Annotated in this window: 213 protein-coding genes, 15 tRNA genes, 3 rRNA genes and 3 pseudogenes (1 of these 234 cut by a window edge); 98 read left to right on the forward strand and 136 right to left on the reverse strand. The window is 42.3% G+C overall.

Annotated features, from left to right (window positions below; translation table 11 throughout):
- Window positions 1-34 precede the first annotated feature (34 nt).
- From M3I01_RS09275 to rrf (M3I01_RS09285), 3 genes are all read left to right on the forward strand, one after another.
- Window positions 35-2,931, forward strand: a 23S ribosomal RNA gene (locus tag M3I01_RS09275).
- Between the two features lie 217 nt (window positions 2,932-3,148).
- A 5S ribosomal RNA gene (rrf, locus tag M3I01_RS09280) occupies window positions 3,149-3,263 on the forward strand.
- 85 nt (window positions 3,264-3,348) lie between these two features.
- Window positions 3,349-3,463: ribosomal RNA gene (gene rrf, locus M3I01_RS09285) — 5S ribosomal RNA — on the forward strand.
- A gap of 106 nt (window positions 3,464-3,569) precedes the next feature.
- Here the strand turns inward: rrf (M3I01_RS09285) and M3I01_RS09290 are convergent.
- Window positions 3,570-3,799 (reverse strand): annotated as a pseudogene (locus tag M3I01_RS09290) (IS3 family transposase); the annotation flags it as partial.
- Window positions 3,800-4,196: 397 nt separating this feature from the next.
- Between M3I01_RS09290 and M3I01_RS09295 the strand changes: the two are divergent.
- From M3I01_RS09295 to M3I01_RS09330, 8 genes are all read left to right on the forward strand, one after another.
- Entirely contained in the window at window positions 4,197-7,229 is a 3,033-nt protein-coding gene (locus tag M3I01_RS09295; protein ID WP_255895548.1) for an aminotransferase class III-fold pyridoxal phosphate-dependent enzyme, read from the forward strand.
- Between the two features lie 766 nt (window positions 7,230-7,995).
- Complete coding sequence (ehuB, locus tag M3I01_RS09300; RefSeq protein WP_255895553.1) at window positions 7,996-8,844, forward strand: ectoine/hydroxyectoine ABC transporter substrate-binding protein EhuB; 849 nt, start codon at window positions 7,996-7,998, stop codon at window positions 8,842-8,844.
- An 18-nt stretch (window positions 8,845-8,862) separates the two neighbouring features.
- Window positions 8,863-9,525 carry an ectoine/hydroxyectoine ABC transporter permease subunit EhuC gene (gene ehuC / locus M3I01_RS09305; RefSeq protein ID WP_255895555.1) on the forward strand — a complete coding sequence of 221 codons (663 nt, stop codon included), beginning with the start codon at window positions 8,863-8,865 and terminating at the stop codon, window positions 9,523-9,525.
- On the forward strand, window positions 9,522-10,199 hold the full coding sequence (ehuD, locus tag M3I01_RS09310) for an ectoine/hydroxyectoine ABC transporter permease subunit EhuD (protein ID WP_255895556.1): 678 nt from the start codon (window positions 9,522-9,524) through the stop codon (window positions 10,197-10,199). The genes ehuC and ehuD overlap by 4 nt, the downstream gene beginning before the upstream one ends.
- On the forward strand, window positions 10,196-10,969 hold the full coding sequence (gene ehuA, locus M3I01_RS09315; protein WP_112138481.1) for an ectoine/hydroxyectoine ABC transporter ATP-binding protein EhuA: 774 nt from the start codon (window positions 10,196-10,198) through the stop codon (window positions 10,967-10,969). Before ehuD ends, ehuA begins: the two co-directional genes overlap by 4 nt.
- Before the next feature lie 135 nt (window positions 10,970-11,104).
- Window positions 11,105-11,818, forward strand: coding sequence for a ZIP family metal transporter (locus M3I01_RS09320; protein WP_255895557.1), 714 nt, complete (start codon window positions 11,105-11,107; stop codon window positions 11,816-11,818).
- Between the two features lie 111 nt (window positions 11,819-11,929).
- The gene (locus M3I01_RS09325; RefSeq protein WP_317133921.1) at window positions 11,930-13,075 is read left to right on the forward strand and encodes a benzoate/H(+) symporter BenE family transporter; all 1,146 of its coding nucleotides are present in this window, start codon (window positions 11,930-11,932) and stop codon (window positions 13,073-13,075) included.
- Between the two features lie 12 nt (window positions 13,076-13,087).
- A complete protein-coding gene (locus M3I01_RS09330) occupies window positions 13,088-13,714 on the forward strand; it encodes a GntR family transcriptional regulator (RefSeq protein WP_255895559.1) in 627 nt (208 codons plus the stop codon).
- Here M3I01_RS09330 and M3I01_RS09335 read toward each other — a convergent pair.
- From M3I01_RS09335 to nadC, 12 genes are all read right to left on the reverse strand, one after another.
- Complete coding sequence (locus tag M3I01_RS09335; protein ID WP_255895560.1) at window positions 13,708-14,397, reverse strand: sensor histidine kinase; 690 nt, start codon at window positions 14,395-14,397, stop codon at window positions 13,708-13,710. The two genes, M3I01_RS09330 and M3I01_RS09335, sit on opposite strands and share 7 nt — an antisense overlap.
- A gap of 2 nt (window positions 14,398-14,399) precedes the next feature.
- Complete coding sequence (locus tag M3I01_RS09340; RefSeq protein WP_255895562.1) at window positions 14,400-15,611, reverse strand: tetratricopeptide repeat-containing response regulator; 1,212 nt, start codon at window positions 15,609-15,611, stop codon at window positions 14,400-14,402.
- Between the two features lie 26 nt (window positions 15,612-15,637).
- The gene (gene yacG, locus M3I01_RS09345; RefSeq protein WP_275565044.1) at window positions 15,638-15,862 is read right to left on the reverse strand and encodes a DNA gyrase inhibitor YacG; all 225 of its coding nucleotides are present in this window, start codon (window positions 15,860-15,862) and stop codon (window positions 15,638-15,640) included.
- Window positions 15,856-16,467 carry a dephospho-CoA kinase gene (coaE, locus tag M3I01_RS09350; RefSeq protein WP_255895565.1) on the reverse strand — a complete coding sequence of 204 codons (612 nt, stop codon included), beginning with the start codon at window positions 16,465-16,467 and terminating at the stop codon, window positions 15,856-15,858. The genes yacG and coaE overlap by 7 nt, the downstream gene beginning before the upstream one ends.
- Before the next feature lie 3 nt (window positions 16,468-16,470).
- Window positions 16,471-17,256, reverse strand: a complete 786-nt coding sequence (locus M3I01_RS09355) for a prepilin peptidase (protein ID WP_275565045.1) — start codon at window positions 17,254-17,256, stop codon at window positions 16,471-16,473.
- Window positions 17,257-18,321 (reverse strand): type II secretion system F family protein, encoded by a 1,065-nt coding sequence (locus M3I01_RS09360; RefSeq protein WP_255895567.1) that lies wholly within the window; start codon window positions 18,319-18,321, stop codon window positions 17,257-17,259. It abuts the gene before it with no gap.
- Window positions 18,308-19,258, reverse strand: a complete 951-nt coding sequence (locus tag M3I01_RS09365; RefSeq protein ID WP_255895568.1) for a GspE/PulE family protein — start codon at window positions 19,256-19,258, stop codon at window positions 18,308-18,310. Before M3I01_RS09365 ends, M3I01_RS09360 begins: the two co-directional genes overlap by 14 nt.
- A complete protein-coding gene (locus M3I01_RS09370) occupies window positions 19,255-19,707 on the reverse strand; it encodes a pilin (protein WP_255895569.1) in 453 nt (150 codons plus the stop codon). The genes M3I01_RS09365 and M3I01_RS09370 overlap by 4 nt, the downstream gene beginning before the upstream one ends.
- Before the next feature lie 75 nt (window positions 19,708-19,782).
- Window positions 19,783-20,157, reverse strand: a complete 375-nt coding sequence (locus M3I01_RS09375) for a hypothetical protein (protein WP_255895572.1) — start codon at window positions 20,155-20,157, stop codon at window positions 19,783-19,785.
- Window positions 20,158-20,257: 100 nt separating this feature from the next.
- Window positions 20,258-22,357 (reverse strand): phosphate acetyltransferase, encoded by a 2,100-nt coding sequence (gene pta, locus M3I01_RS09380; RefSeq protein ID WP_255895574.1) that lies wholly within the window; start codon window positions 22,355-22,357, stop codon window positions 20,258-20,260.
- Window positions 22,358-22,402: 45 nt separating this feature from the next.
- Complete coding sequence (locus M3I01_RS09385; RefSeq protein WP_275565046.1) at window positions 22,403-23,593, reverse strand: acetate/propionate family kinase; 1,191 nt, start codon at window positions 23,591-23,593, stop codon at window positions 22,403-22,405.
- A gap of 3 nt (window positions 23,594-23,596) precedes the next feature.
- On the reverse strand, window positions 23,597-24,445 hold the full coding sequence (gene nadC, locus M3I01_RS09390) for a carboxylating nicotinate-nucleotide diphosphorylase (RefSeq protein WP_255895578.1): 849 nt from the start codon (window positions 24,443-24,445) through the stop codon (window positions 23,597-23,599).
- Window positions 24,446-25,348: 903 nt separating this feature from the next.
- Between nadC and aceE the strand changes: the two genes are divergently transcribed.
- Together aceE and aceF are read left to right on the forward strand one after the other, a co-directional pair.
- On the forward strand, window positions 25,349-28,015 hold the full coding sequence (gene aceE, locus M3I01_RS09395) for a pyruvate dehydrogenase (acetyl-transferring), homodimeric type (RefSeq protein WP_255895580.1): 2,667 nt from the start codon (window positions 25,349-25,351) through the stop codon (window positions 28,013-28,015).
- A gap of 90 nt (window positions 28,016-28,105) precedes the next feature.
- Complete coding sequence (gene aceF, locus M3I01_RS09400; RefSeq protein WP_255895581.1) at window positions 28,106-30,028, forward strand: dihydrolipoyllysine-residue acetyltransferase; 1,923 nt, start codon at window positions 28,106-28,108, stop codon at window positions 30,026-30,028.
- 90 nt (window positions 30,029-30,118) lie between these two features.
- On the opposite strand, the gene M3I01_RS09405 is transcribed toward aceF, so the two are convergent.
- A complete protein-coding gene (locus M3I01_RS09405; protein ID WP_255895583.1) occupies window positions 30,119-31,765 on the reverse strand; it encodes a SulP family inorganic anion transporter in 1,647 nt (548 codons plus the stop codon).
- 120 nt (window positions 31,766-31,885) lie between these two features.
- Window positions 31,886-35,068, reverse strand: a complete 3,183-nt coding sequence (rne, locus tag M3I01_RS09410) for a ribonuclease E (protein ID WP_255895584.1) — start codon at window positions 35,066-35,068, stop codon at window positions 31,886-31,888.
- Window positions 35,069-35,540: 472 nt separating this feature from the next.
- On the opposite strand from rne, the gene rluC reads away from it, so the two are divergent.
- The 3 genes from rluC to M3I01_RS09425 all read left to right on the forward strand — a co-directional run bounded on the left by rluC (window position 35,541) and on the right by M3I01_RS09425 (window position 38,231).
- On the forward strand, window positions 35,541-36,512 hold the full coding sequence (rluC, locus tag M3I01_RS09415; protein ID WP_255895585.1) for a 23S rRNA pseudouridine(955/2504/2580) synthase RluC: 972 nt from the start codon (window positions 35,541-35,543) through the stop codon (window positions 36,510-36,512).
- A gap of 472 nt (window positions 36,513-36,984) precedes the next feature.
- A complete protein-coding gene (locus tag M3I01_RS09420) occupies window positions 36,985-37,449 on the forward strand; it encodes a hypothetical protein (RefSeq protein ID WP_255895587.1) in 465 nt (154 codons plus the stop codon).
- A gap of 29 nt (window positions 37,450-37,478) precedes the next feature.
- The gene (locus M3I01_RS09425) at window positions 37,479-38,231 is read left to right on the forward strand and encodes a CLCA_X family protein (RefSeq protein ID WP_255895588.1); all 753 of its coding nucleotides are present in this window, start codon (window positions 37,479-37,481) and stop codon (window positions 38,229-38,231) included.
- 81 nt (window positions 38,232-38,312) lie between these two features.
- Here the strand turns inward: M3I01_RS09425 and gcvP are convergent, their stop codons facing one another.
- The 3 genes from gcvP to glyA all read right to left on the reverse strand — a co-directional run bounded on the left by gcvP (window position 38,313) and on the right by glyA (window position 42,971).
- Entirely contained in the window at window positions 38,313-41,177 is a 2,865-nt protein-coding gene (gene gcvP / locus M3I01_RS09430; protein WP_255895589.1) for an aminomethyl-transferring glycine dehydrogenase, read from the reverse strand.
- A 75-nt stretch (window positions 41,178-41,252) separates the two neighbouring features.
- Complete coding sequence (gene gcvH / locus M3I01_RS09435; protein ID WP_255895591.1) at window positions 41,253-41,636, reverse strand: glycine cleavage system protein GcvH; 384 nt, start codon at window positions 41,634-41,636, stop codon at window positions 41,253-41,255.
- A 57-nt stretch (window positions 41,637-41,693) separates the two neighbouring features.
- Entirely contained in the window at window positions 41,694-42,971 is a 1,278-nt protein-coding gene (gene glyA, locus M3I01_RS09440; protein ID WP_255895592.1) for a serine hydroxymethyltransferase, read from the reverse strand.
- A 369-nt stretch (window positions 42,972-43,340) separates the two neighbouring features.
- On the opposite strand from glyA, the gene gcvT reads away from it, so the two are divergent.
- From gcvT to M3I01_RS09460, 4 genes are all read left to right on the forward strand, one after another.
- A complete protein-coding gene (gcvT, locus tag M3I01_RS09445; protein WP_275565047.1) occupies window positions 43,341-44,441 on the forward strand; it encodes a glycine cleavage system aminomethyltransferase GcvT in 1,101 nt (366 codons plus the stop codon).
- A 132-nt stretch (window positions 44,442-44,573) separates the two neighbouring features.
- Entirely contained in the window at window positions 44,574-45,113 is a 540-nt protein-coding gene (locus tag M3I01_RS09450; protein ID WP_255895593.1) for an elongation factor P hydroxylase, read from the forward strand.
- Window positions 45,094-46,236 carry a 4-phosphoerythronate dehydrogenase gene (locus tag M3I01_RS09455; protein WP_255895594.1) on the forward strand — a complete coding sequence of 381 codons (1,143 nt, stop codon included), beginning with the start codon at window positions 45,094-45,096 and terminating at the stop codon, window positions 46,234-46,236. Before M3I01_RS09450 ends, M3I01_RS09455 begins: the two co-directional genes overlap by 20 nt.
- A gap of 16 nt (window positions 46,237-46,252) precedes the next feature.
- Complete coding sequence (locus M3I01_RS09460; RefSeq protein ID WP_255895595.1) at window positions 46,253-46,975, forward strand: flagellar brake protein; 723 nt, start codon at window positions 46,253-46,255, stop codon at window positions 46,973-46,975.
- 97 nt (window positions 46,976-47,072) lie between these two features.
- Here the strand turns inward: M3I01_RS09460 and M3I01_RS09465 are convergent, their stop codons facing one another.
- Both M3I01_RS09465 and M3I01_RS09470 read right to left on the reverse strand, forming a co-directional pair.
- Window positions 47,073-48,473: an NAD(P)(+) transhydrogenase (Re/Si-specific) subunit beta gene (locus tag M3I01_RS09465; protein WP_255895597.1), complete on the reverse strand. Its 1,401-nt coding sequence runs from the start codon at window positions 48,471-48,473 to the stop codon at window positions 47,073-47,075.
- A 10-nt stretch (window positions 48,474-48,483) separates the two neighbouring features.
- On the reverse strand, window positions 48,484-50,052 hold the full coding sequence (locus M3I01_RS09470; RefSeq protein ID WP_275565048.1) for a Re/Si-specific NAD(P)(+) transhydrogenase subunit alpha: 1,569 nt from the start codon (window positions 50,050-50,052) through the stop codon (window positions 48,484-48,486).
- Between the two features lie 531 nt (window positions 50,053-50,583).
- Between M3I01_RS09470 and M3I01_RS09475 the strand changes: the two genes are divergently transcribed.
- From M3I01_RS09475 to M3I01_RS09490, 4 genes are all read left to right on the forward strand, one after another.
- On the forward strand, window positions 50,584-51,081 hold the full coding sequence (locus M3I01_RS09475; RefSeq protein ID WP_255895598.1) for a formate dehydrogenase subunit gamma: 498 nt from the start codon (window positions 50,584-50,586) through the stop codon (window positions 51,079-51,081).
- Complete coding sequence (locus M3I01_RS09480) at window positions 51,081-52,655, forward strand: formate dehydrogenase beta subunit (protein WP_255895599.1); 1,575 nt, start codon at window positions 51,081-51,083, stop codon at window positions 52,653-52,655. Before M3I01_RS09475 ends, M3I01_RS09480 begins: the two co-directional genes overlap by 1 nt.
- 2 nt (window positions 52,656-52,657) lie before the next feature.
- A complete protein-coding gene (fdhF, locus tag M3I01_RS09485) occupies window positions 52,658-55,528 on the forward strand; it encodes a formate dehydrogenase subunit alpha (protein ID WP_275565049.1) in 2,871 nt (956 codons plus the stop codon).
- 114 nt (window positions 55,529-55,642) lie between these two features.
- Window positions 55,643-55,873 carry a formate dehydrogenase subunit delta gene (locus M3I01_RS09490; RefSeq protein ID WP_255895600.1) on the forward strand — a complete coding sequence of 77 codons (231 nt, stop codon included), beginning with the start codon at window positions 55,643-55,645 and terminating at the stop codon, window positions 55,871-55,873.
- 84 nt (window positions 55,874-55,957) lie between these two features.
- On the opposite strand, the gene htpX is transcribed toward M3I01_RS09490, so the two are convergent.
- The 3 genes from htpX to M3I01_RS09505 form a co-directional block, all read right to left on the reverse strand.
- Complete coding sequence (gene htpX, locus M3I01_RS09495) at window positions 55,958-56,836, reverse strand: protease HtpX (RefSeq protein ID WP_275565050.1); 879 nt, start codon at window positions 56,834-56,836, stop codon at window positions 55,958-55,960.
- A gap of 66 nt (window positions 56,837-56,902) precedes the next feature.
- Window positions 56,903-58,120 (reverse strand): pyridoxal phosphate-dependent aminotransferase, encoded by a 1,218-nt coding sequence (locus M3I01_RS09500; RefSeq protein WP_275565051.1) that lies wholly within the window; start codon window positions 58,118-58,120, stop codon window positions 56,903-56,905.
- A 220-nt stretch (window positions 58,121-58,340) separates the two neighbouring features.
- Window positions 58,341-58,910, reverse strand: a complete 570-nt coding sequence (locus tag M3I01_RS09505) for a YajG family lipoprotein (RefSeq protein WP_255895608.1) — start codon at window positions 58,908-58,910, stop codon at window positions 58,341-58,343.
- 130 nt (window positions 58,911-59,040) lie between these two features.
- On the opposite strand from M3I01_RS09505, the gene M3I01_RS09510 reads away from it, so the two are divergent.
- The 28 genes from M3I01_RS09510 to M3I01_RS09645 all read left to right on the forward strand — a co-directional run bounded on the left by M3I01_RS09510 (window position 59,041) and on the right by M3I01_RS09645 (window position 80,357).
- Window positions 59,041-59,116: transfer RNA gene (locus M3I01_RS09510), tRNA-Glu, on the forward strand.
- A gap of 75 nt (window positions 59,117-59,191) precedes the next feature.
- Window positions 59,192-59,266, forward strand: a tRNA-Gly gene (locus M3I01_RS09515).
- Between the two features lie 59 nt (window positions 59,267-59,325).
- Window positions 59,326-59,401: transfer RNA gene (locus tag M3I01_RS09520), tRNA-Glu, on the forward strand.
- A 69-nt stretch (window positions 59,402-59,470) separates the two neighbouring features.
- Window positions 59,471-59,545, forward strand: a tRNA-Gly gene (locus tag M3I01_RS09525).
- A gap of 59 nt (window positions 59,546-59,604) precedes the next feature.
- A tRNA-Glu gene (locus M3I01_RS09530) sits at window positions 59,605-59,680 on the forward strand.
- 69 nt (window positions 59,681-59,749) lie between these two features.
- Window positions 59,750-59,824 (forward strand) — tRNA-Gly (locus M3I01_RS09535).
- Window positions 59,825-59,883: 59 nt separating this feature from the next.
- Window positions 59,884-59,959 (forward strand) — tRNA-Glu (locus tag M3I01_RS09540).
- A gap of 69 nt (window positions 59,960-60,028) precedes the next feature.
- Window positions 60,029-60,103 (forward strand) — tRNA-Gly (locus M3I01_RS09545).
- Window positions 60,104-60,162: 59 nt separating this feature from the next.
- Window positions 60,163-60,238, forward strand: a tRNA-Glu gene (locus tag M3I01_RS09550).
- Window positions 60,239-60,307: 69 nt separating this feature from the next.
- Window positions 60,308-60,382 (forward strand) — tRNA-Gly (locus tag M3I01_RS09555).
- A gap of 59 nt (window positions 60,383-60,441) precedes the next feature.
- Window positions 60,442-60,517 (forward strand) — tRNA-Glu (locus tag M3I01_RS09560).
- 50 nt (window positions 60,518-60,567) lie between these two features.
- Window positions 60,568-60,643 (forward strand) — tRNA-Glu (locus M3I01_RS09565).
- A 47-nt stretch (window positions 60,644-60,690) separates the two neighbouring features.
- Complete coding sequence (pabC, locus tag M3I01_RS09570) at window positions 60,691-61,503, forward strand: aminodeoxychorismate lyase (RefSeq protein ID WP_255895609.1); 813 nt, start codon at window positions 60,691-60,693, stop codon at window positions 61,501-61,503.
- A gap of 8 nt (window positions 61,504-61,511) precedes the next feature.
- Window positions 61,512-62,543, forward strand: a complete 1,032-nt coding sequence (mltG, locus tag M3I01_RS09575; protein WP_255895610.1) for an endolytic transglycosylase MltG — start codon at window positions 61,512-61,514, stop codon at window positions 62,541-62,543.
- Window positions 62,544-62,555: 12 nt separating this feature from the next.
- Window positions 62,556-63,194: a dTMP kinase gene (gene tmk / locus M3I01_RS09580; protein ID WP_255895611.1), complete on the forward strand. Its 639-nt coding sequence runs from the start codon at window positions 62,556-62,558 to the stop codon at window positions 63,192-63,194.
- A complete protein-coding gene (holB, locus tag M3I01_RS09585; protein ID WP_255895612.1) occupies window positions 63,195-64,133 on the forward strand; it encodes a DNA polymerase III subunit delta' in 939 nt (312 codons plus the stop codon).
- A 7-nt stretch (window positions 64,134-64,140) separates the two neighbouring features.
- Window positions 64,141-64,950 (forward strand): TatD family hydrolase, encoded by an 810-nt coding sequence (locus tag M3I01_RS09590; RefSeq protein ID WP_255895613.1) that lies wholly within the window; start codon window positions 64,141-64,143, stop codon window positions 64,948-64,950.
- A gap of 213 nt (window positions 64,951-65,163) precedes the next feature.
- The gene (locus M3I01_RS09595; RefSeq protein WP_255895614.1) at window positions 65,164-67,620 is read left to right on the forward strand and encodes a Lon protease family protein; all 2,457 of its coding nucleotides are present in this window, start codon (window positions 65,164-65,166) and stop codon (window positions 67,618-67,620) included.
- Window positions 67,621-68,155: 535 nt separating this feature from the next.
- Window positions 68,156-68,587 (forward strand): cytochrome b562, encoded by a 432-nt coding sequence (locus M3I01_RS09600; protein ID WP_255895615.1) that lies wholly within the window; start codon window positions 68,156-68,158, stop codon window positions 68,585-68,587.
- Between the two features lie 61 nt (window positions 68,588-68,648).
- Entirely contained in the window at window positions 68,649-69,008 is a 360-nt protein-coding gene (locus M3I01_RS09605) for a hypothetical protein (RefSeq protein WP_255895616.1), read from the forward strand.
- Between the two features lie 109 nt (window positions 69,009-69,117).
- Window positions 69,118-70,185 carry an AraC family transcriptional regulator gene (locus tag M3I01_RS09610; RefSeq protein ID WP_255896129.1) on the forward strand — a complete coding sequence of 356 codons (1,068 nt, stop codon included), beginning with the start codon at window positions 69,118-69,120 and terminating at the stop codon, window positions 70,183-70,185.
- 140 nt (window positions 70,186-70,325) lie between these two features.
- Entirely contained in the window at window positions 70,326-72,098 is a 1,773-nt protein-coding gene (locus M3I01_RS09615; protein WP_275565052.1) for an acyl-CoA dehydrogenase, read from the forward strand.
- A gap of 54 nt (window positions 72,099-72,152) precedes the next feature.
- On the forward strand, window positions 72,153-73,802 hold the full coding sequence (locus tag M3I01_RS09620; protein WP_255895619.1) for an electron transfer flavoprotein-ubiquinone oxidoreductase: 1,650 nt from the start codon (window positions 72,153-72,155) through the stop codon (window positions 73,800-73,802).
- A gap of 118 nt (window positions 73,803-73,920) precedes the next feature.
- Window positions 73,921-74,370: a YaiI/YqxD family protein gene (locus M3I01_RS09625; RefSeq protein WP_255895620.1), complete on the forward strand. Its 450-nt coding sequence runs from the start codon at window positions 73,921-73,923 to the stop codon at window positions 74,368-74,370.
- Window positions 74,371-74,449: 79 nt separating this feature from the next.
- Complete coding sequence (locus M3I01_RS09630; protein WP_255895621.1) at window positions 74,450-75,739, forward strand: NAD(P)/FAD-dependent oxidoreductase; 1,290 nt, start codon at window positions 74,450-74,452, stop codon at window positions 75,737-75,739.
- A 145-nt stretch (window positions 75,740-75,884) separates the two neighbouring features.
- A complete protein-coding gene (locus M3I01_RS09635) occupies window positions 75,885-76,295 on the forward strand; it encodes a MerR family transcriptional regulator (RefSeq protein ID WP_255896131.1) in 411 nt (136 codons plus the stop codon).
- A gap of 32 nt (window positions 76,296-76,327) precedes the next feature.
- Window positions 76,328-78,925, forward strand: a complete 2,598-nt coding sequence (locus M3I01_RS09640; protein WP_255895622.1) for a heavy metal translocating P-type ATPase — start codon at window positions 76,328-76,330, stop codon at window positions 78,923-78,925.
- Between the two features lie 259 nt (window positions 78,926-79,184).
- Window positions 79,185-80,357, forward strand: coding sequence for an MFS transporter (locus M3I01_RS09645; protein ID WP_255895624.1), 1,173 nt, complete (start codon window positions 79,185-79,187; stop codon window positions 80,355-80,357).
- A gap of 191 nt (window positions 80,358-80,548) precedes the next feature.
- Here M3I01_RS09645 and M3I01_RS09650 read toward each other — a convergent pair whose 3' ends face one another.
- A complete protein-coding gene (locus M3I01_RS09650) occupies window positions 80,549-81,454 on the reverse strand; it encodes a LysR family transcriptional regulator (RefSeq protein ID WP_255895626.1) in 906 nt (301 codons plus the stop codon).
- Between the two features lie 126 nt (window positions 81,455-81,580).
- Between M3I01_RS09650 and M3I01_RS09655 the strand changes: the two genes are divergently transcribed.
- Together M3I01_RS09655 and M3I01_RS09660 are read left to right on the forward strand one after the other, a co-directional pair.
- On the forward strand, window positions 81,581-82,285 hold the full coding sequence (locus M3I01_RS09655; RefSeq protein WP_275565053.1) for a pirin family protein: 705 nt from the start codon (window positions 81,581-81,583) through the stop codon (window positions 82,283-82,285).
- Window positions 82,286-82,326: 41 nt separating this feature from the next.
- Window positions 82,327-82,560 carry a hypothetical protein gene (locus tag M3I01_RS09660; RefSeq protein WP_255895635.1) on the forward strand — a complete coding sequence of 78 codons (234 nt, stop codon included), beginning with the start codon at window positions 82,327-82,329 and terminating at the stop codon, window positions 82,558-82,560.
- A gap of 544 nt (window positions 82,561-83,104) precedes the next feature.
- Here M3I01_RS09660 and yjjG read toward each other — a convergent pair.
- The 7 genes from yjjG to M3I01_RS09695 form a co-directional block, all read right to left on the reverse strand.
- Entirely contained in the window at window positions 83,105-83,785 is a 681-nt protein-coding gene (gene yjjG / locus M3I01_RS09665) for a pyrimidine 5'-nucleotidase (RefSeq protein ID WP_255895637.1), read from the reverse strand.
- A gap of 24 nt (window positions 83,786-83,809) precedes the next feature.
- Window positions 83,810-84,391 carry an inosine/xanthosine triphosphatase gene (gene yjjX / locus M3I01_RS09670; protein ID WP_255895639.1) on the reverse strand — a complete coding sequence of 194 codons (582 nt, stop codon included), beginning with the start codon at window positions 84,389-84,391 and terminating at the stop codon, window positions 83,810-83,812.
- A gap of 88 nt (window positions 84,392-84,479) precedes the next feature.
- Window positions 84,480-85,577 carry a chorismate synthase gene (gene aroC / locus M3I01_RS09675; protein ID WP_275565054.1) on the reverse strand — a complete coding sequence of 366 codons (1,098 nt, stop codon included), beginning with the start codon at window positions 85,575-85,577 and terminating at the stop codon, window positions 84,480-84,482.
- 3 nt (window positions 85,578-85,580) lie between these two features.
- Entirely contained in the window at window positions 85,581-86,495 is a 915-nt protein-coding gene (gene prmB / locus M3I01_RS09680; protein ID WP_255895640.1) for a 50S ribosomal protein L3 N(5)-glutamine methyltransferase, read from the reverse strand.
- A gap of 53 nt (window positions 86,496-86,548) precedes the next feature.
- Window positions 86,549-87,313: a hypothetical protein gene (locus M3I01_RS09685; protein ID WP_255895641.1), complete on the reverse strand. Its 765-nt coding sequence runs from the start codon at window positions 87,311-87,313 to the stop codon at window positions 86,549-86,551.
- A gap of 190 nt (window positions 87,314-87,503) precedes the next feature.
- Window positions 87,504-88,523 carry a signal peptide peptidase SppA gene (sppA, locus tag M3I01_RS09690; protein WP_255895643.1) on the reverse strand — a complete coding sequence of 340 codons (1,020 nt, stop codon included), beginning with the start codon at window positions 88,521-88,523 and terminating at the stop codon, window positions 87,504-87,506.
- Window positions 88,524-88,526: 3 nt separating this feature from the next.
- The gene (locus M3I01_RS09695) at window positions 88,527-89,171 is read right to left on the reverse strand and encodes an HAD-IIIA family hydrolase (RefSeq protein WP_255895644.1); all 645 of its coding nucleotides are present in this window, start codon (window positions 89,169-89,171) and stop codon (window positions 88,527-88,529) included.
- 67 nt (window positions 89,172-89,238) lie between these two features.
- On the opposite strand from M3I01_RS09695, the gene M3I01_RS09700 reads away from it, so the two are divergent.
- Entirely contained in the window at window positions 89,239-89,661 is a 423-nt protein-coding gene (locus M3I01_RS09700) for a MaoC family dehydratase (protein ID WP_255895645.1), read from the forward strand.
- A gap of 83 nt (window positions 89,662-89,744) precedes the next feature.
- Here the strand turns inward: M3I01_RS09700 and adhP are convergent, their stop codons facing one another.
- Window positions 89,745-90,755 (reverse strand): alcohol dehydrogenase AdhP, encoded by a 1,011-nt coding sequence (gene adhP / locus M3I01_RS09705; protein ID WP_255895646.1) that lies wholly within the window; start codon window positions 90,753-90,755, stop codon window positions 89,745-89,747.
- 219 nt (window positions 90,756-90,974) lie between these two features.
- Here adhP and M3I01_RS09710 point away from each other — a divergent pair, with 219 nt between their 5' ends.
- Together M3I01_RS09710 and M3I01_RS09715 are read left to right on the forward strand one after the other, a co-directional pair.
- Window positions 90,975-91,283, forward strand: a complete 309-nt coding sequence (locus M3I01_RS09710; protein ID WP_255895647.1) for a hypothetical protein — start codon at window positions 90,975-90,977, stop codon at window positions 91,281-91,283.
- Window positions 91,284-91,325: 42 nt separating this feature from the next.
- Entirely contained in the window at window positions 91,326-91,919 is a 594-nt protein-coding gene (locus M3I01_RS09715) for a CBS domain-containing protein (RefSeq protein WP_255895648.1), read from the forward strand.
- A 68-nt stretch (window positions 91,920-91,987) separates the two neighbouring features.
- Here the strand turns inward: M3I01_RS09715 and tusA are convergent, their stop codons facing one another.
- Both tusA and M3I01_RS09725 read right to left on the reverse strand, forming a co-directional pair.
- Window positions 91,988-92,221 carry a sulfurtransferase TusA gene (tusA, locus tag M3I01_RS09720; RefSeq protein WP_255895649.1) on the reverse strand — a complete coding sequence of 78 codons (234 nt, stop codon included), beginning with the start codon at window positions 92,219-92,221 and terminating at the stop codon, window positions 91,988-91,990.
- Between the two features lie 68 nt (window positions 92,222-92,289).
- Complete coding sequence (locus M3I01_RS09725; RefSeq protein WP_255895650.1) at window positions 92,290-92,874, reverse strand: alpha/beta family hydrolase; 585 nt, start codon at window positions 92,872-92,874, stop codon at window positions 92,290-92,292.
- A gap of 183 nt (window positions 92,875-93,057) precedes the next feature.
- Between M3I01_RS09725 and hemN the strand changes: the two genes are divergently transcribed.
- The 4 genes and pseudogenes from hemN to M3I01_RS09745 all read left to right on the forward strand — a co-directional run bounded on the left by hemN (window position 93,058) and on the right by M3I01_RS09745 (window position 96,824).
- Window positions 93,058-94,428 carry an oxygen-independent coproporphyrinogen III oxidase gene (gene hemN / locus M3I01_RS09730; RefSeq protein WP_255895651.1) on the forward strand — a complete coding sequence of 457 codons (1,371 nt, stop codon included), beginning with the start codon at window positions 93,058-93,060 and terminating at the stop codon, window positions 94,426-94,428.
- A gap of 23 nt (window positions 94,429-94,451) precedes the next feature.
- Window positions 94,452-95,213, forward strand: coding sequence for a fumarate/nitrate reduction transcriptional regulator Fnr (fnr, locus tag M3I01_RS09735; RefSeq protein WP_255895652.1), 762 nt, complete (start codon window positions 94,452-94,454; stop codon window positions 95,211-95,213).
- Between the two features lie 25 nt (window positions 95,214-95,238).
- Window positions 95,239-95,781, forward strand: coding sequence for an adenine phosphoribosyltransferase (locus tag M3I01_RS09740; protein ID WP_112138610.1), 543 nt, complete (start codon window positions 95,239-95,241; stop codon window positions 95,779-95,781).
- 126 nt (window positions 95,782-95,907) lie between these two features.
- Window positions 95,908-96,824, forward strand: a pseudogene (locus M3I01_RS09745) (transposase domain-containing protein).
- 101 nt (window positions 96,825-96,925) lie between these two features.
- On the opposite strand, the gene M3I01_RS09750 reads toward M3I01_RS09745, so the two are convergent.
- From M3I01_RS09750 to M3I01_RS09765, 4 genes are all read right to left on the reverse strand, one after another.
- Entirely contained in the window at window positions 96,926-97,495 is a 570-nt protein-coding gene (locus M3I01_RS09750) for a YfaZ family outer membrane protein (protein ID WP_255895653.1), read from the reverse strand.
- 10 nt (window positions 97,496-97,505) lie between these two features.
- The gene (gene ttcA / locus M3I01_RS09755) at window positions 97,506-98,345 is read right to left on the reverse strand and encodes a tRNA 2-thiocytidine(32) synthetase TtcA (RefSeq protein WP_255895654.1); all 840 of its coding nucleotides are present in this window, start codon (window positions 98,343-98,345) and stop codon (window positions 97,506-97,508) included.
- Between the two features lie 119 nt (window positions 98,346-98,464).
- Window positions 98,465-98,983, reverse strand: a complete 519-nt coding sequence (locus M3I01_RS09760; RefSeq protein ID WP_255895655.1) for a SprT family zinc-dependent metalloprotease — start codon at window positions 98,981-98,983, stop codon at window positions 98,465-98,467.
- A complete protein-coding gene (locus M3I01_RS09765) occupies window positions 98,974-100,740 on the reverse strand; it encodes a RecQ family ATP-dependent DNA helicase (RefSeq protein WP_255895656.1) in 1,767 nt (588 codons plus the stop codon). The genes M3I01_RS09760 and M3I01_RS09765 overlap by 10 nt, the downstream gene beginning before the upstream one ends.
- 96 nt (window positions 100,741-100,836) lie before the next feature.
- On the opposite strand from M3I01_RS09765, the gene M3I01_RS09770 reads away from it, so the two are divergent.
- Window positions 100,837-101,481 carry a UPF0149 family protein gene (locus M3I01_RS09770; RefSeq protein ID WP_255895657.1) on the forward strand — a complete coding sequence of 215 codons (645 nt, stop codon included), beginning with the start codon at window positions 100,837-100,839 and terminating at the stop codon, window positions 101,479-101,481.
- Between the two features lie 22 nt (window positions 101,482-101,503).
- Here the strand turns inward: M3I01_RS09770 and M3I01_RS09775 are convergent, their stop codons facing one another.
- From M3I01_RS09775 to M3I01_RS09805, 7 genes are read right to left on the reverse strand one after another with little or no spacing between them, the layout of a single operon-like run.
- Window positions 101,504-102,658, reverse strand: a complete 1,155-nt coding sequence (locus tag M3I01_RS09775; protein WP_275565055.1) for a fused response regulator/phosphatase — start codon at window positions 102,656-102,658, stop codon at window positions 101,504-101,506.
- Between the two features lie 10 nt (window positions 102,659-102,668).
- A complete protein-coding gene (locus tag M3I01_RS09780) occupies window positions 102,669-102,971 on the reverse strand; it encodes an STAS domain-containing protein (RefSeq protein WP_255895659.1) in 303 nt (100 codons plus the stop codon).
- 27 nt (window positions 102,972-102,998) lie between these two features.
- Window positions 102,999-103,304: a BolA family protein gene (locus M3I01_RS09785; protein ID WP_255895660.1), complete on the reverse strand. Its 306-nt coding sequence runs from the start codon at window positions 103,302-103,304 to the stop codon at window positions 102,999-103,001.
- Window positions 103,305-103,314: 10 nt separating this feature from the next.
- On the reverse strand, window positions 103,315-106,731 hold the full coding sequence (locus tag M3I01_RS09790; protein ID WP_255895662.1) for an SbcC/MukB-like Walker B domain-containing protein: 3,417 nt from the start codon (window positions 106,729-106,731) through the stop codon (window positions 103,315-103,317).
- Window positions 106,732-106,740: 9 nt separating this feature from the next.
- Window positions 106,741-107,388 (reverse strand): DUF4194 domain-containing protein, encoded by a 648-nt coding sequence (locus tag M3I01_RS09795; protein ID WP_255895663.1) that lies wholly within the window; start codon window positions 107,386-107,388, stop codon window positions 106,741-106,743.
- Window positions 107,388-108,779, reverse strand: a complete 1,392-nt coding sequence (locus M3I01_RS09800) for a Wadjet anti-phage system protein JetA family protein (RefSeq protein ID WP_255895664.1) — start codon at window positions 108,777-108,779, stop codon at window positions 107,388-107,390. Before M3I01_RS09800 ends, M3I01_RS09795 begins: the two co-directional genes overlap by 1 nt.
- A 39-nt stretch (window positions 108,780-108,818) precedes the next feature.
- Complete coding sequence (locus tag M3I01_RS09805) at window positions 108,819-109,226, reverse strand: sirohydrochlorin chelatase (RefSeq protein ID WP_255895665.1); 408 nt, start codon at window positions 109,224-109,226, stop codon at window positions 108,819-108,821.
- Window positions 109,227-109,393: 167 nt separating this feature from the next.
- On the opposite strand from M3I01_RS09805, the gene M3I01_RS09810 reads away from it, so the two are divergent.
- Window positions 109,394-110,272: a TIGR01777 family oxidoreductase gene (locus M3I01_RS09810; protein ID WP_255895666.1), complete on the forward strand. Its 879-nt coding sequence runs from the start codon at window positions 109,394-109,396 to the stop codon at window positions 110,270-110,272.
- 11 nt (window positions 110,273-110,283) lie between these two features.
- Here M3I01_RS09810 and M3I01_RS09815 read toward each other — a convergent pair whose 3' ends face one another.
- The 6 genes from M3I01_RS09815 to M3I01_RS09840 form a co-directional block, all read right to left on the reverse strand.
- Window positions 110,284-110,790, reverse strand: coding sequence for a DNA topoisomerase family protein (locus tag M3I01_RS09815; protein ID WP_275565056.1), 507 nt, complete (start codon window positions 110,788-110,790; stop codon window positions 110,284-110,286).
- 5 nt (window positions 110,791-110,795) lie between these two features.
- A complete protein-coding gene (locus M3I01_RS09820; RefSeq protein WP_255895669.1) occupies window positions 110,796-111,167 on the reverse strand; it encodes a hypothetical protein in 372 nt (123 codons plus the stop codon).
- Window positions 111,164-111,901, reverse strand: a complete 738-nt coding sequence (locus tag M3I01_RS09825; protein WP_255895670.1) for an HAD family hydrolase — start codon at window positions 111,899-111,901, stop codon at window positions 111,164-111,166. Before M3I01_RS09825 ends, M3I01_RS09820 begins: the two co-directional genes overlap by 4 nt.
- A gap of 1 nt (window position 111,902) precedes the next feature.
- The gene (gene hemH / locus M3I01_RS09830) at window positions 111,903-112,895 is read right to left on the reverse strand and encodes a ferrochelatase (RefSeq protein WP_255895671.1); all 993 of its coding nucleotides are present in this window, start codon (window positions 112,893-112,895) and stop codon (window positions 111,903-111,905) included.
- Window positions 112,896-113,071: 176 nt separating this feature from the next.
- The gene (locus M3I01_RS09835) at window positions 113,072-113,872 is read right to left on the reverse strand and encodes a sulfite exporter TauE/SafE family protein (RefSeq protein WP_255895673.1); all 801 of its coding nucleotides are present in this window, start codon (window positions 113,870-113,872) and stop codon (window positions 113,072-113,074) included.
- Between the two features lie 94 nt (window positions 113,873-113,966).
- Window positions 113,967-114,902 carry a chemotaxis protein CheV gene (locus M3I01_RS09840; protein ID WP_255895674.1) on the reverse strand — a complete coding sequence of 312 codons (936 nt, stop codon included), beginning with the start codon at window positions 114,900-114,902 and terminating at the stop codon, window positions 113,967-113,969.
- A 113-nt stretch (window positions 114,903-115,015) separates the two neighbouring features.
- Between M3I01_RS09840 and M3I01_RS09845 the strand changes: the two genes are divergently transcribed.
- Window positions 115,016-116,200, forward strand: coding sequence for an EAL and HDOD domain-containing protein (locus tag M3I01_RS09845; protein WP_255895675.1), 1,185 nt, complete (start codon window positions 115,016-115,018; stop codon window positions 116,198-116,200).
- Complete coding sequence (locus M3I01_RS09850; RefSeq protein WP_255895676.1) at window positions 116,197-116,973, forward strand: TatD family hydrolase; 777 nt, start codon at window positions 116,197-116,199, stop codon at window positions 116,971-116,973. The genes M3I01_RS09845 and M3I01_RS09850 overlap by 4 nt, the downstream gene beginning before the upstream one ends.
- Window positions 116,974-116,983: 10 nt before the next feature.
- Here the strand turns inward: M3I01_RS09850 and M3I01_RS09855 are convergent, their stop codons facing one another.
- From M3I01_RS09855 to M3I01_RS09865, 3 genes are read right to left on the reverse strand one after another with little or no spacing between them, the layout of a single operon-like run.
- Window positions 116,984-119,326 (reverse strand): DNA polymerase II, encoded by a 2,343-nt coding sequence (locus tag M3I01_RS09855; RefSeq protein WP_255895678.1) that lies wholly within the window; start codon window positions 119,324-119,326, stop codon window positions 116,984-116,986.
- A gap of 27 nt (window positions 119,327-119,353) precedes the next feature.
- Window positions 119,354-121,813 (reverse strand): ABC transporter permease, encoded by a 2,460-nt coding sequence (locus tag M3I01_RS09860; protein ID WP_255895679.1) that lies wholly within the window; start codon window positions 121,811-121,813, stop codon window positions 119,354-119,356.
- Complete coding sequence (locus M3I01_RS09865; protein ID WP_255895681.1) at window positions 121,810-122,493, reverse strand: ABC transporter ATP-binding protein; 684 nt, start codon at window positions 122,491-122,493, stop codon at window positions 121,810-121,812. Before M3I01_RS09865 ends, M3I01_RS09860 begins: the two co-directional genes overlap by 4 nt.
- Before the next feature lie 26 nt (window positions 122,494-122,519).
- On the opposite strand from M3I01_RS09865, the gene M3I01_RS09870 reads away from it, so the two are divergent.
- Genes M3I01_RS09870 through M3I01_RS09880 form a run of 3 tightly spaced genes read left to right on the forward strand, consistent with a single transcriptional unit; the run spans window position 122,520 to window position 124,829 of the window.
- Complete coding sequence (locus M3I01_RS09870) at window positions 122,520-123,149, forward strand: arylesterase (RefSeq protein ID WP_255895682.1); 630 nt, start codon at window positions 122,520-122,522, stop codon at window positions 123,147-123,149.
- A gap of 19 nt (window positions 123,150-123,168) precedes the next feature.
- Window positions 123,169-124,107 (forward strand): D-2-hydroxyacid dehydrogenase, encoded by a 939-nt coding sequence (locus M3I01_RS09875; RefSeq protein ID WP_255895683.1) that lies wholly within the window; start codon window positions 123,169-123,171, stop codon window positions 124,105-124,107.
- On the forward strand, window positions 124,104-124,829 hold the full coding sequence (locus tag M3I01_RS09880; protein WP_255895684.1) for a pseudouridine synthase: 726 nt from the start codon (window positions 124,104-124,106) through the stop codon (window positions 124,827-124,829). The genes M3I01_RS09875 and M3I01_RS09880 overlap by 4 nt, the downstream gene beginning before the upstream one ends.
- Window positions 124,830-124,833: 4 nt before the next feature.
- Here M3I01_RS09880 and M3I01_RS09885 read toward each other — a convergent pair whose 3' ends face one another.
- Entirely contained in the window at window positions 124,834-125,340 is a 507-nt protein-coding gene (locus M3I01_RS09885) for a GNAT family N-acetyltransferase (RefSeq protein WP_255895686.1), read from the reverse strand.
- A 147-nt stretch (window positions 125,341-125,487) separates the two neighbouring features.
- Between M3I01_RS09885 and yciH the strand changes: the two genes are divergently transcribed.
- The 3 genes from yciH to M3I01_RS09900 all read left to right on the forward strand — a co-directional run bounded on the left by yciH (window position 125,488) and on the right by M3I01_RS09900 (window position 127,463).
- On the forward strand, window positions 125,488-125,832 hold the full coding sequence (gene yciH / locus M3I01_RS09890; protein WP_176335391.1) for a stress response translation initiation inhibitor YciH: 345 nt from the start codon (window positions 125,488-125,490) through the stop codon (window positions 125,830-125,832).
- Window positions 125,833-126,010: 178 nt separating this feature from the next.
- Window positions 126,011-127,021: a GGDEF domain-containing protein gene (locus tag M3I01_RS09895; RefSeq protein ID WP_255895688.1), complete on the forward strand. Its 1,011-nt coding sequence runs from the start codon at window positions 126,011-126,013 to the stop codon at window positions 127,019-127,021.
- Between the two features lie 25 nt (window positions 127,022-127,046).
- Window positions 127,047-127,463 (forward strand): acyl-CoA thioesterase, encoded by a 417-nt coding sequence (locus M3I01_RS09900; RefSeq protein ID WP_255895689.1) that lies wholly within the window; start codon window positions 127,047-127,049, stop codon window positions 127,461-127,463.
- A 189-nt stretch (window positions 127,464-127,652) separates the two neighbouring features.
- Here M3I01_RS09900 and M3I01_RS09905 read toward each other — a convergent pair whose 3' ends face one another.
- The 4 genes from M3I01_RS09905 to M3I01_RS09920 all read right to left on the reverse strand — a co-directional run bounded on the left by M3I01_RS09905 (window position 127,653) and on the right by M3I01_RS09920 (window position 130,600).
- Window positions 127,653-128,588 carry a sterol desaturase family protein gene (locus M3I01_RS09905; RefSeq protein ID WP_255895691.1) on the reverse strand — a complete coding sequence of 312 codons (936 nt, stop codon included), beginning with the start codon at window positions 128,586-128,588 and terminating at the stop codon, window positions 127,653-127,655.
- A gap of 72 nt (window positions 128,589-128,660) precedes the next feature.
- Window positions 128,661-129,686: a DUF2804 domain-containing protein gene (locus tag M3I01_RS09910; protein WP_255895692.1), complete on the reverse strand. Its 1,026-nt coding sequence runs from the start codon at window positions 129,684-129,686 to the stop codon at window positions 128,661-128,663.
- Window positions 129,687-130,169: 483 nt separating this feature from the next.
- A tRNA-Ser gene (locus tag M3I01_RS09915) sits at window positions 130,170-130,257 on the reverse strand.
- 88 nt (window positions 130,258-130,345) lie between these two features.
- Entirely contained in the window at window positions 130,346-130,600 is a 255-nt protein-coding gene (locus M3I01_RS09920; RefSeq protein WP_255895693.1) for a nitroreductase family protein, read from the reverse strand.
- Between the two features lie 89 nt (window positions 130,601-130,689).
- On the opposite strand from M3I01_RS09920, the gene M3I01_RS09925 reads away from it, so the two are divergent.
- Window positions 130,690-132,207 carry a coiled-coil domain-containing protein gene (locus M3I01_RS09925; RefSeq protein ID WP_255895694.1) on the forward strand — a complete coding sequence of 506 codons (1,518 nt, stop codon included), beginning with the start codon at window positions 130,690-130,692 and terminating at the stop codon, window positions 132,205-132,207.
- Window positions 132,208-132,225: 18 nt separating this feature from the next.
- Here the strand turns inward: M3I01_RS09925 and nadA are convergent, their stop codons facing one another.
- The 14 genes from nadA to M3I01_RS09995 all read right to left on the reverse strand — a co-directional run bounded on the left by nadA (window position 132,226) and on the right by M3I01_RS09995 (window position 143,087).
- Complete coding sequence (gene nadA, locus M3I01_RS09930) at window positions 132,226-133,275, reverse strand: quinolinate synthase NadA (RefSeq protein WP_255895695.1); 1,050 nt, start codon at window positions 133,273-133,275, stop codon at window positions 132,226-132,228.
- Window positions 133,276-133,317: 42 nt separating this feature from the next.
- Window positions 133,318-133,393, reverse strand: a tRNA-Lys gene (locus M3I01_RS09935).
- A 27-nt stretch (window positions 133,394-133,420) separates the two neighbouring features.
- A tRNA-Lys gene (locus M3I01_RS09940) sits at window positions 133,421-133,496 on the reverse strand.
- 41 nt (window positions 133,497-133,537) lie between these two features.
- On the reverse strand, window positions 133,538-134,299 hold the full coding sequence (gene ybgF, locus M3I01_RS09945) for a tol-pal system protein YbgF (RefSeq protein ID WP_255895696.1): 762 nt from the start codon (window positions 134,297-134,299) through the stop codon (window positions 133,538-133,540).
- A 14-nt stretch (window positions 134,300-134,313) separates the two neighbouring features.
- Window positions 134,314-134,883 carry a peptidoglycan-associated lipoprotein Pal gene (gene pal, locus M3I01_RS09950; protein ID WP_176335386.1) on the reverse strand — a complete coding sequence of 190 codons (570 nt, stop codon included), beginning with the start codon at window positions 134,881-134,883 and terminating at the stop codon, window positions 134,314-134,316.
- 19 nt (window positions 134,884-134,902) lie between these two features.
- Complete coding sequence (gene tolB / locus M3I01_RS09955; RefSeq protein ID WP_255895698.1) at window positions 134,903-136,201, reverse strand: Tol-Pal system beta propeller repeat protein TolB; 1,299 nt, start codon at window positions 136,199-136,201, stop codon at window positions 134,903-134,905.
- On the reverse strand, window positions 136,201-137,061 hold the full coding sequence (locus M3I01_RS09960) for a TonB family protein (protein ID WP_255895700.1): 861 nt from the start codon (window positions 137,059-137,061) through the stop codon (window positions 136,201-136,203). Before M3I01_RS09960 ends, tolB begins: the two co-directional genes overlap by 1 nt.
- Before the next feature lie 80 nt (window positions 137,062-137,141).
- Complete coding sequence (tolR, locus tag M3I01_RS09965) at window positions 137,142-137,570, reverse strand: protein TolR (RefSeq protein WP_255895701.1); 429 nt, start codon at window positions 137,568-137,570, stop codon at window positions 137,142-137,144.
- Window positions 137,570-138,250, reverse strand: coding sequence for a protein TolQ (tolQ, locus tag M3I01_RS09970; protein ID WP_112138697.1), 681 nt, complete (start codon window positions 138,248-138,250; stop codon window positions 137,570-137,572). Before tolQ ends, tolR begins: the two co-directional genes overlap by 1 nt.
- Window positions 138,251-138,259: 9 nt before the next feature.
- Window positions 138,260-139,273: a Holliday junction branch migration DNA helicase RuvB gene (gene ruvB, locus M3I01_RS09975; RefSeq protein ID WP_275565057.1), complete on the reverse strand. Its 1,014-nt coding sequence runs from the start codon at window positions 139,271-139,273 to the stop codon at window positions 138,260-138,262.
- Between the two features lie 3 nt (window positions 139,274-139,276).
- A complete protein-coding gene (gene ruvA / locus M3I01_RS09980; protein ID WP_255895703.1) occupies window positions 139,277-139,879 on the reverse strand; it encodes a Holliday junction branch migration protein RuvA in 603 nt (200 codons plus the stop codon).
- Window positions 139,876-140,433, reverse strand: a complete 558-nt coding sequence (ruvC, locus tag M3I01_RS09985) for a crossover junction endodeoxyribonuclease RuvC (RefSeq protein WP_255895705.1) — start codon at window positions 140,431-140,433, stop codon at window positions 139,876-139,878. Before ruvC ends, ruvA begins: the two co-directional genes overlap by 4 nt.
- A gap of 160 nt (window positions 140,434-140,593) precedes the next feature.
- Window positions 140,594-142,366: an aspartate--tRNA ligase gene (aspS, locus tag M3I01_RS09990; protein ID WP_275565058.1), complete on the reverse strand. Its 1,773-nt coding sequence runs from the start codon at window positions 142,364-142,366 to the stop codon at window positions 140,594-140,596.
- A gap of 193 nt (window positions 142,367-142,559) precedes the next feature.
- Window positions 142,560-143,087: a transcription elongation factor GreAB gene (locus M3I01_RS09995; RefSeq protein ID WP_255895707.1), complete on the reverse strand. Its 528-nt coding sequence runs from the start codon at window positions 143,085-143,087 to the stop codon at window positions 142,560-142,562.
- Between the two features lie 140 nt (window positions 143,088-143,227).
- Here M3I01_RS09995 and M3I01_RS10000 point away from each other — a divergent pair, with 140 nt between their 5' ends.
- Entirely contained in the window at window positions 143,228-143,650 is a 423-nt protein-coding gene (locus M3I01_RS10000) for a MarR family winged helix-turn-helix transcriptional regulator (protein ID WP_255895708.1), read from the forward strand.
- A gap of 28 nt (window positions 143,651-143,678) precedes the next feature.
- Complete coding sequence (locus tag M3I01_RS10005; protein WP_255895710.1) at window positions 143,679-144,413, forward strand: siderophore-interacting protein; 735 nt, start codon at window positions 143,679-143,681, stop codon at window positions 144,411-144,413.
- Between the two features lie 81 nt (window positions 144,414-144,494).
- On the opposite strand, the gene cysN is transcribed toward M3I01_RS10005, so the two are convergent.
- The 3 genes from cysN to M3I01_RS10020 form a co-directional block, all read right to left on the reverse strand.
- On the reverse strand, window positions 144,495-146,108 hold the full coding sequence (gene cysN, locus M3I01_RS10010; RefSeq protein WP_255895711.1) for a sulfate adenylyltransferase subunit CysN: 1,614 nt from the start codon (window positions 146,106-146,108) through the stop codon (window positions 144,495-144,497).
- 14 nt (window positions 146,109-146,122) lie between these two features.
- Window positions 146,123-147,028 (reverse strand): sulfate adenylyltransferase subunit CysD, encoded by a 906-nt coding sequence (gene cysD, locus M3I01_RS10015; RefSeq protein WP_255895713.1) that lies wholly within the window; start codon window positions 147,026-147,028, stop codon window positions 146,123-146,125.
- 218 nt (window positions 147,029-147,246) lie between these two features.
- Complete coding sequence (locus M3I01_RS10020) at window positions 147,247-148,167, reverse strand: hypothetical protein (protein ID WP_255895714.1); 921 nt, start codon at window positions 148,165-148,167, stop codon at window positions 147,247-147,249.
- Window positions 148,168-148,324: 157 nt separating this feature from the next.
- On the opposite strand from M3I01_RS10020, the gene M3I01_RS10025 reads away from it, so the two are divergent.
- Window positions 148,325-148,909, forward strand: coding sequence for a superoxide dismutase (locus M3I01_RS10025; RefSeq protein ID WP_255895716.1), 585 nt, complete (start codon window positions 148,325-148,327; stop codon window positions 148,907-148,909).
- Window positions 148,910-149,002: 93 nt separating this feature from the next.
- On the opposite strand, the gene M3I01_RS10030 is transcribed toward M3I01_RS10025, so the two are convergent.
- A complete protein-coding gene (locus M3I01_RS10030) occupies window positions 149,003-149,446 on the reverse strand; it encodes a tellurite resistance TerB family protein (protein ID WP_255895718.1) in 444 nt (147 codons plus the stop codon).
- Window positions 149,431-149,910, reverse strand: coding sequence for a DUF6942 family protein (locus M3I01_RS10035; protein WP_275565059.1), 480 nt, complete (start codon window positions 149,908-149,910; stop codon window positions 149,431-149,433). The genes M3I01_RS10030 and M3I01_RS10035 overlap by 16 nt, the downstream gene beginning before the upstream one ends.
- Window positions 149,911-150,138: 228 nt before the next feature.
- Here M3I01_RS10035 and M3I01_RS10040 point away from each other — a divergent pair, with 228 nt between their 5' ends.
- The 4 genes from M3I01_RS10040 (at window position 150,139) to M3I01_RS10055 (ending at window position 153,358) form a co-directional block, all read left to right on the forward strand.
- Window positions 150,139-150,537 (forward strand): YeeE/YedE family protein, encoded by a 399-nt coding sequence (locus M3I01_RS10040; protein ID WP_255895721.1) that lies wholly within the window; start codon window positions 150,139-150,141, stop codon window positions 150,535-150,537.
- A 10-nt stretch (window positions 150,538-150,547) separates the two neighbouring features.
- Window positions 150,548-150,967 carry a DUF6691 family protein gene (locus M3I01_RS10045; RefSeq protein ID WP_255895722.1) on the forward strand — a complete coding sequence of 140 codons (420 nt, stop codon included), beginning with the start codon at window positions 150,548-150,550 and terminating at the stop codon, window positions 150,965-150,967.
- A gap of 263 nt (window positions 150,968-151,230) precedes the next feature.
- Complete coding sequence (locus M3I01_RS10050; RefSeq protein WP_275565060.1) at window positions 151,231-152,397, forward strand: type III PLP-dependent enzyme; 1,167 nt, start codon at window positions 151,231-151,233, stop codon at window positions 152,395-152,397.
- A 118-nt stretch (window positions 152,398-152,515) separates the two neighbouring features.
- The gene (locus M3I01_RS10055; RefSeq protein WP_255895725.1) at window positions 152,516-153,358 is read left to right on the forward strand and encodes an MOSC domain-containing protein; all 843 of its coding nucleotides are present in this window, start codon (window positions 152,516-152,518) and stop codon (window positions 153,356-153,358) included.
- Between the two features lie 72 nt (window positions 153,359-153,430).
- Here M3I01_RS10055 and M3I01_RS10060 read toward each other — a convergent pair whose 3' ends face one another.
- On the reverse strand, window positions 153,431-155,017 hold the full coding sequence (locus M3I01_RS10060) for an ABC-F family ATPase (RefSeq protein ID WP_275565061.1): 1,587 nt from the start codon (window positions 155,015-155,017) through the stop codon (window positions 153,431-153,433).
- Window positions 155,018-155,322: 305 nt separating this feature from the next.
- Here M3I01_RS10060 and M3I01_RS10065 point away from each other — a divergent pair, with 305 nt between their 5' ends.
- Window positions 155,323-155,817: a cyclic nucleotide-binding domain-containing protein gene (locus tag M3I01_RS10065; protein ID WP_255895726.1), complete on the forward strand. Its 495-nt coding sequence runs from the start codon at window positions 155,323-155,325 to the stop codon at window positions 155,815-155,817.
- Between the two features lie 54 nt (window positions 155,818-155,871).
- On the opposite strand, the pseudogene M3I01_RS10070 reads toward M3I01_RS10065, so the two are convergent.
- The 10 genes and pseudogenes from M3I01_RS10070 to M3I01_RS10115 all read right to left on the reverse strand — a co-directional run bounded on the left by M3I01_RS10070 (window position 155,872) and on the right by M3I01_RS10115 (window position 169,342).
- Window positions 155,872-156,229 (reverse strand): annotated as a pseudogene (locus tag M3I01_RS10070) (RidA family protein).
- A gap of 91 nt (window positions 156,230-156,320) precedes the next feature.
- Window positions 156,321-156,929 carry a cob(I)yrinic acid a,c-diamide adenosyltransferase gene (gene cobO, locus M3I01_RS10075; protein ID WP_255895727.1) on the reverse strand — a complete coding sequence of 203 codons (609 nt, stop codon included), beginning with the start codon at window positions 156,927-156,929 and terminating at the stop codon, window positions 156,321-156,323.
- Window positions 156,930-157,015: 86 nt separating this feature from the next.
- Complete coding sequence (gene metH, locus M3I01_RS10080; RefSeq protein WP_255895728.1) at window positions 157,016-160,750, reverse strand: methionine synthase; 3,735 nt, start codon at window positions 160,748-160,750, stop codon at window positions 157,016-157,018.
- 164 nt (window positions 160,751-160,914) lie between these two features.
- The gene (locus tag M3I01_RS10085) at window positions 160,915-162,480 is read right to left on the reverse strand and encodes a coiled-coil domain-containing protein (RefSeq protein ID WP_255895729.1); all 1,566 of its coding nucleotides are present in this window, start codon (window positions 162,478-162,480) and stop codon (window positions 160,915-160,917) included.
- 177 nt (window positions 162,481-162,657) lie between these two features.
- The gene (gene pepN, locus M3I01_RS10090) at window positions 162,658-165,291 is read right to left on the reverse strand and encodes an aminopeptidase N (protein ID WP_275565062.1); all 2,634 of its coding nucleotides are present in this window, start codon (window positions 165,289-165,291) and stop codon (window positions 162,658-162,660) included.
- 10 nt (window positions 165,292-165,301) lie between these two features.
- Window positions 165,302-166,126: a DUF2797 domain-containing protein gene (locus M3I01_RS10095; protein ID WP_255895731.1), complete on the reverse strand. Its 825-nt coding sequence runs from the start codon at window positions 166,124-166,126 to the stop codon at window positions 165,302-165,304.
- The gene (locus M3I01_RS10100) at window positions 166,126-166,407 is read right to left on the reverse strand and encodes a YeaC family protein (protein WP_255895732.1); all 282 of its coding nucleotides are present in this window, start codon (window positions 166,405-166,407) and stop codon (window positions 166,126-166,128) included. Before M3I01_RS10100 ends, M3I01_RS10095 begins: the two co-directional genes overlap by 1 nt.
- Before the next feature lie 37 nt (window positions 166,408-166,444).
- Entirely contained in the window at window positions 166,445-167,314 is an 870-nt protein-coding gene (locus tag M3I01_RS10105; RefSeq protein WP_255895737.1) for a rhomboid family intramembrane serine protease, read from the reverse strand.
- Window positions 167,315-167,372: 58 nt separating this feature from the next.
- Entirely contained in the window at window positions 167,373-168,254 is an 882-nt protein-coding gene (locus tag M3I01_RS10110; protein ID WP_112138753.1) for an NAD(+) kinase, read from the reverse strand.
- 134 nt (window positions 168,255-168,388) lie between these two features.
- Window positions 168,389-169,342: a 1-aminocyclopropane-1-carboxylate deaminase/D-cysteine desulfhydrase gene (locus tag M3I01_RS10115; RefSeq protein WP_255895738.1), complete on the reverse strand. Its 954-nt coding sequence runs from the start codon at window positions 169,340-169,342 to the stop codon at window positions 168,389-168,391.
- Window positions 169,343-169,560: 218 nt separating this feature from the next.
- Between M3I01_RS10115 and ydiJ the strand changes: the two genes are divergently transcribed.
- Both ydiJ and M3I01_RS10125 read left to right on the forward strand, forming a co-directional pair.
- Window positions 169,561-172,635 carry a D-2-hydroxyglutarate dehydrogenase YdiJ gene (ydiJ, locus tag M3I01_RS10120; RefSeq protein ID WP_255895740.1) on the forward strand — a complete coding sequence of 1,025 codons (3,075 nt, stop codon included), beginning with the start codon at window positions 169,561-169,563 and terminating at the stop codon, window positions 172,633-172,635.
- Between the two features lie 72 nt (window positions 172,636-172,707).
- Window positions 172,708-173,448 (forward strand): spermidine synthase, encoded by a 741-nt coding sequence (locus M3I01_RS10125; RefSeq protein ID WP_255895742.1) that lies wholly within the window; start codon window positions 172,708-172,710, stop codon window positions 173,446-173,448.
- Between the two features lie 84 nt (window positions 173,449-173,532).
- Here M3I01_RS10125 and pgm read toward each other — a convergent pair whose 3' ends face one another.
- Window positions 173,533-175,176, reverse strand: a complete 1,644-nt coding sequence (gene pgm / locus M3I01_RS10130; protein WP_255895744.1) for a phosphoglucomutase (alpha-D-glucose-1,6-bisphosphate-dependent) — start codon at window positions 175,174-175,176, stop codon at window positions 173,533-173,535.
- Window positions 175,177-175,268: 92 nt separating this feature from the next.
- Complete coding sequence (locus tag M3I01_RS10135) at window positions 175,269-176,393, reverse strand: beta-ketoacyl-ACP synthase III (protein ID WP_255895745.1); 1,125 nt, start codon at window positions 176,391-176,393, stop codon at window positions 175,269-175,271.
- 260 nt (window positions 176,394-176,653) lie between these two features.
- Between M3I01_RS10135 and M3I01_RS10140 the strand changes: the two genes are divergently transcribed.
- Window positions 176,654-177,799, forward strand: coding sequence for a patatin-like phospholipase family protein (locus M3I01_RS10140; RefSeq protein ID WP_255895747.1), 1,146 nt, complete (start codon window positions 176,654-176,656; stop codon window positions 177,797-177,799).
- Here the strand turns inward: M3I01_RS10140 and murI are convergent.
- From murI to M3I01_RS10180, 8 genes are all read right to left on the reverse strand, one after another.
- Window positions 177,796-178,605, reverse strand: coding sequence for a glutamate racemase (gene murI / locus M3I01_RS10145; RefSeq protein ID WP_255895748.1), 810 nt, complete (start codon window positions 178,603-178,605; stop codon window positions 177,796-177,798). The genes M3I01_RS10140 and murI overlap by 4 nt on opposite strands.
- Entirely contained in the window at window positions 178,602-179,696 is a 1,095-nt protein-coding gene (gene murB, locus M3I01_RS10150) for a UDP-N-acetylmuramate dehydrogenase (RefSeq protein ID WP_255895753.1), read from the reverse strand. The genes murI and murB overlap by 4 nt, the downstream gene beginning before the upstream one ends.
- A gap of 89 nt (window positions 179,697-179,785) precedes the next feature.
- Complete coding sequence (locus tag M3I01_RS10155; RefSeq protein ID WP_255895754.1) at window positions 179,786-180,181, reverse strand: low molecular weight protein-tyrosine-phosphatase; 396 nt, start codon at window positions 180,179-180,181, stop codon at window positions 179,786-179,788.
- Window positions 180,178-180,375 (reverse strand): Trm112 family protein, encoded by a 198-nt coding sequence (locus M3I01_RS10160; RefSeq protein ID WP_255895756.1) that lies wholly within the window; start codon window positions 180,373-180,375, stop codon window positions 180,178-180,180. Before M3I01_RS10160 ends, M3I01_RS10155 begins: the two co-directional genes overlap by 4 nt.
- Window positions 180,368-181,405: a tetraacyldisaccharide 4'-kinase gene (gene lpxK / locus M3I01_RS10165; protein ID WP_255895757.1), complete on the reverse strand. Its 1,038-nt coding sequence runs from the start codon at window positions 181,403-181,405 to the stop codon at window positions 180,368-180,370. Before lpxK ends, M3I01_RS10160 begins: the two co-directional genes overlap by 8 nt.
- A complete protein-coding gene (locus tag M3I01_RS10170; protein WP_255895758.1) occupies window positions 181,402-181,824 on the reverse strand; it encodes an ExbD/TolR family protein in 423 nt (140 codons plus the stop codon). Before M3I01_RS10170 ends, lpxK begins: the two co-directional genes overlap by 4 nt.
- Complete coding sequence (locus tag M3I01_RS10175; protein ID WP_255895759.1) at window positions 181,821-182,447, reverse strand: MotA/TolQ/ExbB proton channel family protein; 627 nt, start codon at window positions 182,445-182,447, stop codon at window positions 181,821-181,823. Before M3I01_RS10175 ends, M3I01_RS10170 begins: the two co-directional genes overlap by 4 nt.
- Before the next feature lie 13 nt (window positions 182,448-182,460).
- A complete protein-coding gene (locus M3I01_RS10180) occupies window positions 182,461-184,395 on the reverse strand; it encodes a ComEC/Rec2 family competence protein (RefSeq protein WP_255895760.1) in 1,935 nt (644 codons plus the stop codon).
- 44 nt (window positions 184,396-184,439) lie between these two features.
- On the opposite strand from M3I01_RS10180, the gene M3I01_RS10185 reads away from it, so the two are divergent.
- Window positions 184,440-184,964, forward strand: a complete 525-nt coding sequence (locus tag M3I01_RS10185; RefSeq protein WP_255895762.1) for a DUF2062 domain-containing protein — start codon at window positions 184,440-184,442, stop codon at window positions 184,962-184,964.
- A gap of 63 nt (window positions 184,965-185,027) precedes the next feature.
- On the opposite strand, the gene M3I01_RS10190 is transcribed toward M3I01_RS10185, so the two are convergent.
- From M3I01_RS10190 to dapA, 5 genes are all read right to left on the reverse strand, one after another.
- Window positions 185,028-185,723: an ABC transporter ATP-binding protein gene (locus M3I01_RS10190; RefSeq protein ID WP_255895769.1), complete on the reverse strand. Its 696-nt coding sequence runs from the start codon at window positions 185,721-185,723 to the stop codon at window positions 185,028-185,030.
- Window positions 185,716-186,960 (reverse strand): lipoprotein-releasing ABC transporter permease subunit, encoded by a 1,245-nt coding sequence (locus tag M3I01_RS10195; RefSeq protein WP_255895771.1) that lies wholly within the window; start codon window positions 186,958-186,960, stop codon window positions 185,716-185,718. The genes M3I01_RS10190 and M3I01_RS10195 overlap by 8 nt, the downstream gene beginning before the upstream one ends.
- Before the next feature lie 81 nt (window positions 186,961-187,041).
- Complete coding sequence (gene purC, locus M3I01_RS10200) at window positions 187,042-187,758, reverse strand: phosphoribosylaminoimidazolesuccinocarboxamide synthase (protein ID WP_255895772.1); 717 nt, start codon at window positions 187,756-187,758, stop codon at window positions 187,042-187,044.
- 41 nt (window positions 187,759-187,799) lie between these two features.
- On the reverse strand, window positions 187,800-188,873 hold the full coding sequence (locus M3I01_RS10205) for a hypothetical protein (protein ID WP_255895774.1): 1,074 nt from the start codon (window positions 188,871-188,873) through the stop codon (window positions 187,800-187,802).
- Entirely contained in the window at window positions 188,870-189,751 is an 882-nt protein-coding gene (dapA, locus tag M3I01_RS10210; protein WP_255895775.1) for a 4-hydroxy-tetrahydrodipicolinate synthase, read from the reverse strand. The genes M3I01_RS10205 and dapA overlap by 4 nt, the downstream gene beginning before the upstream one ends.
- 209 nt (window positions 189,752-189,960) lie before the next feature.
- Here dapA and bcp point away from each other — a divergent pair, with 209 nt between their 5' ends.
- Entirely contained in the window at window positions 189,961-190,410 is a 450-nt protein-coding gene (gene bcp, locus M3I01_RS10215; protein WP_112138794.1) for a thioredoxin-dependent thiol peroxidase, read from the forward strand.
- Window positions 190,411-190,462: 52 nt separating this feature from the next.
- Here bcp and M3I01_RS10220 read toward each other — a convergent pair whose 3' ends face one another.
- Complete coding sequence (locus M3I01_RS10220) at window positions 190,463-191,443, reverse strand: aldo/keto reductase (protein ID WP_255895776.1); 981 nt, start codon at window positions 191,441-191,443, stop codon at window positions 190,463-190,465.
- A 106-nt stretch (window positions 191,444-191,549) separates the two neighbouring features.
- Here M3I01_RS10220 and M3I01_RS10225 point away from each other — a divergent pair, with 106 nt between their 5' ends.
- Both M3I01_RS10225 and M3I01_RS10230 read left to right on the forward strand, forming a co-directional pair.
- A complete protein-coding gene (locus M3I01_RS10225) occupies window positions 191,550-192,446 on the forward strand; it encodes a LysR family transcriptional regulator (protein WP_255895777.1) in 897 nt (298 codons plus the stop codon).
- Between the two features lie 35 nt (window positions 192,447-192,481).
- Window positions 192,482-193,366 carry an AEC family transporter gene (locus M3I01_RS10230; protein ID WP_255895778.1) on the forward strand — a complete coding sequence of 295 codons (885 nt, stop codon included), beginning with the start codon at window positions 192,482-192,484 and terminating at the stop codon, window positions 193,364-193,366.
- A 1-nt stretch (window position 193,367) separates the two neighbouring features.
- Here M3I01_RS10230 and M3I01_RS10235 read toward each other — a convergent pair whose 3' ends face one another.
- A complete protein-coding gene (locus M3I01_RS10235; protein WP_255895779.1) occupies window positions 193,368-194,264 on the reverse strand; it encodes a choline sulfate utilization transcriptional regulator in 897 nt (298 codons plus the stop codon).
- A 130-nt stretch (window positions 194,265-194,394) separates the two neighbouring features.
- On the opposite strand from M3I01_RS10235, the gene betC reads away from it, so the two are divergent.
- The gene (gene betC, locus M3I01_RS10240) at window positions 194,395-195,918 is read left to right on the forward strand and encodes a choline-sulfatase (protein ID WP_255895780.1); all 1,524 of its coding nucleotides are present in this window, start codon (window positions 194,395-194,397) and stop codon (window positions 195,916-195,918) included.
- 40 nt (window positions 195,919-195,958) lie between these two features.
- The gene (gene choX / locus M3I01_RS10245; protein ID WP_255895781.1) at window positions 195,959-196,903 is read left to right on the forward strand and encodes a choline ABC transporter substrate-binding protein; all 945 of its coding nucleotides are present in this window, start codon (window positions 195,959-195,961) and stop codon (window positions 196,901-196,903) included.
- A gap of 77 nt (window positions 196,904-196,980) precedes the next feature.
- Here the strand turns inward: choX and queF are convergent, their stop codons facing one another.
- From queF to M3I01_RS10260, 3 genes are read right to left on the reverse strand one after another with little or no spacing between them, the layout of a single operon-like run.
- Complete coding sequence (gene queF / locus M3I01_RS10250; protein WP_255895782.1) at window positions 196,981-197,796, reverse strand: NADPH-dependent 7-cyano-7-deazaguanine reductase QueF; 816 nt, start codon at window positions 197,794-197,796, stop codon at window positions 196,981-196,983.
- A gap of 12 nt (window positions 197,797-197,808) precedes the next feature.
- Window positions 197,809-198,582 (reverse strand): ABC transporter permease, encoded by a 774-nt coding sequence (locus tag M3I01_RS10255; protein ID WP_255895783.1) that lies wholly within the window; start codon window positions 198,580-198,582, stop codon window positions 197,809-197,811.
- Window positions 198,583-198,586: 4 nt separating this feature from the next.
- Window positions 198,587-199,501 (reverse strand): ABC transporter ATP-binding protein, encoded by a 915-nt coding sequence (locus M3I01_RS10260; RefSeq protein WP_255895784.1) that lies wholly within the window; start codon window positions 199,499-199,501, stop codon window positions 198,587-198,589.
- 61 nt (window positions 199,502-199,562) lie between these two features.
- On the opposite strand from M3I01_RS10260, the gene M3I01_RS10265 reads away from it, so the two are divergent.
- Window positions 199,563-199,970 (forward strand): PA2817 family protein, encoded by a 408-nt coding sequence (locus tag M3I01_RS10265; protein WP_255895785.1) that lies wholly within the window; start codon window positions 199,563-199,565, stop codon window positions 199,968-199,970.
- A gap of 41 nt (window positions 199,971-200,011) precedes the next feature.
- Here M3I01_RS10265 and fabF read toward each other — a convergent pair whose 3' ends face one another.
- The 7 genes from fabF to M3I01_RS10300 form a co-directional block, all read right to left on the reverse strand.
- Entirely contained in the window at window positions 200,012-201,253 is a 1,242-nt protein-coding gene (gene fabF / locus M3I01_RS10270; protein WP_255895786.1) for a beta-ketoacyl-ACP synthase II, read from the reverse strand.
- 106 nt (window positions 201,254-201,359) lie between these two features.
- Window positions 201,360-201,593 carry an acyl carrier protein gene (gene acpP / locus M3I01_RS10275; RefSeq protein ID WP_112138817.1) on the reverse strand — a complete coding sequence of 78 codons (234 nt, stop codon included), beginning with the start codon at window positions 201,591-201,593 and terminating at the stop codon, window positions 201,360-201,362.
- A gap of 133 nt (window positions 201,594-201,726) precedes the next feature.
- Window positions 201,727-202,461 carry a 3-oxoacyl-ACP reductase FabG gene (fabG, locus tag M3I01_RS10280; RefSeq protein ID WP_255895787.1) on the reverse strand — a complete coding sequence of 245 codons (735 nt, stop codon included), beginning with the start codon at window positions 202,459-202,461 and terminating at the stop codon, window positions 201,727-201,729.
- Between the two features lie 40 nt (window positions 202,462-202,501).
- Window positions 202,502-203,425 carry an ACP S-malonyltransferase gene (gene fabD / locus M3I01_RS10285; RefSeq protein ID WP_255895788.1) on the reverse strand — a complete coding sequence of 308 codons (924 nt, stop codon included), beginning with the start codon at window positions 203,423-203,425 and terminating at the stop codon, window positions 202,502-202,504.
- A gap of 12 nt (window positions 203,426-203,437) precedes the next feature.
- The gene (locus M3I01_RS10290) at window positions 203,438-204,382 is read right to left on the reverse strand and encodes a fatty acid synthesis protein (RefSeq protein WP_255895789.1); all 945 of its coding nucleotides are present in this window, start codon (window positions 204,380-204,382) and stop codon (window positions 203,438-203,440) included.
- Between the two features lie 11 nt (window positions 204,383-204,393).
- The gene (rpmF, locus tag M3I01_RS10295; RefSeq protein WP_024025546.1) at window positions 204,394-204,573 is read right to left on the reverse strand and encodes a 50S ribosomal protein L32; all 180 of its coding nucleotides are present in this window, start codon (window positions 204,571-204,573) and stop codon (window positions 204,394-204,396) included.
- A gap of 18 nt (window positions 204,574-204,591) precedes the next feature.
- The gene (locus M3I01_RS10300) at window positions 204,592-205,134 is read right to left on the reverse strand and encodes a YceD family protein (RefSeq protein WP_255895790.1); all 543 of its coding nucleotides are present in this window, start codon (window positions 205,132-205,134) and stop codon (window positions 204,592-204,594) included.
- Window positions 205,135-205,250: 116 nt separating this feature from the next.
- Here M3I01_RS10300 and M3I01_RS10305 point away from each other — a divergent pair, with 116 nt between their 5' ends.
- Window positions 205,251-205,853 carry a Maf family protein gene (locus M3I01_RS10305; RefSeq protein ID WP_255895791.1) on the forward strand — a complete coding sequence of 201 codons (603 nt, stop codon included), beginning with the start codon at window positions 205,251-205,253 and terminating at the stop codon, window positions 205,851-205,853.
- Here the strand turns inward: M3I01_RS10305 and M3I01_RS10310 are convergent.
- From M3I01_RS10310 to dinG, 9 genes are all read right to left on the reverse strand, one after another.
- The gene (locus M3I01_RS10310) at window positions 205,850-206,785 is read right to left on the reverse strand and encodes a patatin-like phospholipase family protein (RefSeq protein ID WP_255895792.1); all 936 of its coding nucleotides are present in this window, start codon (window positions 206,783-206,785) and stop codon (window positions 205,850-205,852) included. The genes M3I01_RS10305 and M3I01_RS10310 overlap by 4 nt on opposite strands.
- Window positions 206,786-206,794: 9 nt before the next feature.
- Entirely contained in the window at window positions 206,795-207,589 is a 795-nt protein-coding gene (locus M3I01_RS10315; protein WP_255895793.1) for a DUF4892 domain-containing protein, read from the reverse strand.
- A 42-nt stretch (window positions 207,590-207,631) separates the two neighbouring features.
- Complete coding sequence (locus M3I01_RS10320; protein ID WP_255895794.1) at window positions 207,632-208,495, reverse strand: alpha/beta fold hydrolase; 864 nt, start codon at window positions 208,493-208,495, stop codon at window positions 207,632-207,634.
- Between the two features lie 42 nt (window positions 208,496-208,537).
- A complete protein-coding gene (gene sixA, locus M3I01_RS10325; protein WP_255895795.1) occupies window positions 208,538-209,017 on the reverse strand; it encodes a phosphohistidine phosphatase SixA in 480 nt (159 codons plus the stop codon).
- Window positions 209,004-209,288 (reverse strand): DUF4389 domain-containing protein, encoded by a 285-nt coding sequence (locus M3I01_RS10330; protein ID WP_255895796.1) that lies wholly within the window; start codon window positions 209,286-209,288, stop codon window positions 209,004-209,006. Before M3I01_RS10330 ends, sixA begins: the two co-directional genes overlap by 14 nt.
- The gene (locus M3I01_RS10335; RefSeq protein ID WP_255895797.1) at window positions 209,281-210,309 is read right to left on the reverse strand and encodes an NAD(P)H-dependent glycerol-3-phosphate dehydrogenase; all 1,029 of its coding nucleotides are present in this window, start codon (window positions 210,307-210,309) and stop codon (window positions 209,281-209,283) included. The genes M3I01_RS10330 and M3I01_RS10335 overlap by 8 nt, the downstream gene beginning before the upstream one ends.
- Window positions 210,310-210,346: 37 nt before the next feature.
- A complete protein-coding gene (locus tag M3I01_RS10340; protein ID WP_255895798.1) occupies window positions 210,347-211,768 on the reverse strand; it encodes a protein adenylyltransferase SelO in 1,422 nt (473 codons plus the stop codon).
- A 27-nt stretch (window positions 211,769-211,795) separates the two neighbouring features.
- A complete protein-coding gene (locus M3I01_RS10345; protein ID WP_255895799.1) occupies window positions 211,796-213,142 on the reverse strand; it encodes a DEAD/DEAH box helicase in 1,347 nt (448 codons plus the stop codon).
- Window positions 213,143-213,250: 108 nt separating this feature from the next.
- The gene (dinG, locus tag M3I01_RS10350; protein ID WP_255895800.1) at window positions 213,251-215,374 is read right to left on the reverse strand and encodes an ATP-dependent DNA helicase DinG; all 2,124 of its coding nucleotides are present in this window, start codon (window positions 215,372-215,374) and stop codon (window positions 213,251-213,253) included.
- Between the two features lie 69 nt (window positions 215,375-215,443).
- On the opposite strand from dinG, the gene lexA reads away from it, so the two are divergent.
- Window positions 215,444-216,064 (forward strand): transcriptional repressor LexA, encoded by a 621-nt coding sequence (lexA, locus tag M3I01_RS10355; RefSeq protein ID WP_176335327.1) that lies wholly within the window; start codon window positions 215,444-215,446, stop codon window positions 216,062-216,064.
- A 59-nt stretch (window positions 216,065-216,123) separates the two neighbouring features.
- Here lexA and M3I01_RS10360 read toward each other — a convergent pair whose 3' ends face one another.
- Genes M3I01_RS10360 through topA form a run of 3 tightly spaced genes read right to left on the reverse strand, consistent with a single transcriptional unit; the run spans window position 216,124 to window position 219,487 of the window.
- Window positions 216,124-216,390, reverse strand: a complete 267-nt coding sequence (locus M3I01_RS10360; protein WP_255895801.1) for a hypothetical protein — start codon at window positions 216,388-216,390, stop codon at window positions 216,124-216,126.
- A gap of 2 nt (window positions 216,391-216,392) precedes the next feature.
- Window positions 216,393-216,860, reverse strand: coding sequence for a DUF6586 family protein (locus tag M3I01_RS10365; protein WP_255895802.1), 468 nt, complete (start codon window positions 216,858-216,860; stop codon window positions 216,393-216,395).
- A complete protein-coding gene (topA, locus tag M3I01_RS10370) occupies window positions 216,857-219,487 on the reverse strand; it encodes a type I DNA topoisomerase (protein ID WP_255895803.1) in 2,631 nt (876 codons plus the stop codon). The genes M3I01_RS10365 and topA overlap by 4 nt, the downstream gene beginning before the upstream one ends.
- Before the next feature lie 190 nt (window positions 219,488-219,677).
- Between topA and M3I01_RS10375 the strand changes: the two genes are divergently transcribed.
- A complete protein-coding gene (locus tag M3I01_RS10375; RefSeq protein WP_255895804.1) occupies window positions 219,678-220,430 on the forward strand; it encodes a DNA topoisomerase I in 753 nt (250 codons plus the stop codon).
- 28 nt (window positions 220,431-220,458) lie between these two features.
- Here the strand turns inward: M3I01_RS10375 and M3I01_RS10380 are convergent, their stop codons facing one another.
- Entirely contained in the window at window positions 220,459-220,947 is a 489-nt protein-coding gene (locus tag M3I01_RS10380; protein ID WP_255895805.1) for a hypothetical protein, read from the reverse strand.
- 62 nt (window positions 220,948-221,009) lie between these two features.
- On the opposite strand from M3I01_RS10380, the gene M3I01_RS10385 reads away from it, so the two are divergent.
- Window positions 221,010-221,444 carry a universal stress protein gene (locus M3I01_RS10385; protein ID WP_255895806.1) on the forward strand — a complete coding sequence of 145 codons (435 nt, stop codon included), beginning with the start codon at window positions 221,010-221,012 and terminating at the stop codon, window positions 221,442-221,444.
- Between the two features lie 57 nt (window positions 221,445-221,501).
- Here M3I01_RS10385 and cysS read toward each other — a convergent pair whose 3' ends face one another.
- From cysS to M3I01_RS10410, 5 genes are all read right to left on the reverse strand, one after another.
- Entirely contained in the window at window positions 221,502-222,884 is a 1,383-nt protein-coding gene (gene cysS / locus M3I01_RS10390) for a cysteine--tRNA ligase (RefSeq protein WP_255895807.1), read from the reverse strand.
- Window positions 222,885-222,888: 4 nt separating this feature from the next.
- Window positions 222,889-224,562: a glutamine--tRNA ligase/YqeY domain fusion protein gene (locus tag M3I01_RS10395; RefSeq protein WP_255895808.1), complete on the reverse strand. Its 1,674-nt coding sequence runs from the start codon at window positions 224,560-224,562 to the stop codon at window positions 222,889-222,891.
- A gap of 122 nt (window positions 224,563-224,684) precedes the next feature.
- Window positions 224,685-225,014 (reverse strand): AzlD domain-containing protein, encoded by a 330-nt coding sequence (locus M3I01_RS10400; RefSeq protein WP_255895809.1) that lies wholly within the window; start codon window positions 225,012-225,014, stop codon window positions 224,685-224,687.
- Window positions 225,011-225,748 (reverse strand): AzlC family ABC transporter permease, encoded by a 738-nt coding sequence (locus M3I01_RS10405; protein ID WP_255895810.1) that lies wholly within the window; start codon window positions 225,746-225,748, stop codon window positions 225,011-225,013. The genes M3I01_RS10400 and M3I01_RS10405 overlap by 4 nt, the downstream gene beginning before the upstream one ends.
- A complete protein-coding gene (locus tag M3I01_RS10410; RefSeq protein ID WP_255895811.1) occupies window positions 225,745-226,713 on the reverse strand; it encodes a bifunctional helix-turn-helix transcriptional regulator/GNAT family N-acetyltransferase in 969 nt (322 codons plus the stop codon). Before M3I01_RS10410 ends, M3I01_RS10405 begins: the two co-directional genes overlap by 4 nt.
- 204 nt (window positions 226,714-226,917) lie before the next feature.
- On the opposite strand from M3I01_RS10410, the gene queC reads away from it, so the two are divergent.
- The 4 genes from queC (at window position 226,918) to M3I01_RS10430 (ending at window position 229,709) form a co-directional block, all read left to right on the forward strand.
- Window positions 226,918-227,577: a 7-cyano-7-deazaguanine synthase QueC gene (gene queC / locus M3I01_RS10415; protein WP_255895812.1), complete on the forward strand. Its 660-nt coding sequence runs from the start codon at window positions 226,918-226,920 to the stop codon at window positions 227,575-227,577.
- Between the two features lie 158 nt (window positions 227,578-227,735).
- Window positions 227,736-228,386: a 7-carboxy-7-deazaguanine synthase gene (gene queE / locus M3I01_RS10420; RefSeq protein ID WP_255895813.1), complete on the forward strand. Its 651-nt coding sequence runs from the start codon at window positions 227,736-227,738 to the stop codon at window positions 228,384-228,386.
- 43 nt (window positions 228,387-228,429) lie between these two features.
- Window positions 228,430-228,933 carry a peptidylprolyl isomerase gene (locus M3I01_RS10425; RefSeq protein WP_255895814.1) on the forward strand — a complete coding sequence of 168 codons (504 nt, stop codon included), beginning with the start codon at window positions 228,430-228,432 and terminating at the stop codon, window positions 228,931-228,933.
- Window positions 228,933-229,709 carry a UDP-2,3-diacylglucosamine diphosphatase gene (locus M3I01_RS10430; RefSeq protein ID WP_255895815.1) on the forward strand — a complete coding sequence of 259 codons (777 nt, stop codon included), beginning with the start codon at window positions 228,933-228,935 and terminating at the stop codon, window positions 229,707-229,709. Before M3I01_RS10425 ends, M3I01_RS10430 begins: the two co-directional genes overlap by 1 nt.
- Window positions 229,710-229,773: 64 nt before the next feature.
- Here the strand turns inward: M3I01_RS10430 and M3I01_RS10435 are convergent, their stop codons facing one another.
- Both M3I01_RS10435 and miaE read right to left on the reverse strand, forming a co-directional pair.
- A complete protein-coding gene (locus M3I01_RS10435; RefSeq protein WP_255895816.1) occupies window positions 229,774-230,085 on the reverse strand; it encodes a hypothetical protein in 312 nt (103 codons plus the stop codon).
- Window positions 230,086-230,189: 104 nt separating this feature from the next.
- Window positions 230,190-230,686: the 3' portion of a tRNA-(ms[2]io[6]A)-hydroxylase gene (gene miaE / locus M3I01_RS10440; protein WP_255895817.1), read on the reverse strand. 109 nt of this gene lie beyond the right edge of the window; the window shows 497 of its 606 coding nt (coding positions 110-606); its start codon lies off the right edge, out of view — the gene reads right to left on this strand; it ends in the stop codon at window positions 230,190-230,192.

Consider the following 230,686-nt stretch of genomic DNA (forward strand, 5'->3'; position numbering starts at 1 on the left):
AAGTGCTTCGGCATGAAACTACTTTGGGTTATATGGTCAAGTGACCAAGCGTGCACGGTGGATGCCTTGGCAGTCAGAGGCGATGAAGGACGTGGTAATCTGCGAAAAGGTTCGGGGAGTCGATAAACAGACTTTGATCCGAACATGTCCGAATGGGGAAACCCACCCGCTTGCGGGTATCGTATGGTGAATACATAGCTATACGAGGCGAACGAGGGGAACTGAAACATCTAAGTACCCTTAGGAAAAGAAATCAACCGAGATTCCCTAAGTAGCGGCGAGCGAAAGGGGATTAGCCCTTAAGTTATTTTGGTGTTAGTAGAAGGCTCTGGAAAGAGCCGCCGTAGAGGGTGATAGCCCCGTATACGAAAATGCCATTATAGTGAAAACGAGTAGGACGGGACACGTGATATCCTGTCTGAATATGGGGGGACCATCCTCCAAGGCTAAATACTCCTGACTGACCGATAGTGAACCAGTACCGTGAGGGAAAGGCGAAAAGAACCCCTGTGAGGGGAGTGAAATAGATCCTGAAACCGTGTACGTACAAGCAGTGGGAGCGGACTTAGTTCCGTGACTGCGTACCTTTTGTATAATGGGTCAACGACTTATTTTCAGTAGCAAGGTTAAGCATGTAGTGGAGCCGTAGGGAAACCGAGTCTTAATAGGGCGTTTAGTTGCTGGGAATAGACCCGAAACCGGGCGATCTATCCATGAGCAGGTTGAAGGTTGAGTAACATCAACTGGAGGACCGAACCCACATCCGTTGAAAAGGCTGGGGATGACTTGTGGATAGGAGTGAAAGGCTAATCAAGCTCGGAGATAGCTGGTTCTCCTCGAAAGCTATTTAGGTAGCGCCTCGTATCTCACCATTGGGGGTAGAGCACTGTTTGGGCTAGGGGGTCATCCCGACTTACCAACCCCATGCAAACTCCGAATACCAATGAGTGCAATTACGGGAGACACACGGCGGGTGCTAACGTCCGTCGTGGAAAGGGAAACAACCCAGACCGTCAGCTAAGGTCCCAAAGTTACAGTTAAGTGGGAAACGATGTGGGAAGGCTTAGACAGCTAGGAGGTTGGCTTAGAAGCAGCCATCCTTTAAAGAAAGCGTAATAGCTCACTAGTCGAGTCGGCCTGCGCGGAAGATATAACGGGGCTCAAACTGTACACCGAAGCTACGGATGCTTAATTTATTAGGCATGGTAGAGGAGCGTTCTGTAAGCCGTTGAAGGTCAAGCTGTAAGGCAGGCTGGAGGTATCAGAAGTGCGAATGTTGACATGAGTAACGATAAGGGGAGTGAAAAACTCCCCCGCCGGAAGACCAAGGTTTCCTGTCCCATGTTAATCAGGGCAGGGTGAGTCGGCCCCTAAGGCGAGGCAGAAATGCGTAGTCGATGGAAAACAGGTTAATATTCCTGTACCGATGTATATTGCGATGGAGAGACGGAGAAGGCTAGGCCAGCACAGCGATGGTTGTCTGTGTTTAAGGCGGTAGGTTAGGTGCTTAGGCAAATCCGGGCACCTCCCTTTAGTGGGAAGATCGAGAACTGATGACGAGCCCTCTTTTGGGCGAAGTGGTTGATGCCATGCTTCCAGGAAAACTTCTAAGCTTCAGATATACATTGACCGTACCCCAAACCGACACAGGTGGTCAGGTAGAGAATACCAAGGCGCTTGAGAGAACTCGGGTGAAGGAACTAGGCAAAATGGTACCGTAACTTCGGGAGAAGGTACGCCGGCCGGTGTGAAGGACTTGCTCCGTAAGCACTAGTCGGTCGAAGATACCAGGTGGCTGCGACTGTTTATTAAAAACACAGCACTCTGCAAACACGAAAGTGGACGTATAGGGTGTGACGCCTGCCCGGTGCTTGAAGGTTAATTGATGGGGTTAGCGCAAGCGAAGCTCTTGATCGAAGCCCAAGTAAACGGCGGCCGTAACTATAACGGTCCTAAGGTAGCGAAATTCCTTGTCGGGTAAGTTCCGACCTGCACGAATGGCGTAACGATGGCCACACTGTCTCCACCCGAGACTCAGTGAAATTGAAATCGCAGTGAAGATGCTGTGTATCCGCGGCTAGACGGAAAGACCCCGTGAACCTTTACTATAGCTTCACAGTGAACTTTGAACCTATTTGTGTAGGATAGGTGGGAGGCTTTGAAGATAGGACGCTAGTTCTATTGGAGCCAATCTTGAAATACCACCCTGGTATGTTTGAGGTTCTAACTCAGGTCCATTATCTGGATCGAGGACACTGTGTGGTGGGTAGTTTGACTGGGGCGGTCTCCTCCCAAAGAGTAACGGAGGAGCACGAAGGTGTGCTCAGCATGGTCGGAAATCATGCGTAGAGTGTAAAGGCAAAAGCACGCTTAACTGCGAGACAGACACGTCGAGCAGGTACGAAAGTAGGTCTTAGTGATCCGGTGGTTCTGTATGGAAGGGCCATCGCTCAACGGATAAAAGGTACTCCGGGGATAACAGGCTGATACCGCCCAAGAGTTCACATCGACGGCGGTGTTTGGCACCTCGATGTCGGCTCATCACATCCTGGGGCTGAAGCCGGTCCCAAGGGTATGGCTGTTCGCCATTTAAAGTGGTACGCGAGCTGGGTTTAGAACGTCGTGAGACAGTTCGGTCCCTATCTGCCGTGGACGTTTGAGATTTGAGAGGAGCTGCTCCTAGTACGAGAGGACCGGAGTGGACGAACCTCTGGTGTTCCGGTTGTCACGCCAGTGGCATTGCCGGGTAGCTACGTTCGGACGGGATAACCGCTGAAAGCATCTAAGCGGGAAGCCTCCCTCAAGATAAGATCTCACTGGGACATAAGTCCCCTAAAGAGCCGTTCGAGACTAGGACGTTGATAGGTTGGGTGTGTAAGTGCTGTGAGGCATTGAGCTAACCAATACTAATTGCTCGTGAGGCTTGACCATATAACACCAAAGTGGTTTTAAAGAATAATACTTTAAAAACACAGACACAGATTACGATACACATCAGCAATGATGAACATCGGTTTAACCTTGATTATTGTTATTTCAAAAAAGAATTGTTAAAGATCCAAGCATGTCTTCGCGTGTTTTGGTGGGAAGAAACAGAGGATAGACATTATCATCTAAAGACACCACCGGAACGAACGCAGCAGAATTGCTTGACGATCATAGAGGCGTTGAACCACCTGATCCCATCCCGAACTCAGAAGTGAAAAGCGCCATCGCCGATGGTAGTGTGGGAGATCCCATGTGAGAGTAGGTCGTCGTCAAGCTTAAATTAAGAGAATCCTGATAGAATTATCAGGCAATTGAGTATTTAGTTTTATTAGACGATTTCTAATAAAGCAAATCAGTTTTCTTGATGATCATAGAGGCGTTGAACCACCTGATCCCATCCCGAACTCAGAAGTGAAAAGCGCCATCGCCAATGGTAGTGTGGGAGATCCCATGTGAGAGTAGGTCGTTATCAAGATTTAATTTATAAAAAAACCCGATAGATCACTCTATCGGGTTTTTTTATGTTTAAAATAAATCAAATCACTACTTTAATTTGTACTAGCTCAGACCTAATCTGACAGTTAGCTCATTTTGAACTGATGTCTGTCAGTATAGATCGGGGTTAAGTTCTTTTCAGCCCAGACCGCTTTTCCATCAAGTAATGTATCAGTGGTGCCCTTCCATAACACACTTTTCTCTGATGAGTTCGGTCATTATTGTAATAGGCTATCCATTCGTCCAGATCTTTTTGCAGAACCTCTAAACTATCGTAAAGTTTCTTACGAAACGCCACCTGATAAAGCTCATTCATCTTCGGGCTGAGGTGCATTTTAAGGGCTCTTGATTGGGTTTTGTTAATAATATCCATCGACGACCAAGCTTTCTTTAAAACGGGTGTCAGGCTCCGATAACCTTCTGTTCGCTCCTTTGAGTTGTTTCCGATCTAGATACTTAATTTGAGCTTCCAACTCTTGTCAAGGGAGCCCAGCTATAGCTTTTTTTGATACCTCAACTCAGAAATGGCTATTACTCTTCTTGAAAAACTCCCTTTATAATATTTAGACAATTATTAAAAACTTATGCTGAATTGTCGTAATTTTTATAGCAGTTATCTGGTGATATACGGATATTTATAAATAACTACATTTTTTAAACATGGCACGGTGGCTGTGCGATCAAAAAAATAGTAGATAAGCGGAGTAGTAAAGATGCCTGTGTTTTGGCGTAATGTGTTAAAGCGAGTTTGGGGCGTAGATGCGCAATTAAGTTCACTTGATGGAGAATACGATCTTAACTTACTCGCAACGGGTCAGCGAAATTATGTATTAAAAGTTATGCGTCCAAGTTGTGAAGAGAGTTTTATTGATCTTCAGTGCCGTGCCTTCAACCATTTGCGTCAACATGCCCAAGATTTACCTATCCCTGATATTATTAAGACACTAGAAGGTGAATTATATACACGCGTTAAAGACGAAAATGGCGAAAACCGTATAGTTTGGTTACTTGAGAAAATAGAAGGAGTCACTTATGCATGCTTCGGTGCTAAAAATAATGCCCTTCGTTATGAACTAGGCGCGACTGTGGGAGAAATGGATAGAGCTTTACAAGGCTTTACTCACCCAGCGTTGGTGCGCGACTTTAAATGGAACCTTTGTCAAGCTCAGTGGATAGCTGGCCATATTGACACTATTGTACCTGCCTCACGCAATGTCATTATTCAACAGATTATCGACGGCTATTACTCCATTCATTCTTCTCTTCTGAAGTTGCCGCAAGGTGCTATTCACAATGATGTGAATGATTACAACATTCTTATTCAAGGTTCGCTGACTCAATCACAGAGAGTCAGCGGTATTATTGACTTGGGTGATATGTGTTCAGGTCCTAGAATTTGTGATTTAGCGATTAGCTCAGCATATTTGGTATTGGATTGTGCAGAACCAGTAAAAGCACTTGAAGCGCTAGTGAGCGGTTACCATAGTCGGTATCCTCTGACGACAGAAGAAATAGAAATGCTATGGCCTTTACTCCGTATGCGCCTTGCGGTCAGTGTTGTTAACTCCATGTTAATGGCAAAAGAAACCCCAGATGATCCTTATGTCGTAATCAGTCAGGCTCCTGCTTGGACATTTTTAGAAAATCATCGCCTTGACGAAAAAATGCTTTCCACTCGCCTACGCGTTGTCTGTGGTTTTCCTATTACTGACAGTGCACCACGAGTTACTGCTTGGTTGAAGAGAAAGAAAGGGTGCTTTGCTCAAGTGTTGGGACAAAATCTAACAGATGCTCCCATGCATTCGCTTTCTGTAGAAGCTTGTACCACTCCGAGTAATCCTTTTGCCATTACTTCACAAGAGGCTAGCACTATCGGTTGTGATTACGGCTACGGTGACGCTCAAGAGGAAAGTATATGGCTAGGATACTACAATGAACCGCGTTTAATTTACACGGAGGACGCGTTTCGCAAAGGGCCTTATAAAGCGAGTAATCGACGTACTGTCCATTTAGGTGTGGATGTTTTTGCACCCGCTACGACTTTGGTATATACGCCATTGGACTCTAAAGTTGTTTGCAGTGAAAGTAGTGACGTTTATCTAGATTATGGTGGTATGGTGATTCTCAGTCACTTAAGTGACGACGGCGATTGTTTTTATACGCTATACGGGCATTTAGACCCTACTTCTATTAATCATTTGGTTCCTGGACAATTACTCAGCAGTGGAACTGCGTTTGCAAAATTGGGTGATGTTGATGTCAACGGAGGATGGAATCCTCATCTACATTTTCAGTTGGCATTGAGTTTAGAGGGAATCGGTCACGACTGGCCTGGGGCTGCTGATCCAGATGAGTTGGTACTGTGGAACGCGATTTTCCCTAATCCTGCCTCATTATTAAATCTCAGCGATAAAAAAACCTGTTTTGTGCCTACTCAAAAGGCAGAAATACTTAATCAACGTAAAGCAAAATTTGGCGACAATTTGAAATTAACCTATTCAGATCCTGTTATGTTTATGCGTGGCTGGAAGCATCATTTGTTTGATGAATGGGGGCGTCCTTACCTAGACAGTTACAACAATGTACCTCATGTCGGGCATGCACATCCGCGTATTCAGCAAGTCGCTGCGGATCAGCTACTGCGAATGAACTCGAACACCCGCTACTTGCACCCCGCACAAATTGCTTTTGCCGATAAAGTGTTAAGTCGTATGCCCAAGAGCTTAGATGTCTGCTTCTTTGTCAATTCTGGCACTGAGGCAAACGAATTAGCGTTGCGTTTGGCGCGTGCTCACACTGGCGGTAAAGATATGATTACCCCAGATCATGGTTACCATGGCAATACAACAGGGGCAATTGATATATCTGCTTATAAATTCAATGCCAAAGGCGGTGTAGGCCAAGCAGACTGGGTGCAATTAATAGATGTCGCCGATGACTATCGAGGGCGTTACCGTCGCGATGATCCTCAATGTGCTGAAAAGTACGCTGCACAAGTGGATAATGCACTGGCGAATATTAAACAAAGACATGGCAAGCTTGCTGGTTTTATTGCTGAAACCTTCCCAAGTGTTGGCGGTCAAATTATTCCTCCACAAGGTTATCTAAAAAGTGTTTATGCACGTGTTCGAGCAGTAGGCGGTGTATGTATTGCTGATGAAGTGCAGACTGCCTTAGGGCGTTTAGGTGAATATTATTTTGCTTTTGAACAACAGCAGGTTGTGCCTGATATTGTGGTATTAGGTAAGCCTATTGGCAATGGTCATCCAATCGGCGTACTCGTCACTAGTCGAGCTATTGCTGATAGTTTTGCCCAAGGACCTGAATATTTTTCTACCTTTGGCGGCTCTAATCTATCCTGCAGGATCGGTAAGGAAGTACTGGACATCGTTGATGACGAAAACTTAATGGACAACGCTCTGCAAATGGGTAATTTACTTCTTGATGGTTTGCATAGCTTACATGACAAGTATGACATTGTCGGTGATGTACGTGGTCAAGGCTTATTTATCGGGTTGGATTTAGTAACAGACAAAGAGAGCCGCACACCAGGCACAGATATCGCTGATTACGTTAAAAACCGCATGCGTGAGAATCGAATTTTAATGGGAACAGAAGGGCCAGCAGATAATATTCTTAAAATTCGTCCACCAATGTGCATTGAACGCCAAGATGTGCTGATGATTCTAAATGTTATGGATAAGGTGCTAGCAGAAGCCCAGAGTTTGATAAATATGAAAGATTAGGGGCTTTTAGAAAGTAGGTGATAGGTGGCTATCTTTTTGACAATCGTTTATTAAAATCTGTTTACGAATATCTGACATGGCTTAATTCATTTCTTTAAACAGTAGATGCTAAGGGGGATTAGTATCTACTGTTTAAATAGTGGGCTTCCCCAATATAAGGCACCAGCAACGAAAAAAACTATTTTGGTGCCGCTCTAAGCCTGTTCTCGCATGATAAGAGGTAATCCAAGACACAGCTAAATCGACGTAGAAGTGAGTGCAAAATTACATAACCCAATTAGGCCGTGAAGGTTAAAACACGGTGATTTACTGATACTGTATTCCTGCCTATATACAACCAAACTGGGTCCATACCAAAGTGTCTATCTATGTTTCATCAAATGAAACAGAGGAAAGTATAATGAAATGGTTTATTAATACCTTTTACAAGGTGGTTGAGGTTCAAAAGGAAAAACTCGTCAGGGGAAGTGAATATCCAACAAGGATGGCAAGGATAGAACGCTTGGGTGAGTATTAAATTGACATTTAAACGATAAAAAAGATACCAACGGTTGTCTGGAACTTTTGTTCAGATAAGCGCTAAGCCTCCCGTACTCCTTGTCCTATTTTTGATATCTCTACCATAATTTTTTGTTTGAAATCACATTAGCGGGAGAATTATAATTACACATCTAAATATGTCTTGATAAATATTGCCTTTTTATTTAGTGTGAACTAACATTTTTCTACTTATTTAGCCACTTTTATAACAAATATGAGGTTTATCATGAAAGGAACACTAAAGAGATACGTTATATCTCTAATTACTTTTTCAGTTGCGCTTTTTTCTGTAACGGCGTCTGCGAATACATTAGATAAGATAAAAGGTGAAGGCACTGTGACGATCGGTGTTGCTAATGAAGTACCTTACGGCTACACGACGCCTGATGGTGAACCTGCTGGTGAAGCACCTAGCATTGCCGTCCAAGTTTTGAACGATTTGGGTGTAGATAATGTAAAAGTTGTAGTTACAGAATTTGGTTCTTTGATTCCTGGTTTGCGTGCTGGACGGTTTGATGTGATTGCTGCTGGTATGTACATTACACCAAAACGTTGTAAGCAAATTTTATTCTCAAACCCAACATACAGCATAGGTGAGGGCTTTTTGGTTCAAAATGGCAATCCTAAAGAGCTAAAGGGTTACGATAACATTGATGCTAAATCTGTGAAGTTAGGTGTGATGTCAGGCTCTGTTGAGTACGGTTATGCTCGTGATTTTGGCATTGATTTAAGCAAAATTGTCACTCTTCCAGATTATCCATCTGGTGTTGCAGCCCTTAAATCAGGTCGTATTGATGCTCTAGCTGGTACTAGTTTGACGATGGCATCGTTGGCTCAGAAAGACGATCGTGTTGAATTGGCTCAGCCTTTTACACCTCTTATGATTAAGGGCAAATCAGTTAAAGGCTATGGTGGCTTCGGTTTCCGTCCAGCAGATACGGCTTTACGTGATGCCTTTAATACAGAATTGAAAGGTTTCATCGATACGAAAGAGCACATTGCAATGGTAGAGCCTTACGGTTTTGGTAAGCATACTTCTCCTGGTGAAATGACCGCCAAAAAATTGTGTCAATAACACTGGGGAATTAGACTCATGGAATTTGGAGAAATTGTCTCCGTATTACTCCAGGGGGCCATTGTCACAATAGAAATTGTGGCTATGGCGTTGCCTCTCGCCGTGTTAATGGCATTCAGCTTCGGATTGATTCGCCTTTATGCTCCAGCACCCTTCAAACAAATTGCCATTGCTTATATTGAGTTTTTTCGTGGTACATCGGCGCTAATTCAGTTGTATTGGATTTATTTTGTTTTGCCATTTTTTGGTATAACCATTGATGCCATGACAGCGGCTGTTGTTGCCTTAGGTCTGAATATTGGTGCGTACGGTACAGAAGTTGTTCGTGGTGCTATTCAATCTGTGCCAAAAGGGCAGTATGAAGCGTCGATTGCATTAAACTTCACTGCTTCACAACGATTGTGGCGCATCATCATGCCGCAGGCTTTGGTTAATATGATTCCGCCTTTTGGTAATTTGGCTATTGAATTAGTAAAAGCGACCTCGTTAGTTTCTCTGATTACGATTGGAGATTTGACCTTTAAAGCCAAAATGTTAGCCGATACAACTTTACAGGTTGGCGAGATCTTCGGTGTCGTGTTGTTATTTTATTTTGTTATGGCTCAATTCCTAGTCTTCTTTATTAGACGTTTAGAAACACACCTTAGTAAAGGTTTAGGTCGTGGAGGGCTACATTCATGAATGGATTTCATTGGGACTGGGCGTTTACATGGGAAGTGCTTCCCATGATTTTGTCAGCGGCAAAAGTAACCTTATTGGCGACATTGCTGGGTAGTATTTTTGCGATTGTGATGGGGTTGGTATTTGCCTTGTTGCGTCGTAATAATAGCCGAATATTGCGTATCTCGACTTATTGGGTTGTTGAATTTATTCGTAGTACACCTTTGCTTGTGCAGATTTTCTTTCTCTATTATGTGATGCCAGAATTTGGGATCAGTATGTCGCCACTTGCGACTGGCGTATTTGCTTTGGGTCTTCACTATGGTGCGTATTTATCGGAAGTCTTTCGTAGTGGTATTGATGGCATTGAAAAAGGCCAATGGGAAGCCGCTAGAGCATTAAATTTAACCATTTTTGATACTTACAAAGATATTGTGCTTCCTCAAGCTATTCGTCCGATGATACCGGCGACAGGGAATTACATCATTGCCATGTTTAAAGAAACCCCTCAGCTTTCTGCCATTACATTGTTGGAAATGTTGCAGATGGCAAAGATTATTGGTTCCGAAAACTTCCGTTATCTAGAGCCGTTTACCTTGGTTGGGATTTTGTATCTCGTGTTTAGTCTTTTAGCAGCCTACGGTATTCATCAGGTTGAAAGACGCTTTCCAAAAGAAGGATTTAGTTTGAAATGAGTGCGCCAATTATTGAATTCAAAAATGTTAAAAAATGCTTTGGTGAAACGGTCATTTTCAGTGATTTTAACTTCAAAGTGGAAGAAAACGAGATTGTATCAATCATCGGACCAAGTGGTTCGGGTAAAAGTACCTTGCTGCGAATTTTGATGACATTAGAAGGCATCGATGGCGGTTACATAAACGTAGCAGGTGAGTCGCTTTGGCACATGCCTTGGCAAGGTCAGTATGTGCCAGCCAATAACAAGCATTTGCATAAAATGCGTAATCACCTTGGTATGGTGTTCCAGCACTTTAATTTGTTTCCTCACATGACAGTGAAGCGCAACATCACAGAAGCACCAATGCGAGTAAAAGGTGTTTCGCGGGCAGAAGCCGAGAAATTTGCAGAAAAATTACTGCAGTTGGTGGGCCTGGCTGATAAAGCCGACAGTTATCCAAATGATTTATCTGGTGGTCAAAAACAACGAGTGGGCATTGCCCGTGCACTTGCGATGAAGCCCTCTATTTTATTACTGGATGAAATTACCTCAGCTTTAGACCCTGAATTAGTAGATGAAGTGTTGGATGTTATTCGTAATCTGGTGAAAGAAGAAAGCTTTACTATGTTGTTGGTAACCCATGAAATGTATTTTGCTCGTGAAATCAGTGATCGAGTGTGCTTCTTTGATAAAGGTGCGATAGTAGAAGAAGGCGAGCCAGAAGCTATTTTTACACAACCAAAAGAAGAGCGAACCAAGGCTTTTCTGAATGCTTATATTGGACAATAGTTTTCAATAGCAATCCAAAACGTATTTTTTAGTATCTATTGATAAGGCTCCTAAGCAGGCGCCTTATTTTTTGGTCGTGACAAGTGACGTACTCTGCACGGATAATGGCTGAATATCTTATGGAGTATTGATTAAATGACACCCTTATATAGTGTGATCTTTTTAACCTTGTTTGCCGGCTTGGCAATGCCATTGGGCGCATTGATTGCCCATTTTGAGCGTATTAGGCCTGAATGGTTAGAAACTGAATTAATGCACGGCGTTACTGCATTTGGTGGCGGGGCTTTGCTGTCCGCTATTGCATTAGTTCTTGTACCCGAAGGTGTTCAGCATTTTGTTCCTTGGTCTGCTGCTTTATTGTTTTTATTGGGTGGTACGACTTTCATGTGGTTGGATATTCAGCTATCCAAAGGTCAAACCTCTATGAGTCAGTTGGTGGCTATGTTGGCTGATTTTATTCCCGAATCTCTGGCGTTGGGTGCGGCATTTGCATTAGGCACTATTAATGGTGTGCTGCTTGCGACGCTTATTGCAATGCAAAACCTTCCTGAGGGCTTTAATTCTTTTCGAGAACTAAAAGCATCCTCACATTATCGTCCATCTACTATCATTCTTTGTTTCGTGTTGCTGGCATTGTGTGGACCAATAGCGGGTGTTGTCGCACATGTTTGGCTTGCTGAATGGCCTGCGGTGGTATCGGGAATCATGTTATTTGCCTCGGGTGGAATTTTATATGCTGTGTTTCAAGACATTGCTCCTCAGGTTACTTTGGAGAAGCACTGGGCGCCACCAATGGGTGCGGTAATGGGGTTCGCGCTTGGTTTGGTGGGTTATATGTTAGTGCAATAATAAAATATAGATAAAAATGTATACAAAAATACTTTTTTTGAAATATAGTGAGTACTCATTTTAAGCGATATAGGTCGTAGGGTTGTGCTCAAAATATTAAAGGATTTCAGTTTGAGTGCACTGGTCGCAGGCTTTGTGGCGGTGCTCATTGGTTTCGCAAGTTCAGTCGCGATTGTCTTTCAGGCGGCGCAAGCTGCTGGTGCTGACTCTAATACAATCGTGTCTTGGATTATGGCGCTTGGTTTTGGTATGGGTGTAACCTGTTTCTTCCTTTCTTTATGGTACAGATCGCCTGTCATTACCGCTTGGTCGACACCCGGAGCTGCATTGCTAGCAACAAGTTTGGGGACCATTAGTTATGCTGAAGCGATTGGCGTATTTGTCTTTGCGGGCTTATTAACTCTGTTAACAGGTGTGTCAGGTTTGTTTGATAAAGTCATGCGTTTGGTTCCCTTACCGCTTGCTTGTGCCATGTTAGCTGGAGTGCTTTTTAAATTCGGCCTTTCTATTTTTGACGCTATGATGAGTGATGTTTTTCTTGTCGGTATTATGTTGGTCACTTATTTGGTGAGCAAGCGGCTTATTCCACGTTATGCGGTGCTGTTTGTATTGATGGCTGGTGTTGCATTTGTACTTGAAAAATCTGATGGTCAGCTTCTGTCTAATATTCCTGTTGAGCTTGGTTCTCTTGTTTGGGTTTGGCCTGAATGGAATATTAGTGCACTGATTGGAATTGGTGTACCTCTTTATATTGTGACCATGACGTCTCAAAATATCCCTGGTGTTGCAGTAATGCGCAGTAGTGGCTATCAAACACCGGTTTCTCCTCTCATTAGCTGGACTGGATTCATGTCAATTTTTTTAGCACCTTTGGGCGGTTTTGCTTTCAATTTAGCCGCGATCACAGCGGCAATTTGTTCTGGTGATGAATGTCATAAAGACCCTAAACGACGTTATATTGCAGGACTATCAGCCGGTGTATTCTATTTGTTAGCGGGCTTGGCTGGTACGTCTGTCGTGGCATTATTCTCCATTTTTCCAGCCACTATGATTGCTGCATTAGCTGGTATTGCTTTATTGGGAACTATCGGGATGAATTTAAAAAATGCCATGGCGGATGACTCTAATCGAGAAGCAGCATTGGTCACTTTTTTAGTTACCGTCTCGGGAGTTTCATTTGGTGGTATCGCGTCGGCTTTTTGGGGAATTTTATTTGGTGTTATATGTCTTCTAATATCCAATATTAAGCTTAAGTAAAGGTGTTGCTTAGTGGACATTACCCAGAAAATTAAAGAACATATTGTTAATGGTGAACTTCCAAGAGGTGTACCTCTTCGTCAAGCGGAACTGTCAGCGCTTTATGGTGTGAGCCGAATACCGATTAGAGATGCACTTCTGTCATTAAGAGCTGAAGGTTGGCTTGCCCCTCACGGTAAAGCGGGTGTGATGATACCCGCTCTTAATTGGAAAGAGGCAGAGGATCTTTGCTTAATGCGGGCTGAGCTTGAGTGTCTTTTGTTTGAAATGGCGTTTGATAATATTCAAGAAGTGAATGTTAAAGAAGCGAGAGGCTTTCTTGTAGATTTAGACCATGAAAATTTAACATTAGTGGATCGAGGGGAGCTTAATTGGCAGTTTCATAATGCGTTGTATCAAGTGGCCAATAGACCGACACTTCAAAGAGTAGTGGAGGGGTTAAATAAACAGGCTGTTCGCTATCTCGGCTTTCAGTATGGACCTTTGGGCTATCGATCAATAAGTCAGGATCAGCACATCGCTTTGCTTCTCCTTATTGAGTCAAAAAATAAGCCGGCTGCGCTCAATCATTTGAGGCTGCACATTGAGCAAGCAGGAAAGTTGTTATCAGAATATCTGAAGAAAATTTCATCTCAATAGTATTCAACGAAGAGCTTTTCTGATGCTTGAGGTAGGTAGACGGTAAGGCTTGCACCACCAAGTGACAAAGAAGATTCCTTTTTTATAAAGCCGCATACATCATCAACAACGTGCGCTGAGGCTGATAATTCAGCAAAATACAATCCTAAGCCAGTGTTAACCTCAAAGATATTTTCTGGTTGCTCTTCTATATGCACAAAGCCTTCACCATCGTCTTCTATAGAGATTATTAGAAAATTTCTTTCCTGTTTTGCACTTAGAATGATTTTTGATTTTGCAAAACGAAAAGCATTATATACCGCAGTACTAACGACCGCTGTCATCAGTCGTTCATCAAATATGCCTGTTAGACTAGCATCGCAGTGGTAGTCTAGGGCTAGGTTTTTTGCATTGGCGGACGGTTGTAAGGCGAATACTTGATCATCTAAAAACTCATCGATTGAAAAAGTGTCAACATGGAGGTCGTAACCATTTGACGCAAGTCTGTAGAGGTAGAGGTATTCGACCCATTCGTCATTTAATTTTTTAAGCGACTCTTCTATCAATATGATTTTACTTTGGTTTGGGTCATGGCTGTCTGTTGTGTCTTTCAGGCCTTGTAGTTGGTAAAGCAGGGTACCTACTTGGTTTTTACTTTCATGTATTGCACTAGCAAGAATGGTACTAATATTCATTTTTTTCATCTCTAGCCTCCAAAAGCTTTGTTATAGGCAGAGCTTTGTTTTTTTGTTGGCGGCGTAGCGCCGCCTGAGGTTGCTTCGCTAAGCCAAGCTTCGAATATTTGCTTGGAGGTTGATGTGTCTTTTTCTGCTAAATAAACGTCTATTTCATAACTGTATGTTTTTGCTTTACTCTCCATGTCATCAAAAAATGACTCATGGACTTTCTTAAGAGTGCTTTCGAAGTTGTCTTTTTGTCGTGGCAGTAATGGGCCACTGTCCGCTATTCTAGCGAGGGATTCTAAATGTTTCAGATAAACTTCAGCCGTGTTATAGCAAGAATATTTAGCTAAAAAGACGGCTCTTCGATACGCCATTTCAGCGGTTGTTGGATCATTTAGTGATAAACTGATTTTCCCCAGCTCCATTTGGCGAAGAATGTTTTTGGGTGATCTGCCTATTGCTTCAACTAGAGTCGCTTGAGCTTCCTCAGGCTTCCCCTGAACAACTTGAATTTTTGCAAGCCAATCATAGGCACTGACAAAGAACCGGTTATCAAACATTAGTTGCCGAAAGTTCTGCTCCGCTTTTTCCAATTCGCCCATGAAAAAATAGGATTTAGCTTTGCCGAATAATGCCCAAGGCATTTTTCGACTTTTTAATGTGTTGTTGAATAAAGACAGCGCTTTTTTGTATTCTTTTATCTCTAGCAGGCTTTCGCCTATGACTCTTTCACATTTACCAATTAGTGCAGGGTGTTTTTTTATTACCCGTTTTGCGGCAGCAATCGCTTCTTCGTAATTATTTGAATCAAGCGCAACATTCACGTCATACAATTTTTCTTTTGTTTCTAATAATTTACTGAGACGCCTTTGCAAAACAGCTTGAGAGAAAGGTTTCGTAATGTAGCCATCAGGCTGATATTCGATGGCGCCCATGACCATTTCAATTGATGTTTCGGCGGTGACCATTAAATAAGTGGCTGTGTTTGGTATGAGTTTAGAATGTCTCACTTCTTCTAAAAGTTGTTGTCCATCTTTGCCGTTACCTAGGTTGTAATCAGATAGAATGACATCAAAAGTTCGATTTCTCAGAAGCTCAATAGCCGTTTCTGCTTTCATGGCAATATCAATTGAGGTAAAACCAAAATCGGTTAGCATTTTTCTCTGCATGATTCTGGCTTCTGCCATATCTTCTATGAGTAACGCTTTTTTCTTAGAGAAGTCTTGTTGTGCCATAAATAATTACATTCCACGTCTAGCAATTATAAAAAGGATTTATTTGGATCAATCACGAGATCTTCCGAAAAAATTTCGTCCTCTTCTGAGGTTTGCTGAGGAATAGAATAAGATTCACTCGCCCATGCTCCCAAGTCAATCAACTTACATCTTGCACTACAAAATGGACGGTCTGGATTTTCTTTAGACCAAGGTGTTTTTTTTTGGCACGTTGGGCAGGCAACTAAGGTTGCGGTATTACTATTTAACATGATAACAACTCTAAAATATTTTGGTGCAATTTGAAGACTTTAGCATTCATTTCAACAATATTACCAGCGTTTTCCAAGACTAGATCAGCCCTCTCAATGCGTTCACTGTTGCTTAATTGTGTTCTCATGATTTTTTCAGCGCTTTCTTGGCTTATCTTGTCTCTGCTCATGACACGTTGAATCTGTATATGTGCAGGAACATCAATCGCGACCACTAACTTACATATAGCGTCTTGTTTTGTCTCAAATAGTAGGGGATGAACAAGTAATGTATATGTTGAGGAGGTGGCATTGAGTTGTACTTTTATTTCATCACGAATGGCGGGATGTGTTAATGCTTCTAGCCATACTCTCTCTTCTGGCTGATTGAAGATTATAGTGCGTAAGGCGCTTCGGTTCAGGTTGCCGTCATTTAATAATATGTGATCACCATGGCGCTGATGAATTTTACTTAAGCAAGCCGATTCTGGCTGAACAACGAGTCTTGCGACATCATCAGCGTCGACACTTTGAATGCCTAATTTATTGAAGCACTTTGTAATTGTGCTCTTGCCCGAGCCAATGCCACCAGCAAGGCCAATGATCGGTGGAGTAGTATCAGTCATAGGTTATAAATAAAACATCAGCATGCCAGAAAGAATTAAAAATGGGCCAAATGCCATGTGTTTAGATCCATCTTTATTAAATAACAGAGTGTATAGGATTCCGGTTAAACTTGCACAAAGTAACAGGGGCGCTAAGCTTGAAAATCCAAGCCAAGCGCCAAGTGCCGCGATGAGCTTTACATCGCCTAGTCCTATGCCTTCCTGTTCTCTAAATGTTAAATAAAACCATCGCAATGAGAAGATAAGGCTATAGCCTATTAACATTCCCAATACACTGTTTTCCAGTGTGCTTGAAAGTAAGTGGAGTAATAAACCACATACCAATATTATTGTGCTGCATTCATCGGGTATTAGTTTATGTACTGCATCAATGCATGCTGCTGTTATTAAAGCACTTACTAATACAGTCTGCAGCATGAGCTGATAGACGTCTTCATACAGCCATAACAGAGGAAGACAGAAAACAAGGTGTAGAAGCTCGATCGTAGGATAATGAGAAGGGATCTTTTTTTGACAGTAGCGGCATTTTCCCTTGAGTAATAAATAACTCAGTAGAGGAATCAAATCTTGCCACCCAAGTATCTGTCCACAATGTGAGCAGTGAGATCGAGTGTTACTTAGTCGGACTGGAGGAAGTTTGTTAAAAGGCAGTGAAAGATAGTCATGCGCTTCTTTTTCCCATAAGTAAGCGTACTTCATTGGCCACCGGGAGATAAAAGCCGCGGAATAACTACCAATACTTAAGACTGTCAATGCGTAAAAAAAACATTCTAATATGAATGTATCCATTTAAGGCGTCTCAAGCAGCGGTGCATATAAAGCAATCAGAGCAGAAGTAACAAACCCACCGGCGATAAATAGACACACTGCGGGAATGAGCTTCTCAAGCAAAGAAATGTTTTTTTGCCAGCGTTTCTCGTGTTCTTTTTTGGCAAGAATGAGTGCTCTTTCAATGTTGCCATCTTGCTCCGCAGAATGAAGGGCGATGGCCGATTTATTAGGAAACCACGACTTTGGAAAACTAGCTGCATAATTATTTCCAAGGCGGAGTGTGTAATACACCGTATAAATTTCTTGTTTCATTGGCGCGTATTGGAAGTACTCCGGCATTCTTTTTAGTGCCTGTTGCAAAGTGAGCCCTGTTTTTTGCGTTGTACTTAATAGAGAGAAAAGCTTGGTTAGGCGAAAAGTTGCACTGTATTTCTCTAGCCAATAACAAGCATGACCTTTATGAAGGCTATGGATGATTACGAGTTGAATAGCGCTACATACTATATAAATAGACATGTCGCTAATGAATTCAAAAACATAGTTACCCATAGATGTTGACCGAAATATACGGTTCACGATCATAATAATTAACGCGATTTGAATGATGCAAAACGGGTAAATAATGGCTCTTAATAATCGTTTTGACCAATCTAGTAATGTTTTTAGCTGTTCAATAGAAACAGAAAGGCTTTGTTCACAGTCTTCTCTTGTGCCGTGAGAGTTGAGTAAATGGCAATAGGGAGAGGCGGCTGATTTTGTCAGATGATTTAAAGCTTCATTGAAGAGAACACCGCGCTCTAACTCACTCAATATTGCCTTGCTTGTCATCGCGATAGTAGGGTGTGTTGATGATAAAGAAAAATGAGTGATGGCTTGATTCAGTTGCAGGCCAGAATGCAGAGCACTCTGTATTTCTTCGTAAAAAGTCTGCAATGCTTTGTAATCCAGTTTTTTTGGATTCCAGTGGGTAATAGAAACTTGCCAGTGACCATCTTTTATATAATCAAAAAGTACCTTGCTTTCGGATATCCCATGCCTGTAATCGATTTTGTCATTTTGATGTTTGATTTTATACCAAGGCAATTTGAGCCTCGCTATCTTTATGGATAAAGGTTTGCCATAGGGCGGGAGTAGAAATAAGCGTTTCGTAGTTTTTGGGTAGAGCGTCTTTCCATAGGGGCTGTAAGCCATTAAACACTGGCTGCTGTGAAGCGATTTTATAAAGCATTGATTGGTGAATAATGAGTTTCAAAGAGCTCACTAGGGAGAAAAAGTCTACTTGCCAGCCATGGCAACGATGCATCGCATCGAGTGCTGAGTTTGTATGCAGAGTGGCGAGTACAAGGTGTCCAGTGAGGGCCGCATTAACGGCAAGGTTTGCGGTGATCGCATCTCGTATTTCACCGACCATAATGATATCCGGATCTTGTCTTAAAAAAGATTTCAATAGAGTGGCAGAATCTAATCCAATAGCGTGATTTGGTTCACATTGGAATAACCCCTGAATCTCATACTCAACTGGGTCTTCAATAGTAAAAATGGTTCTTTTGCCATTATTTAAAGAGTCAAGGCACGAATAAAGTGTGGTGCTTTTGCCTGCCCCCGTGGCTCCGCAGACTAAAATTAAGCCGCTGGCACCCTTTAGTGCCGAGTTCAATGTCGTCAGTAATGATGGCTTGATGCCTATATCATTAAGCCCTAAGCGGTTTTTTTCAGGTAATAATCGCATGGCAATTTTTTCACCTTTGACCGTTGCAACAATACTTACTCTAATAAAAGTCTGTCGATTTCGCTCCTCAAATAAAAACTGACCTTCTTGTGTTCTCCTTGTTTCTGATAAGTCTAAATTTGAACGCATTTTGATGCGGTTTATGAGATTACTGCTTTGGGATAAATTAGCGATTTTGCGGAGTAACCCGAAGTTGCGTTGATAGATTGTTACCCCAAGGCTTGAGTGTTCAATATGCACATCGGTCGCATGGCTGCTAACAGCATTGGAGAGTATTTCTTCTAATGTCATTTATCTTCCCCTGCTAAGCTTTGGCATTGCATCGGAAGGATGTTTGAGTCTAAATCAGAGTTGCAATCCCAATTCCTATTTGCATTTCGTGTGTATTTTAGATACTGGTTTTCACTCACTCCCGTGCTGCTATTAAGGCTGATAGTCAGGACTCCTGAGCTGTTATTTTGGCTATTAACAGACAAAGACTTAACGATTGAACCTTTGGATAAGGGGTGTTTTATGAGGTTAAACTCTGACTTGGTTGGAAAGGATCCGTGCAAAAGAATAAATTCCTCAACCATAGATTGATGCTGAGTCGCGAGGTTTTGTGCTTCTATTAATTTTGCTTTGGCAATTTGGCGGGTAAAGGTAGGGGCTGACAGGCTAGCGAGTATTGAGATAATCGCTATCACAACCATGAGCTCTAATAGCGTAAAACCACGCATAGTTAGGCGGGAACGTAACATTCTTCACTCCTTGAAGGTTTTTAGTTATCAGCATCCTGCCAATAAAATTACATTTAATGAAAAAGTCTATAAGAATCAAACAATTTGGTCGAGCACATCTCCGGTCGGCGTCTTTTCTTTATAGCTGGTGGTTTTTGTTTCTTTATTTATACCGTCGATGAGAGGTTCAAGGTCATCTTCTATAAACTCTTCTTCTATATCATGCCACAAATCATTTTTTTTATTTATTGTTTCTTCTTCAATTTTTTTTTGTTTTCTTTGTGAAAGTGCCTGTCCTTGTTCCGATATGGTGACGATAAGGTCGCTTGATGCTTTTGCATTGCGCGTATTCAGAGCCGCTAAGCTAGTATCTTCGTCTGAGCGTAAATCAAAAGTGGTATAGCCAGGCGTGGTCGTACTTGTTGAAGTATGATTTGAAAGCGCTATTGTGTGCGGGAGGCTGCCAGACATTACAATCACCAATCAAACAATGATCAGTAAATGATAATAGGCATTTGGGAATATGTCCAATACAGGTGAAAAATGATGCACCTGTATTGGACTGCAATGTTTATAGGTTCTTAAGTTTTCCGGCTTGGATTGCCGTAATCGCAATGGTGTAGACGATATCATCGACCAAGGCGCCGCGAGACAAATCATTAACTGGTTTGCGAATACCTTGCAGCATCGGTCCTATGCTTACAACATCGGCGCTTCGTTGCACGGCCTTGTAAGTGGTATTGCCGGTATTCAAATCGGGGAAAATAAAGACGGTGGCTTTACCTGCTACCTTACTGTTTGGCGCTTTTTGTTTTGCAACTTTTTCCATAATAGCCGCATCGTATTGCAAGGGGCCATCAATCAAAAGATCAGGACGGAGCTTTTGTGCTATCGCCGTCGCCTCTCTAACTTTATCGACATCATTGCCTGTTCCTGACCCGCCCGTGCTGTAACTAATCATAGCGACTTTAGGGGTGATACCGAACGCCGCTGCAGAATCTGCACTTTGAATGGCGATTTCTGCAAGCTGCTCTGCTGTTGGGTCTGGGTTGATGGCGCAATCCCCGTAAACCAAGACTTGGTCTGGTAAGCACATAAAGAAAACCGATGACACTAAGCTTGCGCCAGGCGATGTTTTGATCAGTTGAAGCGCAGGTCGAATGGTGTTGGCTGTGGTATGAATGGCGCCAGATACTAAGCCATCAACATCGCCGACTTGTAACATCATGGTACCTAAAACAACGTTATCTTCAAGCTGTTCTCGGGCGACAATGTCCGTTAGACCTCGGCTTTTTCTAAGCTCAACCATGGGGGCAACATAACGGTCGCGAATACTAATTGGGTTAAGTATTTCAACACCATGGTTTAACTCAATACCGTTGTTTTGTGCAATTCGAAGAATTTCTGTTTCATTGCCTAATAAAGTGCAGCGAGCAATGCCTCGCTCAGCACAGATAGAAGCCGCTTGAATGGTTCTGACATCTTCGCCTTCTGGTAGGATAATTCGCTTATTAAGAGAGCGCGCCAACTCAATAAGGCGAAATCTAAAGGCTGGTGGTGAGAACTTGCGTTCTTCTTGGTTCATGGCAAATGAATTGATCCAGTCATGATCAATGCAGCGTGCAATGTGCTCTTTCACCATCAAAATCCGCTCTTTATCGTCTAATGGAATCTCTTGATTAAAAGACTGCATATTGATAACGGTTTCCCAACTGTTGGATTCAACCGATAAAATGGGCAAGCCTTTTGCCATGGCTTTCCCGCAAAGCGACATGAGCGCTTCACTTGGTTGGTAACCACCAGTGAGAACTAATGCCGCGATCTTAATGTCATTTAATGCGGCAATGGCCGTAGCCATGATGACATCGGTACGATCACCCGGTGTGAAAACTAATACGCCTGGACGTAAGGCTTCAAGCATGTTTTCAACACCGCGAGCACACAAAGTATAAGATTGCACACGGCGAGAATCGATTTCTCCAGCGTTGATAATACGGGCATTAAGAAAATCTGCTACGTCTTTGACTCGAGGGTAGGTTAACTCAACTGCCGCTGGTATTTGACCAAGTAAACTAAAGTTGCGCTTAAAAATGCCTCTTTGTGCAAATAGATCACCGTAAGATTTTACTCCTAACGACCCTGGTGTTGTTTTATTCAGGATACAGCCAATCACATCATTTGCTTTAATTCCGCCATAAGAGCCTGCGGCAATTTCAACATGGTGCTCTAATTCATTTACACGCATGTTATTAGGCGCTGTCACCAATACAAGTCCAGCGTCTAGGGTTCTAGCAATGGCTTTATTAAGTCTAGTTGCATAGGGGTGTCCTGCTATTTGGGCAAGACCTTCTACAATAACCGTTGAGTCCGGCTCCACACTTGCTTGGAAACGACCAACAATCTCTTCCATGAGCTCATCAATATTATCATTATAAAGGTAGCGTTCTGCATCATGTAACGGAATCGGCTCGGCAGGTGATAATGTTGACCCTTGAGCGACCATAGCGGTCGATTTATCGGGCCCCTTATCGCCTGGCTGAGGTTGAGCGATAGGTTTAAAGAAGCTGGCTTTTAGTCCTTGTTGCTCGAGTGCTCGAACAAGACCTACTGAAACAGACGTTAAGCCAACGCCAGGGCCGGTAGGGACAGTCATAAGTACATTAATTGACATATCTGATGAATCCTAAGTTAGTCCATTATGGGAGCACGGTCATGATTAATGCTGAATTAAGCTAATAGTATCCAATGCAATCATTAACTCTTCGTTTGTTGGAATGACCCAAACAGTTGTATTGCTATTGTTTGCTGTGATGTCATATTCTGCGCCACGAGGGGCACTTTCATTAAGTGTCGAGTCTATATTGATATTTAGTGCTTTCAGGTGACTACAAATCACCTGACGCAAATAGCTCGAATTTTCTCCGATACCACCCGTAAAGACTAAATGATCAATGCTCTCTAAAGTTGTCGCTACACTCACCAAATGTTTCGCCGTACGTGCTGCAAACATATCTAAAGCCAGCTTTGCTCTTTGGTCACCTGACGCCATTGCTTCTTCAAGTGTTCTGCAATCATTGGATATTTCTGATACACCAAGTAAACCGCTTTTCTTGCTAAGAATATCCAGAGCCTCATCCGCTGAAATGTTTTCAGCATGACTGATAAAAGAAATGAGACTTGGGTCTAGGCTGCCTGAGCGGGTCCCCATCATTAACCCTTCTAATGGAGTGATACCCATACTTGTATCAGATGATTGACCATGATTGATTGCGCAAGTGCTAGCGCCATTACCTAAGTGGGCGACGAGTACACCTTGTTGATCGCTGCCCAACGAAATTTGCGCCAATCGCTGGCTGATATAACGATAGCTGGTGCCATGGAAACCATATTTTCGAAAATGGTGTTCTCGATAAAAGCTCATTGGAATAGGGTACAGGAATTGCTCTGGCGCGAGTGTTTGATGAAATGCTGTATCGAAAACGGCCACTTGAGGAAGTCCTGGAAAAAGCTCAAAAGCCACTTCTATGCCTTTAGCATGCGCTGGATTGTGTAGTGGAGCGAATTTAGAACAATCTGTTATGCCGTTTATGACTTCTTGATTGATCAATACAGACTTAGTGAATGCTTCACCGCCATGAACCACTCGATGACCGATTCCTATCAATGAGTGTTCAATATCAGAGTGAGCACTTAACCATAGCTTAACTTGAGTAACAGCGTTTTTATGGTTGCCTTCGTCAAGCATGACGATACTTTTTTTTTCTTGGTATTTGAAGGTAATACTGCTTTCGCTGGAGCCCAACCTGTCGGCAATACCTTCAACCAGTGTTGTCTGGCCTGCGTTGGCTAAGATGGCAAACTTTAAAGAAGAGCTTCCGCAATTAATGACTAAAATACTATCTTTCATACTTTATTCCTGAGATACGCGCAAAGAAAGATCGATTGCTTGAACGTGTTTTGTTAAAGCACCAATAGAAACAAAGTCAACACCCGTGTCAGCTACTTTCAAAAGTTGCTCTTTGGTCATATTTCCAGACGCTTCAAACTTTACTTGGCCTTGAAATCGAGAGACAGCAGTGGTCATGTCTTCATATGAAAAATTATCCAGCATAATAATGTCGGCACCAGCGTAAACCGCCATAGCGACTTCTTCGAGATTCTCTGTTTCAACTTCTATTGTTTTGCCTGGGGCGATTGTTTTCGCCATGCTAACAGCATTGGCGATGGAGCCAGCGGCCATAATATGGTTTTCTTTTATTAAAAATGCGTCGTATAAGCCCATACGATGATTTTTTCCACCGCCTATCGTCACCGCATATTTTTGAGCTTGTCGCATGCCGGGTAATGTTTTACGAGTGTCTAAAATAGTGAGTTTCGTATTTTTTACGATCTGCGAATATTGGCGAGTGATGTTGGCAGTGTAAGACAAAGTTTGTAAGAAGTTTAATGCGGTTCTTTCACCTGTTAAAATGCTTCTGGCGTGACCTTTAAGCGTTAAGAAAACGTGATTAGGTTCCAGTAGGTCGCCTTCATTGTTTTTCCACTCAAGGGAAACGTTCCCTCCTAGCTGAGAAAACACTTCATTCACCCATGCTTGACCGCATAAAACAGTGTGCTCGCGACTTATAATAGTAGCGGTGATTTCTTGGTCATCAGGAATGAGCTGGGCAGTAATATCACCTGAACCTATATCTTCTTTCAATGAAAAAGCAACTTGCGATTGAATGTGCTCGCTTAATAGAGCGCTCATAAGAGTCATGTACTATCCTAATCTGCCACATAATAAAATAGGTATTGTAGCGCTATATTAATGTTGCGTCAGTGTTGTTTTTTCTATATTCCTTGATTTGCTTAGGCTTTCTATGGGATATATCGTTTTTTATTTTTCTACAACCTCGGTTTGTACTGCACAATAATCTTGATGTTATGGTTTACAAAGCTTGTCTTTGGGGTTGGTTGTTAGCTCGTAGTTGCTGTCTTAAGCTTGTTTTTGTGATTTTTTTGAAAAATGCATGTGATTCACGATATTTATACAAACCATTGATTTAGTGAATCCCAATGTGTGTGTGTCGCATTCTAGAGGGTTGGCATGGTTTACTGTCAGTTTTTCGGTAAGCATCATGGCATTATAAAGCTTCAAAAGTGTCTTGCTGGCTTCGATCTTTATGTGGGTGGCTAGGCGATCTCTTGATTAGGTGTTAATCTTAGGCCCAAATTAGACCTTGTTATGGTGAGTTTATCCCCACTTCATGTAAGGTTTAGGTAAAGTTTTTATACTATGTGTGCGTTTTATGTACGCAGTTTAGTAAATAGTTTTGAATTTTTATGTGCATTTAGTAACGCTATTTGTATGTAAAAACTTAATATTGGGTTTGATGAACCAAACCCAAATTGGAAGCGAGCCTACTAGAAAATTTAGTGGTCGATGCAATGGACAAAATATAAAAACAATAAGAGTTGCCATTGGAACGTATAAAACGACACTTTAAACATAAGTAAATTAGTGTGTCGTTTTATCCTAGGTCGGCTGGATCTTTATATAGCTATTTTTATAGCCGTATAAATAGGGTCCGACGGTTCGTTTAAGTAGCCTCTAAGACATTAATACATAATTGATCTTGGTAGGTTAGTATCTGTTCTAATAGCGGGAGTTATTAACACGATGACTGAGCAGCATATTCTCGAAGACATTGATCCAATTGAAACCAAAGAGTGGGTCGATGCGCTTGAGTCTGTCCTTCGCGAAGAAGGTCCTGATCGCGCGCAATACATTTTAAATCGTTTATCGAATGAAGCTTCAAAAGCTGGCACATCAATGCCTTCGTCTATCACGACGGCATACCGGAATACAATTGCTCCTGAAAATGAGAAGCCGTTACCGGGTGATGTCTTTATGGAGCGTCGTATACGTTCTATAATTCGTTGGAATGCATTGGCTATGGTAATGAAGGCAAACCGTGTTGATTCAACACTTGGTGGCCACATTACGAGCTTCTCTTCTGCGGCAACGCTTTATGATATCGGTTTTAACCACTTTTTCCGTGGTAATGACGGTAAACAACAAGCTGATATGGTTTTTTTCCAAGGCCATATCTCTCCAGGTATTTACGCTCGCTCATACATTGAAGGTCGTTTGACTGATGAGCAGCTAGACAACTTCCGTCGTGAAGTAGATGGCAAAGGTATCTCTTCTTACCCACACCCTTGGTTAATGCCCGATTACTGGCAGTTCCCAACGGTATCTATGGGTCTTGGGCCATTACAAGCCATCTATCAAGCACATGTAATGAAGTACCAGCATAGTCGTGGCCTTATCGATCAAGGTGATCGTAAAGTATGGGCGTTCCTTGGTGATGGTGAGTGTGACGAACCTGAATCTTTAGGTGCAATTGCGCTTGCTGGACGTGAAAACCTAGACAACCTTATTTTCGTGATCAACTGTAACCTACAGCGCCTTGATGGTCCTGTTCGTGGTAACAGTAAAATTGTTCAGGAACTTGAAGGCGTATTCCGTGGCGCTGGCTGGAATGTGGTCAAGTGTTTATGGGGCCGTCATTGGGATCCTCTTTTTGCGAAAGATCACAACGGTTTGCTTGTTAAGCGTATGAATGAGGTTTGCGATGGCGAACTTCAGAACTACAAAGCAAATGGTGGAGCTTATACTCGTGAACATTTCTTCGGCAAATATCCAGAGTTGCTAGAAATGGTTAAAGACATGACTGACGATGAGATTATGAATCTTAATCGCGGTGGGCATGATCCTTACAAAGTTTACGCAGCGTATTCCGAAGCAACTTCTCATAAAGGTCAACCGACTGTTATCTTGGCGCAAACCGTTAAAGGTTACGGCATGTTTAAAGCGGCTGAAGCGCAAAATACCGCGCATCAAACTAAGAAGTTAGATGAAGAGTCACTTGCTCAGTTTCGTGATAAGTTTGGTATTCCTATCAGCGACGAAGAGCTAAAAGACTTACCGTATTACAAACCAGCTGAAGACAGTCCGGAAATGCAATACATGCGCTCTCGTCGTAAAGAATTACACGGCGCATTTCCTATTCGTAACCATGATTGCGAAGCGCTTGAGGTGCCTTCTTTGGAAGCCTTCAAAGCTCAGATTGCGGGAACAAAAGGGCGTGAAATATCTACGACTATGGCATTTGTGCGTGCATTGAATGTTATGGTTAAAGACAAAGAAATTGGCAAACGTGTCGTTCCAATCGTTGCAGATGAAGCGCGTACGTTTGGTATGGAAGGCATGTTCCGTCAGCTAGGCATCTACTCTTCTGAAGGGCAACGTTATACGCCTCATGATCATACTCAGATTATGTACTATAAAGAATCTGCTGATGGCCAAATTCTTCAAGAAGGTATTAATGAGCCAGGTGCATTCTCTGCATGGTTAGCATTGGCTACGTCTTATGCAAACAGTGCTTTGCCAATGATCCCTGTTTACATCTATTACTCAATGTTCGGTTTTCAGCGTATTGGTGACTTGGCTTGGGCTGCAGGTGATTCACAGGCGCGCGGTTTCTTGATCGGTGCCACAGCAGGTCGTACTACGTTGAATGGTGAAGGATTGCAGCATGAAGATGGTCATTCCCATATTCAGGCTGGCCTTATCCCTAACTGTATATCTTATGATCCGACTTACTCTTACGAAGTGGCTGTTATTGTTCAAGATGGCTTACGTCGCATGTTTAAGGATAAAGAGAGTGTTTTTTATTACCTAACAGTAATGAATGAAAACTACACTCACGAAGATATGCCAGAAGGTGTTGAAGATGGCATCATTAAAGGGATGTATAAACTTAAATCTCATGAGAAGAAAGCCAACAAGAAGCAGGTTCAATTACTTGGTTCTGGTGTGATTCTTCGTGAAGTGGAAGCGGCTGCAGAGATTCTCTTTAACGACTTTGGTGTAAACTCTGATATTTGGAGCGTAACATCGTTCAATGAATTGCGTCGCGAAGGTCTTGATGCAAGTCGTTGGTCTATGCTTCATCCAGAAGAGGAAGCTCGTCTGTCATACGTCGAGTCTTGCTTGGATGGTAAAGGCCCAGTTATTGCATCTACCGATCATATTAAATTGTTCGCAGATCAAATTCGTCCATTCATTACAGGTACGTACAACGTGCTAGGAACGGATGGTTTTGGTCGCAGTGATACACGTGCACAATTACGTCATTTCTTTGAAATTAACCGTTATTGGGTCGTTGTTTCTGCTTTGAACGCACTGGCGAAAGACGGTGTGATTGATGCATCTGTAGTTAGTGGGGCGATTGCTAAGTTTGGTCTTGATCCAGAAAAGCCAAACCCAGTAACTTGCTAATTACCCAACAAGCTAGGTATCTGACTCAAGAGTATCTTGAGTCAGATAAGTTTTTAAGTTTGATGCGTCTATACGACGAAGGAGATTTCTGTGAGTACTGAAATCATTCGAGTACCGGATATTGGTGGTGCGACTGATGTCGAAGTTATCGAGATCAGTATTAAGGTTGGCGATACTGTTGAAGTTGACCAATCTATAATTGTATTAGAAACAGATAAAGCCTCTATGGATGTTCCATCTTCCATGGCCGGTAAGGTAACAAGTATTTCCGTTAAAGTGGGCGATAAAGTCTCTGAAGGCGATGACGTTCTTGTTATCGAGATTGAAGGTGCTACTGCATCTGCGCCTGAAGCAAAAGAAGATGCTCCAGTCGCTGCAGAGGCCTCTAAAGCCAAGGCAGCTCCAGCTTCAACGCCTTCTGCTTCTAGTGAGAAAAAAGTTTCGGTACCTGATATTGGTGGCGCAACAGATGTTGAAGTCATTGAAATCTGTGTTGCAGAAGGCGATATGGTTGAAGAGGGTGACTCTATAATTGTATTGGAAACTGACAAGGCGTCGATGGATATTCCCTCACCGTTTACCGGTAAAGTTGGAAAAATATCTATTAAAGTAGGCGATACGGTGTCTGAAGGGGCTGATGTTTTGATGATAATGGCTGAGTCTAGCGATTCTGCTGTTACGGAAGGTGAAGCGCCTAAAGAAGCCGCACAAGCAGACGCTCCATCTGTTTCAGGTGGTGTTGAAACGGTTAATGTTCCTGATATCGGCGGCGCTGAAGGCGTCGAGGTTATTGAAGTTGCTGTTTCTGCTGGTGACAAGGTTGCAGAGGGCGATTCAATTATCGTTCTTGAAACTGATAAAGCGTCTATGGAAATCCCTGCACCTAAGTCTGGAACGGTGAAATCTATTTCGGTCAAAGTGGGCGATAAGGTTTCTGAAGGTCACGCTGTTCTTGAATTAGAGGTTGAAGGTGGTTCTGCACCGATAGAAGCGCCTGTTGTTGCTGAAAAAACAGCACCGGCTGCCTCTGCGCCTCAAGCTAGTGCAGCTAATAAAATGGCACCAGTCGATCAGTCGGCAGTGTTGTCAACACCATCTACGAAAGTTCATGCTGGACCTGCAGTTCGTATGCTTGCTCGTGAATTGGGCGTTGAACTTGCTCTTGTTCGTGCTACAGGTCCTCGTGGCCGTATTACGAAAGAAGATTTGCACGCTTATGTTAAGGCGGCGGTGCAAAAAGCCGTTTCAGCTCCAGCGGGTGGTGTTACGTCGGGTTCTGGCTTGCCAACAGTGCCGGATCAAGATTACAGCAAGTTTGGTGAAGTTGAACTTGTTAAGATGTCTAAGATTCAGCGCTTAACTGCTCAAAACATGGTTCGCAACGCGCTTGTTGTGCCTCAAGTGACGCAGTTCGATAAAGCGGATATTACTGATCTTGAAGATTTCCGTAAGGGCTTGAAAGGTGAAATGGAGAAGCAAGGTATTAAGTTAACGCCGCTTCCTTTCCTTATCAAAGCGGTTGCTCAGGCAATGGTCGCGAACCCTAGCTTTAATGTGTCACTGATGGCGGATGGCGAAAGCTATGTCCAGAAAGGCTATGTGCACATTGGTATTGCAGTGGACTCTCCGGTAGGTTTGGTGGTTCCTGTATTGCGTGATGTTGATAAAAAGTCAGTGCTCCAGATCGCTAAAGAGGCAAACGAGCTAATTAAGAAGGCTCTTAGTAAGCAACTTAAGCCTGTGGATATGCAAGGTGGTTGTTTCACTATCTCGAGCTTAGGTGCTATTGGCGGTACAGGATTTACACCTATCGTCAATTGTCCTGAAGTGGGTATCCTTGGTGTTTCTAAAGCGGACATTGAGCCACGCTGGAATGGCAAAGAGTTCCAGCCTCGTACTATGTTGCCACTGTGTTTGTCTTATGACCACAGGGCAGTTAATGGTGGAGATGCGGGTCGCTTTATGACGTTCTTGAACTCACTATTAAGTGATGTGCGTCGCTTGTCTCTTTAATAAGTTGCTTTGATCCATATTGCTAGTGTACAAAAAAGCCGCTATTAGAAGCGGCTTTTTTTTGTTCAAAATTTTTCTTACGATTGAGTACTAACCGAGATTATTAATAGCTAGCATGAGTGCGGATTTTCGTGAATCACAGAAGGCATTATGTGGAAGGCGCTTCAATACACCCAATTTCTCTAAACGTTCTGTGGTTTGTCCGTTCGGACTAAAGATATAAACGGCGCAATCTGCTTCTATCGCATCTTTTATTGCATTTTCTAGCGCCAAGCTGATGGTTAGATCCATCATAGGGACGGCGCTTAAATCCAATACAACCGCTTTATAATTATGGATGCGGTTGTGGTGTTTTGCGATGGCTTTACTGGCGCCAAAAATCATTGGGCCAGACAAATAGAACAGTAAAACTTTCCCGTCTGCCTCATCAAGTAGCTGCTTTTCTTCGTCAGTTAAAGGTACGTCATCGTCAGCATCACTAATGGCCTTTACATTTCCAGACTGTAGTCGGCTGAGTTTCTCTATCGTAATGATGTTTGCAATGAAGACACCGATTCCTACTGCGACCATTAAATCGACAAAGACCGTGAGCGTCATTACTCCGTACATGATGATGGTAGGAGATAAGGCTATTTTATGAGCGCGTTTTAGAAAACTCCAGTCAAGAATATTGATACCCACATACAGAGCAATGCCTGCCAATACAGCCATAGGAATCGGACTGATAAGTTCAGAGGCACCAAGCACAACCAATAGCAAAATGAATGCTCTTGCAATGGCAGCTATAGGAGACTTTCCTCCAGATTGAATGTTGACCACGGTGCCCATGGTTGCGCCAGCACCAGGTAGTCCTCCCAACAGGCCTGAGAAGAAATTCGCTATACCTTGACCTACTAATTCGCGATTCGAGTCATGCTCTTTACGGGTTAAGCTATCAGCGATGACAGCAGTTAATAGTGTATCAATACAGCCTAGTGTTCCAAGGACGAGTCCATCTATAATCATTTCTATGATGACAGGGCTTTCAAAATGAGGCCAGTGGATAGAGGGTAGGCCAGATGGAATGACGCCAATACGGCGAACGTCTGTGTCATTAAAGAGAATGACAGATACTAATGTGATAACGACTAGGGCAACCAGTTGAGGAGGTACATAACGACGCCAATGTTTAGGTAGGTAGAATAGAACGCCTAGCGTTAAAAGTCCTAAAAAAAGTTCTGAAAATTTCAGATCCATTAGTAGTTTGGGCAGCGCAGTGAGCGTTCCTATGACGCCGCCAGAGGGAGAGGGGTGTCCTAAGAATGGCGCTAGCTGGAGAATGATTAAAATAACGCCAATGCCAGACATAAAGCCTGAAATGACACTGTACGGCATTAGAGTGATGTATTTTCCTAATTTTAGGTAGCCAAGTGTGATTTGAAACAAGCCGGCGATCATGACAACGGTGAAAGCCATGGCCACCCCACCTTCAGGGCTACTCGCAATCATACTGGTGAGTACGGCGGTCATGATCACTGTCATTGGGCCTGTTGGTTCAGAAATTAGGCTGGTTGATCCACCAAATACAGCGGCAAAAAAACCGACAAGTATCGCCCCCCATAATCCTGCCTCTGCGCCAGCACCTGACGCAACGCCAAAAGCTAGGGCAAGAGGGAGTGAAACGATGGCGGTAGTCGCGCCTCCAAACAAATCGCCCACTAAAGCCCAATCTTTGAAGCGAGAAAAATCAATGATCATTGTGTTATACCTATCCGTTATCTATGTTCATATCAGGCTATTGAGATTGTATATTTTATCTGTTTGCAAAAGAGCCCGCATTAGGCGGGCTCTTTTTATCTTAGATATAAATTGTAGGTTTTATTCTACATGAGTATCTGGCGTTGTTTTAGCATCACTTTGCTCTTCTCGAGAGGCTCTAGGGTCGTTTTTTACTCGACCGGCTGTAGCTCGTCTACGAGATGTGGCTGCGCTGCGTTTTTCTTCTTGCTCTAAACGAAGCTTTTCTTGCTGCGCCAAAATAGCGGCAGGCAGTTCAACAGGTGCTTTTATTTCCGTGTTTGCCTGCTTAGTAGCTGGTTTACCACGGCCGCGGCGAGGAGCTCTAGATGAGCGACCAGTATTTTCTGGCGTTTCTTCTTTTGTCTCTTCACTTTCTGTTGATTGCTGTACTGCTTCTACTGGTTCGGCTGCCTTTGTTTCACGTTTAGAAGGCGCGACACGCTCTTCAATTTTTTTCTCTATAGTGGCTTCAGCTTCTACTGTTTCTTCCACTTGATTTTCCGAAGCTTCGATTGATGATTTATCCGCAATAGGTGCTTCAGTTGCTTGTGGTGCTTCTTGCTCAATTTTTCTCATTTGAGCTTTTACTGACATTTTAGGCTTTACCGTTTCCGCTGGTGTTTCGCTTTCTGCGGTAACTTCTTCTATTGCTTGTTGCGTTTCTGTTGTTGAAACTTGTTTAGCTTCAACAGCTTCAACAGCTTCAACAGCTTCAACAGCTTCAACAGCTTCAACAGCTTCAACAGCTTCAACAGCTTCAACAGCTTCAACAGCTTCAACAGCTTCAACAGCTTCAACAGCTTCAACAGCTTCAACAGCTTCAACAACTTCAACAGCTTCAACAGCTTCAGGCTCTTTTACTATTGGTGATTTTGATGTCGTTTCTTCTGTCTTTGCTTCAGCTTTTACTGCTTCTGTCGATTCAGCAACAACATTCGTTTCTTGGTTGTCAGGTTCTGTGCTTTCATGTTGTGTGCTATTTTCTTCTTTTTGCGGACGGCGTGAGCGACGAGAGCGACGAGAGCGACGTTGTGGTTCATCGCCGTTTTCATTGCTTTCTGCTATGGCGTTCTGAGCGGCTTCTACTAAAGCTGCATCTTCTTGCTCTTGTAGTTTCGTTGCTTCTAGTGCTTCGTCTTTCAATTTTCCGTTACGACGACGATTGTCATTACGGTCACGCTTGCGTTCTTTTACTTCAGGAATTTCTTTTTCCTTTTGTTGTTGGCGAGGTGCTTTTACAGCCGCTTCTTGCTTTTCAACTTTAGGTTCTGATGTCTCTTGTTTGTTTCCGCGATTGTTACGACGGTTGTTGCCTTTGGTTTCAGTTTCGGCTTCAGCCTGTTCGCGACGCGATTGACGAGTCGAACGATTTTGCTCGGTCTTATTGTCGCCACGATCTGAGTTTTGGTGTTTTACGTTACGTTTGTTTCTGTTTACACGATTGCCGCTAGGTGCACTTGAAGAGTTGCGCTCACTAGGTGTAGGTGTATTAGGAGTGGATTTACTTGGCGTGGTTTTACTTGCCGGCTTTTGTTTTGTCTTGGCTTGAGTTTCCCCAAATAAGGCCGTCATAATGCGTTTAAGTAAGCTGGGGTTCGCTTGCGTACTTTTGGTCACTTTATTAGCCGCAGGGGTTGGTGCGTTATGTGCAGGTGCCGGCGCTTTAGGAGCGATGCTTGTTACTGCTGCTTGTGGACGCACATTGTCGTTCACCTGACGAGGTTCGTAAGGTGGTTGCTCAGGCGCTTCGACTAATGAGTAGCTGTTTTCGTTTTGAGCTACCACTGTGCTGTCATCACGAATACGTTCCACTTCGAAGTGTGGCGTTTCCATATGCGGATTTGGAACAAGGATAATATGAACGCTGTTGCGTTTTTCAATTTTGGCGATATTGGTGCGTTTCTCATTGAGCAAGAAGGTTGCAACGGATACCGGTAAAACAGCGCGAATTTGAGCGGTACGCTCTTTAGAGCATTCTTCTTCGATAAGACGAAGAACAGAAAGTGCTAGAGACTCCACATCACGAATAAATCCTTGACCATTACAGCGAGGGCAAACTATACCACTGGTTTCACCAAGTGATGGGCGTAGTCGCTGACGGGACATTTCTAATAAGCCGAAACGTGAAATGCGTCCAATTTGAACTCGTGCACGGTCAGCTTCTAGCGCATTCTTCATGCGCGTTTCAACTTCTTTTTGATTGCGTACTGGTGTCATATCGATAAAGTCGATAACCACCAAACCGCCAATGTCTCGTAGGCGTAGCTGACGAGCGATTTCATCTGCGGCTTCTACGTTTGTTTGAAGTGCTGTTTCTTCAATGTCTCCACCTTTTGTTGCACGGGCAGAGTTTATGTCGATAGAGACCAACGCTTCTGTTGGATCAATAACAATAGACCCACCAGATGGCAGGCGAACTTCACGCTGGAAGGCGGTTTCAATCTGGCTTTCGATTTGGAATCTATTAAATAGAGGTGTGGAGTCTGTGTACATTTTAATGCGTGATTTGAAATGCGGCATAACTTGCATTACAAAATTGATTGCATCTTGGTAAGCGTCTTTTTCATCAATCAATACTTCGCCAATGTCTTCACGTAAATAATCGCGAATCGCACGAATGACGATATTGCTTTCTTGATAAATTAAGAAAGGAGCCGGCTTCTCTGTTGCTGCTTTGGTTATTGAAGTCCAAAGTGTATCAAGGTAATCCAAATCCCATTGAAGTTCTTCTGTTGAGCGACCAACACCGGCTGTTCGAACAATCAGTCCTCCATTTTCTGGCGTGTTAAGGCCTGACATGGCTTCTTTTAGGTGAGATCTGTCATCGCCGTCAATGCGGCGAGAAATACCACCAGCTCGTGGGTTGTTTGGCATCAAGACCAAGTAACGGCCAGCGAGACTAACGAAAGTAGTAAGGGCGGCGCCTTTATTACCACGTTCTTCTTTATCTACTTGCACAATCACTTCTTGACCTTCACTTAACACATCTTTGATGTTAATTCGGCCTTCGTGATTTGATTTTTTAGAAAAATACGTTTTTGAAATTTCTTTCAAAGGAAGAAAGCCGTGGCGATCAGCACCAAAATCAACAAAAGCGGCTTCTAAACTCGGTTCAATACGAGTAATGCGGCCTTTGTATATATTTGACTTCTTCTGTTCGCGTGAACCGGATTCGATGTCTAGATCATATAGACGTTGACCGTCTACGAGGGCGACGCGCAACTCTTCTTGTTGAGTTGCATTTATAAGCATTCTAATCATTGTATATGTGAACTCTGTTGGCTGATGCGAAAGAGTCACTGCAGTGATAGGGTAACCATTAATAAATCTGACTCAGAATGAGAGCATGTTATTCAGTCTTTCCTGGCAAGAGGAGTACGCTTATTCGTTTATTTTATGTTAAACGCTTTTGTGCGGTCGCTGCCCTAATGAATACTAATAGTCTCTTTAACCGGTCTCGTTTTTTTTGCTTTTTACGATACAACGCGAACGCGCGGTCGAGCAATTTAATGAGATGTCCTTCCACTGAAGCGGATTTTTCCGAATCATGCGGTTTATTATTTAAGATTAACTGTTACAGAGGTAAGATAGGGGCCAAAGTGTCGCTTCGGCAATTTTCATTCAATTCTTGCATCTTATCTTCGAGGTGTTTTGTTGCCTCTTATCCTTTGCGAATGTGAATATAACAGTAAAAACTAAGTGCTTCAATTATAAAGGAAACCAATCTTTGCTTATGTCGGACTCAGAACAAAATCCAGTAGAGCGCCCAGCGGTTCGTTACGTCACTATTGACGAGAATAATGAAGGCCAGCGAGTTGATAATTTTTTGCTTACTTTCTTGAAAGGCGTACCTAAAGGTAAAATCTACAACCTGCTCAGAAAAGGGGAAATCCGTGTAAATAAAAAACGCACGAAGCCAGATTATCGCCTTCAGAATGACGATGTTGTGCGAATAGCGCCAATTGTTATTGCGCCAGAATCAGAAAAACCACTTTTGGGTGATCGACTGAAGAACGAAATAGAGTCACGTATCGTCTACGAAGATAAAGGCTTAATTGTCGTAAATAAACCATCTGGACTGGCTGTCCACGGTGGCAGTGGCTTGAGCTTTGGTCTTATTGAAGTAATTCGACAAATGCGCCCACTGGAAAAGTTCACGGAGCTTGTCCATCGATTGGACAGGGATACGTCGGGTCTTATTATGATTGCCAAGAAACGAGCGGTGTTAAAAGAGCTCCATACGGCATTACGTGAAAAAGAAGGCGTACAAAAAACCTATCTTGCCTTGGTATATGGCAGCTGGCCAAAGCGTAAGTTGCAAGTAAATGCACCTTTGCTAAAAAATGAATTGAAATCTGGTGAGCGTGTTGTGAAGGTTCATACCGATGGAAAAGAATCTTTGACACGATTTAAGCTAGTAAGGCAATTCGAGGGATACAGCTTGGTTGAGTGCGAACCTGTGACTGGACGTACACATCAGATTCGTGTGCACGCTCAATATGCCGGCTATCCCATTGTTGGTGATGAAAAATATTCACCGGACGAATCATTAAAAGAAACCAAAGCATTAGGCTTTAAACGTTTGTGTCTACATGCGACGCGATTAGACATTATGCTCAATGGCGAGCGTATGTTGTTTGAAGCACCAATAGACAACGAGTGGCAGAGTTTGATGAACGATAAATTGACGGCGGCTTTTCCTTAACGACTTAGTTAAATGCGCTTTATATTGCTCTATTGTTGAAAAAGACCTATTTGCATAGGTCTTTTTTTTGCTTGGTTATTAGTATGGTTTTATGTGATTAGTCATTGTTCTGTTACTCCCAGTAATACGGCTCGTGATGGGATTATTTATTCTATGAAAATTGGTGGGTCATTGGTTTCGTTATAAGTGTCGTCAATTTGGCTGTGTGGGACATTGTCGGTGGTCTGGCGTTTATTGACAGTGATTGAAACGTGGCTATGCCGTTTTTGACGAAATAAAGGTTGGGGTAGTGTGAGTTTGGTCTAAATATAATGCGTATTAGAAGGTTAAAATGCGGATCTTGATTATCAATATTGTTCTGGGTGGCTAAGCTCAATAGAATTGATTTTTTATTTCTACAAAAAAGACATCTCTTATTGATTAAGTTAGTGCGTATCGTAAGTCATAATGTCGAGATGGATAGGGCGCTCCAATGAAAAAATCATTTCTTAAAAAGCTACAATCTCTTACTGCAATACTTGTTTTAAATACAGTGCCGGTCAGTTTTGCACAAAGTAGCATCAGTTATGAGGCGGTAGGGTCTCTAACAAGAGTGCTTACAGATGAAAGAAAAAATACCTGTACTAGTATTGGTGCGCAAGAATGCTCACTTAAACAGCTGTATTTAGACAATTCCCTAGCTTATATTCAGAAGCATGCAGATCAACCGACCAATTATCAGCATCAACTGGCCTTAGCATTGGTTGAAGAGGCGTATCAAGATGATTACGATACTTTGTTAGATCAGTATGAGCATGAGTTAAAGCATGCTGTCACTGTGGCCGATCCAGATTTAGCAGCAACTATAAAAAGTAAGGCTGAGGAAGAGCTTATGACATTAAAAATAATGCGTCGCTCTAAAATAGCCGAATTTAATCGGCAATTTGGAACGGCTTGAAAATAAAGGTATTTGTGACATGAATCGACATGCAATCTGATCAATATCTCATTAGCTTTGTCACGATTCGCCGGCAATTTGATTTCCGAGGCATTGAAATGGGGCGTTGGGTTACGCCCGAAGAACGAGATCGAGCAGCGGCTAATTTTCATCGTGCGTTAGAAGACTTAATGTCTGTATTGCAGGCGCCTGAGTTACTGATTTCTCTGCGAGGCACTCTTGGCCTTCAATATGGAAAAGGTGGGAGGCCTGGTGTGGCTGCTCATTATATTCCGGCAACACGACAGCTATCATTAGCGAAAAATGCGGGTGCTGGAAGCCTTGCTCATGAATGGTTTCACGCTTTCGATCATTACATGGGCGACAAAATGTTTCACTTCGCTTCATCATCCAGTTTTGCGTCTAATAATTGGCTGCAAGAACCTGATTCAAGCAATATCAAACCTCACCCGCTAAACACACTTTTGGCTGACTGCTTCAAAAGCATTCTACTCAGCTCAGACGGCGACGACACTAGCGAACTGTTTCAAGCGTCTCAATGTGCCGATGAAAAGCACAGTAACTTCTATTACTCCAAACCAGAAGAAATGTGCGCTCGTGCATTTGAGTCCTTCGTAGAGGACAAAAAACCATCAAGTCGATTCTTGGTAAAAGGTACGCGCTATTCCGAGGAAGCAAAGGCAGGGCTTTATCCTAAAGGGGAGCAGCGAGAAAAAATCAATCAGGCATTTCAGAATTACTTTGGTTTGCTTGGTCGAGCGCTGAATAAAGAGCTTAGCTAAATTGCTTTAGTATTTTTGATAAAATTAAAGACAATAAAAAACGAGCCATTTGGCTCGTTTTTAGTTTCAGGCTATGAAATTTTAATCTTCGTAGCTGTCGATCGGTGGGCATTCACAGAACAAATTACGATCACCATAGACGTTGTCTATACGGCCAACGGGTGGCCAGTATTTACGGCCTTTGATCCAAGGTAATGGGTAAGCTGCTTCTTTGCGTGAATAGGCGTGGGCCCATTCGATATTAAGAAGACTGTCTGCGGTGTGTGGTGCATTCACTAAAGGGTTGTCTTCTAGCAGCCATTCGCCGGCTTGTACTTTGCTGATCTCTTGACGAATCTGAATCATGGAGTCACAGAAGCGATCTAGCTCATCTAGATTTTCGGATTCAGTAGGTTCGATCATCAATGTGCCAGCAACAGGGAAAGACATAGTTGGCGCGTGAAAACCGAAATCCATCAAGCGTTTTGCGATGTCTTCTTCACTGATGCCTGATTCTGCTTTTAGTGGGCGAATATCAATAATACATTCGTGGGCAACTGTGCCGTTTTTGCCTGTATACAGCACTGGGTAGTGCTCGCCTAGGCGTTTGGCTATGTAGTTGGCGTTCAAAATGGCGTTGAAGGTCGCGTCACGTAAGCCTCTGTCCCCCATCATTTTAATGTACATCCAAGTGATAACAAGGATACTTGCGCTGCCATAAGGGGCCGCAGACACGGCGCCGTGCTGTTCTGTCATGCCCATGACTGGCGTAACCGCATGTCCAGGTAGGAAAGGAGCAAGGTGTGATTTAACGCCAATTGGTCCCATGCCAGGGCCGCCGCCGCCATGTGGAATACAGAAGGTTTTATGTAGGTTAAGGTGAGATACATCGCCACCAAAGCTGCCCGGAGGAGCAACACCAACCAATGCGTTAAGATTGGCACCATCAATGTACACTTGGCCGCCAAACTTGTGAACAATGTCACACACTTCGCGAATGTGTTCTTCAAATACGCCGTGTGTAGAGGGGTAGGTTGCCATGATGCAGCTTAGTTGTGCTGCATGTTTTTCTGCTTTTGCAGTAAGGTCAACTAAATCAATGTTGCCATCCACGTCGCATTTGACGATAACCACCTTCATGCCTGCCAATGCAGCAGAAGCAGGGTTGGTGCCGTGAGCAGAGCTTGGAATCAAGCAAATGTCGCGATCATGATCACCACGAGATTTGTGGTATTTGTCGATGGCAATTAGACCTGCATATTCTCCTTGGGCGCCAGAGTTTGGCTGTAAAGAGACGGTGTCATAGCCCGTCGCTTTAGAGAGCATATCGATAAGCTCTTGCAATAAAGTATGGTAGCCAGCAACTTGATTACTTGGTGCAAATGGGTGGATTCGACCAAATTCTGCCCAAGTAACCGGAATCATCTCAGACGCTGCGTTCAATTTCATGGTGCACGAACCAAGAGGAATCATGCTTTGATTAAGCGCAATGTCTTTTACTTCTAGTTGGTGCATGTAACGCATCAACTCGGTTTCACTGTGATGACTGTTAAAAACAGGGTGAGTCAAAATAGCATCTTGGCGCAATAGTGAGGCATCAAATCCGTAAGCGGCGTCAGCATTGGTGATGTCTTCTAGCGTTAATGTTGCCCCGAAGCATTCGGCCAAATCGATAAGATCATTAGGTGTAATGGTTTCGTTTAAAGCAATCGACACTTGGCTTTCAGAGACTTTGTGGAAGTTCATTAACTTCGCAGCGCCTTTTGCCATGATGCTGTCGGTTTGATCGCCGGTGTTTACAACCACGGTGTCAAAGTAACTTGAGTTGGTAGTGAAGCCTTGTTGTTGAATGGCTTTAGCAAAGCAATTTGTCAAAGCGGCAACGCGATTAGCAATTTTCTTAAGACCATCTGGACCATGGTAAACCGCATAGAAGCCGGCCATCATGGCAAGTAGTGCTTGAGCGGTACAAATGTTTGATGTCGCTTTTTCGCGGCGAATGTGTTGTTCGCGAGTTTGCATTGCCATACGAAGAGCAGGTTTTCCGTGGCTGTCTTTAGATACGCCAATAACGCGACCTGGCATAGAGCGTTTGAATGCGTCTTTTGTTGCTAGGAATGCCGCGTGTGGTCCACCAAATCCCATTGGTACGCCAAAGCGTTGCGCAGAACCAAACACAATGTCTGCGCCCATGTCGCCAGGCGATTTTAATAGCACAAGAGAAAGAAGGTCGACGGCGATACTGACTAACGCACCTTGTTCATGAGCTTGCTCAATAACAGGTGCTAAGTCTGTCACCGTACCGTCAATGCCTGGGTATTGAAGCACGGCGCCAAATACATCGTGATTCGAAAAATTAACAATATCGTCAACAATGACGTTGATTTCTAACAGTTCAGCGCGCGTTTTAATAACGTCGATGGTTTGTGGCAGGCAATGGCTTGCTACAAAAAGAAAGTCGCTCTTTTTGCGATTTGAACGCTTCATAAGCGTCATTGCTTCGGCTGCCGCCGTCGCCTCATCTAGTAAAGAGGCGTTTGAGATTTCCATGCCAGTTAAATCGATGATGACTTGTTGGAAGTTTAGTAGTGCTTCCAATCGACCTTGAGATATTTCTGGTTGGTAAGGTGTGTACGCCGTGTACCAGCCTGGATTTTCTAACAAGTTACGTAAAATAGGAGATGGTACGTGTGTGTCGTGATAACCCATACCAATAAAAGAGCGCGCTACTTTGTTGTGTTTTGCGATGGCCTTTAGTTGCACAAGTGCTTCGTTTTCACTTACAGGGCTGGCTGAAAGGTCTAGATTTGCTTGACGAATGGCTTCAGGAACCGTTTTTTGAATCAGTTCAGGAAGCGTGTTTATGCCGATTGTTGCTAGCATTTTGGCTTGTTCTGATGCGTCAGGGCCAATATGGCGAGCAATAAACTCATCATTGTTTAACAAATCGCGGATGCACGAAGTCATGTTTCAATCACCTATTAAGATAAAATCGGGAGAATGGGCTCTCTCATCAAAGAAGTAGGAGAGCCTATATGGAGACTATTCGATAGTGGCTGAATAGCCTGCAGCGTCAAGTAGTTTATCAAGGTCAGCGGCGTCACTAAGCTTGATTTTTGCAATCCAAGCACCTTCAAAAGGCACTTCGTTGATCAACTCTGGTGTATCATTTAGGTCGTCGTTGACAGCGATGATTTCACCACTAACAGGAGCATAAATATCTGAAGCAGCCTTTACGGATTCTACGAGCGAAAACTGCTCAGTAGCGGTAACTTCTGCGCCTACTTCTGGTAATTCAACATATACAACATCGCCTAGTAGGTCTTGTGCATGGTCAGTAATACCAACAGTTACTGTACCGTCACCGTTGTCTAGTACCCATTCATGAGAACCGGCGTATTTTAGATTTTCTGGGATAGTGCTCATTTTATTTATGCCTCTTCGAAAAAATACCCAAGGATACGTATCCTTGGGTATGTGTTTTTAGCGGTAAAGTGGGAAGCGCTTGCAAAGTTCTTTTACTTCTGCGAGTACGCGAGCTTCTACTTCTGGATTGCCTTCTGGCATTGCCACCAAGCCATCGATTACGTCACTGATTAGATGACCAACTTGACGGAACTCTTCTATACCAAAGCCACGTGACGTCGCTGCTGGTGTACCAATACGGATACCAGAGGTGATCATTGGTTTTTCAGTATCAAATGGGATACCGTTTTTATTGCAGGTGATGCCGGCACGTTCTAGTGCTTTGTCGGCCATGTTGCCTTTGATGCCCTTAGGGCGCAAGTCAACAAGCATTAAATGATTGTCTGTTCCACCTGTAACGATATCGCAACCGCGTTCAATCATCACTTCTGCCAATACTTTAGCGTTCGCAACTACTTGATCGATATACACTTTGAACTCAGGTTTTAAGGCTTCGCCAAAGGCAACTGCTTTACCCGCGATGACGTGCATCAGTGGGCCGCCTTGATAGCCTGGAAAAACGGCAGAATTTATTTTCTTACCAAGATCAAGGTCGTTGGAAAGAATCATACCACCGCGCGGGCCACGAAGTGTTTTGTGTGTTGTGGTTGTTACAACATGCGCGTGAGGAAGCGGAGATGGATGAGCACCTGTCGCAACAAGACCAGCAATGTGAGCCATATCAACAAACAAATAAGCGCCAACTTTGTCAGCAATTTCACGAAAACGCTTGAAGTCTATAACTCGAGGTATAGCTGAACCACCTGCGATGATCATTTTCGGTTTGCATTCCAGTGCCTGCGCTTCAATGGCATCGTAATCAATCAATAATGTGTCAGGGTGAACTTGGTATTGAACGGCATTAAACCACTTTCCTGATTGTGCAGGGCGTGCTCCATGCGTTAAATGACCACCAGCGTCTAAAGACATACCAAGAATAGTGTCGCCTGGCTGAAGTAGTGCGAGCATTACTGCACCATTTGCTTGGGCGCCGGAGTGAGGTTGCACGTTGGCAAATTCACAGTTGAAAAGTTGTTTAGCTCGGTCAATCGCAAGCTGTTCTGTCACATCTACCGCTTCACAGCCGCCATAGTAGCGACGATGCGGATAACCCTCAGCGTATTTGTTGGTAAGAACTGAGCCTTGAGCTTCCAAGACTGCTTTTGAAGTAATGTTTTCAGAAGCAATCAATTCAATGCCGATTTCTTGGCGTTCTTCTTCTGCAACAATCGTTGCAAAAAGCTCTGGATCTCGTTCAGCTAACGTTTGGCTGAAAAAAGCATCGGTGTTGACCATGGGTAAATTCCTCTTTAATAAACAGGTATGTCTAAAAGACAATGAGTTTTGCGTATAATAACACTATGGCAGTCTAGGATGATGAAAAAAGATCATCTTTCTAAGAGCGTCAGTCATTGATCAATTTACGTCATTTTCTTTATCATAATCAAAAAGTTTCCAATTGGAAACAGTAAATTGAAGTGAATTCTAAGTATATATCTTAATATTTTTGACCGATCATTTAGTTGTTTTCTCCATTTTTATTGGTATTTATTACAAAAATCACTCAATAAATATTGCTTAGTACTTGTCAAATCAAGTTGATTTTAGATACTCTGTTTCCAATTGGAAACAAACCCTACCACTAATTTTATTAAGGTTTTCGTTATGAAACGTACAGCTTTGTATGATCAACATATCGCTTCTGGTGCCAGAATGGTTGAATTTGCAGGTTATGAAATGCCTGTTCAATATCCCCTTGGAGTCATGAAGGAGCACTTATGGGTTCGCGAGAATGCGGGGTTGTTTGATGTCTCGCACATGGGACAAGTGATGTTAAGGGGGGAGACTGTAAAGTCATCTCTTGAGGCAATTCTGCCGGTCGATGTTGTTGATTTGGCGGAAGGTATGCAGCGTTACGGTATGTTCACAACAGTCGAGGGCGGCATTACAGATGATTTGATGTTTGCGAACTGGGGTGACGATGTCTTTATGGTCGTAAATGCGGCCTGTAAAGAACAGGACATTGCTTATCTGAGGTCATCTTTGGTAGGTTGTGATGTGGAAGTTATTGATAATCGAGCATTATTAGCTATTCAAGGACCAAAAGCTCGCGAAGTATTTGCTAGAATGGTACCCGATGTTTTGTCTATGACATTTATGCAAAGCACCAAGCTGGTTTGGCAAGGAGTTGAACTTTGGGTAAGTTGCTCTGGTTATACTGGCGAAGATGGTTACGAAGTTTCAGTACCAAATGACCATGCTGATGCATTTGCGAGTGCATTGTTGGCTTTTGCTGAAGTCGAATGGATTGGTCTTGGTGCACGTGATTCGTTGCGTCTTGAAGCTGGTTTGTGTCTATATGGTCACGACATTGACACTAACACTACACCAGTAGAAGCTTCTATTAATTGGGCAATCCAAAAAGTACGTCGTTTGGATGGTGAGCGTGCTGGTGGTTTTCCTGGTGCTGATATTATATTGCCGCAATTTGCGAATAAACCAGCTAGGAAGCGTGTTGGTTATTTGGTGGATGGGCGTGCGCCAGTTCGCGAAGGTGTTGATATAGTCGATGCGGCTGGTAATGTTCAAGGGGTCGTGACAAGCGGTGGTTTCTCGCCAACGCTCGCGCAACCTATAGTCATGGCTTATGTATCTACTTCGTTGCTTGGTGCTGATAAACCATTGTTTGCCAGCGTAAGAGGTAAGAGTATTCCGTTGACGCTAACGACGATGCCTTTCGTGCCTTCACGCTATTATCGCGGTTAAAAACTGAAACCATTTATTAAAGTCTTGGCTGATGCCTTAAGATGAAAATCCCATGCGTTACGTGAAGTTAATTACTTTGCGTGGCGCATTTTTATTTCTTGTGTGATAATTCTTTACATTTGGAGTCTGTAGTTGACAGATGTAAAGCAGCTGATTGAAGCTTTTAGTGCTTGTTTCCTTTCAAGTTTTAATACCCGCCTTGTAGGTGGTGCCGCCGAGCCGCTTTATTTGCCCGCTCAGTCTGATATTCCGGCGACCGTTTATTTTCGTTTTGATTATCTTTCTAGTGCGCTGCATGAAGTGAGTCATTGGTGTCTTGCTGGACATGAAAGACGGTGTTTGGAGGATTATGGTTATTGGTATGAATCTGATTCTCGTGACTTGTCTACTCAGTTAGAGTTTGAGCGAGTCGAGGTGAGGCCTCAAGCGGTTGAATGTATATTGCATTGGGTGGCTGGGCTGCCCTTTCGTGTCAGTGTCGATAATTTATCCCTGCCTGATTATGATGCTAGGCATTTTGAAAAGGCTGTTATGGCTCAGGTGGGTGAATATATAATCTCTGGACTTCCTGAAAGGGTTGAGTTGTTTGCAGGGTGTTTATTCAAACAACATAGTTCTGATCTGGTATTAGGTGAGTTTTTAAAGCGACAGTATGAAGATTATTGCAGATGAAAATATGCCGAATGCGGAAGCTCTCTTTTCACATTTAGGCACCGTTGAATTGGTTAATGGACGAGCGTTAACGCATGATCAGGTGAAGAATGCGGATGTGCTTTTGGTCAGATCTGTAACGAAGGTAACCCGAGATCTTCTTGAAGATAGTTCTGTTCGTTTTGTTGGAAGTGCCACAATCGGCGTGGATCATATTGACCTGCAATATCTTGCGGAGGCGAATGTTGCTTTCAGTAGTGCTCCTGGGTGTAACGCGGAAGCGGTTGCTGATTATGTTTTCAGTGGCTTGAGTTATCTTTATCTAACGAAGGGTCTTCCTTGGTTAAGCAAAAAAATTGGCATCATTGGATATGGTAATGTGGGTAAGTCTGTTTACGAGCGCTTTGCCAAAATGGGATGTCAGGTCTGTGTTTATGATCCATTAAAGGAGGGTTCCGACAGCTCGGTCAATTTTGTTTCTTTGGTTGATGTATTGGCTTGCGATGTTATCTCACTGCATGCCCCCTTAACGCATTCAGGAGATTATCCGACAAAGGGGATGTTGGGAGCGGAAGCATTAAGTCAATTGTCTGCTGGCGCTGCTATTATTTCGGCTGGACGAGGTGGTGTTATCGATGAACCTGCCTTGATTGAGCGTCATACTCAGCTGAACGGTGATCTACATTTAGTATTAGATGTTTGGGATAATGAGCCCAATATTAATCGGGAGTTGGTTTCTATTTCCGATATCGCTACTCCTCATATTGCTGGATATAGCAAGCAGGGTCGTGAAAAAGGCACATGGATGGTGTATCAGGCTTTGTGCCAATATTTGAAATTAAATGCTCCCTGCATAAGTAGTAAAGATGCAATGAGTGATGGTTGGCTTTCGGCTATTCGTGTGCGTGGAGGTGAGCCGCAAGAGGAAATGCTGGCTCGAAGCATTCATGCGATCTATGATGTTGCAAGAGATGATGCTCGCTTACGCTTTAAGTATCGGGAAAATAAAGAAAATAATGTCTTCGATTGGTTGCGAAAGCATTACATTGAAAGAGATGAGTTAAATACGTGCTTAATGAGCGCTGATATCAGTATTGCGCACAACCTTTTTGGTGCTGCCGGTTTTTCGGTAAATAATAAATAGAGACTAAGGTAAGTGCATGGCTGGAGTAATGCAGGTTGATCTGGGAGATCTTGAAGTGCCAATAGGGACAAATGTTCAGTTGGAGTTTATTTCTCCTCCAGGGCGTTACATGGTGAAAGTCCTTGGTAATATTCCAAGAAGTTCGCTAATTTTGTCTAGTCCTAGGTTAAATGGGAAAAATATTCTCGTAAGAGACAGTCAGGTCGTAAATGTTCGATTAATGTTAAGTACGCATGTTTGCGCCTTTTCTAGTAAAGTTGCAAAAAGCTATATGGAGCCAGCTGCTCACTTGCACATCGCTTACCCAAGCTATGTCGAAACATCTGAAGTTCGTCAGGCTGTTCGAGTTGAGACTCGTTTAATATCGAATGTTGAACCAAATAGTTCCGCAACAACAATCAGCGCGGCTTCTTCTTCTATCATTATTGATTTGAGTCTTGGTGGCGCTAAACTGATATCTAAAGAAGATTTTGGTTCGGTTAACCAGACAATGCGTTTGGTGTGTAGTGTAAAAATAGGGCCTTATAATCATATTCTAAAGCTAGACTGTGAAATTAGGTCGCAAGAAATTCAAATGCTTGAGCAGGTCCAAGCTGGTTTAGTAGACAATGATTTTTTAACTCGAATGGGCGTGGAATATTTTTATGTCTATGGTATTCGTTTTGTTGAGCTTGCGAAGGAAGCGGGTATTCCTTTGATGGCATTTATTTTAGATACGCAGCGTAATAGGGCAAAATAACATTTCAGATATAAAAGCTTCTTTCTGATAGTAAAAACGCCAGCATTAGCTGGCGTTTATGTTTCACGGGCATAAATACAAATTCTATTTCTATATATTAAGATAGGTGTTTTAACAATGCCTCCACGCTTTGTTTGGCATCACCAAATAACATGCGTGTATTCTCTTTGAAAAATAGAGGGTTTTCAACACCAGCATAACCTCGGCTCATACCGCGCTTAAGGACAATAGTTTGTTTGCCATGCCATGGCTCTAATACCGGCATGCCGGCAATAGGGCTGTCTGGTTCTTCATTGGCGGCTGGATTAACAATGTCGTTTGCACCTATAACAATAGACACATCAACATTTTTAAAGTCACCGTTGATTTCATCCATTTCGTAAACAATATCATAAGGCACTCTTGCTTCAGCTAGCAACACATTCATGTGTCCCGGCATACGTCCAGCGACAGGGTGGATGCCAAAGCGAACATTTACGCCTTTGTCTTGAAGCTTCTTCGTAATCTCATAAACCGTGTGCTGGGCTTGAGCAACAGCCATGCCGTAGCCTGGTAAGATCATCACTTCTTTGGCATCAGCCAGTGCTTGAGCCGCTTCTTCTGCTTGAATTTCGATAATGCTTCCCTGATTTCCTGTGGATGCATTGGCGGATGCTTTAGTTGGTTTGCCGCCACCAATGCCGCCGAGGATGACATTGAGGAATTTACGATTCATTGCACGACACATGATGTAGCTTAAAATAGCACCACTGCTACCTACTAATGCACCGATAACGATAAGTAGGTCATTGCCTAGCATAAAGCCCATTGCAGCGGCGGCCCATCCTGAATAACTGTTAAGCATAGAAACCACAACAGGCATATCTGCACCACCAATGGCAACAACCAAATGCGCACCAAATAGCAAAGCGAGTAGGGTAATAATAGCTAAGTAATTGATGCCTTCTTCGGCACCCGCTTGAGCAAATTGAATAATCAAATAGACTTCAGCGATACAGATAAATAGGTTTAGTAGGTGGCGTGCCGGTAACCTCAGTGGTTTGCCAGATACTTTTCCACTTAGCTTTAAATAAGCGACGAGTGAGCCAGTAAAAGTCACTGCGCCGATGAAAATACCTAGGGCCGTTTCAACATCGTGAATGCGTTGTGCGACTAGAGAGTCGTATTCCCCATGACTTAATGCATTAGCAAACCCAACAAATACAGCGGCTAAACCAACTAAGCTGTGCAGTATGGCTACAAGCTCAGGCATTTTTGTCATTTCAACGCGTTTTGCTAGTAACCAACCAATAAGGCTGCCAGGGACAATCCCCAGTAAAAGTAATGGGTAGTTATCGGTTACAGCGCCAGTAATGGTAACGACGATTGCTAGCATCATTCCTAGCATACCGTAAATATTTCCACGTCTAGCGCTTTCTTGATGGCTCAATCCGGCTAAGGCCATGATAAACAACGCGCTTGCCCCTATATAGGCGGCTGTCATTATTCCGAAATTCATTGTTTATCTCCTATTTGCGAAACATTTTTAGCATACGGTGTGTAACAGCGAAGCCGCCCACAATATTGATACTGGTGATAAAGATCGCCAGTGCAGCCAAAATAGAAACGATGGGGTTGTCACTAGATACTTGTGTTATAGCGCCAATAACAATGATGCTGCTGATGGCATTTGTGACACTCATTAGTGGTGTATGGAGAGAGTGACTAACCCCCCAAACGACCATGTATCCAACAAAGCACGACAATACAAAAACGGTCATGTGAGCCATGAACTCCGCTGGTGCAATAGAACCTAAACCGAGTAATAGCGCCCCCGTAATAATTACTGGTACAAGAAAACCAAAAGCACTGGGCTTTTTGGTCTTTGCTTTTTCCTCTGCCTTTGTTGGCTGTCGTTGTTCGGTAACGTCCGTTTTTGGAGCGGCGGAAAGTCGAGGTGCTGGTGGTGGCCAAGTAATATTGCCTTGTTTGACAACGGTTGCACCACGAATAACGTCGTCTTCCATGTTTAGCACTATTTGACCGTCTTTTTCTGGGCATAGCTCAGTCAATAAGTGGAAGATGTTGGTCGCGAACAATTGGCTTGATTGAGCCGCCATGCGGCTAGGTAAATTGGTGTAACCGACTATAGATACGCCATGGACATCAATTACTTTGTTGGCTTGAGTTAAGCGGCAGTTGCCGCCTGTTTCAGCTGCAAGATCGACAATAACGCTGCCCGGTTTCATGGAGCGCACCATTTCTTCTGTTATTAGCTCTGGTGCTGTTTTGCCGGGGATTAATGCCGTCGTTATAATGATGTCGACGTCTTTTGCTTGTTCTGCAAATAATGTCATTTCAGCGGCGATGAACTCGGTGCTCATTGTTTTTGCGTAACCGCCTTCACCACTGCCATCTTCATCGCTGAAGTCTAGTAGCAGAAACTCGGCGTTCATGCTCTCGACTTGCTCTTTTACTTCCGGACGAGTGTCGAACGCTCGAACGATCGCCCCCATACTTTTGGCAGCACCAATCGCAGCTAAACCTGCAACGCCGGCGCCAATGACCAATACTTTAGCTGGTGGTACTTTACCCGCAGCAGTGATTTGACCTGTGAAAAAACGCCCGAAGTGTTGAGCTGCTTCCACAACCGCTCGGTAGCCGGCAATGTTTGCCATAGAGCTAAGAACGTCCATTTTTTGTGCCCGCGAAATGCGTGGAATGGCATCTAGTGCGATGGCATTGGTGCCGCGCTCAGCTAATTGTTGTAGCTTGTTCGCGTTTTGAGCTGGGTGCATAAGGCTGATCAGGGTCTGGTTGCTTCCTAATAGCTCAATGCCATAAAACCCAAACTCTGGATGCTCTACAGGGGGGCGAACTTTTATCAATACATCTGCTTCATGCCATAGTTGCTTGGTATCCTTCGTTACTTCGACTCCAGCATCTATATAGGCTTCGTCCGAGTATGATGCAGCAACACCCGCACCACTTTCTATCATAATATCAAACCCTAGTTGCTTCACTCTTGAAGCAACAGAGGGTGTCATCGCGACTCTTAATTCGCCTTCTTCTATCTCTTTCGGGATTCCGATTTTCATATTAATGCCGTTTATATCTGTTAAGGTTAGCCTAAATATTCACCCATCAATGTCTGGAAAATATTGCCCTTGTTTTCTACTTTGCTGTGCGCGTACGAAGTGAGGACAATTAAAAACCAGCTACCTAACATAATATTGCATGCTAGCGTCAACAGTGGTTGTCATAACGACGCATTATTGTTAGCTGAATGCTTGATTTTTTCTTTAAAAAAGGATTTGAATTAGCTTGTCTTTTTTGCTGTTTTTGGCGGGTATCTAGCGTTATAAAATGTCGTAATGAGATAAGTGAGGGGTAGAGAGATATGCGATCCTACGACATTGAACACCATATATGACCCAAGATAACGTGTCTGAGTTGCAACGTTTGCTGATAATGAGCAGGTTGCGGCATCACCCATAACTCAGTGTTTATTGATTTTTGGTGCAGATGTCAGTGTATGCTTTATTTCAATAAGTAATATAACAAAAGTAACACTTCCGCTTGAGTATGACTGACCTCATGCCTAGGTGGTGGTTGGAGGAGTTATTATAATGACCACACCGAGATTCGTGACTTGGGAACCTTCCATCGCGCAAACCATAATCGACGAATTCAAAGCAAAACCTGGAGCATTGCTGCCGCTTCTGCACGCTATCCAAGATCGTTTTTCATATATTCCTGAAGACGCTGTGGCGTTAATCGCTGGGGCATTAAAATTGAGTCGTGCAGAAGTGCATGGTGTTATCAGTTTTTATCATCATTTCCGTACTAAACAGCCTGGTCGTCATATAGTTGAAATTTGCCGTGCAGAAGCCTGTCAGTCTGTAGGGGCGCGTGGATTGGAAGCTTACGCAAAGAGTGCGCTAGGTGTGCAATATCATCAAACTACAGCAGATAATAATATTACCTTAGAGCCTGTTTACTGCTTGGGAAATTGCAGTTGTGGTCCATCCGTTCGTGTTGGAAATGAGGTTTACGCAGAAGTCGATTCACGACGCTTTGATGAGTTAGTGAATAGTCTAAAAACAGAGCGAGTGGAGATTCTTTAATGACATATTGTATCCATGTTCCTTCCGATACAACCGCGAAAGCGCTAGGGGCAGACCGTGTCGCTCGCTTAGTTGAATTTTTTGCCGAAGAGCACAAACTCGATATGAAAGTGAGTCGCAATAGTACTCGTGGCTTATACTGGATCGAACCACTTGTCGAAGTGGACACGGAAGAAGGGCGCTATGGCTTTGGACCGGTAAAAGAGGGTGATATTGAATCATTGTTCACCGCTGAATTTTGGAAAGGCAATGTCGATCACCCTTTGGCTTTAGGCTTGGTTGAGGAAATCCCTTATTTAAAACGCCAAGAGCGCTTCACTTTCTCTCGACTTGGTATTACTGATCCATTGTCATTAGAAGACTATAAAGCCAATGATGGTTTTAAAGGTTTGGAAAATGCGATTAGACTTTCGTCACAACAAATTGTTGATGCGGTAAAAGAATCTGGGCTACGTGGACGTGGTGGTGCCGCTTTTCCAACAGGCATTAAGTGGCAGACGGTGCTAAACGTTGAATCACCGAAAAATCAAAAATACATCGTATGTAATGCCGATGAAGGTGACTCAGGCACCTTTGCAGATCGTTTGGTCATGGAATGTGATCCGTTCATGCTTATCGAGGGTATGGTTATTGCGGGTCTTGCTGTTGGTGCCACGCAGGGCTACATATACTGTCGATCCGAATATCCACTTTCAATTGAAAACCTAAATCAAGCGATCAAAACTGCTTACGAAAACAGTTTTTTGGGTGCGAACATTTTAGGGAGTAACAACCACTTTGACCTAGAAGTGCGTATGGGAGCTGGCGCTTATATTTGTGGTGAGGAAACCTCACTACTAGAAAGCCTTGAAGGTAAGCGTGGCCTAGTACGTGCGAAGCCACCATTACCTGCAATTGTCGGTTTATTTGGTCAGCCAACGGTTGTGAATAATGTTCTGTCTTTAGCAGCGATCCCATTCATCATGGATAAAGGAGCTAAAGCGTATGCGGATGTTGGTGTTGGCCGCTCGCGCGGTACGCTACCTTTCCAATTAACCGGCAACGTAAAGTTTGGTGGTTTGGTGGAATTGGCATTTGGTCCTACACTTAATGAGTTAATGTACGATTTCGGTGGCGGTACACGCAGTGGTCGTCCGCTACGAGCGGTTCAAGTTGGGGGGCCATTGGGCGCATACCTTCACGAAAGTCAGTGGGATACTTCATTGGGCTACGAAGAGTTTGCTCAAAAAGAAGCGGTTCTTGGTCACGGTGGTGTGGTCATGTTTGATAATACTGTTGATATGAGTGAACAAGCTCGTTTTTCAATGGAGTTCTGTGTAGCGGAATCTTGCGGTAAATGTACTCCATGCCGTATTGGTTCCACTCGCGGTGTTGAAGTTATTGATCGTATTCGTTCTGGTGAAAATGTAGATGGTAATCTAAATCTGTTAGCTGATCTATGTGAAACCATGGTTGACGGTTCGTTATGTGCTATGGGGGGCATGACACCGTTTCCCGTGCAGAGCGCTATGAAATACTTTAGAGAAGATTTTGTGAAGAGCACGGTCTCAACGGCAAATACGGAGGAGCTCTAGTCATGTTACAGCATTTTGATCCCAAAAAAGATTATGGAACACCTGTCTCACTGAGTGAAAAGTTAGTGACGCTTGAAATTGATGGTGTTGAGATCAGCGTGCCGGAAGGAACCTCCGTGATGCGAGCGGCCGCCTTAGTTGATATCAATATTCCTAAGCTTTGTGCAACGGATAGTTTAGAAGCTTTTGGTTCTTGTCGTCTTTGTGCGGTACAAGTCGAAGGACGCCGTGGGACGCCAGCGTCATGCACCACACCGGCAGAACAAGGCATGAAAGTTTGGACCCAAAATGAAAAGCTAGCCAAACTTCGCCGTAACATAATGGAACTGTATATTTCTGATCACCCTTTGGATTGCTTAACGTGCCCTGCGAATGGTGACTGTGAATTACAGGACATGGCAGGTGCTGTTGGTCTAAGGGAGGTTCGTTACGGTTTTGATGGGGAAAATCACTTAGATGCTCCAAAAGATACGTCAAACCCATATTTCACCTTTGATGCAAGTAAATGCATTGTTTGTTCACGTTGTGTGCGTGCTTGTGAAGAAGTTCAGGGTACCTTCGCTTTGACAATTGATGGCCGTGGCTTTGATTCAAAGGTGGCTGCAGGTCAGAATGAATCCTTCTTAGATTCTGAGTGTGTGTCTTGTGGTGCCTGTGTTCAAGCTTGTCCAACTGCGACATTATCTGAGAACTCTATTATCGAATTGGGGCAGCCGGAGCATAGTGTCGTAACAACCTGTGCGTACTGTGGCGTTGGTTGTTCCTTCCGTGCAGAAATGAAAGGTGATCAACTTGTTCGCATGGTGCCAGATAAAGGCGGCGATGCAAATCATGGTCACTCTTGTGTAAAAGGGCGCTTTGCTTTTGGTTATGCAACACACAAAGACCGTATTAAAACGCCAATGATTCGTGATTCGATTGACCAGCCTTGGAAAGAAGTCGGCTGGGAAGAGGCTATTTCTTTTGCCGCTAGCCGTTTGAAAGGCATTCAAGCAGAGCATGGCCGTGAAAGTATAGGTGGTATCACGTCTTCACGCTGTACCAACGAAGAAACCTACCTTGTACAAAAACTGATTCGTGCCGCATTCGGTAATAACAATACAGATACTTGCGCCCGTGTTTGTCATAGTCCAACAGGCTATGGTTTAAAACAGACTCTAGGGGAATCAGCTGGAACGCAGACATTTGACTCCATTATGAAGTCAGATTGTGTTTTGGTTATTGGTGCAAACCCAACAGATGCCCATCCAGTGTTTGGTTCAATGATGCGTCGCCGTCTACGTGAGGGCGCAAGTTTGATCGTTGCCGATCCACGTGAAATTGACTTATTGAAAACGCCACATCTAGGTGATGCCGCTCATTTGCCATTACGCCCGGGTTCTAACGTTGCAATGATCAACGCGCTGTCACACGTCGTTATTACTGAAGGCTTGGAAGATACTAATTTCATTGCTAAGCGTTGTGAGTCAGATGCTTATGTTAAATGGCGTGCTTTTATCACCGAGTCTCGTAACTCCCCAGAGGAAGTTGAAGAGATTACTGGTGTGTCAGCAGCAGCCGTACGTGAAGCGGCTCGCACTTTTGCTAAAGCGCCTAATGCAGCCATTTATTATGGTTTGGGAGTAACCGAGCACAGCCAAGGTTCCACTATGGTTATGGGGATAGCTAACCTTGCATTGGCGACCGGTAACATTGGTCGTGATGGTGTGGGCGTTAATCCATTGCGTGGACAAAATAACGTGCAAGGCTCTTGTGATATGGGCTCGTTTCCGCATGAGTTGCCAGGTTATCAGCATGTATCTGATCCAGTAGCTCGTGGTCGTTTCGAAGCCGCATGGGGTGTGAAGTTAGACGATGAGCCGGGCTTGCGCATTCCAAACATGTTTGATGCGGCTATTGCTGGTCAATTCCGCGCCTTATATGTTCAGGGTGAAGATATTGCACAATCTGACCCTAATACTCATCATGTTGAAGCGGCTCTAAAAGCATTGGACTGCCTAATCGTTCAGGATATATTTTTGAATGAAACTGCGAAGTTTGCTCATGTCTTATTACCCGGTTCTTCTTTCCTAGAGAAGAATGGTACCTTTACGAATGCTGAGCGTCGTATTAACCGTGTACGTAAAGTAATGCCGCCAGTAGCAGGCAAAGAAGATTGGGAAGTAACCGTAGACCTTGCGAATGCCTTAGGTTATTCCATGAAATATAACCACCCATCTGAGATTATGGATGAGATAGCATCGTTAACACCAAGTTTCGCGGGTGTAAACTACGAAAAACTTGATAAACATGGCAGCTTACAATGGCCGTGCAATGATGAATTTCCTGTTGGTTCGCCAATTATGCATGTGGATAGTTTCCCAACGCTTGAAGGTAAAGGTCATTTTGCAATCACTGAATTTGTACCAACTACAGAGCGTGCAAACCGCAAATTTCCATTGCTGTTAACTACTGGACGTATACTGAGCCAGTACAATGTTGGGGCGCAAACACGACGTACGGATAATCAGACTTGGCATGATGAAGATATTTTGGAGCTTCATTCTCATGATGCTGAAGAACGAGGTGTCATTAGTGGTGATTGGTTGGGAATCAGCAGTCGAGCTGGACAGACAGTGCTACGAGCACTGATTAGTGATCGTATGCAGCCGGGTGTGGTATACACCACCTTCCATCATCCAGGAAGTGGTGCAAACGTGATTACCACCAATAACTCAGACTGGGCGACAAACTGTCCTGAGTATAAGGTCACTGCAGTGCAGGTTGAGAAGGTTTCTCAGCCCTCTGAATGGCAAAAGGAGTTTGTTGCTAATCATCACCGTCAACAAAAATTTCTCTCAGAAGCCGAACCTGTTAGCGCAAATGGTGAGTAAAGAATAGGCCATTCATGATCGGTAGATTAGAGCGCGATGGTGGGGACTTAACCTCTCTGGTATACCGGTTATGATATGGTCATTATAATTAAAGAGTTGCAGTGAGAAATTAATATGCACCAAAGTGAAGAAGAACATTTAATCGAAATGATTAATCAAATTGCACTTAATAATATTAGCGCTGGGGATGAGTCTGCTGTTGCGGATGTTATTGCTGGTCATGTTAAAAAGTTTTGGCCACGGCGTATGAAGGTGATACTTAAGAATTATATTGATCAAGGTGGGTCAGAGCTTCATCCTGCCGCCTTGTCGGCTGGAAAGAAGCTCTTTGTGGCAATCGATTAATATCGCAGCGTGTCTCATGAGAGTGGATTGATTGTTAAAACGCCAGCATAAGCTGGCGTTTTTTTTGTGCTGAGTATCGGGCGATTAAAGTGCTTGTAATGCTTTTATTCTGATTTCAATTGGTGGGTGGCTAGAGAATAGCTCGCCCATTGTTGGTGTTTTGCCACGGCGTATACCAAAAGCAAGCATGGAGTCTGGCATGCGGCTTTCTTCATGTTCTTGCTGTAATCGTACGAGTGCGGCAATCATGGCGTTTTTTCCTGCCAAACGAGCCCCGGCTTCGTCCGCTCTAAATTCGCGAAAGCGAGAGAACCACATAACAATCATTGAGGCCAATACACCGAAGATGATTTCAAATACAAATGTCGCAATGTAATAACCCCAACCCACGGAGCCTTCGTTATCATTTTTACGTAAGAATTGATCGACGGCATATGCGGCGATACGTGCAAAGAACATAACAAAAGTGTTAACCACGCCTTGAATGAGTGACAGGGTGATCATGTCTCCGTTTGCGACGTGTCCTATCTCATGACCCAATACTGCTTTAATTTCATCGGGCGAGAAGCGATCTAGCATGCCGCTCGAAACTGCGACTAACGCCGCGTTTCTGTTCCAGCCTGTGGCGAACGCGTTTGCATCGTGAGCGGGGAAAATCGCAACTTCTGGCATTTTAATACCTGCCTTTTGCGAAAGTTCTTTTACTGTGTCAAGTAGCCATGCTTCTTTGTGGTTGCGTGGTTGCTCAATTACAACGGCACCCGAGCCACGTTTCGCCATGAATTTAGATAATAGGAGTGAAATGATGCTGCCTGTAAAGCCAAAGACACCGCAAAAGATCAGCAAAGAGGTAAAATCGAGGCCATTGCTGGTCATGTAACCATTAACGCCCAAAAGACTTAAGACAATACCTGCCACCACCATGACGGCGAGGTTTGTCAGCAAAAACAGGATAATGCGCATCGATATGCTCCTTAAGAAACTGTTAAGGAGCATAGTAGGGCTTTATTGGATTATTTCAAGAGTGGGTTAGCGCTTTCTTAATCGACCTAAAAAGGCAGCGAATCGTTCCATGGTAGGTGTTAGTTCTTCGATGTGTGGTAAAAAGACAAAACGAACATGATCTGGTGTAGGCCAATTAAACCCAGTGCCTTGAACAATGAGTACTTTTTCTTCTCGTAAGAACTGCAAGACAAGATCCATGTCATTTTTAATTTTGTATATTTTTGGGTCGAGTCGAGGGAATAAATACAACGCCCCTTCAGGTTTATGGCAATGAACGCCGGGAATTGAGTCAAGCGCTTCCCACGCTACTTTGCGTTGCTCATAAAAGCGACCGCCTGGGATGATTAGCTCATTAATGCTTTGGTATCCACCTAATGCGGTTTGTACGGCATGCTGAGCGGGTACGTTGGCGCATAGTCTCATAGAGCTGAGAATGTCTAACCCTTCTATATAATCACTGATACCGGCTCTATCTCCCGTAATGACCATCCAGCCTGAACGAAAACCAGCGGTACGGTAGACTTTTGAGAGTCCACCGAACGTAATGCAAGGTGCGCGGCCTTCTGTCAATGTAGCAGTAGGAATATGCTGGGCGTCGTCATAGAGGATTTTGTCGTAAATTTCATCCGAGAAAATTAGGAGGTTGTGTTCATCAGCAAGATTAATTATTGACTCTAGTATGCCTTTTTCATATACGGCACCCGTTGGGTTGTTCGGATTTATAATGACGATGGCTTTGGTTTTGTTGGATATTTTTGAGCGAATGTCATTGATGTCTGGTTGCCAGCCGGCACCTTCGTCGCAGAGGTAATGCTTTACATAGCCGCCTGAGAGGGTGGCAGCAGCGGTCCAAAGAGGGTAGTCAGGGGCAGGTATGAGAATTTCATCACCGTCGTTTAGAAGTCCTTGCATGGCCATGACAATAAGTTCGCTGACACCGTTCCCCATCCAAACATGGTTTACATCCGCAGATTTGATGCCCATTGCTTGATACTTTTGCATAACAGCCTTGCGAGCCGAGTAAAGACCCTTGGATTCGCAATAGCCTTGAGAGGTGGGTAGGTTGCGAATGACGTCAACGAGTATTTCATCGGGAGCCTCAAAGCCAAATGCGGCAGGGTTGCCTATATTAAGCTTAAGTATGCGCTGCCCCTCTTCTTCCATCCGAACGGCTTCTTTTAGTACTGGGCCACGAATTTCATAGCATATATTGGCGAGTTTGTTTGATTTGCGAATTTGCACCACTTTATCCTTATGGAAGCTGGATTGTAAAAATAATCTAACTTTACACTTAACGTTGAAGTGATCAAGATGCAGTGAGAAAAAGTCTTACGTTTAAGTGGTTGTTAAGCTGCTGTCTGGCTTGATTGAAAGAGAGTCATTGGTAATTGTGTTGAGAGGTTGGTGAAGTAAAAACGACCTTCATAATTCAGCACAAGAAGGTCGTTTATATTATCGGGCTTTATTTAAGTAAAGTGATAATGTTTGGATCGCTTAGTAAGCGGTTGACTGTTTGGCTAGCCAAGCTATTCATATCGTCCTGAACGGATTGCTGGTAGGGCATTGTGCCGTACTCTCTCACTTTCTCAGAGCCGTAGTTGGCTTTGTAGGTCTGTCCTTTCGCTGCTAGCGTAGTTTTTAGTTCAAATTCTAATGTGGCCACGGTTTTTAGTGTTTCGACTGTCGTGGTGTAGCTCATCTTGGTTATTTCAATTTGTAGGTCTGCTGCTGGCATCACGCCTTGTTCTGGAGTGAAGCCTAATTCGCGCAAGCCTGCCAATACGCTATCCTTAACGCTTTGTTTGACGTCGTTTGTTGTAAAAATGTCAGCTCGTTCATTAATACTTGTTTTAATAAAGCCAATGGAACTAGTCAGTTTGGTGCTGGTGGTGACATTGATAACTCTCTCATTGGTGAAAGTTTTGCCTTTTACATCAGCCTGCGGAGTGACGCTTATATAATGTGTTGTAGAGCAGCCCGCTAATAAAAGCGTTGAAAGTGACAGGGTTAATAATAGTTTTTTGTTTAGCATAAGAGCTCCGATTCAATTGATTTATATGGTACTTTTTTTTTAAGTGACTTAAATTAATAAAAAAAACTGTTGATTTTATGTTTGGTAACAGTAATATACGCACCCGCTCACACAGCAAGATTATAACGTAGTCCCGTTCGTCTAGTGGTCTAGGACACCGCCCTTTCACGGCGGTAACAGGGGTTCAAACCCCCTACGGGACGCCATCTTTTTATATGTGTGGTTGTATAGTTTACCTATATTTCTGTGAATGAGAAGTTTTAGCTGAATGAGAGAGTAATGCGGGAATAGCTCAGTGGTAGAGCACAACCTTGCCAAGGTTGGGGTCGCGAGTTCGAGCCTCGTTTCCCGCTCCAACATCGATGTTAGCGATAATGCGATGTGTTTGTTTATAGTTTTCTCAAAACTAAACTGTGTCCCGTTCGTCTAGTGGTCTAGGACACCGCCCTTTCACGGCGGTAACAGGGGTTCAAACCCCCTACGGGACGCCATTATTTATGGTGCTTTATTTTATAAATAGAGATCGTAAATCGCTTGAATAGAGTAGAGCGGTTAGTAATGCGGGAATAGCTCAGTGGTAGAGCACAACCTTGCCAAGGTTGGGGTCGCGAGTTCGAGCCTCGTTTCCCGCTCCAACATCGATGTTAGCGATAATGCGATGTGTTTGTTTATAGTTTTCTCAAAACTAAACTGTGTCCCGTTCGTCTAGTGGTCTAGGACACCGCCCTTTCACGGCGGTAACAGGGGTTCAAACCCCCTACGGGACGCCATTATTTATGGTGCTTTATTTTATAAATAGAGATCGTAAATCGCTTGAATAGAGTAGAGCGGTTAGCAATGCGGGAATAGCTCAGTGGTAGAGCACAACCTTGCCAAGGTTGGGGTCGCGAGTTCGAGCCTCGTTTCCCGCTCCAACATCGATGTTAGTGATAATGCGATGTGTTTGTTTATAGTTTTCTCAAAACTAAACTGTGTCCCGTTCGTCTAGTGGTCTAGGACACCGCCCTTTCACGGCGGTAACAGGGGTTCAAACCCCCTACGGGACGCCATTATTTATGGTGCTTTATTTTATAAATAGAGATCGTAAATCGCTTGAATAGAGTAGAGCGGTTAGTAATGCGGGAATAGCTCAGTGGTAGAGCACAACCTTGCCAAGGTTGGGGTCGCGAGTTCGAGCCTCGTTTCCCGCTCCAACATCGATGTTAGCGATAATGCGATGTGTTTGTTTATAGTTTTCTCAAAACTAAACTGTGTCCCGTTCGTCTAGTGGTCTAGGACACCGCCCTTTCACGGCGGTAACAGGGGTTCAAACCCCCTACGGGACGCCATTATTTATGGTGCTTTATTTTATAAATAGAGATCGTAAATCGCTTGAATAGAGTAGAGCGGTTAGCAATGCGGGAATAGCTCAGTGGTAGAGCACAACCTTGCCAAGGTTGGGGTCGCGAGTTCGAGCCTCGTTTCCCGCTCCAACATCGATGTTAGTGATAATGCGATGTGTTTGTTTATAGTTTTCTCAAAACTAAACTGTGTCCCGTTCGTCTAGTGGTCTAGGACACCGCCCTTTCACGGCGGTAACAGGGGTTCAAACCCCCTACGGGACGCCACTTTATAATGAGTGGTCAGAAAATAGATAATTAATGTAATAAAATGTTGTGTCCCGTTCGTCTAGTGGCCTAGGACACCGCCCTTTCACGGCGGTAACAGGGGTTCAAACCCCCTACGGGACGCCATCTTTTTTTTGCGCTATCATAGCTAACCTTATTTTGAGTTTTTAGCCATGACTTGGTTCGTTAACTACAGATTAGAAGAATCTGTTTCCGTTGCCGATCGTGGTTTGGCTTACGGCGATGGTGTATTTGAAACCATCCGTGCGTTTCCTCAGTATTTCCTACAAATTGATGATCATCTTTCTCGTTTATATCGAGGGCTATATAAGCTCGGTATGCCTTTTTCATCCGATCAAAAAAAAGTCTTATCAGATTTCTTAGATAAAAATGTTCAGTCTTTGATTCGTAATGAGTCGGTTGTAAAAATTATCGTTACCCGTGGAGTAGGTGGAAGAGGCTATTTAGCGCCTGAACACTGCATTCATTCCATCATTATCGGTATTTTACCGGCTCCAGCTTATCAAGATCACCGCACCAAAGGCGTCTCACTCTCAATTTCTCCTGTTCCTATCAGTAGCAATCGCTTTTTATCTGGCATTAAACACTTAAACCGGTTGGAAAATGTCATGGCCAAACAGTTTTTAAAGGCAGCTGATTTTGAAGCCATCATGTTAAATGACCGTCAAGAATTGGTGGAGTGTATTCAAAGTAATCTTTTTTGGGTTGTGAAAGGTATTTTCTATACGCCTTCCCTTCAGCTGTCTGGAGTACAGGGTACTTATCGAAAGGGCATTATAGAAAACCAAGAGAGCTATACTGTTCAGATTGGGCATTATTCACTGCCTGACCTGATGGCAGCAGATGAGGTTTTTATTACTAATAGCTTGATGGGGGTCGTACCTGTCATTCATATTGCTGGAACATCTTTTCCGATTGGCATTCATACTCGGAAATTACAAATTACAAATTTCAATGCAAGCTAAGGATGTGCATGGCGCTTATTAAGTGGTTTTATCGTGTTATTTTTCTGTTTATCACCTTGTCGGCTATATTGGCAGGCTACCTTTATTACTCTATTACGGCTCCGGTGGTATTAACGTCCGTTGAAACGTTTGAAGTTCGTTCAGGGGATAGTTCTCATAGTTTAGGTGATGAGCTGAGCAAAAAAGGGTTGATCGCTTATCCTTTTCTTACTCGCGTTGTTTCAAAGCTGAATCCTGAATGGGTTCCTAAGGTTGGAAAGTACGCAATCAAGCCTGAAATGAACTTATTGGACATTATGGCGCTGTTTGATTCTGGGCAATCCATTTTTTATTCTATTACTTTGCTGGAAGGGAAAACGACTCAAGACTTCTTGTTAGCGATGAAAGTTCGGGGCAACATCACTATGACGCTGCTGGATTCTTCGAATGAAGAAATAGTTAAAAAGTTAGGGCTTGAGGTAGCGCATCCAGAAGGGCAGTTTTTTGCGAATACCTATCGCTATCATGAGGGTGATACGGACGCTAGTATCTTGAAGCATGCGCATGAATTAATGACTCAAACCTTGACAGATTTATGGGAACATAAAGTGCCAGATTTACCTTATAAATCGGCGTATGACGCCTTAATTATGGCGTCTATTATTGAAAAAGAAACCGGCGTGCCGGATGAACGACCTTTGATTGCTCAGGTGTTCATTAGTCGACTAAAAAAAGGCATGCGACTGCAGACTGATCCGACGGTAATTTACGGTCTAGGGAGCTCGTTTAAAGGCAATTTGACCCGCAAAGGCTTACAAGATATGTCGCCCTACAATACTTACCGATTCCATGGTTTGCCACCAACACCCATTGCGAATGTGGGGCGAGAGGCTATCGAAGCGGCTTTGAACCCTGAGCAAACCAAAGCCTTATATTTTGTTGCTAAAGGCGATGGGACGCATGCTTTTTCTAACACTCTAATAGAGCACAATCAGGCCGTAAGAAAATATCAGTTTAAGCGTCGAGAAGATTATCGATCAACTCCAGAAAATACGAAATAGAGGGATTTATGTATGAGAGGTAAATTTATTTCGCTTGAAGGTGGAGAAGGTAGTGGTAAGTCAACGGCGATTCACTTTATTCGCCAGTGGCTGGAGTCTCATAATATCTCTTACATACTGACTCGAGAACCTGGTGGCACGCCCCTGGCGGAAGAGATTCGTCAGCTGATATTAACGCCTAGAGAAGAGCCGGTGAATAATGTCACCGAGTTGTTGCTTGTATTTGCTGCCAGAGCTCAGCATTTGGCAGAAAAGATACAGCCCGCATTAGATAAAGGCACATGGGTGATCAGTGATCGATTTTTGGATTCGAGTTATGTGTATCAAGGCAAAGCCCGCGGTGGTGATACTAAGGTTTTAGATCAATTGGCCAGTTGGGTCGTTGGTAACAACAAGCCAGATGCTACGTTGGTTTTAGATGTTCCTGTTGAATTAGGGCAAGAGCGCGTAGTACAGCGTCAACATCAAGACCGTTTGGATAAAGAGTCAGTGCTCTTTCATCAGAAAGTGCGTGATGGTTTTCTTGAACGCGCAAGCGCAGACCCACAGAGAGTCAAGGTGATTGATGCGAGCCTATCTTTAGATGCTGTGCAAAAACAAATTGAAGATCAGTTGGTGCAGTTGAGTGAAACTTGGTCTGGTGATGCGTAAATGACAAAAATTGCTCATTGGTTGATTCCTTGTTTGCGACAAGTTCAAGTTTTGAAACAAACGAATAGTCTCTCTCATGCTTTGTTAGTGACGGGAGCGGATGGTGTAGGGCAAGAGCAACTTGCTCGTGAAATTGTCAAAGACTTGATGTGCGAAGGTGGTCAGGCTGCAGCTTGTGGACAGTGCCATTCATGTGAGTTGATGCGAGCCGATACACATCCAGATTTCCGTGTTTTAGATGGTGAGGCGTCGACTATTAAAGTCGATCAAGTGCGTTTATTAGTAAGGCAAATAAATCAAAAACCGCAAATAGGTCAAAATAAAGTTGTCTTAATTACGCACGCTCAAGCGATGAACATCAACGCAGCAAACGCCGTATTAAAAGCATTAGAAGAGCCCGCGCCGCGTACTTATTTTGTGCTTACCAGTTCGCAATCCACCAGTCTTTTGCCAACCATAAGAAGCCGATGCCTTTTGGTCAGCGTACCTACCCCGACTGTTGATGACGTAAAACAGTGGTTGCTGCAGTTTCCAGATCACCAAGAGTTAAGCTCTCTGTTTTGGTTAACTATACAACCTTTTCGTTTATTGTCGATTCAGCAACAAGGTAAAGCTAAACTATACGCTGGCTTGCCTGAGCAGCTGAATGCCATGTTGCAAGGCACGACAGCAGTTAGTGATGTATTAAAAGGGTTGGACAGTAATAATATTGGAGATTATTGCAACGGACTGGCGGCTATTCTGCATCAGTGTATTTGTCATTCAACAGGCGCCCCATTAGATGGCGCCTTACATGCGATATATTCAACCTTGATAACAAGGTTGAATATTCAATCGCTCATGTTGCGTTATCAAGCGCTACAAAAACTGAAGGCAGACCTTAAAAAAACAAACTTAAACCCCATAATACAACTCACACACGAATTGAATCAGTGGTAAACCAACTATGTTAATTGATACCCATTGCCATCTCGACATGCTGGATCTGGCACCTTATAACGATGATATGAACTTGGCCATTGATGCGGCGTATCAAAAAGGTGTCAGGCAGTTACTGAGTATCTCTGTTGATCTGAATAAAATGGATACAATATTAGGGTTCACTAAACGCAATGGTGTTTATGCTAGTTGTGGCGTTCACCCGTTGCAGAGTGAAGGCTTAATTCAGGACGAACTTTTGCTGCGACAATACGCTGCGAACCCTAAAGTGATTGCGATCGGTGAAACAGGATTGGATTATTTTTATGAGACATCAGCGTTGGCCCATGAAGCCCAAAAGACCAGTTTCATTCATCACCTTAAAGCGGCTGGGTCGCTTGGTTTGCCTGTCATTGTTCACACCCGAAATGCAAAAGAAGACACATTGTCACTGATCAAGCAGTATGGTAATCGAGATACCGCTGGTGTTTTGCATTGTTTTACTGAAGATTATGAAATGGCCAAATCGGCATTGGATGAAAACTATTTGATTTCCATTTCTGGAATTGTAACGTTTAAAACCGCAGCGGATCTTAAGGAAACAGTTCGTAAACTTCCTTTGGAGTCTTTGATTGTCGAAACAGATTCGCCATATCTTGCTCCTGTGCCTTATCGAGGTAAGAAGAATGAGCCTAAATACGTATCGGAAATCGCTCAGTATGTAGCAGATTTAAAAGGTATTCGTTATGAGGCTTTGTTAGAAGCAACTGCCGCGAATTTTCATCGTGTGTTTTCAAAAGTAAACCCACAACATCAGCTTCAGCTTGGTACAGAATAGTTGAGCAATACGGTTCGCTTAGTCGTTTTTTGGAACATCAATACTGTTTTGATACTCAATAATCACGATGATATTTCTACTCCAATATAGGCGAAGTGAAACCGGAGTGTTAGTCTCAACGTATTGTATTTATTTAACATATTTGAAAGGAGAGTTTTCTTCTTTCACAAACCAACTTTCTAAGTGGTTTGTTAGACAAAAGGAAATCCATTGATGTCCAGCATGGTTACCTCTCTACCGTACCAAGCGCTTGCTGCCAAAGTGCCTGATGATCACCTAGCTTTTAAGACGTTAAACGACATTGAGCCACTTAGTGGGATTTTAGGTCAAGAACGCGCGGTTGAAGCAATTCAATTTGGCGTGGCCATGCAACGTCCAGGCTACAATATTTTTGCTATGGGCGATTCGGGAACAGGTCGTTCCTCTTACGTCTTGAGTTATCTCAAAAGCGAAGCTAAACGTCGCTCAGCACCCAATGAATGGGCTTACATTAATAACTTTACGGAAAGTCATCGACCTAAAGCACTCGAATTTGCACCAGGATTAGCGTCTGAATTCGAGAAAGAAATTCGTGTATTAATTGATGGTTTAATGGCTACTTTTCCTGCTGCCTTTGAAAACCCTTCTTACCAGCAGCAAAAGAGTGTAATTGATCGTGCTTTCAACGATCAATATGAAGCGGCTATTAACAAAGTTGAGCGTGTTTCAGGAAAAATTGGTGTGGCAATGTTTCGCGATGCTTCTTCTGTTAGTTTTGCTCCGATGAAAGAGGGTAAAGCATTAGAAGAAAATGAGTTTGCTGCATTAACGGATGACGAGCGTGATGTTTTCCAAGAAGGTGTTTCGACACTAGAAGGCTTATTGAACGAAGAGTTATTAGGATTGCCGCAATGGAAGCGAGCGACGTACGATCAAATTCGACAGTTGAACTTGGACACGGTGAAAGAAGCGTTAGACCCTTTGATGTCTGGCTTGTTTGAGAAGTACAAAGATGATGCGAATATTGTTGCTCATCTTAGCGCCTTAAGAGAGGATCTTGATAAAACTATTATAGATCAAATGGCCGATGATAAAGCGTCTGAGAACCGAGATGAAATTGGTCGTCGACAATTTTATGAAGAGTTATATTTGCCCAATATCGCGATAACGCATGAAACGGATGGTGGGCAGCCCGTAGTTTATGAGCCTCATCCAACATATCGAAACCTATTTGGTCAAGTCGAGCACAGTAGTGATCAAGGTATGCTCGTGACTAGCTATCGTTTGATTCGCTCTGGTAGTTTGCATGCCGCAAACGGCGGTTATTTGATATTGGATGCAGAGAAGCTGCTAACAGATCATTATTTGTGGGAAGCGCTTAAGCGTGCTTTGAAAAGCAAGACAATCAAAATTGAACATCCTTACGCCGACATGGGGTTGATGAACACCATGACGCTGTCGCCACAAGATTTGCCGTTGCAGGTAAAAGTGGTATTGATTGGTGCGCGTGACATTTATTATTTATTGCAAGACGCTGATCCTGATTTTCAGGAAATGTTTCGAGTCTTAGTGGATTTTGATGACACATTAAAGCGCTCAAAAGAGTCTGAATTGTCTTTTGCTCGCCTTATGAAAGACCGTGTAGATAAAGAAGAATATGCGAATGTAACGCGCGACGGCGTGGCGGCTCTTATTGAATACAGCAGTCGTTTGGCTGAGCATCAGCGCGAAATGGCGGCGAAAATTGGTGATGTTTTTGAATTGTTAGGCGAAGCGGACTTTGTTCGTGAAATGGCCAAAGACACCGAAATCACAGCAGATCATATAACGCGCGCTTTAAAAGCCAAAAGACATCGTACCGGTCGTGTCAGTGAGAAAATCATTGAAGAGATCATCGATGGCACGGTTTTATTAGAAAGTGAAGGCTATGCCGTGGGTAAAATTAACGGCCTAACAGTTATGCAAATTGGTGATAGTAGCTTTGGTGCACCAGCTCGAATTTCTACGACTGTGTATCCCGGCGGCAAAGGGATTATAGACATTGAACGAGAGTCCAACCTAGGTCAAAACATCCATTCTAAAGGTGTGCTGATTTTATCTGGTTATCTTGGCAATAAATACGCTCAGCGCTTTCCACTTGATATCTCGGCTTCCATTGCGATGGAGCAAAGTTATGGCTATATCGATGGTGACAGTGCTTCCACTGCTGAACTTTGTTGTTTACTGTCAGCGTTGATTCAAGTACCAATCCGCCAAGATCTTGCCATTACGGGTTCTTTAAACCAGTACGGTGAGGTTCAGGCAATTGGTGGGGTGAATGAAAAAATAGAAGGTTTCTTCAATGTTTGTAATGCACGTGGCCTGACGGGTACGCAGGGTGCCATTATTCCTAAATCTAATGCCATTAACCTGATGTTGAATGACGATATTGTCGAAGCCGTTAAAGCGGGTAAATTCCACATTTATGCCATTTCTACGGCGGATGAAGCGTTGCATTTATTAACGGGTATGGAGCCAGGTATTCCCGATGAAGAAGGCGAGTACCCGGAAGGCACGGTATCTGCGAGAGTCATTGAGCGCCTAGAAGAAATCTCTAAGCTCGGTGAAGAGGAAGATGACGAAGAAGAAGACGATGAGGCCGAAGACACTGAGTCTGAAGGGACAAAGAAGGCGGACAAAAGCAAAAAATAAGCGTTAATGGTAACTAGTGTTTGCCATTGGTTCTTTTTATTATCTGCGTTTTGCATTGAGAATTTACCAAAGAATAAACAGTGTAATAGAGGTTGTCAGCTTTGACATAAACATAGCTGGCGACCTCTTTTCGTTTACTTGGCAAATGTGTTTTTAGAATTAAAGCACTTTTGAATGTTTTACCACTCATTAAGTCTTGTGCAGCTTTATTCGCTTCTAGTTTTGCATCAAAATCACTGCACTCTGCAAAAGCCCGGCAACTTAACGTTAAACAAAACGTGATGAAAAAATTGTATTTAAAATTTAAAATACTAAACTCCAGTGTGACTTCCGATCAGTTTGTTTGTATTTTATCAAAGATAAATTAAGTGTTCTTTAGTATCTGCTAAGCGAAATAATTCAACAAGGTTAGAGACATGCAAAAGCTTACAATTTATAAGGTGTATTTTTTAGAGAGCATGTTATTTTAAACATCATTGTTTAAAATGATCAACTAAGCCAATGTAAATGTACTTTGGATTTAAAGGGTGTTTTTATGAATAAAGGTCTTCTTGTTGCTACGATTCTCTCGATTTCTTGTTCGTCTTTTGCCTTTGCGGAAGGTGCTTGTGATGAAACTGCGTTGCGCGGTTATATGACGAATATTAAAGATGAAATGCGTTTACTGTCATCAGATGTAAAGTCAGGAGATAGCGATGCGGCGGTACAGAGAGTGGACACGTTAATTTCCTTTTTCGAGAAAGCGCGTAATGAAACCCCTTATAAATTCAGTGCCAATAATTTACAAGGTAGCCCGCTCAAAGAGCAAAAAGCTGAATACACAAAAGTCGTTGACGATACGATTGTGATATTGAAAAAGCTGGAAAATGCATTGCAATCTGGAGACACACCTCAAGTGAAAATGCTGTTTGGTGAAATAGGTGGCCAAAGAAAGCTGGGACATGGTTCTTTTAAAGCAAATTGCTAGTACTCTTGGATGACCTAGCTTGAATTCACTGCTACAATGCGCGCGATAAAGAGAGGATATTATGGCTCGTGCTAAAAAATCGCGTAGTATGCGTGGAAAACTTGGAAAAACTGGTTCGAAAGAGCAGATGAAAGAGCAGAATAAAGCTCGAAAAGCCTCATCTACTCGTCGTTTTGCAACAAAGAAATCCAAGGAACGCAAAGAACAAGCGCACAAAAAACTTGATAGATTAGGGTTACTTCCAGAAAAAGAGGCGGCTCCTGCTGCTGGGCGCCCGCGCCGTTTTGTTTTCGTTAAGCCTGTAGATGAAGCTGCAGAACAAGCGAAGGCTGACGCAATGGCAAAGTCCAATGACATCGATACCGACAGCGAAGATTTATCGCTTGATGAATTGTTGTCTGCCTTTACTGAAGAAAAGTAAGCGCAGAAATGTATAATAAAAAAAGGCTGCTTATGCAGCCTTTTTTTATGCTTGAAAAACGCAGTACAATTAAAAAATAATATTGACGACCGTTCCGTTATATAAGGTGATGAATGTGAAAGCTTCTGTTCCAATGTCGAGTGTTCGCTATCTTTTAAAAGCCGTTGAAGAGCAAGGTCTAGACCGTCAAGCGGTGTTAGACAGTTTAGAAATAACACAAGATGAAATAGAGAAGAGCGATTCATTCCCTGCTTATCGATACGGAATGTTGTATCAAAAAATCATGTGGCTAATGCAAGATGAATCGTTTGGTATGTTGAGCGGCGGTAAAGTGCCAAATGGTACTTTTAGAATGATGTGTCTTTGTATTATTCATGCAAAAAGTCTTGCACATGCCCTATACCGTTGCAGTGATTTCTATGAAATCTGCCGAGGCCCAACAATCAAGCCGGTACTGATCAAAAAAGGTCGATTTGCCATGGTAACTTTTGCGGCTTTGAATTCGTCGGAAGAAGCTATAGATGCTTTAGTCGTCCCTGAGTCAAAAGAGCAGTTAAGAACAACACTTTCAATGTGGCATCACTTTATTTGTTGGTTGATTGGGCGTCGTTTAAATCTTAAGGCTGCGTACTTTACAAGTGAGCGCCCTGATGACGTTGAATATTATAAAACCCTATTTCAATCAGAAGTGAAATTTGATCAGCACGCGAATGCTTTGGTATTTCCTGCCAGTTATCTAGACATGCCTATTGTGCAAACGGAAGACAGTTTAAGGGGCTTCTTAAAGACGGCCCCTTATCAATTGTTGGTGATGGTTGAAAATGATAACAGCCTTAAGTCTCAAGTGATGGCGATGCTAGGGAAAGATTTCTCGCGTGAGATGCCAAGTGCGGAAGAGGTGGCGAGTGCGCTTAATATGAGCGTTTCTACATTGCGACGTCGCTTAAATGATGAAAAAACCTCTTATCAGAATATTAAAGACGAATGCCGAAAAGAAGCTGCAATTACGTACATGAACGTACCTCAGTTAAGTATCAATGATATAGCGGCGTTAATGGGATTTGATGAGCCGAGCGCTTTTTTCCGTTCTTTTAAAAAATGGACGGGAATGACACCGGGAGAGTATCGAAAAAGTGAGGAATATCTTAAATTCGGCAAGGCGATGAAACGCCCATGATATTTGATTCTGAGTTATATTTTCTTAAGCGCTGATTGTTTTTGTTAGAAATATAGGTCTGAATTGTTATTGTGAGATTCGTTGCCTTTTTACATGCTATAGGGATACATCCGCTCGGATAACTAACCGGAGAATAAAAAATGAGCGAATACCAGTACCCAATCAATGATATTTTATTTAGTTTGCTTTGTGTTGCTCATATAGAACGCTTAACGCCGTACCTTGAAGATGAGGTAGATAGTGATCTCTTAGATGCTATTCTTGGTGAAGCAGGTAAATTGTCAGAGCAAGTTATTGCGCCTATCAATGCCAGCGGCGATAAAGACGGTTCACGCGTCGAGCAAGGCGAAGTGATCGAGGCTAAAGGCTTTAAAGAAGCTTTTAAAGCCTATTCACAAGGTGGCTGGATTGGTCTTTCAGGCGATCCTAAATACGGTGGTCAAGGCTTGCCTTCTTATATAGCTACTGCAGTAAACGAAGGCGTTCAAGCCGCTAACTTATCTTTTTCCCTTTGTCCTTTGTTAAGTTTGGGCGCAATTGAAGCCATTAGCTTGCACGCTAGCGATGAGCTAAAAAATCGTTATTTGCCAAAAATGTTAGCGGGGGAGTGGGCTGGGACGATGAATTTAACCGAGTCCGCTGCCGGTTCTGATCTTGCTGCTATTAGTTGTAAAGCAACGCCAGATGGTGACGTTTTTCGTATCAAAGGCCAAAAAATATTTATTACTTGGGGCGATCATCAAATGAGTGACAATATCATTCATTTGGTGTTGGCACGTCTACCCGGAGCGCCTGAGGGGGTGAAGGGTATCTCTTTATTCATCGTTCCGAAATTCCTATTGAATGAGCAAGGTGAGCTTAGTGAGCGTAATGATGTTCAGGTTGTTTCTGTTGAACATAAGATGGGAATTCACGCGTCTCCGACGTGTGTGATGAGTTTTGGCGATAAAGAAGGCGCTGTTGGTTACCTTGTTGGTCGAGAAAATGAAGGCATAAAAGCCATGTTCACCATGATGAACAATGCTAGGCAAGGTGTTGGCTTACAAGGTTTGGCCATTTCTGAGCGTGCTTATCAGCAAGCGCTAGACTACGCAAAAGAGCGCAAACAAGGCATGAATGCCTCACGCACAGAACGAGCAGCCATCATTGAGCATCCTGATGTATTGCGTATGCTTATGACGATGAAATCACAAATTGATGCGATGCGTTCGCTCGTTTATGTGGCCGCTGTTGAGAATGATTTGTCTCATCTGTCTACTGGAGAGCAACAAAAGCAATCTATTGCAAGAACGGCTTTGTATACACCGATTGTGAAAGGTTGGATCACTGAGCAAGCTCAAGAAATAACGTCTTTAGCCATCCAGGTGCATGGCGGAATGGGATTCATCGAAGAAACTGGAGTCGCCCAGCATGCTCGAGACGCTCGTATCCTTCCCATTTATGAAGGCACAAATGGAATTCAGGCAATTGACTTAATTGGCCGTAAATTGCACTCGGACAAAGGTGAGGCCATGATGTCTTTATTGGCTGAGATTGAAAGCGAATTAGTTCAATGGCAAGAATCGACTTTCTCTACTCAGGTAGAAAAAGTACGAGTTGTTCTTATTCAAGCTCAAAAAGCAACGCAATACTGCCTCTTAGCAATGGAGAAAAATCCAGTTTTAGGCACAGGGTTAGCCTATTCATATATGATGCTGATGGGGTATTTGATCGGTGCTTGGTTACAGCTTAGAGCCCTAGATGCTTGTCATAGCGGTCAAGGTCAGCTTGATGAAACTCAGAAACGCTCATGGGAGCATTCAGTGGCTTTTTATTGTGATCACCTTTTGTCTAGATCGTCGTCACACTTCATCTCTATTGAGCATGGTCAGTCATCGGTTGAAGGGTTGGACGCAAATAGTTTTATACGCTAAAAGATAGTGTAAATTATTCATATAAAAACAATAATGCCAGTTATTGGAGGCAGTATGACAGACAGAGAAGTAATGGAATTTGATGTTGTGGTTGTTGGTGGTGGCCCAGCAGGGTTATCGGCAGCTTGTCGCATTATGCAAAGAGCCCAAGCAGAAGAGAAAGAGATTAGTGTTTGTTTGGTTGAGAAAGGTTCTGAAATCGGTGCTCATATTCTTTCTGGTGCTGTTATTGACCAAAAGGCTCTCGCAGAACTATTTCCTGATTGGCAAGAAAAGGCAGCACCATTAAATACTCAGGTGAATAGTGATGAATTACTTTGGTTAAGTTCTGAAAAAGACTCAAGATTATTAAACCATTGGATGGTACCGAAAACCTTGCACAATGATGGTAACTACATCATTAGTCTTGGCAATCTTAGCCGCTGGCTTGCAGAACAAGCAGAATCATTAGGTGTGGAAGTTTTTCCTGGCTTTTCGGCGGCTCACCTTTCTTACGACACGGATGGTAATGTGGAAGGCATTATTACAGGTGATATGGGGATTGCTGCGAATGGAGCTGAAAAAGACGGTTTTATGCCGGGTATGCTATTAAAAGCAAAATATACGATTTTCGCTGAAGGTTGCAGAGGTCATCTCGGTAAAGAGTTGATGGCCCACTTTGAGCTTGATAAAGGCAAGGCTCCTCAGCATTATGGTTTGGGTATTAAAGAATTGTGGGATGTGCCTGAGTCTCAAAGTAAGCCAGGTACTGTTATTCATACGGCGGGTTGGCCATTAGGTAATGAAGCTGGCGGCGGCGGTTTTTTATACCACTTAGAAAATAACCAAGTGGCTGTCGGATTAATCGTCGATTTAAACTACAAAAATCCGTATTTAAGCCCGTATGATGAATTTCAAAAATACAAACACCATCCGGTGATTGCAGCGCATTTAAAAGACGCAAAACGTGTTTCTTATGGCGCCCGAGCGATTGCGAAAGGCGGTTGGGCATCATTACCTAAAATGAGCTTTCCAGGCGGTTTGGTTATTGGTTGTGATGCTGGCACACTTAACCCTGCAAAAATCAAAGGGACGCATACGGCAATGAAAAGCGGTATGTTGGCGGCGGATACTATTTTTGATGCATTGCAGACAGAAAATCCACCGACAGAGTTGCATCAATTTAATGATGCGCTGCGTGACTCTTGGTTAGGGAAAGAATTGCAGCAGGCTCGCAATTTCGTGCCTGTAATGCATAAGCTTGGTACTTTCTGGGGTGGAGCTTACAACTGGTTGGATCAGAATATTTTCTCTGGAGGCTTGCCATTCACGTTCAATGATATGGTGCCAGATTACGCCAGTTTAGAATTAGCGGAAAAGCATGTTGCACCAGTGTACAAAAAACCGGATGGATTGCTGAGTTTTGATAAGTTATCTTCCGTATTCTTGTCTAACACGAATCATGAAGAAGACCAGCCGTGTCATTTACAATTGAAAGATCCAAACATTCCAGTGCAAAGTAATTTGATGAAGTTTGCTGAGCCTGCTCAGCGCTATTGCCCTGCCGGTGTTTACGAAATTGTAGAATCGAATAATGAATCCATTTTCCAAATAAACGCACAAAATTGTATTCACTGTAAAACGTGCGATATTAAGGACCCTGCGCAGAACATAACCTGGGTAACACCAGAGGGATCTGGCGGACCGAATTACCCAAATATGTAATACAAGTTATAGATCATATGCAAACGGATCATGTATCTGTGCTCCGTTTGTTCTCATTCGCTACTGGATTTCACCCTGCGCCTGATGAATAATAGTACCCTACAAAAAGGGGAATACTATGCGCTTATGGGTTGATGCCGACGCCTGTCCTAATGTTATTAAAACCATTCTTTTTCGTGCCGCCGAACGTGTTGAAATTCAATGTATTCTAGTGGCCAACCAAGCCATCGCTATTCCGCCTTCAAAATGGATTGAACGCCGTGTGGTGAGTTCTGGCTTTGATGTTGCAGATGATTACATTGTCGATAACATTGATATTCATGATTTGGTTATTACTGCAGACATTCCATTAGCGTCGGATGTGATCGACAAGGGCGCCTTGGCGATTAACCCTCGTGGCGAACTGTATACCAAAGAAAATATCAAACAAAGACTCGGTATGCGTGACTTTATGGAACAAATGCGTGCTTCTGGAATGCAAACAGATGGCCCAGCAAGCTTCAGTCAGCAAGATCGTATGGCGTTTGCGAATACGCTAGATAAGCTGTTAGCACAAAGAGTTCGGTGACGCTGTCCTTTCATTGAGTCATCTGGAAAGTGTTTTATGGATATTTTCCAGATTATTCAATATTTATAGGTGAGTTCATATGAAAAAAATCGTTATTGTTGGCGGTGGTGCAGGTGGCTTGGAATTAGTTACTAAGCTAGGCCATGCGTTTGGTAAAAAACGCCAAGCAGAGGTCGTGCTTATTGATCGGAGTCAGACACATATTTGGAAGCCTTTGCTGCATGAAGTGGCAACTGGGTCGATTGACATTAACAGTGATGGCTTAAATTACAGAGCGCATGCCGCCAAACATCATTATCAGTTTCAATTAGGCACGTTAATGGGTGTTGACCCAGAGAAGCGAACGCTGACACTGGATTCTCTGTCTGATGATATGGGTCACACAGTACTACCGGAACGTACCATTTCCTACGATATTTTGATCATGGCTGTGGGGAGTGTTAGTAACGATTTTGGAACGCCTGGTGTGTCTGACCATTGTTACTTTCTAGACTCTCATAAACAAGCCGAGCGTTTCCAGCAAGCCCTACTAAATCAATTCTTGCGGGTCCATCAAGAAGGAACTGACGCTAAGCTTAAATTGGCCATTGTGGGGGGCGGCGCAACGGGTGTAGAGCTGTCTGCAGAACTGTTCCATGTTGCCGATATGCTCAAGGCTTATGGGATGCCTGAAATGTCAGGTAAGCGCGTGAATGTCCAACTGATTGAAGCTGGAGCGCGAATATTACCGGCACTACCGGAGCGAGTAGCTGCATTAGCCACCAAAGAGTTAGTTCGACTTGGTGTTACCGTCAGTCAAGGAACTCGCGTGGTACGCGCTTATGATAGCGGTTTTGAGACGGCGGACGAAAAAAATATTGATGCGGATCTGATGATTTGGGCCGCTGGCGTAAAAGCTCCCGATTTTGTTGCAAAGATTGAAGGTTTTGAAACGACTCGAAATAACCAAATATTGGTAAAAGCAACATTGCAAACAACGGCGTTCGAAAATATTTATGTGATTGGTGACTGTTGTGCCTGCAAGCAAGCCGACGGTTCGTTTGTTCCTCCAAGAGCACAGTCTGCACATCAAATGGCGTCTTTAGTTTTTGCTAACATCAAAGCGTCGTTCTTAAGTGAGCCTCAGAAAGAATACGTCTATAAGGATTATGGTTCTTTGGTGAACTTGAGTCGTTACAGTACGGTAGGTAATTTGATGGGTAATTTAATGGGTGGATCGATGTTTATTGAAGGGCGCATTGCTCGCTTTGTTTACGTATCTTTGTATCGATTACACCTTATAGCCATACATGGTTGGGTGAAGGCAACGGTGATTATGGCGGCTCAAAAAATTGGTAAGGTTGTTAAGCCAAAATTGAAACTGCATTAATATCCTTATACAAGACTGTAATAATAAAAACCGAGTCATTATGATCTCGGTTTTTTTTGTTTTAAATTTTACTTAGAAAAGCTTGACCTATGTGCTACCTATAGGTTTTACACTGATGTTATTGAAATCTCTTAAAGGAATTATTATGCGAGTGAGCGAGCTAGCCAAAAAAGCCAGTGTAACGGCCGAGACTGTCCGTCATTACACTCGATTAGGATTGATCGATGCTAAGCGAGATCCGAATAATGGTTATCAACTTTACGATAACGTGGGATTGCAGCGATTGCACTTTATTCGTCAAGCCAGTGAGTTAGGGTTTAGTCTAAAACAAATAGAAGAGATCTTTCAGCAGTCGGATAGTGGTGACTCACCTTGCCCTATGGTTAGAGATCTATTGCAAAAAAAAGTACCCGAAACCAAATTGAAAATAGCCCAGCTTCAAGCCCATTTAGTGAAAATGGAAGACGCGTTGGCCGTTTGGGAAAATATGCCAAATGGCGCCCCTGATGGTCATTCGATTTGTTGTTTGATAGAAGAATGGGAAAGCACTGAATAACGCTATAAGCAGAGATATAGAAGGAGGTAAAAATGAATCGTCCAGAAGAAGTCGGCATCGGCCCAGTGGTAGCGTTAGAGCTTAACGTAACTGGCATGTCATGCCAAGGTTGTGTATCAAAAGTACGCAAGATGATCCAAGAGAAAAGCCCAGAAGCCATTGTTGAAGGAATCCCTAAAGAGCACAAATTACGGGTGATATCAGGGCTTTCTTTGGCTTCTATAGAGGTCAGTGTTCAAGACGCAGGTTATCAGTTTTTGGGCATTCTAGATAGCAATGAGCAAGCTCATTCAAAAGAGAGTGCAAAACCCAAAGCAGACGCTGATAAAGTAGAGCCGGATGAGGCAGAAGCCAAAAAAATCACATCAGAACGTCCAGATAGCTCAGTAAACTATCAGCTTTCTATTTCTGGTATGACCTGTGCGAGTTGTGTGAATACAGTGCAAATGGCTTTGTCGAGTTCAGAAGGTGTTGTTTCAGCAGAAGTTAACTTTGCCAACCATACCGCTCAGGTTGTTACAAAAGGGTCTTTAGATGCTCTCATTAAAGCGGTCGATGATACGGGTTACCAAGCAAGCCTGATTCAAGACGCTGAAAAAAGTGAGGAAGAGCGAGGTCAAAGAGAACTGACTGAGTATCGTTACAAATGTAAGGCGTCAGCGCTTGGGTTAGGGCTGGGTATTCCATTGATGCTCTACGGCGTTTTGGGTGGAAATATGATGCTGAGCTCGCTCACTGATAGAATCGTTTGGCTTTTGGTTGGGCTTTTAACACTGTGGATCATGGTTCAAGCGGGTAAACATTATTTTCGTGGTGCTTGGAAAGCGTTTTCGACTCATCAAGCAAACATGGACATGCTTATCGCGTTAGGAACGGGGAGCGCTTGGTTTTATTCTATGCTTGTTGTATTGATGCCAGACTGGTTTCCGCAGAATACGAATCACTTATATTTTGAAGCGTCCGTCATGATCATCGGTTTGATCAATCTTGGTCAGGCTTTAGAATTGCGTGCTCGCCGTAAGACAAGTAAAGCCCTGCATCGCCTTTTGGACCTTCGACCTAAAATGGCCACTCGAGTAGAAGGCGAGAGCGAGTCACGCATCAATGTCTCAGACATTAAAGTAGGGGACATTCTTCGAGTTCGCTCTGGTGATAAAATCCCTGTTGATGGTGAGGTATTAGAAGGCTCTTCAACGGTGAATGAATCTATGTTGACTGGTGAGGCAGCGCCTATCGAAAAGATCACCGGCAGTTTGTTGTCGGCAGGTACGGTAAATGGTCAAGGCAGCTTGTTATTTAACGCGACGCGTATCGGTGCAGATACCTTGCTTGCACAAATCATAACGATGGTGGGTAAAGCACAGAACTCAAAACCGCCCATTAGTGTGCTGGCCGACAAAGTGTCCGCTATTTTTGTTCCTAGCGTGATTATCATTGCTATTTTGACGGCATTGGCTTGGTTCAATCTAGGCAATGAATCGGTCTTTTCTTATATGCTGGTAACAACCATATCTGTACTGATTATTGCTTGTCCTTGTGCTCTGGGATTGGCGACGCCCATATCAACCATGATAGGTGTTGGTAAGGCGGCAGAATACGGAGGTCTTATTCGTAATGGAGACGCTTTGCAAAGAGCCAGCGAGTTGACCGTTGTTGTATTGGATAAAACCGGTACGATAACCGAAGGTAAGCCTAAAGTGGTTGAGCAGTGGTTAGCCGATTCTTCTCAGAAAATACTTGTGGCACAGGTTGTTTCCGCCCTAGAAGCGCGAGCGAACCATCCGTTAGCGGATGCACTTCTTCAATATTGTCAAAAACATTTAGATGGAAATGATAAAACGATACTTGATGAGTTTGAGTCTCTTGTTGGATTGGGGGTGAAAGGGAACGTTCAGGGGAAAATATTTTATCTTGGTAATGAGCGCCTAATGCAAGAGAAAGGGATTCATTTGGACATAACGAAAGATGAAAGCCAATACAGTGATGCCACACGGGCATACCTTGCTGACGAGGCATCTTTAATGGCCATATATTATATTGAAGACCCCATCAAAAAAGGCGTGAAAGCAGCGATTTCGAGCTTTAAGAAGCAAGGTTTGAAAATTGTTATGCTGACTGGAGATAATCCAGAGACAGCAGCGAGTGTGGCTAAGAACGTTGGGATTGAGGATTATCATGCTCAGCTCATGCCGGATGATAAATTGAACTGGGTAAAGCGGCTTCAAGAGGAAAATGAAGTGGTGGGGATGATTGGTGATGGTATTAATGATGCGCCCGCTTTGGCTCAGGCTGATGTCGGGTTTGCTATGGGGGCGGGGACCGATGTTGCCATGGAAAGTGCGGATATCACCTTGATACACAATGACCTTAAAGGTGTCGCGGATGTAATTCAAATTAGCAAAGCCACACTCAGAAATATTAAGCAAAATTTATGGGGAGCTTTTGCGTACAATACCTTAGGTATCCCAATTGCCGCTGGTATTTTGTTTCCTTTTACCGGTTGGCTTTTGAGTCCAGTTATCGCTGGCGCAGCGATGTCATTGTCCTCAGTTACTGTTGTCACCAATGCTAACCGGCTAAGGTTATTCCGCGTGACACGATCAGATATACAAAAGACGGAGGAAGTATAATGAGCGAGCTCATTAATTTGTTAGGTTTTTTACTTATTGTGTGTGTTGTCTATTGGTTTTGGTGGCCGGGGAAACGCAGGAAAAATAATAAAAAATCGAGTTGAACGTTTTACAATATTGTTTTGAGAAAGTAATTGTTGTGTAAGTGTTGTAGTATACGAGCGCTAAAAATAAGCCAAGAGGGAGCTCTTGGCTTATTTTATTGCAGTGTTAAACAAACCAAACATCAGCCATTATTTTAACAAACTTCGGAGCGATTATGCTTGCTTATCAATGGGGTATTTTTGCCATTGCTCTTGGTACTTTCGGATTAGGCACCACAGAGTTCATGCCTATGGGCTTATTACCCGTCATTGCGGACGGCGTTAATGCCTCTATACCTGCGGCAGGGCTGTTGATTAGCGCTTATGCGATCGGTGTCATGATTGGCGCACCAGTGATTACCCTGTATTTAACCCGCTACAGCCACAAAACATCCTTGCTTGCGTTAATGATTATTTTTGTCGTGGGCAATGTGTTGTCTGCACTTTCTATTAATTACGAAACCTTTTTAATATCGCGTGTTATCACCAGTCTTTCACATGGTGCCTTCTTTGGTATTGGTGCGGTGGTTGCGATGAACCTTGCGCCGTATCACAAAAAAGGCTCTGCGGTTGCGTCCATCTTTCTTGGGCTAACGATTGCCAATATCGTAGGCGTTCCTATCACTACCTGGTTAGGACAAACGTTCGATTGGCGCATTTCTTTTGCGGTTACAGCCGTGTTAGGTGTTATCGCGATTGTTGGTATTAGCCGTAGTTTGCCGACGATGCCTTTGCCTAAAAGACCAAATGTCAAAAATGAGCTTAAAGCGATAATGCAACCTGCTGCATTAAGAGCATTTGCAACAACGGTAATGTGCGCTGGTTCTATGTTTACGCTTTATACCTATATTGCGCCAATCATGCAGACTTTAGCACAAGCATCGGATAATGCGATTGCGATTATGCTGGCGTTAACAGGGATAGGTTTTACGCTAGGAAATTACATTAGTGGCAAGGTGACCGATAAATCGCCTGATTTAGCGTTATTTGTATTTCTTGGCTTGCAAGTACTGGTGTTGGTTATGTTTCGCTTTACTTCAACGTCAGTGGTTGGCGCTGGCATCACTATATTACTGTGGGGTATGGTTATTTTTGGCAGTGGACCGCCATTGCAAATGCAAGTAATGAAAATCGCTAGTCAAGCGCCTGGATTGGCATCCTCTATTAATATCGGTGCGTTTAACCTAGGGAATGCATTAGGTGCAGCATTAGGTGGATTAGTCATCAGCATTGGTTTTGGTTTTGACTGGATTCCAACCGCAGCGGCGTTGTTGTCTTTTATCGGCTTAGTAATGGTCTGGTTGAATCGACGAGCTACGATAAAGGGACTGAAAGAAAGGGTCGCGTAACAAAGTCCATATATATACGGTAAGAAAACGAACCGTCATCCTTTGGATTTTGTTCATTCTCATTAAACAGAGATTTGTTAGATCCACTAAAAATGGTACGAGTTGAATAATTCTAAGTTATTGATTTTTAATAGTTACACTTGATCGCTACACCTGCAACTAAGGTGGATTAAAAGAAAGTGAATTTATATTTAGCAGGTCAGTCTTTGATTAAATACCGCCTGAATGAAGTCCATAAAGGCTTTTACCTTGGGAATGTTGAGTCTGTGCTTGGGGTAAAGGGCATAGACATCGACAGTAGGGATCCCCCAGTCCGGTAGTATCTGCACCAATGCTCCATTTTCCAGCTCTTGCTGACACATATAATTCGGGATGACTCCCGCACCTAAACCTTCTACGACCATTTCTTTTAGGATTACATAATCATCCACAATCATTTTAGGTGCCAGATTTAATACGTGCTGCCTTTTTTTCGATTCTAATAATAAACGTCCGCAATATTGAGCACTGCTCATCATTAGAAAATCACATTTACCCAGTTGCTCGAGTGATTCTATGTGGCCATGCTGGGCTAAATAATTCGGGCTTACATAAATATTACGAGTAATGGTGCCTAACCGTTTGGCTATTAAGCGTGAATCTTCCAACTTGCCAATACGAATGACTAGATCAAATCCTTCTTCAATTAAATCAACGCGGCGATTTAACAGGTCAAATTGCAGAGTAACATTCGGATATAGAAACATAAACTGCCCAAGTACGGGTTTAAGAATTTCATGGCCCAGCCCTACGGATGAGCTTACACGCAGATGGCCATCAACCTTATTCAATATTTTTCCAATGCAAGCTTCGGCTAAATCAACCTCCTGATGAATGCGCCGACAGTGAGCTAAATAATGTTTACCGGCCTCAGTAATGTGCTGAGAACGAGTAGTACGTTCAAGCAGAGTTACCCCTAATCGCTGCTCTAGATGGGAAATTTTACGGCTCAAATTTGCTTTAGGAATATTTAAACGATCTGCCGCTAAGGTAAAGCTGCCAGCATCAATAACGGCAACAAACAGCATCATCTCATTTAAGTCTATTGAACCAGCCATAAAGTGAACCTCTATTGTTGTTGTAAATGGAATTATCATTTTAAATTAAGGCTATTTATTAAACAACACTTATTCCATAAGATAGCCTCATCAACTAAGAAAACAAATGCTTCAACGGAGTTAGTCATGCAAATATTATCAAGAGATTCATTATTATTAGGGGGGGTTTCCGGTATTAAAGAACACCGTCTAGTAACTGACAGCCGTATTTTCGGCCGTCATAAGGAGCCGCAAACGTGGGAAGGATTGGGTTGCATGGTTTATCTCGCGGATGCTCAATATCAGCCTAAGGGAGAATCCGGCATGCACCCTCATAGTGAGATTGATGTTATCTCTGTGATTGTTAAAGGGCGAGTCTGCCATGAAGGTTCGCTGGAGCATGGTAAGGATCTGGCCGCGGGAGATGTGCAGGTACAACGGGCAGGTGGGGAAGGTTTTGAACATAACGAAATTAATCCTGACAACTGTAAAAACAGAATGCTGCAGGTATGGGTATTGCCAGAGGTAAAAGGGCAGCGCGCAGCTTATAAGTTTTACAGACCTAAGCTGGATGGAATGACCAGAATTTATGGTGGGGACGAATCCCAATCAGAAACCTTTTCAAGCCCTACTGTTATTGACATTGTTCATTTGCAGACGAGTGAACGCATGACGTTAACTGGTAAACAACTAAGCTATGTGATTACCGGGAAAGGCACATTTACTGAGCCGCATGTCAATGGTGAAAAGTGTATGCATCTTGCTGAAGAAGGCGACCTTGTCCACAGTCAAAATACAACGATAATTGCCAAACAAAATTTACATATGCTTGTAGTTAGTCAACAAACGTGAATCTTTCTGGCCATATTGGTGATTTAAGTAAGGAGTACATCATGAATAATTGTCCGCAGAGTAATCAGAAAATTAGTGAACATGTTATGACACTGATTACATTTTTGACCTTAGTGCCCTTGGTCTATTTTATTCCTGACTTTCTCAAGCCGTTTCTACCCTACAATAAGTGGATCAATGTAATCGCATCTGTTGGGACCATTGTGCCTATTGTTTCTTATGTAGTGATGCCGATAGCTAATTTGATTTTATTACGTAACAAAAAATCTGATTAATACAATCTCATTTATGCCGTGAGTTTTAAGGAACATGCGATCAAGTCGAGCTGCGCGCCTTACATTCTGAAAAGCCCAATGGTAGTCAGTTTAGTTAGATAAAATGATCTAATTGAGAGATATTTATGAGCAAAGTACGTTACCCAGAACAATTCAAAAACTGGAACGACCTGGCAACTCGAATGAATAGAAGAGGCGATCTACATTAACAATTAATACTATGAGATAAATAACAGGCACAGCCAAACCGGATCGGTGATCCTATAAATTCCAATGCTCATAATTATCCTAAGTTATCTGTATCAGATTGTGTGAATTTTCCTTCTGTTACTGGTAATTCTGTACCAAATTATGTGAGACGTTTTCACTAAATATGAATAATTTGTATCCACATTTAGTGGAATCGACAAATCGACAATAACGTACCAAAACAGTAATACTATCAACGTAATACACAACCACTTACTATTTCCGATAATAACATTTATCGGAAATAGTAAGTGGAAATAGACTCCTTGAAAAAACCTGTAATATTGTATTTCTCTTATTGCTCCTTCAGCCAAACCAGCAACTCTGTTAACGAGCTGATTTGATGTGTTGGTGTTATTTCTGCCGGATGCTGTTTGCTATGACGGTTTAACCAACAAGTATCAAAACCAAAATTATTGCCACCTAGAATATCTGATTCAAGTGTATCACCGACCATGAGTACGTGTTTTTTATCTGGGCTGCCCATTTTATCTAATGCGTCTTCGAATATTTTTGGATGCGGTTTGGCAACACCAACGAGTTCTGAAATAACGACGGGTGAAAAATATGGTAAAAAACCGGTTCTTTCTAGGCGTATATGCTGAAGCTGTGCAAATCCATTGGTAATGATACCCATGTTCACTTTGCTTTCATGCAGGTACGTTACTAGCTCTAAAGCGCCAGGTAATGTTTTACAAATGTCCGCCATAGCGTCTAAAAACTGTTTATTAAGTTCTTTTGTGCTAATCGCTAATGTATCACTCCAGCGTTGAAATCGACGTGTTTGCAGCTGTTCTGCACTGATGTTGCCATTCTGGTATTCAACCCAAAGTGGCTTATTTAGTGATTGGTATTCATCATACTCTGTCTGCTCAAACGCTACGCCATGTTGAGCGAACATGTGTTTTAAACCTGCGAAATTATCGAAATGAAAAAGCGTTTCGTCAGCGTCAAATAAGATCCATTGGTACTTCATTTTTTCTACTTTTATATACAAAGTTTATTGGTCTGAATAATGCTCTGGATGCAATGATGGTGCTAATGCAAGCACTAAGGCTTGGGTGTAAATGCTTTCTCTGGTCGCTGCGTGGTTGGTAAATAGACCAATTGCTCCGCCTTTTTGCCGAATATTAGATGTATTAAATATATCATCCATAACCACACCAAGCTCTTCATTGGCTTGTAGCCGCTTATAGACCTTGCTGGGTAGTGGCAAATTCGCAGAACGCCCCGTCATTAATACGCCCTTGTTGCTTAAAATCGCCACATAAGCGAAGGTCGCTGCGCCCTCTTCAAATTTATCGACACCACCTTCCATTGCAACAAAATAATCAATGTCCGAGTCGCTTTGTTGTTCATTATAATACCGAGCACAGTAATGTGTTCTATTTTGGGCACCAAGTCGTGTTTCTGCTTCTGTCATCGGTTGGTCTGCTACGCCAGATGGTGCATGTATTTCTTCACAATGCACGATGTGATTAGGATACATGAGTGTAAAAGCTTGTTTTGCAGCGCCGACTTTAACCGGATTATTTGATCCAACACAGATACGGATGACGGTAGAACCTGTTTTAACAACCATATAGTCACCTTCTTGTAGGTGTTAAATAATGACAAAAAAGCCGCTATTTTTTAAAAAAAGCGGCTTTCATAAAGGCATTCTGAATGAGCTACGCTTGCCCTTTAATAATTGGCGTTGGACAAATGACGTCCGCGTTTTGCGCTCTGTGTTTTAGCAGGTGATCCATAATGGTTAATGCCAGCATCGCCTCTGCAATCGGTGTCGCGCGAATGCCCACGCAAGGGTCGTGTCGACCTTTGGTGATGACTTCTATTGGGTTACCGGCACGATCAATGCTTTTACCAGGAATAGTAATGCTCGACGTGGGTTTTAACGCCATATGAACGACAATGTCTTGTCCAGAGGATATGCCGCCTAAAACGCCACCGGCATGATTGCTTAAAAAGCCTTCTGGTGTCATTTCATCTCTATGTTCACTGCCTTTTTGTTCGACCACGTCAAAGCCGTCACCAATTTCAACACCCTTCACGGCATTGATACTCATAATGGCTTTGGCGATGTCTGCATCTAGACGATCAAATACTGGCGCGCCTAGCCCAGGCATGACGTTTGTAGCAATGACGGTGATTTTTGCACCGACAGAATCGCCTTCTCGACGTAAAGCCGTCATGTATTTTTCAAGCTCAGGTATCGCATCGGGATCTGGGCTGAAAAAACTATTTTCATATACTTGGCTTAAATCTTTAACGGCAAGTTTGATGGGGCCAAGCTGAGACAAAAATCCTTGGATTTGAATGCCAAACTGTTGTTTTAAATATTTTTTAGCGATAGCGCCGGCAGCGACTCGCATTGCGGTTTCACGAGCGGACGAACGGCCGCCGCCACGATAATCACGGAAGCCATATTTTTGATCGTACGTGTAATCGGCATGCGCTGGACGAAAAGTGTCCGCGATGTTGCCATAATCCTTTGAGCGTTGATCGGTGTTTTCAATCATTAGGCCAATTGGTGTACCAGTTGTTTTGCCTTCAAATACACCAGATAAGATTTTCACTTCGTCTGCTTCGCGACGCTGTGTCGTATGTTTGGAGGTTCCTGGTTTGCGCAGATCTAAATCTCGCTGCAGATCCGCTTCGCAGATTTCTATTCCCGGTGGGCAGCCATCAACAATCGCACCAAGCGCGATACCGTGACTTTCACCGAAGGTGGTGACTTTAAAGAGTGTTCCAAATGTATTACCAGACATAGGCTATTTCTGCTCTTGTAATAGTTCGCTGAGTTGTTCTTTGGTGAGGATAAAAACGCCATTTCCACCCTGCTCTAGTTCGACCCACATAAAGGGGGTGCTAGGGTATGAAGCTTGTAATGCGTTTTCAGTATTTCCTACTTCGTATACTAATATACCGTCATCGTGCAGATAATGCCCGACTTGAGCTAAAAAATCATGGGTGAAAGTAAGGCCATCTTCACCGGAGGTAAGCGCCAATTCAGGTTCATTACGGAATTCTGCTGGGGCGTTTTTAAAGTCTTCAGCATCTACGTAAGGCGGATTACAAATAATAAGGTCGTACTGTTTTCCTATTAACCCTTTAAACATATCAGAATGGATGGCTTTCACTCTGTCTTCTACTTGATGGCGTACAATATTTTCATTGGCGACCAGCAGCGCGTTTTCACTAATGTCCGTTATATCAACGTGAGCGTCTTCAAAGACTAATGCGGCGGCAATACCCAAACAACCAGAACCCGTACACATGTCTAGAATACTCAAAGGATAATTTTTGAGCCAAGGGGAAAACTCGCTTTCTAATAAAGAAATGATGGGAGAGCGAGGAATTAAGGTGTCTTTAGTGACCTTGAATGGCAGGCCCATAAACCAAGCTTCGCCCAGCAAATAAGGCAGCGGTACTCGTTTGGTGATGCGAGTGTGTACTAATTTCAAAATGTGTTTTTTTTCATTGTACGTCAGAGTGCAATCGAGCATGTCACGATCAAAATCAAGCGGTAGCTTTAATGCCCCCATAACAAGTTGAACGGCTTCATCCCAAGGGTTGTCGGTGCCATGGCCATAAAATAAATCGGCTTGTTTGAATCGACTGAAAGTCCAGCGAATATAGTCTTTGATAGTGGTTAAATCACGAATTGCTGATTGTTTATTACTCATCATCTCTTCTTAATAATATGTGCGCGTGTTTGGCTAGAGCCACATTATAACGGTTATTTTTTTGAGCCTCTATCTTTGTGATTGATGGTTTCTATTGAACTTGTCAGTGTGTCCAGTTTTTTTGTTATTTCTAGCCATCTTTCAGCCTCACCTTTTATTTGCTTGATCTGATTGTTCTTTAGTTCTGCGACGAGTTTGGTGTTTTCTTGTTTGAGTAACGTCAGTTGATTGTCTTGCTTGGCAAGATCTACTTCTTTTTGGGACAGGTTTATTCTAAGTTCGGCATTGTCCTTTTGCTCCTGTTTTAACTGACTGTTTAATACATGGTTGTGGGAGAGCACATCTTGATATCGTTGATCACTAAAGGCTAATTTTTTTTGTAAGTCTTCTGAGTGTGAGCAATTTTTTTTGTGTTCTATTGTTAATGCGTCATGTGTTTCTTGTAGTTCTATCAAGGCGGAAGACAAGGATAGGAAACCACCCTCCGTGGCTTCTTGTTTGCGTATTTGATGTTGCTCTAAATCAGTTGATTTTTCATCAAGTAACTGCCCGAGATTTTGTGTGACTTCTCTTGAAAATCGTTTAAAAATCGGTAGCAAAGTGTCACTTAGCTCTTGAAGTTGGTGTTGTTGGTGCTCTTTATAAGCGCCTTCCCATTCTGCAATAGCATTCATAAAGGTGGTGTTTGAACAGCGTCGCCCATCTTTTAGGGAAAAATGCTCGGCTAAACGAGGGATGTTAGGGAAAGTGTTTTTTTCTATTAACTCCCAGCAGGCTTGATGAATCTCTTCTCGTGCTATGTTTGCTTTACGAGCCATGGATTTGTTCCTAGTGTATCGATTTGATAAATACAGAATTTATTTTATTAAATATATCATAAGTTATACATAAGCCGTTAGTCAGTATGGACTCAGTTTTCTAGACAGTTTCTAGCTCCGTAAAAACGCGCCAACCTCTTATTTTAGGCAATAAAAAACCCCTAGGGGCTTTTAGAAAGAGAAATAGCCTTTATTGAATACGGGTAGTGCTTAGTATTTTTGTGGCCATTTCGACACCAAACTCTTTGGCCAGTTCTCTCCATGAGTCTTGCTTAGCTTCAAAGAAAATGGGCGTAGCATTGGGGAAGCGCGTGTTTAGTAGTTCATTAACACTAGATAAACCATCTATTAAGCCAATCCTTTCCGCTTGAGAACCGGTGAACACCATGCCAGAAAAGACATCATCGGTGATCGTCAGTCTGTCGCCACGGCCCTCTTTAACTGCATTGATGAATTGCTGATGCGTTTCATCTAGCACGGCTTGCCATTTGTCTCTGGCTTCGTCTGTCATTGGTGAGAATGGGTCTAGAAAAGCCTTATTGCGACCCGCAGTGAAAGTGCGACGTTCCACACCAATTTTTTCAAGTAAATTGCTGGCATCAAAACCTGAAGAAATCACACCAATAGAGCCTACTAAGCTGGCTTTGTCTGCGTAGATTTCACTGGCAGCAGACGCGATATAATACCCACCTGAAGCAGCCATATCTTCAACGACTACTAATACCGGAATCTCTGGATAAGCCTGCTCTTTAGCGCGAATAGCATCATAAATAATGCCGGAATGAACAGGGCTACCGCCTGGGCTGTTCATTTCAATAATAACGCCTTTAAGACGGCTATTTTGATAGGCGTCATCAAGTAAGTTAACAAAGTCTGACGACTCAATCTCTGCATCAGCGCCGATAACGCCACGCATTGGAATCATCGCGACGATACCATCTTCTAAGCTGGCATCTTGCAAATTAGATTGCATAAACCACCCAACTATAACCGCCAATATGATGGTCAGCATTGAAAATCGAAAAAAGATCTTCCAGCGTCTGGCGCGTCGTTTCTCGATAAGATTCTCACTGAGTGTCTTTTCAAGTAATGTCCAAATTTCTTTGTTCGGGTCTAGATTCTCTTTTACTTGTGATTCAATTGGCTGCTTAGGCGCATTTGTATTTTGATTAAGCGATTCGTTTTTATCTTCGTCTTCAGTCCAGCTCATTATTTATAACCCTAAAATAGTTGATAATTGATTGAAATCGTTCACGAGCGCATGTGGCTGGCAAGCTTTAAGGCGGATTTCATGGTGTGCGCCGTAGGTGACTCCGATGCTTTTCATGCCGGCATGGGTTGCCATGTTTAAATCGTATTCTGTGTCACCAATCATGATCGCGTGCTCTGGTGCTATGTTCAATTCCGTGAGTATTTGCTCAAGCATTAAAGGATCAGGCTTAGACAATGCTTCGTCGGCACACCGCGTTGTAATGAAGTAATGGTTTGTATTGGTCAATGTCATGGCTCTTTCAAGCCCTTTACGACTTTTCCCCGTAGCAACCGCTAGTTTTACGCCGGCACCTTGGAGTTGGTTTAATACGTTAATCACGCCTGGATACGCCTCTGCTGGCGTTTGATCTGCCGCGACATAAATGCCTTTATAATGCTCAATAATGATGTTTTGCTCTGTCATCGATAGTTCAGGCCAAACGACTGCAACGGCTTTATCCAGCGATAAACCAATGGTGTTTTTTATATCCTCTTTTTCTCTAGCTGGCGCCTTTGCTAATTGCCCCGCTTGTAACATGCTAAAACAAATTTTATCGATGGAGTCGAATAAGGTACCGTCCCAATCAAAAATCACTAACTTAACCATAGATACCTCTTAAGAATGGCGCGCCGAAAGTGTACCATAGCGATAAAATACAATATAAGGATTGGTAATGACTTCTGGCTATACATTAGAGCAACTTTCTATTGATCAAAGTGTTGAGTATCGTAAAACGGTGACCAAAGCAGATGTGCAGGCTTTTGCGGAAGTGACTGGCGATACCAATCCCGTTCACCTAGATGCAGAATACGCCGCAACCACTTCTTTTGGTCAACCAATTGCTCATGGCATGCTAACGGCCGGGTTTATTTCTGCCGCGATTGGCACGCAACTACCTGGACCTGGCTGCATTTACCTAGAGCAAACACTGAAATTTCGATCGCCTGTTTTTATTGGACAAGAAGTTGTGACAACAGTGACTGTGACGGATATTAATGTGCGTCGTCGCCGAGCGACGCTAAAAACGGTGTGCGAGTGTGAAGGTAAAGTGGTTGTAACAGGTGAGGCGACTATTATGTTGCCAGCCGCAGTTTAATCATCGCGACGGTAATAAAACACTAAAAGGAGCGGAAACCCGATACTGTAGGGATTCGCTCCTTTTTTATGTCTCGTGATTCATTACATAGACATAACGATTCGCCCTGTAATTTCACCTTTCTCCATGTCTTCAAAAATGTCATTAATGTCTTCGAGTCTCTTTTCTTCAATAATCGCTTTTACCTTGCCACGAGCCGCAAATTCCAAACATTCTTCAAGGTCTTTTCTGGTACCAACAATGGAGCCAACCACACTGACACCATTAAGAACGGTATTGAATATAGGTAATGCCATGTCTTCTGGTGGTAAACCAACCAATACACATTTACCTCCACGCCTTATGACATCATAACTTTGTCTAAAGCCAACCTTGCTGACCGCAGTACAAACACTGGTGTGTACACCACTCGTTGTGTCGAGAATGCTTTTTACAACATCGTCGGTTTTAAAGTCAAAGTAATGTTCAGCACCAAGCGACATGGCTAGGTCTCGTTTTGGTTTACCTGTATCGACCGCCACCACTCTTAATCCCATAGCGACCGCATATTGAACCGCTAAGTGGCCTAGTCCGCCAATGCCAAAAATAGCTACCCAATCTCCAGGTTTAGCCATTGATACTTTAAGCGCTTTATAGGTTGTTACGCCGGCGCAAAATAATGGCGCCGCATCAATATAGCTAAGGCCTTCGGGGATCTTTACGACATAGTCAGCATGAGCGGCACAAAATTCAGCATAACTACCATTGACTGAATAGCCTGAGTTTTGTTGGGACAAACATAGGTTCTCATTACCACTAAGGCAGTATTCACAGTGGCCGCATGCACTATAAAGCCATGGAATGCCAACTCGATCTCCATTTTTCAAATGCTTTACAGCGCTTCCGACTTCAACGACTTCACCAACCCCTTCATGTCCAGGCACCAAGGGCAGCGTAGGCTTTACCGGCCAATCACCGTGGCAGGCATGTAAGTCCGTATGACAAACACCACAAGCATGGATTTTAACGAGTATTTGGTGAGGTTCAATGATAGGTTTGGCGATATCTTCGATCTTTAGAATAGAGCCAAACTTACTAGCAACAGCCGCTTTCATAACACACCCCCAATGGATAAATAAACTCGCACACAGATTAGCTGAGTAACTAGAAGGGAAAGGCGACATAGATCAAGTTTATTTGAATTAGGTCTCATTTGGCCGACAAAGCGCACGATCGTGAAAATATGAGGCATTTTTCAAAAAAGACTGTGATTTCCTAAGTAGCGGGCCTATATTTAGTAGATAAAACAAGGGTTAGAAGGGCTAGTTCACACCATGAAAATTCAATTACTTATGATCATTGTCGTGATTGTGTCGTCTTTATTGACGATATCTCAGCGCGCCAATGCTCAAGAAGTAAGTCAATTTCGTTGGTTAGAGCCTACTGTAGAGCAAAGGTGTGATGAGGTCGTTGTTCCAGATCAAGAAAATGGATCTGATAATGAATGTACTACTTTTTGCTCTTTTCGCACCGGTAGTTGTGCAGTAACGTTCACTTCTATTCGCTCTTACCGCTTTCCTATTGTCGCTAACGTTAACGACAGTATTCATAATCCACGAGCCCCACCCTTTTCATTGATATAGCCGACCCAAATCATTTTTCTATTTTTTTACTGGGGTTCTATCATGAAAACACTAACTTATGTCTCTACAAAAAACGTAAACAATCTTATCTGGCCTGCCACAACAGAGGATATAAATATTTATTCTTCTGCCTTGTCTGTTTTTACAGATTTTACAACAGCAGGGCCACGAGTGATTGAGTCCAGTACGCGTGCGGACGAACTTGTTCAATTGATGAAAAAAGAGCATGTACGGATGAAGATAGTGGTTGATGCAGATAATCATTTTATTGGCGTTATTAGTCTTGATGATTTGTCTGAAGATGTCTTTATCAAGCAGGTAGCTAATGGATTTAAACGTTCAGAATTGATGGTTGCTGACTTGATGAGAGCAAAAGAAGGGTTACTTGCGCTGTCTTATACTTCATTGAAAAATTCAGACATTGAGTCGCTTCTGTTTAGTCAGCGACACAATTTACTTCAACATTTACTTGTTATTGATGAAGACACCAAAGCAATACGAGGTGTGATTTCGTCTAACGATGTTGTTCGTCAGCTTCGATTGGATATCGATGTTGCATTTTCTAGTTTTGCATATACTTATCAAAGTGCAATTCTTGGATATAAAGATCATGCCAAAAAACTAAAAGTCGCTTAACAATCGATTTATCATTTTATAATATAAAAAAGAGTCTAGATTTTAAGTAATCTAGACTCTTTTTTTGATTACTTTTCTTTCTTCTCTATCCAATAGTAATAACAACCGCCCTCTTGTTCTTGCTGTATTAATTTATGGCCAAGAAATTGACAGAACTTCGGAATGTCGCGCGTTGTTGAAGGATCTGTCGCGATGACCTTTAAAATGGCTTTGGCAGGCAGCTTGCGCATTTCAACATGCAACATCATTACAGGTTCTGGGCACAGTAAATCGGTTGCATCAAGTAGAGCGTGGTGTTCCATAGTCTTCCTCTCAATGTTTAATAAATAATTATCTATTCAATGAAAATATTCAAAGCTTTGTGAGCCATTTAAGTGTTTGCTTGTAACCAGTTATGAGTGCTAGTTGCCAATTCTGAAATGGTGTCGTTTATTGTTCTACCGTGTTTTTTCAGTGTTTTAAAATCATGATCGGCGCCTTCTACCCAAATAATTTCAACAAGGTTCGGTAGCGGTTGTTGGCTGACCCATTCATAAGAACCGAGCTGATCTCTTGTTCCTTGAATAATGAGACATGGAACCTGAAGTTTTGATAGGAAAGACAATCTATTTTTTTCGGGCTTACCTGCTGGATAAAAAGGAAAGCCGAAACAGACTACCGCTTTTACCATAGCAAGCTCTGTTAGCTGCGTCGCTACTCGTCCCCCCATTGATTTGCCACCGACAATACAGGCTTGTTCATGTTTAATTAAATCACTGTATTCGGGAATCAGAGTATTGAAACGAGGTGGTGGTCTTCTTTTGCCCGACTGCTCCTGCTCTTGCATGTAGGAAAAAGTGACAGGAATGACAGTGTGCTTTCTTTGCTCTGAAATTGCCTCACAAAGTCGCTTTAAGAAAGGGTTATTGTGACCTGCACCTGCGCCATGAGCGATATAAAAAGGGAAAGTATTCATGATGACCATTTTTGAAAATGGTATTAGATCAGATTCGAGAAAGGGTTAGAACCTTGGTGGCTATAAAACACAAGGTTTTTCATTCAAACTTTCTTAATCGGGGTGGTAATCATTGATTTAGATCAGAAGATTACACGCAACAAAAGAGTACACTCCTATTAGAAATTTTAATAGGAACACACCATGATCTGGGACTCTTCACTTATTGGCAAGTACGACTTATCTGGACCTCGCTATACTTCTTACCCAACTGCGCCACAATTTGACTCAACGATAAATAAAATAGCTTTGATCGATAAAATGCTAATGCCATCAGAAAAACCGCTTAGCTTGTATTTCCATATTCCTTTCTGTGCCCACCTTTGCTATTACTGCGCCTGCAACAAAATTGTGACTAAACAGTATGATAAAGGTATCGAGTACGTTGAACTCTTGGGTGAGGAGATGAGACTGCGCAGCCTTATGCTGGATCGCACAAGAAAAGTAACGCAGTTGCATTTTGGCGGAGGTACGCCGACCTTTTTAACAGAAGAGCTTATTAGGTCGTTGTTTAGTGACATAAAGCAGCATTTCAACTTGATTAACGACGGAACTCAAGATTACAGTATCGAAATTGACCCGCGTGAAATTACGCACTCTAAGCTTAAATTACTAACTGAAATGGGCATTAATAGAATCAGTATCGGCGTTCAAGACTTTGATTCTAAAGTTCAAGAGGCTATCCATCGGATTCAACCTATAAAAATGGTTGCCGATTTGGTTGGCTATGCAAGAGAGCTAAATATTAAGTCTATAAACTTCGATCTAATCTATGGCCTACCCTATCAATCAATGGAAGGTTTTAGGGCGACGTTAGCGGATGTCGTCGCGTTATCGCCAGAAAGAATCTCTCTTTTTAATTATGCTCATTTGCCAGAACGGTTTCGATCTCAACGGCGCATATTGGATGAAAGCTTACCAGCACCAAGTATGAAGCTTGATTTGCTAAAAATGAGCATCGAATCTTTAATTTCGGCCGGATATGAATACATTGGAATGGACCATTTCGCAAAGCCCAGTGATAGCTTGGCCAAGGCACAAAAACAAGGGCGATTACAGCGCAATTTTCAAGGTTACACTACGCACGCTGGTACAGATTTAATTGCTTTTGGCGTCTCAGCTATTAGCGATTTAAGTGGTACTTACATGCAAAATTATACGGATCTTTCACATTATAGGAGTAGTATTGAGAAAGGTCAGCTCGCCATTGCCAAAGGGTATATCAGTGACGTGGATGATCGGATACGCCATCAAATTATCATGACGTTGATTGCTCAATTTGAATTAACTACAGCACTCATCGAGCAAAAATATAACATTAGCTTCTTTGAATATTTCGCCGAGGAGGTAGACAATCTAAAGCCTATGATCGAAGATGGCATGGTTGAAATTGATTATTATGGAATGCAGGCCACGATTAAGGTTACGGAACGCGGCAGATTGCTTATTCGCTGTATTTGTATGGTTTTCGATAAGTATCTAAGTAGCACCATAAAATACTCAAAAGTAATTTAAAAATCGAGATCAGGGAGATTTACATGTCAATGGCACACACGCCGTCACGATTTAATAGTCCACTCACATCGCAGTGCCAAAACTGCAGTTTGAGTGCGTTATGCCTACCCATTGCATTAGCGGATGAAGACATCAACAAACTAGATCAAATCATTGAGCGTAAAAAACCTCTAAAAAAAGGTGAGTTTTTATTTCGTCAAGGGGATGCCTTCCACTCTGTTTATGCCGTTCGTTCCGGCACCTTAAAAACGTTTAACATTACGTCTTATGGAGAAGAACAAATCACAGGCTTTTATTGCCCTAGTGAGTTAGTCGGTCTTAGTGGAATTGACTCAAATAAGTACCCTGTTTCAGCAAAGGCTTTGGAAACAACAACAGTATGTGAAATTCCATTTAGTCACTTAGAAGACCTTTCTGTTCAGATCCCTTCTTTAAGGCACCAATTATTTAAAATAATGAGTCGTAAGATTTCTGATGATCAGCAAATGATGGTTTTATTGGGTAAAAAGAATGCAGATGAAAAAGTGGCATCTTTTTTACTGAACTTATCTAATCGGTTTAAAATACGTGGTTATTCGGCGTCATCGTTTCGTTTGTCTATGTCTCGTGGTGAGATAGGGAATTATCTTGGTTTAGCGGTTGAAACTGTGAGTCGTGTGATTACACGATTCCAAAAAAGTGAATTAATACACGTCGATGGCAAAGAAATCGAAATACTCAATTTTCCCGAAATGCAAAAACTCATTGGGGTTGCTAGCGATTGTGGTAAAATTGCTCGAATTTGATTGATATATTGAGGCGCTACTAGATATGCTTTACGACGATTTTTATGTTAAATCACTAATACAAACTGTAGAAGACTGGCCAAAAGAAGGCGTTAGCTTTCGTGATATTACGCCTATTTTTAGCGACCCTAAAGGCATGAGGATGGTGGTAGACGCTTATGTTCATCGTTACATATCCACGGACATTTCTCATATTGCTTGTATTGATGCTCGCGGTTTTTTGATCGCGGCAGTATTGGCTTACGAGCTGCAGAAACCTCTTATTTTAGTTAGAAAAAAAGGCAAACTTCCAGGTAAAACCATTTCACAGAAATACGCTTTAGAGTACGGTGAGGCGGAATTAGAAATTCAAGAAGGCGCAGTAAAGGCTGGAGATGAAGTGTTGTTGTTTGATGATTTGATTGCCACTGGTGGTACGCTTTTCGCGGCGATTAAGTTATTGACTAAGCAAGGTGCAAATATCAAAGAAGTCGCAGCGATTATTGACTTACCAGACCTTGGCGGAAGTCAGAAGTTAAGAGACAGTGATATTCCTGTCTTTAGCCTGTGCGCCTATGATGGAGAGTGATTTTAGTTAACATCAAAATTATAAAAAAGGTGGTCAAGGTCTAATTACGTTCACTTAAGGGTTGAATTTAATGGAGTAGCCTCAGAAAATCCGATTAAGAAAGCTTAATCGGATTTTTTTGTGTCTATTCAGCAGTTACTTCTTAGCATCGATGAACTTCATGTATTCTCAGGTCACTCGACCTTCACTCTGAATATTCCAGTTCCGTATTAACTCTTTCTTCAAGCGCAAGCATCAGGCACGACGCTTACCGGAAGATCAAGTTCTTTGGTTAGTCTTGGGTGTGGCTCTTTTTCGGGATGAAGCGATCGAAGAAGTCGCGAGATGCTTAAATATTTTTTCAGAAGGGTTGGTGGCATCGGAGCAGCTCCTTACCAAAAGTAGCGCATCTCAAGCAAGGTAGCGACATGGTTTGGTGGCTTTTCCATCGAACAGGTGAGCATTGGGCCAATGAGCGATTTGCTCAGGATGATTGGCAAGGGCTGTAAGTATTTGATTGATGGTGTCATTTTCGCACCCCGGATACTCCAGAGTTACGAGAACACTTCGGTAGCGCTAGCAATTGTCTAGGAAACTGGGTCCATGCCACAAAAAAAGCCAGTCTGCCCGAATTATAACGTTCAAGGTAAAGCCAAGATGGTACTGACATCACTTCCTATCAGCAACTACCCTGCTGACAAAATTGCTCAGTTGTATCATCGGTGATGGAAAATTGAACTGGGATATCGTGACATCAAATCTTCCATGTTTAACAACGTCATTATGTTGCGCAGTAAGAAAGTCGATTGAATCTATCAAGAAATGTGGGTGATGTTACTGGCATACAGCACCGTGCATCGAGAGGTGAGTCATGCGACGGCACATGTTTAACGAGCGATTTAAAATGGCGTTTACTTTTATTGCTTCCAGCTTGATCGTGATGGCAGCGGCTAAGCCAGAATCGAAGACAGGAGTGCGTCTTAAGGAGCTTAAGGTCTGGAGTGTGTAATTTATTTCTGGAACGAAAGAAAGCGAGGCTTAATCGATCTTGCTTGGTCAAGTAATCAAAGACGAGATATCCGGTATCTCGTAATGCTGCTCCGCTTAAGTGAGCAGCATTAGGCCAAGGCCACCTTTTTTATTTTTAGTCGTTAACGCAGTGCAATTAGAAGTCTACTGTTGCCCCAATAGCGAATCCATTATTTACCTCTTTGCGAGTGCCGATCTTATTTTCATAAACAATTCTTGTCTTGCCATAGCTGAGGAATGCTCGGGCATTTCGCATTGTCATGTATTCGGCACGAAGTTCATAAACATACATATGATCTAAGTTAGTTAAAGACAGTGATTCTGGAGCGTAATACAAGGAGCCAAAGATGCTCAGACGGTTTGCTTCAGGAATTGTATAGCGATACCAGCCACCTAATGCAATAGCAGCTGAGACATCGCCATCATCTTTTAAATCAGCATATATACCATATAAACGAACACCAAGGCCAACTTGCAAAGGACCGTTAGTATCGGAATCATCTATCCCCAATCCAAGATATCCAGCGGTCACGCTTTCATCTTTATCATAGGAAAAACCAGCGTCTACACTATACGTCCCCATGTCAAAGCTTGCATCACCTTTTACGGTTTCGTTTGTTAATGCAACACTAGCTGTTGACGCGTTTACTAGAGATGATCCTAGGATACCGGCTGTTAACAATAGTGTTTTATGTGTGAGGTTCATTTCTATTATCCTATAATGAAATAATATTTAATCGATCAAAGGCCGCTGGCGACTGCTTTAACCCTTTAAAATCAAATAATTCGTTGTCTGCTAAGTGCGATGGAACGACATTTTGAATAGCAGTAAACATAGTTTCTGTTCGTCCTGGAAACTCTTTTTCCCATTTTTGTAACATGTCTTTAACAACTTGTCGCTGTAGATTTTCTTGGGATCCACAAAGATTACAAGGAATAATGGGATACTCCTTCATAACAGAAAATGTCTCAATGTCTTTTTCTTTGCAGTACGCCAAGGGACGAATAACGATATGTTTACCATCATCGCTTAGAAGCTTCGGCGGCATGGATTTCAATTTGCCACCAAAAAACATATTTAAGAATAACGTTTCAAGAATGTCATCTCTATGATGGCCAAGCGCTATTTTTGTCGCCCCAATTTCTTCCGCGAAACCATACAAGGACCCACGACGCAAGCGAGAGCACAAGCCGCAGGTGGTTTTACCCTCAGGTACAATCTCTTTCACGATGCTGTAAGTGTCACGCTCTAGAATATGAAAGTCGACTCCTATCTCTTCCAAGTAAGCAGGTAAAATATGCTCAGGGAAACCGGGTTGCTTTTGATCTAAATTGACCGCAACGATGCTGAAACGAATCGGTGCGCTAGCTTGTAGGTTTCGTAAAATCTCAAGCATAGTGTAAGAGTCTTTACCACCGGATAGACACACCATCACTTTGTCGCCTTCTTCAATCATGTTGAAGTCAGCAATAGCTTGGCCTGTTAATCTACGAAGGCGTTTTTGGAGCTTATTCAGCTCAAGTTTTTCTTTGGGTTTATTCGATAAGTCCATCATATATACGCTTTAAACAAAACGTACTCATATTACTATAAATGAAGGCAGAATCGCATATAAAATGAAGAATATACGACAAAAGCGTATAAAAAATTGATTTTTTTGCTTTTTGTAGGTAGTTACTTATTTAGACCTACAAATTGTAATGTTGAGCGGCATCCTCTGCAAACGTATTCAACGCCATCTTGAGCTCTAGTGTGGCGCCGTTTACTAAAGTGGTGTTTTTGACAGGAGCAATGATACTCATAAGATTGCTTTTGAGGAGGTACATCAAAGGAATGAGTCCTACTTGGCCTAATGCCATAAACTTTCAGCATAACCGCTTGCCACTCTTTTCCGTGAGGTCTCACCGTATCGCCATAAATCTGATAAACAATGATATGGGCCACCTCATGGGGAACTACCGTACTGACAAACTCGTCTGGGTTTTGTTGGTACATAAAATGATTAAAGCGCAGTTCATTCTTTTGTAAATGAGCCGTACCGGCTGCCTTCCCTCTTTGTTTTAGGTTGCAAGTTGCGGGGATAAATTCATGACCAAAAAACGTGTTTGCTTGGTCGAAACATACATTTGCTTTATCAATAATGATGTTTAATGCATCATAATCTGCCGCCATATTTTTAGACGTCATAGGCATAATGTACTGGCCTCTTTTGGATTCGATTCGTGAATAATTTTCATCAAGCTTTCGGAAAAATCAGCCACACTCTCTTTTGAGAGCCCAGTTAAGCGACTTAATGAAGCAATAGAGTTGGGTTTATGTAAACAAATTAACCTAAGTTGAGTGTCGCTCAAATTTATTTTTCCGTATTCGTATTTCCACGCCAAAATCTTGTGCCACTTAACCTTGTCTAACGCCAGTTGATCTTCCTGAAGTGCTGGGTAATAGTATTCGCTTGGAATAATAATTTGTGTTTTACCTTGTAGTACACTTCGTGATTTTTCAGTAATTTGCACTGTGAAAGCACTAGACATGCCGATTTTGATGTATTCATAGGCGATTAAGTGACGCACAACAGACTTCCATTGTACTTCGTTTAGCTCCTTGCCCTTTCCAAATAATGGGAGTAACTCCGCCCTGATGGCACTTACGGCTTTGGTTTTCTTTCCCAATAAAATTTGGATGAGTAATGCAAATGGCTGTAAGCCTTTCGTATGATAAATCAGTGACAAAAACTTTTGGCTGGTTGTTGTCATGTTTTGTTCTGATTTTGTAGAAAGACAGCGATCACAGTGAAGGCAAGCGGGAATGCTTTCATCAAAATGCGACAGTAAATTTTGTCGCCTACAACCGCGCCCTTCTAAGATTTGAAATAAGTTGCCTAAGTGTTGAGTTTCTTTCTCTGCTACTAAAGGCTGTGAAGCGGCAAGCTGCTGAGCTTGTAACATATCTTGAAGGCCATACAGCAAAAGTGATTTTGCTGGTTTTCCATCGCGACCAGCCCGACCCACTTCTTGAAAATACGATTCTGGGTTATTAGGCAAGTCCAAATGCACAACAAATCTTACATGGGCAATATCGATACCCATTCCATACGCTGTAGTTGCGACCATAATGGTGCCATATTGCTCAGCAAAGATTTTATGGTTTCTTTGCTTATCTTTTTCTGTCATTGCTGCGTGGTAGCTCAAACTCGGTAGTCCTAAATGGCTCAACCAGCTAGCAATTTCTTCTGTTTTTTTTCTAGAGCGACAATAAATAATGCCAGTTTCGCCTGGTACTTCATGATGCAGAAAATACAATATTTGTTGCTTGGCTTTTCTTTTTTGTGCAATTTGAATATTAATGTTGGCGCGATCAAAGCTGTTCTTCATAACAAGGCAGTTATGAAGTTGTAACGACTCTTGAATGGAGGTAATGGTCTTTTTATCGACTGTTCCGGTAAGCGCGATGATAGGAACATTAGGAAAAAAAGCTTTAAGCTGGCCTAATTGGCTGTACTCTGGCCTGAAAAAATTACCCCATTGAGAAATACAGTGAGCTTCATCAATGGCAAAGAGAGCAATATCAAAACTATGAAGAAAACCGATGACGGAAGGTTGAACCAGTTTTTCTGGAGACAGATACAGTAAATCAATGTGTTTATGTCGTAATGCCCAAATAAGATCATCTTGTTCGCCAGGGTTTAATGTGGAATTAAGAAACTGTGCACTAATGCCCTTTTTATTCAATTCATCCACTTGCTGAGACATAAGAGACAACAAAGGGCTGACAATGACCGCGACACCATTTCTAATGAGTCCAGCCGCTTGGTAAACCAGAGATTTTCCGCCGCCTGTTGGCGCCGCGAGCAAAACGTCTCGACCAGAACATAATGCGTCTATTGCTTCTTCTTGCAGTGGACGATATTCGGTGTGGCCTAAACGGGAAAGTGTACGTTTCTTTAAGTTCATTTGGGAATTATCCCTTAACCACGCACTTTCTGCATCGATTTTTCACCTTCTTTTCGCTAGAATCGGATACTTAATCTGTATTAGGGAAATATCTACATGGCACACCAACCTCTTGATGATCTTGAATTAGAGACGTTAGAAAGTTTTTTGGAGTCGGATCAAGTTCATGAGGAATGTCAAAACTTTGTTATGACTCATGGCTTCTTAACGGCATTGTCTATTTGTCCTGTTAGCACTGCTGAGGAGAAGTGGTTGCCCGTTATTTTTGAAGACACACCAAAATTCGAAAGTGAAAAACAAGAAAAGCAAATACTTCAGTACTTATCACGTCTTTTTATTGATATTCAAAAAGAGCTGGAGTCTGAAGATGGCTTTATGATCCCTTGTGAGCTAGAAATGGGGCAATCTCCAGAAGAGTTGAGCGAATTGCAAGAATGGGCCTCCGGTTTTATGGAGGGGGTGTTTATGACCGAAAGCGCTTGGTTTGAGTCTGAAAAAGAAGAAGTGGTTGCCGAGTTGTTGCTACCTATTATGGTTGCTTCAGACTTATTTGATGACGAAGAAGTGATTGAGATTAGAGCCAGTGAAAAATTGACTAATTCTTGTATTGCTCAGATACCAGACGTCTTAACGGATCTATTTTTAGTGTTGCGTACTGAGCCTGAGAAAAGACCTTTTCCAAAACCTCAGCAAAAAGCACAAGGCAATAAAAATAAGAAAAAAGGTGGTAAAAAGTCTTAGCATTATAGACAGCCTGCGGCTCTTATTGTTGCAGGCGTTCATTCCTCAGTGCGACAAGCGTGATGTCGTCAAGCTGCACCGATTCACCTCGGTACTCGGTGAGCTTTTTTTCTGTCATTTTTTGCGCCAAAATTAGACTTTTTTCTGAGTAAGAACTTGAAATTAGTTTTTCCACCTGATCGTCTCCAAGCATCTCATCATGACAGTTTTTAAGCTCTAAGACGCCGTCTGAAACAATTACCAGAGTATCATCCACATTCAATTTGTTACTTTGCAAATCGCCTTCAAATTCGTACGCAGGAAGAATACCTAATGGCATATGATTCGACCGCAAATAGTCTATAGCGCCACAAGCTCTTCGAATCAATGCATTGGGCATTCCCCCTCCCCAGTACAGAATGTCACCGTTTGGAGTCATTAATATTAAGTAGCCTGCACAAAACATGTAATCGGGCAAAATGCTGAATAGTATTCTATTCATCTGCCCTGCGAGTTCATTTACATCAAGTAAATCATCAACGGCGTCAAAAAAAGCATGCATGACGGGTAATGCACCGATAGAAGCGGGTAAACCATGTCCTGTAAAATCGCCTACAAAAATTAGGCGAGCACCGTCTGATCGAGTTTTTACTAAGGCGAGATCGCCATTAAAACTAGCAGCTGATAGTCGAGTAATAACAACATGCTCAGAGTTGTTTTCGCTGCGCGTCTGAATGTGATCAAGAACATGGTGGGCCATTTCATGTTCTCGTTCTATCATCGTTTGATAATAAGTGAGCGCTTTATTTTTGCGGTACATTTCTTTCATTAATTCGACATGGCGCATGTGCGTTTTTAGTCTAATGTTGAAAAGAACTTCATTAAATGGTTTTGGAATAAAATCATCCGCTCCAGACTTAAAACACTTATCCATAACCGTGTCTGTAGCCTGTGAAGAAAGGAAAATCATAGGTATAAAACGATTGCCAGATAGTGCTTTAAGCGTTTTAACGAGGTCGAAGCCACTACCGCCTTTTACAACAACATCCAATGTCACCATGTCGGGTGCATAGTCAATGAAAGCCTGAACAGCATCTTCGTAACTACTGACACTTGTGACCGTGACATTTTCTTTTTCCGCGCATAAAGAAATGATTTCGCGGTAAACGGGTTCACTGTCTACGCATAATAATTTCATCTGTCTTGCCTTATTGAATATCGAAGCGTTTGTCGAAGCGAGAAATCATTAGAATGTTTTTAATAAAGGCATTTGCTCCTTTTAGCTGAATATTACTTTCTAATTCAATGGTATTTCTCATACTCAACAGCATACCCAGTGCCGCGCTGTCTAAATATTCAACCATACTCATATCAATAACATAGACTTTATAATGATTCGTGAGATCAGAATAAGCCTCACGAAAATCATTAAACAAGGAAAAGTCAAAGCTGCCAACAATCGTAATTGTTACCGTGTTTATAGAATCATTTGCTGTGACTGAAATACTCATTAGCGTGTCGAGTTTGGGGTATTCGCCCTACTCGCCTCCGTGGCATTTTGGCGATGAAGGAGCAAGCGTATTACGCTCACTCCATTCTTGAATTGAATATAGGTGCATTGCAAGAGCATGAATTTTTGTCATTTCTTCTTGCAGTGTTGCATACACAAGTTGATGACGTTGAACCAATCTCTTTCCTTGGAATTCATCGCTTACCAAAACAAGTTTAAAATGAGACTCACTTCCCTCAGGGACATTGTGCATATAACTTTCGTTTTCAAGCGTCATATGATGAATATCAATTTTTTCATTAATGCGTTGATCAATTTGCGTTTGTACGTTCATAGCTTTCCTATTATGCCGACGTTAACAAGCTATTGGACTCGCCATTCAATAGGACTTGGCCCTTTTCTTTTGGGTAAGCTACGTCAATGGAAACCGCACCACCTTCACGCCACACGCTGATAATGGTGTCCATATTAGCGGCCATTACGGCACGTTTATCGTCTGGTGCCGCAGCGATTACTTGCAGTCCAATATCTTTCATAAAGCCCATACACGTTGAGGTTTTTACCATGTCTATTTTGTTAAATGCCTCGTCAAACATGGCCAAAGAGAATCCACCAACGATATCTCCCTCCATGGTTTCATGTAATCGATACGTCGTAGAGAGGGCTGCCGCAATGGCTAGGTAAAATGGTATTTGGTGCTCGCCACCAGACCCTGTTTGAATTCGCTGGCTCAGTGTCGTTTTTTTATTACCTTCGCCGTCCAAGATATCGACTTCGAAGTTATAAAATTTTCGGTAGTCAGCAAGGTCTTGTTGCTTGTCTTCATCCGATATAAGTTCCTGAATGGATGCAATAGCGCGCGCATGCTCAGGATCATTGCTTAAATGCGGATCAAACAATCCACCTACATTTGCCTGATCCTGTGCGCTAAAGCGTTCAACAAGGTCGAGAATATCTTTCATATCGCCATTAGGGTAATAACGAAATTGATAGATTTCCAAGTTAAAGGGTCTACGCTTTAAACTGTGGTTGAGCTCTCGAATAATATGAGCGACTTGATCTAAAGAGTCTTTCAACTTAGACACATAATCCGAACGGAAGGTTTCCTCTGCTTCTTTACGAGCCAGCTCTGCGCGTTTCGCGTATTTGGCCAATTCTGTTTCGCTCAGAATATCAATTTGATAAGAGACATAATGTTCAAACTCTTCAAATTTAGACTCTAAATAATCTAGTTGAACATCGTTGTCTAAATTCGCTTGATGATATTTACCATAATGATCTGCGACCTCTTTACGTACCTTCTGATCAAAGCTGCGTGCTTTCTCATTGGCTTTTTCAGCTCGGCTGATGGCTTCTTTATAGATAGCCGCCCCATTTACCATGCTGCTTTCTAATAATGAATAGCGTTCACTTGCAAATTCTGCATCGTATCTCGGGTTAGAAGTTAACCGATTACGCTCTTCATCTAGTGCCGCGAGTGCAGAACTCAATTGGCTTTTCTGTGTGTTTAGCGCTCCAAATTGTTCTGCAATTTGTTGGCGTTCACGGTCCAGTTTCTTCTGCTCTAATTCAACATTAGCAATGCGTATTTTCAGTGCTTCGATACGATCTTGAAGTTCCGTGTCATCATGTTTTTGAAGCTGTGACATTTCAGCTTCAACTGATTCTAGTTCCTGTGTTAATCGAGTAACGGTATGACTTGCGTTACCAATACTGTCTGCATCAAATTGATTATTGGCTATGACTCGGCCAAGTAGTGAATCTGCTTGCTCAAGGCGCTGGTCTGCTTTCAAGAAGTTCATTAATTCACTACTAAGGCTTGTAAGCTGCTTTTCGCGTGACTCACGCATGCCTTCGGTATTGATACCGACCATCATGTGAGGTACAAAACGAATAGTAGAAATTGTCCCAGCCAGTTTTAACATGCCGTCCGCTGTCATTGCACTGTCTTCACGGAGCAATTCACGCTCAGTTTCTACTGGCTTAATACCGCCTAAACGTCGATTTATATAAGCTTGAGCGTGATCATTATTACAGCGAATAAAACGCAACGCAGAGTTATTATCACCTCGGTTTAACCAGAGTCGTGTTTGGGTTGTATCGATAACTCGACAGCCCATTAACTGACGTCGGTGAGCTCGAAATATACGAATGGCTTCTTCGGCGTCGTCCGGTTCTACTATCAGTGCTTCACGTTGAGCGCCAAGGTAGCCTTCAATCGCATCCTGCCATTTTCTATCGGTCACTTCTGCTAGATGACTTAATGGCGTCGCTTTAATGTTGGCATCGTTAAGTAATGCAATAAGACGTTTTGTATTTTGTGAAAGTGGACTAACGCCACCTTTTAGCGAGGAAACATCAGATTCCAGTTGCTTACATTCATCTTTCAAGTTCAAAATATTACGATTCAACTCTGAACGTTGCGCAAATACTTGAGACTTTTCTTTATCTAAAGTGTCATTGAGCGCTATTAATTTCTGAGTTAACGGCTTTAGATTGCCTTCAATACGGCCATCTTCAGTAATCAGCCCGTTAAAGGCAGAAAACTCTTTTACAAGTTTTCTTGTTTCTTTCGACAATAAATCTTCAAAAGAATTAAGCGCTCCTAAAAGCAAGGTGAGTTGACGTACTTGTAAAATAGCTTTTTGATCTTGCTGGCCTTGCAATACTAAAAGCTTTTTACTTTGCTCGAGTTGTTGCAACTTCAAACCAACGTCGGAATGTTCGTATTGCTGTTCAAAACGAAGCAATTGACCTTGTAGTTGTTTTAACAAACTACCTTGTGTCGCAAGTTCTTCTTCGATCTCTTCTTCACGTTCTTTTTGAAGTTCGTATTGATCTTGAATGTCGTCTTGTTTACTGCCTAATTCATCAAAGCGGGCTTCAGTTGCGATCCATTGATAGTTGATCGCACTTTGTTCTTGTTGATGTTTTTTCTCACAGTCTTGCTGAATTAGTTTTAGATCATCAATGCGCTTGGAAACTTCTAACGTTTTGGCTTCTAAGTGACGATATTCATTCAAAGACTTCTGATAAGCGCCAACTTGAAGCGGCGCTTCGGCCAATACAAAATCTTGTACAAAGCGTGTAGGCGAGGCAATAGGGACAAATTTTAACGCATTCTTGAAGTTTTTAAGGAAACTGTCCAGTGTAATAAGTTGATCTGGGCTTGGGCTTAATTCTTCAAGGTAGCGATTTATGTATTGGGTAGCTGACGCACTACCGGATTTAATGTAGGGGTCTAAACACACCTTTTTCATTGACTCACGCACTTCGATCCAAGGCTTAGCTTTGTAGCTTTTACCATCCATAGCGTCGATAAAGTCAGACTTTCTTGCGCCAAAGTTAGGCAATACAAAACGACCCAGGACATCTTCTTCTGGCGACGCCAATGAAGCGCTTAAAGCTAAACCAAGAGTGGATTCATTACCGGTGACGCTGTCTTCAAAAACCAATGCTAGGTAGCTGGTAGCGTCTTGCCTTGGTTGGGTCCCCAATGCTTTTACGTTTGCTTGGCCGGAATCTATCATGCCCAATATATAAGAACGAATACTACGGCCACTGGCTTTGCCATCATTTGCGCTAGCGTTGTAATTAAGGTGGCGCTTACTAGCACCTGTTAATACCGTTTGTATGGCATCAAGTAACGACGATTTGCCTGACCCCGTTGGTCCAACAATGGCAGTATTTCCACGAATATTAATTTCTTCTGCACCAAGTAGGTACCAATTCACTAATACGATTCGATTTAGCTTTTTCACATTTTGGCCCTAGTCTTGATTGGTTTCTTGCACTGTTTCTGTTTCAACATCTGTGTCAGCGACATCGTCTTCATCAGGATCTGCGCCATTGAATGATTCTAATTGTCTTAGGTAGGCTTCTGTGACAATCAACCTGACGACAGGAGTGATATTGATCATCTGATTTTTGCTGTCTTCTTCGTAAGACTTGCCACGAATAACAATGCCATGACGACTAAACAACGCCAAAATATCTTTAAAGCGTGTTTCGTTTGGAATTTCGCGCTTTACCAGTTGGACAAATCTATCGAGTATCGTGTGTGTATTAGTAGCCACAAAGCCGTTATCTACTTCGAAATTTTCAATTTTTTCTTCGTAAATCTGGCGAAGCACTAATAGAAATAATGTCTCATCTGTTTTTAAGCGAACAAAGGCTTCTTTTTGAATTGGCAAGACGCCGGCAAGCCGTTCGTTCTCATTGATATAGAGCTTCATGCCTAAGGCATCAAACAATCGATCAAAATATTCTTGGTAGGACTCTAATAGAAGGTAATGCTTTCGCTGACCATGCTTATAAGCGCTCGCGAACTGATTCGCAATAACAAAATTTGCGGTCTGTTGGAATTCTTGAGCGTCTTTACCAGACTCTTCAACAACTTTTTTTAATTCTCTAAGCATTACGCTTTGCTCCTACGTACCACATTAAATTCGCGACATTCAACGAACTCATGCACATCCAAATACTGATTGGTAAAGTGTATTTCAAATAAGTCTTCTAATTTTTTAGCACTAACGCCCAGTGAACCGATATAGCGTAAATGGTCAAAGCAAACAAAGTCTTCAACCGATTCAATAGTGAAGTCTAAGATATGTTTGCTGTTTCCAGAGGCCATTTGTTTGTCTAAATAACTTTGCATTTTCGGAATGGTGACTTGGCGAGCCTCATGGAAGCGACGCTGTTGGTCGCGTGCTTTTATCGCGTCAGCAGATACTTCGGCTGGCGTCATCACTCGAGGCGGTGGCGGTTCACGTCGTTTAGTCGGTTGGGCAGCAGAAGCCATGCCAACAAACCGGGCGCCTACAACCTGTTTTAATATGGGTAAGGTGTCGTACTTTGCAACATCTGAAATAATGCCAGCAATCTTATTGGCCATGCCTGGTCGAGAGCTGTCCATATAGCGTGCGGTATCCGCTGCGCGCTTCTCTAATCGGTATCGATATTCATCAATGCGCTCTAAACGTTGCTCAATATTGCTAAATGTCTGAATGATATCACGACAGTCTTTCTCAACCATTGCCTGGGCTTCGGCCATTGAAATAAGCTGCTGATCAACATAGCACTGAGAAACCTGCCCCATGGTGTCTGGATTGGTTAAAAAGTCTTGAGTCAATTCAAGTATTTGACGACGAAATCGAAAAGGGTTATTGCTGGTTTTGATCGTTTTGTAGTCAGCGATCAAAATGCCTTCTACAAATAAGTCAAAGAAACCCGCGACAATGGCTTTTGGATCACGTGTTGCGAAAAGCTCTCTTTGTAAGCTACGAATACCCAGTAATATTTGGTTCAAATGCGCTGAAAAGTCTCTTGATGCTTCTGCAGACTGACGAAGCGTTACCCCTCGTTCTTTAGGGTTTTTAGCGACGGCTTCTAGGTTACTAAGAATACTCAAAACGGTTGCGCCATAGTTACGCTTACCGTGTTGACTGATCTCGACTAAAGATCTCAGCAACATGGATATTTGAGGCGTCATTAATACGCTAACGCGATACAGTTCTTGTTCTTCGACCAACCATCCGGTGTTCACCAAACGATGATAAATTCTTAACGCATAATCGTGAATGGTCTTTGGTGAATCAAAAGACTCTTTTTGTTCGTCATGCCAGGCAAGCGTATCCAATTTATGAAGCGTGTCTTCAATCGATTCTATAATGGTCGATTTATCTTTGATTGGATCTTCTGCATGATCATAAAAAACGCCTGCTAGATCATGCAATACAGCTTCAATTAATGCTCTATTTGAGCCGCTTAATGCCTGAAATATTTCGTCAGGTAAGTGTTTAAACAGCATTCATTCGACTCCATGAATCCACTAAAAATAATGGCATATTTAAACCTTACCTAAATGATGGGCAATTACCGTCTGCATAGCCTGCTTTACTAACTCATCATCCCCAATTGGAGACAATAACTCTATGCGTAAATCATCTCGTTGCAGTTCCGCTATTTGTGCAGGTACATCCTGTCTTAAATGACGACCTACTGCCAGAAAAAGTGGCAACACAGCCACGCTTCGCACGTCTTTATCTAGTTGCGCAATAACATCTTCTAGTGAGGGTGAGGTTAATTCCATATACGCCAAGCTCGCATTATTCTCACCATAGGTTTGAGTAACGTGATGATAGAGAGATTCGAAGGGCTGTTTCCAAAGAGGATCAGGGCTTCCGTGTGCAAGAAGTATGATGTGATCGTATTCTTTGTGTAGCATTTTGATACCTAATGTTTCTCGATTCCCCATTTTAGCCATCCTATTTCAGAAAAAGAAGGTGCAGATTAAAAAACCTTTAAATCTTCTGATCAAACTTAAGGAAAAACAGATTATGACCTAAACTTAGGAAGTTATTGGTCCTATTTCTTTTTTTGTACGTAACATAGTGATTATTGCAATGCATGGAGCATTATAAAATGAAGATACTATTGACTGGGGCGACAGGATTTATTGGGCGATCCGTGCTTAAAAAACTATTAACCGCCAACCATCATATTTATGCCCTAGTAAGGCAGGTGGATAACCGATTAGCCGCCAGCATCAATCAACTCACTTTAGCGTCATTGAGCGTACTCAACGAGCAGTTCGATGTGATTATTAATTTAGCAGGTGAAAATATTGCTAGTCGCCCATGGACAAAAAAACGCAAACAAACTTTGTTCAATAGCCGAGTTGAATTAACTCATAATATTAAGAACGCATTAAAATACCCACCCAAACTACTGATTTCGATGTCTGCGGTGGGTTATTACGGTGTAGCACGTCAAGGTGTTTTTTATGAAAGCACGCCCCCTAAAGAGGGGTTTTCTCATGATCTTTGTGCCGCATGGGAGGCCTCTGCTACCGCATTTTCTCAAGATCAAACGCGGGTTGTAATATTTCGATTAGGGGTAGTGCTCGGCGATGGTGGAGCCTTGAGTAAAATGCGAACGCCATTCTTATTTGGTTTAGGCGGGGCTATTGCGGGAGGAAAACAGTGGTTTTCATGGGTTCATATTGATGATGTTGTTGAAGCAATATTTACTGCCATAGAGGATCAAACCTATACTGGAGCTTACAACCTAGTTGCCCCTCAATTAATAGAGCAAGGTCACTTCGCCAAGTCTTATGCAGCGTCACTCAACCGCTCGGCTACGTTACCTACGCCTAAGTGGTTGCTTAAACTGCTATTTGGTGAAATGGCGTGTTTGTTGACTGAAGGGGCCAAAATTGTTCCTCAAAAACTAGAAAAACAAGGCTTTGCGTTTTGTTATACCAATATAGACGAGGCGCTATTGCAGATAGAGCAAATATGACTTTAAGCAGGTTAACGCTTTTTCTTTAAAACTGGCAAGCCTTTTTCATCGTTTAGTGTGTTCGTGCATTTTGGATAAGTAATACAGCCCCAAAAATACCCATTCTTACTTTTTTTTCTCACTAAATAATGACCACAAGTACGGCACGGATATTTTTTTGTACTAGAGGGTACACCCTGATCATCCTCTACGGTTACCTTGCATTCAGGGTAATTCGAACACCCCCAAAACACATTGTCTTTAAAGGTTTTTTTTCTTAAAGGGGCCTGGCAGGCAGGACACAGATAGCGTTTTGCCCTAACCGGTTTTCCTGCTTCGTCATTAGCTGTGTAATGACAGGTAGGGTAAGATTCACACCCCCAGAACGCCCCATTTCCACCTTCTTTTAAAACCAGTAAGCTTTCGCATTTTGGACAACGATAACGAACTTTGGCTGATGTTATATGAGCATCGTCCTGCTCTAAGAACTCTTGTTCCCAGTTACTTGGTTTAGGTATTTTAGGGACTTCTTCCTGCACGAGCGTTACTCTTTATCTTTATAACAAAGTGCACTGTCTTCTTTGCAATCTTCTGTACTTACTAACTTTCTAATTTTTGAAGCCCCATTCCTAGCACCCTCAGCCGTAGCGGCTCCTACTTCTTTCATTTTATCCCAAACCACGGCACCTGTTTCTTTGGCATTTTTGGACGCTTTGTTTCCAAAATCAGAGGCTTTATCGCCGACTTCACTTGCCTTTTCCGAGGTGCTGTCTGCTATTTCAATGGTGGTTTTTTTTGTTTTATCCCATAACTGAAGTGCACCGTCTTTCGCTTTATCAAGGGTGCTTTCTTCGGCCTGTGCCAATGTCGATAATAGAATAAGTGAACCTATAAACACTGTTATGTATTTCATCATACTGCCTGTTTATTATGAAAAGGTGAAAAATCTAACCAGCCGAGAAGTTCAGAAATATCGTTGAGAGTAGTTAGTTGAGGATAATGTAATAATGTGTCGTCAGTGACTTTTTCATGATCCCAAGTGCTGTGATAAGGTACATGAAGCGCTTGAGCACCTAAATCCAGAACCGGTAATATATCGGATTTTAAGGAGTTACCTACCATTAGAAAATGCTCGGTGGAAATGTTGTGACGTTGCAATATTTGTTGATAAGCATCAGACGTTTTATCACTGACTATTTCAATGGCTTCAAAATAATCTGCAATCCCAGAACGCGCTAATTTACTCTCTTGATCCAGTAAGTCCCCTTTGGTAATCACAAACAACCGTGCTTTACCTTCTAGTTTAGACAGTACGTTTTCCACGTTAGGAAGTAATTCAACAGGCGATGCCAGCATGCATTTTGCGAGTTGTATGATTTCATGTATTTCGTTACCGGAAATACGCCCTTCAGTTAATTCAATGGCCGTTTCTATCATGGAAAGAGTAAAGCCTTTGATGCCATAACCAAAGTGCTCTAAATTTTGAATCTGTACATCACCTAAGTGAGAGCGTATGTAAGTTTCGTCATGATATGGCAGAAGTAGATTAATAAATTCATCTTGCGCATGAATAAAAATATCTTCATTACGCCAGAGTGTGTCGTCTGCATCAAAAGCAATCACTTTGAACTCTGTACATTTTAGCGTCATGTTACTTCCATTGTTTGGTATTTTGTTCTATCAAATTTATATACAGTGCAACTTGGTCTGGTGTGTCGTTTAACGCGGGTATGTAATCAAAAGCAACGCCACCGTTATTTTTAAACTCATCACCCAACTCCAATGTCACTTCTTCAAGTGTTTCTATGCAATCAATTGAAAAAGCAGGGCTAATGACGTTAATTTTTTTAACACCCATAGATGGCAAAGCTTTTAAGGTGGCATCAGCATAAGGTTTTAGCCACTCCTCACGTCCAAATCGAGACTGATAGACATGTGTCCATTCGTGATCGCCCAACTCTAGCTCTTCTGCAACGAGTCGGCTTGTCATTTCACAGCGACGAGCGTACGGATCGCCATTAGAGACATATCGCTTTGGGATGCCATGATAAGACAATACAAGGTGGCGGCGTTCTCCTTGTTTATCCCATTGAGCTCGAATGGAATTAGAGAGTGCTTTAATGTACATCGGATGATCTGCGTAATCGTGCAACAGCTGCAATGACGGCCAATGAGGGCAGTTTTTTAGCGATTTCATCAATCTATCGTAAGCGGCAGCCGTCGTGGTTGCTGAAAATTGTGGGTACATAGGGATCACAACAATATTTTTAACGCCCTGCTCTCTTAGTTTATTGGCAGCGGTTTCAACACTTGGACTTCCATAAGTCATTGCTAACTCAACAGGAATGTCTTGTCCTGTTTTTACGGACAATGTTTTCTTTATATTTTCTTTTAACCGCTGGCTTAATACTAATAATGGCGAGCCTTCATCCATCCAGACTTGTTGGTATATTTTAGCGACTTTGGGTGGGCGTAAAGTCAATATAATTAAGTTCAGAACAGGCTTCCAAACCAAAGGGTTCAGATCAACAACACGAGAGTCAGAGAGGAACTCTTTAAGGAATCGACGAACTTCAGGTGTCTTCGGGGCATCCGGTGTCCCCAAGTTCATCATCAATACACCGTAGTCACTCGTGTTTTTCATGTTATACCTTTTGGTTTGAATTGTTGATTCATTATAAACCATGAAATTGGGGGCAATAATGAAAATACCAAGCTTTTTAAAACTTTGAATTGTTTAGTTTCGTATCTTTATAAAGCGATTGAGCTCAATTCTCCGTGGTGAAGACTGAGTGTGCTTTTCGTCCTTAACTGGTTTTATTAAAGCCATAATCGTATTAAAGAGCAGGCCATAAAAATAACAAAGCTGATTGATAGAACGGTTTTGTCTAATGTATTGCCGCGATTACGACAAAGCCAATAAAAAAACAAATGACTAACTGCCAAAATCAGCATTAAAGGAATATGTATTGCACCTGAAAATCCAGAAAACGTAGCGTGGTCAAAGGATTGGGCTGGAAAAATAAAACCGACCATAGCAGCAATAGAGGCAAACACAATAAAACCATTTGTGCTTCCTTGACGCTGCCTCTGATCTACTGCTTTCAGAGTGCTTAAACTTTCCCCTAGTGTTTGACCGCAGTTCCCCGACACCAGTGATATCGTTCCAATAAATAAGCCAATGGGTATATGGCCTAATTTACTAATAGCGATAGAGGGTATTTTTTTGGTCCTAGATCGCAATATTATGTTTAGAATGGCGATCAATGCGATCAAGGTAAAACCTATTTTGAATAACAAGAAACTGACTAAAGACAGTAGTTGTGCACCTATTACCCCTCCCATAGCGATGCCCGGCGCGAAATTAATTAAGTGTTGGGAGTCTACTTCGCCATGCTTCATCGATTTTATCCAAGCATAAAGATGAGTCGGTATAAAAGCAGTAATACAAGTGGCAATGGCAGGTAGTATTAAATCTTGGAGTGACAAGCTAAAAACGGGAAGAAAAAAGTATAAGGTCGGAATAGCGATGAGAGTGGGCGCGATTTTGATAATTGACGAAATAGCCCCTGTTGCAGCGCCAATAAAGATGAACAATAGGATCAATTCAATCGTTGGCATAAGACAAAAAAACCTAGATTCTGTTATGGAAGTGAGGTATTAAAAAAGCAGGCATTAGTAGCCTGCTTTTTTAATAAACGACAGTGACAACTGCTTATTCTCGATAAACAACACTACGAATTCGATCTTGAATCAGAGCCGCTAATTTATCTGGCTGGAATTTCGAAAGAAAGTCATCACACCCAACTTTCTGGACCATCGCTTTGTTAAAACTACCACTGAGTGATGTATGAAGAACGATGTAAAGGTCTTTTAATGCCGGATCTTCACGCACTTCTCTCGTTAAACGATAGCCATCCATTTCAGGCATTTCGGCATCGGTTATCATCATGAGCAGTTTTTCAGGAACCACGTCCCCTTCAGCAGCCCATTTTTTGAGTTGCTCCAAGCCTCGCTTACCGTTATTAGCCTCATGGACCGTTATACCCAAGAAGTTTAACGTAGAGCGACATTGAGCAAGGGCGACAGAAGAGTCATCTACCACCAACACTTCTAATCCCTTGGCGAGAGACAATAAGTCTTTATCAATAACGTCATCGCTAATGGTTCCGTCATAAGGTGATATTTCCGCTAAAACTTTTTCTACGTCAATAATTTCAACAATACGATCATTGACACGCGTTATAGCGGTTAAATAATGTTGGCGACCTGTTCCGTCTGGCGGTGGTAGAATTTCATTCCAATTCATATTAATAATTCGGTCTACTTCACCAACCATAAATCCTTGAACGGTATTATTGTATTCCGTCACAATCAAGTTAGAAGGTTGAGTACGATCAATTGGCTTCATACCAATTGATTCAGACAGGTCAATTACGGGAATAGTTCTGCCTCGAAAATGTGTTACGCCCGCAACAGAGGGATGTCTATGTGGCATTTGGTTCAACTTTGGCAGCTGCACCACCTCTTGAACCTTGAACACATTTATTGCAAACATTTGCATTCCACTAAGACGGAACATTAGTAGTTCCAAACGGTTTTCACCTACTAACTTGGTTCTCTGGTCTACAGCGTCTAACATGCTTGCCATATTTTACTCCAAACATTTTTTAATTAAGGCTTTAATCCATTTTAGCCATGATATTGTATTAGGCTAAGCGTTACAGTATTTTTTTGTGTCTACTCTTCTTGCAAGGATCTTTAATGAAGAATAATGAAGTACTTTTTTGCCGTGAAGCAGTGGTTAATCGGTTCTCTGAAACGATAGCTTACAACATACTGCACCCAAGTAACGCTATAAAAGGTCAAGATGCGACTTTTTTAAGCTCTTTGTTTGTGGATATCAATCTTACCGAAATTACACAGCAAAAGACCATTTTTTTTCAGAGTAGTTTAGAAGCGCTTTATAACCTGCCGTTACAGACTCATTTACACATGGTGACCTTCTTGAATGCTACTGAATTATCTGAGGTGCATTTGGACGAGTTATCCGAATTCAGACTTCAAGGTTATCAATTAGGTATTATAAACCCTAGCCCCAATACTATTCCTGACGTTCTGCTTGATATTTTTTCTTATGCCCTTTTCACTTTAGACAATTTAACCATTAATGACGTGATTATTCGAGTTAAGGATCCACTGATAGCGTCAAAAAAGCTATGGGTTAATAACATTGAAAATATAGAACAATTTACTCAACTTAAAGAAAAAGTTCCTAATGGTCAGTTTAGCGGTAGCTTTATAAGTAAAGTAACACCAATAAAAGGCAAGCGCATCTTAGCTTATAAAGCTATTTTGATTGATTTATTAGTTGCGCTCAATGATCGTGAATCTTCTCCTCGTGTATTGGCAGGGTACATTGAAAGAGATCCAACGCTTACTTATCGAATTATAAAATTGACTCATAAGGCTATATATCATAGCCAATTCAATGTTTCTAATGCCCAGAGAGCGATAGAAATTATAGGCGTCAGAGACTTGATTAAATGGGTTGGTCTGGTGATGTTGAGCAGTGTTCTGGGTAAACCAGATTGCTTATTTTCCATGGCGGTTTCTCGAGCATGCTTCTGTCAGAGTCTTTCTGCCGTATTGTTTCCAAATTTAGAGGGCGCATTTTTGGTTGGCCTTTTTTCGTATCTACCTAGTTTCTTTGATGAAGAGCTTCCTATCCTACTAAAAGATCTACCTCTTGATGAAAATATCAAAAGCGCCTTGTTAGAATATAAAGGCAACTTAGGTGGTATTTTAAAAATAGTTGAAGCCTATGAGTCTGGTAGATGGGAAAAAATTCCTTTTGATCAACTTGCTAGCAAAGATATATCGAAGCGGCTGCTTAAAGATTTGTATGTTAAAAGTTTAAAAGATGCTCGTGAGATGGGAACGTTATGATAGACATTGGGGTAAATATAAATCATCGCTTTCTTCTTGATGATGTAGATAAGACGCTAGCCGATATGCAAGAAGCGGGAGTGAACGGCATGATTTGCATCGCGTCTGATTTAGAAGAAAGTAGACAAATTCAAAGGTTGAGCCAAAACTACTCTACGATATGGAACACTCTTGGCTGCCATCCACATCAGGCTAAAACCTGGGGAGTCGATAGTAAGTCTAAAGTTACAGAACTTATTCAAATCAAAAAGCCAGTGGCGATTGGTGAAACTGGTCTTGATTTTAATCGTAATTATTCAACGCCTGATGAGCAACGCTACGCTTTCCATGAACAAATAGAATTGGCTTCTGAACATCAACTTCCCCTGTATTTACACGAAAGAGATGCGCATGAAGAAATGGTCAAAATACTTATGAAGCACCCAGCATTAGCTCAAAAATCCGTAATCCATTGCTTTACTGGAAGTAGAGTCGAGCTAGAAAGGTATCTAGAGTTAGGGTTGTATATTGGTATTACTGGTTGGGTGTGCGATGAGCGACGTGGCACAGACTTACAGGAGTCTATCCCGCATATTCCAATGAATCGATTGCTCTTAGAAACCGATGCACCTTATCTTTTACCAAGAAATATTCGACCTCGACCGAAAAAAAATCATCCGAAATATCTGCCTTGGGTAGCACAAGAGGTCGCGAAGCTAAAAGGTGTTTCTCTTGAGGAGCTGATTCAGGCGACAATGAATAATACACAGGCAGTCTTCGGCATTCGATCATAAAAAATACGTATCAGAGCAACGAAATCTGTTGTGAGAGCAGGCTTGCCATGTTGGTTTTAAAAAACGGCAAGATGCTATCGGCTATGGGCTCAATTTGTTTTTCTATATAATGTTCGTAATCTAAATCGATCAAGTTTTCCTCACTTTCATAAGGCACCACACCGGATCGCTGATAAACATAATAAACACGCTTTCGTCCTTTATTGTATTCCATAGGAAGCCCCTGCTCCGCTCGTTTTTGATCTATCATGGCCGCGGCTCTAACATGAGGCGGTTTATTTTTGGTATAAGAAGCTAAGGGGCGGCTCAGTTGTTTACTGTAAATGAGTTGATCGTCGTACTCCCCCAGTCTGAGCTTTGAAATGGTCTCTTGAATAAAGTTAATCGGATTTTCATCACTGAATATTTTTTCAAACAAAGTACGCTGAAACTGTCTTGCTAGCGGTGTCCAATCGGTTCGAGCTGCTTCTAGCCCTTTAAATATCAATTCACCGTTGGACTTTCCCGCATAACGCTTCTTACTTCCCTCTTCTTGGCCTCGTATGGTCGGCATGAAAAAGCGCTCATAGATTCGTTCAAATTCCAGCTCTAAATGAGAATCTAATTGAGCATAGTCCTGACACCATTTCGATAAACAAAGGTTAATTTGCTGACACAATTCCTTACCCTGTTCCTGCGGATTTCCTTGTGTGTCATTGAGTGTCACGAAGAGTGAATCCGTGTCGCCGTATATTACCTTGGCGTTCCGTTCCTCCATCCATGCTTGTGTCCTAGCCAGTAACTCATGGCCACGCATGGTGATGGAGCTAGCGAGCTCTGCATGATAAAAGCGGCAAACGTTTGACCCTAAAACACCATAAAATGAGTTCATGATAATTTTGATGGCGTAACTCAAAATATCATTATGCTCTTGTTTGGCTTTTTCCCTCGCCTGAGCAAGCTCGGTAATTAAGCCTGGCAGTATGGCGTTTTGTCTGTCGAAATGGGCGCCTAAGAAACCCGTAACCAAATTAGAGGGCGATTGATCAGAGTTTAGTTTTCTATGAGTTGCGGTGACTCTTGCTAAAGGGTCAATATAGAAAGTTCGGATAATGCTTGGGTAAAGACTTTTAAAATCGAATACTAAAACATTCTTATGTAAGCCAGGTATGGATGACATTACAAAACCGCCCGGACTGGCAACAAAGTCTTCTTCTGTCCAAGCCGGAGCAACCCAACCAGCGGCATGTAATCTGGGTAAATAGAGGTTTTCAAAGGCCGCTACTGACCCCCCCGTTTGCTCAAAAGGAATGCCTGTTAAATCGACACGGGTCTGTTGTAATTCGATTAGCTTTAGCTTTTCAAAAATCCGCATAACAAGGTCGCAATCTTGAAGGTTATAAGCCACAAAGGCGTCTAAATCTTCTTTGTGTAACCTTTCTATTTCTTGCCAACGCTCAGCGCCATGTAACAATTTTCCATCATCTAAGATTTCTTTACTGACGTTGTTTAGACTATAGGATTCAAATTGATAACCACCCACTTTTAACAAGGTAATGCCGTCCAGCGCCACTCGCCCGGGAATACTGGCAAAATACTTTCCTTGATTATCGGAAGAGCGGATATTCCAATTTTCACCATGGACACCAAAAGAAGGGCGAATGCCTAGGGTTTGACAGCGCTGATCAATAAACTGCAAATCAAAGCCGATCAAATTCCAACCAATGAAAATGTCGGGAGAATGTTTTCTAACGTAGCGTATAAACGCAAGCAATAAACTTTTTTCGTCAGTAAAGCATTGCACCAAAGGCGACGTATATTCTTGATCTGTCACGACAAACGCAATTCGCTGATCGGCCGCTGTAATGCCAATAGACAGCAATGTATTGGTAGATACGGAGGTTTCTATGTCGAGCGACCAAACGTTCCAATGAGGCTGCCAATCTCCAGCAATGACTCGTGCTTGGCTAAATATTTGATTGGCTGAATCCGGGACGCCGATGAATCTAACGGCGCCTCGAATATTTCGTTCCATTAAATATCGATTGTGGGCTTTTATGTCTTCTTCGAAAACAGAATAGCCATTCTGCTTGACCCTATTAGTCATTTGCTGGTGGAGCGTGGGACTACTGCTTTGCACTAACGCAACAAGGTTATTATCGAAGGATCGGAACTGGGACTGAGAACATTGTACGCCATTCAGGTTACTTGGCAGGCTATCGAGCGGAGCATCAGTAAAAAAAACACTAAGCTGCCTATCCGGAAGCACCTTTACGGTTCCTTCCGGTGTTTTAATAAATAGGCTCATTTCAATCTTGCCGCCTACTTCACGAGTATGGCGGCTGACAATATAGCCCTGTCTTTCTACAAACATTAAACAGCCTAGATAATGAAAAGTGCTTTATAGCCTACGCAACAAAAGCATAGGTGGCACTTTTAACACAGTCCTGCTGGCAAATACACCAATGCTTGAAATGACACAGACTCCAATTAAAGGACCAAATAACCATAACAACGGATGAAAACTGGCATCCGCGTTAAACACAAAGACCTGCAATCCGTACAAACAGGTTTCTGCACCAATGGCCGCGATAAGACCAGAAAAAAAGCCAAGAGCGCCAAACTCAACAAACAAGGCTTGTCGAACTAATGCGCTTTTTGCCCCTAATACTCTCAATAATGCTCCCTCTTCTAGCCTCTCTTCTAACGTTGATCGTACACTTGCTAATAAAACCAAAGCGCCAGCACTTAGAATGCATAATAAAACAAGCTGAATTGCTTGGGACAACTGACCAATTATGGTCTGTATTTGTTTTAAAATATCACCCACATTTAGAATCGATACTGTTGGAAATGCCGACATGGCCTTGTAAAAAGATTGTGCCTTAGACTCTTCAATAAACAAGCTACTAACAAAGTTAGCAGGATAGCCTTCCAAAATGCTCTTTGGCAAAATGAGATAAAAGTTTGGCTGCATTGACCCCCAATCCACCGTACGCACTGAGGTGATGGGGAGTGTCACGATATTGCCGCCAATATTTATCGTCAGCTTATCACCCAGTGTGAGGTTGGCTTCTTCTGCCACTCTTTGCTCAATAGAAAGGCCTTCAGCAGTAAAATTCCCAGAAACTAATTCATTACCCTTACCAAGTGAATCGGCCCATGTGAGATTAAGCTCACGTTCATACAGTTCTGGTTCGCCCTTTTCGTTAGGATAAAGCGCCTGAACCGTTTTGCCGTTTGCCGCCGTGACGCGACCACGAACCATAGGATACCAATCTGATTTTTGAACATTAAGTTTGCTTGTCTCGTCATTTATTTGGTCAATTTGGTTGGCTTGAACATTGAACAAATAATGGTTTGGCGCGTCTTCTGGCAGTTGCTGTTGCCAATCGGCAATGAGGCTAGACTTCACACCAATTAGGATAAGCGTCAGCATGATAATTAATGTGAATACTAAGAGCTGAAATAAGTTTGGGACCAACCTTCTGTACAAAGAGGCAAGGCCAATTTGCCATCCGCTGGTGGCACCTGATGTGAGGGAACGGCCAAGTTTAAAGGCAATCCAGCCAATACCTGCAACTAACAGTGCAATGCCAAATATGGCGGCTGTCATGATGCTTGGCAGTAAAAAACCTTTTGTATAAACACACATCAACCCGTACATACCAAGAAAGCCGATGAGATAAATGACAAAGGTGTTTAGTTCAATTTTTGCATTGGGCTGCAATACGGATAACGGAGATATTTTGATGAGATGAGACATAAGAGGTAGACAAAATGCCAGCATTGAAATTAACCCCGTCGTTGCCCCCAACCACAAGCGGCTTATTGATGGTTCGGGTAATGTGGTCGACATTAGCCCTGATAGCAAAGAGGCTATGATTTCTTGTATGCCCCAACCAATTGCCAAACCAATCAAAGCTCCGACTAAAAATAAAGTAAAGAGCTGCTGAAAAAAAACCTTACCTAGCAGTTTTGGGGTGGCGCCTAGCGTTTTTAGAATAGCCACCTGCATCAAATGGCGTTTGACAAAACGAGCGGATGCCAGAGCCATAGCAACACCTGACATCACAACAGCCAAAGTACCGGCTAGCAACAGAAAAGACTCCGCTCGGCCGATGGTATCGCCTATTCTTTCACCTCGTTGTGTTGGGGTTTGCCAACGCTGTCCTTCATTTAATTGGGGGGTTATCCATGTTTCATATTGACCAAGTGCGTCTCGATTACCTGCCAATAATAATGAATAGCGAATACGGCTGCCGGGGATAATGACATTTGTTGCTGCCAGATCCGCCATGTTCATTACAGCACGAGGCGAAATGGCAAAAGCAGATGTACTTGAACCTGGGTCGCGTACCAAGTACTTCGTCAAAGTGAACGTCGCATCACCCACCTCAACTTGGTCTCCAAGCTCAATATTTAATAAACTGGCAAGACGAGATGACGCCCAGATTTCACCTTGCTGTGGCGCCTCTGTCGATCTTTGTCCGGTGCCAAATAAAGTGTCGTCAACGAGATAAGCACCTTTAAGCGGGTAGCCTTCACTTACCGCGCTCAATTGCGATAATTGGAGCGAGTCACCTGCAAACATCATAGTGGTGAAAGACGTTCTTTGTGCGTACTGTAAAGCGAGTTCGTCTGCTCTTAAGGTCCATTCCGCCGGAATGGTATCGTCTGAGCGAACCAAACGATCGGCGGCAAGTAAATTAGCAGACTCTTGCTCAAAGGAAAGTTGTAGGCGATCAATAAACAAACCAATAGAGGTGACTGTGCTCACCGAAATGATCAACGCAAGTAAGAGCGTAAGCAAATCTCCACTGCGAAGGTCGCGTAGCATTAAACGAAAGGTAAAACTCATAGTGTTTTTTCCGTCAGTTGGCCTGAAGACATGACCAATTGACGGTCGCACATTTTAGCAAGTTCGTTATTATGCGTCACCATAACCAACGTCGTGCCTTGAGATTGATTCAGGTCAAACAACAGCTTGATAATCAGGTTGCCGTTTTCCTCATCAAGATTTCCAGTTGGCTCATCGGCGAATAATACCTTGGGGTTAGACGCAAACGCTCTAGCAATGGCGACACGCTGCTGTTCTCCGCCAGAAAGCTGATTGGGGTAATGCGTTAATCGATGTGACAAACCTACTTTTTCGAGCAATACTTCTGCTTTCTTGCGAGCGTCTTTATCTCCTTTAAGTTCGGCTGGCAACATCACATTTTCAATGGCTTGAAGGCTAGGTAGAAGATGAAAAGACTGAAATACGAAACCAACATACTGTCCTCGAACTAAGGCTCTTTGCTCTTCTGTTTGGCTAGAAAACGGGTTGTCATAAAGAAAAATTTCACCGGAGGTATTCACATCCAATCCAGCCAGTAAGCCTAATAAAGTTGATTTTCCGGAACCGGATGATCCAACAATAGCAACAGACTCACTTTCCTTGATTTCCATATTAATTCCTTTCAATATGGTCAAATTCCCTGTATTCGAAGTCACTGTGTGGGTTAAATTAGATACTTTAATCGCGGTGTTTCTAGGCATGGTGATTTACTCTAAAAAGGTTTGATATGTTGTTAAAAATACAATTGAAAAAATTCTTTACAATAGTAACGTTGCTTTCTATTAGCACCTTTGCTTCCGCGTCAACATTGCTTGTTATGGGTGATAGCCTCAGTGCGGCTTATAACTTACGACAACAAGAGGGCTGGGTAAGTTTACTTGAAAATCAACTTTCTCAATCAAACCCTGACATTTCGGTTATAAATGCCAGTGTCAGTGGCGAAACTACGCAAGGTGGTCTGTCTCGATTTAGCGCTCTTTTAGCAACTCACAGGCCAAATTGGGTTGTATTGGAGTTAGGTGCTAACGATGCTTTACGAGGCTATCCTTTAAATCAGACCACCATTAATCTTGAAAAAATGATAGAGCAAGCTCACCAAGAAAACGTCGTTGTATTGTTGGTTGGTAATCAAATTCCGCAAAATTACGGCAAACGTTATACGCAAATGTTCTTTAACTTATATAAGGACATAGCGAGCAAGTACAACGTTGCCTACTTGCCTTTTATGCTTAAGGGCGTCGCTTTAAACAAAGATTTAATGCAAAACGATGGGCTGCACCCTAATAAAGAAGGTCAGCCAATAGTGCTGCAAAATATTCTGCCCTACTTACAGCCATTATTAGATAGTATTAAGTAGATCGAAATAAGGAAAATAGATGAAAGCGGTTTTTTTAGACAGGGGTTCGTTCCCAAAAAACATAAATATTGAACTGCCAACACACATCAGTGACGTTGTTGAATATGACAAGACAAGACCTGATCAAGTTGCAGAACGTATTAAAGACGCGAATATCGTCCTTACAAACAAAGCCATTGTAAGTGCAGAAGTCATAAGTGGTGCTTCAAAATTACAACTTATTCAAGTCATGGCTACGGGTACAAACAATGTAGATAAAGAAGCTTGCACAAGCCGCGGCATTACCGTCCAAAATGTAGCTGATTACTCTACTATTAGCGTTCCTGAGCATACGTTTGCGATGTTGCTAGCGCTTCGAAGAAACTTAACGTCTTACATAAGCGATGTGAAGTCGGGCAAATGGGCGGATTCAACGCATTTTTGCTTTCTCGATTACCCTATTCAAGACCTTTCTGGTACGACAATGATGATCATTGGCGGCGGTACGTTAGGAAAAAGAGTCGCTGATATCGCTCGGGCGTTTGGCATGACCGTGATATTTGCTGATCGTAAGGGAGCACCAGCGACCAGAGCGGGTTATGTAGACTTTCAAGAGGCGTTAAAAACGGCTGACGTAATAAGTATTAATTGCCCATTAACAGACGAAACTAAAGGCCTTATTAGCGACACTGAATTTTCTTTGATGAAGCCGAGTTGTTTGTTATTGAACATTAGTCGTGGTGGTATTGTTGATGAACATGCGCTTGTGAACGCCTTCGAAAATAACACCCTTGCAGGCGCCGCGTTTGATGTTGCTACACAAGAGCCCATGCCGCTAAATCATCCTTTACAGGCTCTTGCTAAGCGGCCTAATTTTTTACTTACGCCTCATATTGCATGGGCAAGTAATGAGGCTATGCAGACCTTGGTGAATATTGCGATGGACAAAATAGCGGCTTTTATAGATAAGCTTAAATGACACTAGATATTTTATTTCAAGATGAACATTTGGTTGCCGTAAATAAACCGGCAGGCTTACTTGTACACAGAACATATTTGGCGAAAGACGAAGAGGATGCGGTAGTTCAAAGGTTACGAGATCAGACAGGTAAATGGGTTTTTCCTGTTCATCGGCTTGATAGAGGAACCTCTGGTGTATTGATCATGGCTTTTAATCCAGAGGTAGCAAGATTGCTTTCGACTCAGTTTGCAGAGTCAAAAACACAGAAAACTTATCATTGTTTAGTGCGAGGCTTTTGTGACGAGGCAGGCGTCATTGATTATCCTTTAGCAAAGCTCAATGAACAAAAAGGTCGTTCTCGCTTTAAGATAGAAGGAACAGAAAAAGACGCAGAAACCCGATTTACTCGATTGGAGCAGTATCAACTTCCCGTAGCGGTTAGCCGATATGACAGCATGCGGTTGAGTTGGGTGGAAGTAAGGCCAAAACAAGGTCGAAAACATCAAATTCGCCGGCACTTTAAACATTTATTAAACCCACTTGTGGGCGACTCCTGTTATGGTTGCCGCCATATTAATAAAGTGGCAAAAAGCATTTGGCCTGATGATTTTAGATTGATGCTTCATGCCTCAAACCTTCAATTCAACCACCCAATTACAGGTCAAATGATGACGCTAAAAGCCGATTTTAGTGACAAAATAGTTAACATTCTAAATAGCTTGGAACTTTATAAAATTTGATTATTCAGACAAAGCTGTCTGACCATCGATAAACCCAACAGTCGTGAACTTTAGATTCTAAATTAATAGCGTCTTTTTGAACTTCATTTATTTGAAAGCCGCAAGATAGAAGGACTTGTATTGACGCTTTGTTATGATCTGCCACTTGAGCATAAACATTTCTCACGCCGTTACTGGCCCAAACGAGTAGTAAATTTTTTAGTACATACTGAGCTATGCCTTTATTTGTAAAATTTTTAGCTATTCTGTATGACACTTCCAATGACAGATTTTCATTGTCTAAAATTTGACCATTGAAACGCCCAATCAAAACATTATTCGGCAAATACACTAAATACTGAACTCGCTTAAGGTGCTTCTGAAGCAAGCGTTTTAAGTAAATTTCTGTTTGTTGACGTAGCATTTGTTTTGGTAGAAATTGAGAGAACCAGCCTCTATTACGAAACTCAAAAAGTAAAATATTTCTAAGGTCAGCTTCTGTGGCTTGTCGAATTATAAGTGTACTTTTCATGGGCTGATTTGTACTTTTAAACTAGTAATACTATGAGCTTAGTGTAGATAGCAATGAAATGCTGAATAATGTACTTTTTTCTCTCAATCACATTAGTTCAAGTGATAAAATACTCTGTTTAAATACATGGCAGAGGCACCATAGCCCATGAAGAACCGAAATATAGTTTATTCAACAGATCAGGGGCGACTTTGCCCGAATTGTGAGTCCCCTATTTCAGACTGTCAATGCAAAAATGAGCAGATTGTTGGTGATGGTAAAGTACTCATTAGTCTTGAGACAAAAGGCCGTAAAGGAAAAGGCGTGACGGTTATCAAAGGCCTTCCAATGACGAATGAGGACCTCAAAGTGTTTGGGAAAAAATTAAAAACACAATGCGGCACCGGTGGCGCTGTAAAGGATGGGCAGATTGAAATCCAAGGAGATAGTCGCCAGAAAATTAAAGAATTACTCGAAAAAGCTGGATTTTCTAGTAAATTCTCGGGGCGCTAATGGCTATTAGAAACTAATAGCTTTATTATATTTTGTTTTCAAAAACAGTAATATGCAACTAAGCTACATAAGATATGGAACGGTAACTTTATCGAGCTTCTAGGTATTTTTATTAAGCATGCACTACCACTAACGAAATGGAACGTCTTAGAGGTTAAAAAATGCGACAGGGGGTTCAGTGTTCCAACATAATATCAAACAAGCTAATCAGCTAATGCGATCAGCGATTCCACTTATGGTGAAGCTAGATATCCCCCCTACTCCTTATAACTATGGGATATGGTATGAATACGCTTCAAATAAGAATCCAAGGCTTAATCAAGTAGTCGATCGCGCTCTGCGTCGATTTGGTAGCTTGCCTGCCTTCGTATCAAAAGAACTTTTCCATGAATTTTTATTGCCTGAAGAGCATAAACATACCCAACGTCAGGGCTCAGCATTAAAAAATCTAACGACGAGTTTAGGTGATGAAACGACAACAGTCTCAAGTGAACTTGCAAAGTTTAATCGTACACTTCGTGATACAAAAAAAGCGTTAAAAAATGCTAACGATGTAACTCAAATAGAACAAGTTGCTCTTTTGTTAGACCAAGGCACTTTCAAAGCAAATCAAGCAATCGAGACTTTTAGCCGTTCCCTTTTTGCCGCTCAAGAAGAACTTGCAACACTCCGAGCACAACTTTCTGACGCTAAGAAGAACACAGAGCTCGATGCAATGACGTTGCTTGCAAATGAAAAAGGTTTTGAACGATCATTATTTACATTAATTCCTCATGCCGAAGATGATTTAACCTTGCTTCTCATTGATATTGATGACCTTGGTGAGATCAATCAAGAATATGGCAAGAAGGCAGGTACATCTTTAATTCGGTATGTTGCCAAACTACTGTTGGGACAGTTACCTGAAAATGGTTTTATTGCGCGCCTGAATGGCGGCCGGTTTGCTATGTTACTCAGTGAGACTGAATTAGGTATTGCCTCTCAATTAGCGGAGTCTTTACGAAACGACGTCTCAAATCAGAAGATACGTTATAAAAATACGAAAGTTCTGTTACGCCAAATAACAGTGTCTGTAGGTGTAGCAACCTTGTTTGGGGATGAGAGCCCTACGGAATTGGTCGAACGAGCACAACACTATTTATTGTATGCAAAGCGATCTGGAAAAAATCGTATTGCGCACCATGAATAAAAAGCATTAGGTTTAAGGTATTGTCATGAAAAACAATTTAGATCAATTGAATTGCACTTCTTTTGAGGTTCGAGACTATGAGTGTGATTTGCAAGGAATTGTGAATAATGCGGTGTATCAAAATTATTTAGAGCATGCCAGGCATCAATTTATTAAGTCTCGTGGATTAGATTTTTCTGAAATCACACAGCAAGGTATACAGCTAGTATTAATAAAGGCAGAACTTGAATACAAACGCTCTTTACAGAGCGGAGATCATTTCTATGTTCAAACACGCATAGAAAGAACTTCAAAGTTGAAGCTAACATTCTACCAAAAAGTGTATCGAACTCGTGATGAGCAGCTGATGCTTAATGCAATAATGACAGTGACATCTACCACTAAAGAAGGTCGCCCTATCGTTTTTGAACAAGCCGCTCTTTTGCTTGATAATAAAGCTTAAACTTTGAATACATAAATCAAATTTCAGACATAAAAACCGTTTTGTTTGACGCGGTTTTTATGTCTGATTAGCGTTAAGGGGCATGCGGTCAACTCAATGCCTAGAAAACTGGCCCCATACCACCACGATATCCTCCGTTTGTTAAAGCTGTAGTGTGCATAGGGTATACACCCTACTAAACGACTGGAATTACTGCTTTGTCCCCGTTTTTTCTATGCCAGAACTTTCCATGCTAGCGTCTTCTGTATGCCGCTCATGCTTATCTGTATCTTGAGTACTCGGTGGCGCGAATAAGATTCTTAGTCGCGTCATTAATCCTAAGTTAGCGCTCGATACGTCAGCAAACATGTCGCGCCATTCGCTTAACGCCACCTTGATGGGGTTAAAGCTGTTCACAGGTTTAGTGATGCCGTATTCCACGGTTTCAACTTCTTGTGCATAGGTGCCAAACAGGCGATCCCAGATGATCAAAATGCCGGCGTAGTTCTTATCTATGTATTGTGGGTTACGACCATGGTGAACTCTGTGGTGAGATGGCGTATTGATTATCCACTCCAATGGCCCTAAAGATTTCACTGCCTGAGTGTGAACAAAGAACTGCAACCCTAGGTTTAGCAGCACTACAAATATCACCCAATTAGGATCAAACCCTATAATCACTAAAGGCATCCAAAATACCCACATACCAGCTAATGGATACATTAACGATTGCCTAAACGCTGTACTAAAATTCATGATTTCTGAGCTGTGATGCACTACGTGAGCCGCCCACATCCAACGAACTCTATGACTTGCGCGGTGGAACCAGTAATAGCAAAAGTCTTGCGCTACCATTAAGATTAAAAATGTATGCCAATTCATTTCAACATCAAACAAGCGCCAATCAAATATGGCTAAATACACGCTAGCAATCAACAGACCTGTGAGTAAATCAGCTCCTTGGTGCATACCCGCTAATACAAAATTACATGCGACTTCCGCTGGGCGATATTTGGCGTTTTTAGGTAATTTATTACCTCTGTCACCCCAGTACCATTCCAATAAAATACACACAAAAAATAGTGGTGCTAGCGCTAGCAATAGCAGTTCGGGGTGTTCGACTAAGGTCGAGAAGCTAAAATCCATTATCTTTATCCATAGTAGTTATTCTTATTATTTGGTTTTTTTACTTTATTCGATTTAATTTGCACTCAACAATTACCACTTAGCAAAATGATCCTCTGTAAGCCCAAGATGGTTACTTAAGTGATAGAGCCGCCCATTTCCATCAATGATATCGCCACTGAAATAGCCAATATTTTGTCTGAAATTACTCTTAAGAAAACCAAGGTTTATTTTCTCTTTACGGCAATTTAGCGCTCTAAAGGTTAAATCGACTCTGCCGTCCAAGGTGCTAATTTTCCAATAATCAGGGCTAATTTGCCGGTTAAGCTCAAAGTTAGCGGGGCCAAGAAAGTGACGTTCACCGTTGATCCACATGACATTTTCGCTGTTACCCGTTTCATTTACGCCAGCGGCTAAATTCAGCCCCAGCTTTCCCTGTGGTAATTTCGCATTAATACTAGCCCAGCGCCAACTGGTTTCTCTGCGCATAAAGCCGGCTGAAAAATCATAACTGGCCAGTGCAAGATTTAAGGGCTGGGGTTCATCTTTAATGGTGAGTTTCCCATGTACGGATAACGCATTGTGCTTTTGAGTGTAAGTCCAGCCGCTGTAGCCCGTTGGCGTGCACATGCTCATGGGCAAGCTTAATACAGGTGGGGTAAGACTAAGCTCGGCTTGAATATCAGCAGAATCGATGCTGAGCTGCCATTGGTCGTCATGCATGGTGAACTCAATACGATTTTTAGAAAACTTGATGTTAGTGGAGCCAAATTTAGGCGATGGTGCCATCTTGTAGCCTATGGAAAACGGCTTTAAAGATTTTATTTCCGTTAATTGATTTTTTTCAACGTCATAGAAATAGCAAAAACTGCTGCCCACATAGCGGATCCCCGCTATGGCTACGCCAATAATGTACCTTGGCGTTATGATGCTAACAAACTGAAATTGCTTGTAGTCAAAATGTTTTTTAAGCCATGACGCCCGCTTGTCCATCTCATCAAAATAAACAAACTGCTTAACCCCTAGGGATTCTGGAATACCATCAAACTGACCATACAGAGCCTGCCCTTCGGCATTAATAATGTTGGCAGGGGCGAGCTGTGGTAACAGAGGTTGCATATAAGGCCCATGTAAAGATTTAAAAACGTAGCATTAACTTAAAGTATTAACCCTATATGTCAATTAAGACTTTATGAATATAGTGAATCCAAATTATTATGACAAAGATACGACGGTAACAAACCTTGGATTTATGCTTTATAGGCTTGAAAAGCAGGACCCCTTTGGGGCATCTGCAAAAACGGAGATTTCTATCTTAAAAGAAAAAGCGAATAAGGCCTGGAGTGTTAAATCAACAAGAGCAAGACTAAGCACTAAAAAGATAGAAATTTCTTTGAAGACTTACGAGTCTGCTTCAGGGTGTTTCTAAAAAATTGTCAAAAAGCAAGACTGTTGTTTTAAAGGAGCTACTTGAGAATGAACTCAAGCATATAGAGACTGAAAAGCAGACATAAAAAAACCAGTTAGAAGATAATCCAACTGGTTTTCTATTGATGTACAATTTCCAGAAACACCCTGTAATGCATGATTCTAGAGGGATAATGGCGGTGAGCAAGAGATTCGAACTCTTGATGCCTTACGACATACACGCTTTCCAGGCGTGCTCCTTCGGCCACTCGGACAGCTCACCAAAATATACGCTCTGCGTAATTTGTGTCGCGTATTTTAGAGATCAAGACTTTAGATTGCAACTGATTTTGTAAAATAAAGCTTAAGAATTAATCTCTTACCCATTCTAAGTGATTTCCTAAATCAATCTCAGGAATCGATGACGATTTTTCTTTTGGTGTACCAACATAAATCAGACCAACAATTTGGTCAGTTTCTTCTAAAGAAAGTAGTTCTTTGGTTTTTTGAGTAAAGCACGCCGGACCGCTACGCCAGATAGCACCATAACCAAGAGCACTTAAACCAAGTAGAACTTGTTGAGTGGCGGCCGATACAGCCATCACTTGTTCTATTTCCGTTAACATTAAAATGGGCTGCAGGTTGAGATAACAATTTTCTATGGTTTAATGGTAATGGAAATTGCATCTATTATCTCGGGGTCTAGGAGTTTTTTATGTCTAAGTGGTTAGTTTGGACTCTACTTGAGTTAAGCACTTTTCTTTTGTTGGCCAACTTCATTTTTTTATGGCTATCTCATTCCCTTCGTAAAAAAAATCAAGAGGTTAAGGCTGGCGCCCAGCAACAGGAAGGATCTGCTTCGGGTATCGGAATCGATAGTGAACCTAAAAGCTATAAAGGCTTGGCGCATTATTTAGATTTACAAATCAATTTCGCTGCCGCTTCTCTTATTCCGGGAAAAGTAAATCAACACGAAATAAATGGGTTAAAAATTTGGGGGACTGTACTTAAGGCAGAAAGAGCGATTTTACTTAACCAAACTAGCGAAAATCCAAAGCCAATTTTAAATAAGTTTTTATCAGACTTGCTCTATGCTTTATCTGCTCCAAAGCTACAAAACACTAGCGCTGATGAGCTGAATCAAAACTTAGAAGAAATGAAAGCAGAATTTTACCAAACAACGGAGCTGCTAATAACAAAGGAATCTTTATCTAAAAGCCAATTTTCACTTAATGAAGATTTACGTGAAAATATAGATCGAGCGAAAAAACGCATTAAGCAACTGGATATTAAAAAGCTTGAGCATAAGCGTTTAGAGACAGAAGTTTTTGAGCTAACGAAAAAAATCAAGCATTTAGAAAAAAATCAAGCAGAAAGTGATAGAAATTTTTCTGAATTCAATTTGCAGGCTCCCACTGTTCAAAGGCAAGATAAACAAGTTCGTAGCACCTCATTTAAGCAAATATCAGGCTTAAGTAATTTATCCGAACGCCAGAAAATGGTTATTGATCAGCTTAAAATTCAAATAGATAAAGCGAATAAAAATAACAACTCACAAGGTGCTGTTGAGGCTCAAAGAGTTGCTATTGCCAAAATGGAGCGTATGTCGGAAGAGTCTCAAAGCCTAATTTTACAGCTTGATAGTGAACTTGAGACATCCAGCTTGTCTATTTCGTCATTAAGACAGGATATCAGTGCGAAAGATGCAAAGCTGGCTGAAATGGAAAGACAACTGATTCAAAGCAATGAAACGGCTATAGGAAATCTTCAAACTCTCAGCGCAAATAAGAAAGAGACTCTGATCTCTCTTCGTGATGATTTGAACTCAGCACTTGAAAATATGTCGACGGATAGCCTTATAGAGCAAGACAAGGACACCAAAATGCTCGAGCGTTTATTACAGGAGTCTGAAACTTGCGTCACTTTATTGGCACAAGAACTAGAAACGGCAGAAGATACAAATCACCACCTAAGAGAAAAGGTCGAAGCTCTTATGCCTGATGGAAAGGATTCATCATCAAGTTTATCTAAGCCTCTTCTAGAGCAAAGAGAAAGAAACAAAGGTTTAGCACTGCAGACCACAGAGCTTAAGGAAAAACTAATGAATGTAGCATCAAGTAAAGATTACCAAGAACTGAGAGTAGTGTATAACAAGAAGAGCCTTGAATGTGATCGATTACAACTTGCATTCTCTGATTTGGAAATGAAATATTTAGGGACACTAAGCAATTAGTTATCCCTAAATTTAGTTTTAATTATTCTTTTTGAAATTAAGCATTCGCTGTAATGGAATAAGTGCTTTTAATCTAGTCTCTTCTGGGATATGAATCTCCCCTGAACCATCTCTAAGCGAATTACGCAGCATCTCTAGGCTATTTAGTGCCATCCAAGGGCAATGCGCACAACTTCTGCAACTTGCACCTGAGCCTGCTGTTGGGGCCTCAATGAAGCGTTTTTTTGGGGAGGCTTGCTTCATTTTATAAAAAATCCCCCTATCCGTTGCGACAATAAAGGTTTCATTTGGCATATTCTTCGTGGCATTCAGTAACTGCGACGTTGAACCTACAACATCTGCAATCTCAACCACTGACTCAGGCGATTCAGGATGAACAAGAATAGCAGCATTAGGATAGACCGTTTTTAAGTCTAGAATTCCTTTGGCTTTAAACTCCTCATGGACAATACAGGCACCATCCCAAAGAATCATATCCGCACCTGTTTCTCGCTGGATATAACCACCTAGGTGCTGATCCGGTGCCCAAATGATCTTCTCGCCCTGCTCAACAAGGTGTTCGACAACGTCTAGCGCAATACTGGATGTAACAACCCAATCAGCGCGAGCCTTAACGGCCGCAGAAGTGTTTGCATACACAACCACTTTTCTCTCAGGGTATTGATCACAAAAAGCAGAAAACTCATCAATCGGACAACCGATGTCTAATGAGCATGTAGCTTCTAAGGTTGGCATTAGAATAGTTTTTTCTGGGCTCAATATTTTTGCGGTTTCACCCATGAATTTAACACCTGCAACCACTAAAGTATCAGCGTCATGGTTTGCCCCAAAGCGAGCCATCTCCAAGGAATCGGCGATTACTCCGCCTGTTTCTTCGGCTAATTCTTGAATGGCATCTTCTGTATAATAGTGTGCTACTAAGACTGCATTTTTTTGTTTCAGCAAAAATTTGATTTCAGTACGAATTTCTTCATTGTCGATAGACTTTATTTCAAGGCTTTTTTCAGCTTCCGATAGATACTTTTGTACAGTATCTCGAAGTGCTGCTTTATTGAAAAGTTCGGACATATCATTACCCCTTAAGAAACTGGGAGCGGAATGAGTGTTTTTTGGTGGGTCGTACTGGATTCGAACCAGTGACCAATTGATTAAAAGTCAACTGCTCTACCAACTGAGCTAACGACCCAAAAATCACAAAAGGAATAAAATACGTTGGTGGGTCGTACTGGATTCGAACCAGTGACCAATTGATTAAAAGTCAACTGCTCTACCAACTGAGCTAACGACCCAACGGGTTGCGTATAATACAGAACCCGTTGAGGAATACAAGCTATTTAATTTTACTTAAATACCCAGCAGATAGCTTAGCGGCCTTGCTCTCGGGGAAACGTCTAATGACATCTTGTAAATAAGATTTAGCCTTGACCGTGTCGCCAAGTTGGTCGCTGACAGTTCCTAACTTATACAATGAGTCTTGCTCTTTACCATGCCCTGGGAAATTTTGGAGAACAATAGAAAATGCCTCTATTGCTTCTCTAGGTTTTCCCTGAACCAACTTAACTTCTCCTAGCCAATAATAGCCATTACCCGTTAATGAGTTGTTTGGGAAATTATTAACAAACTTAGCAAATGCTATTTCAGCCTCGTCAAATTTCCTCTGACGAATTAAATTATAAGCATCATTATAAGATTGCTGAGATTGCTCTGTTGGTGGCTGTAAATTGACGGGAGCCAAAGGCGAGGCTATTAATGCATTCACTTTTTTGGCTGGTGTCTGAATTATGGGTTGCTCTGTCTTTGCTGTTGGGGCAGATATGTATTTTGGCTCACTTACAGAGGCCGACATAAGCAAAGATATGCGTTTATCGAGATCAATGTAACGGTCTCTTTGGCTCTGCTTCATTAACCTTAATTCATGCCCTTGCTCTTCTAATTGACCTCGAAGGCTTTGAACCTCTTGTTGAAGTGTATCCAATTGGAAAAGTAAGTCCGCAGCAGCATTTGGTGAAAGACCGCTGCTTACTTTCTGAATATCGGCTAATGCAAGTGGCGCTGTAAAACACAGCGCCACTGCAAAAGAGCGAATTTTCACGTCTTTATAGATCATTATTCGTAACGAACTTCTACTCGACGGTTTAACTGCCAAGCGTTGCTATCATGACCAAAGGCAACAGGAACTTCTTCACCAAAGCTTACTGTTTCAATTTGAGACGCTGCTACGCCTTGGATAGTCAAATAACGGCTGATTGCCTTAGCTCGACGCTCACCAAGAGCCATGTTGTATTCACGAGTACCGCGCTCATCAGCATGACCTTCTAATACGATACGCGCATCAGGATTCGATACAAGATGCTCAGCATGTTTCGCTAGAGCTTCACGAGACTCTGGACGTACAATTGATTTATCAAAATCAAAGTAAAATACAGTTTGCACGCCTGCTAAAGAGTCCATGCTAGCTTTTTCAGTTGCTGCTGCGTCATCAACAATAACGCTTGTTAAAGCACCCTCTTCACCAGCACCAAATGCTTGATCAGAATCTTCAGTTGCTTGTTCTGTTGAATTAGCATCTTCAGCAACAGTTGAAGAATCAGTATCCGTTGCTGTTGTGCTACAACCTACAATCCAAGCTGCAGATAATCCAATTACAGCAATCTTACCTAGTTTATTTACACTCATTATTCACTCCTCAATGTCTTTATTTGAAATACGGGGACCAAGATGGTTCACGCACATCACCCTCTGCCGATGGTAACCTATATTTTACAAGCCCATCAACGGATACTACCGATAAGATACCCTTTCCTTGATAGGTTGTGGCATACATCACCATGCTACCATTTGGCGCAATGCTTGGCGATTCGTCTAAGTAAGTCTCTGTGAGAACTTGAACTCGGCCTGTTTTCATATCCTGTAGCGCAATATGATAGTTGCCATCGTTCTTTTGAACCGTCACAAGGTATCGGCCATCAGGCGTCATTCTTGCTCTGGTATTTAGATCACCTTCAAAAGTAACCCTCTCAACACGCTTACTACTTACATCCAACCGATATATTTGCGGATTTCCGCCACGATCAGATGTGAATACAATTCCCTTACCATCTGGTTCCCAGCTTGGTTCGGTGTCTATAGCATAATGATTTGTCATGCGCTCAAGTTTTTGAGTCGCAATGTTTAAAGTATAAATTTCTGGGTTATTATCTTTAGACAATACCAATGCTAATTTTTTACCATCTGGCGACCATGCTGGCGCACCATTTAACCCTCTGAATTGCGCAATCTGCTGACGCTTGCCTGTCGCTAGCTCTTGAATGAAGATGTTCGGGCGACGGTTTCTAAACATGACATAAGCTATATTTCGTCCGTCCCCACTCCACGATGGAGATAATATAGGCTCTTTAGATTCTACTACGACCTGAGGCCTATGCCCGTCAGCATCGGCAACTTGCAGTTTAAACAAAGGGGCTTTTTTATCGCCTTCAGCAGTAACATATAATATTCTTGTGCTGAATGCCCCTCTTGTTCCTGTTAGTAGTTCGTAAACTTTGTCACTAATGTAATGCGCAGCGTCCCTAAAGTTTCTTGAGCTAACGTCAATAGAGCTGTGTTTTTGAACAGGTTTTTGGCTTAAAACATTTAACAGCTCAAAGCCAATGCGATACTGATTGTTGGGCAGCTTTTGAACACTGCCGATGACAACATAATCACTTTTTAAAAGGCGCCAATCTCTATAGAAAACATCCGCTTCTTTTGATGGCATGCTTAACATATTAGACCGCGGTACTGGCTGAAACAAGCCACTTCTTGCCAAGTCATTTTCTACAATTTGTGCTATATCTTCAGGTAACGCTTCAAAGCCGTCATACCCAAAAGGTACCACGGCAATAGGAAGCAACTGGTCAGCGCCACTCGTTATTTCAATGACTAATTGAGCTTTAGCTGAACTTAAAAATATCAAGCAAGTGAAAATAACACTCAACCATTTTTTAAACATCATTAATTTCTCAAATCCTGCGGGTTAAAAATTAAATCTATCTGACGAAAGTTTCTTTCAAAAATATAAGAGTCAACTGTTGCTAACTCTTCAATACGTCTTACCTTATAAACTGCATCAACGGCCCTTTGATCAAACAAAGCATCACCACTACTTTTAGTAACCTGAGCATTCATAACTTCACCGTTCGGTAAGAAATAAATACGTAACTGAGCTATCATATTATTACGTGCATTTGGTGGACGAATCCACGCAGATGTCACTCTATTATTAATCAAACTACTAATAGATTGCACCATTTGAGCTTCTTCTGCAGCACGTTTCTTTGCTTCTTCTGCAGCAGCTTGCGCAGCTTCTTTTTCCGCTTTTTTCTGTTCCGCTAATCTTGCTGCTTCTTCCTGACGCTTACGCTCTTCTACAGCCATACGCTCTGCTTCAGCTTTACGGATCAGTTCTTTACTCAGTTGCTCTTTAACCTCGGCCTCTTTTGCTAAGCGCTTTTTGTCTGCCACTTGCTCCAATCGCTTTTTCTCAGTTTCTTGTGCTATACGCTTTTGCTCCGCGTCACGTTTTTTTTCGTTGGATTTCTGCAATGCTTCGGCTGCTTTTTCTTTTATCTGCTTCGCTTGAGCGACTTTTTTTTGTTTGTCTTCTAGGGCTTTACGTTCTGCTTCTTTCTTTTGATTTTGTTCAGCTTCTCTTCTCTTTTTTTCAGATAAAGCTGCCTGCTGTTGTTTGGCGGCCTTTTCTTCAGATTCTCGCTTACCAATTATTGTCTGAGAGATATCAATAACCGTTGCATTGACAATATGCGGCCTTTTAGGTTGCTGAGGGGCATTATCACTAAAATCAATAACAACCACGCCAGCGACAATGATACTAAGGTGCAAACCCACTGCTAGCAAGATTGGAATGCTGTAATTTTCACTGCGCAACCACTTCATTAATTTCTATCCGGCTCTGTCACTAGTCCTACGTTCGGAACTCCTGCGCCTTGTAGAGCAACCATTAATCCAATGACATCGCCATAAGGGACATTTCTATCACCTCTGACTAATACAGACGTCTTCGGATTTTGGCTCAATACCTTTCTGACTCTATCTTGTAGTTTTGCTAATGCTATTGATTCCTGCTTGCCGCCGACATCCAAATAGAACTTACCTTTTGAATCTACCGAGGCAATCATTACGTCGTTTTCACTGTCTTGTATTGGAGACGCGCTGGCATTAGGGAGCTCCACATCAACACCTTGAGTAAGCATAGGGGCAGTTATCATAAAAATAACCAGCAACACCAGCATTACGTCAATGTAAGGGACAACATTTATTTCAGCCATTGGGCGACGTTTATTTCTTCTTCTAGGGCGAGCCACTATACAGCGCCTCCCTCTCTAACATGTACCTTGCGGTGTAAGATACTAGTGAATTCATCAGCGAAGTTTTCATAGCTTGAACCCAGAGATTCAGCGGTCGAAGAAAAACGGTTGTAAGCTATAACCGCAGGAATGGCGGCTGCTAGCCCTATCGCTGTCGCTATAAGTGCTTCGGCAATACCAGGTGCAACGGCAGCTAGTGTTGCTTGTTGCACTTCGGCTAGCCCAATAAATGAATGCATGATTCCCCAAACGGTACCAAACAAACCTATATAAGGGCTCGTTGAACCAACAGTTGCTAAGAACGGGAGATGTTGGTCCAGTTTTTCCTCTTCTCGATACAGCGCTACTCGCATTGCTCTTTGTACGCCATCCATAATGGCGTCAGGATCAACATTTTGGCTCTGTCTTAATCGAGTAAATTCTTTGATTCCTGATGTGAAAATATTCTCCATACCTTCCACTTTTCGACCTTCTTGCGTGAGCTTACGATACAGCTGACTAAGATCGATACCAGACCAAAAGCTTTCCTCAAATGCAGCACGAACTTTTTTCGCTTCTTTTAAAACTCGAATTCTCTGAAATATTGCAATCCATGAAAAAATGGAAGCAGCTAGTAATATCAACATAACAAGTTGAACAACAAAACTAGCACTGGCGATAAGACCCCAAATTGACATTAGTAACCTCTATTTAAAATCTGAAGGTAGTTGATAATTAAAATGTTCATATGCACGCTTTGTAACCTGACGACCTCTTGGTGTCCTGATTATAAAACCCTGCTGAATCAAAAATGGCTCAATGACATCTTCGATCGTATCTTTGTCTTCACCTAGCGCAGCAGAAACGCTATCCAGTCCAACCGGTCTTCCGTCGAACTTTTCTATCATAGTCAATAACATACGTCTATCTAAATGATCAAAACCTTGACTATCTACACTTAACATATCCAATGCACTTCGAGCAACAGCTTGCCCTACAAGCACCTCACCTCTTACTTGTGCCACGTCTCTCACTCTTCGGAGCAACCTATTTGCTATTCTGGGTGTTCCTCGTGACCTTCTTGCCACTTCAAAACAACCTGGCTGATCGAGTTCCATGCCCATTTTTCCCGCAGAGCGAGCCACAATAGTGGTTAAAGATGCAACGTCATAGAATTCTAATCGTTGAACAATGCCAAAGCGGTCACGTAGAGGCGAGGTTAATAATCCCGCTCGCGTTGTTGCTCCGACAAGTGTAAATGGCGGGAGTTCAATTTTTATCGATCTCGCTGCCGGGCCTTCACCAATCATAATGTCGAGTTGGTAATCCTCCATTGCGGGATAAAGCACCTCTTCAATGGCTGGGCTTAATCTGTGTATCTCATCGATAAAAAGGATATCGCCTTCATTTAGATTTGTTAGTAAAGCAGCAAGGTCGCCAGCCCTTTCTAATACAGGGCCTGAAGTTGTTCTCACATCCGCACCCATTTCGTTACCTATGATATGAGCAAGTGTTGTCTTGCCCAATCCTGGAGGGCCAAAGATTAAAGTATGATCCAATGGCTCATTTCGCTGTCTAGCCGCCTCAATAAAAATTTCCATCTGCTCTCTAACAACGGGTTGGCCTATGTACTCAGACAGTGCTTGTGGCCGTATTGCTCGATCCACTTGTCGATCATTACCTTTAAGTTCAGCAGAAATAATACGATCTTGTTCAATCATGCTTTATTTCCTTAGCATCCCTTTCAAAGCGGCCTTAATAACGTCTTCACTATTGGCTGAATCCATTGGCACACCAGCAATCGCCTTGGCGGCTTCTTGCGGTTTGTAACCAAGAGATATGAGAGCGGCTTCAGCCTCTTGCCTAGGGTCTGCTTGTACTTGACGTAATACGGTAGGCGTAGAGAACAAATCATTTTTTGCAGCTTGTCCAAGCTTGTCTCGCAATTCAATAATAAGGCGCTCAGCAGTCTTCTTGCCAACCCCTGGAATCCGCGTAAGCGCGTCTACGTCTGATTCTTGGACATTTGTAATAAGTTCTTCAGAAGACATACTAGATAAAACAGCCAATGCCATTTTAGGCCCAATACCGTTTACCTTTATTAAAACACGAAATAAAGCGCGTTCATTTTTATTAATGAAACCATAAAGAGTATGGGAATCTTCTTTTACTAAAAAATGGGTAAAGAGTGTTACTTGACCGCCAACTTGAGGCAAATCATAAATAGTCGTCATCGATGCGCTAATTTCATACCCTATACCAGCCACATCAACCAATAGTTCAGGTGGTGTTTTTTCTACCAAGGTGCCGACAATTCGTCCGATCACAACGCTTTCCTTACATCTTGTTCTGTCCAGCGCTTAGATGAGCGCCCTGCTCGCTTACCGACACCATATTCTAGCCCGCCGGATGTTCGAGTATTAGCATGACACAAAGCAATCGCTAAAGCATCTGCTGCATCCGCTTGAGGTTTAGAGGATAAACTTAATAACAACTGTACCATTGTCTGAACTTGTGTTTTATCTGCGTTGCCATTCCCAACAACAGATTGCTTGACTCGTCTGGCCGCGTATTCATAGACAAAAAGCTCTTGAAGAGAAGCTGCCACAATAGCCGCGCCTCTTGCTTGACCAAGCTTTAAAGCAGAATTCGCATTTTTGGCTAAAAAAACTTCCTCGATAGCAAACTCATTTGGTTCATATTCATCGAGCAAAGCAGAAACGTTATTGAAGATATGTTTAAGTCTAACGGACAGCGCCTCATCTGGTAGTCGAATGCAGCCACTGTTGACATAAATGGACTTGCCATTTAATACATCAATAATCCCAAAACCCGTAATTCGAGAGCCTGGATCAATCGCTAAAATTCTAGTCTTAACCATGCTTCTTCTGTGCCCTTTATGATTACTGTATATTTCAACAGTCCTTTAACAAGTATGCAATGGCAATCTATAAAAAAGGCCGCGAATAAGCGGCCTTTTACGATTTACTTTCAATTTTGTAACATAACTTACTGTTTTAAAATAAGTTTAAACGCTAGCTTTATGATTCAACCACTGGTTTTCTAACACGAATGCTTAATTCTTTAAGTTGTTTTTCGCTCACCTCACCTGGTGCTTGAGTTAACAAGCACGTTGCGCTTTGCGTTTTTGGAAAAGCAATTACGTCACGGATAGAGCTAGAACCTGTCATCAACATAACCAGACGATCAAGGCCGAATGCTAAACCGCCATGTGGTGGCGCACCAAACTTCAATGCATCCAACAAGAAACCAAACTTCTCTTGTTGTTCTTCTTTGCTGATATTCAATAATTCAAACACTGTTTCTTGCATTGAAGACTGGTGAATACGGATCGAACCGCCACCTAATTCAGTCCCATTCAACACCATGTCATATGCCTGAGAAAGAGCAGTCAAAGGATTGGCCTTCAAATCTTCTGGTGAGCATGAAGGTGCGGTGAACGGATGGTGAATGGCTGTAATGCCACCGTCAGACGTCTCTTCAAACATGGGGAAATCAACCACCCAAAGAGGTGCCCATTTGCATGTGTAAAGATTCATATCTTCACCAAGTTTGCAACGTAGTGCACCAAGAGCTTCATTAACCACTTTTTCAGAATCGGAGCCGAAGAAAATCAAATCGCCGTCTTGAGCATCAAGGCGAGTAAGCAATTCTTCACGAACTGCAACCGGCAGAAATTTCACAATCGGAGATTGCAAACCCTCTTCTAGGTTGGACTTGTCGTTTACTTTGATATAAGCCAGGCCTTTCGCACCGTAGATGCCGACAAACTTAGTGTATTCATCAATTTGTTTACGAGTTAATGCATTACCACCAGGTACTTTAAGCGCTGCTACACGACCCTTAGGGTCTGTTGCTGGGCCAGAAAAAACTTTAAAGTCTACATCGGCCATCAAGTCGGACACAGTCACAATTGTCAATGGAATACGCAAATCAGGCTTGTCGCTACCGTAGGTCTCCATTGCTTCAGAATAAGGCATGCGAGGGAAAGCACCCAAATCAACATCCATCAATTCCTTAAACAAACCAACAATCATGTCTTCTGTCATGCCCATGATTTGCTCTTCAGACATGAAAGACGTTTCGATATCTACTTGCGTGAATTCAGGTTGACGATCTGCACGCAAATCTTCATCACGGAAACATTTAGCAATTTGATAGTAACGGTCAAACCCGGAAACCATCAACAACTGTTTGAACAACTGAGGTGATTGAGGTAAGGCAAAAAAGCTGCCTTGTTGAGTACGGCTCGGTACCAAATAATCACGAGCGCCTTCTGGTGTTGCACGCGTCAAAATAGGCGTTTCGATATCTAAAAAGCCATTGTCATCTAGGTAGCGACGTAATACAGACGTTACCTTTGAACGGAAGCGCATTTTAGCTTGCACTTCTGGACGGCGTAAATCGATAAAACGATGCTTTAAACGAACATCTTCTCCAACTGACTGGTGTTCATCAAGTTGAAAAGGCGGTGTTTGTGCGGCATTCAAAATTTCAAGGTCAGTACCAAGTACTTCAATCTCACCAGTGCGCATGTTTGCATTGGTTGTGCCTTCAGGGCGAGCGCGAACAAGGCCTTTCATTTTAACGACAAATTCGTTACGAACACTGTCTGCAATGGCAAAGCTTTCAGCACGATCTGGATCAAATACAACCTGAGTGATACCTTCACGATCTCGAATGTCTAGGAAAATTACGCCACCGTGGTCACGACGACGATGAACCCAACCGCATAAGGTAATTTCTTGTGAAATGTTTGAAGCGTTTAACTCGCCGCAATAATGGCTGCGCATAATTTCTTTCCTATTACTGTCTCGGTAAGAGAGCTGTGTGTTCTTGGAGTATTTTCTGCCGGTCAGTATATAAAATATTACTGGAAGTTGAGCACCAGACAGAAGAACCGAATATTTTAAGGCAAAGCATTATATGCGAACAAAGACGGACTCTCTAGGGTCTAAGTCAAATTTGTCCGCTACAAGCTAGGGTTTATTGTATAGAGGTTATTTCATAAACCACTTGATGACCGTTTTTAGTTAGACACACTTCGTCGTCCAGCATCTTCCCTATCAACGCCTTTCCCACTGGACTGGAGGCGGTCACTGAAAAAATGGATTTTTCACTCACCTCAACGCTAAGCCCTCCAGCACAAGGCGAAATAAAAAAGTATTTCTTTTCAGAAAGTGTCGAGTTCAATGGCTCCAGCTCAACAAGCGTCCACAAAGTGACAGGACTATCAATGCAGTGTAAGTGATGAGTTTTCTTACTAAATAAAAGCCAATCTTGCTCGCATTCAATGACGCGTTGAGATTGCCCGTGAGCCAAATAAGAGGCTTCCAAGCCAAATGTATCATATTTATTCTCAGCAACACTTTCATCCCCAGTCGCCGCTTGATGAGCTTGTTTTGCAGCAAGCTCTGCTGTCTTAAATCGATTTAAAAGCGCTTCGGTTATTGCATCATGAATTTCTTTTTTATTCATACTGTGCCGATCTGATTGGATTAAAACGGCAGCCATTTTAACTACCTGCGCGCTAATATAAAGAGAAGTGAGTCAAAATAAGCAAAAAAATAGGTTTTGAAGTTACATTTTTTTTGCAGTTGACAATATCAACAGAGATTATTAAAGTGATACTCATTCTCAATTGAGGGGTACTTATGAGTGACAACATTAGCGAAGTACTCCATAAGCTTATTTTGACATACAGAAGCTCAATCAAACAGGCTGCAAGTCAGTCTGGAATTGATTTGCCAATTACGCATATTCGGTCACTGAAGTGTATTAAGAAAATACCTGATTGTAGAGCGACAGACATATCGCATCGTTTACGTTTGGACAAATCTCAAGTTGCTAGAATTATCAAAGAATTGCTTAGTGAAGGCTGTATAGAAAAAAAACCACACCCACGTAATCACCGTAGCCAGACGCTTCTACTTACACGACCGGGCGAGGAAATAATGAATGCCATTCATAAAATCGACCAAAAGATGAAAAGCAAAATGTTATTAGGCCTTACTGATGAGCAAGTGCAAGGCTTTACCGTTATTGCCGACATTATGATCAATAATCTAAGTGATTAATTTTTTTAAAAAGAATTAAGGACAAACAATGAGCAGACCACAACCTAAAGAATTTATTGTTATCAGAAAAGAGCTTGTAACACCGCATATGCTTCGCCTAACGCTGGGTGGAGAAAATGTAAAGGCATTGCCAGAAGATCAAGAAAGTAGTTATGTAAAATTGATTTTTCCTAATGGCGATGAAAGACCATTAATGCGAACGTACACAATTCGCCACCACCGAGCCGATGAAATCGACATTGACTTCATGCTTCATGAAGATGGCGGCCCTGCTTCAACATGGGCGAAAGCCACACAGGCTGGTGACACCATTGTAATTGGTGGCCCAGGCCCTAAAAAACTAATTAATCTATCAGCCGATTGGCAACTTTTAGTTGGCGACATGACCGCATTGCCTGCCATCAGCGTTAATTTAGGTGAGCTACCAGATACCGCTAAAGGCTACGCCGTGATAGAAGTGGTTTCTGAAGAAGATATACAAGAATTAAAGCACCCTGAAAATATAGAAATAAAATGGGTCATAAACCCTCGTCCAGGAGTAGATTCGAATACTCTGCTAAGCGCAGTAAAGTCTCTTAACTGGCTTAATGGGAGCACTTCTGTTTGGACTGCCTGTGAGTTTAATAGCATGAAAGCGTTACGTGATTTCTTTAAAAAAGAAAAAAACATCAGCAAAGAAAATCTCTATATTTCCAGTTACTGGAAGCTTGGCATTAACGAAGATGAGCATAAAATTGAAAAGCGTAACGATGCTGAAGAATAAGCAGTAAACCGATAGAATTTAAAGCAAAAAAAACCAGCCTCACGAGCTGGTTTTTTTATGCTATAGAACATTGAACCTATATTATAAGCGAACGCTTTCGATAATCAGATCAACCACATCATCAAGCACTGTTTCAACAATTTCAGAGTCAGCAATAGACGCATCGGACACTAAAATTGTAACGCCTGTTTGACGAAGTAATTTGGCTTCTTGATCTGTTGCATCCGCTTTCACCAACACCACAATACCTTGACGCAATAACATTCTTTCTAGTGCATCGGCTTTCACCAAAACATCAGAAGATAATGCGATGACGGCTGGCTTTTGGCCAAGACGCGCAGCACGGTCTTCTGCACTGACTATTGAGTCACTGTCTAGCTCAGCAACTGCTTCTTCTACCATGCCCGCACCAACGGTGACATTGGTCAATCGATCGATAATGACTAGTGCACCAGTTAAACGACTGTTTTGATATTCATCAAACGCAACAGGTGCATCAAATTGAATAACACAATCACCAATACCGTTTAATTCAAGGGAATCGATATCACTCTGTTCAAGGGTATTTACACCAATGCGATAATTGAAATAATGTACTTTACCTGGAACTGTTTGAGTACCAAGCTTGAAATCATACAACTTGCCCGGAACCAATGGTTGGTCTGCCATCCAAACAACGGAAGCTCGAAGTGTTGAGGCAATCAGCGGCTCTTGATCAGGGTGTGAAAGCATATCACCACGGCTGATATCGATTTCATCTTCTAGTGTAATAGTAACCGCTTGACCGGCTTTAGCAGATTCAAGATTGCCATCATAAGTCACTATTTTAGCAACTTTTGATTTCTTACCAGAAGGCAAGGCGATGATTTCATCACCTGGCTTAACAATACCAGCAGCAATCGTTCCAGAGAAACCACGGAAATCTAGGTTCGGACGGTTAACGTACTGAATAGGAAGCCGGAATGAATCTCTTTTTACATCACGATTAATCTGAACAGTTTCCAGGATCGCCATCAAAGGTAAGCCTGTGTACCAAGGCATACTTTCAGAAACGTTAACGACGTTATCCCCGTGTAAAGCAGACAAAGGAACAAACTGGATGTCTTGTGGTTTACGATCACCAAGCTGATCTGCAAAAGCAAGATAATCGGTTTGAATCTCACTGTATTTTTGCTCAGAAAAATCAACCAAATCCATTTTATTTATTGCCACCACCACATGCTTGATGCCAAGTAACGCCGCTATATAAGAATGACGACGCGTTTGTGTCTGCACGCCGTAGCGGGCATCAATCAAAATAATCGCAAGGTCACAGGTAGAGGCGCCGGTTGCCATGTTACGTGTGTATTGTTCATGTCCTGGGGTATCGGCAATGATGAACTTACGTTTTTCAGTGGAGAAATAACGGTAAGCCACATCAATAGTAATGCCCTGCTCTCGCTCAGCTTGAAGGCCATCTACAAGCAGAGCCAAATCAATTTCTTCGCCTTGTGTGCCAGATTTTTTACTGTCACGCTTGACTGCATCTAAATGATCTTCATAGATCAACTTTGAGTCATGTAACAAACGACCAATTAGTGTGCTTTTACCATCGTCTACGTTGCCACAAGTAAGGAGACGTAGTAGATCTTTTTCTTCATGTTGCTTCAGATAGCCGAGGATGTCTTGGCTGATCAATTCTGATTGATGAGACATTATTTACTCCAAACTTAGAAATAGCCCTGTTTCTTTTTCTCTTCCATTGATCCTGAAGAATCATGGTCAATCATTCGCCCTTGGCGCTCCGAGCTTGTTGTGAGCAGCATTTCTTGAATAATTTCAGGCAAAGACGCAGCGTCAGACTCGACTGCTCCCGTTAGCGGGTAACAACCAAGAGTACGGAAGCGAACCGACTTCATTTCAGGGACTTCGCCGTTTAGTGGCATGCGCTCATCATCAACCATGATTAACGTGCCATCACGCTCAACAACAGGACGCTTTGCAGAGAAGTAAAGAGGAACGATTGGGATGCTTTCTAAGTAAATATATTGCCAAATATCTAATTCAGTCCAGTTTGATAATGGGAAAACACGAATGCTTTCTCCCTTATTCACTTTACCATTATAGATATTCCATAGCTCAGGACGCTGATTTTTAGGATCCCAGCGGTGTTGCTTATCACGGAAAGAGTATACACGCTCTTTGGCACGAGATTTTTCTTCGTCACGACGAGCACCACCAAATGCAGCATCAAAACCATACTTATCTAATGCCTGCTTTAAACCCTGGGTTTTCATTACATCAGTATGTTTTGAACTGCCATGAGTAAATGGACCAATGCCTTGATCAATCCCTTCTTGGTTTTGATGGACAATAAGCTCTAAACCCAGCTTGGCAACTAACTCGTCACGAAAGCTAATCATCTCTTTAAACTTCCAGCCAGTATCCACATGCATAAGCGGAAAAGGCGGTTTTCCAGGAAAAAAGGCTTTCATAGCAAGATGCAGCATAACCGCTGAGTCTTTACCAATTGAATAAAGCATTACTGGATTGTCAAATTCGGCAGCGACTTCACGAATGATGTGAATACTTTCCGCTTCTAACTGTTTTAAGTGAGTTAATCTTGCCTCTGTCATAATTTCCCATCTCTGTTGTAAGGCTTCAGCATTTTCATAAACTATAGCATGCCTTTAAGTTATAAAAACCACACTCTTTAGACTTTAGTTGCATATGTATATTTAAAAAAGCGACATAACGAGTGTCTGTATAGAAAAGCAAAAGACAGGATAAGCGCTATTCTTTATTAGATATAAAAAAGACCGAATCAATCGGCCTTTTTTTAGTTACAACATCGTTATTGCGAGTTAAATTGTTGCTCTAACATTAGTTGATTTATTTGCTTACGTAGGCGAATTATTTCACCGTTTACTTGCATTCTAAATTCATCACTAGAATTAATAGCGTCTTGATGTTTTGCTAATGTTTGTTGGATAGTAGATACATCAGAAGAATTTGTGTCTACCGTTTGCTTTTCAAGTGCCTTTATCTTTTCCTGAAGTGCCGATAAGTCCTGTGAAATCTGCTCTAGGCTCAAGGTCTGTGCTTCATTTTGGCCTTTTTGAACGGCTAACAACTTCTCAGACGATTGCAGTTGCTTTGTATGGCTTTCTTGCTTAGTACTAATCGCCTTTACCGTTTCATCGATCAATGCAACCGCAGGAACAAGCTTATTATAGCCCGCTTCAATCTCATTAAAGGTTTCAGCTTGAATGGCTATGCGTTTAGATTGAGTGGACATGGTATTGCGCATTGAAGAAAGCTTTTTTTCCAACTCATCTATAGAGGTATTGTTGCTAGCAATGGATTTTTTGTTTGTATCGTAGGCAACGCCCCAAAGTTTGCGGATCTCGCTTTCGTGATTTTTAAGCGTTTCTTCTAAAGTCACACCTTGTTCATTGGCAGACACATCAGCAGCAAGCAATTGATGGTCTAAATTTTGAATCTCACTTTTTGCTCCGTAAAGTTCGTTACGAAGCTGCATGTTTTGTTGCCATAGCCAATAGCCAGCTCCAGCGGATGCCGACAGTATTAATAAAAGCAAAACATAGATACCAGCTAAGTTTGTTCTTTTATGGACAACGCTCGGTGCATGAGCAGGTCTTGCTGGTGAAGGGTTTGGTCGACCTTTTGGTATTGCTGCATTAGGCCTTCTATCGCTGACTTCATCTTGATCCAGAGTCAGGCTTGGGATCTCAACATCATCGTCTCTTCGCATGGAAATCTTATATAGTCGCTATTAACAAAAGTTATGGAAAATCGTTCTAGAACAATCCTAAAGAATATTATCTTACGTTGTTCAGTGCTACTATATAACCACCATTAACTGCTTGATAACAAGCATTTTTCGTTAATTAAAAGCAAGGAGAATTGAAATGTCTTTTGAATTACCCGCTCTTCCTTATGCTAAAGACGCACTAGAGCCTCACATGTCTGTTGAAACGCTTGAATATCATCATGGCAAGCACCACAACACGTACATTGTTAAATTAAATGGCTTGGTTCCTGGATCTGAATACGAAAATAAAACGCTTGAAGAGATCATTACATCTGCTCCTGCTGGCCCTGTTTTCAATAACGCAGCTCAAATCTGGAACCATACGTTCTTTTGGAATAGCTTAAGCCCTAATGGCGGCGGCGAACCAACTGGCGCGCTAGCAGACGCCATTAATGCAAAATGGGGCTCTTTCGCAGAATTCCAAACCGCATTTAATGATAAAGCGGTTAACAACTTCGGCTCTAGCTGGACTTGGTTAGTTAAGAACCCAGACGGTTCAGTAGAGATCGTAAACACAAGTAATGCTGGGACGCCAATGACAAATGGCCAAACTGCCGTTATTACAGTGGATCTTTGGGAACACGCTTACTACATTGATTACCGCAATGTTCGTCCTGATTACCTTAAAGGTTTCTGGGCGCTAGCTAACTGGGAGTTCGCGGCAGCAAACTTCGCAGGCTAAGTCTATTTTCTATAAAATTAGACAATAGAGTCAGACCAGTCATAAAAAACGCGGCTTTTGCCGCGTTTTTTATTTAAAAATAACTTTAATTCACTATTGAGTGTTTAGATCATTCTGCACAAAGAGTTTTGCTTGGATAAATTCGGAATGTGGCATAAGCAACAATTCACTGATTCTTCTTATACGATGATCTTCATGCGCATCAATACTACCGTCTGCCAATGCTACACGCCATAGACCCTTTAACAGCAATGTTTTCTGCTCTAAGGTGGCAACATCATTAATGACTTTAGTAAATTGATATAGATCATTCGCTTGGTCCACACCGAATCGTGCCTCGGCGTAAAGAGCGTCTATATCGTCGCCTAAATCGCTGATCTCTCGAAGGAATAACTTAACTTCTCCCTCTTCTTTTTCATCTACTTCATGGTCTGCCAGCATAACTTCCATAAGCAGAGCCGCAACCGCTTTTTGGTAGGATATTTCTTCACCCTGCTCTACTGGGATAGTGAATAGGCTTTTTAAAGCGTTAAGCATTTTTTCTCCAAAATATACTCACGAAGAGTTTCTATTAAAATATTAGGGAATTGACGATAATCTAAATACGGACACCATATATACGGATATGACACATAAGCAAGATGTTTTACACCTACTTCCTGCGCTGATTTTGATACAGGAAGCTGATCTCGAAACGTATTTCCAACCACAAACAGAACACCTTTGTAGTCATTCAGTTGATCTATTGAGAATGCTATTCCAACTTGATTGAATACATTCACATCACGACACTCTCGCCAAGCCGGATAATTTTGCACTATGAGTTTTGCGATTATCGTCAATATTTTACGCCAGCGATTTCCATTAAGTTCAATCAGCACCGCACTGTCTGGCTTGGCCAAAAAAAAATGGTCCACATCATCAGGTAAAATAGGCTTATTTGGCAGGAGAAAAACATATTGAGCGTCACATGCTGAGGCGCCTAGCCATAAATCATTCATTTAAATCTCCATTGCGCAGTAGAAAGAATACCTTGTGAACGATGGGTTATCAGCCTTTCATTCAGTAAAGACTGTGCAAGCAGGCGTAACATTAATGTTATTACACTTCATTAATCCCCTCTACACTGATGAATTGATAACGCTACAAGTTTGTTTTTGGAAATTACATTAGACAATGCTTATTAATATAAATTAGAATGATCTAATATTATTAAAAGGAACTTCACCATGGACACTATCTTTAATCCCCTCGTCGGCGGCCTATTAATAGGTGCAACGGCAACACTCTATCTTCTTTGCCTAGGAAAAGTTATTGGCATCAGTGGTATTTTGTCACAACTTCTCTTCAATAAAGAGCGATTCTTACCTTTTCTATTTATTGCCGGTCTCATTATTGGCGGCAGCGTCTATGGCATATTGACAGAGCAAACCGTCGCTTTTCCTGAAAGCAGAAGCCCACTACTGTTGATTATTTCTGGTTTGCTAGTTGGATATGGCACGAGGCTTGGCGGTGGATGTACCAGTGGTCATGGTGTCTGTGGTATTTCTCGATTATCTCCGCGCTCTATTACGGCAACTCTCATCTTCATGTTGACTGCCATCATTACTGTTTCTGTCTTATATTAGGAGAATGATTATGTATGCTATTGTCACGCTCGTTTCCGGCTTACTATTTGGATTAGGTTTAGCATTCTCCGAAATGACAAATCCCGCTGTTGTTATCGGCTTTCTAGATGTTTTTGGTGATTGGAATCCTTCTCTTCTTATTGTAATGGCAAGTGCTATTGTCGTTGGTATGATTGGCTACACTATAAAAAACAAACGCTTAAAACCGCTGCTGGGCGGATACTGGCAAGTTCCTAACTTGCGCCATATCGATTCAAAATTGGTTGTAGGTTCCGTGTTATTTGGGATAGGTTGGGGATTAAGTGGTTACTGTCCAGGTCCTGGCCTTACCGCGTTGATTAACAATCCAAGCGAAGGCTTTTATTTTGTGTCAGCCCTAATGTTAGGCAGTGGATTACATTTTATTCAGACACGAATAACAAATAAATAGTGTAAAAAAAGGATTTCAAAAAGAGACTTTTTGCAGTCTCTTTTTTTTTCATTAAACTTTAAAAAAACACTTGACGCAGCGCTCTCTTGGTTTTAAATTGCGCCCGCGTCATTGCTGAACATAATCCGCACCGCTTCAACTGCTGCGCTAGTCGCTTAAGGCCATTAAGGCCGGATAAGTAACAGCCACAAGTAGGACGGGAGAAGGTAAAGGCGTTTACTTATAATCGGTTTATGTTTGTACCTTTAAGGAGCTCTTAGCTTATGTCTATTGACGTTAATTCTTTCTACACACCAGAGCGTTTCGCTCGTTTCAAAGCCTTTGCAGAAGACAAAGAAACCCCTTTTGTTGTTATCGATACCGATATCATCGACGAAGCCTATACTGAGTTAACAAAAGGCTTTCCTGTTGCTGATATATTCTATGCAATTAAAGCCAACCCGGCACCAGAAATACTAACGCTCCTTCGTGATCGTGGTTCAAATTTTGATGTGGCGTCACGTTACGAATTGGATAAATTGCTTGCCATTGGCGACGTTTCTCCTGATCGTGTGAGTTATGGCAACACGATTAAAAAAGCAAAAGATGTTCGTTATTTCTATGAAAAAGGCGTCCGTATGTTCGCGACTGATTCTGAAGCAGATTTACGCAACATTGCGAAAGCAGCGCCAGGTTCACGAGTTTATGTACGCATTCTGACGGAAGGAACGGTTACGGCAGATTGGCCTCTTTCTCGTAAATTCGGCTGCCGTCCAGACATGGCGATGGATTTGCTTGTATTAGCAAAAGAGCTTGGTCTTATTCCTTATGGAATTTCGTTTCACGTGGGTTCGCAACAGCGTGATATCGGAGCATGGGATGCTGCAATCGCCAGTGTCAAAGTGATTTTTGAACGCCTTAAAGAAGAAGACGATATTACGCTTCAAATGATCAACATGGGCGGTGGCTTCCCTGCTAACTACATTACACGTACGAATGAACTTTCTACGTACGCTGAAGAAATCACACGCTTTTTAGAAGAGGACTTTGGTACAGATCTACCTCGTGTCATTCTTGAGCCAGGTCGCTCTTTGATTTCTAATGCCGGGGTTCTGGTCAGTGAAGTTGTGTTGATTTCACGTAAATCTCATACCGCTTTAAACCGTTGGGTTTACACGGATGTTGGTAAATTCTCTGGCCTAATTGAAACATTAGACGAGTCAATCAAATACCCGATCCATGTCGACAAAGGCGGCGAGTTAGAAGAGGTAATTATTGCTGGCCCAACGTGTGATAGTGCCGACATTATGTATGAAAACTATAAATATGGTTTGCCATTAAACTTGGCTATTGGTGATCGTATGTACTGGTTATCTACTGGCGCTTACACGACAACATACAGCGCGGTAGAGTTTAACGGCTTCCCGCCTTTGGCCTCCTATTACTTGTAGTTTCTTCGCGTTTTAAATAAAAATCAGAAAGCCTCGGATATAATATTCTGAGGCTTTTTTATTGGAATGTATGTCTTACTGAGCAATAATGAAACCTCATATTAAAGAGGATTTTTTCATGTCGTACTCCCTTAGTGAGCTTGTGATCTACCCTATAAAATCTATTAAAGGTATATCATTAGAAGTTAGCCAAGTTGACAAAGTAGGTCTTTGGGGTGATCGACGGTATATGTTAGTAAAGTCTGACGGCGAATGCCTAACGGCTCGAACACACCCTACATTAATATTGGTTGTGGCTGAGGCCGCTGAAAGTGGTGTATGGCAACTTTCTCACTCAGGCATGTCAAGTAACCTTATTTTGGATCCTGCTACGTTCTCAGACAAATATGAAGAGGTTGTTGTTTGGGAGAATACAGTAAACGGACAGCGTGTTTTGGAAGAGGCGGATGCCTGGTTTAGTAAAATATTGGGAGAAACCGTTAAATTAATCTATTTTGGTGATAAATCAGAACGCTATACCAACCGTAGACCAGAGATGCCTGTTGCCTTTGCCGATGGCTACCCATTCTTGCTGACCACACAAGCCTCTTTACTCGAGTTAAATCGAACCTGCCCTGAACACATTGAAATGGCGCAGTTTCGCCCTAATCTTGTTGTTAAAGGAAATAAGCCATTCGAAGAAGACAGTTGGAAGCGAATCAAAATTGGTGAGGTAGAATTCGAGAACGTGAAGCCTTGCATTCGCTGCATTTTTACGACATTAAACCCAACGACAGCTGAGCGCCTTCCAAAGGGTGAACCCTTAAAAACCTTAGGTAAATTTCGCCTTCTAGACAATAAAGGCATTACTTTTGGCATTAATATGATTGCGTTGAACACCGGAAGAATACACCTTGATGACAAAGTTGAGGTACTTGAATACCAAAAACCTGATGGTTATCTCGATAGACGAAAAAAATAACCATTGTTTACGAACACAAAAAAAGGAAGACTAATAAGTCTTCCTTTTTTATAACAGAACAAAGGCGTTGGCTTAAGATTCTTGCTTAGCCAGATATTCGTCGTATGTTCCGTGAAAATCAACAATGCCTTCACTTGTTACTTCAACAATGCGAGTTGCCAAAGAAGAAACAAATTCACGGTCATGGCTGACGAAAATCAATGTTCCCGGATAGTTATCAAGCGCTAAGTTTAAAGACTCTATTGATTCCATGTCCATGTGGTTTGTTGGTTCATCCATCAGCAAAACGTTTGGTTTTTGAAGCATTATCTTGCCAAACAACATGCGGCCTTGCTCACCACCAGACAGTACTTTAACCGACTTTTTGATATCATTTTGAGAGAATAGTAAGCGACCCAAGGTACCACGAATAATTTGTTCGTCGTCGCCCTCTTGGCCCCATTGAGCCATCCATTCGATCAGATCAACATCGTCTTCAAAATCAAGGTGATGGTCTTGAGCATAGTAGCCTAGGTTGGCATTTTCAGACCACTTTACAGTACCTTTGGTTAACTCAGTATCCCCTACTAAACATTTAAGCAGTGTGGTTTTACCAATACCGTTTGGACCGATAACCGCAATACGCTCACCTACTTCCACCATCATATTTAGGCCGCTAAATAACGGCTCATCATAGGATTTTGCAACATTTTCAATTTGAACCGCCATACGGTGCAATTTTTTCTCTTGCTCGAAGCGAATGAATGGGTTTTGACGGCTAGACGGTTTTACATCTTCAAGCTGGATTTTATCAATTTGTTTGGCACGAGATGTGGCTTGTTTAGATTTTGATGCGTTAGCAGAAAATCGGCTTACAAACGATTTAAGTTCGTTAATTTGTGCTTTTTTCTTAGCGTTATCAGACAATAAGCGCTCGCGAGCTTGAGTTGACGCCGTCATGTACTCATCATAATTCCCAGAGAATAAACGTAATTCACCGTAATCCAAATCCGCCATGTTAGTACACACCGAATTAAGGAAGTGACGGTCATGGGAAATGATGATCATAGTGCAATTACGGTCGACTAATACGCCTTCTAACCAACGAATAGTATTGATATCCAAGTTGTTGGTAGGCTCATCGAGAAGTAATATTTCTGGGTCTGAAAACAGCGCCTGCGCAAGCAAAACTCGCAATTTCAAACCTGGCGCTACTTCGCTCATTAATCCGTAATGTTGTTCTGTTGCAATTCCGACACCGAGCAAAAGTTCGCCCGCACGAGCGTCAGCTGTGTAGCCATCCATTTCTGCAAACTCTGCTTCCAGATCACCGGCGCGCAGACCGTCAGCTTCGGTCATTTCTGGATTAGCGTAAATTGCATCTTTTTCAGCTTTAATCGCCCAAAGTTCAGTATGCCCCATGATGACTGTATCAATAACGGAATACTCTTCGTAAGCGAATTGGTCTTGTTTCAATTTACCAAGGCGCTCGTTTGGATCTTTAGAAACATTCCCAGAGCTTGGCTCTAAGTCGCCGCCTAGGATTTTCATAAAGGTAGATTTACCACACCCATTTGCGCCAATAAGACCATAGCGCTTGCCTTCTCCAAACTTAACAGAGACATTTTCAAAAAGAGGTTTTGCACCAAATTGCATGGTGATGTTGGCCGTCGTTAACAAAGTATTCTTCCGTTTATCATGAGGTAAGTTGTTATGCTCTTACTAGTGGGTTAAACCCTCAGAGCAAAGATGATGTTACGTATTATCGCACAGATTGTTTCGACTCTTTAGTGGGGAAAGTACTTATTACATAAAAAAATGTGAACTTACTGTTACATAGTGGTTCATAAGCGTTACCAGAGAATACAAAACGCTGCTACTACTCTTATTAAAACGGGACTAAAACTAATATAAGAAGCTTGGCTATTTAGAAATGTGGTTTATAGCCGATGACATATAAGAGACCCACAGCGACGGAGACGAAAATGAAAACCGTCTTAGCAAAAAACACACAGTACGACATATCTTCTTCACATTTGAAAGAAGGCTCTATTTTTGGCGCCTTGTCAGATTCTTCCATCACGTTTTTATTGGAATATGGCGTGTTACATCAAGCCAGTAAAGGGGATGAAATATTTGCCTACGGCAGTAAAGGTACGAGTTTCCATACTGTACTTTATGGAACGCTGGACTTTTATAAACAACACGGCGAGAAAAAGACACGCACCCGTACCATTCAGTTTGGGGAAGCTATTGGCTTTGTCTCCATGATAGCCCTGCATGAGCGCGTTGGTAACCTATACGCCTTAGAAGACTGCTTGCTACTTGAAATTTCAAGTCAATTATTCAGTGACTTTCATGACAAATACCCTTTTGATTTTGGCATATTACTAATGAATTTATCGAGAGATATGGCCAGAACAATTCGGGTATTAAGTAATTCATTGGTTGAAAATGATGTAGTGGTTAAAGAAGACTAGTATGGTGAGAGAAGAGTAAGTTGACAAGAAAGTGCCAACTTACTTGGCAGTGTATTACTTTGGCGCTGCGACAACCGAGATTTCGACCAATAACTCTGGTCTTGCCATTTTCGCTTCAATACAAGCAAGCGCGAGCTGGTGCACAACCTTCAGGGATCCAAGCATCCCAAACAGCATTCATTGCAGCAAAGTCTTTCATGTCACGAATGTAGATAGTTGCAGACAGGATATTGGCTTTATCTGATGCAGCTTGATCTAACAAAGTATCTACTTTATCCAGCATTGTTTGAGTTTGTTCTGTAATGCCAGCATTGGCATCTGCGCCAACTTGACCACAAAGGTAAATCGTTTCGTTATGTTTAACGATACGACTCATACGCTGCCCTACTTCCATGCGTTCAATGGTAGCCATAAAAACCTCTATTAGATTAAAAATAAGAACAATGTTTTATATCGTATTTATTTATAAAAACCAACAACATAAATGATATAACGCTAAAGAATTAGAACTCTAACCCTTTCTGAGCCTTAATGCCTCGTTTAAAAGCATGCTTAATTTCTTTGATTTCACTCACTGTATCTGCCAATTCAATCAGTGGATCAGATGCCCCTCGACCAGTCACAACAAGATGTTGATTATCAGGACGCTGCATTAAAGCCTTAAGTACATCATCTTCATTCAAATATTCGTAATGCAGCAAATAGGTTAATTCATCAAGAACAACTAGGTCAATGCTTGGATCTGCAAGCATAATCTCTGCTTTTTTCCATGCCTGCATTGAAGAAATAATATCTGATTCACGATTCTGCGTTTCCCAAGTAAATCCAGCCGGCATAATTTCCCACTGGACATTTTCTTGTTGTTTGAAAAAATCGATCTCCCCTGTATTCCATTCACCTTTTAAGAATTGCACTACACCGACCTTCATCCCATGACCCAAAGCTCGTGCCACCATACCCAATGCGGAGCTCGATTTCCCTTTGCCATTTCCCGTCAGAAGCACAAATGTACCTTTATCTTCTTGTGCTTTTGCAATGCGTTTATCGACATGCAACTTGATAGCTTGCATACGCTGTTTATGCTGATCTGGGTCTTTGATGGTTTTTGCCATGAAAATTTCCTTAATGAATAGTACGAGTCCCCTTCGAGGCAAGAGTAACCAGTCCGTATAAGATACGTACGGACTGGTTTAAAAAATCAGACTCTGTCGTCTTCTGGATCGTAACCAAGATTTGGTGCCAACCAGCGCTCCACATCATCTTTGCTCATTCCTTTACGCTCAGCATAACTGTCTACTTGATCAGGACCAATTTTACCAACACCAAAATACGTTGCATCAGGGTGAGCAAAGTACCAGCCACTAACGGCTGCAGTGGGTAGCATGGCAAAGCTTTCAGTAATGTTCATATCAATGTTGTTCTTAACATCTAAAAGCGTCCACAATTTTGCTTTTTCGGTGTGATCCGGACAAGCAGGATAGCCAGGAGCAGGACGAATTCCTTGGTATTTTTCTTTGATTAACTGCTCATTAGTCAGGTCTTCTGTCGCAGCATACCCCCAAATTTCTTTACGGACCTTTTCATGTAAATACTCCGCGGTTGCTTCAGCCAAACGATCTGCCACCGCTTTAATCATGATGGCGTTATAATCGTCATAATCCGCTTCATATTTCGCAACAAGAGGGTCAATGCCAAAGCCAGCTGCACAAGCGAATGCTCCCATATAATCCGGAATGCCACTGTCTTTTGGTGCGACGAAGTCAGCCAAGCTATGATTATATTTCCCTGGTGCCGTGAGTTCATTTTGGATGCGTAGGAATGATAGTTTTTCAATAACGTCAGTACGAGACTCATCCGCATAAATCTCGATGTCATCGTCGTTCACTTGGTGTGCAGGAAACACACCCACAACCGCTCGTGCTTGCAAACATTTTGTTGCAATTACTTCATCAAGCATTTCCAGTGCATCGGCAAAAACACGGGTGGCTTCAACCCCAACAACTTCGTCAGTAAGAATGCGAGGGTAAGCTCCGGCCAACTCCCATGTTTGGAAAAACGGCGTCCAATCAATGTATTTTTTGACAACATCGAAATCGATATCTTTTTCAGTGAGCACAGTCAATCCGACTTTTTTAGGTGTCACAACAGCCTTAGAAAACTCGATTGGCGCTTTGTTTAAACGCGCCTTACTTAAAGAAACGCGACGGCCAGCCTTGACTCGATCTTTATAACGGATACGCGTTTTTTCATAATCTGCTTTTATCTCATCTACAAATTTCTGACGACGTTCCTTGTCTTTGCTTAGTAGCGCACTTGCCACACCAACACTACGAGATGCATTGGTCACATGAACGACTTGATTACGTTTGTAATTTTGTTCAATTTTGACAGCGGTATGTGCTTTCGACGTGGTTGCACCGCCTATCATAACGGGCAATTCAAAACCTTGACGCTCCATTTCTTTAGCCACATGAACCATCTCATCAAGAGAAGGCGTAATCAGGCCAGACAACCCGATCATGTCCGCGCCTACTTCTTTTGCTGTACGCAAAATTTTCTCAGCCGGTACCATAACGCCCAAGTCGATGACTTCAAAGTTATTACACTGCAACACAACCCCAACAATGTTTTTACCGATGTCGTGAACATCGCCTTTCACCGTTGCCATGACTATTTTGCCATTGCTCGATGACCCTGTGTCCATGTTGCGTGCTTTTTCTTCTTCGATATACGGCATCAAAAATGCCACTGCTTTTTTCATTACGCGAGCAGATTTTACGACTTGAGGTAAGAACATTTTACCTGCGCCAAACAAATCACCAACAACACTCATACCGTCCATTAAAGGCCCTTCGATGACTTCCAAAGGTCGATCAAAGGCTAGACGAGCCTCTTCTGTATCTTCATCAATAAAGTCGGTAATACCCTTTACAAGAGCATGACTTAAGCGCTCTGAGACCGGCAAGCTACGCCATTCTTGTGTTTCTTTTTCTGCTACTTCACCTGTTCCTGCGAACTCTCCCGCTATAGCAAGTAAGTTGTCGGTAGCGTCTGGTGTGCGGTTAAGTACAGCGTCTTCAACGGCATTTCTAAGTTTAATTGGAATGTCTTCATACAAGGCCAATTGGCCTGCATTCACTATGCCCATTGTCATACCTTGCTGGATGGCATGATAAAGAAACACGGTGTGAATGGCTTCACGTACAGGATTGTTTCCACGAAATGAAAAAGACACATTCGACACGCCACCAGACACTTTGGCGTAAGGCAATTCCCGAGTAATGTCGCCGGTAGCCTCGATAAAATCTAATGCATAGCGATTGTGCTCTTCAATGCCTGTGGCAATCGCAAAAATATTTGGGTCAAAAATAATGTCTTCTGGTGGAAAACCAACTTCGTCTACCAAAATATGATAGGAGCGACGACAAATATCTATTTTACGAGCACGCGTATCTGCCTGACCATCACTATCAAACGCCATGACGATAACCGCCGCACCGTATTTCATTAGCTTACGAGCTTGTTCTTTAAAGTTTTCTTCGCCTTCCTTCATGCTGATGGAGTTCACAACGCCTTTACCTTGAACCCACTTTAATCCCGCTTCCAGAATTTCCCACTTTGACGAGTCCAACATGATTGGTACGCGAGAGATATCAGGCTCCGACGCGATCAGCTTTAGGAAGCGCTCCATAGCCGCCTGAGAGTCCAACATGCCTTCATCCATGTTGATGTCGATGATCTGTGCACCGTTTTCAACTTGCTGACGAGCTACGCTCAATGCCGTGTCAAAATCGCCCTCTTTAATAAGACGTTTAAACATGGCAGAACCCGTCACATTGGTTCGTTCACCAACGTTTACAAACAAATTACTGCCATCGATGTTAAAAGGTTCTAAACCAGACAGTCGACACGCTTTTTCAATAGTGGGAATAACACGTGGTATGGCATCTGCAAAAGCGGTTGCAAACGTTTCGATATGACTTGGTGCCGTACCACAACAACCGCCAATAATGTTTAAGAAACCGGCGTCTATCCAACCTTGAATTTCTTCAAGCATCTCATCAGGTGATTCGTCGTATTCACCAAAAGCATTTGGCAAGCCAGCATTGGGGTGAGCTGACACATGGGTGTCAGCAATGCGAGACAGCTCTTCTATATATTGGCGTAACTCTTTTGGTCCTAGTGCGCAGTTCAAACCGACAGAAATAGGTTTAGCATGCGAAATAGAATTCCAAAACGCTTCAGTCGTTTGCCCTGAAAGCGTTCGGCCTGAGGCATCGGTAATGGTGCCAGAAATCATGATGGGATAACGCACACCATTTTTTTCGAAATAGTCCAATACAGCATAAATCGCGGCTTTGGCGTTCAAGGTATCAAATATAGTTTCAATCAGAATAAGATCAACACCACCCTTGATCAATCCATCGACCGCTGTTGTATATGCCTCAACCAGCTCATCGAAATGTACATTACGAAAGCCTGGATCATTTACATCCGGTGAAATAGTGCAAGTACGGCTGGTTGGCCCAACAGCCCCCGCTACAAAACGAGGTTTGTTTGGATCCTTGCGAGTGAACTCATCTGCGGCTTCACGTGCCAAACGAGCCGATTCAAAATTAAGCTCGTAGCTAAGCGATTCCATACCGTAATCCAGCATGGAAATATAGTTGGCGTTAAAGGTGTTGGTTTCAATAATGTCCGCGCCAGCGGCAAGATAAGCAGAATAAATGTCTTTAATGATTTTAGGTTGAGTCAGGGACAATAGGTCATTATTGCCTTTTACGTCACTGCTCCAATCATCAAAACGATCGCCACGGTAATCCTGCTCTTCTAATTTATACGCTTGGATCATGGTGCCCATGGCGCCATCAAGGATCAATACATTTTCAGCTAATCGTTTCTCAATAATAGAATACGAATCGGACTTTACCACTCTCACCACCTCAAAAAAGAATATGCAGGGGTACTATACCGAAAAGCGATTGTTTTGACGTTGAAAAATAGTAATGAGGAGTTGAATGATTCGAGGGAAAGGCAGTGCGGAACCAACAGTTCCGCACTTATTCGCTTATTCATAGAGTCTAAGTATTTATAGCGTTACAGCGTATTTTTCGACTTATTAAGACGACCGATAAGAAAACCACCCAACAAGCCCAGTAAAATTGCGCCAACCCAATAACCATATTTTTCAAACAAGTTGGTATTGATCAAGGATAAGGTTTCATTTCCACGGTAAACCTGTCTTTGGATAGATTGGTCTTCGAAATTAATTTGCTGACTGACAAATAAGCTGAGTTGCGCTACAGGCTTTTCATTTAAACCCGATACCCGCCAACGCCACTGCAAACGTCCATCTTGAACCACTGCCGTTGCAAGCCGATCACTAATAATATTGATATCACTGTCTGTTACTAGTTCAGCTTGATACGTTTGACCTGAGAGGGAGGGCTGAACGTCAGCCGACACTAAAATTTCAAAATTATTATGCAGTGCCATTTCATTAGGAAGCTGCCACGTCACATTCTGAAGTGTTGAGCTCAACTGCAACTGGAAAGACGCGATCGCGGCCGCTAACGAAATGTCGTTGTTTTCTTTCGATTCTAACATCTGTTTCGTGCTGCCCAGCCGAGCAGACAGTGCACTCAGTTCAGCTTGGCTCGCCGCAAGCTCTGCTCCAGCGGCGTTAAGTTGAGACGATAATGCCGCATTGTCTTGCTGAGCTTGAGCCAGTTTATCGTCAAGCTCTTTCCAGCGGGCTTCATAGTCAGCACCTTCATCAAGCGCCGACTCTAGTTTTAAAACATCACTTTGATATTCTTCAATGATTGTTTTTTGCTCTGCAACCTGCTTCTGTAGGTTTGCTAAGTCCATTCGAATTTGCGTATTTTCACGAGTGTAATCAAAAACGGGACGGGGATCGGATAGTGAGCTTGAATCCAAAGGTTCGGGTGATGTATTTGTTTGATTTGAATTATCACGTAAGGAGCGAATTTCATCCCACAAAACTTGGTGTTGAGCTCTTGCATCAGATAATGCGCCACCTAATATCAAGTTTTCTTTTTTTAGCATGGAGAGTTGTTTTTGATTCGCTTTATTATCGGCTTCTAAATTGGCGTATTTATTCTGTAACTCGGTATTCTCACTCAATAGAGTAAGGTAACTTTGTTTGAAGCCATCTTGTGATGTAGGCATAGATTCTAAACTAGAAACCTGCTGTTTTAATGAGGTGTTTTCATTTTCGAGTTGGTTAATACGACGAGTCAGTAAATCATTATCCAGTTTTAATGCCGCATAACGTGATTCTAGCGTTTCTCGCGATTTTTTCTGCTCTTCTAATGCGGCTAACGATTCAGCGTTGGACGAAGATTTTTGTAAATCAGCTATCGCCCTGTCCTTCTCATTAAGAGACAAATTAAGTAACGAGAGCTGTCTTTCATTGTCAGAAAGTTGCCGCTGGAGAGACTCTATAAGCACTTTCTTTGAGGCCAATTCCTTATCTAACTCGCTATTACTGGCACTAACAACAGGGCTTTGAGGTGATGTATCGGTATTACTAACTTCTGGCACAATCACAGACGATGTCTGTTGGCTGGAGGATGTGCTGCAAGCAGACATCATTAGGCCCAAAGTAATAGGAATTAAAATCTTCGAACGGACTTTCATTTTTCGCTCCTTAATAAACTCAAGGTCGACAATAGGTTATCTCTCTTATGCCAGATTTGAGTATGGAATGCAAAGAACCAGTCAAGATCTTCTCACGAACGATTATTATAGAATCACAAAAAAAGCCCTCTAGGAAAAGTTCTTAGAGGGCCTTAGGCGTATTAAGTACGGGATTATTTAAGCAAGACTTTTAGAGACGACCTCATAAACATCTTTAGATAATTCTTCCGACAGAATACGCTCCAGTTCCGTTTTCATTTTTACACTTAATTCCGGCTGTAGTTTTTTCCATCGCGTTAGAGGTGTGCAAAGTCTGGATGCAATTTGCGGATTTCTCTTATTTAATAAAATAATTTGATCGGCCAAAAAGCGATAACCACTTCCATCCTCTTTATGGAAGCCAGACATGCTTTGACCAAACCCGCCTAATACAGAGCGTACTTTATTAGGGTTTTTTAAATCAAAAGCAGGATGCTCCATTAGCCCTTTCACTGTTGTCAGCGCTGCATCGTGTTCTTGACTCGCGGTCAGCATTAACCATTTATTGACAACTAAAGGCTCATCTTTCCATTGCTCATAAAAAGCAGCTAATAACTCGGCCGCCTTTTCATGCTGTGAATTCACGGCGATGGACAGCGCGGAAAACTGATCGGTCATGTTATTAGCCGACTGAAATTGCTCTAAAACAATTCGATGAGCAGTCTCATCTTTTGTTTCAACCCAGTAAGATAAGGCCGTGTTTTTCAGCGATCGATGTGCGATGTCTTCCGCTGTCGCCTGGTACTCACCTAAAATACTGTGCTCTCGATAAACGCGCTCAAAGTCTTCGGCCAACGTATTTGCTAGCTGAGCTTTTAAATATTGGCGCGCTTGTTTAATTGCCGCAGGATAAATAGGATTTGCCAATTCTGAAAGATACGCTTGGCTTGGCAAAGCCAGCACTAACGCCACCATCGCAGGATCTAAACTTACATCACTTAATAATGCTTTAAATCCATGCGCTAGCTGAGAATTCACCGATAAAGTTTCACCGTCAATCGCTTGCTTGATCAGCGTATTTAACTCATTAACGGCCAATTGTTGCGCTGCACTCCAACGATTGAAACCATCAGAATCAGCCGACATCAATAGCAATAAGTTTGCTGGAGTATAGTCATATCGAAGTTTGACGGGAGCTGAAAAACCTCGTAATAAAGACGGTACAGGACGCGCTTTCAGTCCGGTAAATTCAAACACTTGTTCGTTAGAAATTAAATGTAAAACATGATCTTCAGAATTCACATTATCGACTGTTGCTGATAACGCGCTCCCTAACTCATCTAATAAACCAACACGTATAGGAATATGCAATGGTAGCTTGGTTGGTTGGCCCGGCGTTGCTGGTGTATCTTGCTTCATTGTCAAACGATAAGTGCCAGTTTCTGCATCAAACGTATCCGTCACCGTCACAATCGGTGTACCCGCTTGAGAATACCAGCGCTTGAATTGAGTAAGGTCAACACCAGAAGCATCTTGCATCGCGGCAACAAAGTCATCGCAGGTCACGGCTTGCCCATCATGACGGTTAAAGTACAGGTCAGATCCAGCGCGGAATTTTTCTTTTCCTAACAAAGTATGGATCATACGTACTATTTCAGCGCCCTTTTCATACACCGTTAGCGTATAAAAATTTGAAATTTCGATAAACGAAGCTGGGCGTACCGGATGCGCCATAGGGCCTGCATCTTCAGCAAACTGCGCGGTTTTAAGGAAGGAAACATCTTCCACCCTTTTGACGGTTTCTGAATGCATATCGGCTGAGAAAGTTTGATCACGGAAAACGGTAAAACCTTCTTTCAAACTTAACTGAAACCAATCTCGGCAAGTAACACGATTACCAGACCAGTTATGGAAATATTCATGAGCGACAATCGCTTCTACACGAAGGTAACTATCGTCTGTTGTTGTTTCTGGGCTCGCTAACAAACAAGAAGAGTTAAATATGTTTAACCCTTTGTTCTCCATCGCACCCATATTGAAATCATCGACCGCAACGATCATAAAAATATCTAAATCGTACTCACGTCCATAGGCCTCTTCATCCCAACGCATAGAACGCTTAAGCGCTTCCATAGCGTAATCCACTTTGTCGATATTATGGGTCTCAGTGAAAATTTGTAGTTTTACCTCACGTTTACTTTGTGTTGTAAATACATCGTTTTTTACTGCAAGATCACCAGCGACTAAAGCAAAAAGATAAGCGGGTTTAGGGAAAGGGTCATGCCATACAACAAGCGTTTTTCCGTCGTCTGTCTTTCTACGCTCAACTTCATTGCCGTTAGATAATAAAACAGGATAACGTGATTCGTCTGCAATAATGGTGGTCGTGAATACAGACATCACATCTGGACGATCTAAGTAGTAAGTAATGTGACGAAAACCTTCCGCTTCACATTGAGTACAAAACATAGAAGATGAGCGGTATAACCCTTCAAGACGGGTATTATTTTGTGGTTCAAGTAAGGTCTCACAGGTTAAGACAAACTTATCTGCGGTGGCCGTAATAATCAGTTTGCCTTCGCTGATTCTGTATTCTTCAGGTGGCAATGAATAATCGTCCATGGCAACACCGATCAACCTCACGTCTTCACCACCGTCTAGAACGAGTGGTGCTGTCGATTTTCCAAACGTAGGATTACGTCGCATGTGCAACCGTGACGTCACGATTGTCGTCGCTTCATCTAAATCAAATGTCAGTTCGGTTTTATCAATGAGAAAAGGAGGAACTTTATAGTCTTTTAAAAAAATCGCTGAAGGTTGACTCTCTTTCATGTGGTCTCTCCTAAAATGTCAATGTCGCTTGATAGCCTGTGTACTTACGAATATTGATCACGCCGGTATCGAGTATCCAATATTGGCCTTTTATTCCCATCAAAGTGCCTTCAATACGTGGCGTTTTTTCTGCGTTAATACTGGTGACTTTGGTGGGGTATTCTAAAACGGGGTAAATAAATTCGTGGGTTTCATTTTCGTCCGATAAGTCGGTAATGGATTGCAGCCCGAACTCACGCTGAAGGGAATCAAGACCTTCATATAACTGACCAATTAAACGCTCCTGTTCAAACTCAAGATTCATTTCGAGAGAAATGCCCTTGAGCATATTACGCCAATTTGTTTTGTCAGCCACTTCCGATTTGAATAAGGTTTCAACCAAACCAGACATTCTTCGATTTTGAACTCGAAATAAGGCTCGTGCTTGCGTGGCTCCTTGATCTATCCATCTGGTTGGCAATTGATCGCCGCGAGTAATACCAACTTTTAAGGCTGAAGAATTGGCCAAATAAACATAATGACTTTGCATGCAGTATTGCTCTGCCCATTCAGGTTCACGGCAGGTCCCTAAATGGAAATGGCATTTTTCTGGGCTCATGATACAAACATCACAAGCCGCTAATTTTCTAAAACAGTTAAAGCAAAAGCCCTGACTGAAGGATTTTTTAGTGATCTTCCCACAATGGGTACAATGAATGGTGCCATCAATATGTAACGATATTTTTTTGGAGAGAAGTTCGTTAACTGTAACGCGTTCACCGCCCAAATCTAGATAATAGTAAACTTGACCGTCACGCACTTCCGTCGACATCTTTTTAAGGTTACCTTGCAACATCAAGCCTGCCCCTCAGGACCATCACCTACCCACTTAATGGTGTCGTGCTCGTCGTTTAGCTTTTTAGCATTACTGCCTTTGTGGCCTTTAGTCTCAATGTAGCCTACTCGATCTTTTTCCTCTTTATTGCTGTAATCGTAGGTAATAATGGCTTGTAGACACAGATCTGTTTGATCTGGCGTTAAACGCGCGCCATTAGGCCATTTCCCGAGTTCAACCGCCTGCTTTAATTTCACGTACACTTCTGGTGACATGTTGTCGATCATTTCTTTAAAGTTCATTTATTTTCTCTTTACGTTCAAACAGACTGCTGTTTAATTAGTATTGGCGATGTTTGGTTGCGATCCAATAGACAACACCCAGCACTAGACCGGTTAATAAGCCAATGCTATGAGCCGTGTTAGCGATACTTCCTAGCCCTAACATTTCGGGAAAAGGGGTATAACCTACGGCCAACCAAACAATAAAAAAGATCATTAATTGCTTACTAATGATAATAGGCCAACGTTTATTTAAAAGTGGCAATAACCAAGCAAAACCAATGACACCATAGACCACGCCAGATAAGCCTCCAAAAAGAGGATAACCACTTATTTCGTACTGTAAAACGTTGCTCATGACCGCAATAATTAAGACACCAACACTCCAAATAATAGAGCCTAGTTGACGCTCTATTCTTCTACCAATGTCCCAAATCCATAAGGTGTTAAAAACAATATGAAGCACACTAAAGTGCAGCAGCGTAGGTGTAAAAAGACGCCAGTATTCACCTTTAGAAAAAACTTCAGATAGAGTATAAAAATAAATATGACCATTCTTTATATCGAATGGCGTAATAGACAAGTAGCCAACCATAGTGAAATCTGAGCCAAGTTTGGTGACCACAGCAATAAGCAAAGTGGCGATCAACAGCCCTGCTGTGACAGGCGCTAACGCAAGTTGAGTAAAGATACGGCTTTTCGAAACCGGGCTAGATGTCAGCACAGGACGAGTTTGTTCTAACAAAGATGGGTCATCCTTCCAAATGGCCATAAGCTGATCAACCGTCGGACGCTGGCTTGGGTCCAACACCCACAACTCATTATGGCCTTGTTCAGAAATAATCTGATGAGCTACCTTATGGTGCCATAAGGCTTCGGTTAACCCCTTAGGGTCTTCTGCTTCTTTGAATTGATAAACAAAATACATGGAGCCCTAAAGGGAATACCTTCTTAAGATGATAAAAACCTTAACCGCAAAATATGGATTAAGGGCGATAACTGGATTGCCAACCTAATTTGTCACGACACACATTATAAAAATCGTGGTTTCTAGGGTGTATTAAACGTATGCCACCCGTTTTTTTCGTGATGTAAATTTCATCACCTGGTGCGGCAGTGATATTAAGCTGACCATCACAACTAACACTGGGATAAGTAAGGTTGGATTCACAGACTACAATCCTAATTCGCGCGTTAGCATCAATCACTATAGGTCGGTTACTCAATGTATGTGGGTGCATAGGAACCAAAACCAACGCATCTAATTTGGGCAATAGAATAGGACCACCAGCAGATAATGCATAAGCGGTTGAGCCCGTTGGGGTTGCCACAATTAAACCATCGGATTTTTGATTCATCACAAACTGATCGTCGATGAATAAATCAAAACGTATCATTCTAGCGGATTTTCCGGGGTGCAGGACTAAATCATTGAGCGCAATGCCCTCGCCGCTTGGTCGATTCTGGCGCTTAATCTTTGCTTCTATCATGAAGCGCTTTTCTTCTTGGTATTCACCACGAAAAATAGGGTCCAATTCTTCTTTTAGATTGTGCGGGGAGATATCTGTTAGAAAACCCAATGTGCCTCTATTGATCCCCAGAACAGGGATGTCGTAATGACAGATGGCTCTTGCAGCACCAAGAAAACTACCATCGCCGCCTACTACCATGACCATATCACAATGATCACCTAATTCTTTCAATGGCGCAGAGTCGACTTTAATACCGGGCATCATTGCCGCTAACTGGTCCTCAAGTACTGGCGCAATATCCTTTTCTTGGAGGTATTCCATCAGCTTCTTGACCGTATCAATGATCTGAGGTTTATCTAATCGAGCAATAATACCAACACGTCTAAAAAGACTCATGCGTCATTCTCTTCTCGTCTGTCGATGTAACAAAGCAACCCACTAATGTGTTTTCAAAACGGTTTTTATTATTAAAGTGAGTTTTATATAATTGAGCCAACTTTAACATGAAGAAGCTGACTATCGCCATCTCGTTAAAGCAGGACAAAAGGATTACTGCTTAATGGGTAGCCTCGCCAGCCTTGTAATCCTCCAGTATGTATAAATAATGTACGTCGATAGGGCCAAATGCCTTCTTCCATCGCGGTGAACACCGCATACATACTTTTGCAGGTATAAACGGGATCCAACGGATAATCAGGGTTATTTTTAGCAAATTCGTGTATAAATTTTTTTAACTCAGGGCTTTGTTTTGCGTAACCACCTTCATGACAGTGGGAATGGAAAAATAATTTTTCTGAAAGCATTTTTTGAAGAGCCATCGATTGAGAGAGCTCAGCGGCGTTTATTTGTTGTGCTTGATCAACAATAAAGCCTCTCTGATGTTGTGCGCCTTTTAATGCACTAAAAACGTGTAAATCAGGTGTTTGATGATGAGCCAATAGACCGGCCGCTGTTGTTCCTGTTCCTGCCGATACTACCCATGCGTCATATTCATCATCCATATTGCTAATGTCTCCAGCCCAATCTCGACACCCTAATGCGCCCAACAGACCACCACCCCCTTCCGGAATCCAGTAAACATTTTTGTAGAGCGTATCGATCGTTTGAGTTACGTCAGAGGACACCCCTAATCGATAATCCGATCGAGACGAAGGCCATAATTCAACACCGTTATTCACCATGTCTCTTAATGTCGGTGTCAACTTAGGCTGCAGCTCTCCTCGAACGACCGCTACCGCTTTGAATGGCATAGATTTTAGTGTCGAACCAAAAGCATGGAGGTGGTTTGAAAAAGGCCCTCCAAATGTTGCAATAACGCTGGCTTGTTGTTTTGTTGCTTCAATAAGATGGTGTTGAAGTTTGTGCCATTTATTACCAGGTGCATGTGGATATTCACAGTCCCCACGATAGATATTCAGTTCGTAACGATGATGAAGCGAATCTTGGTAAGATGACGATAAAATGATCGGCTGGATGAAAGACACAAATAAACCTAGTCGTATGAGAAGCCTCTGATAGCGTAAGAGTAACATATTAATGGCTATGAGCATTCTCATCGACAGAGTTACAAATGCTATCTATAAACTTCTCTAGATCATGATATTTTAGCGTGTTGTAAATCGTTTTTTTCGTCTGATAAATATCACTTTATTGTATGTTTCTTTGTTAAAATCTGCGCACTCATCATTTGTGGAGATGAAACATGATTCCAAGGCTTTCTGAAGTCTCGCCAATTCAGGCTAAATACCTTTCTTTCATCGAACGCCTGAAAACCTCGGGATTTTTAGGTGATACCAACCCTGATTATGCTAACCGTGTGGTTCATTCAACCGACAATTCTATCTACCAGATTTTGCCTCAAGGGGTTATTTACCCCAAAAACACTCAAGACATCCAATTACTGGTTAGCCTGTCAAATCAAGAAGAATTTCAAGATATTGTATTAAGCCCTAGAGGCGGCGGCACAGGAACCAATGGTCAATCATTGACGGATGGTTTAGTGGTGGATTTATCCAAGCACATGAATCGTATATTGGAAATCAATACAGAAGAAGGTTGGGCTCGGGTCGAAGCTGGTGTGGTAAAAGATCAGCTTAACAAAGCCATCAAACCTCATGGGTTGTTTTTTGCCCCCGAACTATCGACGAGCAACCGCGCCACCATTGGCGGCATGATCAATACCGATGCCAGCGGGCAAGGCTCCGTTATGTACGGAAAAACGCGAGACCATGTTTTATCACTGAAAACAGTATTACTGGATGGTTACCTACTTGAGTCTTCCCCCATTGGTGATGACGCGCTGACTAAAATTCAAAGCGGCAGCGATTATTCTGCCCATGCTCACCGTATCGTTGATGCAATCCAAAAAAGTAAAGCTCAAGAAATAAATGACACCTTTCCTGCGTTGAACCGTTGTTTAACGGGTTATGATTTAGCGCATATACGCACCGAAGACGGTCGTTTCAATATGAATTCTGTATTGTGCGGATCAGAAGGTACGTTGGGATTTATTGTCGAAGCAAAAGTAAATCTCCTTACCATTCCTACATATGCAGCTTTAGTGAATATTCGCTATGACAGTTTTGAAGGCTCGTTGCGTCATGCACGCGAATTACTTGCGGCTAAACCTACGTCCATCGAAACCGTTGACTCTAAAGTGTTAGGCCTTGCAAAGGGTGACAGTATTTGGAATTCCGTCTCTGAGTTTTTCCCTCAAAACACAGGAGAAAACATTCAAGGTATTAACCTAGTGGAATACACGGGCGACGACGAACAAGACGTCACCGAAAAAATTAAAATTCTTACTGATGCTCTAGATATCTTAGCAAAAGCGGGTGGTAGTAGTGCCTTGGGTTACACCATCGCAATGGGGCATGACAACGTTAACAAACTGTGGGCGATGCGGAAAAAATCCGTTGGCTTACTGGGTAATGCCAAAGGGGAAAAACGCCCTATTCCTTTTGTAGAAGATACGGCGGTACCACCAGAAAATCTCGCGGATTTTATCATGGAGTTTCGCGCTGTGTTGGACTGTTACCATGTTCAATATGGCATGTTTGGCCATGTCGACGCAGGTGTATTACATGTTCGTCCCGCCTTGGATCTCAAAGACGAATCCCAAGAACCTATGATTCGAGAAATTACTGACAAAGTGGTCGCTCTTACTCAAAAATACAATGGTTTATTGTGGGGTGAACATGGTAAAGGCGTACGCTCCGAATACGCGCCTGCCTTCTTTGGTAAACTGTATCCTAGCATCCAGCAAGTGAAAGGCGCTTTTGACCCAAGAAACCAACTGAACCCAGGTAAAATTGCCACTCCTTATGAGTTGGGTGCTGATTTGCTAAAAATAGACAACGTTCCACTGCGCGGCCAATTTGATCGTCAAATTCCTCTTAAAAATCGAGATCAATTTAAAGAGGGAATGTACTGCAACGGCAACGGCGCTTGTTTTAATTTCGACCCTAATGATGCCATGTGCCCTTCTTGGAAAGGTACCCGAGATCGTAGGCATTCACCAAAAGGTCGAGCGTCTTTGATGCGTGAATGGATACGCGGTATGAGTGCACAAGGTGTTGATACGGTGCGAGCCAGCAAAAAGGCCAAAACCACTCACTTTTTAATCAGCTTTCTCCCTCGATTAAAAAATACACTGACAAAGCGCCGTGGGGATTATGACTTTTCAAACGAAGTTCATGACGCCATGATGGGGTGTTTAGCCTGTAAATCCTGCGTAGGACAATGTCCTATTAAAGTGGATGTACCAGAGTTTAGAGCCAATTTTCTTGAACTCTATTACAGCCGATATTTACGGCCAGTCAAAGACTACCTTGTTGGTTCTTTAGAGTTTATGATGCCAACGATGGCCCTCTTCCCTCAACCCTATAACTGGTTAGTACGTCGTCGCTGGGTAAATCATGTTAGTAGCAAGTATATTGGCCTAACCGATAATCCAACACTGAGCACACTCAACCTTAAAAAAGAAATGTCACGTCGAGGTATTCGTTTAGCCACGCCGTTGGCCATCGAATCATTAAGTCCAAAAGACAGATCTCGCGCGGTTATTGTCGTCCAAGATGCTTTTACCAGTTATTTCGAAACTCAACTGGTATTAGATACGATGGAAACATTAAGTCGTCTTGGGTTTCAAGCCTATCTCGCGCCTTACATGCCCAATGGCAAACCATTGCACGTCCACGGATTTATAAAAGCGTTTAATAAAACCGCCCGTAAAAATCTCGATATGCTACAAAGATTATCGTTTTATGGTCTACCTTTTATAGGTATTGACCCATCTATGACGCTAACGTATCGAGCGGAATACACAAAAGCGTTTAGTAACAGCCGACAAGTACCAAAAATCCAACTCATGCAAGAATGGTTAGCACAAAAAAGCGAGCACCTCATCAAGCAGCCTTTAATGTGCGATAATTCAACCTATCACTTAATGACACACTGCACTGAAAAAACCAATGCTGCTGCCTCGATTCAAGACTGGCAAAAAATTTACAGCATACTCGGGCTTGAGTTAAAAGTTGAAAACGTAGGCTGCTGTGGAATGGCGGGGACTTACGGTCACGAATCAGCCAACCAAGAAATATCAAAAACTATCTATGATCTTTCATGGAAAGAAAAAGTAGCCGACCCTGTATTGATCGAAAAACTGGTCGCAACAGGTTATTCTTGTCGAAGCCAAGTAAAACGCTTTGACGATGTCGCCATCCCTCATCCGATACAGGCGCTCTTAAAACATTTAAGAAAAGCCAATGTCGATTAAACATTGGCAGGTATCACGCAACCATCAAGGCTCGGGATTTCCGAGTCTTCTTTTCCCCTATTAAGGAATACCATGAGTCACCAAAATTTATTACACGATAGTGCCGATGAACTGGGCCCTATTCGCATTTTTGATGATGGTCAGTATCGAGTTTTGTCCTTTGCAGAAGGTGATGAGCAAAGTCGTATTCGCCTTTCCACGCCGCACATTTTGCAACATGAATATACCCAAGCTATGATGCTGCCTTTATTGTTCTGCGAGCCTAAAAGAGTGTGTATTTTAGGACTAGGTGGCGGCGCATTACTTCATGCGCTACACCACGCCATACCCGCCGTACACATCACCGCAGTCGAGCTACGTCAAGAAGTAATGGATGCCGCTGAAATGTATTTCAAACTTCCAAGAGGCAAGCGGATTACATTAAGCGTGGCAAACGCCATTGATTGCATGGCAGAAGGCCTGCCTAAGAAAGTTGACTTACTCATGACAGACCTTTACAACACTGAAGGAATGGATCGAGGTGTCTTACAGGCGAGCTTTATTGAGAACTGTGCTAAAAATATCAAAGATGACGGCTGGCTTGCCCTAAATTGCTGGATGAATGACAAAAATAACCAAGACCTCACTGACATCATAAAAAAACACTTCATTGATGTTCGTGCATTAGATACAGGCGGTGGTAACTGGGTGATTATTGCGGGTAAAAGAATGAACCATAGCAATGCAAAAGAGCTCAAAGCACACGCTCTAAGCCTAAGCAATCACATGGGTTATCAATTAACTAAATGGTTGTCTCGTTTATCAGTTGTTTGACTCTCTCTACTAAAAGTACAGTCTACTCATCAGGAAAAACAAAAATGCCGCTTTCATAAGCGGCATTTTTGATAAACATAAAGTTTAGTTGTCTAGTACTTTATTTACTAAGGCTTTCGCTTCTTCTTCCAGCTTGGCAAGATGTTCTTCTGAAATAAAACTTTCCAAATAGATTTTGTACACATTTTCTGTGCCGGATGGCCTGGCGGCAAACCAACCATTTTTAGTAGACACTTTTAAACCACCAATGGCGGCTCCATTTCCTGGAGCATGAGTTAGAACAGAGACAATCGTTTCGCCCGCTAATTCGATTTGCGTCACATTGTTTGCATCTAGCGCGCCTAATAATGCCTTTTGCACAGAGGTTGCTGCAACATCAATGCGTTTATAAAAGGGCTGGCCATACTTAGTTACTTGAGCCTCATACAATGTCTGGGGATCCTTTCCTGTTACCGCTAAGATTTCTGCCGCAAGTAACGCCATGATAAATCCATCTTTATCGGTCGTCCAAACGGTGCCGTCTTTACGTAGAAAAGAAGCCCCTGCACTCTCTTCACCACCAAATGCCATAGAACCTTCAAACATACCCTCGACGTACCATTTAAAGCCAACGGGCACTTCGCAAAGTCGGCGACCAAGGCCATTTACAACACGATCTATCATGCCACTGGACACCAAGGTTTTTCCAAACTGAATGTCTTGGGACCATTGTGCCCTGTGTTGTGCTAAATATTCGATTGCTACTGCAAGATAAGCATTAGGATTCATTAAGCCGGATTGAGCACAGACAATGCCATGACGATCATAGTCAGGGTCATTACCCACCGCAATATCAAAATCATTTTTTAACTTGAGCAAACCTTGCATGGAATATGGCGAAGAACAATCCATGCGAATACGACCGTCTTTATCCAACGGAACAAAACGAAACGTAGGATCAACTTCTGAGTTTACAACCGTAATGTCTAAGTCATATTTTTTGGCAATAGGCTCCCAATAATGAATACCTGAACCGCCCATTGGGTCAACTCCAATTCGAATTTTAGCGTTTTTAATCGCTTCCATATCGATGACATTTTCAAGATCGTTTACATAGTGATTAATGTAATCAAAAGGCTCAATTAATTCGCTCTCTTCTATTTCCTCTATAGAGAATCGCTTAACACCGTGTAAGTTTTCTTTCAGTAAGGCATTTGCTCTTTTTGCAACCCAATCGGTTATCTCTTTGTCTGCCGGCCCACCCTTTATAGAGTTATATTTAATACCACCATCTTCCGGTGGATTATGAGAGGGCGTAATAACAATGCCATCACTAAGATCAGTCTGTGTTTTATTATGCGTCAAGACAGCATGAGAAATAACAGGCGTGGGCGTGAAACCTCCATTGAGCTGAGTACGAACGCGTACGCCATTCGCGGTAAAGACACTCAATGCGGTCTGGAAAGCGGCTTCAGACAAAGCATGAGTATCTTTGCCTAGGTAAAGCGGTCCTGAAATATGCTGGGCTAGACGGTATTCAGCAATGGCTTGCGAGATCGCAAGAATGTGATCTTCATTAAAACTAGCCAGTAAAGCACTGCCTCTGTGTCCTGAGGTACCAAAACTCACACATTCATCTGGATGAGTCATCACCCGAGGCTTTTTTAAATAATAAGCCGTCATGAGTTCAGGCAAATTTACCAGAGAAGTATGCGGAGCAAGCTGTCCAGCTTGAGGATGAATTGCCATATTGTAAGCCCTGTTAAGTCTTTGAAACGGATACAATCAGTCTCGCTTATATCTATTACAGTTTCAATGACTTAACTGAGTGCAATCAGGGATTATCGTTTCCGAAGGATTAAACTGCCAATCGAGTAACCTGCCCCAAAAGAGCAGATCACACCAATATCACCGGCGCTTAAATCATCATGATACTTAGCAAACGCAATAATAGATCCCGCGGAGGCGGTATTGGCGTACTCATCAAGAACCACTGGCGCTTCTTCAAGCGTCGCATCGCGCCCTAGCAGTCGTTTACTGATCAGCAAGTTCATGTTGATATTGGCTTGATGTAACCACCAACGTTTCAATGCGGAGACATTAATGCCTTCGCTCAACAAATGACTTTCAATATGATCTGCGGCCATGGGGCACACTTCTTTAAAAACCTTTCTACCATTTTGATGGAACAATTTATCCGCAGAATAAGGGTCTTCGTCGGTGGCTCGCGTTAAGTAGCCAAAGTTAGATCGAATATTATTTGAATAAGACGTGACACACTTTGTACTAAGCACATCAAAGGCGTGTGCTGACTGACAGGTTTCACTACTTTCCACCACTACAGCCGTCGCCACATCGCCAAAAATGAAGTGTGAGTCTCTGTCCATATAGTTGACTTGAGGTGAAGTAAGTTCAGGGTTGATGACGAGAACCCCCTTTGAGGTGCCCGCCTTCACTGCGTCAACGGCTCTTTGCAGGCCAAAAGTGGCAGCAGAACAAGCTACTAGCATATCAAAGCCGAACCCTTCAATTCCTAATGCCGCTTGCACTTCTATGGCAATAGCAGGGTAAGAACGCTGAGTATAAGCACAAGACACAATGACCATATCAATATCAGCGGCGGTTTTATTTGCGGCATTCAAGGCTTTTTGTGCAGCAGAAATCGCCATTTCAGCTTGATGAGAGACCTGATCATCCTCTCGTACGTCAAGAATCGGGCGCATGCGGTGTATGTCTAAAGCCCCCTTTTTTGAATAGATATAACGGCTTTTGATACCCGATGCCTTTTCAATAAACGCTGCACTGGAAAGAGGTTTTGCCTCCATCTCTCCCGCATTAATTGCTGTTTCGTTTTCTAGGTTAAAAAGTTCAGCCCAAGCGTTGTAGCTTGTAACTAGCTCTTCATTACTAATACTGTGTTCCGGAGTCCATAAACCGACTCCACTTATGACGACTGAAGAATTCATTTAATACACCCTTTTTTATTATTATAAATAAAAAGTTTTTATATAAAGTATAGATGAGATTGTGAACGACATTGTCGATACAGTCCACTTTTTGTAATAACAAAGGTCAATCAATATTCAAAATACTTATATCAATGCGTGATCATATTGGTAAGATTTCAACGCACTATTGTCCACTGAGTGGTTGTTTTTATAGAAGAAACCAGTATTTTATGGGATACAAATGAATACTTGAAAAAAATCCGACTAATCGAGTCCTTATGCCAAATAACAATGCTCTCATATTATCCGGTGGTGGTGCTCGCGCAGCCTACCAAGTTGGGGTTCTATCCGCCATGGGGAAAATGCTTCCAAAGAATACGCCATTGCCTTTTTCTATATTATGCGGAACCTCTGCAGGCGCGCTAAATGCAACCATGCTTGCTTCTCATGCGAATAATTTTTCTAAGGCTGTCTCTACTTTAGCATTCGTATGGCGTCATTTAACACCAGATCAAATTTACAGTGTAGGTCGTTGGCCTGTAGCAAGCTCTGTTACAAAAACTTTATTATCCCTTTTCCATCTCCATAACAGTGATACTTCTATCGCACTGATGGACAACACACCATTAAAAGACCTCTTAACAAATTATTTGGACTTTTCTAGGATCAATACTGCTATTGAGAACAAGCAGCTCAAAGCACTTGCCATTACCGCGATGAGTTACAGTACGGGTGAATCGACGACCTTTTTCCAAGGCTCTCAAGATCTTCAGCCATGGAAAGGCAATAGACGAAAAGGTGTTATAGCGGATTTGGGAGTTGACCATCTACTTGCTTCCAGTGCCATCCCCACTATTTTTCCTGCTCATAAAATAGAAAATCATTATTATGGCGACGGCGCTATACGACAAAAATCAGCAATTTATCCAGCGTTGAAGCTGGGAGCTGAAAAATTATTTATTATTGGCGTAAGTGGAAACAGAAGTCCTAAAAAGTGGTCTGCTCCCGATATAGACGTAGAGTCCAGCGCTCCCAGTATGGCGCAAATTCTCGGCCAATTATTAAACAGTGCTTTTATCGACAATCTTGAAGATGATATTTATCAATTAGAAATCATGAACAATCTTATTCGTGACCTCCCTAAAGAAAAAAGAGCCTATCATCAAAACTTGCCGACAGAGACATTGATTATTTCACCATCCGAAGAGCTAAATGAGATTGCACATCACTATATTGCCACTCTGCCTAAAAAAATTCGGGTTTTATTAAAAGCAGCCGGTGGCTCAACATCTGAAAAAACCAGTTCAGCCGCGAGTTATCTATTGTTCACGCCACAATACTGTCGGGCGCTGATTGAATTAGGTCACAAGGATGCCATGTGGGAAAAAGACCGAATTCTCGCTTTCTTCGAAAATAACGGCTAAATATAGACTTGTCTTTTATTGGTGATGACTTGCGATGTAGCCACCCAAGAAACAAGGCGTTGCATGTTTTTAAAACCAAGAGAGCTGCACAGTTCAATCTTGCCTTCTTGTTGAGAATTAGACTCGAGCAGTGCGCACATTTTCTCAGGGTAGGACTCTTCCAAGCGACGAATCAATTGGGCAGTAACACCTTCGCTTGGTTCAATGATCTCACACTCACTCCCTAGAGCCTGTTTAAAAAAATGCTTTACCAAAGGGTAATGTGTACAGGCTAATACTAAAGTATCGATATTATTAGAGAGCATTTCCTGACTTAGTTCTTGGATTGTGAGTTTGATTTTTTCTTCTGTTTCTGGCCAAGCATCGATATCAAATGCCAACGTTGAGCTGGACATAATAGACACCTGACTGTCGGCTTTCCAAAGGTTAATCAACTGATTCAAACGCTCGCTTTCAGCAGTGACTGGTGTCGCCAATACCGCGACCTTACGCTGCTTACTAAGGCGAAAGGCGGGCTTCACCGCAGGCTCTACCCCAATAATAGGCAAAGATGTGCTTGCTCGGAGTGCATCAATAGCAGTAACGGTGGCGGTATTGCAAGCAACCACGATAGCACAGACGTTTTCTTTCTCGAAAAAACGACCGATTTTTATCAATCTATCTTGAAGCTGAGCAACACTTTTATTTCCATAGGGTGCGAAGGCATCGTCTGCCAGATAAATTAAATCAAGATGAGGTTGTTTTTTATGTATTGCATTGAGGATCGTTAACCCCCCTGCACCAGAATCCATCACACCAATTTTCAATTTATCGCCTCAATATGACCAGTATCGCTAAGAGGAGCCAGTGGCAATTGAACGGGTTCGCGCTCTAATTCAACGCCATATAATTCAAATATAGATTGCTTTATTTTAGCTTCTAATTCTAATAAGGATTCTGCACTTTCCTCTGAATAGTTAACCAACACCAACGCCTGTTTTTCATAAACACCCACGCCTTGATATTGTTTGCCTTTCCAGCCTGCTTGATCGATCAACCACCCAGCAGCCAATTTAAAGCCCTCTTCAAATGGAAATGAAACAAGATTTGGAAAACGCACTTTTAAGTCTGAGTGTAGGGCTTGGCTAATTATCGGATTTTTGAAAAAACTGCCAGAGTTTGCTAACACACTAGGATCTGGTAATTTTTCACTTCTGACATCACATACCACTTTAAAGACGCTTGCTAAACTAGGCTTACCCGCAATTCGATTAGATAAGCCACCGTAACTCAGTAATAAATCCGCCTGTTTTTTCAATGACAGTTCTACCGACGTAATCAATAGTTTATTTTTCCATTTGCCTTTGAAATAACTGTCTCTATAAGCAAAGCCACAATCCCTTGCATTGATCCAATAGACGTCACCAGACGTTTTATCAATCACCTGAACGCGTGCCAGAACATCTTTTATTTCAACCCCATAAGCACCAATGTTTTGCACCGGTGCGGCGCCCATTGTACCTGGGATTAACGCGAGGTTTTCAATGCCAAACCAGCCTTCCTGTACGGCAAATGCAACCACTTGGTGCCAGCTTTCACCTGCAGCAACCGTTAAACTGACTAAATTCCCGCCACGCTCTCTTGCGTTTATGCCAGACAGTCGATTAATAATGACCAGTCCTGTGATATCGGCAGAGATAAGTAAATTACTACCACCGCCGATCATGGTAACGGTTTGATTAAAATGATTGGCCCAAGCAAGCAGTTTTTTTAAAGAGTCTAATGTTTCTGCTATGGCAAAGTATTCAGCATTGTAAGCAAAACGGAAGGTGTTATAGGCGGCCAAAGAAACATTTTTTTGAATGGATTCTTCCATGCTCTGCATAAAGGCGTTTTGTGTATTAAATCGCATCTTCATGGATTGACTTAATCTTCTCTTCTAGAGTTAAGGTGATTTACAAAGGCTTGTGCGATGTCTGTAAGGTGTTTTCTCATCTCGACAAAGCCTTAATCCCCACCATAATATGGATCGACCACTTCACCTAAAGTAACGTGTTGATCAAATTCACCAAACATGACTACTGTCGCTTTACTGTGCTCTGGTTGGATTTTTTTTAGATTAAGCAAATTCTCTCGATCCATTGCTAGAATCCAATCATACTCATTAAAATCGCTTATTGTGACCTGTCTGGCTTTTTGCTGACGAATGTCGATGCCAACGCTATTAAGCGCGGCAATGGACCTTGAATCCGGTGGGTTGCCAACGTGGTAAGCCGCTGTACCTGCAGAATCAAGCTCTAAGAACAAGCGATTCTTAGACGCTACAGTTTCTAAAATACCTTGTGCTGCCGGTGAGCGACAAATATTACCTAAACACACCGTTAGCACTTTGTGTGATCTCATTTTGCAGAGCCTGACTCTAATCGCTCTTCTGCGGTCAACGTGCGAGCTTCTGTTTCTAATAAAACAGGAATACCATCGCGAACAGGATAAGCCATACCGCCCACTTTACTGATCAATTCCGTACCATCTTTACTCAAGATTAGCGCCGCTTTCGTGACAGGACAAACAAGGATATCTAATAAGTTTTTATTCATGAGGGGTATCCATTTTTATAAAGTTTAATTTTTCTAAAAAGGCTTGCTGAAAGCTCTCTGGCAAGTCTAAAGAAACGGGTAAATACCAAACATTTGAATTTAACAACGCCAAAGACTGGCACTTAACTGCGTCTTTTTCGGTCATAACGACAGAGCCTTTAGACGGAATATCGGCGGCTGCAAATGAATGATGGTCCGAAAACCATTGGTAACTGCTGTTCTCTCTCTGCAACCCTAATTGCTTGAGTGTTTCCACAAAACGCTCAGGGTTACCAATGCCCGCCATAATATGCCACTTTTTTTCATCTACAAATGCACGGAAACAATCTAAATTTTTCATTCCGTCCAATGAGACTAAATTGGTGGGAATCAGAGGTGCCAAAGTAATCGGTAGAGCCAGTTTATCAAGAGAGTCGGTCATTGTGTCTGACACACTGACGATAAAGTCCACGTGCTTTAGCCTTTCTATAGGCTCTCGTAATGGACCAACAGGTAATAATTTACCGTTTCCAATGCCCCGCTTTGCGTCAAGCATCGCTACTTCAATGTCTCTGTTTAATTGGTAATGTTGCATACCATCATCACTAATAACGATATTTACGTCTGTTGTAGCAAGCAGGTATTTTACCGCCTCATCTCTTTTAGAGAACACCACCATTGGGCAATCAGCTCGCCGAGCCAGCATTACGGGCTCATCACCGACATCTTTTGCAACACTGGTGGAATAAACGGATGTTGGTGTTTTAATTTTTGCCCCATGCCCACGAGATACAATACCTGGACGATAGCCGTTCGCTTTTAATAATCTGCACAGTGCCACCACCATCGGAGACTTACCGGTTCCACCCACACTGATGTTGCCAACAATGATCACTGGAACCGGCGCTTTATAAGATGCTTCAGGGTGCTCTAAGAAAGTCCGTCTTTTTTTGAGTACGATGCTTCTAACCAAAGGTTGAATCGGCCGAAAAACATTAGTCCAACCGCAGCGACCATACCAAGAACGCGTCAATAGAGACTCAACGCTCACTGGGCAGGTTCTTTCTGTGCAGTATGAGCAAGTTTTGTAATGCCTAGATTTGCCGCAGCATCGTACACTCTAAGCACCATGTCATAAGAGGATTTAGCGTCAGCGGTAATAATCAATGGTCGTGTATTATCGCCTTGCGTCACTTCCTTTAAGCCTTGAATTAATGTACTGATTTTTTCATTAATAAGTGTTTGTCCGTTAATGACATATTGACCATCCGCGGTAATGACTAATTCAACATCCTTAGAACGATCTGAACTGGGTGCATTAGAGGTTGCCGTTGGTAAGTCAATCGTCAATTCAGTGGATTGATTAAAAGTAGTACTGACCATAAAAAAAATCAGTAATAAAAAGACGACATCAATCAATGGCGTTAAATTAATTTGAACGTCATCTATTTTTTGACGACGAAACTTCACTGCGCCACTCCTGTTTTATCTCGGTCACCGTGTAATGCGTCCACTAGTTTGGTCGATTGCTGTTCCATGGTAACAACAAGCTCGTCGATTCTACGGCTAAAAAAACGGTGAAATATTAACGCAGGAATAGCAACGCCAAGTCCTGCTGCGGTAGTTAATAATGCTTCTGATATACCACCGGCAAGCAATGCTGTATTACCAGCCCCGCTTTCCATCAATACAGAAAATACTTTAATCATACCAACTACTGTACCTAATAAACCAAGCAACGGAGAAATAGCGGCGATCGTCCCTAACGTATTCATAAAACGCTCCAATTCATGAATGACATGACTGGCCGCTTCTTGAACGCTTTCTTTCATAGAGTCACGACCATGCTTTGAGTTCAAAAGGCCCGCGGCAAAAATAGACGCTAATCCCGTTTGAGTCTGCATGGAACGAATATATTCAATGGTCATTCTATCGTCACGTAATCGAGTCATTACATCGGATAAAAGCCCATTTGGCGCCACGCCTGCTTTTCGCAGCGTCCAAAAACGTTCAATAATAATGGCAAGCGTAAGGATGGAACACGCCATTAACGGCCACATGAAAAAACCACCAGTTTGAATAAAGGCTAACACTTCGCTCTCCAATTTAAGTTTGATTGTAATTTAACACACTCTCTAACTTTTCTACACGTTTGCAAGTGTCAGATTTTAAGAGAAAAAACGAATATATGCAGGAAGAATGCCGCAGCGAAATACGATTTTTTTGGAAGTAAAAATCTAACGATCCTCCAGCAGGAATAACCAACCATTTGACGTTCATCCCATGCAACATCGCTATTATTTTTTCAGCCCCATCCTGCTTTAATATCAGCCATTTCACACCATGCGCTAAAAGTACTTGAGGTGTGAGTTCAGAAGCCTTGCTTGGTGCTAAGAAATAACCACCTTGTTGCTCCGTATTTAAATAGGAATCGAGTCTTAATCTACTGATGTCCGATCCAACCCAAGTGTTGGTTAACAAAATATCGCTCTTTTCTGTCAAAATCAGTTTATTATCTTTATTTACCAAGGTTAAGTCAGCCTCAGAAACATTAGACAGCATAGAAGAAAACAAAATAAACCAAATCCCAATAGCACTGACTATGCCTCTTTTCAAAGGACTTTGATAAACCCAAACGATGACCAAAAGCAACATAAGTAGCCTTGGCACATCAGAGATATGCTGTTCGAAAATCAGCAATGGCCATTCAAAAGCGACCACTTCAAGAAAACTTATAAGATAATAAAGCAGTATTTCTAGTTGTTCATAGCTGTAGGTTGAACCGATGATCAGTACTTCCATACAAGAAAGCAGTGCCCATGGAAACCATAAAAAAGCCGCTAATGGAATAAGCAGAATATTTACTAAAATAGAAGCGCTAGAAATAGCGGCTTGCCAACCCAGAATCAGTACCATCGACGCGGTACTAAGCATCACTTGCACCATGAATAAACGCGATAGCTTTGTCGACGTCTGGCAAAACCCTATTAATAAATACACCATGCTAAATGAAAGCCATAACCCAGGGCTTAGTATCGCTCTAGGTTCAAAAAGTAACACCAGCCATAAAGCAAAGGTGATAATGCTATATGGTGAAAGCTTTAGCGCCAACATTCGAGCACACAAATACACACTAAGCATGATGGATGCCCTCACAACGGGTTCACCCCAATTTGTTATATAGGCATAAGCAAATAATAACGGAATGACAATCGCGGCATCACAATGCCAACGAGTCACTCCGTAAAGCACTAGCCTGTTAGGAAAAAACCGCCAAACACTTCGACTTATCATTCGACCAATGACAAACATAAAACCAGTGTGTAATCCAGAAACCACAAAAAGATGCGCTAAGCCCAGCGTACGAACCATCCAAGTATCGCGCTCGCTCCATAAGTCATCCTGACCTAATAACAAAGCCTTAGAAAAGCGCCAATAGTCAAAACTTTCAAAGGCGTGATCAAGTTTAGCTAAGAGCCTGCCTCTTACTGAAAAAGGCTTTTGCTCTAGACGCTGCAAATCTTCATCTGAAAAATGAACAGTCAGCTCTGCCGCTTGTCTTTTTATATAAAGGTTTTGCTGCCACCAAGAACCTTCTTGGTTTGGGAGTACAACGCGAGTAATGACACCTTGATATACCTTCTGCGATGATTTCACTAAATGAAACTTCGATTGCGAAAAAGTAAGGGAGAAATTATCTTGAGTACGCCGAACGCCGTCTTTTTCGAAATACACAAGTCGAATTGACTGTTTATCAGACCAAGTATTGGGGCTTGTCACTTGAGAGTGATTGCCAATGAGTTTTTTATTTTCAAAATCTACCAGGAGCTTGCTGTCTGTAGTTAACGATAAAAAAGGAGATGCTGAAAACTCACTGGAAAGAACAGAAACAAAGGAGATAAGTGTCAAAAACAATACTATTAAACGCTTTGACCATATTAAGTAGAGACACACCAGAATGATGTGAGTAGAATACATCCACAAATAATCGCTCGGCACCAGTACGGCGCCCATCAATATGGACAAACTACTTAGTAACATAAGACCTCCTTGTCTTAAATTGCTAAATTATTTTTTACCTGATTATGCCGAAGAATTATCTAAAAAAATTCATACCAAATCCAGAAAAACTTAAGCAAAGCAAAGCTTTAGGCCTATTAGGCTCGCAGATTTATGAAGCTAATTTATGGCATCTAAATCGTAAGTCTGTCGCGCGTGCTTTCTTTAATGGTTTGTTCTGGGCATTTATTCCCATGCCATTTCAGATGCTGGCATCTGCTTTGCTTGCTATACCATTACGCGCAAACATTCCGCTTTCCATAGCTCTGGTGTGGATCACAAACCCTATTACAATGCCCTTTGTTTTTTACTTCAACTACAAAGTGGGCTCATTAATTCTCGGATCTCATCATGAAAAAGGCTTCACGCTTTCTGTTGAGTGGATCTGGGATAAAATGGAACACATTTGGCTGCCACTTTATGTAGGTTCCATTGTATCCGGACTCATTGCTGGCGCTATCAGTTACGCAGTCATCATTGTCTTATGGCGTTTGCATGTTGTGAAACGCTGGAAAGAACGCAAACTTCGTAATAAAAACTCGGAAAAATAATCAACACAATCGCCAAAATTGATAATCAATCTTGGCGATTGTAAAAGACGCCTTATTTAAGTATTAAACGTCCGTTTGTTTTATCGGTTGTAAAGCACCTTGGGACAAGCGATAAGCTGAATCCATCCAGCTCAACATTTTCTCATCATGAGTAACAACCAAAAAAGCCATATCATAAGTAGTCTTAAGTTCATTGATGAGATTTTGAATCTCTAACGACGTGGTTTCATCCAAATTACCAGTGGGTTCATCCATCAATACGCACGCCGGACGATTAGCCAAAGCACGTGCAATGGCCACGCGCTGCCTTTCACCACCCGATAGTTGTGAAGGCTTATGATGCAAGCGATCTTTTAAACCAACCTGCCCTAATAATTCTTCTCCACGTATATTTGCTTCTTTTTTATTCATACCCGCAATCCACATAGGCATCAATACATTTTCCAACGCTGAAAACTCAGGAAGTAAATGATGAAATTGGTAAACAAAGCCCATTTCCTTGTTGCGCATTTTGGAGCGCTTGGCGTCTTTCATGCTAGACCAAGAAACATTCGCCAGTTTCACTTCACCTGTCGTTGCCAAATCCAAACCGGCAAGTAAGTTAAGCAGCGTGGTCTTTCCTGATCCAGAAGAACCGACGATTGCGCATGCCTGACCTTTGTTTAGGGTCAAATCAATAGAACGAAACACGTCCACAATTTGTTTGCCGTCTTGATATTGTTTCGAAAGAGCACGACATTCCAGTACCACATTATTCATAGCGTAATGCCTCTGCAGGTTCTACTTTTGAGGCTCGCCAAGCAGGATAAATAGTGGCAGTAACCGTCATGACAAAAGCGGATATAACAATCAATTTCACATCAGACCATTCAAGTTGAGAAGGTAAATAGTTAATAAAGTAAACATCTGAACTCAAAAACTGAACGTTCAACAGCGTCTGCACGGCGGCAATAATCTCGCTCACATTGAGCGCTAACGTCACGCCTAGCACGACACCAATAAATGTTCCCAACATGCCAATAAACATTCCCTGAACCACAAAAATCCACATAACCTGACCAGAGGTTAAGCCCATTGTTCTAAGAATGGCGATGTCATTCCGTTTATCCGTTACGACCATTACCAAAGTGGAAACAATATTAAACGCGGCCACAGCAACAATTAGCAGAAGCAGCAAACCGATCATGGTTTTTTCCATTTTAATGGCTTGGAAAAGGTTACCATGCGTTCGAGTCCAATCGCTTACCCTATTCTGCCCAGGCACAGCCCGAGCAATATCCCAAATGCGAGAAGGCGCTAAGAATAAATCATCAAATGAAATCCGTAATGCTTCGACCGAATCGTCTTGATAACGCTTTAGCTTGGCCGCATCCTTGATATTAATATACGCAAGGCTACTATCTAATTCAGCGCCCACTTCAAATGTTCCCACAACAGTAAAGCGCTTCAGCACTGGAGCGACACCAGCAATAGAAACATTTGCCTTGGGCAAAATTGCAGTGACTTTATCGCCAATATCAACGCGTAACATTTTGGCTAGCTGAGCACCCAATACGATACCAAAACGAGTGTCATTAAGAGCACTCAGAGAGCCTGAGGCCATGTTTTCATCAATGATTGACACTTTCTTTTCCATTTCTGGATTGATGCCATTTAAGATGGCGCCATGCACACTCGATCCAGATTGAAACATCACTTGAGCTTGAGTGTGGGGTGCGACACCAACCACATTCGGCATTTTTTCAACTAAGGTTGCCGTATTTCGCCAATCATCTAAAACCGGTCCACCCCATAAAGTTGCATGGGGAACCATGCCTAAAATTCGTTGACGCAGTTCTCGGTCAAAGCCATTCATTACAGACAAAACGGTAATTAAAACCATTACACCAAGTGCCAGGCCAGCAATAGATGAAAAACTGATAAAAGAAATAAAGTGGTTGGAACGTTTTGCCCGAGCATAACGCAGGCCGATGGCAATAGGGAGGAAGTTAATCAATGTATGTCCTTGTATGACAAGCTTTAATGGCAAAAATGGAGGAATATAATTCCTCCATTATGGACTAAATCGCCAATACGCTTATGCGTCGAAATCAATACCTATACGACGACCTACATCCTCGTAAGCTTCAATCACGCCACCTAAGCCTTGACGGAAACGGTCTTTATCTAATTTTTCTCTGGTGTTTGCATCCCATAAACGACAACCGTCTGGGGAAAATTCATCACCCAATACAACCTCGCCTTTATATAGGCCAAATTCTAGTTTGGAGTCCACTAGAATCATACCGCCTTCAGCAAAAATCGCTTTTAATACATCATTCACCTTAAATGTAAGCTCTTTTGCTTTTGCAAGGTCGCCTGCTTTTGCCCATCCGAATGATTCAACATGAGATTCGTTGATCATTGGGTCACCTAACGCGTCATTCTTTAAAAATAGCTCAAACGTTGGGGGCGTTAACGTAATGCCTTCCTCTACACCTAGACGACGGCATAAGCTCCCCGCCGCGACATTTCGAACAACACACTCAATAGGCATCATGTCAAGACACTTAACCAGTGACTCTGTATCACTTAAAAGCTTTTCAAAATGCGTAGGAATTCCTGCTTCTTGTAGCTTTGTCATGATGAATGCATTGAACTTATTATTCACCATGCCTTTGCGGTCAAGCTGCTCTATTCTTTTACCATCAAATGCAGAGGTGTCATCACGAAACACTAGAACCATTTTGTCAGGATCATCTGTACGAAATACAGATTTTGCCTTACCTGCATACAGCTCTTGTCGTTTTTCCATTGGAGGGTCTCCGGTCATCTTTTCTGAGGGGTTAATCTTAATTAGTTTACAAAGCGTTGTGTTAAATGAAACGACGTCACTTCTGGATAATCTGTTGCAGAAACATCGATCACTAAAAAATCACCCGCTTTTTGGTGGGTAATCTTATACGGGTATTCTCGCTCTTCCCAACCCACATCATCTAAGTTTCGACGATATACATTGAACAATTTTTGCTTTTCACCCTTTCCTACTGGAATATTGAAATCGACCACATCACCAATACGAGCAACATCTTCCGGAGGCACTGGCGCAAGTAACGGATCTACTCCTGGAACAATGTAGATTCCAGCCGCACTCAATGTCATTTCTAATTCAGATGGCGAAACATTATTGCCTAGGCGTATTGAATAAATACCCTTATGGTCAACCCATACTGGAAATGAAACCGCATCATCGCGATTCGATAAATAAGCAGAAGATTGATTTAATTGACGTCCTATTGTTCCCCATAGGCGTATCGCAACAGAGTAGGCATCGTCATTTTGATCTGGACTTATCCAGCCACTTGGTTCGACATCTTGCTGCTCATCACGAAACTGGACACGCATCAAAGTTTTACCTTCTATTTCATTGAAACGAAATGAGAATGCGGTTTGAGCTGGATGTATGCGTGTAATGCTACTCCACAATGACGCCCACCAACCTTGTGGATGAAAATCAAACGGAACCGTGGTTATTTGATCATCAGTTTGCGTTGAAATCGGTGTGCCTGCACCATGTAATGCGGTAAGGAAATCAGCCACGATACGTTTTGATTTCTCTTTGCTTGCAGGTATTAAAAACTCAATCGCATCGTCTTGTTCTGTAATCCCAACCGCAACCATAGGATAAAATACAAACGGCGCTCTAGGTGTGACAAATGGCTTCGAAGGCTCTAGATCCGCAATCGCTGTTTCATTTGGAATGACTAGAGTGTCTTTTGACGATGCTGACCCCGGAGGTACTGCCAATGTTGAGACAGCCGGTTTTTGATCCTGATAATCATCTGAATGATCGGTAAAAAAAACACTGCAACCAGACAATATTAGAGTGAGTGAACCCGCTCCCATTAACTGTAATGTAAACTTATTCATACTAATAAAACTCCAGCTTCTATCATTGCTTGCCTAACAGCAGAGTGATGCTGTTCAGAAAGAGGTGTTAATGGTAGTCGAATCCCTTCTTCGCATAGTCCTAATTGACTACAAGCCCATTTTACAGGGATAGGGTTAGACTCTAGAAATAAATTTGTGTGTAGTGAGCTGATAGTGCTGTCAATTGAATGAGCGCGATCAGCGTCGCCAGTTAACGCAAATTCAGCTGCTTGCGCCACGGCTTTTGGAGCCACATTCGCGGTAACTGAAATATTGCCTTTGCCACCAAGGAGTATAAGTGAAATCGCCGTTGGGTCATCGCCAGAATAAACAGCGAAGCTTGCAGGCAATAACTTAATAAGAGCTTCTCCTCGCTCTAAATTGCCTGTGGCATCTTTAATTCCCACTATGTTGTTGATTGCAGAAAGTCTAACGACGGTTTCATTTTGCATATCACATGCCGTTCTACCTGGCACATTGTAAAGAATTTGAGGGATTTCAACGGCGTCTGCAATGGCTTTGAAATGCTGAAACAAACCCTCTTGTGTTGGCTTGTTGTAATACGGTGTGACCAGTAAGCAGGCATCTGCTCCTGCTTCTTTTGCGCGACGAGTCAGATCAATAGCTTCATGCGTTGCATTTGCACCAGTACCCGCAATAACCGGCACTCGACCATTCACAGTATTGACTACCTGTCGAATCACATTGGCGTGTTCTACTGGTGTCAAAGTGGAAGATTCGCCCGTCGTGCCTACGGCAACAATGCCGTGTGTACCTTCATTAATATGAAACTCTATTAGATCATCTAATTTTTTAGTATCTACAGCGCCATCTGGTGACATCGGTGTGATAAGCGCAACTAAACTACCTGTGATCATTTCGAGCCTCCGATAAAATTATAAGCGCGCCTATAGTAACGTCCAGATTCAGGTTTAACAATAATCGAGGGGCGTAAAGCCAGGGTAAATTAGCGAGAAAGCGCATTCGGTGGGATTTTTTGCTTAGCTCTTGTTAAGCTAAGACTTTTTCACTAAGAATAAACAAATTATTTTTCTTTAAATATTTAGTTGAACAGAGAGTAATTATTATGACAATCGAAATTGGACAAATTGCGCCGGACTTTAGTGCGAAAGATCAGAATGGTGAGATAATCACACTTAGTCAATTCAAAGGTAAGAAAGTTGCTTTGTATTTCTACCCAAGAGATTCTACACCTGGCTGTACGGCTCAAGCTTGCGACCTACGCGACAATTATCAAACGTTACTAGAGCAAGATTTTGTTATTCTTGGAGTCAGTACTGATACAGAGAAAAAACATCAAAATTTCATCGCTAAGTACAATCTACCTTTTCCATTGATCGCTGATACTGAAAAAGACGTGCACGAGTTATACGGAACTTGGCAGCTAAAGAAATTTATGGGCCGAGAATCCATGGGAACAGTAAGAACAACGTTTATTATCGATGAAAACGGCCTGATCTCAGACATTATTAGCAAAGTAAAAACCAAAGAACATGCAGCTCAAATCCTGAAATAAGCAGAACTTAATAAAGGAGGTGCGATAATGCATCGCACCTTCTTTTTCTTATCTATATACCACCACGAATTTCCATTCTCACTTCTTCACGATAAAAATCACCTAATAATTGATGCGTTTCTTTGCTCAAAGGAGGCAAAGATGACACGCCTGCATTGCGTATTACTTGAGAGGAATGGCTTGCGCCCGCAATAATACTAGACACCTGTGGTTGATCTAATATCCACCGAAGGGAGACATCCAGTACTGTTTGATTATCCGGCAATTTGTTTTTTAACGAGTCAACCAGAATAACCCCCTTTTTAAAAGGAATACCGTTGAACGTTTCCCCAACATGGAAAGCGGCACCATCTTTGTTGTATGAGCGATGATCATGCTCATTGAATACATAATCCGCGCGCATTTTTCCAGACAACAAACCACTCGCCAACGGTAAACGCACAATGATGCCGACATTGTTTTTCTCTGCTATTGGAAAAATCGACTCAACAGCGTCTTGCCGAAAGACATTGAATAAAATCTGTAAACTGGCTATTTCAGGATGCTCACAGCAGAATTTTGCTTCATCTAGCATTTCCACACTAGCGCCGAAATGCTTGATAACACCTTCTTGTTTGAGGTCTTCCATCCAAGTAAGAATATCGCCAGCAAAAAGCACCTCTCTTGGTACGCAATGCAATTGAGCCAAATCAATCGATTCAACCCCCAATCTTTTAGCCGAAGCCTGCAAACTCCTTTTCACAGATGCTTTGCTGTAACCATCAGGGTATAACGCGGCATCACGTCCAACTTTTGTAGCAATAATGGGCGGCGTTGTTAAAGCCCGGCGCCATTGCCCTATTCGTTGCTCACTTAAACCGCCGCCGTACACGTCCGCTGTATCAAAAAAACTGATTCCGTGATCAACAGCCGTTTGCAAAATAGCATTTGCCTCTTTATCTTCCACGGGGCCAAAGTCATTCCCCAGCTGCCAGCATCCCAAGCCAATTTCTGAGACCTTGAAACCTGTTTTACCTAATATTCTTGTATTCATAACCCTTCTCCATGCCCACTATTAGCGAATGGCACTACTATACGAGTCTTTAAACTGTTTATAATTATCAATACATTAAATGCATTGTTTATTGAGACTTAACAATATGAATATTCATCTTCCTGAGGGCATACGAACATTTTTAGCGGTTGTGGAAGCCCATAGCTTCTCCAAAGCCGCCGAGCAACTTAATATTTCCCGAGCGCGAGTCTCGCAGATTATTAGTCGTCTAGAAAAAGACATGGGCGTTCAGTTACTTTATCGGTCGACTCGATCTCTTTCTTTATCGCCCGCTGGAGACACATTTTATCAACTGTCACGACAAGGTATTGATCAGCTGGAGCATGCGGTTCTATCGGCCCAGAATGCACACTCAAGTATTAGCGGACAGATCAGAATCAATGCGGTAGGTGGTTTATTCGGTGAAGAAATACTCGCACCAATATTGGTTCGCTTTATGGGGGAAAACCCTGAAATAGAAATAGATTTAAGCTTTTCAAGCACTCGGGAGGACTTAATCGAAGCGCAATATGATTTGGTGGTGAGAATGGGGGTTTTACCTAATTCAAACCTCATTGGTCGCAAGCTCACCAGCTACACAAACCATCTTGTCGCCAGCCCAAACTACCTAAAGTCAATGCCAGCACTTAATAGTCCAAAGGACTTACTGGATCACGCTTTGATTAATGGTTCGGTGAGAAGGTGGTCTTTTACAAATACCTCAAACGATGAAAGATACGAACTTCCAGTACAAGGCAAATTAAAATGTTCAAATGGACACGTAGCAAAATTAGCAACACTAAGTGGTGCAGGTATATCCCGTCAGCCAGCTTATTATGTAGAACAAGAGATTGAATCTGGGAGACTCATTGAAATACTTCCACAGTGGCAATTACCTCCTTCCGATGTCACGCTGCTTTACCCTCAATCGAGAAACATAAGCCTTAGAGTAAAAGCGCTGGTGCACTATCTCATTGAAGCCTTTAAGATAAGCAACGATTAAAACAAAAGAACGCACAATACAAACAAAGGTTTTCTATGCTAACGGCATTGGCTGACGCACTCGCTCCCATTCTACTCATTATTGGCTTAGGCTTTTTTCTTGGCAAGAGAACAGACTATCTAAACAGTCCCTCGTTAGGCGCTTTGGTCTCAAATTTAGGCTTACCTGCTTTGTTACTTTACTCGGTATTATCGATGCAAATGCAGGTTTTCAGCATGCTAAAAATCATTGCTGCGACTGTTATTGTGCTAGCTGTTGTAGCATTGCTTTCGTACGTTTTTTTAAAAACTTTTAAATTGCCGACACGCTTCTACTTACCTCCGCTGGTCAACCCAAACACAGGCAATCTTGGTATCCCTATCGCTTACGCCTTGTTTGGAAATGAAGGCATGGCCATTGCGGTCGTCATTTCATCGGTCGTACAAATCAGCCACTTCACTTTAGGGGTTGGCTTTATGTCTGGAGCCTATCATCCAAAACAATTGCTCAAAAATGGCCCTGTCATTGCTTTATTACTTGGTGCGGCTTTATTAAGCTTTAAGGTGAATTTACCTGCGCCATTAATGAATACATTGAGCATGCTCAGTAATATTACATTACCCATCATGCTGATGCTTCTTGGTAAGTCTCTAAGTAGCTTGAGCATAAAAGAAAGCAGTAAAATCAATAGAGCGGCGGCCTTGTCTCTATTCCGTCCTGTCGTAGGTGTATTGAGCGCATGCCTCGTTGTCTATTTTTTCCCACTCAGTCACTTAGAAAGTTCTGTATTAATTGTGCTGAATGCAATGCCAGTTGCCGTTATCAGCTACATGCTGACTATCAAGTTTAAAGGGCCGGTTGATGACATTGCGCTGATGATTCTTCTTTCTTTACCTGTGTCTCTTTTCATTGTGGGCTTTCTATGGTGGTTTCACCTTTAAGCTACTTAGATTTAAGCCAATCAAGGAAAACTGTAACAGGTGCGGTTGGGGCTCGCTGCTTAGGAAGCGCAATATAATAACCATTATTGGATTGCACGGTGAAATTTGATAGTGGGACCAATACTCCACTTTGAATATAGTCATCCAACAGCGGCGACCATCCAAGGCCAATACCTTGCCCAGAAATAGCGGCCTGAACTAATAATGTATAATTATCAAACTCCATAACTGATTCTGATGGCTGCCATTGTGAGCCATTCAGCTGAAAAAGTGACTCCCAATCCATCCACTTTTGTCCCATATCTGCGTTTAGCCTTAATAAAGGCGATTTAACTAACTCCGTCAGGTGTGTAAAACCCGCAAATTCATCAAATAATTTTGGACTACAGACGGGATACACTATTTCCGGTAAGAGCTTTTCGGTCAAATATCCTTGATATCGCCCCTCACCAAATAAAATCGCCACATCAGCTTCAATAGACACTAAATCCATTTCTGATTGAGAAGTTTGGATGCGGATATCAATGTCTTTATGCAATCGACGAAACTCTGGCAACCTAGGCATTAGCCAAAAAGCGGCAAAAGCGAAATCCGTTGCGACAGTAATGCGTTGTGTTTTAGGTTTCTGTTTTATTTTTTGCAGCACATCTCGTAAATCTCGCAGGCTCGACTGTGTCGTTTTTAGCAAAACATGCCCTGCATCCGTAAGCACAACACCACGATAAATTCGTTCAAAAAGAGCGACGCCAAGAGATGCTTCTAACATTCGTATTTGCTGGCTTACCGCTGGCTGCGTGGTGCCTAATTCGCGCGCTGCTGCGGTAAAGCTTAGCAACCTTGCTGATGTTTCAAAAACGACAAGGGATTGTAAAGGCGGAAGTTCAGTATCCATTAACATAAGTAAAGCTTATCCCGTGCATAAGATTTAGGTCAGTTTACAACATTGGTTTCATAGCGCAATGTTACTAAAACAAGGCGATTAGTGACAATAGATCCTTATCTACATCCTTTTTACATTAGAGAAAATTATGTCAGAAAAACAACCAAATATCCTTTTTATTATGGCTGACCAATTGGCAACGTCTGCACTTCCCATCTATGGCAATTCTGTTGTAAAAACACCGCACTTAAGCTCGCTAGCAGAAGAAGGCGTTGTCTTTGACTCGGCCTACTGTAACAGTCCACTTTGCGCACCTTCGCGCTATGTTTTAATGACAGGACAGTTACCCAGTAAAATTGGCGCATATGACAATGCCGCCGATCTTTCTGCCGACATTCCAACCTTTGCCCATTATCTTCGCGAGCAGAATTACAAAACAGCCCTGTCTGGTAAAATGCACTTTTGCGGACCAGACCAATTACATGGGTTTGAAGAAAGGCTTACCACTGATATCTATCCTGCCGATTATGGTTGGTTCCCTAATTGGGATGACCTTACAACGCGCCCTACTTGGTATCACAATATGTCATCCGTTACTCAAGCCGGCCCATGTATCCGTAGTAATCAATTAGATTTTGACGACGAAGTTGTGTTCCACGCTCAGCGTTATTTGTATGACTATGTAAGGCGCGATCAAGATCGACCATTTTGTCTGACAGTATCCATGACTCACCCTCATGATCCTTACGCAATTCCGCAAGAATATTGGGACAGATACAGTAACGACGACATTGAATTGCCTAAAATCAATATCAAAAAAGAAGACCAAGATCCTCATTCAGCTCGTCTACAAGAAGTATATGCTTATCACGATCAAGACATTAGCGAGCAAGAAATTAAAAATGCACGCAGGGCCTATTACGGAGCCATCAGTTACGTAGATGATAAAATCGGTTTGCTATTAAAAGCCCTAAAAGAAACAGGTCTGGATGACAATACCATCATTGTATTCTCTGGTGACCATGGCGACATGCTGGGTGAAAGAAATCTCTGGTATAAAATGTCATTTTTTGAAGGCTCTGCTCGAGTGCCAATGATAGTCCATGCACCAAAACGCTTTTCCGCTAAACGGGTTAAAGAATCGGTTTCTACCATGGATTTACTACCGACTTTTCTTGAAATGGCAACCAATAGCCAACACCAAACTTACGCAATGCCAATCCAAGGCAAAAGCTTAATGCCACATATTGAAGGCCGGGGAAATGGGCATGATGAAGTGATTGGTGAATACTTCGGCGAAGGCGCAATCGCTCCACTTCTAATGATACGCAGAGCGCAATACAAATACGTTTACTGTCATATAGACCCAGAGCAACTGTTTGACCTAGAAAATGATCCTGACGAGCTGAACAATCTTGCTGTTGACCCAAACTATGCGAACTTACTTGGCACCTTTAATAAAGAAGCTCTTGAGCGCTGGGACTCGAATTCCATGACACAAGATGTACTTATTAGCCAACGCCGTCGTCGTTTAATTGTAAAAGCCATGAACAAAGGTAAACGAATGACTTGGGATCACCAGCCCATTTTTGATAGTAGTGAAATGTACATGAGAAATCACATTGATCTAGATGACCTAGAAAGCCGATCTCGATTTCCTAAAGTCGAGTAGGCGTAATTTTAAAGCATCATTAAAAAATAGGAGCACGAGAATGAAAGCACTTTCTTTCAGCAAAACAGGATTAAAAATAGTAAGTGTGGCGAGCCTACTTATCGGCAGTAGCCTTGCCCTATCCGCTGAACCTGAGCAATGTAAAAAAGTCACTTTTAGTGATCCTGGTTGGACTGATATCGGGGCAACAAATGGTGTAGCGACCACTTTATTGAAAGCAATGGGGTACGATACTCAGGTGTACCTCCTTAGCGTCCCCGTTGGCTTTGAAAGCTTGAAGAATGGTGAAATTGACGCTTTCATGGGAAACTGGATGCCTGCCCAATCCGCTTTTATCGACAAATATGAAAACAATATCGATGTTGTTCGCACCAACTTAGAAGGCGTGAAATTCACCTTAGCGGTGCCTAACTATGTCTTTGATGCCGGCGTGACAGATTTTTCGGATTTGTCCAAATTTGGTAAAGAGTTCCGTCAGCGAATCTATGGTATTGGTGCTGGCGCACCTGCAAATCAAAAGCTACAAACTATGATCGATACGAATGATTTTGGCTTAAAAGATTGGAAGGTGGTTGAGTCCGGTGAACAAGCGATGCTGTCACAGGTAACAAGAACGGTAAAGCGAGATAATTTCATTGTCTTTCTTGCTTGGGAACCACATCCAATGAACGTCAATTTTGATCTAAAATACCTAAGTGGTGGCGACAAGTATTTTGGCCCAAATTTTGGTGGTGCAACTATTCGCACTTTAACTCGCAAAGGCTATGCGAACGAGTGTAAGAATGTCAGCAAACTGCTCAGTAATTTGGAGTTTGGCTTAACCATGGAAAACGAAATAATCGGTTCTGAAGAAAAGCCTGAACAAGCGGCAGCAAGCTGGATTAAAGCCCACCCAGAAGTATTAGATAAGTGGCTACAGGGTGTTACAACCTACCAGGGTCAACCAGCACTGCCTGCGGTTAAAAAGCAGCTTAGTGCTATGTAACTCAATTTTTCGTTTATTCAAATTTGAAATCAAAAAAACCGCATATTTTATGCGGTTTTTTTATTTTTATAACAATATTACTGACGTGTTAAGCGATCATTGCCCAATATAAGTGGAGCAGAAGAACGATAGGGATTGATATCCAAACCTCCGCGCCTTACGTATCGAGCATAAACCGTTAAACTCTCTGGCTGACATTGCTGCATGATGTCGATAAAAATGCGTTCAACACATTGTTCATGGAAATCCGTATGTTCACGGAACGATACAATGTATTTGAGCAAACTTTCATGGAGTATTTGTGAGCCTTTATAATCGATAAAAACAGACCCCCAATCTGGTTGATTAGTAACGGGGCAATTCGATTTTAAAAGATGGCTCACCAAGCGCTCTTCAACAACACCAGAAAATGCATCAAGCGTCAGCAATCCAGCATTAGGGTGATATTCTGTAATATCAACGTCTAGGTCATCGATACAGTAATCTGGCGTCAAAACAACAAGAGAAGCCATTGAATCAACATCACGAATGATCACAGTGACGTCAGCACCAGCGGCCTTTGAAAGATCTTTTTCAAGAATGGCCTGTACATCTTCAGTCGAGTCATAGCGCATTTGATTTAGCGAGTTCAAATACAATTTAAACGATTTAGACTCAATGATATTTGGCGAGTCACAAGGTAAACGAAATTCAGCCAAAGCAACCACGGGCTTCCCTTTCAAATTTAACCACGACAGCTCATAAGCATTCCAAACATCTTCGCCATAAAAAGGAAGCCGTTCAGACGCAATGCCCATTTCAGACCATTTATCCACTCTTGCAATGGGGTAAAGCAACCCTGAATCGTACTCAGAAACATAGTCTGTTTGCTGACCTAAGGGTAAAAATCCCATATAACACTTTCCTCAGTTTCTAATGCCTTTGCCTTGATTAAGCAAACGCAAACTATACCAAAACAATACAACAATAAATGAACTTACAATAACAAGCGCCCAATATACATTAATATCAGACACCCCTAAAACACCGTAGCGAAATGCATTAACCATATATAAAACAGGGTTTAATAACGAAACCGATTGCCAAAAAGTTGGGAGTAAATCGATCGAGTAAAAAACACCGCCCAAATACGTTAACGGCGTTAGGATAAAAGTAGGAACGATCGATACATCATCAAAACTTCGTGCGTAAATGCCATTAATAAAACCACCCAGTGAAAACATAATCGCGGTTAAAAATACCACTAAAACTGTGATAAATAAGCTTTCTAATGCCAAGTGCGTGAAAAACAAAGACAATACGGTTACGACTAAGCCAACAAGCAGACCTCGCGCAACACCACCCAAAACATACCCCACCAAAATAATCCAATTAGGTGTAGGTGAAACCAACAGCTCCTGAATGCTATGTTGAAATTTTGCAGAAAAAAACGATGAAGACACATTTGAATAAGAGTTGGTGATAACCGACATCATGATCAAACCAGGAACGATATATTGCATATAACTAAAGCCGCCCATTTCGCCGATACGGTCACCTATTAAGTTACCAAAAATAGCAAAATATAATGTCATTGTAATAGCGGGCGGCAATAAGGTTTGTGGCCATATACGAGTAAACCGACGAATTTCTTTGATTAAAATTGTATAAAACGCAATCCAAATTTCGGAGTTTTTCATCTACCTACCCTTTAATTAATTTAACGAAGAGCTCTTCGAGTCGATTAGATTTATTACGCATGCTGACGACATTCACTGAAATCGCATCCAGCGCGTTGAAAATGGTGTTAATCGATTGCCCTTTTACTACTTCAACTTCAATAGAGCTGGCATCTTTACTTAGCGACACTCCAAAACCAGGCAAACGCCAACCATCAGGAAGATTACTATCGAGATCCAAAATAAACGTTTCTTGATTCAACGTTTTCAATAAAGCTTTTACGCTGGTATTTTCAACAATTTCACCATCATTTATAATGGCGATATTTCGACATAATTGCTCTGCTTCTTCCAAGTAATGGGTTGTCAGAATAATTGTCGTTCCCTGCTCATTTAATGTTTTTATAAATTCCCACATAGATCTGCGTAACTCTATATCGACGCCGGCAGTGGGTTCGTCTAGGATAAGCACATCGGGTTCATGAACCAGCGCCCTCGCTATCATTAATCGTCGTTTCATTCCGCCAGACAGCATACGAGACTGAACGTCTTTTTTATCCCACAAATCCAATTGCTTTAAATACTTTTCTGCACGCTTAGCTGCCACGGACTTACTGATTCCATAAAAGCCAGCCTGAGTAGCCACAACATTAAATACAGTCTCAAAAACATTAAAATTAAATTCTTGAGGCACTACTCCTAAATGTTTTTTCGCAGAGGCAAAATCCTTATCAATGTCCGTACCAAAAATAGACACCTTGCCTGACGTTTTATTCACTAAAGAGCACAAAATACCAATCGTTGTCGACTTGCCTGCACCATTAGGGCCAAGCAATGCAAAAAAATCGCCTTTCTCAACTTTGAGATCAATACCTTTTAATGCTTCAAAGCCGCCTTCATAGCGCTTTTTAAGGTCACTAATTTCGATTGCATATGTCATAATTAAAGTTCTCGTACGGCAAAAGCCGACTATATAGTTACTTATTTGAATAGGGTTTTACGTGGAATCACGCACACAACACATACTTGACGCTTTCGATGATTTGCGTCATCGCATTGCAGAGCACGCTCCTTTTGATCAGCCAGATTTGGCAGAAGAAGAAATAGACTTCTTAGAAAGGTGGGATGACCTGAAAAATAAAATTCAGGAAAATACCCATGATTATACGTTTGATGCCCAAGAAATATTATCACGCTTCATACGATGCTACGCAAACCTAGTCCCGCTAGTAAAGAGAGAGCTACTATGGTTTGTTGGTGGCGAGTGCCTACACTTTCTAGGCGATGAGGAAATATCTCTTTATCAGCAATTGGAAGACCATTTGTACGAGCTAGACAGTCAAAACAAAAGTTATGATATTTCCAAAGAAATTAACGCATTACGCGACACTCCAACTCAAATGCATTAAAGAGAATAAAATGGGCGAAATCAAACTCGCCCATTTACCTTCTAAGGCATTTTCTTAAAAACTAACGTTCCATTCGTACCACCAAAGCCAAATGAATTGTTCAAGACAACCTCTATTTTACGCTTTTGTGGTGTAATCGGAACATAATTTAAATCACAGCCATCACTGGGTTCTGCTAAGTTAATCGTTGGTGGTGCGACTTGATCTCGAATAGCTAAAATAGAAAAAATCGATTCTACCGCACCAGATGCACCCAATAGATGCCCTATCATAGATTTAGTAGAGCTTATTGCAACATCTGAGGCAAAATCCCCCATGAGGGCTTTCACCGCTTGAGTTTCTGCTAAATCACCTGCAGGTGTTGATGTACCATGAGCATTAATATAATCAACATCTTGGGGATTAAGGTTCGCATCTTTTAATGCAGCACTCATTGCTGACGCTGCACCCTCTCCACTCTCTGGCGGAGCGGTAATATGATGTGCATCATCGCTCATCCCAAAGCCAACCAGCTCTGCGTATATTTTTGCGCCACGAGCGACTGCATGCTCAAATTCTTCTAGAACCAAGATACCAGCACCATCCCCCATAACAAAGCCATCACGATCTTTATCCCATGGACGACTTGCTGTTTTATGATCATCATTACGGGTAGACAATGCTCTAGCGGCTCCAAAGCCACCAATACCTAACGGTGTAATCGCCATCTCTGCACCGCCAGCAATCATCACATCTGCATCGCCATAAGCAATCATACGACCTGCCATGCCAATATTATGAGTACCTGTTGTACAAGCAGTAACAATTGAAATGTTAGGGCCTTTAAAACCAAAACGTATAGCAACATGACCAGAAATCATATTAATAATCGCGCCTGGAACAAAAAATGGAGAAATACGTTTTGGACCAGATTCATTCAATAGTTCTAGGTTTTTTTCGATCATCGGCAAACCGCCAATACCAGAACCTATTGCACAGCCAACACGACTTAAATCTGCACTATCAGCATTTAAATCAGCATCTTCCAATGCCTGTACAGCGGAAGCGATGCCATATTGAATGAAAAGATCCATTTTGCGAGCTTCTTTTACGCTCATATATTGAGTCGCATCAAAGTTATTTACTTGAGCCGCAAAACGAGTGGAAAATTGGCTAGCGTCAAAAGAAGTGATCTCCGATACACCGCTCTTGCCTTCCAATATATTATCCCACGTATCTTTCACGTTATTGCCAAGGGGTGTCACCATTCCCATTCCTGTGACTACAACCCGACGACGAGACATAAGATTCCTCCAACAATTCGCCCCAAAACGCTTCTAGGACTATTAATAAGAAAAGCCGCTGTAACGAATACAAGCGGCTTTTCGGGAAACTCAGTTCACTAATATATTACAAGTTAGCGTTTATATAATCGTTCGCTGCTTGCACGGTAGTGATTTTCTCAGCTTCTTCATCAGGAATTTCAGTATCAAATTCCTCTTCAAGAGCCATTACCAACTCAACTGTGTCTAGGGAATCTGCACCTAGGTCATCAACGAAAGAGGCTGAATTAACAACATCTTCTTCTTTAACACCTAGTTGTTCACAAACGATTTTTTTAACGCGTTCTTCAATGCTACTCATTAGAAGTTCCTACTCTACTCATTAACAGCTCAGTGTGAGCATATTATAAAAATTCGATCACCAAAAAAAGTGTGATTCTCGACATGAACCGGAAATGTATTTTCGTTGAATTAAACATAAAATTCAACTCAAATTACGACATATACATACCACCATTGACATGTAATGTTTCACCGGTGATGTAAGCAGCGCCTTGCGACGCCAAAAATGCGACTGCCGCCGCAATTTCTTCTGGTTGACCAAGGCGAGACGCTGGCACTTTTTCGACCAATTTGGTCTTCTGCTCTTCAGGTAACACCTTCGTCATATCTGTTTCAATGAACCCAGGAGCAACACAGTTTACTGTGATACCACGAGACCCAATCTCTGCCGCCAAAGAACGGCTGAAGCCTTCTAAACCAGCTTTAGCTGCAGAATAATTTGTTTGTCCGCCGTTGCCCATAGAGCCAACAACCGAACTGATGCTAATAACTCGACCGAATTTTGCTTTAGTCATTCCGCGTAAGCAAGCTTTTGTCACACGAAAAACAGAAGTTAAGTTGGTATTAATAACTTGATCCCACTCATCTTCTTTCATGCGCATCATTAAATTATCGCGGGTAATGCCGGCATTGTTAACCAAAACCGTTGGTGCACCGCACTCTGCGGTAATAGCTTTAATCACCACATCAACGGACTCACTAGAGGACACATCCAAAACCCAGCCCCTACCATTGCTCCCTAAGTAATCACTAATGCTTTGCGCGCCAGACTCACTTGTCGCCGTGCCAATGACAGTTGCACCTTGCTCAACAAGCGCAAGCGCAATCGCTTTACCTATGCCACGAGTAGCGCCAGTCACTAACGCTATTTTTCCTTCAAGACTCATACTTGTCTCCAACGATTTATTACAAATATATAAAACAGAATTAGGCAGACAGCGCCGCTTCAAATGCTAACAAATCACCCAGAGATGACGTATTCAACCCTTTAATAATTCGCTTATTTAATCCACTCAATACTTTACCAGGACCGCACTCTACTGTTGCAGTAATGCCTAGTTCAGAAAGCAAGGCAATAGATTGAGTCCACAGCACAGGCTCACTTAACTGAGACACCAAATTCACTTTAATAACAGCAGGGTCAGAAACAGCTTGAGCAGTTACATTTTGAATTAAGGTACAAGTTGGCACGCTAAACGCTATAGATTCTAATTTCTCAGCCAGTTTTATACCGGCTGGAATCATCAGTTCACAGTGCGAGGGCACACTAACAGGTAGAGGCAATGCTCGTTTAGCCCCAGCTTCCTTCGCATTTACCATCGCTTCTTCAACTGCTGCAACATGACCAGCAATAACAACCTGCCCCGGAGAATTAAAGTTCACTGCGCTAACAATACCAGAAACAGAATCGCATGCAGCAATCACTTTATTATCATCAAGACCTATAATCGCTGCCATTGCGCCTTCGCCAGCGGGCACGGCTTGAAGCATGTATTCACCTCGTAACTTAACCAGCGCTATAGCATCGGTAAAAGCAATAACACCAGCACAAACTAGCGCTGAGTATTCGCCTAAACTATGGCCAGCAACATAAGCTGGTTTAAGACCGCCCTGTTGTTCCCATAGGCGCCACAGCGCGACGCTTGCGGCCAAGAGAGCTGGTTGAGTTTTGTCTGTCTGGCCAAGCTGCTCAGCGTCATTCTGTACTAGACTCCATAAGTCATAACCCAGAATCGCCGACGCTTCCGAAAAAGTTCGTTCTATTATGTCATGCTTTTCTGCTAAATCAGCCAGCATGCCCAATTGCTGAGAGCCCTGACCGGGAAAAACAAAAGCTAATGTATTGCTCATTTAATCTCCTAACTATAAAGCACTATTGCAAAGTCGCGTTTCAATAGCAGAATACAAATCTGCTCGCGCAATATCAATCCCATACTCAATCGCACCGATCATAGCGGCTAAATCAGAACAACCATGACCTTTTACCAAATTGCCACGCACACCGACTAAACAAGCGCCATGCCTGCGTTCAGTTTGGTAAAAAGTCTCAAATAAGGACAATGTCCCGTCTAAACCTTTAAGCTTACCCATTAAAAAAGACAGTAGCCCTTCTGATGCTTTTAACACCGCGTTACCTACCATTCCGTCACATACAATGACGTTTTTTTCACCTTCAAAAAGCTCTGTGCCTTCAGCATAACCAAGATAAGGAGGCCACGCTCTGTCAGATAAAAGGCGATCTGTTTCTCGAATAACCACACTGCCCTTGGAGCTTTCAACACCTACGTTCAATAAGCCTACTTTTGGCACTTCATCACTCAAAGCTTCAACATACGCCGCACCTAATTCAGCAAAACCGACCAACATCGAAGGCGGACAATGAACATTTGCACCTAAATCAACCAAACATCGCAATGGGTTAGAGTAAAGCTCTCTAATCAATGCTGGGTAAAGTTTAGGTCTTAACACACCCAATATATGTCGTGCCAATGCAACCATAGCACCTGTATTCCCTAAGGTTACAACAACATCTGACGATTTCTGAGCCAATGCATTCAGCGACTGATAAAGCGTACTATTACGACGACGAAATAAAGACAAAACGATCTCTTCGTCTCCATCTATCACATCAGAGCAAACAATCAGAGATAAGCGTTCATGAGGCGCAGGAAGGTCCAAATTGGAGTGAGGGGAATAATAAATAGTGATGACGACATCTTGATGGCGAGAGAGAATATTCACTGCGCCGTCAAATGCAATGCGGGGACCTAAGTCCCCGCCCATAGCGTCTAAAGCTACCCTAATCATGGGTATCTTAGTTACTCACCTTTAGGGGTGATAACTTGACGGCCACGATAAAAACCATCTGCAGAAATGTGGTGACGACGGTGAAGTTCACCAGTAGTCTTTTCTACAGAAAGAGTTGCGCTTGTCAAAGCATCGTGTGAACGACGCTGACCGCGGCGTGAACGAGTAACTTTACTTTTTTGTACTGCCATTTTTTGGAGCTCCTAACTTTACTTGGCCTTTAATTGGGCCAATATACTAAATGGATTCGGTTTTTCGCCATCCGGTGCGTCATCGGTAGACGAGGCATACTTTACAGCTGTTGGGTTGCAACCACTTTCTTCGTGATAAGCGACAATTGGTAAGGCAAGTATAATTTCTTGCTCTACCATATCTGCTAGAATTACGTCACCGTCGGTCATGACAACAGGATCGTAATCCTTCGGTAAATTTTTCGCATGATCTTCGTCATAAACAAAGCCTAAGGATAAATCTAACGCCAGATCATGAGTAACTGCTTCCATACAGCGTTGACAAACAACTTGTACTTGAGCGGTTAATGATCCAGTAGCAATGTAGCGCCTATCCTCATCAACTCTAAAGTCTAGATGAATAAAAGCATTACCCTCATTAGAAGCTAAGATAGTACAAAGCTCCTTAAATTCATTAAGGGGCACGTACCCTTCAAACGCCAACTCATAGTTAGCGTATTTACGAGGGTCAAAATGTTTAGGTAATGTATCATTCAACATGGCGGGGAATAGTATTGCCAAGGGCCCTTTTTGTCAAAGTCTAAGTGCCGTTAAAATACATTTTTTCATTTTTTTAAGCCATTCCAAGTAAAAAAACGTAAAATCAGCTCTTATTCCAGTAAAGCGGTCAAAATAGAATGCAAAAAAAACTTATTTTAGGTTCCTCTTCTCCCTATCGAAAAGGGCTGCTAGAACGCCTAAATATCCCATTTGAATGCCACTCCCCGAATATTGATGAAAGCCCTTTGGATAAGGAGCTAGCGGCTTCCTTGGTACAGCGCCTAACCATTGCGAAAGCGTTTGCCGTCCACAATGAACGCCAGCAAAAAAACATACCATCGGACTGTCTCATTATTTCATCTGATCAAGTCGCCGTATTGAATGAGGACATATTGGGTAAACCGCTTTCAGTAGACAATGCAATCAAACAACTTTCAGACTTTAGTGGCAAGAAGGTGAGTTTTTTAACAGGACTCTGCGTTTTAAATGAGAAAAGTCAAACCTATCAATACACATTGAACGAATATCATGTGTATTTTAGACACTTAACTTTAGAAGAAATTAGTCGCTATGTGGCGATAGAGCAGCCTCTAGATTGTGCGGGCAGTTTTAAATGTGAAGGGCTAGGGGTTTGTCTTTTCAATAAAATGGAAGGAGATGACCCGAGCAGCTTGATTGGGCTACCTCTCATTTCCCTTTGCCACCTTCTTAAAAAAGAAGGTGTGAACCCAATTGGCTAATAGCCCTTTGGGAAGGAATAGTAACTTGAAGAAGGCGACTCAAGACCATCGATCGCCTTTAGAGTCACCTCATAACCAAATTTAATCAATTCTTTGGCTCGCCAAAACTCATAAAAACCCGATATATCCTTTGGGATTGAAATCAGCAAATCTGGCGGGTAGCCAGCCAATTTATATTGAGTTAGCGACTCTTGCATCGTTTCAAACATCATATTGACAGTCTGTAAGCGACCCCAACTTTCCGGTGAATATTTAGGCCTTTCTTTGTCATCAGGATCATCCTGCCCTTTACTGAAAAAACCTTTTGCGCTATGCCACCAAGCAGGACCCTCTTCATCGACTTCCAGAGCCTCAGAAGCCTCTTTTAACAACCCCTCAGCAGGACCATTAAGATCAACCGCAATAATATAGTCAGCCCCAGCTGATACTGATGGAATGATAGGCAAAGGATTCAAGACCCCACCATCAACATATATACGGCCGTTAAGTGAAACAGGAGATAAAATAGAAGGAATCGCTGACGACGCTCGCATAGCACTGATTAAATCACCACGCTGAAACCAAAATTCCTTTTGGTTCAATAATTCGACGGCAACAGAGGTGTAAGTAATAGGCAAAGATTCAATAGAAGGTTCACCTATTATCTTTTGAACCTTCTCAAAAAAACGATCTCCTTTAATATACCCTCCATTTAACAAAGACATATCAAGTAACCTAATAACATCAACTCGATCCAATGACTCTGCCCACTCACGGTATTCCGCTAGTTTTCCCGCAGCGAAAACACCACCAACGATAGCACCAATAGAGCAACCTGAAATACTGATAATGTCGTAACCACGCTCTTCAATTGCCTGTATCACGCCAATATGTGCGTTACCACGCGCAGCACCGCTCCCTAAGACAAGAGCCACTGTTTTTTTCGTATTCACTAATCCCGCCTATGGACGCACATAAACAAAAGAAATTCGATTAACCCCAAGCGACTCACGCCCAAGATCAGCCAAATTAATAAAGCGCACTTTGGTTTCCAGCTGACCACCCAAACCAGCCCTTGCAATCTGAATTAGCTGATCGCCAGCCTCAATCGCACTTATAGTGCCTTTTTTCTCGCTAGTAACGAAACCAACGACACTTTGCCCTGCCGGTAAATCGCTGACAAAACGACGAATTCTTGGAATGTCCTGCACATCCATTTGCGCAACGATATTGAATTCAGTATCTTGTGCATTGGTGGATTTAACTTCATCCAAGCGAACCATCACATCGCCAGCCCCCCGACGATTAACATACAGAACTTGATAGACATCTTGCTTATTTTTAACCACAAGCAAAAATTGATTCTGATCCGCACCATTTAGAAGATAGTCACCGAAAAAATTATTAGCCCAAGCATTACTACTACCACAACTTCTACTCTCACACTCAAACAAAACGCTTCGACCATCAGACAGCATCTGCGCGCGATAATGCGTGTAAACATCAGGTAAAAGGGCATTCCGATTGATTTTATAGAGCGACGTAAAATAATCACCGTTCAACCTAACCACTGATTCAGGCTCCCAACCACTACCAGAACGACTAATCTTACTTAAAGGAATTTCAATCAACTGACCAGACTGAGAATTACTCTTAACTAACTGCGCATCACGATAAGGCTCAATCCCTAAGATTCCAGCAAAAGAAAAACCACTAAAAAAAACTAACAGGCATAACATGTCACGAAATTTAACCATACAACCTTCCTATCACCCCAACTAGGGATGGATTAATCCGCATTAATTTTGATCAATAAACCGCTGAATTTCCGTCGCAACGACAAAACAACTTTCAGGCTCAAGATGAAAGTGATGATTACCTTCAAGCCACTTTAATTTCACCCACGGAAATTGAGCTGCACGTTTTTCAACTAGCTGATGGTCATCTTTGTAAATACCATCCTTAGCCACCAAAACTAAGGTCGGACATTTAATTTGTTGTATAAAAGCACCAACACCCTCTTCATCCATACGATATGGTGATGGGAAAGTTAATTTTCCATCATGGCACCATCGCCAAATACCACTAGAATCTTCCTTCGCACCTCGGTCAACAAGAAGCTCCGACGCTGACTTTGACAGCGCTGTAAAGCCAGCCATTCTAGCAAGCACCATGGCCTCTTTTGATGGATAGTTAGTGCTTCTATCCAAGCAATATTTAGACATTTTATTAATAGCCCGCTGAAGGGTAACCACACGCTCTGCTGGTTTAGCACTCAAAGGCCCCATATTGTCCAACACGATCAAACCTCGAACCTTGTCAGGCGCAATAGCAGCCACCAACATAGCGACAGCGCCACCCATACTATGACCAATCAACCAAACACTTTGCTTTGACTGATTTAAAATTGATACCACATCTAAAACATAATCCCATAAATGATAAAAGCTACCAGCCGAACGATGCTGAGATGCTCCATGACCAGCTAGATCAAGAGCAACATGTGAGAAATTAGATAAATGAGGCGATAAATTAGTGAAGCTGGCAGCGTTATCAAGCCAACCATGCAAAGAAAGTACTTTCAATGCCGATGTTTTTTTAGGCAACCATTGCAACCCAGCTATTTCGGTATGCGCAAGTTTGTAAACAATGTCATTTCCCATATAGATACGTCTTAACCAATATAATAAATTTTACCTAACGGCTTATGATGGCGAAATACACCAACGAAACTGACAACAAGCACCAGCAAAAAAATCACCCTCTACCGAGGCCAATGTCGCTGTTGTCATAGCAAAATTCATAGGCAAAGGCTCATCAACCAAAAAATCAACAAACTGATGAGCAAAAGGCTGATGAGTAACAAGCAAAATAGACTCGTATGGCTGTTCATCCAGCCAAGCCGAAACTTCCATTTCTTTTCCATAAGGCGTAATCAATGGACAGCTTTGAATATCAACTGATAACTCAAGATCGGCTAAAAAGATTTTAGCTGTTTGCTGAGCTCGTACATAAGGACTTACAAACACAGCATCAAAAACCTCCGTTTTAGAAGCAAACGCTCGAGCGGTGGTTTTCACCTCTGCCACCCCCAACGTCGTTAACTCACGAAGCTCATCTTGATTAGAGCCATAGGGCTCAGCATTACCATGACGTAATACAAAAAGGCGCTTAAGCTTCTTCATCCGAGCTCACCTGAGGCCACGGTTGAAAAGGAAAGGGCTTTTCTTCTGTTTCAAAAGATAAAAACGAAAAAATTTGCTTAATAAAAGAAGTTACACTTCTCAGCCAAGAAGACAGCATAACGGGCTCGTGCTTTGATCCCAATTTAACAAGGCTTACCAACACAAGCAAAATACCAAACACAGTCACGGCAATATTCAACACCACCCAATACAACAACATAAAAATCACACGAAACCAAAAACCTTGATCAGCATAACCTGGTTTAGACATTGCTATTCTCCTCATTCGTCGCAAATTCGACATCCCATTTTTGCTCACCTGTCATCATTGAACCGATCAACGACTCCAGTTTTGCATTGTCAAACAATAACTTGGACAAGCCTTTAGCCAACGGCATATATAAGCCGTGTTTCTGAGCTTCATCCACTACCATTTTCAATGTATTAACGCCTTCGGCGACTTCGCCAATACCACCCACAGCTTCGTTCAAGTCCTGGCCAGAACCAATAGCAAAACCAACTCGATAATTACGGCTCAAAGGAGACGTACACGTTGCAATCAAATCCCCCATCCCCGCCAACCCAAGAAATGTCATCGGATTTGCCCCAAAGTGAACGGCAAAACGACTCATCTCGGCCAAGCTGCGCGTCATAATCATGGACATGGTGTTCTCACCAACATTAAGCGCTTTCGCAAGACCGCACACAATAGCGTAAATATTCTTTAAAGCCCCTGCTAACTCAACCCCCTTACTGTCCTGACTTTCATAAACACGAAAGGTTGGCGATTTCAGCAACTCTATTACCCGTTGGCGAACTTGATCATCCGAGCTTGCAACGACCGATCCAGTCATTTGCCCAGCCGCAATTTCTTTGGCTAAATTGGGGCCACTCAACACACCAATTCTTTGTGTGATAGGGTTTCGACGCAAAACGTCACTCATAAGTTCAAATCGATTTGGATTAAAACCCTTTGTCGTACTGATTAATATTTTATCGGCCGTTAACAAAGGCTCAATACGCTGTACAACTTGTTCAAAGGACTTCGAAGGAATAGAGACAAAAACGGTATCGCTGTCACGTATCGCTTGCTCTAGATTACTGGTCGCCAATAACTCACGATGTAAAGGAGCATTTGGCAAGTAACGACTGTTCAGCCCTGTCAAATTGATCTCTTCAACCTGCTCCTCGTTACGCATCCACTGGCTAACCTGATGCCCATTTTTGGCCATGATATTCGCCAATGCTGTACCAAAACTACCACCACCTAGTACACATACAGAATGCTTCATATTGACTACTTCTCTTTGTAAATGCCGCCTAAAAACATTAAGACGAACAACTAACTTCTAACGATCTACCCCATTCAGGGGCTCTTTGAGCAAGAAACTCTGATTCTGGGTGCTCATCAAAAGGCTGATTAAGTACATTTAACAGCCGTCGAAACGGTAAATAATCGCCTCGTTTAGCAGCTAGAATTGCATCATGGGCTAAATAGTTTCTTAGAATAAACTTGGGGTTTACTTGTAACATAGAAGCACCTACCAGAGACCATTCTAGCCCTTCATTCAATCGTGCTGTTTTATAACGTTCAAGCCACTTAGACAAACGGTCACGGTCGACCACTTCATCAAGCAGCAGAGTAAAGTCGGTATCATTAATATGACTTAATAAGCGGAAAAATACAGTGTAATCCATTTTTTCTGCAGCTAGAATCGTGAATAACAATGGCAATAAATCATGCACATGCTGGGCATCACTCAACCCCATCTTTTTCATCATCAGGTGATCATAATGAGACTGCAGCTCTGGCTCATAACATTGTAAAATGGCAATCAATTGATTTTTTTCTAAATGCTTTGAAAAACACCGCATTAAACAATTGAGATTCCACAATCCCACTCCAGGCTGCCGTGAGAAAGCGTATCGCCCTTCGTGATCAGAATGATTGCATACCCAATCTGGCTCATAGTCTTCCATAAAGCCATACGGACCATAATCTATCGTTTCACCGGTAAATGAAAAGTTATCTGTGTTCATAACACCATGCTGAAAACCAATAGACTGCCATTTCGCGATCATACGAGCAGTACGCTTCACTACTTCTATCAACATATTTTCTAGTGGCGAGTCTGTTGTTAAACATTGTGGGTAATAGTGCTGTAGACAATAATTGATGAGTTGATCTAGCTCTGCTTGTTTGCCCTGATAAAAAAAGTATTCAAAATGGCCAAAACGAATATGGCCCTGCGCCACACGAAGCAACATAGCGCCCGCCTCAGGCGTTTCTCGATAAACAGCCTGTTTGCTATCATAAAGCGCTAGAGCACGTGAGGATGGCACCGACAGAGCCGCCATCGACTCACTGGCTAAATATTCGCGAATGCAAGATCGCAGTACAGCACGCCCATCACCACGGCGAGAGTAAGGCGTTGGGCCAGCGCCTTTCATATGTAAATCATACAAAAAGCCATCCTGCCCTTTCACCTCACCTAAGAGCACACCGCGACCATCACCAAGCTGAGGAGAAAAACCACCAAATTGGTGACCAGCGTAGACCATACTCACGCTAGTCGGTGATTTTTCTTCACCGCTTAATATGAGCTTGGTTGCAGGGGATTTAATATCAATAGATAGAAAGGTAGCGAGAGATTGGTTAAATTCAACCAATCTCTGCTCAAGAAGTGGCTGGATAAGCGTTTTTGAGGAAAACGCCTCACCCAGACTTGCAAAATGGTGTTCTAAATTCATCTTGTCTCACTAAAAAGTAAGCGATGTTTATCGAGACATATCAACCATGTATTCACAGCGAATGCTCTCACCAACGACTTTCTCGATTTCTGGAATCATGAAAGCATCATCTTCACTGGCAAAGCTCACAGATCTACCTGTTTCACCACCTCGGCCAGTACGTCCAATACGATGTACGTAATCTTCAGGGTCTTCTGGCAAAGCATAGTTCACAACTAACTCCACATTGTCCACATGGATGCCTCGCCCAGCAACATCGGTAGCAACAAGCACCTGGATAATGCCTTCTTTAAAGTTTTTCAAGGTCTTGACCCGCTTATCTTGCGCCACCTCACCAGATAAAATAGCACAATTAATATTCGCTTTACGTAGACGCTCATATAAGTCACGTGTTTCATCACGACGGTTGGCAAAAATAATCGTACGTTGGCCGCCATTTTCTTCAATTAGCTGCTTTAGTACAGGCCATTTCTGATCCGCTTCGACCGTATAAATCACTTGATCTATATTTTGATTCGTTGCTTCTTTAGGCACAACGGACACTTCTTTAGGGAAATACGTCCATTGTTGCGCTAGCGCCTGAATGTCTTTCGGGAAAGTGGCACTGAACAACATTGTCTGCCTAGCTTCTTTATGTGGCGTCATACGAATAATGCTTTTCACATCCGGAATAAAGCCCATGGACAACATACGGTCAGCCTCATCTAGCACAAGACATTCCACTTTACCCAATTGAACCTTACGACTACGCGCAAAATCCAACAAACGCCCTGGCGTTGCCACTAATATATCAACGTTTTCAGTTTCTAACGCAATTTTCTGTTTTTCATAACTCAAGCCACCCACTAGCGTAACCACATTCAAATGACAGTTAGACGTTAATTTAACCGCCTCATCAGCAATTTGTATGGCTAACTCGCGAGTTGGTGCGATAATTAAACCGCGGGCAAAATTGTTAGGGCGTTTCTCTTCAAGCGGGTAATCGAGAAAATCAGTAATCATCGCGATTAAAAAAGCCGCGGTTTTACCTGTCCCAGTTTGAGCCTGACCAATAATGTCGTAGCCCTGCAACGTCATCGGTAGTGTTTCTGCCTGAATTTCACTGCAGTATTCAAAGCCCATCTCAGCGATAGACTTAATCACGCGGTCTGGGATGTTCAAATCGTGGAAGCGTAATTTGCCCTCTACAACATCAACCTGAAAATCGTCTATAGACCAAATATCAGCGCTTGATTTATCAACCGGTGTCGCTTCATGTTCAACTTGCACGCTGCTTGATGTCTCATCATTATCTTTAGGACGCTTATTTGTGCGACGGGTACGTTTTGGTTTGGTCGTGGTTTCTGATGGTGCTTCTTGAATTTGGTTTTCCATATTGGAATCTATACGCTTCTATATTATTTAGAGGTTAATAATCTTTACAAGGAGTGTACCTAATTGGTAAGTTTTTATCACCCCTTGCTTACGGTTTGTTGAGTTGAGCTACTGATATCGATAAGGCGGTAAGCTATTAATTAATTGCTTGCCGTAACGCTTTGTTCGCAAGCGTTTGTCTAAAATGTGTATTTCCCCACTGTCCGTTTCGCTTCTTAGTAGCCGTCCCGTGGCCTGAACCATACGTAAGGAAGCATCAGGGATAGTGATTTCCATAAAGGGGTTGCCGCCACGTTTTTGAATCCATTCTGCCAATGTTGCTTCGACAGGGTCATCAGGAACAGAAAAAGGAATTTTCGCGATATACACACACGTTAAATAGTCACCAGGCAAGTCCACACCCTCAGCGAAACTCGCCAACCCGAGTAACAAACTCCCTTTCCCACTATCAATGCTCGCTCTATGTGAATCCAAAATCACGCGCTTAGATTGCTCCCCTTGCATTAGCAATATTTCTTGTAGTCCAGCAGACAGCGACTTAGCCACCTCTTCCATCTGACGACGAGAAGAAAAAAGCACTAAACTGCCTTTTGCTATATTCACATGCTCATCTAGATAAGTAATAATTTCAGCGGTATGTTGCTCAACACGATTAGGCTCATGTTCCATATCAGGCACCACTAGCAAGCCGTTCTTTTGAAAATCGAACGGACTTATAACACGTAAATATTCACTTTCTTGAGGTACACCTGAGCGCATATTAAATCGATGGAACTGATTCAATGCTGTTAACGTCGCTGACGTCACGACCGCACCAAAACACTTATCCCATAACTGCTGCCTTAATGTATTAGCCGCAAGAATAGGCGACCCTCCCAATTCAATATCCTGCTCCATTCCCTGCCCAGACAAAATCAGCCAGCGAGCATTAGGCGGGTAATTTTGATCATCGACGGTAGAATATAAGCGCCACAAGCCCACACTTTGCTCCAGTCGCCCGAGAATGACGCCCAATATAGGCTGCCAAGTCTCTGCCGTTTCCGGTGTCACACCCATGCCCTCATTTTGTTTGGTCTTTTTACATTCATCTTGAATGCTTTCGATGTTTTTAAATAACTTTTGATAAGACGTTTGCAGGCTGTACGCCAACTGACGAAGCTCATCCGGAACGAGGCCAAATTCAAAACGATGCTGGTTATTTTCTTGATCCAAGCCTAACCCTTGAATATAAGGGGCTAGACCCTGCTGTGCGTATTGGATGAAATTCACAATACTTTGTATTTGCTGCGGAACTTTTAGCAACAACTGACCAGTAAGACTGACATCATCTGTCAACTCCTGCTTCAAGTTGACCAAGTTTTTCTCAAGCTGACGAAGCCAAGCAATACTTTGCTGCAAACGCACTTCATGCCGAAAATGACCTATCGCTTTATCTGGAAGATGATGACCCTCATCAAATACATAAATAGTCTCTTTTGGCGGTGTAAGTATTGCACCACCACCCAGAGACAAGTCGGCTAGCACCAAATCATGGTTCGCCACGATAACATCTGCCACTTCAATCTCAGCTCTCGCTTTAAAGAACGGACACGCAGAATAGTTAGCACAATTTCGATTTGTACACTGTTGGTGATCGGTGGTTAAGCGACGCCAATCTTGATCTCGAATAATGCCTGCCCAATTATCTTTATCGCCATCCCATTCACCTTTACCCAATGCGGTGTCCATTTCTTGGTAAAGAGCGGTATTCACATCATCCGAGTTAAGGTGTTGCTCAAAAAGACCAGCGAACATGTCTTCCATGGCCTGTTCTTCTGAGCTTAAAAAGCCTTCAAGGTTATTCAGACACAAATAGCGCCCTCGCCCTTTCGCCAGTGTGTATTTAAAACTCAACTCAGTATGTTCAAGTAGATCTGGCAACTCCTTATGAAGAATCTGCTCTTGTAGCGCCACCGTGGCAGTAGATATGATTAATTTAAGGCCTCGAGCTTTCGCAATAGGGATTGCAGCCAAGCAATAAGACAAAGTTTTACCTGTGCCTGTGCCCGCCTCAATGACAGCGACATGTTTTTCATCGAGTCGCTCGCCCTCACTACCTTGTTTTATATTACCCAAAGTTCGTGCGATGGCGCCGATCATTTCCCGCTGGCCAGCCCTTGGTTTATGGGACTTCGCCTCTAAAGAGGCTCGGTAAGCAAGTTGTATTTGTTTTTTTAGTTCATCTGAAAGCATTTATATCATTGAGATTAGTTAAGAATACTGTATATAATAACAGTTACTGTATAAACAACCAGATAACCTATGATTAAATTAACCAAAAGACAATCTGACGTACTAGAAACCATTCGCGAATTTATTAGTGAAACTGGTTTTCCGCCAACCAGAGCTGAAATAGCTCGTCGACTTGGGTTTAAATCCCCCAATGCTGCCGAAGAACATCTAAAAGCCTTGTGTAGAAAAGGGGCTATTGAAATGCTCTCGGGCGCTTCTCGTGGAATTCGTTTAGTCAATCAAGCATCGAACGATGAACCAGAAGACCTTGGCCTGCCCATTATAGGAAAGGTCGCTGCAGGTTATCCGATTCTTGCTCAGGAAAATATTGCCTCTCATGTCAACATACCAGCAAGCATGTTTTCTCCAAAAGCAGATTATTTTCTTTCCGTCTCTGGAACAAGTATGAAAAATATTGGCATTATGGAAGGCGATCTTTTAGCCGTTCATAAAACCACCACTGTTCAAAATGGTCAAATCGTCGTTGCTCGAATAGGTGACGAAGTGACGGTAAAGCGATTTGAACAAAATGGCAGCATTGTTCGACTCATTCCAGAAAATGAAGACTTTAATGACATTATTGTTGACCTAGAAAGCGAAGAATTTGTTATTGAAGGTCTATCCGTCGGCGTTATACGCCAAGGAATTTAGCGTTCAACAAAAAGGCGAAGCCATCGCTTCGCCTTTTACCCTAACTATATATCTAAGACTCAATGCAGTATCTTCGGGCGCAACTCTTCGCCTTCAAGATATCCGGACTCTTCATCAAAATAAGTTTCGTCTGAATAAACAAAATCAATACCCGCATGAAACATGCATTTTGCCAATTCAAAATAACGATCCTTTAAAGACGATCGTGTGTCATCCGATATCTGCAAGGTTGCCAGTGGCATTGTTTCCTCTCCGTCTTCACTGGCTGGTCTGAGCACAATATCGCCGTTATCCAGCTCAACAATTTCTAGGTAGGACTCTTTCATATTCAATACTCTGATGACTCTTCTCTAAAACGTAACACCAACTCAACTAAACTAGCCAAGTAAAAGCCAACTGAAGCGCCCGCGTCACTTCCACGTCCGATGACATTATCATCTTCAACAATAGATCTGGCAGCACAACACTCTAGCTGAACCAAGTAAGCCTGATGCAACTGAGAACACCAGGAGTCTGAGCGAGATAACAAACCACTCAGTTCACTTAACACTGGCACCATCATCTGCTTCGCTTCCGCTTCAGCTAATAATTTAGCAACATCCAACGACCCAGATAATGAATAGGCAGAGGATACTTCTTTCAATAAACCATTCAGCGCACTTCTTAACTGAAAAATAGCCGAGCTTTCCAACCCTACCCCCAACCACTTTTCTTCGCTGCTTTGGCTTTCTTTAATAAAGCGCCTAGCCGTATCTATTTTTTGGTTCGTTAGGCTAGCAAAACTTACACTACTCATTTCTTCTTCTTACCTTCCTCGATGACCCATTTAGAACCAACAAAGTAAGCTTTCCAGCCTGTTGGCTTGCCGTCCTCTTCTGTCATCACATATTGTTCTTTAGTTTTACGGCTATAGCGAATAACAGTTGGGAGGCCATCACCATCCGCCACAGGGGCTTTGGCAAAGAAATGGTATTTAGGATCTATTTGATCCATGTAAGGAAGCAATTCTTTTACAAGGGGCGCACGCGTTTCTCTTTTACGAGGGAACTGACTCGCCGCCAAAAATAAACCTGTCGCACCATCACGTAAAATATAATGATCTTCAACTTTTTGACAAGCAAGATCTGGCATTGGAACAGGGTCCATTTTTGGTGGCGCAGCCTCACCACTCTTTAATAATTTACGTGTATTTTTACACTCTTCATTGGTACAACCGAAATATTTACCAAAGCGTCCTGTTTTTAACTGCATGTCCGAAGAGCATTTATCACATTCTAGCAAAGGCCCATCGTAGCCTTTTATCTTGAATGTGCCTTGCTCTACTTCATAACCTGAGCAAGATGGGTTATTACCGCAGACATGAAGTTTGCGGTGCTCATCCATCAAGTAGCTGTCCATCGCTGAGCCACAAATAATACAGCGATGCTTATTAATTAGAGCTTTAGATTCGCCCTCTTCGTCATCAACTGCAACAACATCATCCCCACGAATAAGGTTAATTGTTGCCTTACAGCGCTCTTTTGGCGGTAATGCGTAACCAGAGCATGACATAAATACACCAGTACTCGCTGTTCGAATTTGCATTGGTCGAGAACATGTCGGACATTCAATGTCCGTTGGTGTCGGCTCATTTAGCATCATGCCGCCATCTGGCGCTTCGGCTTTTGCCAAAACACCACTAAAATCTTTATAGAACGCATTTAGCGTTTTAATCCAATCTTTATGACCTTCAGCGATATCATCTAGCTGCTCTTCCATTTGGGCCGTGAAGCTAAAATTCATTAGCGAGCCAAAGCTATCAACCAAACGTTCAGTGACAATATCACCCATTTTTTCCGCATAAAACCGACGATTTTCAACACGAACATAGCCACGATCTTGAATCGTAGAAATGATAGATGCGTAGGTAGACGGACGACCAATTCCACGCTTCTCTAACTCTTTTACCAAACTTGCTTCACTGAAACGTGCCACGGGCTTAGTAAAATGCTGCTCAGCTAACAATTCGTTGAGGGATAAATATTCTCCCTTAGCAACATCAGGCAAAATATTGTCTTCGCCTTTTTTAACCACGGTTTGCATAGCGCGAGTATAACCATCAAAACGCAAAATACGTCCTTTGGCTTTGAACTCGTATTCGCCACTGCTTACTGTAATAGTGGTTGATGTGTATTGCGCTGGCGTCATTTGACATGCCATGAATTGGCTTCGGATTAAATCGTATAAACGATGCGAATCTTTTTCCATGCCAAGCAGATCATCAACACGCACGGTAACGTCAGAAGGTCGAATCGCCTCGTGAGCCTCTTGAGCGCCTTCTTTACTACTGTAACGAATAGGCTCTTCGGGCAAATACTTATCGCCGTAAGTGGATGAAATATAACCTCGCAAGGCCTCAACAGCATCAACACTCAGGTTTGTCGAATCGGTACGCATGTAAGTAATATAGCCGCCTTCATACAAGCGTTGCGCTAGCATCATGGTCTTCTTAACACCATAACCCAAACGCGTACTCGCCGCTTGCTGAAGCGTAGAAGTAATAAATGGCGCAGACGGTTTACTACTGGTCGGCTTATCTTCACGACTGCTAACTAAGTATTTTGCGCCATTTAGACGTGCAAGGTGCTCGTCGGATTCTGTTTTATTTACTGGTCGGTATTCTTTGTTCTGATACTTTGCCGCTTCAAACTTAATAACCTCTTTTGATGGCGTGGCAAGTAAAGCGTCCAACTCCCAAAACTCATCAGGAATAAAAGCGCGTATTTCTTTTTCACGTTCAACAATTAAACGCACAGCAACCGACTGAACACGGCCGGCAGAAAGGCCTCTTGCAACTTTCGCCCAAAGCAAAGGCGACACCATAAAACCAACAACGCGGTCTAAAAATCGACGTGCCTGTTGTGCATTAACCCGATCCAAATCTAATTCGGATGGCGTTTCAAACGCAGCTTTGATAGCTTTTTTGGTAATTTCGTTAAACACCACTCGCTTATAGCGACTGTCATCACCACCAATGGCCTCACGTAGATGCCAAGCAATTGCCTCCCCTTCTCTATCCAAATCGGTTGCGAGATAGATGGTGTCAGCATTTTTCGCCAATCGCTTCAGCTCATCAACGACTTTTTCTTTGCCTGGCAAAATTTCATAGTGAGCCTTCCAGTTGTTTTCTGGATCCACTCCCATTCTAGTAATTAACTGTTTCCGAGACTTGGTACTTCTGTATTCGAGCTTTTCTTCTGGACTCATTTTACGCGTCAAAGCAGCTTGTTTCGCTCGCTCCTGAGGCGTAGAGGTGGAAGTTGTACCTGAAGGCAAATCTCGAATGTGTCCTACACTCGATTTGACTATAAAGTCATCGCCCAGATATTTGTTGATGGTTTTCGCCTTAGCAGGCGATTCCACGATAACCAGTGATTTTCCCATTGAACTGTGTAAGCCTTTTAATAAAGTAGGTCTGCAAATCCACGTTGCACGAAGTTTAATCTCTAGGGGCGCTGATATTAAGCAAACACCTTTTATATGACAAGCGATCCCTGTATTGTTTCACACATTAAATCTTGCTGAACTTAGTATTTCTTATTTAACATACTGAATTCATTGCTTAAGGACAATCATGGCTACCCTTCAAATTTTAACCATTGCTTTTTTGATCATCATTGTACTTTTGTCTGTGGTCATTGGATCACGTGCGCACCAAAAAGAAAAAGAAATTACTGAGCGACGCGTAAAACAATTACAACTGTCTAATAGGGCCGATCGTGTTGAACAACATATTCGCGGCCTAAAAGACATAAACACAGACACGATAGCCACGGATGTGCTTTATGATTTCTATCTAGACACACTTCGGGAACTTCTGCAATATTCGGATGACTCTGAAAAAATAGAAATCCGTATTGCCACCGCGGAAGAGGGCCGAAATAACGAGCCTGTCGAGTATAATCCAGAGCCAGACCTTTTAAGCTTTCAAGAAAAAACCAACTACAAAGAACGCTTAACTAAACTGGCTAAAATGCTTTTGTATTTGCGCCGAAAAGGCCGTATTAGTAACGCACACTACCAAGCCTGCTATGAGTATTTACGCTGGCTCAACCTTTGGATTCAACTAAATCGCCAAATGGTTCAAGCAAATAAAAACTTCTTAAGTGGTGACTTACGTGTTGCACAAACACTGTACGGCGTAATATTGTCACACATTAAATCAGACTCAATAGAGCGGCCAGAAAAGAAAGTTTTAAAAACATTTGTCACCGATAGAATGAAAGAAATATTATCTCCGAAAATTGCGGCCATGACAGAGAGCGACAATCCAGAAGAAGCATTAAGCGAACTTATTCAAAATCTAGACATCTCTAAAAACTCATAGAATAAGGAGAAAACAACGCTATATGGCCTCAATCAGAAATATCCTTCAACTCTGCCAATGAAAAAACAAAGTGGGCCAACTCCTCTAAGGCGACCTCATCACCCGCCTCATCCCAATAAAATGAAACGCTCTCTGGCGTGATTTTTATCCCGATAAGCAAGGCACCATATTTTTCAAGCACACTTCTAGACTCTGCAGACAAGGCCAATAACTCACTGGACCACCACCCTTCAACCAAGGAATGATATTTCCATACTTCATAAGGCAATATCCACACTTTATCTGGTAAGGAAGTAACCGGCTTTAAACGATAAAAAGAGTACCCAATCGTTTTTTCTCTATTCAATGACTTATCCCACTTGTCAGGAAGGTCAATTGATGTAAGCTGAACAGTAAGTCCAAGCTTTCGGGCATGCATACGTAAAGCCATGCGTTGCCGCTCTTTTTTTGGGGGCATAATCCATAACGCTGACCCCATTAAAGATAATGTAATGAAAATAACAATGAGAGCCGTCATTTTAAATGTTTCTCAATTATTGAACTAAAATAAACAAAACGAGCCAATTTTGGAGGTATTCTATGTTGTATAACAGAATTCTACTTGCTGTTGACCTAACCGATGAGAGCATCAAAGTCGCAAACAAAGCCGCTGCCCTATGTAAAGCGACCGGAGCAGAACTTACCATACTTCACGTCATTGAATCACTTAATTACGCTTATGGGGGTGATGTACCAATTGATATCACAGACATACAAGCTCAATTACAAGAAACTGCCAAAGAGCGTATCTCGATTCTAGAAGCGCAACTGGACATATCTGTTCAAGAAAGCTGTATCACGCAAGGCGGTATAGAAAGCGAAATACACCGTATTGCAGAGGAAAAGAAAGTCGATTTAATCGTTGTGGGGAGCCATGGCCGCCACGGTCTTGCTTTGCTACTTGGCTCAACTGCAAATGGCGTACTGCACGGAGCACCTTGCGACGTACTGGCTGTGAAAGTTGCTAAAGACTAGCCAATTAAAACAAAGATAAATAAAAAGGCGATGTGATCACATCACCTTTTTAATGACTTAACCTCGCGTCCAGGTCGTTCCTTCTCGACTATCAAGAAGTTCAATGCCTTGACTCGCCAACTCATCTCGTATTTCATCACTACGGGCAAAGTTTTTATCTTTGCGAACTTGCGTTCTCTCATCGATCAATGATTGTATTGCTGCATCATCTAGCCCTTCAGATATCGTGCTGTTTTGCAGGAAATATTCAGGGTCTTGATACAACAAACCAAGCAACGCAGCCAATGAACGCAACTCCGCAGCCAACAGCAATGCCTTATCCGCGTCGTCAGTTTTTGCCTTATTAAGCTCACGAACCAACTCAAACAAAACAGAAACAGCAACCGCTGTATTGAAGTCATCTTTCATGGCCTCTTCAAAGCGCTCAGTGAAAGCAGTAGGCGAAAACAACTCTGCAACTGGCTGTTGACGCAAAGCGGTATAAAGGCGCTCTAAAGCAACCTTAGCTTCCGTCAAACTTTGATCAGAGTAATCAATCGCGCTGCGATATTGACTGGAAACCATAAGGTAGCGCACGACCTCAGGGTTAAATTTAGCTAACACGTCGCGCACCGTGAAGAAATTGCCCAATGATTTAGACATTTTTTCATTATTGACGCGAACCGCGCCACAATGCATCCAGTAATTAACATAATCCTTGCCTGTTGCGGCTTCAGATTGTGCAATTTCGTTCTCATGATGCGGAAACTTAAGATCCGGGCCACCACCATGAATATCGAAATGACTGCCAAGGCAGCTCGTCGACATGGCTGAACACTCAATATGCCAGCCTGGTCGTCCATCACCCCAAGGTGAAGACCAAGAAACCTCGCCCGCTTTTGTTTGCTTCCACAACACAAAATCTGCAGGGTGCTCTTTTGCTATTTCAACATCAATACGAGCACCAGCAAGCATGTCATCCAGCTTACGATTGTTTAATTTACCGTAGCCTTCGAACTTAGTCGTTCGATAATACACATCACCAGAAACGCCCTGATACGCAAATCCTTTATCGATAAGAACTTGTATCATATCGATAATTTCTTCCATGTACTCCGTCGCTCTTGGCTCACGGTCAGGCATTTTATTACCCAAACGCAGTTCATCTTCACGCTGCGCTGCAATCATGCGCTCAGTCAAAGACTGAGTAGATTCATTATTCTCTTCCGCACGTTTGATTATTTTGTCGTCAACGTCGGTAATATTTCGCACATAATTCAATTCATAACCAAGGTGTCGAATGAAGCGTGAAATAATGTCAAAGGAAATCATCGCTCGAGCATGACCAATGTGGCAAAAATCGTATACCGTGTTGCCACAGACATACATACCAACCTTGCCTTCTTCGATTGGTTTGAAAATTTCTTTCTTCCCACTTAGGGTGTTGTAAATCTTCAACATGCGCTTAGTTTCCTTTTGCTTCAATTTTTGCCCAAGAGTCACGTAAGGTGACTGTACGATTAAACACCACACCGTCTTCTTTCAAATCACGACAGAAATACCCTTCTCGTTCGAACTGAAACCCTTGGCCTTTCTCAGACAGCAATAATGACGGTTCGGCTTTAGCATTAGACACCATTGTCAACGAATCTGGGTTAATGAAATCCAAGAATGTTTTATCGTCATAGTTCGCATCGGGCAATTCATTCACAAACAAACGATCGTAAAGATTAACAGTAGCATCAACAGCATGCTTCGCGCTTACCCAATGAATCACACCTTTTGGCTTGTAGCCTTCAGGGTTCACACCTAATGTGCTTTCATCATAACGGCAACGTAATTCGACTACGTCACCCGCGTCATTTTTAATTGCTTCATCACAAGTAATGACATAACCACCGCGAAGACGAACAGCGCCTTCAAGCGTTAAGCGCTTCCATTTACGAGGCGGCACTTCGGCAAAGTCTGCGGCGTCAATGTACAACTCTTTACTAAATGGCACTTCGCGAGTGCCCGCTTCTTCATTTTTCGGGTGATTACCCACCGTGAAGATTTCTTCTTTCCCTTCAGGGTAGTTGGTCAGGGTAACTTTGATCGGGTTCAGCACAACCATGGCGCGATTTGCACTGGCATCCAAATCTTCACGAATAGCGTGTTCCAACATACCGACATCAACCGTACTGTCAGATTTTGTCACACCAATACGATCACAAAAATTACGGATAGATAAAGCCGTATAACCACGACGACGCAAGCCTGAAATAGTCGGCATACGTGGATCATCCCAACCATGAACGTGTTTTTCATCCACCAGCTGCTTCAACTTACGCTTACTCGTTACCGTGTAGTTTAAATTCAAACGAGCAAATTCAATTTGTTGTGGGTGAGCCGTCTTCAACGTATCCAACACCCAATCGTACAATGGACGATGATCTTGAAACTCAAGAGTACAGACAGAGTGCGTCACCTCTTCAATGGCATCCGACAAACAATGCGTAAAATCATACATCGGATAAACGCACCATTTATCACCCGTTTGGTGATGATATACATGACGAACTCGATAGATAATTGGATCACGCATATTGATATTTGGACTGCCCATATCAATTTTAGCGCGCAACACCACTTCACCGTCTTTGTATTTACCATTTTTCATATCCATGAAAATGGCCATATTTTCTTCAACACTACGATCACGATATGGGCTATTTTTACCTGGCTCTTTCAATGTACCGCGATATTCGCGCATTTGCTCAGCGTTTAGCTCGCAAGCATAGGCCTTGCCTGCTTGAACAAGCTGTATTGCAAAATCAAACAATTGATCAAAATAGTCAGAAGCAAACTTAGGTTCGTCTTTCCATTCAAAGCCAAGCCACTCTACATCACGTTTAATCGATTCAATATATTCAACACTTTCCTTCTCAGGATTAGTGTCATCAAAACGTAGATTGCATTGACCATTGTAACGCTGCGCTAAGCCGAAGTTCAGACAAATGGATTTAGCATGGCCGATGTGTAGGTAGCCATTTGGCTCAGGTGGAAAGCGAGTAAGAACCTTACCGCCGTGTTTACCTGATTCGTTATCTTTATCAATGATTTGGGTAATGAAATTACCTGGTTTTGACGTTTCTGACATGGTTGATGTAAGTCCCGATAAGTGTTGGTCTAACAATATTGTTACTTTGATCAGTAAGTATATAGTATTTAGGTTTCTATGGGATATTGAGCAGAATTCTTTTCTGCTCTTTTTCAGTTTATTTAGAGTGAAATGGCGTATTTTGATACAAAGAAAACAACCACCCCGACCAAAATGGTGAGCAACTGCTGTTGCCGCCAAATACCGACAACAAAAGCGGCGACACCACCCAGCAACCAAGGATTAAGTAAAGATATATTGATGTGCTGATCTGGCATCAATATCATTGGCGTGATGATCGCGGTTAACACGGCGACAGGAACGAACTTCAGCGCCCTCTCCAAGAAAGCAGGCATCACCACTTTATGCGCTCGAGCAAACAAAACAAATCGAACCCCAAACGTCACTATGAACATGCCGAATATTATGAGTACCGAATCCATCAAACTCATTCCCCTACTCCTTGAACGTCACTATTTGTAAGCGTTTTTTCGTCATGAGCAGTACCGTCTGAAAAATAGCCTATCGCCACACCAATCACCGCCGAAACAAGCAACCCAAGATTATTTGGCAAGCCCGATAAAAGCACTGATGCAACCCCAGCACTTAGCATGCAAAACCAAAAAGGCTTACGCTTTAAATAGGGCGTGATGATACCAATAAAGGTCGCAACCATTGCAAACTCCAAGCCCCATTCACTCATACCTGGAATAAGCTCACCTGACAAAACACCCAAAATGGTTGTTACATTCCACATCACATAAAACGAAATAAAGGATCCAAAATAGACCTTATGTCCATTTCTTTCCTCTGCAGCGCCAATTTCATACATAGGGCGAACCGCAGCATAGGTTTCATCAATCAACCCAAAACCCATGACAACTCGGATCGGCATGGGCAAATGTTTGACAAACTTCACCAAATCCGCTGCGTATAAAAGGTGACGAAGATTAACAATAAAAGTAGTCGACACGATCACCCAGATCGGCGCATGCAACGCAATTAGCCCAAGCGCAACAAATTGCGCGGAGCCTGCAAATACGATTGCCGACATGGCAATAGCGAACCACGGGCTCAACCCATAACTTGACGCTAAAGACCCAAACAACAGGCCAAATGGAATCCCGCCAATAATCATTGGAATGGAAGCAATAGAGCCTCGGCGCATGTGTTGCAATGTATTCATAAAGCGTCCCTTAATTGTTTTTCCATGTACACGTCCGCACGTTGATAATGTGATTTGTTAGGTGATGCCATTTCAATAAATGCATTTTTATCGTAAAGCTGCCTAGCTGATTTTAAGCAAGACGCCGTTTCTAGTGTCAGTGTCGAAAAGCCTGCACTCTTCGCAAAATCAATAATGGTAGACAAAAGGCGCTGTGCGACACCTTTTCCCTGAGCGTGTTCAGCAACAGATAACTTCAGCACTCTACCTACGTTAGCGCCGTTTATGACAAGATCGTTTTGAGGAAGAAAAGCAACTGTCCCAATCACTGATTTTGCTTGCGGACCACCAAGAGCAACCCAAACAACGCCACCTAAAGTAACAATATTGGACTGAGGATCAGTCAACAATGCTCGATCCTCATCTTCTATTTGATTGGGGAAGTAGCGTTCAAGCCAAGCCATATTAAGATTATAAAAAGCATCTTCATGCTGTTTTTCCAGCAAGACAATCTCAACAGGTGCTAAGCGATCCATTACCTTATTCGCTAGGCTGCCATTAAACACTTGGGCTTCTAACAATGACAAACTGTCCATAAAATTCTGGCTAGGAAAATCGACCTGCTGCTCTAGGACAAATTTCATTTCCTGCAAAATAGGCTCAACTCGCAACATAGCATCAACTCCAAATCCGGAAAGTGCTAAAGAAGAACGCCGCTGATCCCGTTCATCCACCGTCTTTTTTAGTAGAGATGCTTTAATCATTTTCGTTGTTTGTTTACTCACCGCGGGGTGACTTAAATGCAATCGCTCTGCAATTTCCACTACAGATAAATCCCCTGCCGTTTGCAGCAATTTTAGTATTGGAAAATACGTTGCTGAAATAGGGATATCACACTGAACATAGACATCTTGCACCTGAGCAAACAAATAATCGCTGAGTCGTTTTAATCGACTTCCTAGTGTCAATACACCAAATTGCTCCATCTTTCTTTTCAATCCTATCAAATCAAGAATATACAGCCACATAAGTAACCGGTTACGCATATTAAAATTACTGTAAATTACGTGACTTTGCAATGCTTTTCACCCACTGCTTTCTAGTTTGCCTCCTAGGCAATCTGCTACACTGCGCCCCTCATAAACCATCGCCTTTCATTCAAATAAAAGATCAGTAGCAAGGAAACCAACATGTCAGAAAAAGTCGTCGTAGTGTATTCAGGGGGAATGGATTCGTTTACCGTTTTGAATACAGCAATCAAAAATGGATTAGACGTTTATGCCCTGTCTTTTGACTATGGACAAAAGCACAACAAAGAATTAGAAGTGGCAGCACAAGTCTGCCGAACGCTTGGCGTTTCCCATAAGGTTGTTGATATTACTGCGATCAATAGTTTAATGGCGAATTCATCACTCACTGGTGACACGGAAATTCCAGAAGGCCATTACGAAGACGACAGCATGAAATCAACTGTCGTTCCAAATCGTAATATGGTTTTGCTCTCTATGGCCATCGCTTACGCTGTCTCTTTAGAAGCAGGCAAAGTCTATTACGGCGCCCATTCTGGTGATCATCATATCTACCCTGATTGCCGTCCTGAATTTGTCGACGCCATGAACGCAGTCTCTAAAATCGCCAATTATCAATCTGTAGAAATCGTCACGCCCTTTTTGTATTCATCAAAAGGCGACATTTTGAAAGCAGGGCTGAGTATGAATCTGGACTACGCCAATACATGGACTTGTTACAATGGGCGTGAAAAATCCTGTGGGAAATGCGGCGCATGCTGTGAACGCCTTGACGCATTTAAAGAGCAAGGCAAAACAGATCCATTGGATTATGAAGTTTAATAGGTGAAATCAACAAATAACTCATTCTGGTTTTAGTGTGTTTTTTTTAGTGCTAAATGGCTTTTGTTCCACAAATGATTCACTTAGACACTAAATTGCTAACTAAAGTAACAACCCTTACCTCGAACTGTTTTTCGAGCCGTAACTGGTGTAACAACATGTATTTAATCAAAGAAGCCTTTTATTCATTACAAGGCGAAGGTGCCCATGCGGGCCGCCCTGCTCTATTTTGTCGTTTTACTGGCTGTAATCTATGGTCTGGTTTAGAAAAAACGCGCTCTCAATCCGCCTGTCAATTTTGCGACACTGATTTTATCGGTACCAATGGGCAGAATGGTGGAAAATTTAAAACCGCCTCACAGCTACGCTCACACCTTGATGCGCTTTGGCCATCTGGTCATGTGCATAAATATGTGGTTTTTACCGGTGGCGAACCGGCACTCCAACTGGATACAAGCCTCATCAAAGAAATGAAAGATCATGGCTACATGATTGCAATAGAAACCAATGGCACGTTAGTGTTGCCAGATGGCATAGACTGGATCTGCGTGAGCCCCAAGACACCCAAAGAGCTGGTCATTACCAAGGGCGATGAATTAAAACTGGTTTACCCACAAGAACAACTTGATCCTGAACAATTTGAAACCTTAGATTTTGACAATTTTTATTTGCAACCTATGGATCAGAGTCATTTATCAGTGGATCAAATCCCTTTAATCAACACTCAAGAAGCCACATTACACTATTGTTTATCGCATCCACGGTGGCGTCTTAGCTTACAAACACATAAAATGCTCAACATTGATTAGAAACACTCAAGATTTAAGTCATTAATTAAACAAGGAATACACAATGATCATTTTACATACAAACCACGGCGATATTCACGTCGAGCTTGATTACGATAAAGCACCTATATCAGCGAAAAACTTTGAAGAATATGTTACATCAGGTTTCTATGATGGCGTTATTTTTCACCGTGTAATCAATGGTTTCATGGTTCAAGGTGGTGGTTTTGAACCTGGTATGAAGCAAAAAGAAAACCGCACTGCCATTGAAAATGAAGCGGACAACGGCTTAAAAAATGAAATTGGTACTTTGGCGATGGCTCGCACAATGGACCCACATTCCGCTTCTGCACAATTTTTTATCAACATCGCGGACAACAGCTTCCTAAATCACCGTAGCAAAACGCCAGATGGTTGGGGTTATGCTGTATTTGGTAAAGTAACAGCGGGCATGGACGTCGTTAACAAAATCAAAGAAGTCAAAACTACGATGAAATCAGGGCACCAAGATGTACCTGCTGAAGACGTGATCATCGAAAGCGCTGAACTCGTAAAAAGCGAAGGCTAATGATCTGTTATTTCATTTCAGATCTGCACCTGAGTGACAAACGCCCGGATTTGATCCGGGCGTTTGTTAAAATGACAGAAGAGCTTATTCAGCGACATGAAGAAGCGGAACTTTATATACTCGGTGACTTTTATGAAGCTTGGATCGGTGACGACTTTCATGCCGATTGGAATACACAAGTAGAAAATGCTCTCGCCATATTATCTCAATCTGGTATTGCCTTATATTTCTTGCATGGTAATAGGGACTTTCTCATCGGCAGTGCGTGGTTAGATCGAGTGGGTGCCACCCTTATTCACGAGCAAACATTATTGACCTTGAGTAACGTTTCCGTTCTTTTAACGCACGGCGATGAATACTGTTTGGAAGATACCGAATATCAAGCATTCAGAAAGACGGTACGCTCTACAGCATGGCAAGAGCAAATTTTATCCCTGCCATTAGAGCAACGTCTCGCTCTTGCTGCGCAACTGCGTAACGACAGCAAGTCCATGGCGGCAGAAAAGTCGATAAATATCATGGATGTCACTGAGTCGGCTGTTGATTACTCACTTAACCTACTCCATTGCAAGACAGTCATTCATGGGCACACTCATCGTCCTGAGACGCACAAAGTGCATGACTCTCTGCGTTGTGTCCTAGGCGATTGGGATGAATTTATTTGGCTAGCTCATATTGAGGGAGACATTTATACTCAACGCAAAGAGTCCGTCACAGAGTTTATTCAAAACGGATTAAATGGATTAAAAGACGTTCATCGCGAGAGACTCCTCTAAACGTCATTACCAGAATGAATTTCACAAAAAATGTCAGCGACTATGCTGACATTTTTTTTATCCTTTAGCGCTTCAAAAGCTCTTTCACCCACATTGTTTCTTTACTATTACGTGAACGAGTAAACTCGATATTGCGATTATGCAGCATAGATATCGCTCGGAAAAATGCGTTATTGATAATGACGGGACTCAGCTGAATACCATAAACGCGCCACCAATGCTGTTGAGCTTTACTGGTAAGAAGCTGATATAGAAAATCCAACTCTAGAGAGCCTTTATACATCACATCAAGATCAACAACCGGATCTACCTTAGCAATTTCGAGCCCTAGCCAATAGGTAACGTCCGGAAGGGTTTCGCTCTTATGTACACCCATAATACATTCTCCAGATTTCCGAGTTTATATAATGAGTGTAGCAGCACGCATAAAAAGCAGCGTCAAATTACGCAAATGGTTTGTGGCATTTTGTAAACTACAATCTAAGCAGGCGGTCCACTGTGCATACGAAACTCTGTATCTGGCTCAGTGATAAGCTTTTCTTCTAAATCACGAAAAAATGCAACACGCTCATCAATAGGCTCTTTTGAATACTCTTGAGCTAACTCAAGGTAATCTTCAAAGTGTCTTGCTTCTGATTTTAGCAACGAGATATAGAACTTCGACAACTCGTCATCCAGATACGGGGCAAGAACGGCAAAGCGTTCACAGGATCTCGCTTCAACAAACGCACCAATAATCATAATATCAACTAAACGAGCAGGCTCATGCGTGCGAATATGTTTGCGTAAACCATCCGCATAGCGAGACGCCGACAAATGATCATAAGTGACATTTCTTTTACGCATGAGTTTATGCACTTGCTCAAAATGCAGAAGTTCTTCACGAGCCAAACGAGACATTTTATGTAGCAAATTATCACGGTCAACATAACGATACATTAGATTCATTGCGGTAGACGCGGCTTTTTTTTCGCAAT

It is taken from the genome of Marinomonas maritima (assembly GCF_024435075.2).
GTDB lineage: Bacteria > Pseudomonadota > Gammaproteobacteria > Pseudomonadales > Marinomonadaceae > Marinomonas > Marinomonas maritima.

What these genes read in the sequence shown, in the direction of transcription:
- M3I01_RS10045 (WP_255895722.1), top strand. Translation starts at nt 150,548, where the DNA reads ATGTATGCTATTGTCACGCTCGTTTCCGGCTTACTATTTGGATTAGGT.
- M3I01_RS10110 (WP_112138753.1), bottom strand. Translation starts at nt 168,254, where the DNA reads ATGAGTCTTTTTAGACGTGTTGGTATTATTGCTCGATTAGATAAACCT.
- M3I01_RS10030 (WP_255895718.1), bottom strand. Translation starts at nt 149,446, where the DNA reads ATGCTTAACGCTTTAAAAAGCCTATTCACTATCCCAGTAGAGCAGGGT.
- cobO (WP_255895727.1), bottom strand. Translation starts at nt 156,929, where the DNA reads ATGGCAAAAACCATCAAAGACCCAGATCAGCATAAACAGCGTATGCAA.
- M3I01_RS09860 (WP_255895679.1), bottom strand. Translation starts at nt 121,813, where the DNA reads ATGAGTTTTACCTTTCGTTTAATGCTACGCGACCTTCGCAGTGGAGAT.
- M3I01_RS09385 (WP_275565046.1), bottom strand. Translation starts at nt 23,593, where the DNA reads ATGAAAGATAGTATTTTAGTCATTAATTGCGGAAGCTCTTCTTTAAAG.
- M3I01_RS09715 (WP_255895648.1), top strand. Translation starts at nt 91,326, where the DNA reads ATGAAAACACTAACTTATGTCTCTACAAAAAACGTAAACAATCTTATC.
- M3I01_RS09475 (WP_255895598.1), top strand. Translation starts at nt 50,584, where the DNA reads ATGACCACACCGAGATTCGTGACTTGGGAACCTTCCATCGCGCAAACC.
- M3I01_RS10435 (WP_255895816.1), bottom strand. Translation starts at nt 230,085, where the DNA reads ATGGGTGTACATAAGAGCGAAACCCTTCCGGACGTTACCTATTGGCTA.
- M3I01_RS10305 (WP_255895791.1), top strand. Translation starts at nt 205,251, where the DNA reads ATGCAAAAAAAACTTATTTTAGGTTCCTCTTCTCCCTATCGAAAAGGG.
- rluC (WP_255895585.1), top strand. Translation starts at nt 35,541, where the DNA reads ATGTCGGACTCAGAACAAAATCCAGTAGAGCGCCCAGCGGTTCGTTAC.
- M3I01_RS09780 (WP_255895659.1), bottom strand. Translation starts at nt 102,971, where the DNA reads ATGAGTATTTCAGTCACAGCAAATGATTCTATAAACACGGTAACAATT.
- M3I01_RS09505 (WP_255895608.1), bottom strand. Translation starts at nt 58,910, where the DNA reads ATGCTAAACAAAAAACTATTATTAACCCTGTCACTTTCAACGCTTTTA.
- choX (WP_255895781.1), top strand. Translation starts at nt 195,959, where the DNA reads ATGAAAGCACTTTCTTTCAGCAAAACAGGATTAAAAATAGTAAGTGTG.
- tolB (WP_255895698.1), bottom strand. Translation starts at nt 136,201, where the DNA reads ATGATGTTTAAAAAATGGTTGAGTGTTATTTTCACTTGCTTGATATTT.
- M3I01_RS09775 (WP_275565055.1), bottom strand. Translation starts at nt 102,658, where the DNA reads ATGAAATTATTATGCGTAGACAGTGAACCCGTTTACCGCGAAATCATT.
- M3I01_RS09625 (WP_255895620.1), top strand. Translation starts at nt 73,921, where the DNA reads ATGCGCTTATGGGTTGATGCCGACGCCTGTCCTAATGTTATTAAAACC.
- yjjG (WP_255895637.1), bottom strand. Translation starts at nt 83,785, where the DNA reads ATGAAGTACCAATGGATCTTATTTGACGCTGACGAAACGCTTTTTCAT.
- M3I01_RS09995 (WP_255895707.1), bottom strand. Translation starts at nt 143,087, where the DNA reads ATGGCTGCCGTTTTAATCCAATCAGATCGGCACAGTATGAATAAAAAA.
- ehuD (WP_255895556.1), top strand. Translation starts at nt 9,522, where the DNA reads ATGAATGGATTTCATTGGGACTGGGCGTTTACATGGGAAGTGCTTCCC.
- M3I01_RS09910 (WP_255895692.1), bottom strand. Translation starts at nt 129,686, where the DNA reads ATGCAACCTCTGTTACCACAGCTCGCCCCTGCCAACATTATTAATGCC.
- M3I01_RS10085 (WP_255895729.1), bottom strand. Translation starts at nt 162,480, where the DNA reads ATGAAAGTCCGTTCGAAGATTTTAATTCCTATTACTTTGGGCCTAATG.
- M3I01_RS09420 (WP_255895587.1), top strand. Translation starts at nt 36,985, where the DNA reads ATGAAAAAATCATTTCTTAAAAAGCTACAATCTCTTACTGCAATACTT.
- dapA (WP_255895775.1), bottom strand. Translation starts at nt 189,751, where the DNA reads ATGATCACAGGTAGTTTAGTTGCGCTTATCACACCGATGTCACCAGAT.
- M3I01_RS09710 (WP_255895647.1), top strand. Translation starts at nt 90,975, where the DNA reads ATGAAAATTCAATTACTTATGATCATTGTCGTGATTGTGTCGTCTTTA.
- M3I01_RS09880 (WP_255895684.1), top strand. Translation starts at nt 124,104, where the DNA reads ATGACACTAGATATTTTATTTCAAGATGAACATTTGGTTGCCGTAAAT.
- M3I01_RS09640 (WP_255895622.1), top strand. Translation starts at nt 76,328, where the DNA reads ATGAATCGTCCAGAAGAAGTCGGCATCGGCCCAGTGGTAGCGTTAGAG.
- M3I01_RS09885 (WP_255895686.1), bottom strand. Translation starts at nt 125,340, where the DNA reads ATGAAAAGTACACTTATAATTCGACAAGCCACAGAAGCTGACCTTAGA.
- hemN (WP_255895651.1), top strand. Translation starts at nt 93,058, where the DNA reads ATGATCTGGGACTCTTCACTTATTGGCAAGTACGACTTATCTGGACCT.
- gcvT (WP_275565047.1), top strand. Translation starts at nt 43,341, where the DNA reads ATGAAACGTACAGCTTTGTATGATCAACATATCGCTTCTGGTGCCAGA.
- M3I01_RS09655 (WP_275565053.1), top strand. Translation starts at nt 81,581, where the DNA reads ATGCAAATATTATCAAGAGATTCATTATTATTAGGGGGGGTTTCCGGT.
- sppA (WP_255895643.1), bottom strand. Translation starts at nt 88,523, where the DNA reads ATGAGCTGGACTGAAGACGAAGATAAAAACGAATCGCTTAATCAAAAT.
- ruvB (WP_275565057.1), bottom strand. Translation starts at nt 139,273, where the DNA reads ATGATTGAACAAGATCGTATTATTTCTGCTGAACTTAAAGGTAATGAT.
- fabF (WP_255895786.1), bottom strand. Translation starts at nt 201,253, where the DNA reads ATGTCTCGTCGTCGGGTTGTAGTCACAGGAATGGGAATGGTGACACCC.
- queE (WP_255895813.1), top strand. Translation starts at nt 227,736, where the DNA reads ATGTATTTAATCAAAGAAGCCTTTTATTCATTACAAGGCGAAGGTGCC.
- M3I01_RS09645 (WP_255895624.1), top strand. Translation starts at nt 79,185, where the DNA reads ATGCTTGCTTATCAATGGGGTATTTTTGCCATTGCTCTTGGTACTTTC.
- M3I01_RS10235 (WP_255895779.1), bottom strand. Translation starts at nt 194,264, where the DNA reads ATGTTAATGGATACTGAACTTCCGCCTTTACAATCCCTTGTCGTTTTT.
- aspS (WP_275565058.1), bottom strand. Translation starts at nt 142,366, where the DNA reads ATGCGCAGCCATTATTGCGGCGAGTTAAACGCTTCAAACATTTCACAA.
- M3I01_RS10040 (WP_255895721.1), top strand. Translation starts at nt 150,139, where the DNA reads ATGGACACTATCTTTAATCCCCTCGTCGGCGGCCTATTAATAGGTGCA.
- M3I01_RS09660 (WP_255895635.1), top strand. Translation starts at nt 82,327, where the DNA reads ATGAATAATTGTCCGCAGAGTAATCAGAAAATTAGTGAACATGTTATG.
- M3I01_RS09355 (WP_275565045.1), bottom strand. Translation starts at nt 17,256, where the DNA reads ATGGATACATTCATATTAGAATGTTTTTTTTACGCATTGACAGTCTTA.
- M3I01_RS09465 (WP_255895597.1), bottom strand. Translation starts at nt 48,473, where the DNA reads ATGAATTTCGGAATAATGACAGCCGCCTATATAGGGGCAAGCGCGTTG.
- M3I01_RS10065 (WP_255895726.1), top strand. Translation starts at nt 155,323, where the DNA reads ATGAAAACCGTCTTAGCAAAAAACACACAGTACGACATATCTTCTTCA.
- M3I01_RS10050 (WP_275565060.1), top strand. Translation starts at nt 151,231, where the DNA reads ATGTCTATTGACGTTAATTCTTTCTACACACCAGAGCGTTTCGCTCGT.
- M3I01_RS09610 (WP_255896129.1), top strand. Translation starts at nt 69,118, where the DNA reads ATGAATGTGAAAGCTTCTGTTCCAATGTCGAGTGTTCGCTATCTTTTA.
- M3I01_RS10020 (WP_255895714.1), bottom strand. Translation starts at nt 148,167, where the DNA reads ATGCGAAGAGACGATGATGTTGAGATCCCAAGCCTGACTCTGGATCAA.
- M3I01_RS09340 (WP_255895562.1), bottom strand. Translation starts at nt 15,611, where the DNA reads ATGGCACAACAAGACTTCTCTAAGAAAAAAGCGTTACTCATAGAAGAT.
- ehuB (WP_255895553.1), top strand. Translation starts at nt 7,996, where the DNA reads ATGAAAGGAACACTAAAGAGATACGTTATATCTCTAATTACTTTTTCA.
- M3I01_RS09425 (WP_255895588.1), top strand. Translation starts at nt 37,479, where the DNA reads ATGCAATCTGATCAATATCTCATTAGCTTTGTCACGATTCGCCGGCAA.
- M3I01_RS10260 (WP_255895784.1), bottom strand. Translation starts at nt 199,501, where the DNA reads ATGACATATGCAATCGAAATTAGTGACCTTAAAAAGCGCTATGAAGGC.
- ehuA (WP_112138481.1), top strand. Translation starts at nt 10,196, where the DNA reads ATGAGTGCGCCAATTATTGAATTCAAAAATGTTAAAAAATGCTTTGGT.
- M3I01_RS09600 (WP_255895615.1), top strand. Translation starts at nt 68,156, where the DNA reads ATGAATAAAGGTCTTCTTGTTGCTACGATTCTCTCGATTTCTTGTTCG.
- M3I01_RS09590 (WP_255895613.1), top strand. Translation starts at nt 64,141, where the DNA reads ATGTTAATTGATACCCATTGCCATCTCGACATGCTGGATCTGGCACCT.
- holB (WP_255895612.1), top strand. Translation starts at nt 63,195, where the DNA reads ATGACAAAAATTGCTCATTGGTTGATTCCTTGTTTGCGACAAGTTCAA.
- glyA (WP_255895592.1), bottom strand. Translation starts at nt 42,971, where the DNA reads ATGGTCAACACCGATGCTTTTTTCAGCCAAACGTTAGCTGAACGAGAT.
- M3I01_RS10125 (WP_255895742.1), top strand. Translation starts at nt 172,708, where the DNA reads ATGAGTCACCAAAATTTATTACACGATAGTGCCGATGAACTGGGCCCT.
- M3I01_RS10320 (WP_255895794.1), bottom strand. Translation starts at nt 208,495, where the DNA reads ATGGGAAATGACATTGTTTACAAACTTGCGCATACCGAAATAGCTGGG.
- M3I01_RS09605 (WP_255895616.1), top strand. Translation starts at nt 68,649, where the DNA reads ATGGCTCGTGCTAAAAAATCGCGTAGTATGCGTGGAAAACTTGGAAAA.
- purC (WP_255895772.1), bottom strand. Translation starts at nt 187,758, where the DNA reads ATGGAAAAACGACAAGAGCTGTATGCAGGTAAGGCAAAATCTGTATTT.
- M3I01_RS09795 (WP_255895663.1), bottom strand. Translation starts at nt 107,388, where the DNA reads ATGCTTAGAGAATTAAAAAAAGTTGTTGAAGAGTCTGGTAAAGACGCT.
- M3I01_RS09900 (WP_255895689.1), top strand. Translation starts at nt 127,047, where the DNA reads ATGAAAAACAATTTAGATCAATTGAATTGCACTTCTTTTGAGGTTCGA.
- M3I01_RS10340 (WP_255895798.1), bottom strand. Translation starts at nt 211,768, where the DNA reads ATGAATTTAGAACACCATTTTGCAAGTCTGGGTGAGGCGTTTTCCTCA.
- fabG (WP_255895787.1), bottom strand. Translation starts at nt 202,461, where the DNA reads ATGAGTCTTGAAGGAAAAATAGCGTTAGTGACTGGCGCTACTCGTGGC.
- fabD (WP_255895788.1), bottom strand. Translation starts at nt 203,425, where the DNA reads ATGAGCAATACATTAGCTTTTGTTTTTCCCGGTCAGGGCTCTCAGCAA.
- M3I01_RS10345 (WP_255895799.1), bottom strand. Translation starts at nt 213,142, where the DNA reads ATGGAAAACCAAATTCAAGAAGCACCATCAGAAACCACGACCAAACCA.
- yjjX (WP_255895639.1), bottom strand. Translation starts at nt 84,391, where the DNA reads ATGGTTGTTAAAACAGGTTCTACCGTCATCCGTATCTGTGTTGGATCA.
- M3I01_RS10225 (WP_255895777.1), top strand. Translation starts at nt 191,550, where the DNA reads ATGAATATTCATCTTCCTGAGGGCATACGAACATTTTTAGCGGTTGTG.
- pgm (WP_255895744.1), bottom strand. Translation starts at nt 175,176, where the DNA reads ATGGCAATTCATCCTCAAGCTGGACAGCTTGCTCCGCATACTTCTCTG.
- M3I01_RS10155 (WP_255895754.1), bottom strand. Translation starts at nt 180,181, where the DNA reads ATGAGATCACACAAAGTGCTAACGGTGTGTTTAGGTAATATTTGTCGC.
- pal (WP_176335386.1), bottom strand. Translation starts at nt 134,883, where the DNA reads ATGAGTGTAAATAAACTAGGTAAGATTGCTGTAATTGGATTATCTGCA.
- aceE (WP_255895580.1), top strand. Translation starts at nt 25,349, where the DNA reads ATGACTGAGCAGCATATTCTCGAAGACATTGATCCAATTGAAACCAAA.
- M3I01_RS10000 (WP_255895708.1), top strand. Translation starts at nt 143,228, where the DNA reads ATGAGTGACAACATTAGCGAAGTACTCCATAAGCTTATTTTGACATAC.
- M3I01_RS09905 (WP_255895691.1), bottom strand. Translation starts at nt 128,588, where the DNA reads ATGGATTTTAGCTTCTCGACCTTAGTCGAACACCCCGAACTGCTATTG.
- M3I01_RS09650 (WP_255895626.1), bottom strand. Translation starts at nt 81,454, where the DNA reads ATGGCTGGTTCAATAGACTTAAATGAGATGATGCTGTTTGTTGCCGTT.
- M3I01_RS10365 (WP_255895802.1), bottom strand. Translation starts at nt 216,860, where the DNA reads ATGAGTAGTGTAAGTTTTGCTAGCCTAACGAACCAAAAAATAGATACG.
- M3I01_RS10185 (WP_255895762.1), top strand. Translation starts at nt 184,440, where the DNA reads ATGCCGAAGAATTATCTAAAAAAATTCATACCAAATCCAGAAAAACTT.
- M3I01_RS09800 (WP_255895664.1), bottom strand. Translation starts at nt 108,779, where the DNA reads ATGCTGTTTAAACACTTACCTGACGAAATATTTCAGGCATTAAGCGGC.
- M3I01_RS09770 (WP_255895657.1), top strand. Translation starts at nt 100,837, where the DNA reads ATGGCACACCAACCTCTTGATGATCTTGAATTAGAGACGTTAGAAAGT.
- yacG (WP_275565044.1), bottom strand. Translation starts at nt 15,862, where the DNA reads ATGTTAAATAGTAATACCGCAACCTTAGTTGCCTGCCCAACGTGCCAA.
- M3I01_RS09620 (WP_255895619.1), top strand. Translation starts at nt 72,153, where the DNA reads ATGACAGACAGAGAAGTAATGGAATTTGATGTTGTGGTTGTTGGTGGT.
- queC (WP_255895812.1), top strand. Translation starts at nt 226,918, where the DNA reads ATGTCAGAAAAAGTCGTCGTAGTGTATTCAGGGGGAATGGATTCGTTT.
- M3I01_RS10410 (WP_255895811.1), bottom strand. Translation starts at nt 226,713, where the DNA reads ATGGAGCAATTTGGTGTATTGACACTAGGAAGTCGATTAAAACGACTC.
- ttcA (WP_255895654.1), bottom strand. Translation starts at nt 98,345, where the DNA reads ATGATGGACTTATCGAATAAACCCAAAGAAAAACTTGAGCTGAATAAG.
- M3I01_RS10095 (WP_255895731.1), bottom strand. Translation starts at nt 166,126, where the DNA reads ATGTTGCAAGGTAACCTTAAAAAGATGTCGACGGAAGTGCGTGACGGT.
- gcvH (WP_255895591.1), bottom strand. Translation starts at nt 41,636, where the DNA reads ATGAGCACTATCCCAGAAAATCTAAAATACGCCGGTTCTCATGAATGG.
- M3I01_RS10405 (WP_255895810.1), bottom strand. Translation starts at nt 225,748, where the DNA reads ATGAATACATTGCAACACATGCGCCGAGGCTCTATTGCTTCCATTCCA.
- ruvC (WP_255895705.1), bottom strand. Translation starts at nt 140,433, where the DNA reads ATGGTTAAGACTAGAATTTTAGCGATTGATCCAGGCTCTCGAATTACG.
- M3I01_RS09870 (WP_255895682.1), top strand. Translation starts at nt 122,520, where the DNA reads ATGTTGTTAAAAATACAATTGAAAAAATTCTTTACAATAGTAACGTTG.
- fnr (WP_255895652.1), top strand. Translation starts at nt 94,452, where the DNA reads ATGTCAATGGCACACACGCCGTCACGATTTAATAGTCCACTCACATCG.
- M3I01_RS09725 (WP_255895650.1), bottom strand. Translation starts at nt 92,874, where the DNA reads ATGAATACTTTCCCTTTTTATATCGCTCATGGCGCAGGTGCAGGTCAC.
- lexA (WP_176335327.1), top strand. Translation starts at nt 215,444, where the DNA reads ATGATTAAATTAACCAAAAGACAATCTGACGTACTAGAAACCATTCGC.
- M3I01_RS10100 (WP_255895732.1), bottom strand. Translation starts at nt 166,407, where the DNA reads ATGAACTTTAAAGAAATGATCGACAACATGTCACCAGAAGTGTACGTG.
- prmB (WP_255895640.1), bottom strand. Translation starts at nt 86,495, where the DNA reads ATGAGTAATAAACAATCAGCAATTCGTGATTTAACCACTATCAAAGAC.
- pabC (WP_255895609.1), top strand. Translation starts at nt 60,691, where the DNA reads ATGACTTGGTTCGTTAACTACAGATTAGAAGAATCTGTTTCCGTTGCC.
- M3I01_RS09920 (WP_255895693.1), bottom strand. Translation starts at nt 130,600, where the DNA reads ATGTTAACGGAAATAGAACAAGTGATGGCTGTATCGGCCGCCACTCAA.
- M3I01_RS10160 (WP_255895756.1), bottom strand. Translation starts at nt 180,375, where the DNA reads ATGAATAAAAACTTATTAGATATCCTTGTTTGTCCTGTCACGAAAGCG.
- rne (WP_255895584.1), bottom strand. Translation starts at nt 35,068, where the DNA reads ATGATTAGAATGCTTATAAATGCAACTCAACAAGAAGAGTTGCGCGTC.
- M3I01_RS10220 (WP_255895776.1), bottom strand. Translation starts at nt 191,443, where the DNA reads ATGAATACAAGAATATTAGGTAAAACAGGTTTCAAGGTCTCAGAAATT.
- M3I01_RS10005 (WP_255895710.1), top strand. Translation starts at nt 143,679, where the DNA reads ATGAGCAGACCACAACCTAAAGAATTTATTGTTATCAGAAAAGAGCTT.
- rpmF (WP_024025546.1), bottom strand. Translation starts at nt 204,573, where the DNA reads ATGGCAGTACAAAAAAGTAAAGTTACTCGTTCACGCCGCGGTCAGCGT.
- M3I01_RS09480 (WP_255895599.1), top strand. Translation starts at nt 51,081, where the DNA reads ATGACATATTGTATCCATGTTCCTTCCGATACAACCGCGAAAGCGCTA.
- htpX (WP_275565050.1), bottom strand. Translation starts at nt 56,836, where the DNA reads ATGCGCATTATCCTGTTTTTGCTGACAAACCTCGCCGTCATGGTGGTG.
- M3I01_RS10375 (WP_255895804.1), top strand. Translation starts at nt 219,678, where the DNA reads ATGGCTACCCTTCAAATTTTAACCATTGCTTTTTTGATCATCATTGTA.
- gcvP (WP_255895589.1), bottom strand. Translation starts at nt 41,177, where the DNA reads ATGACTTCGTGCATCCGCGATTTGTTAAACAATGATGAGTTTATTGCT.
- M3I01_RS10335 (WP_255895797.1), bottom strand. Translation starts at nt 210,309, where the DNA reads ATGAAGCATTCTGTATGTGTACTAGGTGGTGGTAGTTTTGGTACAGCA.
- M3I01_RS10360 (WP_255895801.1), bottom strand. Translation starts at nt 216,390, where the DNA reads ATGAAAGAGTCCTACCTAGAAATTGTTGAGCTGGATAACGGCGATATT.
- nadA (WP_255895695.1), bottom strand. Translation starts at nt 133,275, where the DNA reads ATGTCCGAACTTTTCAATAAAGCAGCACTTCGAGATACTGTACAAAAG.
- M3I01_RS10385 (WP_255895806.1), top strand. Translation starts at nt 221,010, where the DNA reads ATGTTGTATAACAGAATTCTACTTGCTGTTGACCTAACCGATGAGAGC.
- M3I01_RS09835 (WP_255895673.1), bottom strand. Translation starts at nt 113,872, where the DNA reads ATGCCAACGATTGAATTGATCCTATTGTTCATCTTTATTGGCGCTGCA.
- pta (WP_255895574.1), bottom strand. Translation starts at nt 22,357, where the DNA reads ATGTCAATTAATGTACTTATGACTGTCCCTACCGGCCCTGGCGTTGGC.
- murB (WP_255895753.1), bottom strand. Translation starts at nt 179,696, where the DNA reads ATGAAGATGCGATTTAATACACAAAACGCCTTTATGCAGAGCATGGAA.
- yciH (WP_176335391.1), top strand. Translation starts at nt 125,488, where the DNA reads ATGAAGAACCGAAATATAGTTTATTCAACAGATCAGGGGCGACTTTGC.
- queF (WP_255895782.1), bottom strand. Translation starts at nt 197,796, where the DNA reads ATGGGATTTTTACCCTTAGGTCAGCAAACAGACTATGTTTCTGAGTAC.
- M3I01_RS10035 (WP_275565059.1), bottom strand. Translation starts at nt 149,910, where the DNA reads ATGAATGATTTATGGCTAGGCGCCTCAGCATGTGACGCTCAATATGTT.
- M3I01_RS09825 (WP_255895670.1), bottom strand. Translation starts at nt 111,901, where the DNA reads ATGACGCTAAAATGTACAGAGTTCAAAGTGATTGCTTTTGATGCAGAC.
- M3I01_RS09840 (WP_255895674.1), bottom strand. Translation starts at nt 114,902, where the DNA reads ATGGCAAGCATGTTAGACGCTGTAGACCAGAGAACCAAGTTAGTAGGT.
- M3I01_RS09750 (WP_255895653.1), bottom strand. Translation starts at nt 97,495, where the DNA reads ATGAACCTCACACATAAAACACTATTGTTAACAGCCGGTATCCTAGGA.
- M3I01_RS09865 (WP_255895681.1), bottom strand. Translation starts at nt 122,493, where the DNA reads ATGCCTAGAAACACCGCGATTAAAGTATCTAATTTAACCCACACAGTG.
- M3I01_RS10140 (WP_255895747.1), top strand. Translation starts at nt 176,654, where the DNA reads ATGCCAAATAACAATGCTCTCATATTATCCGGTGGTGGTGCTCGCGCA.
- tolQ (WP_112138697.1), bottom strand. Translation starts at nt 138,250, where the DNA reads ATGTCAATTTGGGGTCTTATCGCCAGTGCTAGTTTTGTTGTTCAACTT.
- acpP (WP_112138817.1), bottom strand. Translation starts at nt 201,593, where the DNA reads ATGAGTAGCATTGAAGAACGCGTTAAAAAAATCGTTTGTGAACAACTA.
- hemH (WP_255895671.1), bottom strand. Translation starts at nt 112,895, where the DNA reads ATGAAAAACACGAGTGACTACGGTGTATTGATGATGAACTTGGGGACA.
- M3I01_RS09845 (WP_255895675.1), top strand. Translation starts at nt 115,016, where the DNA reads ATGAAGAATAATGAAGTACTTTTTTGCCGTGAAGCAGTGGTTAATCGG.
- M3I01_RS10190 (WP_255895769.1), bottom strand. Translation starts at nt 185,723, where the DNA reads ATGAATAATGTGGTACTGGAATGTCGTGCTCTTTCGAAACAATATCAA.
- M3I01_RS09460 (WP_255895595.1), top strand. Translation starts at nt 46,253, where the DNA reads ATGGCTGGAGTAATGCAGGTTGATCTGGGAGATCTTGAAGTGCCAATA.
- M3I01_RS09700 (WP_255895645.1), top strand. Translation starts at nt 89,239, where the DNA reads ATGACTTCTGGCTATACATTAGAGCAACTTTCTATTGATCAAAGTGTT.
- M3I01_RS09370 (WP_255895569.1), bottom strand. Translation starts at nt 19,707, where the DNA reads ATGTTACGTTCCCGCCTAACTATGCGTGGTTTTACGCTATTAGAGCTC.
- M3I01_RS09375 (WP_255895572.1), bottom strand. Translation starts at nt 20,157, where the DNA reads ATGTCTGGCAGCCTCCCGCACACAATAGCGCTTTCAAATCATACTTCA.
- tmk (WP_255895611.1), top strand. Translation starts at nt 62,556, where the DNA reads ATGAGAGGTAAATTTATTTCGCTTGAAGGTGGAGAAGGTAGTGGTAAG.
- M3I01_RS09405 (WP_255895583.1), bottom strand. Translation starts at nt 31,765, where the DNA reads ATGATCATTGATTTTTCTCGCTTCAAAGATTGGGCTTTAGTGGGCGAT.
- betC (WP_255895780.1), top strand. Translation starts at nt 194,395, where the DNA reads ATGTCAGAAAAACAACCAAATATCCTTTTTATTATGGCTGACCAATTG.
- M3I01_RS09760 (WP_255895655.1), bottom strand. Translation starts at nt 98,983, where the DNA reads ATGCCTATGACGTCTAAAAATATGGCGGCAGATTATGATGCATTAAAC.
- M3I01_RS09850 (WP_255895676.1), top strand. Translation starts at nt 116,197, where the DNA reads ATGATAGACATTGGGGTAAATATAAATCATCGCTTTCTTCTTGATGAT.
- M3I01_RS09765 (WP_255895656.1), bottom strand. Translation starts at nt 100,740, where the DNA reads ATGAACTTAAAGAAACGTACACTTTCCCGTTTAGGCCACACCGAATAT.
- M3I01_RS10425 (WP_255895814.1), top strand. Translation starts at nt 228,430, where the DNA reads ATGATCATTTTACATACAAACCACGGCGATATTCACGTCGAGCTTGAT.
- cysD (WP_255895713.1), bottom strand. Translation starts at nt 147,028, where the DNA reads ATGACAGAGGCAAGATTAACTCACTTAAAACAGTTAGAAGCGGAAAGT.
- M3I01_RS10105 (WP_255895737.1), bottom strand. Translation starts at nt 167,314, where the DNA reads ATGTATTTTGTTTATCAATTCAAAGAAGCAGAAGACCCTAAGGGGTTA.
- fdhF (WP_275565049.1), top strand. Translation starts at nt 52,658, where the DNA reads ATGTTACAGCATTTTGATCCCAAAAAAGATTATGGAACACCTGTCTCA.
- M3I01_RS10255 (WP_255895783.1), bottom strand. Translation starts at nt 198,582, where the DNA reads ATGAAAAACTCCGAAATTTGGATTGCGTTTTATACAATTTTAATCAAA.
- M3I01_RS09855 (WP_255895678.1), bottom strand. Translation starts at nt 119,326, where the DNA reads ATGTTTGTAGAAAGACAGGGCTATATTGTCAGCCGCCATACTCGTGAA.
- dinG (WP_255895800.1), bottom strand. Translation starts at nt 215,374, where the DNA reads ATGCTTTCAGATGAACTAAAAAAACAAATACAACTTGCTTACCGAGCC.
- M3I01_RS09635 (WP_255896131.1), top strand. Translation starts at nt 75,885, where the DNA reads ATGCGAGTGAGCGAGCTAGCCAAAAAAGCCAGTGTAACGGCCGAGACT.
- M3I01_RS10330 (WP_255895796.1), bottom strand. Translation starts at nt 209,288, where the DNA reads ATGTCTAAACCAGGTTATGCTGATCAAGGTTTTTGGTTTCGTGTGATT.
- M3I01_RS09685 (WP_255895641.1), bottom strand. Translation starts at nt 87,313, where the DNA reads ATGGCTCGTAAAGCAAACATAGCACGAGAAGAGATTCATCAAGCCTGC.
- cysN (WP_255895711.1), bottom strand. Translation starts at nt 146,108, where the DNA reads ATGTCTCATCAATCAGAATTGATCAGCCAAGACATCCTCGGCTATCTG.
- M3I01_RS09810 (WP_255895666.1), top strand. Translation starts at nt 109,394, where the DNA reads ATGAAGATACTATTGACTGGGGCGACAGGATTTATTGGGCGATCCGTG.
- M3I01_RS10430 (WP_255895815.1), top strand. Translation starts at nt 228,933, where the DNA reads ATGATCTGTTATTTCATTTCAGATCTGCACCTGAGTGACAAACGCCCG.
- M3I01_RS10180 (WP_255895760.1), bottom strand. Translation starts at nt 184,395, where the DNA reads ATGTTACTAAGTAGTTTGTCCATATTGATGGGCGCCGTACTGGTGCCG.
- ydiJ (WP_255895740.1), top strand. Translation starts at nt 169,561, where the DNA reads ATGATTCCAAGGCTTTCTGAAGTCTCGCCAATTCAGGCTAAATACCTT.
- M3I01_RS09455 (WP_255895594.1), top strand. Translation starts at nt 45,094, where the DNA reads ATGAAGATTATTGCAGATGAAAATATGCCGAATGCGGAAGCTCTCTTT.
- ehuC (WP_255895555.1), top strand. Translation starts at nt 8,863, where the DNA reads ATGGAATTTGGAGAAATTGTCTCCGTATTACTCCAGGGGGCCATTGTC.
- M3I01_RS09470 (WP_275565048.1), bottom strand. Translation starts at nt 50,052, where the DNA reads ATGAAAATCGGAATCCCGAAAGAGATAGAAGAAGGCGAATTAAGAGTC.
- M3I01_RS10230 (WP_255895778.1), top strand. Translation starts at nt 192,482, where the DNA reads ATGCTAACGGCATTGGCTGACGCACTCGCTCCCATTCTACTCATTATT.
- cysS (WP_255895807.1), bottom strand. Translation starts at nt 222,884, where the DNA reads ATGTTGAAGATTTACAACACCCTAAGTGGGAAGAAAGAAATTTTCAAA.
- M3I01_RS09740 (WP_112138610.1), top strand. Translation starts at nt 95,239, where the DNA reads ATGCTTTACGACGATTTTTATGTTAAATCACTAATACAAACTGTAGAA.
- mltG (WP_255895610.1), top strand. Translation starts at nt 61,512, where the DNA reads ATGGCGCTTATTAAGTGGTTTTATCGTGTTATTTTTCTGTTTATCACC.
- M3I01_RS10380 (WP_255895805.1), bottom strand. Translation starts at nt 220,947, where the DNA reads ATGACGGCTCTCATTGTTATTTTCATTACATTATCTTTAATGGGGTCA.
- M3I01_RS09925 (WP_255895694.1), top strand. Translation starts at nt 130,690, where the DNA reads ATGTCTAAGTGGTTAGTTTGGACTCTACTTGAGTTAAGCACTTTTCTT.
- M3I01_RS09320 (WP_255895557.1), top strand. Translation starts at nt 11,105, where the DNA reads ATGACACCCTTATATAGTGTGATCTTTTTAACCTTGTTTGCCGGCTTG.
- M3I01_RS10055 (WP_255895725.1), top strand. Translation starts at nt 152,516, where the DNA reads ATGTCGTACTCCCTTAGTGAGCTTGTGATCTACCCTATAAAATCTATT.
- M3I01_RS09490 (WP_255895600.1), top strand. Translation starts at nt 55,643, where the DNA reads ATGCACCAAAGTGAAGAAGAACATTTAATCGAAATGATTAATCAAATT.
- M3I01_RS09805 (WP_255895665.1), bottom strand. Translation starts at nt 109,226, where the DNA reads ATGGGGAATCGAGAAACATTAGGTATCAAAATGCTACACAAAGAATAC.
- M3I01_RS09365 (WP_255895568.1), bottom strand. Translation starts at nt 19,258, where the DNA reads ATGACATTAGAAGAAATACTCTCCAATGCTGTTAGCAGCCATGCGACC.
- sixA (WP_255895795.1), bottom strand. Translation starts at nt 209,017, where the DNA reads ATGAAGAAGCTTAAGCGCCTTTTTGTATTACGTCATGGTAATGCTGAG.
- M3I01_RS10290 (WP_255895789.1), bottom strand. Translation starts at nt 204,382, where the DNA reads ATGATTAGGGTAGCTTTAGACGCTATGGGCGGGGACTTAGGTCCCCGC.
- pepN (WP_275565062.1), bottom strand. Translation starts at nt 165,291, where the DNA reads ATGAAAGAGAGTCAACCTTCAGCGATTTTTTTAAAAGACTATAAAGTT.
- M3I01_RS10315 (WP_255895793.1), bottom strand. Translation starts at nt 207,589, where the DNA reads ATGGTTAAATTTCGTGACATGTTATGCCTGTTAGTTTTTTTTAGTGGT.
- aroC (WP_275565054.1), bottom strand. Translation starts at nt 85,577, where the DNA reads ATGTCTGGTAATACATTTGGAACACTCTTTAAAGTCACCACCTTCGGT.
- M3I01_RS09295 (WP_255895548.1), top strand. Translation starts at nt 4,197, where the DNA reads ATGCCTGTGTTTTGGCGTAATGTGTTAAAGCGAGTTTGGGGCGTAGAT.
- M3I01_RS09695 (WP_255895644.1), bottom strand. Translation starts at nt 89,171, where the DNA reads ATGGTTAAGTTAGTGATTTTTGATTGGGACGGTACCTTATTCGACTCC.
- M3I01_RS10400 (WP_255895809.1), bottom strand. Translation starts at nt 225,014, where the DNA reads ATGAGTTTGATGGATTCGGTACTCATAATATTCGGCATGTTCATAGTG.
- M3I01_RS10205 (WP_255895774.1), bottom strand. Translation starts at nt 188,873, where the DNA reads ATGAATAAGTTTACATTACAGTTAATGGGAGCGGGTTCACTCACTCTA.
- adhP (WP_255895646.1), bottom strand. Translation starts at nt 90,755, where the DNA reads ATGAAAGCGGCTGTTGCTAGTAAGTTTGGCTCTATTCTAAAGATCGAA.
- M3I01_RS10395 (WP_255895808.1), bottom strand. Translation starts at nt 224,562, where the DNA reads ATGTCAGAAACGTCAAAACCAGGTAATTTCATTACCCAAATCATTGAT.
- M3I01_RS09595 (WP_255895614.1), top strand. Translation starts at nt 65,164, where the DNA reads ATGTCCAGCATGGTTACCTCTCTACCGTACCAAGCGCTTGCTGCCAAA.
- M3I01_RS09875 (WP_255895683.1), top strand. Translation starts at nt 123,169, where the DNA reads ATGAAAGCGGTTTTTTTAGACAGGGGTTCGTTCCCAAAAAACATAAAT.
- bcp (WP_112138794.1), top strand. Translation starts at nt 189,961, where the DNA reads ATGACAATCGAAATTGGACAAATTGCGCCGGACTTTAGTGCGAAAGAT.
- M3I01_RS10025 (WP_255895716.1), top strand. Translation starts at nt 148,325, where the DNA reads ATGTCTTTTGAATTACCCGCTCTTCCTTATGCTAAAGACGCACTAGAG.
- tusA (WP_255895649.1), bottom strand. Translation starts at nt 92,221, where the DNA reads ATGGAACACCACGCTCTACTTGATGCAACCGATTTACTGTGCCCAGAA.
- M3I01_RS09820 (WP_255895669.1), bottom strand. Translation starts at nt 111,167, where the DNA reads ATGATGAAATACATAACAGTGTTTATAGGTTCACTTATTCTATTATCG.
- coaE (WP_255895565.1), bottom strand. Translation starts at nt 16,467, where the DNA reads ATGACTGATACTACTCCACCGATCATTGGCCTTGCTGGTGGCATTGGC.
- M3I01_RS10135 (WP_255895745.1), bottom strand. Translation starts at nt 176,393, where the DNA reads ATGAATTCTTCAGTCGTCATAAGTGGAGTCGGTTTATGGACTCCGGAA.
- nadC (WP_255895578.1), bottom strand. Translation starts at nt 24,445, where the DNA reads ATGACTCTTATGAGCGCTCTATTAAGCGAGCACATTCAATCGCAAGTT.
- M3I01_RS09335 (WP_255895560.1), bottom strand. Translation starts at nt 14,397, where the DNA reads ATGAAAAAAATGAATATTAGTACCATTCTTGCTAGTGCAATACATGAA.
- topA (WP_255895803.1), bottom strand. Translation starts at nt 219,487, where the DNA reads ATGGGAAAATCACTGGTTATCGTGGAATCGCCTGCTAAGGCGAAAACC.
- M3I01_RS09615 (WP_275565052.1), top strand. Translation starts at nt 70,326, where the DNA reads ATGAGCGAATACCAGTACCCAATCAATGATATTTTATTTAGTTTGCTT.
- M3I01_RS09630 (WP_255895621.1), top strand. Translation starts at nt 74,450, where the DNA reads ATGAAAAAAATCGTTATTGTTGGCGGTGGTGCAGGTGGCTTGGAATTA.
- M3I01_RS09785 (WP_255895660.1), bottom strand. Translation starts at nt 103,304, where the DNA reads ATGAACGTACAAACGCAAATTGATCAACGCATTAATGAAAAAATTGAT.